Source organism: Zhihengliuella halotolerans (genome assembly GCF_004217565.1).
Taxonomy (GTDB): domain Bacteria; phylum Actinomycetota; class Actinomycetes; order Actinomycetales; family Micrococcaceae; genus Zhihengliuella; species Zhihengliuella halotolerans.
This window is the reverse complement of the sequence record NZ_SHLA01000001.1, coordinates 1-230,686: the sequence shown is the minus strand read 5'-3', so window position 1 is coordinate 230,686 and position 230,686 is coordinate 1. Positions and strand designations below refer to the sequence as shown.

Sequence of the window (230,686 nt, the reverse complement as noted above, 5' to 3'; positions counted from 1 at the left end):
AGGAGGGCGGCGTGCACGGGTCCGGCCGCGTCGAGTGGATCATCGACCCGATCGACGGGACCAGCAACTTCGCGCACGGCGTCGCGTTCTTCTGCGTCTCGATCGCGGCCGCCGTCGACGGCGAGGTTGTCGCGGGCGTCGTCTACGACCCGATCGCGTCCCTCATGTTCGCCGCGGACGCCGACGGCGCGTACCTCGACGGCGCCCCGCTGCGCCCCGTCGCCGCGGCCGACGAGCGCCAGGGGTCGGTCATGACCGACTTCCCCTCCGCCGAGGACATCGCCACGGACGGCTCCGTGTGCCTCGAAGCGTTCGCCGAACTCGTCACCGCCTACTCGACCGTGCGCCGCAAGGTCTCGGGCGCACTCGAGCTCGCCCACGTGGCCGCCGGCTGGACCGACATCACGCTCGGGTTCGACACCAACCCCTGGGACGTCGCCGCCGGCGCGTTCCTCGTCACGCAGTCGGGTGGCACGTACCGCGCCTTCGAGTACGACGACGTCACCCGGCCCGCACACGAGGCCCCCACGTACCTGGCCCACGGGCCGGGCGCGGACGCGGCCACGGCGACCGCCGTCGTCGAGCGGATCATGGCCGGACGCAGAGCGGCGGGCTACCGGGGCAAATCCCGGTAACCCGCCGCGCGGGCCGCGTTCAGCGGCCCGGTGCTGCGGTGCTGCTACTGCATCATGCTCTCGGCGACGGAGCACACGGCCTCGGCGCCGGAGCCGGACGCCGAGTGCTCGGAGACGACGCTCCCCGCCTCGTCGAGGATGCGGCAGGCGATCTCACCCGTGGAGCCGCTGGCGTTGGTGATCGTGACCGAGCCGATCAGCGTGTTGGCCTCGACCTGCTCGCTCAGGGTCTCGCCGCCGGAGAGAGTCTGCATGCCGGTGGTCATGTCGTCCACCGTGGTCACGAGGGCCACCTCGGCCGGCTCCACGGACGTCGCCTCGAACGTGTAGTTCCCCGTCTCGCCGACCGCCTCCCCGAGGAAACCGACAGCGGCAACGACCACGATGGACCAGACGACCGCGATGATCAGGGACAGCACGCCCGTGATGAGGCCGGTCAGCGCGAAGCCCTTGCGGTGGCGCTTCTTGACGAGGGCGATGATCGCGACGATCACGGCCGCAGCGCCGACGGCGAACGCCGCGTAGTGCACGAACGGGATGAGCGACATGCAGATCGCCACGATGCCGAGCACCATCGCGGTGATCGTGATGCCGCTGGCCTTCTGCGGCTGCGGGACCTGGCCGTACGGCGATGCTCCCGGCGCCTGAGCGTAGGGGGCCTGATCGTAGGGCCCCTGCTGCGGGTTGCCCGCCGGCGGCGCCGGCCAGCCGCCTTGGGCGGCGTCGGGAGCGGGGGTGGCCTGCGGCTCGGCCGGTGCCTCCGGATTCGGCGGGGTGACGGGCTGCTGCGGGTTGTCGCCTTCGGAGGCGGGGTTGTTCTTCGGGTCGTTCGGGTTTTCGGTCATGGTGGCCTCCTGAGCGCACGAGTGGTTGCGTACTCACTTTATGCGCCCGGGTCCAAAAGGTTCATCATCCCATGGGGGTAATTTCCGGCGAATACACTGGTCTCCTATGAGTCACAACGCGCCGCCGAACGATTCCGGCTCCCTCGGACGCACGCCCAGCGCCGGTGATATCCGGCGGTGGCGCCGCTACCTGGCCGACGAACGCGCCGAGGGCGCCGTCTACCGGACACTCGCCGAGAAGCGCAGCGGCGAAGAGAAAGCGATCCTGATCGGCCTGGCCGAGGCGGAGCAGCGCCACGAGGAACACTGGCGGCGCATGCTCGGCGAGCACGCCGACCGGCCGTCGAGCCCGTCCGTGCGCCGTACCCTGCTGCGGTTCATGGCGCGCCATTTCGGTTCGGTCTTCGTGCTGGCGCTCGCTCAGCGCGCCGAGGGCAACTCGCCGTACGTGAAGGACCAGGACGCCACCCGCCAGATGGCCGCTGACGAGATGGTGCACGAGGAGGTCGTGCGCGCGCTCGCCACGGCCGGGCGCAAGCGCCTCTCCGGCAACTTCAGGGCCGCGGTGTTCGGTGCGAACGACGGCCTCGTCTCCAACCTGGCCCTCGTCATGGGCATCGGCGCCACGGGCGTCTCCACCGCCGTCGTGCTGTTCTCCGGCATCGCCGGCCTGCTCGCCGGCGCCCTGTCGATGGCCGCCGGCGAGTTCGTCTCGGTCCGCTCCCAGCGCGAGCTCATGTCGGCCTCGCGGCCGACGCAGGTCACCCTGTCGGCGGCCCCGCACCTCGATCTCGACCACAACGAGCTCGTTCTGGTCTACCGGGCGCGCGGGATGTCGCAGGCCGACGCCGAGCACCGAGCCGGCGAGCGCCTCGGCGACTTCACGTGCGACTGCGACCCGTCGCTGTCATTCCACCCGGACGGGCACCAGCAGACGCAGCAGGACGAGGACGACACCATCGGCTCGGCGCTCGGCGCATCCACGTCGAGTTTCCTGTTCTTCGCCTCCGGTGCCGTCATCCCGATCCTGCCGTACCTCTTCGGGATGTCGGGCGTCGCCGCCGTCGCGCTCTCGGTGGCTCTCGTCGGCGTCGCCCTGCTGTGCACGGGCGCCGTCGTCGGGCTGCTCTCCGGCGCGTCGCCCGGCAAGCGTGCGCTGCGCCAGCTCGCGATCGGCTGGGGCGCGGCGGCCGTGACGTACGTCCTCGGCCTCGCGTTCGGCACGTCGGTCGCCTAGCTCCTATTAGTCGCGGGCGGGAACCAGACCGACGGCCGGCAGCGGCTGCTCGGTGCCGTCGATCACCGCGGCCAGCGAGGGGACCCGGACCGGGGCGCCGTCGCGCAGAGACAGCTGGGCGGCGTCCGCGACCAGCGAAGCGGCGACGGCGTCGAACGGCGTACACGGGTTGACCCGCTCCCCCAGCACCACCTCGACGAACGCCGCGAGCTCCGCGACGTAGGCGTCGTGGAAGCGCTCCGCGAACGTCGTGTGCGGGCTGCCGGCCGGGAAGCCGACGCCGGGCTCGGCTGAGCGCAGGGCGCTCTTGTCGTCGAGGCCGACCACGATCGAGCCGTTCGACCCCTGGATCTCCAGGCGCACGTCGTGCCCGGCCCCGTTGTAGCGGGTCGCGGAGGCCGTCGCGACCGTCCCGTCGTCGAGCGTCAAGACGGCGAGCGCCGTGTCGACGTCGCCCACCGATCCGATCGCCGGATCGCCGTTGTTCGAGCCGCGCGCGTAGACCTCGACGATCTCCCGCCCCGTCAGCCAGCGCAGCATGTCGAAGTCGTGCACGGAGCAGTCGCGGAACAAGCCGCCGGAAGTGGCCAGGAAATCGACGGCGGGTGGGAACATGTCACCGGTGACGGCGCGCAGGCCGTGGATCCAACCGAGGTCTCCGGAATCATAGGCGCGCTTGGCCGCGAGGTAACCGGCGTCGAACCGCCGCTGGTGGCCGATCTGGACCACACCGCCGGCGGCCTCGATCTCGCGCAGCAGCGGCAGCGCCGAGACGACGTCGGAGGACACCGGTTTTTCGCAGAACACCGGCACGCCGGCGGCGACGCCCGCTCGGATCAGCTCCGGGTGCGTCGCGGTGCCGGTCGCGATCAGCAGGCCGTCGACGCCGGAGGCGATCAGGTCCTCGACGCTGTCGGCGGCGCGGACGCCGAGGTCGGCAGCCACCGTGCGCGCGAAGTCGATGGCCACGTCGGCGAGCACGATCTCAAGACGGACGTCTCGCCGAGCGAGGTCCTCGCCGACCGCGAGGAGGTTGCGGGCGTGCATCTGACCGATGCGGCCGACGCCCACCAATCCGAGGGTGAGAGTTTTCATCTATGCCTTTCGTGAGGGAACCGGCCGGAAGGCCGGGAAGGAGTCCCCCTGCCGGCGGCCCGGAGGCCTCCGGCAGGGGTGCTAGGTCGCATCCGTCCGGATGGTCCGGAGCTCCTCTGTGTGTCCGCCGATCTGCTCGAGCTCGTGGGCGAGTTCCTGGAGCTCGGCGCCGCCGGCCATCTGGGCCGTCAGCTCGTCGAGATGGATCTGGTCCTTCTCGTAGTACCCGATCGACCGGCCCCGTTTGAGCAGCAGGAACCGGTTCCCCACCGGGAAGGCGTGATGCGGGTTGTGGGTGATGAAGACGACGCCGAGGCCCCGGTCCCGCGCCTGCAGAATGTAGCGCAGCACGACGCCGGCCTGTTTCACACCGAGAGCGGCGGTCGGCTCGTCCAGGATCAGGACCTTGGCCCCGAAGTAGACCGCGCGGGCGATCGCCACGCACTGGCGCTCGCCGCCGGAGAGCGTGCCGATCGGCTGCTCGACGTCCCGCAGGTCGATTCCCATGTCCGAGAGCTCTTTGCGGGTGATCTCCTTCATCCGCTCCACGTCGAGCAGTTTGAGCGGCCCGATGCGACGCGTCAGCTCTGAGCCGAGGAAGAAGTTTCTCCACACTGGCATCAACGGCACCACGGCGAGATCCTGGTAGACGGTCGCGATGCCGGCGTCGAGCGCCTCGCGCGGCGAGTGGAAGCTGGTGGACTCGCCGTCGACCAGCAGATCGCCGTCGTCGTGCCGGTGCAGACCGGCGATGATCTTGATGAGGGTGGACTTGCCGGCGCCGTTGTCGCCGAGGACGCAGGTCACTTTTCCGGCCTCGACGTCCATGTCCACGTCGCGCAGGGCGATGATGCTGCCGTAGCGCTTGCCCACGCCGGCGAGCGAGATCAGTGGTTTTCCGGTGAAGGCGATCATCACTTGCTCCTCTCGGCGCGCTTCTTCACGACCATGTTGACGATGGTTGCCAGCAGCAGCATCAACCCCAGGAAGAACTTGAACCAGTCGGGGTTCCACTGCGCATAGACGATTCCGGCTGAAGCCATGCCGAAGATCAGGGCGCCGATGGCGCCACCGATCGCCGAGCCGTAGCCGCCGGTCAGCAGGCAGCCGCCGATCACGGCGCCGATGATGTACAGGAATTCGTTGCCGACGCCCTCACCCGACTGCACCGTGTTGAAGGCGAACAGGTTGTGCATGCCGAGCAGCCAGGCGCAGAAGCCGACACCCATGAAGAGGCCGATCTTGGTGCCGACCACGGGCACACCCACGGCGCGGGCCGCGTGCTGGTCGCCGCCGACCGCGAAGATCCAGTTGCCCACGCGGGTGCGCATCAACAGGTGCGTGGCGATGATCACCAGCAGGATCCAATAGACAACCGTGATCCTGATCGGCACACCGAACACGGGGATCGTCGACGCGAAGACGGCTTTCGCCGCCCCGAAACCGTCCATCTCGGAGATCGACGGGGAGGAGACGGAACCGCCGATCAACCGCGTGAGCGCCAGATTCAGCCCGGTGAGCATGAGGAACATGGCCAGTGTGACGATGAAGCTCGGCAGTTTGGTGCGAATCAGGATCAGCCCGTTGATGCAGCCGATGGCCAGCGACAGGATCAGGGCGACGACGACGCCGACCCAGACGTTGGTGACGAAGTACCAGCTGAACAGCGAGGCCATGAGCGCGGAGGAGACGACGGCGACGCCGGTCGAGAGATCGAATTCGCCGCCGATCATCAGCAGCGATACTCCGACGACCATGATGCCGATCGTCGACGCCCCGTAGAGGACCGTGGCGATGGAGGTCGGCTGGCTGAAGGTCGGCGCGACGATCGAGAAGAACACGAAGACGGCGACCGCTCCGACGAGGGCGCCGACTTCTGGGCGACTCATCAGCTGACCGATGACCGAGCGCTTGGCCACCCGCTCGTCGACCACCCGTGGCACCTCCGGTGACGCCGTTTTCGGTGCGGCGCTCATCGGACGCCCTCCGCCGCGAACTGCTGCACGGCCTCCACGTTGGAGGAATCGATGACGCTCGGGCCGGTCAGCGTGGCGACCCCGCCGCCGAGCTCGAAGCCTCCGCGGTGGTTCTGCCAGAGGGAGTCGACGGCCATGTAGCCCTGCAGCCACGGCTGCTGGTCGATCGTGAAGAGCACGTCCCCGTCGGCGATAGCGCCCGCCAGCTCCTCGTTGAGATCGAACGACGCGACCTGGACGTCCGCCCCCGTGTCCTTCGCGGCGTCGAGCAGTGTCATCGTGAACGGTCCGCCCAGACCCACGATCGCATCGGCGTCGGAGTTGGACTGGAGCTCGGCGGTGGCCGTGGCGGCGACCTGGGTCATGTCGGTGCCCTGCACGTAGAGGTTCTCGGTATCCGGGAGCACGGACTTGATGCCGGCGCAACGGGCTTCGAGACCGACGTGACCCTGCTCCTGGATGACGCAGATCGGGTGTGTGACGCCGGCTTCCTCCAGCGCCGTGCCGGCGGCCTCGCCCGCCACTGCCTCGTCCTGGCCGAAGTGGGTGAACGCGCCGTACTCGAGGGCCTTCTCCTCACCGGCGTTGAGGGAGACGACCGGGATGCCGGCGGCGCCGGCGGCCGCGATGACGTCCTTCATGGCCTCGGGCTTGGCCATGGTCACGGCGATGCCGTCCACGTCCTGGTCGATGTACTGCTGGACGAGGCGGGCCTGCCGGCCTCCCTCGGGATCCGAGGCGTAGACCAGTTCGACGTTGTCCTTGGCAGCGGCTTCCTCGGCGCCGGCGCGGACGATATCCCAGAACGTGTCCCCGGGGACGGCATGGGTGACAAAACCGATCTTCATCGCCTCGGTCGTGGCGGTCTGGCCGGCAGTACCGGCGTCGTCTCCGGCTGGAACCTCCCGCCCGCCCGACGACGAACACGCGGCGAGGGTCAGAAGTGGGACGAGTAGTACGGCGGCCAAGGGGCGGCGCCAGGAGCTGTTCTGATTCATGTCGTACTTCCTCATTCGATGAGCAGTTTCAGGCGAAGGGTCGCCCGAACGGCGTCTCGGCAGTGAGACGCCGGCGAGTTGACGGGAACAAGTTCGCGTTCCGGTGACCACCATCCTTGATGACGTAGATCACATTGTCAATAGAATGTCACGACATACTTACATTGTAGAAACCATCGGTGATGTACTTCACTTATGTTGGTTGATAGAATGTCAGGACACATTTACATCAACTGCGGGAGTGGCGCTGTGGCACTGAACCTCAAGATCTCCAAGGACTCCCCCGTACCGCTCTACCACCAGGTGGTCCAGGGGTTCGAGGCAGCCGTCAACGCGGGCGAACTGCCGCCGGGGACCAAGCTCGAGAACGAGATCGAGCTCGCCCGGCAACTGGGGCTGTCCCGGCCGACGATGCGCAAGGCCATGGACGAGCTCGTGCGCGCCGGCCTGCTGGTGCGCAAGCGGGGTGTGGGCACGCAGGTCGTGGCACCGAATGTGCGCCGACCGCTGCAGCTCTCGAGCCTGCACGACGACCTGACGAAGTCGGGATCGCACCCCACGACGACGGTCATCGAGTTCGGAGTCACAGTGGCGCCTGCGGACGTGGCCGAGCGCCTCGGGCTCGAGGCCGGCGCCGACGCGTACCACATGCTGCGCCTGCGCTCGGTGGACGGCAAGCCGCTGGCCGTCATGGAGAACTGGGTTCCGGCGACGTTCGGCAGCATCGAGGAGGAGGACCTCGCCGCGCGCGGACTGTACGACGTCCTGCGCGGGCTCGGTGTGACCTTCCACCTGGCCCACCAGCGCATAGGCGCCGCGCTGGCGACCCGCCAGCAGGCCGAGCTCTTGGAGATGGCCCCACGCGAGGCCGTCGTGACGATGGAGCGCACAGCGACGGACGATCAGGGCAGAACCGTCGAGACCGGACACCACGTCTACGCGGCGGACCGCTACTCGTTCGAGATGACCCTCATGCAGCACTGACCACCACCGGCAACACCTGAATTGAGGCAAGACGTGACTGAATGGATCTACCGGGCCGGCCAGGCTCCGCAGGGCCCCTGGTTCTGCTCGCTCGGCGCCCATGACTCCACGACCGTCGTCGACGGTTGGAAACACACCGGACTACGCGCCGGCGACTTCGCCGACGGGGACAGCGTCACCCTCGACGCCGCACCCGAGGAGCGCATCGTCATCCCCCTCAGCGGCGACTACGACGTCACCGTCGATGGGACGACCTACTCGCTTGCCGGCCGCGAGTCCGTCTTCCACGGCACCGCCGACGTGCTCTACACCGGCATCGAGGCCGCAGCGACGATCACCGCGCGCGGCGGAGGCCGGCTCGCGATCGCGTCCGCACCGGCGAAGGCCGAATTTCCGGTCCGCCACCTGCGCAAGGAGGACATCCCGGTCGAGCTGCGCGGCGCCGGCCAGTCCTCGCGGCAGGTGCAGAACTTCGGCACGCCCGCTACCCTCGAGGCCGACCGCTTCATCGTGTGCGAGGTCATCACCCCGTCGAGCAACTGGTCCTCCTACCCTCCCCACAAGCACGACGAGGAGAAGGAAGGGGAAACGCAGCTCGAGGAGATCTACTACTTCGAGACCCGCGTCTCGGCCGACGCGCCGGAGGCCGTCCGGACGTCGGGCACCGCCGACTCGCACGGCTACCAGCGCGTGTACGCCTCCGACGAGCGCCCGATCGACGTGGCTACGGAGGTCCGCTCGGGCGACGTCGTCCTGGTCCCCTACGGCTGGCACGGCCCGGCGATGGCTTCGCCGGGGTACGACCTCTACTACCTGAACGTCATGGCCGGGCCGGGCCCGGTCCGCGAGTGGCTCATCTCCGACGACCCGCACCACGGCTGGGTCCGCCAGACGTGGGAGAGCCTGGACATCGACCCGCGCCTGCCGTTCACGGCCTGATACACAGCCAGGACGACGCCGGCTCCCACCCTCGCGCGGGGTGGGAGCCGGCGTCGTTCTGTCCTGAGCCACCGGACGGCGCGCGTCGGGGCGCCGATCCCTACGCCAAGGCCTTGGTCCACGGGGCGAAGGCCTGGGCGAAAGCCGCCAGCGCCGCCTCGGAATCCGAACTCGCGTAGGCTTCCATGCCCACCGGACCCGAATACCCCGCCGCGCTCAAGGCTCCTGCGACAGCCCCGTAGTTGATTTCCCCGGTCCCCGGCTCACAACGACCGGGGACGTCAGCAACTTGGATCCCGCCGATGTGCGGCAGCGAGTCCCGCGCGAGCTCGATGAGGTTTCCCTCCCCGATCTGCGCGTGATACAGGTCGAGCATCATTTTCACGTTCGGGCGGTCCACCGCAGCGACGAGCGCCCGGGTGTCCTTGGCTCTAGCCAGGGGGATTCCGGGGTGGTCCAGCACCGTGTTCAGGTTCTCCAGCAGGAACGTCACCCCATGCTGTTCACCGAGGTCGGCTAGCTTGTCCAGGGTGCGCTGGGCGGTCAACCACATCTCACCAGTGCTCCGGTACCGCGGGGACGCCGCCTGCCCGTCGATCAGCCGTGCCGGATGCACCACCAACCGCTCGATTCCCAGCCGCTGCGCCACCGGGATCAGTTCCCTCGCGCTGTCCACCACGCGCTGCGCCGAATCAGGGTCGCACAGACTGCCGTCGCTGTAGCCGGTCATCGAGCCGAAGGCTGCTCCGGTCCCGCGCAGTGTTTCAATGTCCTTGTCTCTCGCGTCCCACAGGTCGACTTCGAAGCCGGCCGCGTGCAGACGTTCGACGCGATCGACGAAGGGCAGGTCGAGGAACACCATTTCGGCGCAGACGGACAGCGACCGGCTCATGCTTGCACCGCCAGGCGCGTTGCGGCGTCGAGGCGCACCGGCAGGCCGCTTTCGACCGACTCCAACGCCGCCAGAGCCACGGCCAGCGCCGCACGCGCGTCGCCGCCGCCCGGGACCGCGAGATCGGCACCCGGAGTTCCGTCCCGCAGGCCGCGCACTTTGCGCGCGAAGACGGCCAGCTGGTCGCGGTAGGCGTCGGCGAACAGCTCGATGTTTAGCCGTTCCGTGGGCCGATGCTCGCCCTGGGCGTCGAAGGTGGCGGTGCTCAGCTGTGCCGGGTGACCGGCTTGCACCATGCCGGACGAACCGAACACTTCACCGCGGACGTCGTACCCGTAGCTGGCGGAGAAATTCGCTTCGGCAACCGCGATCGCTCCATTTGAGTAGCGCATCGTCACCACTGCGGTGTCCAGGAGTCCGTTCTCACGGAATTCGGGTGCCACGAGCGCGTCGGCCATGACGTGCACTTCGGTCACCTCGGCGCCCGGGTTCAACCAGTTCAGCGTGTCGAAGTCGTGGATCAAGGTCTCGGTGAAGATGACGTGAGTGCGGATCTTTTCCGCGCCCGGCAGCCCGCCCGAAACCTGAGGGTCGCGCGTGAGCGATCGCATGAGCTGCGGGGTGCCGATGGCTCCGGTGGAGATCTGCTGTGCCGCACGTGCGAAGTCCTTGGAGAAGCGGCGATTGAAACCGACCTGCAGCACGACCTTCGCTCGCGCAACAGCCTCCAGTGAGGCATCGAGCTCGGTCAACGAATGCGCGGTCGGCTTCTCGCAGAAGATGTGTTTGCCCGCGGCGGCGGCCTGCGCGATGAGACTCGCATGCACCGTGGAGGGTGCCGCGATGATCACGGCGTCGACCCGATCGTCGGCGAAGACATCGGCGATGTCCTCGGTGAAGTTCGGGCAGCCGAGTTCGGCCGCCAGTGCGGCGGCCCGCCCCGGGGCCGGGTCCGCGACCGCGTGCAAGACGGCGTCGTTCAGGTGCTCGGCCACGGTGCGGGCGTGGAAGGCGCCGATCCAGCCGGTGCCAATGACGGCCAAACGCAACGGCTCGCGCACGGTCACGGCGGTGGATTGATAGGCCATGAGTGTACTCCTAGAACGTTCTAATTGATTGGTCAGTGAAAGAGTGCCACACTGAATGACAGATGTCTAGAACGTTCTAGTAGAAAGTTTTCCGGTGCCAGAATCCTCGGCGAAGAGACCAGGCAAGCGCCCCACCCTGACGGATGTGGCTCATACCGCCGGAGTATCGGTGGCTCTGGCGTCCATCGTGATGCGCGATGCCGAGGGCGCCAGCGATAAATCGCGCGAACGCGTCAAGCGCGCCGCGGCCGAGTTGGGATATCGCCCGGATTCCCGCGCCCGCTCATTGCGCAGTCACCGTAACCGCACCCTTGGCGTGACCTTGTACCTGGGTGAGCCCCTGCATGCGGAACTCGCCGATGCCCTCTACGCCGCCGCCGACGAGGCGGGCTATGAACTCGTCCTCGGCGCTACCGGTGCCCACCGAAACGAACTGCGCGCCCTGGACACGCTGGCCGATGCGGGAACCGAGGCGATTATCGCCATTTCGTCCAATCTGTCGTCCGCAGCGCTGGCCCAGGTGGCCGAACAAGTTCCTGTGGTCAGCATGCTTCGACAGGTTCGGGACATCACCTCGATCCTCACCGACGAAGCCGCAGGAATCGAAGCGCTCGTGGATCACCTGATCCAGCGGGGACACCGGCGCCTGCTGCATCTGGACGGGGGAAGCGCCGTCTCTGCGGCCCAGCGACGTACGGCTTTCAAGCACACCGTCGCCCGCACCGAGGGTCGCGTCACCGGTGCAGTCCTCGCGGCAGGCCCTGACGAAACGGCCGCATTCGACGCGATGAACGCCTACCTGGAGCACGAGGATGCTCCCACGCGGGCGACGGCGGTGCTCGCCTTCAACGACCGGGCCGCGCTCGGCGCTCTTCGCGCCATCGACCAGGCCGGCCTCCGTGTTCCCGAGGAGATGGCGGTGACCGGATTCGACGATAGCGAATTCGCGCGACTCGCACACGTGGATCTGACCAGCGTGCGCCAGGACGTCGGCGCCCTCGCCACCGCAGCCCTCGCCGCTGCCACGACCGCCTCGAGGGACGGCAGTGAACACGCGCCACGGTTGGTTATTCGTGGCAGCACCACACCGACCACGCCCTAACCCGAATAGATCAAGTGACGGAAGGGGTGAACCGCGGCCGGGCCCCGCACCGCGGGGCCCGGCCGCCTACGCCCCCGAAAGACCCCGCCCTACACTTCTGCGGGCCGCCAGTCGGGCATTCCTCGCAGCACGACTCTGTCCAGTAGCGCTGCGGCGCGACGGACTCCCTCTTCGGAGTTCAGCAGCACATCTTCGTGCTCGATGTTCAGCGTTCCGTCGTAACCTGCGGCCCGCAGCTCGTACACGAACTCGGCCCAGAACGACTCCCCCGGCAGGATGCCCCAGTCCGAGGGTGACGTAGTTCCATGCGCGTTCGCGTGGGAGCGTCATGGCGGTACCGTCGGGCAGGCCGTTCAACGCAACCAACGGCTTATTCAACCGCGCATCCTTGGCATGCACGTGAACGATAGACCCGGCCAGCCCTCGAATGACCTCCGGGATATCGGCGCCCATGGCCATGAGGTGTGAGGGATCAAGGTTGATCCCCACCGAGTCGCGGCCGATGGCGTGAAGCAGCCGCTGCGCCGTGGAGACGTTGTAGACCAGCTGAGAGAAGCACGGCTCGATAGCCAGTCGCACCGAATGCTCCGCTGAGAACTCGGCCAGCTCCCGCCAATAAGGAATGGCGACTTGCTCCCATTGGTACTCCAGCACGGTCACGTTCTCCGGCGGCCAGGAGCTGGTCACCCAGTTCGGGGTGCGGTCACCGGCCGCAGCCGGTAGCCCTGACATGCACACGACGGTGGGGACTTCCATCAACTGCGCGAGCCGAATGGTCTTGCGTAGTATCGCGTCGTGGGCCGGCCCCGATACCGGGTGCAATTGATTGCCATTGGCGTTCAGAGCACTGATGCGAAGTCCGTGGGCCGCGACGCGATCCCGATATTCCGCCCTGGCGAGCGAGGACTCCAACAACTCATCAAGATCCACGTGCGGCGCCTCGGACCAATTACCCGTGGGGATCTCGATGGAATCGAGTCCCAGGTCGGCGGCGATTCTCAGCACGTCGTCGAAATCGCGGGCGGACAAGGAGTCGGTAATCATTCCGAATTCCATCGGATCACTCCACCTTTCTGTCACTAGGACGGTGTACTAGACGCGCGCCGCGGCGACGCGTCCGGCGTCGACGACCCCGACGAGGAAGCGCTGCCGGAGTTCTGCCTCGGGTCGCCGGCCTACCGCCGCCCCGGTCGGGGCGGCGGTAGGAGCTGTCGGGGATTAGTTCGACGGGAACGCGAACGACGCGCCCGACGCCTCGGAGAGCTCCGGCCAGCGCGTGGTCACGGCCTTGGCCCGCGTGTAGAAGCGGATGCCGTCCGGGCCGTAGATGTGGTGGTCGCCGAACAGCGAATCCTTCCACCCGCCGAACGAGTGCCAGGCCACGGGGACCGGCAGCGGCACGTTGATGCCGACCATGCCGACCTGGATGCGGCGGGTGAACGTCCGCGCCGCGTAGCCGGAGGAGGTGAAGATCGCCGTGCCGTTGCCGTACGGGTTGGAGTTGACCAGGTGGATCGCCTCTTCGAGGGAGTCAACGCGCACGACGACGAGCACAGGTCCGAAGATCTCCTCCTCGTAGGCGCTCATCTCGGTCTTGACCTGGTCGATCAGCGTGGGGCCGACGAAGAAGCCCTCCTCGTGGTCCTCGACCACCAGGTCGCGCCCGTCGACGAGGATCGTGGCCCCGTCGGTCTCGGCCTCGCCAACGATCTTCTGGATGCGGGACTTCGAGGCCGGGGTGATGACGGGCCCCATGTCCGCGCCCGGCTCCGTGCCGTTCTTGACCTTGACGTCTTGGGCACGCTGGACGAGCTTGTCGATCACGAGGTCGCCGGCCTCACCCACCGCCACGGCGACGGAGATCGCCATGCAGCGCTGACCGGCCGAGCCGAAGGCGGCCGCGGTCAGGTGATCGGCGGCCACGTCCATGTCGGCGTCCGGCATGACGACGGCGTGGTTCTTGGCGCCGCCGAGGGCCTGGACGCGCTTGCCGTGCGCCGTGGCGGTCTCGTGCACGTACTTGGCGATCGGGGTGGAACCGACGAAGGAGATCGCGTCCACATCCGGGTGGGTCAGCAGGCCGTCGACCGCGTCCTTGCCGCCGTGCACGACGTTGAAGACGCCGTCCGGCAGGCCGGCCTCCTTCCAGAGGCGCGCCATGAAAAGGGACGCCGAGGGGTCGCGCTCACTCGGCTTCAGGATGAACGCGTTCCCTGCTGCGATGGCGACCGGGGCCATCCACAGGGGCACCATCACCGGGAAGTTGAACGGGGTGATGCCTGCGACGACTCCGACCGGCTGGCGGAAGGAGTGCACGTCGATGCCGGTGGCGACCTGATCGGAGAAATCGCCCTTGAGCGACTGCGAGACACCGCACGCGTACTCGACGACCTCGAGGCCGCGCCCGATCTCCCCGGCGGCGTCCGAGAGCACCTTGCCGTGCTCACTCGTGACGATCTGCGCCAGCTCCGGCGTGTTCGCAGCCAGGAGTTCGCGGAACTTGAAGAGCACGGCGGTGCGCTTGGCGATCGAGACTTCGGCCCATGTGTCGGCTGCGGCCCGGGCCGCGGCGACGGCGGCGTTCAGGTCCGCGGTCGAGGCGAGCTGGAGTTCGCCGGTGATCTCGCCGGTCGCGGGGTTGAAGACGGGCTGGGTCTCGGACCCGGAACCGGCCGTCTCCTCGCCGTTGATGAAGTGGTTGATGCTGGTGGTCATGGTCTTCCTAACCTGCTCGGTACGTCACGCGCTCGCGCGCTTGATGAATTCGTTGATGGTCTGGTTCTGATAGCGGGAGACCTCGTGCGCGTTCTCGTTCTCTGCGAAGACCGAGGAGCACATCACGGCGTCGTCGTTGTCCAGGAAGCCGATCTCGGCCAGGCCGCCGAACAACTCGTCCCAGTCGACGTCGCCGTCGCCGATCTTCAGGTGCTGGTGGACCCGGGCCGGGTTCCCCGCCGGATTGGTGATGTACCGCAGCCCGTGGGAGGCGCGGTGGTCCATGGTGTCGGCGATGTGCACGATCCGGACCTTGTCCCCTGCGGCGCGGAGGATCTCCAGCGGCGCGTCGTTCATGTGGAACGTGTGCGGGGCGACGTACACCATGCCGATGTTCGCGGAGTTGAGGCCACGGATGACGCGCAGTGCCGCCAGCCCCTCCTCCACGAAGTCGTCGGGGTGCGGATCGATCGCGACGTGGATGCTCTCGCGCTCGATGATCGGCAGCAGCTCCTCCATGGACTTGTAGAAGGAAGCCTCCGACTGCTCGGGGTGCTCCGGGCGTCCGGAGAACTCGGTGCCGAACTGGTGCACGCCCAGGTCGACGCCGATCTGCAGCGCGCGCTTCCAGTAGCGGACCGCAGCCTCGCGAAGCTGCTCATCGGGACCCGACCAGCGCAGGACCGGAAGAATCGACGCGACCTGCACACCGGCGTCGTCGCACGCCTTGCGGAATTTCCGCACGAGGCCGTCGTCGGCCTTGGGGTGCGTGTAGAACGGGATCATGTCCGCGTGCGGGGTCAACTGCAGGTACTCGTAGCCGAGGTCGGCGGCGAGCGCAGGGAACTCGAGCAGCGAGTGCGAATGGTGGAACGGAGTCGGGTCGAGGGCGATCTTCATCGGTACAGCTCCGGCTTCTCGTTCAATTCGACGGCCACTTTCTCTCCGCTGGACTGGGCCTTGACTCCGGCCTCGCAGCACGCGGCCGTCGCGTAGCCGTCCCACGCGTTCGGGCCACCTACCTCGTCGCGGCGGGCAGCGTCGACCCAGGACTGGATCTCGCGGTCGTAGGCGTCGCCGAAGCGTTCCTCGAAGCCCGGGGTCACGTCGCCGCCGACGCGGCCGGCCGTACGCGTCACGGGGCCGTGGTCGAGCCCGATGTCGACGATGCCGTCTTCGAGGCTCGCCTGCGTGCCGACTTCGTAGCCGAACTTCGCGTTGACGAAAATCTCGACGTCGACGAGGACACCGCTGGTCGTCTCGATGAGGACCTGCTGCGGGTCGTGCTGACCCGCCGGCGCGTTCCGGGACGGCTTGCCGAGGCGCACCTGGACGGAGCTGATCTCCTCCCCCGTGAGGTAGCGGACGACGTCGAACTCATGCACCACGGAGTCGTTGATGAGCATCTCGTTGGTGAAACCCGGCGGGGTGGACGGGTTGCGGTGGCGGCAGTGCAACATGAGGAGGTCGCCGAGGTCGCCGCCGGAGATGATCTGCTCGAGCTTGGCGTAGTCGGCGTCGAAGCGGCGCATGAAGCCGACCTGGATGCTCTGGCGGCCCAGCTTCTGCTCGGCTTCGATGACGCGCCAGGACGTCGCCGCGTCCGGGGTCAGCGGCTTCTCGCAGAGGATCGGGATGTCCCATTCGAGGGCTTTGATCAGGGCCTCCTCGTGCAGGAAGCCCGGGGTCGCGAGCAGGACGGCGTCGACACCGCCTGCCGCGCGGGCCTCCTCGAGCGAGGCGAAGACCCGTGCCCCGGGGATTCCCGCGGCGGCCTGCCCCGCACGGTCGAGGTCGATGTCGACGACGGCGCTCACGCTCGCGCCGACGATACGGGTGTGGATGCGGTCGATGTGGTCGGCGCCCATGCGGCCGGCGCCGACGACGGCGATTTTCAGGTTCTCGGTCATTGCGTGCCTTTCAGTGGGCGGCGCCGCGCGCGAGGCGGCGCCTGACGGCTAAATGCAGGTGCGGGATCCGCAGGAGAGCAGGTAGTTGCGGGTGCGCTGGGCGATCGGCAACGGGACGTCAAAGCTCTTCACGGGATACATGTCCTGTTCGACGATGCCGAAGATGTCCCGGCCGAGCCGCTCGCAGGCCGCGATCACCTCCCGCAGATCCGGCAGGCCGCCCGGCGGTTCTGTCATGACGCCAGCAGAGTTCGCGCCAGCCCAGGTCATGTTCTCGGCGCGCACCGTGGCCAGGATGTCCGGGTTGATCTGCTTCAGGTGCAGGTAGCCGATGCGCTCCGGGTAGGCCTCGATCAGGCCGATGCTGCTGGCTCCGCCATACTCTGCGTGACCGGTGTCGAGGCAGAGGGTGACGAGGTCGCCGTCCGTGTTCTGCAGGAAGCGCTCGATGTCCGCCTGCCCCTCCACATGCGAGTCGGCGTGGGAGTGGAACTGCTGCTGCAGCCCGAACTCCTCACGCAGGCGGCGGCCGAGCTCGTTGTGGCCGTCGGTCAGGGACGTCCACTGCTCGGCGGTCAACTCGCCGGGCTCCACGGCCTCGCCCGTGACGTCGTCGCGCCACATGGCGGGGATGACCACGATGTGCTCGCCGCCCATGGCGGCCGTCAGTTCGGCGACCTCGCGGGCGGGCTGCCAGGCCGCGTCCCACTGGTCCCGTCCGCGGTGGTAGGCCGTGAAAACGGTGCCGGCCGAGACCTTGAGGTCGCGCGCCTTCAGCTCGTCGGCGAGCCGGGCGGGGTCGGTTGGGAGGTAGCCGTGCGGGCCGAGTTCGATCCACTTGTACCCGGCTTCGGCGACCTCGTCGAGGAATCGCTCCCACGGGGTCTGCTTCGGGTCGTCCGGGAACCAGACGCCCCACGAGTCGGGCGCGGTGCCGATGATGACGGAGCTGTTCTCGCTCATGGTCTCTCCTTATGCTTCGCCCGCGCCGCCGCCCAGGAGGGGGCGCTGGCGGGATTTGTGGTCCGTGTACGTCTGGTAGGCCTGCTGCGTCGAGTCGAGGTCGGACACCGAACTGACCGGCACGTCCCACCAGGATTCGGAGCTCGGGGCGTCGATCAACGGGTCGGATTCGATGTGGATGACGATCGGCCCGCTGCCCTCTGGCGCCGCCTTGGCCCGGGCGATCGCGGCCTCGAGGTCGTCGATCGCGTTCTCCCCCGGTTCGATCCGGTGGACGGTGGCGCCGAGGGACTCGGCGTTCGTCGCGAGGTCCACCGGGAGCGTGGCGCCGTCGTCGAACGTGTGGCGCTCGGCGTCGAGCGTGCGGTACTTCGTGCCGAAGCGCTGGGAGCCGAGGGACTCGGAGAGCGCGCCGATCGAGGCGTAGCCGTGGTTCTGGATCAGCACCACGATCAGCTTGAGGCCCTCCGCGACCGCCGTGACGAGCTCCGTGTGCATCATGAGGTAGGACCCGTCGCCGACCATGACGACGACGTCGCGCCCGTCGCCGCCGTCCGCCTCGGCGATGGCGGCGCGCTTGACGCCCAGGCCGCCGGCGATCTCGTAGCCCATGCAGGAGAACGCGTACTCGACGTGGTAGCCGTACGGATCGGACACGCGCCACATCTTGTGCAGGTCGCCGGGCAGGGAGCCGGCGGCGCAGATCACGACGTCGGCCGCATCCATCGTGCGGTTGGTCGCGCCGATGATGGCGTTCTGGCTCACGAGCGGGGCGTGCCGCTGCGCGAACGCCGCGTCGACCGTCGCGTCCCAGCGGGCCTTCTCGATCTCCACCTTCTCGGCCAGTTCGACCGAGACCCGGGTGCCCCCGAGCGCCTCGTTCAACGCCTCGAGCGCCTTGCGGGCGTCGGCCACGATCGGCAGCGACGTGCCGTGCTTGTAGGCGTCGATCGGTGCCACGTTGATGTTGACGAACTCGACGTCCGGGTTCTGGAACGCGGTGCGAGACGCCGTCGTGAAGTCCTCGTAGCGCGTGCCGACCCCGATGACCAGGTCGGCCTCGGCGGCGAGGGCGTTGGCCGCCGTCGTGCCCGTGGACCCGATGGCGCCGAGCGCCTGCGGGTGGTCCCAGGCCAGGGTGCCGACGCCGGCCTGCGTCCAGCCCACGGGGATGCCCGTGGACTCGGCGAGGGTGCGCAGCGCGTCGGTGGCGAACGCGTAGAGCACGCCGCCACCGGCGACGATCAGCGGGCGCTTCGCCGCGCGGATGCGGCGCGCGGCCTCCGCGATGTCCTCGGGCTCCGGTGCCGGGCGGCGGATGCGCCACTCGCGCTCGGCGAGGAAGTCCTCCGGCACCTCGATGCGTTCGGCCTGCACGTCCTGCGGCAGCGAGATGGTCACGGCGCCGGTCTCGGCCGGGTCCGTGAGCACGCGCAGGCCGTGGGAGAGAGCGGAGAAGAGCTGCTCGGGGCGGGTCACCCGGTCGAAGTACTTGGACAGCGGGCGGAAGGCGTCGTTGACGGTGATGTCGTAGCCGTGCGGGTGCTCGAGCTGCTGCAGCACCGGATCGGCCGCGCGCGTCGCGAAGGTGTCCGAGGGCAGCAGCAGGACCGGCAGCCGGTTGGCCGTGGCCAGCGCCGCACCGGTGAGCAGGTTGGAGGAGCCCGGGCCGATCGACGTCGACACCGCGAACGTCTGGCGGCGGCGCGTGTGGCGGGCGTAGCCGACCGCCTGGTGGGACTGCGCCTGCTCGTTGCGTCCTTGGTAGTAGGGCATGAGCGTCGGATCGGCGACCTGGTACTGCTTCAGGGCCTGGCCGACGCCGGCGACGTTGCCGTGCCCGAAGATGCCGAACATGCCCGGGATCAGGCGTTCGCGGTAGCTCTCCCCGCCGACGCGATCCACCGTGTACTGCCGGCCGAGGAACTCGACGACGGCTTGCGAGACGGACATGGTCCGGGTGCTCATGAGGCGTTCTCCATTTCGGATTCGTTCTGTGCGGTGCGGCGCAGGAGCGAGGCCGCCGCCGCGACGGCGCCCTCGACGTCGCCGTCCGCCGGGTAGAGGAGGGTCCGGCCCACTGTCAGGCCCTGCACGCCCGGCAGGGCGAGTGCAGCACCCCACGTGGCGAAGACCTCGTCCGGGCGGGACGACGGGTCCCCGCCGAGCAGCACGGTCGGCATCGTGGTGGAGGCCATGACGCGCTCCATCTCGTCGACGACGGGCAGCTTCATCCACTTGTGGGCGCTGCTGGCGCCGAGACCGGAGGCAATGGCCACGGATTTGATGACCGCGTCCGGTGTCAGGTCGTTGCGCGCCCGGCCCTCGACGCGCTGGGACAGGAACGGCTCGACCATGGAGATCAGGCCGTGCGCGGTCAGCTCGTCGATGGCGTGCGACGTGTCCTCGAGGAGGGAGGCCGTCGCCGGGTCGTCGTAGGCGATGCGGGTGAGCATCTTGCCGCCGTCGGCCCCGAGGTCCGCGAGGGACTGCGCAGTGTGGCCGGTGAAGCGGTCGTCGAACTCGTTGACGAAGCCTGCCAGGCCTCCGCGGTTCATCGAGCCGAAGAGCAGCTTGCCCTCGAGCGCACCGAGCAGCAGCAGGTCGTCCATGATGTCCGGGCTGGCCAGCACGCCGTCGACGGCGGGGTTCGCCAGGGCCTGCTGCATCCTGTCCAGCAACTCCCTCCGGTCGTTCATCGCCGTCGGATTGCCCTGAGCGCCCATCGCGCCGCGGGCCGTGTGGTCGGCGGCCACGATGAAGTTCTGCTCGCCGAGCTTCGGGCCCGGGTGGCGGCGCCGCGCGGTGGCGGCGCGGGCCACGGCTTGCGGATCCTCCAGCCGGATCCTGGTGAGGAATTCGTATCGTCTCGGGTCGGCGGGGTCGATCTCGGTGCGGCTCATGCGGAGGCCTCCGTCTCGGGGACCAGGCGGCCGCGCTCGGCGAGCAGCGCCACGACCTCGTCGGTGGTGGGCATCGCATCGGCGCACGAGAGCCGGGAGGCGACGAGCGCACCGGCGGCGTTGGCGAAGTCCAGGATCTGGGTGAGCGGCCAGCCGGCCAGCAGCCCGTGCACGAACGCTCCCCCGAAGGAGTCTCCGGCGCCGAGCCCGTTGAGTGTCTCGACGGGGACGGGTGCGGAGACGACGCGCTCGGTGCGGGTCTTGGCCATGACGCCCTCCGGTCCGAGCTTGACGACGGCGATCTCGACACCCGCCTCGAGCAGCCGATCGGCCTGCTCGTCCGGTGTGCCGGCGCCGACGGCGACGGCGCACTCCTCGTCGTTCCCGATGGCCACGGTGACGTGCGGCAGGATCTGGGACACCTGCGCCCGCGCCTCGTCGACGGACTCCCAAAACATCGGCCGGTAGTCGAGGTCGAGCACGGTGTACTGCCCGTCGCGCAGCCCCGTGCGGGGCCGGGCCTCGTGAGCGGCGATGTGCGCTGAAGCGCTCGGCTCCTGGCACAGCCCGGTCACCGTGGACCAGAAGATCCGCGCGTCGCGGATGGCGTCGACGTCGAGCTCCTCGGCCGCGATCTGCAGGTCGGGCGCCGTCGGGAAGCGGCCGTAGAAGTAGAGCGGGAACTGCTGCTCCTCCGGGAGGATCGCGCAGAACGTGGCCGGCGTCTGCAGTCCGGCGACACCGGAGACGTACCGGTCGTCGACGCCGAACTTGGCCAGCTCTGAATGCAGGTACTCCCCGAACGGGTCCTGCCCGGTGCGGGTCACGACGGCGGTGCGGTCGCCGTGGCGGGCCGCCGCGACGGCCACGTTCGACGGCGAACCTCCCAGGTATTTGCCGAAGGACTCGACACGGTCCAGCGTCACGCCAACGTCGTTGGGGTAGATGTCCACGCTGATGCGTCCCATCGTGATGAGGTCGAAGCTCACTTCGTCCCGCCTTCCTTCCGAATTCCGGTGGATCAGGCCTTCAACCATTGTGATGCCTGTCACCGGATACTCTGCTACGAACAGCTATGTCCTGTCAAATGATTGTCAGGACAATGAAACAATCACTGGTGGCAGCGACGCCGCGCCGCGCAACGCCACGGCCCACTGCGCTCCTGTCTGTGCGACTACACCCCGCTGCCGCCGGGGACCGCGAGCTCGCCCGTGAGGTACTGAGCCCGGCCGAAGCCGAAACTCCAGTCCTCGGGCCCGTTCTCCACATAGCCAAGGAAGATGTCCTCCCCGGCGACGCCGACACGCTCGAGGGAGGCGGCGACGCCGTCGTACAGCGCTTGCTTGGCCGCCCGGTCGCGGCCGCGCTGAGTGAAGATCTGGATCATCACCACGGCCCCGCTGCGCTCGAACCCGAGGCCGGCGTCCTGGGCGATGATGCGCCCAGTCGGGTGCTCGGTGACGATGTGGAAGTAGTCGCGCTCCGGGATGCCATAGGCGGTGACGATCGCGTCGTGCACAGCACGGCTGATCGCGCCGACCTCGTCATCCGGCCGCTGGCCGGCCAGATCGATTCGCACGAGCGGCACGGCGCTACTCCTTCCCGGCCTTGAGGTGGTGCAGGTAGATCTCGCCGGTCTGCACATCCTCCTCGACCTTCTCCAACGTGATGCCGCGGGTCTCGGGGACCTGCGTCTGCACGAAGATGATGGCCAGAACGCCGAGGCCCGCGAACATGAAGAACGTGCCGGTGATCCCGACGCCTTCCACGAGCGACGGGAAGTACAGGCCGAGGAACGCGTTGGCGATCCAGAGGCAGAACACGGAGACGCCCATGCCGAAGGCGCGCACGCGCAGCGGGAAGATCTCCGAGAGCAGGACCCAGACGGCGATGTTCAGGAACGTCTGCATCGAGCCGACGAAGGCGACGACCAGGATCAGGATGACCCACGGACGGGCCGGATTCCCGTCTTCGAGGACGATCGAGAAGATGCCGATCAGCACGTGGCAGACCGTGGTGAGGGTGAAGCCGATCAGGAGGGTCTTGCGGCGGTCCATGGTCTGCATCAACCGCAGTGCGATGAGGCCGCCGACGACGGCGATCACACCCGGCGCGATATTGGCCACGAGGGCCATCTTCTCGGCGAACCCGGACTCGACCAGCACCGTCTGGCCGTAGTACATGATCGAGTTGATGCCGGTGAACTGCTGGAAGACGCCGATGCCGATGCCGACGAGGAGGATGCGGACGAACCACTTGTTCTTCAGGGCGCCGAAGCCCTCGTTGACGGAGCGCTCGTCCTTGGCGGCCGACTGGCGGATGTCGTCAAGTTCGGCGTCGGCGCGGTCCGTCGAGCGGACCATGCGCAGAACCGACTCTGCCCCGTCGATGTCGCCGCGGGCGACGAGCCAGCGCGGGGACTCCGGCATGCGCAGCATGCCGATGAACAGCGCGATCGCCGGCAGGGCGGCGACGGCGAACATGATGCGCCAGACGCCGTCGATGTCGCCCCAGACGTTGCCGATGATGGCGTTGATGACGAACGCGGCCAGCTGGCCGATGACGATCATCAGCTCGTTGCGGCCCGCGAGCGATCCGCGAATCTCGTACGGGGCCAGCTCGGCGAGGAAGACGGGAACCACCGTGGAGGCGCCGCCGACGGCAAGGCCGAGGATGATGCGGCCGACGACCAGGACGGCAAATCCGGGCGCGAACACGACGCACATGGCGCCAACGAAGAAGAAGACGGCCAGCAGGAGAATCGTCCGGCGGCGCCCCCACCCGTCGGAGATGCGCCCGCCGATCATCGCGCCGATCGCCGCGGCGAAAAGCAGGGAGGACGTCACGACGCCCTCGGTGAACGCGGTCAGCCCCAACTCAGCCGACATCGGCCGCAGAGCACCGTTGATCACGCCGGTGTCGTAGCCGAACAACAGCCCACCGAAGGTCGCGATCATGGCGACCAATCCCAGCTTCTTCCGGTGCGGCCCCGGTGTCAGCGGCGGCAGTCCCGCCGGCGCGCCGCCGGGGGCGGCGAACGGATTGCGCGAACTCATGAAGACTCCTTCGTCCAGTCCCATTGTGATTGGTGTCTCACCAGACTAACGCGCGAAAGACAGTTTGTCAGGTCATACTCACAAGTTTCGTCAAATTTTGCTCGCCCGGGTCGTCTCCCCGCCGGCCGCAGGCACCATCGCGTGGGAGAATTGGCCCATGCCAGAGCAGTGGACGTCAGAGACTGCGCACAGGCGCGCGCCCGCGGCCACGCAGGAGGACGTCGCCCGCGAACTCGGCATCTCGCGCACCCTCGTCTCGCTCGCGCTGCGGGACCGCCCCGGCGTCAGCGCGTCGATGCGCCAGCGCATCCTCGAGACCGCCGACCGCCTCGGATACCGCCGCAACAGCCTCGCCGCCGAACTGGCCCAGCGGCAGCGCACCGCGGTCGGCCTGCACCTGCTCGATGCGCACAACGACGTCTACACAACGATCCTGAGCAGCGTGCAGGCGGTCATCGCCCCCGCCGGGCGCCGGCTCGTCCTCGCCGTGAACTCCCGTTCGGGGCGTGACGACCCGCAGCCTCGCAACACCCTCCTCGAGGCCAACGTCGGCGTCATCATCTCGGCGACGTCAGTCGCTCCCGACGACGAGGTGCGCGCCTTGAACCGGATCCTGCCCGTCGTCCTCGTCGCCCGGCGGGTCGAGGGAGTCGACAGCGTCTACGTAGATCACGACGTCGGGGCGCGCGCCGCCGTCGAACACCTCGCCGGACTCGGGCACACGCGGATCGCCCACCTGACCGGCCCCTCATTCGAAGGCCACACTCAGCGCCGCGCCGGCTACCTCGAGGCGATGCGCTCGCTCGGGCTCACCCCGGAGATCGCCACGAACCCCGGATTCGCCCGGGAGGAGGCCTTCGGGGCCGCCCGCGCTCTGCTCGACCGACCCGCTTCGGAGCGCCCGACGGCTGTCTTCACCCACAACGACGAGCTGGCCCTCGCCGTCCGGGAGGCCGCAGCCGACCTGGGGCTGCGCGTGCCGGAGGACCTCTCCGTTGTCGGCTTCGACAACTCCCGGGCGGCCGGCCTGACCGGTGTCGACCTGACCACCGTGGACATCCGCGGCGACGAGCTCGGCCGCGCGGCCGCCGAGGCGGCCATCCGCAGGCTCGAGCACCCGGGCGTCCCCCCGCTGCAGCGAGGCTTCACCCCCTCGCTTGTCGTGCGCCGGTCCACCGCTCCCCCGCGGGGCGTGTGAGCTCCATCTCGAGCACGTCGAGGCCGCGCGAGCGGTTCACCTGCCCCTCGCCCGCGATGCACCTCCCGGTTGGCGGCGACGGCGGAAAGCGTGAAACGATGTGCGGATGAGCAGCCAGCAGTTTCCGCTGATCGACGCCCGCGAAATCCTGCGTGTGGTCGGCGGCGCAGCCTTCACCCGCGGCAAGGGTTACGCGGACACCGATCGCATCCTCGACATCGACTGGGACGACTCCGACGCGACCCTCTCAGCCGACGTCCAGGGCACCGACCTCGAGCCCTACACGACCGTCGTCCAGCTCGTGAATGCCAAGAACGGCTGGCGCATCGGCTCCGCCTACTGCTCGTGCCCTGTCGGGCAGAACTGCAAGCACACGGCCGCGATCATGATCGAGTCGAACTCGATTCACATGCGCGCCAAGGACGACATCGTCGTCGAGGCGCCCGTCTCCTCCCCGGCCTGGCACCAGAGCCTCGACGGCCTCCTCGCTGCGGGCGCCGTTCCCAAGGCGACCAGTCCGAAGCCTCAGGCCTCCTCCGACGCCGTCGATCCCAGCGGGCGAATCCAGCCGCTCGCGCTGCAGTTCGAACTGCAGGACAACATGCTCTCCGCCCACCGCCAGTGGGCCCCGGGAAGCGGCGCGGGCCGCCAGCGCGCTGCCCGCCGCTTCCAGCTCGGTGTCCGCCCGATGGTCCGCTCGGGCAATGGGCGCTGGGTGCGCGGCAACCTGCGCTGGAATTCGATCAGCTTCAAAACCTACGGACTGAATCTCGACGAGGAGCAGCACCGCTGGTTCTGCCAGTTCGTGCCCCTGCACCGAGCCAACGGTCAGTTGTACTTCGGCGAGGACAACGACTGGATCAACCTCGACGATTTCTCCTCGCCACTGCTGTGGACCCTGCTCGGCGAGGCCCGTGACCTGGGCATCGAGTTCATCGGACGCAACGGCGATGCGGACATCCGCGTCGCCGATCCCGCCGGGCTCGTCCTCGCCGCCGTGAGGCCGGGCGGATCCTCGACCGAAGCCCGCGACGCGGGCACCGCTCCCGTGCCCGGGGACGACGACGGCCCCCTGACGCTGGCTCCGGCCCTCACCGTGGGCGAGGAGAACGTCCTGCTCGGCGGCGATGTGCCGGCCGGCCCCATCGGCCACCACGGCGCCTACCTCGGCCTCGACGGCGGCCACCGGATCCTCCTGGCCCCCATGGCGCACCGACTGAACCCGACCGAGCTCGAGATGTTCCGCCACCCGGAATCGATCGAGATCCCGCGCGATGACGTCGACAGGTTCCTGAAGAAGGTCTACCCGCGGCTCGGCCGCAAGGTCACGGTCGCCAGCCCCGACGGCTCGGTCGAACTACCCGATATTCAGCCGCCGAAGCTCGTCCTGAAGGCGACCTTCACGGGCGAAGACGAGGCCGAGATGAGCTGGGACTTCGACTACGGCGACGTCGTCGTCGACGCGGACACCCGCGACGCCACGGCCGAGGCGGAGCTCGAGCGCGCCGTGCTGCGCGCGCTCGAGGAGACACCGCTGGCCTGCGCTTCTCTGGCTCCGCGCAGCCTCAAGGGCCTGCAGACCGTCGACCTCATCCGGCACGTCATTCCGGCGGTCGAGGCCACCGACGGTGCCGAGGTCCGCACCAGCGGCGATCAGCCGCCCTTTCACGAGCTGACCGAGGCGCCCGAGCTCACCGTCACGACGGTCGAGTCCGAACGCCGCGACTGGTTCGATCTGGGGCTGATCATCGCCGTCGGCGACCTGCGCATCCCCTACGCCGATATCCTGCGCGCGCTCTCGCGCGGACAGACGCGAATGCTGATGCCGGACAAGACCTACTTCTCGCTCGAGCAGCCGCTGTTCGACAAGCTGCGGGAGCTCGTCAGCGAGGCGACGCAGCTGACCGACGGCGACGCCGACGCGCTCCAGATCACGCGCTACCAGGCGTCCCTGTGGGAGGAACTCGACGCTCTCGCCGTGCAGACCGAGGGCCCCGACTCCTGGTACGCCGGCGTCGGATCTCTGCTGGATTTCGCGGAGTCCGGACCCGTGGACCTGCCCTCGGGGCTGCGGGCCGAACTGCGTCCCTACCAGCTCTCAGGGTTCGGCTGGCTGGCGACCCTCTGGCGCAACGGGCTCGGCGGCGTCCTCGCCGACGACATGGGCCTCGGCAAGACCCTGCAGACGCTCGCGCTGATGCTGCACGCTAAGCAGACATGGGCCACGGGCGCGGATCGCTCTGAGAGCACGGGTGATGCGACCAACCTGCCCGGTCCGTTCCTCGTCGTCGCCCCCACCTCGGTCGTGAGCAACTGGGAGGACGAGGCCAAGAAGTTCGCCCCGGACCTGCGGGTCGCCACGGTCTCGGACACGCAACCGCGCGCGACCGTCAAGCTCGCGACCCTCGCCGCGGAGTACGACATCGTCATCACCTCCTACACGCTCTTCCGCCTCGACGCGGACGCATATCAGGAGCAGACCTGGGCCGGACTTGTGCTCGACGAGGCGCAGTTCGTGAAGAACAAGGCGACCAAGGCGCACCAGGCCGCCCGCGACCTGACCGCCCGCTTCAAGCTGGCCATCACGGGCACCCCCATGGAGAACAACCTGATGGAGCTGTGGTCGATCTTCTCGATCGTCTCCCCCGGCCTGTTCCCCTCCGCGGTGCGCTTCGCCGAAAACTACCAGCGCCCGATCGAGCGCCAGGGCCTGAGCGAGCCGCTCGGCCGGCTGCGCCGCCGGGTGCGCCCGTTCATGTTGCGGCGCACGAAGGACGCCGTCGTCACGGACCTGCCGCCGAAGCAGGAGCAGGTACTGCACATCGATCTGACGCCGAAACACCGCAAGATCTACGACACGCACCTGCAGCGCGAGCGCCAGAAGATCCTGCGCCTGGTCGAGGACATGGACAAGAACCGGTTCACGATCTTCCAGTCGCTGACCCTGCTGCGCATGCTGTCCCTGGATGCCTCACTCGTCGACGACGAGTACGCGGGCGTCGCGAGCGCGAAGCTCGATGTGCTCTTCGAACAGCTCGAGGATGTCCTGGCCGAGGGCCACCGCGCCCTGGTCTTCAGCCAGTTCACGTCCTTCCTGAAGCGGGCCGCTAGCCGGCTCAAAGACGAGGGCGTCGAGTACGTTTACCTCGACGGGTCGACCCGTCGGCGCCAGGAGGTTATCGCCGCGTTCAAGGAGGGCCGCGCACCGGTCTTCCTGATCTCCCTCAAGGCGGGTGGTTTCGGCCTGAACCTGACGGAGGCCGACTACTGCTTCCTGCTCGACCCGTGGTGGAACCCCGCAGCGGAGTCCCAGGCGGTCGACCGCGCCCACCGCATCGGCCAGACCCGCAATGTGATGGTCTATCGCATGGTCGCCAAGGACACGATCGAAGAGAAGGTCGTCGCCCTCCAGGACGCCAAGCGCAAACTCATCTCCTCGGTCATGGACGAGGGCGAGGGCTTCGGCTCCACGTTGACTGCAGACGACATCCGGGACCTGCTCAAAGACTGACGTTCACGGGTCGCCCGCCGGCGCCCTGAAAGCGCACGACGACGGCGTGGTCGCCCGTCGCTTTCACGCGACGGCCGCTTCCACGTCGCCTGATGCGGATCACGATTTCGAGCCGGCCCGAGCAGCGTGGCACCCCCATGTCAATGTCCCCGCGAAACGGTTGCGTGCCTCAAGTATCCTCCCACGACGGTACAATTGGGGTCAGGACTTCTGATCCACAAACTCGAACACAGTTTCGTTTTTATCCACACGCCCCTACCGCTGATCGTGGATACATACTAAAATAGGGGCATGGCCATCACGCACCCCTCCGAGACCCCCACCGCCGCTTCCGGCGCCGCGGGCCGGATGCGCGAGGCCGCCAAGCACCTGACCGGGCTCTGCCCCGAGGTCGGGTCTCTGAGTGACGCGGACCTCGTGCACGCCACGGGTGCGGTCGAGGAACTCGGCCGGATCGTCGACGCCCTCCGCGTCCGCACCGCCGGGGAGATCGAGGACCGCTCCAGTAAAGGTCTGGGCGAGGACCGACTCTCGGCCCGGTACGGGTGCCGGACCGGGTCCGAGCTGCTCGAGCGCCTCACCGGCGCCCCGGGGAGTGAGGTCCGCCGGCGGGCGGGACTGGACGCGCGGACCCGGGCCGGTGTCTCGTTGACCGGCGAAGAACTGCCGGCGAGGTTCCCGGACATCGCGGACGCCCTGCACACCGGCAGCCTCGGCATCGAGACCGCGGAACTGCTCACCGGGATGCTCACCCGCGTCGCACCCCGGGCGGACCCGGGCGCAGTCTCCGCGGCTGAAGCCGCGCTCGTGGCCACCGCCACCGCCACCACCACCGGACCGGACTCCGCCGGACAAGACTCGGCAACACGGGACTCCGCCGGCGAGGACCCGGCAGCCGAAGCCGACAACACAGGCACCGGACCGGACGCCGCGGCAGGCGACGACACCAACACTCCGGACGACTCCGCCAGCACGGGCGTGCCGGCGGCGACGTACGCGGAGGTCAAGATCCACGCTCAGGTCTGGGAAGCGCACCTGGATCAGGACGGGCCCGACCCCGAGGCCTCACGCGCCACCACCCGCCGCGGCCTGAGCCTGGGCTCCGCCCGGGACGGGCTGATCCCGGTCCGCGGGAACCTGATGCCCGAAACCGCCGCCCAACTCACCCGGCTGCTCTCGGCGTATCTGAATCCCGCGGCCCGCACCCACGGCACCGACCCGAACCCCGAGACCGAAACCGATACTGAGAACGCCGATTCCGAAGCCGCAGGCGAGGCCAGCACCGCTGGCGGCGGCAGTACCGTTGTCTCCGGGACGCCGGTCATTGATGAGCGTACGCCCGCGCAGAAACGCCACGACGTGCTCGCCTCGATCCTCACCGCCGCCGCACGCGCCGCCGAAACCCCTTCACTGGGCGGAGACGCCGCGACCCTGCTCGTGCACATCACCGCCGAAGACCTGAGCGATCCGTCCGGGAGCGCGACCCTGGACGGCATCGACATCCCCGCACCAGCCCGGATCGGCCACCGCATCGCATGCGCCGGGGCCGTGCAGAAAGTCGTCTTCGACCGTGCTGGCCGCATCGTGGCCCTGGGTTCGAAGGAACGAGTCTTCAACGCCCACCAGCGCCGGGCCATCACAGCCCGTGACGGCGGGTGCGTGATCCCCGGGTGCACAATCCCGGCCTCCTGGTGCGAAATCCACCACGTGCACGCCCACGCCGAAAACGGCCCGACGCACACCGACAACGGGGTGCTGCTCTGCTGGTTCCACCACCATCATCTCGAGTCCTCGGGCTGGGAGATCCGCATGACTGGCGGAGTCCCGCACGTGAAAGCACCGCCTTGGTACGACCCGACCGGCGCATACCACCCAACAGTCAATGTGCTCACCCGCCGCGGCAGGCATCACCGACCCGAACCACCACCACCGGTGGCACCCGAAGCCGAGGGGACGCCGAAGCAGGACGCGCTACCGGACCCTGCCCCGGACACGGGACCCACCCTAAACGAGGACCCAAGCCCGAACACGGGTCCGAAGACGGGCGCGGGCGGCAGCGACGAGAGCAGCCCGCCGGGCTGGAACCCGAGCGTGAGTGAAAGAGAATTCGAAGCCCGCTGGGACGCGGAGACCGCACGGTCGTTCGCGCTTGAAGAAGGTTCCCCTCCCCGCTGGGACCCTGCCACCGGTCAGAGTCCTGAAGAGGCCGCCGAGGAACGCCGGCGACGGTGGAACGCAGCAGACGACGAACCACCCTGGTGAACCCGACGGTTCAGCGACAAACCCGTCAGCTATGGCCCCGGTTACGGGCGCAGCATCACCTTGATGGAGCGGCGTTCGTCCATGGCCCGGTAAGCCTCGGCGGCCTCTTCGAGGGGCAGCACCGAGTCGAAGACGCGGCCCGGGTCGATGCTGCCGTCGAGGACCTCGGCGAGCAGTTCGGGGATGTACAGGCGGGTGGACGCCGCGCCCCCAGCGACGGTGATGTTCTTGGCGAAGAGCACGCCGGCCGGCAGTTCGGCCCCGCCGGCCGGGACGCCGACGAAGCCGAGGGATCCTCCAGGCCGCGTCGACCGCAGCGCCTGTTCCATCGATTCCTTGCTGCCGACGCATTCGAGCACGCAGTCGGCCAGACGCCCGCCGAGCAACTCGCGCACCTTCTCGGCGCCCTCCTTCCCGCGTTCAGCGACGACGTCGCTGGCACCGAACTCGCGGGCCATCGCCGCCCGGTCCTCGTGACGGGACATCGCGACGATTCGCTCCGCGCCAAGCCGCTTCGCCGCCAGCACCGCGCTCAGGCCGACGGCGCCGTCGCCAACCACGACGACGGTCTTCCCGGTGCCCACCCCGGCGGCAACGGCCGCGTGGTGCCCGGTGCCCATCACGTCGGTCAAGGCCAGGAAGGACTTGAGCATCGCTTCGTCCGGCTCCGGTGCATCCGGGCCGCTGAACGCGTCGACGACGACGAGCGTCCCGTCGGCGTTCGGCACGCGCACGGACTGCCCCTGGCCGCCGTCGACCGGCTCTCCCTCGGCGTCGGTCCAGCCCCAGCCAGCCGCGCGTTCGCACGCGACGAGCACTCCGTTGCGGCAGTTCTCGCACTCGCCGCAGCTGTTGGCCCAGGGGGTGATGACGAAGTCGCCTACCGCGACGTTCCGGACGGCGGTGCCGACCGCGCTCACGCGGCCGACGAACTCATGGCCGATCGGCCGCGGCCGCGCGATTTCGCGGACGCCCCGATAGGGCCAGAGGTCGGACCCGCACACGCAGGAGGCGCTGACTTGCACGACGGCGTCGCTCGCGTGCACGATGCCCGGTTCGGGGCGGTCCTCGACGCGGATGTCACCTGGGGCGTGGATCATGGCGGCGCGCATGGGTACTCCTGATCGTTCGGCTGCTGCTCTTCGCCCACCAGCCTACGGGGAACCGGCCCGGTGCGGCACGGTCCCCCGCGGAGTCGGAGTCAGGCCAGGTGCGTGGGAGCGAACATCCGCAGCAACGTCGGGACCACGATCACGTTCGGTCCCGAGGCCGTCCAGGCTTGCTCGAGTGCCTCGCGCACGTCCCCGGGCTCAACGCGGCGCGCGGGCACGCCGAAGGACTCGGCCAGGGCCACGAAATCCGGGCGGGCGAGTTCCGTCGCCGTCGCCGCACCGAACGTGTCGGTCATGTACTCGCGCAGGATCCCGTAGCCACCGTCGTCGACGATCACCCAGGTCACATTGGCGTCGTGCTGGCGTGCCGTCGCGAGCTCGGCGATGGAGTACATCGCCGATCCGTCGCCCGAGACTGCGAGCACGCGCCCGGCATTCCGCGTGCCGGACAGTCCGACGGCGGCGCCGAGCGCAGCGGGGAAACCGTAGCCGAGCCCGCCGGCGCCTTGCGCGGAGTGGAATCCGCCGCGGCGCGAGTCCCAGCAGGACCAGCCCCAGTAGGCGGCGATCGTCATGTCCCAGAACGTCTGCGCGTCTTCGGGGACGCCGTCGCGCAGCGCCTGCATGAAGGCGCGCTCGTGGCCCAGCTCCTGCCCGTCGAGCCGGTCGCGCACCGCGTCCAGCGTCGCCGCCACGCGCGCCCGTGCGGTCTTGCCGTGCCAGTCGGAGGCGCCCACGTCCAGCGGCTCCAGTGCGGCTGAGAGGAGTTCGAGGGCAGTCCTCGCATCAGCATGCAGGCCGAGGCCGGGGTGGTTGGAACCGAGCACGCGGGCCTCGGCGTCGATCTGTACGAGCCGCCCACGCGGGGCCATAGTGAAATAGTTCGAGGTGACTTCGCCGAGCGAGGTCCCGACCGCGAGCAGCACGTCGGCGTCCTCGAGCACGTCGGTGACGTGCCGGTCCTCGATCCAGGACTGAAGCGAGAGCGGGTGCTCCCACGGGTACGCGCCATGCCCGCCGGGGCTGCAGACGACGACGGCTTCGAGCCTCTCAGCCAGGGCCGCGAGTGCTTCTTCGGCCCCCGCGCGGCGGACTCCGCCGCCTGCGATGATCGCCGGGCGCCGGGCCGCGGCCAGCAGCCGGGACGCTTCGGTGACGAGTTCGGGCGCGAGCGGCTGCGGGCCGACGGGCGCGACAGCCGCCGCCGCGGTGGCCGGCAGGTCCGTGTCTGCGAGCAGCAGGTCCTGCGGGACCTCGACCCAGACAGGCCCGGCCGGGGCCGCCGTAGCCTCCGCCCATGCCGAGCGCAGAGCCGGCCCGATGGCCGACGCCGTGCGCACGGTGCGCTGCGTCTTGGTGACCTGGGCTGCCGCCGCGGTCTGCTCGTCGAGCTGGTGCAGCATACCCTTGCGGGTGCCGCCGAGCCCGGCGGCCGGGACCTGGCTCGCGACGACGACGACCGGCACCCCGGTCGCGTAGGCCTCCTGCAAGCCGGCCAGCGCGGTCAACGCGCCCGGACCGGTCGAGAGGAACAGCACCCCCGGCTCGCCCGTCGCGCGGCTGTAGCCGTCGGCCGCAAACGCCGCGTTGTTCTCCACCCGGGAGGAAACGAACTGCAACGGCGAGCGGCCGAGCGCGTCGAAGAGGCCGAGCGCGTGCTGGCCTGGGATCCCGAAGACCGTGCGCGCGCCGAGGCCGGCGAGTGCCTCGACGACCAGGTCGCCGCCGTTACGCCGGCTCATGCCTTGGAAGCCCGCAGGTCCGACATGAGGGTGATCAGGTCGTAGCAGACGTGCGACGCGGCGACGCCCGTGAGCTCGGCGTGGTCGTAGGCCGGGGCGACCTCGACGACGTCGGCTCCCACGAGGTTGAGCCCGCGCAGCCCGCGCAGGATCTCGAGCATTTCGCGGCTCGTCATGCCGCCGGCCTCCGGCGTGCCGGTGCCCGGAGCGTGGGCCGGGTCGAGCACGTCGATGTCGACGGAGATGTAGAGCGGGCGGTCGCCGACGCGCTCGCGCAGGGTCGCGACGACGTCGTCGACTCCGCGGCGGAAGACATCGGCGCTGGTGATGATGCCGAATCCCATGCGCTCGTCGTCGTCGAGGTCCTTCTTGCCGTACAGCGGGCCGCGCGTGCCGACGTGGCTGATGGCATCGGTGTCCACGATGCCCTCTTCGACGGCGCGGCGGAACGGGGTCCCGTGGGTGTAGTCGGCACCGAAGTAGCTGTCCCAGGTGTCGAGGTGCGCGTCGAAGTGCAGGAGGGCGACCGGGGCGCCGGCGCGCTCCGAGGCGGCGCGAAGCAGCGGCAGGGCGATCGTGTGGTCGCCGCCGATCGTCATGAGGGAGGCGCCGTCGGCGGTCAGTTCGAGCGCGTTGCGCTCGATCGTGGCGATGGCCTCGTCGATGTTGAAAGGGTTCACGGCCATGTCGCCGGCGTCGGCGACCTGGACGTTCGCGAACGGGCTGACGTCCATCGCGGGGTTGTAGGGGCGCAGCAAGCGCGAGGCCTCGCGGACGTGGGTGGCTCCGAAGCGCGCACCCGGGCGGTAGGACACGCCGGTGTCGAAGGGAACGCCGACGATCTTGATGTCGGCGGAGTCGACCTGGTCCAGGCGCGGCAGGCGGGCGTAGGTCGCGGCGCCGGCGTAGCGCGGGATCTGGGACGAGTCGATGGGGCCGACGTGGCCGCCTTCGTTGACGCGGATCTCTTCCATGGGGTTCTCCTCACGACGAGCGCAGCCGCGCGCCGGGCGGCCGACGTCCGTGTCTCCAGCCCGACGATTGTTGCGCATCAGTCAACAGTTGTTTTCTCATACGATGCTAGGTGCATCACAGGCCCCCGTCAACGCCCCCGCGCAGTCGACCTCAGTCGCGACCGGAAAGGACGAGGGTCCAATGCACGACGGCGGTGTCATCACTCGGATTGACCCAGGTGTGCGGCTCCCGGCCCGGGAACGTGATCGTGTCCCCCGCGGACAGCGCATAGTCTCCACCCGAGAGCTTGAGGACGAACTCGCCGGACTCGACATAGAGGACTTCGACTTCGCAGTCGACGGAGTACATCTCCTCCTCGCCGACGCCGTGGGGCTCGATCTCCGCGCGAATGACCTGGATTCTCCGCTCCGAGCGCGCCGTCAGCAGCTGCTCGCGAATGCCCTGCCCGCCCAGCGAGACGCCGAGCCGCTCTCCGGCGCGCACCAGATGCGTCTGCGGCCGCTCGAACAGCTCGCCGACGGAAACCGAGAGCACCTCGCAGATCGTCACGAGCGAGGCGACGGAGGGAGAGGTCAGATCGCGCTCGACGCGCGAGAGGAAGCCCTTGGTCAGCCCCGTGGACGCGGCGAGCTGCTCAATCGTCATGCGCTTGACCTGACGGGCGGACCGCAGGCGGGAACCGATCGCGACGGGGGTGCTGCTCGGCTCGACGGGCAGTGCCTTCATGAAACGTACTCCTTCGGCTACGGGCCCGTGCGGACCCGGCATCGAGGCGGCCCTTCGGTCAGACGCCCGACGAAACAACCTTACGGGGGGATTGTGCGGTGAGCCGCATCACTATACCCTATGGTAAACATTCGTTTACCTTGAGGGATCTTCATGGACATCATCAATTCGGGCATCGTCGGGCTCTACCTCGTCGCGATGCTCCTGTTCGGCTGGTGGGGCAAGTCCCGCACCCGCAGCACCAGCGATTACCTCGTGGCCGGACGGCGCCTCGGCCCGTTCGTCTACACGGGCACGATGGCCGCGCTCGTCCTCGGCGGTGCATCCACCGTCGGCGGCGTCGGCCTGGGCTACCAGTACGGCATCTCGGGCGCGTGGCTCGTCATCGCTATCGGCACGGGCGTGCTGCTGTTGAGCCTGCTCTTCGCGCCGCGCCTTCAGCGGCTGAAGATCTACACGGTCTCGCAGATGCTTTCCCTGCGCTACGGCTCACGGCAGGCGACGCAGACGTCGTCGGTCGTCATGCTCGCCTACACGCTGATGCTCTGCGCGACGTCGACCAGCGCATACGCGACGGTGTTCGTGGTCCTCTTCGACTGGGAAAAGTGGCTCGGCATCGCCATCGGCGGCGGCGTCGTCGTCCTCTACTCGACGATCGGCGGCATGTGGTCGATCACTCTGGCCGACCAGGTGCAGTTCGTCATCAAGACCATCGGCGTCTTCGCCCTCATGCTGCCGTTCACGCTCGGCGCGGCCGGCGGCATCGACGGCGCCCGCGAGCGCCTGACCGCCGAGTTCTTCCAGTGGGACGGCATCGGCACCCAGACCATCATCACGTACTTCGTCGTCTACACGCTCGGACTGCTGATCGGCCAGGACATCTGGCAGCGCGTGTTCACCGCCCGCACCCCGGCCATCGCCCGCTGGGGCGGCGCCTCCGCCGGCATCTACTGCATCCTCTACGGGGTGGCCGGCGCCGCCATCGGCCTCGCGGCCCGCGCAGCCCTGCCCGATCTGGACACCTCAGCCGGCAACGACGTCGTCTTCGCGTCGGTGGCCACCGAGGTCCTGCCCGCCGTCGTCGGCGGCATCGTCATGGCCGCGGCCGTGGCGGCCATGATGTCGACGGCGTCCGGCGCCCTGATCGCCGCGGCCACCGTCGCCCGCAACGACGTGACCCCGCTCGTGGCCGGCTGGTTCGGCCGCGGCCGCCGCCCCGAGGGTGCCGAAGTCGACGAGCACGACATCACCGGCAACCGCTACTGGGTCCTGGCCCTCGGCGTCGTGACGGTGGTGCTCGCGATCATCGTCGACGACGTCGTCGCCGCGCTGACGATCTCCTACGACATCCTCGTCGGCGGACTGCTGATCCCGATCATCGGCGGGCTGACGTTCCGCCGCGGCAACGGCATCGGAGCGGCCGCCTCCATGGCCGCCGGAACGATCGTCACGATCGCGACCATCATCATCCTCGAGATCCGCTCCGAGGAGCGGTTCGGCGGTGTCTACGCGAACGAGCCGATCTACTTCGGCCTCGCCGCGTCCGCCGCCGTCTATCTCGTCGTCAGCCTGCTCACGCGCCCGACCTCCGCCGAGGTCATGACCGCATGGACGGAGCGGCTGGCCGGACGCGGCGTGCCCGAGGACGAGGCCGACGAGACGGCCGGCAGCGGCGCGACGAACCGCTGAACGTCGGTCCCCGCGGGTGTGCGGTGCACTCGCGGGGACCGATCAGTCCCCCGCCGGGATCCAGACGCGCATCGCGCCCGTACCTCGGCGCCCCCAGAGCCCGAACGGCACCAGGCGGGCCGTAAATCCGGCCGCCTCCGCCCCGCTCGGGGCATCGAGCCCGTCCGCTCCCGCCACCGGGTACAGCTGCTCGGGGCCGCGCGCCCCCGCCTCGTCGGACGCGAGGCTCACGACGACGGCCGGCGCGCCGAGGATCTCGCCGTCGACCCGGGGTGCGGCGCTTCCCTGCGCCAGGCGCACGTCCTCGAGTCGCACATCCGCCGGCACGTCGACCCCTTCAAGCGCGTACACGACAGGACCCCGGGTGACGACCCGGTGCCCACGCAGCGCGTCAGCCCGGTGGTGGGCGCGGCGCACCATTGCTCCCATCCGCAGGTCGATCCGGACACTGCTCCAGCCGGGTTCGACCACGAGCCAGCCGGCGTCGACATGTGCCTCGGCACCGGCCACCGTCTCGAGGTCGGCCCCCTCGGGCAGGCGGATTCGCACCCGCTCCCCGCACGCTTCGGGCGCTCCGGACTCGCGGTCGCGCGAGCTCAGCTGCACGGCGCCGCCGTAGGGCAGCGCGGATTCCACCACGATCTCGGCCCCGTTCGATGGGATCCGAGCGGAGACCGGCAGCAGCACGGCGAGGCCGTCGTCGGTGCTGGCGGCGACCGCGTGCCGCATCGATGCAAGCAGCCGGGCCAGGTTCGGCGGGCAGCACGCGCACTCGTACCACGGCGCGCGCTCGGCCGGTGCCTGTTCGTGCGCTCCGGCCCGGTCGGTGCGCATCTGCAACGGACACGAGTAGAAGAACCGAGTGCCGGTTCCGTCGACGGCGGCCGCGAGGGCGTTGTAGAGGGTCCGATCCATGGCCCGGCCGTAGCCGGCGTCGCCCGTCGCGAGCAGCAGCCGGTGGCTGAGCATGAAGTCGGCGACCGCAGCGCACGTCTCCGCGTAGCCGCGGTCTGGCGGCAGCTCGTAGTCGTCTCCGTAGGCCTCGTCCCGGTGCCGGGACCCCATGCCCCCGGTCACGTGCATCTTGGCCGCGTGAGCGCTGCGCCAAAGCCTCTCGGCGGCCGAGAGCAGGCCCGCGTCTCCCGTCTCCGCCGCCGCATCGACGACGCCGGCGAGCAGGTACAGCTGGCGCACGGCGTGCCCCTCCGCATCCCGGGCGTCCCGGACCGGCATATGGTCCTGGAAGTACGCGGGCCCGAACGCGTCGGGGCCGAGCGTGCCGTGTCCGCGGGCGTCGATCATCGCGACGGCGAGGTCTAGGTACGCGCGAACGCCGGTGGCCCGATGGAACTCGACGAGGGCCGTCTCGATCTCCGGGTGGCCGCACAGCACGGGCTCCCCGGCCCGCCAGCGGGCCAGGACGTGATCGGCGAAACGGCGTGCGACGCCGAGCAGCCGTTCGCGCGCCCGGGCCAGCGGCGCGGCGAGGTCCCCCGCAGGGACCCGGTGCCATGCGACCGCAGCCTGCAGCAGGTGTCCGAGGCAGTACAGCTCGTGGTCCCAGCGCAGGTTCGACCAGCGTGCTCGGCCGTCGGCACCGGCGAAGGAATTCAGGTACCCGTCGTCCTGCTGAGCGCGCGAGAGCAGGTCGACGGCGTCCGGCACGAACTCCGCCAGCGTCTCGCCGGGCCCCTCCCCCGCCTCGAGCGCGCGCTGGGTCTCCCAGCCGGCGGCCTCGAGCACCTTGTAGACGTCGGAATCGGAGAACATGAATCCGACCCGAGGTCCGTCGTGCTCACCGGTGAGGCGGCGCAGGTTGTCCAGCGCGCCGCGCTCCGCGAGCTGGGCGATGCAGTGGTCGATCGTGGCCTCGCGGTTGGTCCGCTCCCAGGCTCCCAGCCAGCCGCCGGGATCGAGCACGACGCCGGCGGCCGGCCGCGCCCACACGCTCGCCGCCGCGCCGGGGGCAACCGGGCCGGGGGCCGGCCTCACGCGGATTCCTTCCACTGCACGGCGGGCCAGCCGTCCTGCCACGCCAGGGGCAGGATCTCGAGGCGGAACCGGCCGTCGTCGTTCCCGTCGTAGTAGTGGAACGCGAGGTGGGCCGCCGAGATCGACTGCCCGCCCGGGCCGATCCGGGCACCGTCGGTCTCCAGGAGCACGGTGCCGCCTCCGGCAAGCAGCTCGACGCCGTACCGATCCAGGTAGGGACCGTCGACCGAGTCGGCGCGGCCGACGGCGATGCGGTAGGTCGAGTCGACCCCGCGGCAGCAGAAGTCCTGCGAGACGAAGAGGTAGTACGCCCCCTCGTGCCGCAGCACGTAGGGTGCTTCGATCGCGTTCGGCACCAGCTCCCGATTCGCGAGCCGCAGCGGCGCGCCCGACCAGTCGGGCGCGATGAACCCCTGCGGCCACGCCAGGGGCACCATCCGGATGCCGGACCAGAAGGAGCCGAAGCTCATCCACGGCGTCCCGTCTGCATCGACGACCACGCCGGGGTCGATCGCGTTGAAGTCGTCGTCCTCGCCGCTGGCGATGACGGGCCCGCGGTCGACCCACTCGTAGCCGGGTGCGCCGGGGTCCAGGGTCGTGTTCGTCGCGAGGGCGATGACCGAACGGTTGCTGCCGAACGTCGAGGCCGCGTAGTAGAGGTACCAGGTCCCGTCGTGTTCGACGAGCTCGGGTGCCCACAGGTTGGCCACGCCCGGGACGGCCTGCGCCAACCAGGCTGGCTTGGCGTCCCAGACGGTGCCTGCGAACTCCCACGCGACCCCGTCGCGCGAGCGCCGCACTTGCAGGCACCCGTCGCCGACCCCGTCGCCGCCCGTGCAGTAGACGAACCATCCGTCATCCGTCACGGCGAGCGCCGGGTCGTGCACGCGCAGGTCCCCACTCAGTTCTACGGTGCCCGCGGACGGGGTCGGTGCCGCGCTCATGCCAGGTTCAGTGCGGACCACGAGACCGGCTCGAGGCGCACGGTCAGCCGGCCCTCCGCCAGAGTGGCGTCGAGCGGCTTGAGCCCCACGCGTTCCGGGTCGTCCTTGGTGTTCTTGGCGTACACGTCCTCGTCCCACAGGGTCACGGCCTCGTCGATGCGCTCGCGCCCCAGCGAGGCGACGTCGATCGTCACGTCCACGGCCTCACGGCCCCGGTTGAACAGGAACACGGCCGCGTTCTCGTCACCGGCGGTGGCGACGCAGTCGACGACGGCGTTCTCGCCGTGGACCTTGCTCGTCACCGAGGCGGTCGTGACCTGCGGCCGCAGCACGCGGCCGCAGGCGAGACGGGACGTGACCGAGAACGGGAAGAACGTGGTCTGCCTCCACGCGGCGCCGCCCGGCTCGGTCATGATCGGGGCGATGACGTTCACGAGCTGCGCGAGCGAGGCCGAGCGCACGCGGTCGTGGTTTTCGAGCAGTGTCATCAGCAGGCTGCCGAAGACGACGGCGTCCGCCACGGAGTACACGTCCTCGAGTTGGCGCGGCGCGATGCGCCACTCGTCGTTGACCTCGTCCGATTCGTGGTGCTCGTCCAGGTACCAGATGTTCCACTCGTCAAAGGAGAGCATGATGGTCTTGTCGGACTTGCGACGGTGCTTGACGTGGTCGGCCGTCGCCACGACGGTCTCGATGAAGTAGCGCATGTCGGCCGCGGAGGCCAGGTAGGAGTCCAGATCGCCGCCGCGCTCCTGGTAGTAGGCGTGGCAGGAGATGTAGTCAACGTGCTCGTAGGCGTGCTCGAGGACGGTCCGCTCCCACTCGCCGAAGGTCGGCATCGCCGAGCCGGAGGATCCGCAGATGACCAGTTCGAGGTCCTTCTCCGCGGCTTTCATGGCCTGGCCGGTGCGTGCGGCGAGCTTTCCGTAGTCATCGGCGGTCATGTAGCCGGTCTGCCATGGGCCGTCCATCTCGTTGCCGAGGCACCACATCTTCACGCCCCACGGCTCGGGGTAGCCGTGCTTGGCGCGAAGGTCGGACAGCGCGGTACCCGAGGGGTGGTTGGTGTATTCGAGCAGGTCGAGGGCTTCGAGAATGCCGCGGGTGCCGAGGTTCACGGCCAGCATGAGCTCGGAGTCGACCTCCTTGAGCCACGTGGCGAACTCGTTGAGGCCCACCTGGTTGTTCTCGAGCGAGTGCCACGCGAGATCGCGGCGGACCGGACGCTTATCGCGGGGTCCCACCCCGTCCTCCCAGCGGTAACCGGAGACGAAGTTGCCGCCGGGGTAGCGGATCGTCGTCGCGCCCAGCTCCTTGACGAGGGCGGTCACGTCCCGGCGGAATCCGTTCTCGTCGGCCTGCTCGTGGCCGGGCTCGTAGATCCCGTCGTAGACGCAGCGGCCGAGGTGCTCGACGAACGCGCCGAAGATGCGGCGGTCGATCTCTGCAACGGCGGCATTGGAGTCGATCGTGATGGATGCGGAGGGCATGTGTTCCTTTTCTTTGTTGTCTGGTTGTCAGGTGGGGCGCGCGGCCAGCGCGCCGACTCCGGGGATTCGGTCGACGACGACGCCGACCATGGCCCGGGCCACGAGAAGGGGCACCGCGATGCCGAAGAGGATCGCGATGGGTGCGGCCGCCGTCGTCGTCATCGCGAGGGCCGCGAGGCCCGCGCCGACGCAGGCGGCGGCGCGGCCGGGGGCGAGCCACGGACCGAGCAGGCCGAAGCGCGCCGATTCACCCGGGCGGGCGCCCGGGACGGACGCCGCGTAGACGGCGGCGAAGATCCCGCCCGCGGCGGCGGCCGCGACGGCGACCGTCGAGACGACGAGCAGCACCGCGCCGGCCGCACCCGGGACCTCGGGCACCACGACGAGCAGGTTGAACAGCGCGCACGCGACACCGGCGCCGAACGGCAGCAGGACCGGCTGGGCCGAGACGAGCACGCGGCGGTAGTGGCGCCAGAAACTGCGCCAGAGGCCGGCGTCGTCCTCGGGGTCGAGGCAGCGCAGGGCCGCGATCGTCGCCGGGGCCGCGCCGAGGACCAGGAGTCCGGCGCAGGCGCCGAGGACCCAGAGCGCCTGGACCGCGAGCAGCCTCGCCAGCAGGCCGAGAACGACCATGACCCGGCCGGCCCATCCGAGGGGTTCGGTCTCGCTCATCCCTTGCTCCCGGTGAGGGCGATGGACTCGATGATCTGCCGCTGGAAGATCACGAAGACGGTCAGCACGGGCACGAGCGCGATGCACGAGGCGGCCATGATCAGCGGGTAGTCCGTCTGGCTCGCATACGTCGCGTTGAACCGGGCGATGACCAGCTGCAGTGTCTGCACCTCGGGCGAGTTCAGGTAGATAATCGGGGCCAGGTAGTCGTTCCAGACGGCCATGAACCACAAGATGAACTGCGCAGCGATGGCCGGACGGATGATCGGGAAGATGAGTCGCCAGAAGATCTGCAGGTGCGTGGCGCCGTCGATCTTGGCGGCCTCGATGATCGAGTCCGGCACCGAGTCGAGGTACTGACGCAGGAAGAACACCATGACGATGTTGCCGAAGATCGCCGGCAGGATCAGCGGCCAGAGGGTGTCGACGAGCCCGGCCGTGGCGAAGATCTGGAACTGCGGGATCATCAGCGTCGGGAACGGGACCATGATCGCCGTGAGCAGGCCGAGGAAGATGACGCCCTTGTAGGGCAGGCGCATCTTGGCGAACGCGTAGGCCGCCAGGGCCGACGCCGCGCCGCCGACGACCGTGACGCTCACGGCGACGATCGCACTGTTGGTGATACCCGTCAGCAGCGGGCCGGCGTCCCAGACCCGAAGGTAGTTGTCCCACTGGGCCGGGTCCGGGATCCACTGCGGCGGCAGGGAGAACACCGCTTCGCGGGTCTTCAGGGAGGTCGAGAACATCCAGATAAGCGGGGCGATCATCGTGATGCCGCCGAGCGAGAGGACCAGCCCGACGATCCAGTTCCCCATCCGGTACCCGGCGGAGCGCGGGCGGGACGGGATCAGCTTCTGGTTGCGCGAGCTGACCGCACTCGGCTTGGACTCGGTGGGTTGCGGGGCAAGTGTCGTCATCGAAATCGCCTCAGTCGATCGAGAAGTGGTTGCGCCGGTTCAGGGCGAACTGGAGTGCGGTCACGGCGAGCACCAGGATGCCGAGGACGAGCGACATCGCGGTCGCGTACCCCATGTTGAGGTAGTCGAAGGCCTGGCGCCAGATGTACCAGACGAGGGTCGCGGTCGAGTATTCGGGTCCGCCGTCCGGGGTCATGATGTTGATCTCGACGAAGATCTGGGCGCCGCCGATGATGTTGGTGACCACCAGGAAGAAGGTCACCGGCCGCAGCATCGGGACGGTGATGGCCCAGAACTGCTGGATCGCGGACGCACCGTCGAGTGCCGCCGCCTCGTAGAGCTGGCGCGGCACGGACTGCAGGGCCGCCAGGTAGAGCAGCATCGAGAAACCGAGCCCCTTCCAAATCGCCATAATCATGATGGCCGGCTTGGCCGTCGCCGGGTTCTGCAGCCAGTTGGGGCCGTCGATGCCGACATAACCCAGGGCCTGGTTGACCAGCCCGAAGTCGCCGTTGTAGGCCCACTGCCACAGGATGGCGATGGCGGCGATCGAGGAGATCACCGGGATGTAGTAGATGGTCCTGAAGAAGGTCGTCCCGGCCATCTTGCGATTCATCGCCAGCGCCAGGAGCAGCGACAGGAGCAGCCCGACCGGGATGGCCAGCATCATGAAGACGGTGTTGCCGAGCGACTTCCAGAAGTACTGGTCGGTGAACATCCGCACGTAGTTGTCGACGCCGTTGGCCACCGGGGCCGTGATGCCGTTCCAGTTCGTGAACGATGTGACGATCGCGAACAGGATCGGGTAGGCCACGAAGACGACGAAGCCGAGGACCGGCAGGGCGACGAAGAGCGCCGCGGTGCGGTGCTCGCGCCGGTGCAGCGTGCTCACCCGCTGCGGCGGGCGGGAGCTGTCGGGGGCCGGGGGCGCGGCCTTTTCCAGGATCGTCATTTGGTGCCTCGGCTCATCTCGGACTGGTCGTTGGCCATGTCGAGGAAGGCCTGCATCCTCGGCTGCGCCTCCGCGAGGTAGTCGGCTGCCGTTTTCCGTCCTTCCAGGACCGGCTGGATGTTGGTGTAGAGTTCGTCGTACCACTGCGGGTTGTAGGTGTAGGTCGGCGGCAGCGCCCGGCCGTAGTCCTCGATCACGTCGAGGAACTCCTGCTTGTTCACTGGTGGCGTGGAGTCGTCCGCGGCGAATTCGTGCGCCATGTCGATCAGGTTCGGGATCTGCACACCCGCCTCGGCCAGGCTGCGCTGGGTGTCCGGGTCGGCCGAGAGGTGCGCGACGAGGTCGGCGGCGGCCTGCGGGTTCGCGGTGGCCGCGGAGACGCCGATGCCGAGCGTTCCGATCCACGACGCCGGCTCACCCGTGCGACCTACGGGGTAGGGCATCAGGTCCCATTCGAAGTCCAGGTCCTGGTAGACGGGGATGTCCCACGGCGCGATCGGGAAGAACGCGATCTGTCCCTGCATCCAGCGCTGGTAGGTGTCGAGGGTCTGGGCCTCGGCGATCGACGGGGTGACGCCGTACTCGGTGTCGAGATCGGAGAAGTACTGCAGAGCCTCGGCGAATTCGGGGGTGTCGACGGTGACCTGCGTGGCGTCCTCGTTGAGCCATTCGCCGCCGTTCGACCATGCGAAGGCCTGCAGATTCCACGTGACGTTCAGGCCGGTCCCCCACTGGTCGGTCTTGCCGTCGCCGTCGGTGTCCTGCGTGACTTCTTCAAGGATCTCGAGCCACTCCTCCCACGTGTACGGCTCGTCGGGGTCCGGGAGCTCGATGCCGGCTTCCTCGAGCATCGTGGCGTTGTAGCCGAAGGAGAAAGGGCCGACATCCTTCGGCAGCGCGTACAGCGGACCGCGGCCGAGCTGCTCGCCGTCGTACCGGTACGAGTCGACGCCGTAGTCCCACATATTGTCGAGATCGACGACGTCGGAGGCCTCGATGTAGTGGGTGATCTCCTGGATGACGCCGGCGTTGGCGTAGCTTTCCACACTCCCGGGGTCGAAATAGAACACATCCGGAATCTGGCCGCCAACGATGGCGGCGCGCAGCTTGGTCGCGTACTCGTCCGCCGTCGTCATGATCATGTCGACCTCGATGCCGGATTCGGCTTCGAATGCCTCAATCGCCTCCGTGTAGGCTGCCTCCTCGTCGGGGCTGCCACGGAACATGAAGGTCAGCGAATCCGGGTCACCACTCTGGCCGCATCCGGCGAGTGCGCCCGCGGCTACCGCCAATGAGGCCACTAGGCCCACGGCTCGCGTCGACTTCCTCGTCATACGCGTTGCTCCTTCCTGTTTCCACGGCAGGGTTGCGAAGGCAGCACCACAGCGGAGGTGTACAAAATCAAAACTTACAACGTTGGAACCTGTTTCCAACGTTGTAAATGATGCCACCGGATGTGACGCGCGTCAAGCAAATGCCGTGGCTTAGCTCACAGTCGAATGCCGGAGCCGCGAGTGGACTCCCGCTCGATGAGCTCATAGTCGGTCGTGTAGCGGACGGACGGCGCGCGCTTGGCGCCCGAGACCCGCTCGTCGATGCGCTCGTGCAGCACGCGCACGGCGGTCCGCGCGATCTCGACCCGTCCGGGATCGATCGTCGACAGCGATGGCGACGCGTAGCGGGTCTCGTCGAGGCCGTCGAACCCGATAAGCTTGACGTCCTCCGGGACCCGGTGCCCAGCCTCGCCGAGCGCGCGCAGGGCCCCGAGGGCGAGCGTGTCGTTCATCCCGAAGACCCCGTCGATGCCGAGGTCGCGCTCGAGCAGCTCGGACATCGCAGCCGCGCCGTCGTGGCGGTGCCAGAGTCCGACATAGCCGACGAGGCGCTCGTCGTACGCGATTCCCGCGGCCTCGAGCGCAGCGCGGTATCCGCGAAGACGGAGGGCGGCCGACCCGAGATCTTCCCCGGCGTGCGCGCCAACGGCGGCGATCCGGCGGCATCCGGCCGCGATGAGGTGCTCGGTCGCGGCCCGCGCGGCGGCGAGGTTGTCCATCGCCACGTGGTCGCACGGCGTGTCGAAGATCCGCTCGCCGAGGATCACCAGCGGGTAGTCGACTGCGAGCAGCCCCACGTCCGTTTGGGACATCGCCAGCGGGCTGAAGATGAGACCGTCGGTCAGCTGCAGGCGCGGGCTGCGCAACAACTCCCGCTCGGTGTCGAGGTCGGCGCCGGTCTGCTCGATGAGGACCGTCAGGCCGCGCGCCTTGGCGGCGGCGATCACGGAGTCGGCCAACTCGGCGAAGTAGGGAAGTTTCACCTCGGGCACGGCGAGCCCGATGACGCCCGTGCGGCCGCTGCGCAGGCTGCGTGCCGAGAGGTTCGGCTGGTAGCCGAGTTCGTCGATGGCGGCGCGGACCACCGCACGCGTCGTGTCCCGGACGTACTCGCGTTCGTGCACGACATTGGAGACCGTCTTGATCGATACTCCCGCGCGCCGAGCTACATCGCGCAATGTGGCGGCCATCTGCTTCCTCCCAAGTGACACCCTACACGCGCAGGTCACGGCGGGTGATGAAAGAGAACGACGGCGGCCGCTCGCCTCCAAGGCGAGCGGCCGCCGTCGTTCTGCAACACGCGGGGCCGTATGCGCGGCCCCGCGGGCGGGGCTTAGAGCGAGGAGGCCGGCTCCTGCACCGGGTACACCTCGCGCAGGAGGTGCGCGGTCTCGGACGGCGTCTTGCCGACCTTCACACCGGCGGCCTCGAGGGCCTCCTTCTTGGCCTCGGCCGTTCCAGAGGAGCCGGAGACGATGGCGCCTGCGTGGCCCATGGTCTTGCCCTCCGGGGCAGTGAAGCCGGCCACGTAGCCGACGACCGGCTTCGTGACGTTGGCCTTGATGTACTCGGCCGCGCGCTCCTCGGCGTCGCCGCCGATTTCGCCGATCATGACGATCGCGCGGGTCTCCGGGTCGGCCTCGAACGCGGCCAGGGCGTCGATGTGCGTGGTGCCGATGACCGGGTCGCCGCCGATGCCGATGGCGGTGGAGAAGCCCAGGTCGCGCAGCTCGTACATCATCTGGTAGGTCAGGGTGCCCGACTTGGACACGAGGCCCACGCCGCCCTTGCCCGTGATGTTCGCGGGGGTGATGCCGACCAGCGACTCGCCCGGGGTGATGATGCCGGGGCAGTTCGGGCCGATGATGCGGGTGATCTGGTTGCCGTCGGCGTCGACCTTGGACTGGGCCAGGGCCCAGAACTCGGCGGCGTCCTGCACGGGCACGCCCTCGGTGATGACCACGACGAGGCCGATCTCGGCCTCGATGGCCTCGACGACGGCGTCCTTGGTGAACTTCGGCGGCACGAAGACGATCGACACGTCGGCGCCGGTCTCCTTGATGGCCTCGGCGACGGTGCCGAAGACCGGCAGCTCGACGGCGGAGCCGTTCTGAGCCGTGTGCGAAACCGTGGTGCCGGCCTTGCGGGCGTTCACGCCGCCGACGACATTGGTGCCGGCGTGCAGCATGCGCGCGGTGTGCTTCGAGCCCTCGCCGCCGGTGATGCCCTGGACGATGACCTTGGAGTCCTTGTTGATGAAGATAGACATTTTAGTGTTCCCCGTCCTTAGGCGTTCGCCAGCTCGGCGGCCTTGTCGGCCCCCTCGTCCATGGTGGTGGCAAGCGTGACGAGCGGGTGGTTGGCATCCGAGAGGATGCGGCGGCCCTCGTCCACGTTGTTGCCGTCCAGGCGGACCACGAGCGGCTTGGTGGCCTTCTCGCCCAGGATATCGAGGGCCTTCACGATGCCGTCGGCGACCGCGTCGCACGCGGTGATGCCGCCGAAGACGTTCACGAAGACGCTCTTGACCTGCGGGTCGTTCAGGATGACGTCCAGGCCGTTGGCCATGACCTCGGCGGAGGCTCCGCCGCCGATGTCGAGGAAGTTGGCCGGCTTCACGCCGTTGTGGTTCTCGCCCGCGTAGGCGACGACGTCCAGCGTGGACATGACGAGACCCGCGCCGTTGCCGATGATGCCGACTTCGCCGTCGAGCTTCACGTAGTTCAGGCCGGCTTCCTTGGCCTTGGCTTCGAGCGGATCTGCGGCACCCTTGTCCTCGAGCTCCTCGTGGTCCGGGTGGCGGACCTCGGAGGCGTTCTCGTCGAGGGAGACCTTGCCGTCGAGGGCGATGATCTCGCCCGCGCCGGTCTTCACGAGCGGGTTGACCTCGACGAGTGTCGCGTCCTCGTCCTTGAAGACCGTCCACAGCGTCTGGATGGTCTGGGAGACCGCGGCGCGCAGCTCTTCGGGGAAGTTGGCCTCGGCGACGATCTCGTCGGCCTTCGCCGCGTCGATGCCGACCAGCGGGTCGACGGCGACCTTGGCCAGGGCCTCGGGGCGCTCGACCGCGAGCTGTTCGATCTCCACGCCGCCCTCGACCGAGCACATCGCCAGGTAGTTGCGGTTCGCGCGGTCCAGCAGCACGGAGAAGTAGAACTCCTCAGCGATGTCCGCGCCCTGCGCGATCATGACCTTGTTGACCGTGTGGCCCTTGATATCCATGCCGAGGATGTCGGACGCGTAGCCGAAGGCCTCGTCGGCGTTCTTGGCAACCTTCACGCCGCCGGCCTTTCCACGGCCGCCGACCTTGACCTGAGCCTTGACTACGACCACGCCGCCGATCTTCTCGGCAGCGGCCTTGGCTTCTTCTGGGGTGTACGCAACGATGCCGGCAAGCACGGGGACGCCGTGCTTCTCGAACAGATCGCGCGCCTGGTACTCATACAGGTCCACGGGGTGTGTCCTTCTACGTCGAAGTCGTGTCTGACTCGGAACGCACGGGCTTTGACCCAGCCCGCCGATTCCTACCGAAGACCAAGAGGCCTCCGCGGCGCTTGACGCCTCGCCTAGACTAACGCGTTCGGGCGGCATCACCCAGTTCTACGGGGCGTAGACGTTTAACATCGCCGCCCCGCCGCCCGCGCGCGGGGCGGCACAATGGGGCGCATGTGATCCGCCTCTCACGCCGCCTCCGAGCGAAGCTCCGCACCTCGAACGCGACTCGGGCTGCACAACCCCGGCGGACCCGGGTTCGCAGCTATCCGTCGGCCTTGGTCAGGGGCGCGTAGCGCAGCAGCAGTCGCTTCTCCTCGGCACCGAAGGTCACCTTGGCCACAGTCTTGTCGCCGCTGCCCTCGAGCGCAACGACGGTGCCGTCGCCAAACGTCGAGTGCTTCACCTTGTCGCCGACTGTGAGCGAGATGACCTCCTTCTGCTGCTGGACGCGTCCGCCGGCCCGGACCGGCGGGGCGGTCCGCAGGGTCGACGTCTCCGGGTCGCCCGCCTGCCTGTTGGCGCGCGAGGCGGTGCCGGCACCCCAGTGGGATCCGCCGTCGTACCGGCTGGAGCCGAAGCCCGAGCCGCGGGAGCCGAAGCCGCCGCCGGAGAGCGAACCGAATCCGCCCGGAGACGCCGAGCCCTCGCGCTTCCAGTCGAGCAGGTCCGCGGGGATCTCCTGCAGGAACTGGCTCGCCGGGTTGTACTGCGTCTGACCCCAGAGGCTGCGGTATTCCGAGCGTGAGACGTAGAGCCGTTTCCGGGCGCGCGTCAGGCCGACGTAGGCCAGCCGGCGCTCCTCCGCGAGCTCCTTCTCGTCCGTCATCGACCGCTGGTGCGGGAAGATGCCGTGCTCCATGCCGGTGAGGAAGACCACGGGGAACTCGAGCCCCTTGGCGGTGTGCAAGGTCATGAGCGTCACGACCCCCTCCTGCGCCGCCATGGCGGCACCCTCCTCATCGACGGGCCCGTCGGGGATCTGGTCGGCGTCGGCGACGAGGGAGACCTGCTCCAGGAACCCCTCGAGCGAGCCATCGGGGTTCTCCCGCTCGTAATCGCGGACGACGGCGACGAGTTCGGCCAGGTTCTCGACACGCGACTCGTCCTGGGGGTCGGTCGACTTGCGCAACGTCTCGAGGTATCCGGTCTGCTCGAGCACGGCCTCCAGCGCCTCGGCCGCGCCGGACCCCTCGGCGACCGTCGTCAGGTCGTCGACGAGCGCGACGAACGCGTTGACGTTCTTCAGGCTGCGCGTCGCGATGCCCGGGGCCTGATCCGCGCGGCGCAGCGCGTCCATGAACGTGAGCCGTTCCCGCTCGGCGAGCGCCGCGACGGCGTATTCGGCGCGGTCGCCGATCCCGCGCTTGGGCTCGTTGAGCACGCGCCGCAGGTTGACGTCGTCGTCCGGGTTGACCAGGGCGCGCAGGTAGGCCAGCGCATCCTTGACTTCTTTGCGGTCGTAGAAGCGCGTGCCGCCCACGACCCGGTATTTCAGATCCACGCGCATGAGCTGCTCTTCGAGCGAACGCGACTGCGCGTTGGTGCGGTAGAAGATCGCGACGTCACCCGGGCGGACGCCCTCGTCGTCGTTCAGGCGCAGGATCTCGTCGGCGATCCACTTCGCCTCGGCCTGTTCCGACTCGCCGACGTACCCGACGATCAGCTCGCCGTCGCCCTCGGCCGTCCACAGCTTCTTCTCGGGGCGATCCGGGTTCTTCGCGATCACGGCGTTCGCGGCCGAGAGGATGGTCTGCGTCGACCGGTAGTTCTGTTCGAGCTTGATCGTCGCCGCGTCCGGGTAGTCCTTGCCGAACTCGACGATGTTGCGGATGTCGGCGCCTCGGAACGCGTAGATCGACTGGTCAGAGTCGCCGACCACGGTCAGCTCGCCGCCCGGAGTCTGCCCATCGGGGCCGGTCAGCTCCCGCACGAGCGCGTATTGCGCGTGGTTGGTGTCCTGGTACTCGTCGACGAGCACGTGGCGGAACCGCCGCCGGTAGTTGTCGGCGACTGCCGGGAACGCACGGAAGATGTTGACGACCTGTCCGATGAGGTCGTCGAAGTCCATCGCGTTGGCCTGCCGCAGCCGCTGCGTGTACATCCGGTAGACCTCCGCGACCGCCTTGCTGAACGGATCCTGCGCGGCCGTCGAGAGGTATTCCTCGTCGTCGATCAGCTCGTTCTTCAGGGCCGAGATCTTGTTCAGGATCGACTTCGGTGTGAACTTCTTCGGGTCGATCTCGAGCGACTTCGCGATCATCGTCACCAGGCGCAGGGAGTCGGCGGCGTCGTAGATCGAGAAGTTGGATTTCAGCCCGACAGCGGACGCCTCCCGGCGCAGGATCTTCACACACGAGGAGTGGAAGGTCGAGATCCACATCTTCTCAGCGGCGTCGCCGACGAGTTCGCCGATGCGCTCGCGCATCTCGGCGGCGGCCTTGTTGGTGAAGGTGATGGCCAGGATCTCGTGCGGACGGGAGCGGCCCGTCGCCAGGAGGTAGGCGATGCGGTGCGTGAGCACACGCGTCTTGCCGGACCCGGCGCCGGCGACGATGAGCAGCGGGGTACCGGCGTGCTTCACGGCCTCGGCCTGCTCGGGGTTGAGCCCGGCCAGGAGCTCCTGCGCCCCAGGGCCCGTCTGCGCTGGTTCCGGCTTTCGTGCTGGCGCGGCGAAGTCGTCGAAAAGAAAATCCATGGTCCATCCAGTCTAAGGGCCGGCACCCGCACATCGGCGGCGGCCCCTGGACCATACTGGGTGCATGGCCAACAAGAAGAAGCGCAGCCGCACCCGCCGCCCCGCTCCCGACGCGCCCGCCCGTCCGGCCGTGCCGAATCCGACGACGCAGCGCACCGAGGCGCAGGCGCGCAGCAACGGCTCGATCATCCTCTGGGCCGGACTCATCGCCTCGGCGCTGCTCTTCTGGTACTACCACGTGCTCGCGCTCGGCCAGATGGAGGACCTCTCCGGCGGGCTCGAGATGCTCGACCAGCGCCTGCTGGGCTACGATGCCGCCGCCGTCGAGCAGCTCCGCGCGGCCATGGACGACGACGCCCGCGGCCAACTGATCTACCTGCACAAGACCGCAGGTCTGCTCTTCCCGCTGTTCTTCGCGCTCGTGACCATGCTCGCGGTGAATCTCGCCGTCCCGCGCGGACCGAAGCGCTGGGGCCTCTGGGCCGTGCCGCTGCTGTTCGCCGTCGTCGACGTGCTGGAGAACGGCGCCATCGACGCTCTACTCGCCGGCGCCGATGAGCCACCGGAGGTCGGTATCGTCAGCGCGCTCACCATCGCGAGGTGGGTGCTGTTCTTCGCGTCCGTCGCCGTCATGGTCGGCATTTCGATCCTCGCGGCCCGGACGGGCCTACGGGCCGCGCTCGAGGCGGGCAGGCCGCAGAACGGCCGCTGAACCGCTAGTATGGTTACGCCTCCCGCGCGGGGCATGCCTCTGTAGCTCAGTTGGATAGAGCGACCCTCTCCTAAAGGGTAGGCCGTCGGTTCAATTCCGGCCAGGGGCACGAAACGCAGAACGACGGCGGGCCCCACCTCAAAGGTGGGGCCCGCCGTCGTTCTGGCGCCGGTTGCTAGCGCAGCAGCAGCGCGCTGGCCTTCGGAGACAGGGCCGCGTCCAGTACGGCGCAGGCGCCGCCGATGGCGCCCAGGTTGTGCCCGAGCTCGCTCGTGCGGACGTCGAGTTCGTGCACGTCCTTCATCAGGAAACGCTCCTGGAGGATCCGGTCCATGTCCTCGTGCAGCAGCTCGTGCAGCTCCGCCCAGACGGGCCCGCCGACGAAGACCTTGTCGACGTCGAAGGTGTTGGTCAGCTGCGAGACGAGGGAAGCCCAGTAGCCGTTGAGGACCTTGATCAGGGCCACGGATGCCTCGTCGCCACCCTTGGCCTGGCGGACGATCGTGTTCAGGAACTGCGAACGCTCGTGCATCGTCGCCTCCTCGGTCACTGCCCCGACGTCGACGCCGAGCTCGCGCGCCTTGGTCAGCACCGACGGGAAGGAGACCGCCGTGGCGAATGTCGAGGACTCGGCGCGGTCGGCGTCGCTGCCGTCCACGTTGACGCGGACTCGGGCGATCTCGCCGGCGTTGCTGCTCGCTCCGCGGATGACCTCGCCGCCGATGACCATGCCGACGCCGACGCCGGTGCCGATGTAGACGGACATGAAGTTCCGGTCACGCGCCTCGTCGCCGTTCCACTGCTCGGCAATGGCGGAGGCGACGGAGTCCTTCTCGATGAGGACGTCCAGGGACAGCCGCTCGACGAGCGGCTCCACGACCTCGACTTCGTTCCAGCCGTTCATGAGCGGCGGCGAGACGATGGTCCCGGACTCCGGGTTGATCGGGCCCGGCGCCGCAACGCCGATGCCGACGATGTGGTCCTTCGGCTGGCCCGAATCCTTGATGAGCTCCTCGACAGCCGTGGCCATCATCGAGATGGTCTCCTCGGGGACCGCGATGTCGCGCTCAACGAAGCGGCGGCTGCCGACAACGCGGCCGCGCAGGTTGACCATGACGACCGTGATCTGGCCCGGGTCGAGGTGGATGCCGATCGCGAAGAGGCGGTCCGCCTCGAGCTCGAGCACCGTGCGTGGCTTGCCGGGGCCGGAGATGACCGTCCGGTCCTCGCGCACGAACCCGTTGTCCAAGAGGCGGCGCACGACGTTGGAGATGGTCTGCGGGGACAGACCCGTCGACGTGGCCAGCTCCACCCGGCTGATGCCATCTTCGGCACGGCGGATCGAATCGAAAATAACCGCTTGGTTGAAATCACCAAGTCTTCCGAGGTTTGTGCCTCGCTGCATTGAGTCTCCAGGGGTTATCTACCGCGTACGTGTTCTCTTCGGCTGCGACAGCGTCATGAATGCCCGCGTCCACAGTCTGCCGGTTCTATCGGCGATTCCACGGCATCGCCACGCCGTTGATGTCTAGATAGTACATCGAATAGCCGCATCAGGATAGTCCGACACTTGGCGAAACGTCTTTTTCGTCGGAGATGTTAAGCTTCCAACGTGCCCACTCTACTCACCGTTGCCGCCGTCGTCGTCTACGACTCGGCCGGACGAATCCTACTGGTTCGTAAACGTGGCACCTCGAAGTATATGCAACCGGGCGGCAAACTGGAACAGGATGAGGCCCCGGTCCAAGCGGCGATTCGCGAACTGCACGAGGAACTCGGCCTCACCTTCACTCCCGGTTCCCTCACCGACCGCGGACAGTGGCGCGGCGCCGCGGCGAACGAGCCCGGCACGGAGCTTCTCGCCTACGTCTTCGACGCGGCCCTCGCCGACGCTGTCCAGCCCGACGGGGGCCCGGTGCACGACGCCGGTTCGGTCACCGTGCGCGCCGAGCTCGAGGATGCCCTCTGGGTCGCCCCGACCGTGGCGGCCGAACGCGAGGACCTTGCACCCCTGCTGACGGAATCCGTCCTGCCCCGCCTGATCCGCTCCCCCGAGCACCTGGCCCGGCCCTCGCGTCAGGCGAACTGGGTGCGATAGAACTGGGCGTAGTGCCCGTCCGCCTCCAACAACTCGGTGTGCGTTCCGCGCTCGACGATCCGCCCTGCGTCGACGACCAGGATCTGATCGGCCGAGCGGACGGTCGAGAGCCGGTGCGCGATCACGATGGCCGTCCGCCCTTCGAGGGCCTCCGTGAGCGCCGCCTGGACCGCGGCCTCGTTCGTGCTGTCAAGCGCGGCGGTGGCCTCGTCGAGCACGACGACGCGCGGGGCCGCCAGCAGCAGCCGGGCGATCGTCATGCGCTGGCGCTCCCCGCCCGAGAGCCGGTAGCCGCGCTCCCCGACCATCGTCTCCAGCCCGTCCGGCAACGCCGCGATCACGTGCTCGAGCCGAGCCCGACGCAACGCCTCCCAGAGTGCCTCGTCGTCCGCGCCGGGCGCCGCGAGCCGCAGATTCGCCCCGATCGTGTCGTGGAAGAGATGCCCGTCCTGCGTGACCATGCCGACCGTGGATCGCATCTCGGCGAAGGACATATCGCGCACGTCGGTGCCACCCAAGCGCACCGCCCCGGAGCCGACGTCGTAGAGCCGGGTCAGCAGCTGGGCGATCGTCGATTTGCCCGCCCCGGAGGAGCCGACGATCGCGAACGTCGACCCGGCGGGAACCTCGAAGTCGATTCCGTGCAGCACCTCCTCGCCGCCGCGGTGGTCGAGCACTGCCACGTCCTCAAGGGACGCCAGCGAGACCTCGTCGGCACTCGGGTACGCGAACCGGACGTCGTCGAACCGGAGGCCCACGGGGCCGTCGGGGACGGTGACCGGATCCTCGCGCTCGGCGATCATCGGCTTCAGGTCGAGAATCTCGAAGACCCGGTCGAAACTGACAAGCGCGCTCATGATCTCCACGCGGGCGTTCGCGAGCCCGGTCAGCGGCGCGTAGAGGCGCGTGAGCAGCAGCGCCAGGGTGACGACGTCGCCCGCCGCCAGTTCGCCGCGCAGCGCGTAGTAGCCGCCCAGACCGTAGACGAGGGCAAGCGCGAGAGCCGCGACGAGCGTCAGCGCGGCCACGAAATAGAACTGCCGCATCGAGGTCTTCACGCCGATGTCGCGCACGCGGGCGGCCCGGCCGGCGAACTCGGCCGACTCCGATTCGGGCCGGCCGAACAGCTTCACGAGTGTCGCCCCGGGGGCCGAGAAGCGCTCGGTCATCTGGGTGCCCATGTTCGCGTTGTGTTCGGCGGCCTCGCGGCGCAACGCCGCGATCGTGCGCCCCATCCGGCGGGCCGGCAACAGGAAAACGGGCAGCATGACGAGCGCCAGCAGGGTCACCTGCCAGCTCGTCGTGAACATCACGGCCGCGGTCAAGACCAGCGCCACGGCGTTGCTCACCACCGAGGACAGCGTCCCGGCGAAGGCGGCCTGGGCGCCGATCACGTCGTTGTTCAGGCGCGAGACCAGCGCCCCGGTCCGGGTGCGTGTGAAGAAGGCGACGGGCATCCGCTGCACGTGGTCGAAGACTTGGGTGCGCAGATCGTAGATGACCTGTTCCCCCAGTGACGACGAAAGCCACCGGGCGAAGACGGAGACACCCGCTTCGGCGAGAGCGACGAGCGCGATCAGCCCGGCCAGCCACCCGATGAGCGACATCGGGCCGTCGGCGACGATCGCGTCGACGACGCGGCCGGCGAGCACGGGCGTCGCGACAGCGAGGACCGCGGCGACGATGGAGAGGACGATGAACGCGACCAGTCGCCCGCGGTAGACGCGCGCGAAACGCAGCACCCGCTTCGGCGTGCCGGGGGTGATCGGTTGTCGAGTGTCCTTGGCCAGCCGGTACAGGGACCCGTAGGCGGCGTACTCCATGCTCACATCACGGAACGATACAGCCCGCCGCCCACATCAGGGCACCCGCCGCGTGTCAGGCGCGATCGTCGAAAGTGCTCGAGGGCTCCCCCGTGTGCGGTACGAACCGGACCATCATCGCCTTGTAGCCAGGAGTGTTGGACTCGCGGGCGACGAGCTCGCGGTGCACGAGTCCGTTGGCCTCAGGGTAGTAGGCCGCTGCGCAACCGCGGGCGGTCGGATAGCCGACGAGGCGGAAGCGGTTTGCGCGCCGCTCGGTTCCGGAGAACGAGGAGATCACGTCCACGAGCTGCCGGTCCTCGAACCCGAGAGCCTCCAGGTCCTCGGGGTTCACGAGGATCACCCGGCGGCCGTCCTTGATGCCCCGGTAGCGGTCGTCCTGGCCGTAGAACGTCGTGTTGTACTGGTCGTGGCTGCGCATCGTCTGCAGGATCAGATGCCCTTCGGGCGCCATGAGGTACTCGAGCGGGCTGATCGTGAAATGCGCTCGGCCGCTGTCCGTGGCGAAGCTTCGGGTGTCTCGCGGCGGGTTCGGCAGGACGAATCCGTTGCGCTGGCGCACCCGGGCGTTGAAGTCCTCGAACCCCGGCACCACCCGAGAGATGTGGTCCCGGATGACGTCGTAGTCCTCGGCCATGGCTTTCCAGTCCACGGGGTGGTCGTCGCCGAGCACCGCCGCTGCCATGCGCGCCACGATGACGGGCTCGGCGAGCAGGTGGTCCGAGACCGGGGCCAGTCGGCCCTGAGTGGACTTCACGACGGACATCGAGTCCTCGACCGAGAGGAACTGCGGTCCCGAGGGGTGCTTGTCGTCGCGGTCCGTGCGCCCCAGGGTCGGGAGGATGATTGAGGTCTTCCCGTGCACGACGTGCGAGCGGTTCGGTTTCGTCGAGATGTGCACGGTCAGTCCCGCGCGCATCATGCCGTCCTCGATCGCCTCCGTATCCGAGCAGGCGAGCGAGAAGTTCCCGCCCATCGAGACGAAGACGTCGACGTCGCCGTTTTCGAAGGCCTCCTGGGTCTCGACCGAGTCGAAGCCGTGCTCGCGCGGGCTTTCGATGCCGAATTCGGCGTCGAGCCGCGCGAGCCACTGCTCGGAGGGCTTCTCCCAGACGCCCATCGTCCGGTCGCCCTGCACGTTCGAGTGGCCGCGCACGGGGCAGGCGCCGGCGCCGGGCTTGCCGAAGTTGCCCTGCAACAGCAGAACGTTGATGATCTCGCGAATCGTGTCGACGGAGTGCGGTTGCTGCGTGAGCCCCAGCGCCCAGCAGATGATCGTGCCCTTGGACTTGGCCAGCAGATTGGCGACCGTGGCGATTTCCAGCCGCGAGAGGCCGGTGGCCTCCTCCGTGGCCTCCCAGTCGATGACGCTGCGGGCGTCACGGTATGCCTCGAGCCCCTCGGCGTTCTCGGCCAGGAACTCGTGGTCCACGACGGTCCCCGGGGCGCGCTCCTCCTCCAGCAGCAGCAGGTGCCCGAGGGCCTGGAACAGCGCCAGGTCCCCGCCGACCTTGATCTGCAGGAACTCGTCGGAGATCCGGTCGCCGGCGCCGACGACTCCGTTGACCTTCTGCGGGTCCTTGAAATTCATGAGCCCGGCTTCGGGCAGCGGGTTCACGGCGACGACCTTCGCGCCACGATGGCGGGCGTCGGCGAGCGCGGAGAGCATGCGCGGGTGGTTGGTGCCGGGGTTCTGGCCGACGACCATGATGACATCGGCGTGGTCGAAGTCCTCGAGCGAGACCGTGCCCTTGCCGATGCCGATCGTCGGGTTCATGGCGCTGCCGGAGGACTCGTGGCACATGTTCGAACAGTCGGGCAGGTTGTTGGTGCCCAGGCTGCGCGCGAAGAGCTGGTACATGAATGCGGTCTCGTTCGCGGTGCGCCCGGACGTGTAGAACGCGCAACGGTCCGGCGTCGTCGCCCGGATGTGCTCGGCGATCGTCGCGAAAGCCTCATTCCAACTGATCGGCCGGTAGCGGTCCTCTCCCGGGGCGATCATCATGGGTTCGGTGATGCGACCCTGGTTGCCGAGCCAGTACTCGGTCTTCCCCCGCAGGTCGCTGATCGGGTGCGCGGCCCACCATTCGCGGTCAGCGGTCCGGAGCGTGTTCTCCTCCGCGAGCGCCTTGGCTCCGTTCTCGCAGAATTCGGCCGGCTTGCGCCGCCCGGTGATGGACTCCGGCCAGGCGCAGCCCGGGCAGTCGACACCGTGCGGCTGGTTCACGCGCAGCATCGAGCGAACGGTGCGGCTGACGCCGCCCTGCGCGATTCCGCGCTCGAGGGCCACCATGACGGCCTTGACCCCCGCCGCGGACGTTTTCGGGGCCGTAACAGCGAGATCATCTTCGATGATGTCCTCGATGGGGGCTGGTTTAGGCATCGTTCCTCCTAGTGGCTATCCGTTCCGGATGCGTGTATACATTTACGCTACTCCCCCGGCTGAACGCCGCAAGGGTTACGTTCTCTTTCTCCGCGAGCTCGACCGCCAGCGACGACGGCGCGCTCACTGCGGAGAGGACCCCGATGCCCGCCATGCGAGTCTTCTGCACGAGTTCGAACGACGCGCGCCCGGAGACCTGCATGACGGTCCCAGCCGCCGGCAGCCGCCCCTCGCGCAGGGCCCAGCCGACGACCTTGTCGACGGCGTTGTGCCGGCCGACGTCCTCGCGCAGGCACAGCAGGTTCCCGACAGAGTCGAAGAGCCCGGCAGCGTGCACGCCGCCGGTCTTCGAGAAGAGCTCCTGGTGCTCGCGGAGAGTGTCAGGCAGCGCGAGCAGGACGTCGAGCGGCACTCGAGCGCCGTCGTCGTGCCCCGCACAGGCGGTGGACGCCAGCGGCAGCCGCGCTGACTTGCCGACGGCGTCGATCGAGGCCGTACCGCAGATCCCGCACGCGCTCGTGGTCGTGACGTTGCGCCGCATGCCGGACGTCGGCGGATGGGCGCCGGGGCCCAGCTGCGCCTCGACGACGTTGAACGTCTGGCGTCCCTCTTCGTCCTCGCCGGCGCAGAAGCGCATGCTCACGAGGTCGTCGGCGGAGGCGATGACGCCCTCGCCGGTGAGGAACCCGGCGACGAGGTCGAAGTCGTCTCCCGGCGTGCGCATCGTAACGGTGAAGGCGGTCTCCGCGCTGCCGGGCACACCCGGGATGCCGAGTCGGATCTCGAGCGGCTCCTCGGCCGCGAGGGTCTCCTCGCGCCGGCGCTCGGCGCCGTCAGCGCTCAGGCGCACGATGCGCCGGCGGGTGGTCTTACGTCCCATCAGGCTCCCTTCGGGTTCAGTGGCGGTTCCGGAGTGTTCATGACCAGGGCAGCCGCACGCAGTCGACGCCGGCGCCCGGTTCCAGCCCCGCAGGCGGGACGACCATGAAGGAGGTCGAATCGGCGAGGCCGCGCAGCATGGCCGGGCCGCGGTGGGCGGCGGCGCTGGCGCGCACGCCCGCCTCATCCGCGTCGAGCCGGGCCGGCACGAGCCGGTGCCGGCCCGGCAGCGGGCCGAAGCGTTCGGTCGAAGCCGCTCGCTGCAGCGCCGGCATCGGGCGCCCGGTCGCGCCCGCGAGCAGGGGCGCGCCGAGTGTGACGAGAGCGGCCATCGCAGCGAGCGGGTTCCCGGGCAGTGCGATGACGAGTGCGCCGTCGGGCCGCCGCGCAAGCAGTGCGGGGTGCCCGGGGCGCATCGCGATCTCGTCGACGAGCAGCCGGGCTCCGAGCTCGGTCAGGGCCGGCCGGATGTGGTCGGCGCCCGAGTGTCCGGTACCGCCGGTCGTGATGACGACGTCGGCGTCGGCGGCTCCCAGCGCCTCGACGGTCGCATCGTGGTCGTCGCCGATGCGCACGCTGCCGGCGACGAATCCCCCGAGCCCGCGCACGGCGTCCGGCAGCACGGGCCCGAAGGCGTCGCGCACGAGTCCGTGGCCGGGCACGCCGGCGGTGACGACCTCGTCGCCTGTGAGGACGAGGGCGACGCGCGGGGCGCGGAGCGCCGGCAGCGAGTCGAGGCCGGCCACCGCGGCGGCCGCGACGTGACCGGCCGTCAGCTTCGTCCCGGCGGCGAAGAGCCGCTCCCCGGCGCGGGCCTCGCGGCCTGCCGGGCGGACGTCGGCGAAGTCCGCGAGAGGCTCCGTCGCGTGCAGGAGTTCTCCGGCGTCGCCGACCCCGGGCGCGAGGCGGCCGCGCTCGCGGCGCAACACCGCGGTGGCGCCTTCGGGCAAGGGCGACCCGGTGACGATGACGACGCCCTGGCCCGGGGCGAGCGCCGTCGTCGTCCTGGCGTCGCCAGCGAGCACGCGCCAGGGGCCGGCTCCGGCGACGGCCCAGCCGTCCATGGCCGACGCGGCGAAGTGCGGGATCTCGGAGGCGGCATGCACGTCCCGGCCCAGGACCCGTGAGATGGCCGCGTCGAGTTCGATGTTCTCGTGGGCGGACGCCCCGGCGGTCTCGAGCAGCCGCGCCCCGGCGCGATGCGCCACCTCGCGGGCGGCGGGCCAGGCGGCATCGCCGGCGGCCGGACCGTCGAATGCGTCCGGCGTAGTCTCGTTCGGCAAGCCCGCGCTACCCGTCCGTCCGGTCGGCGATCACCCGGCGCGCGAGCGCGTCGGCCTCGGCTGCGGCGTTCTCGCCGCCCGACTCGGAGCGGGCGGCCGCAAGCCCGGCAGCGTAACCCGCGATCCAGGTCGTCAGGGGCGCGGCCGGGCGCACGATCGAGTGTGCGGCTTCGCCGGCGAGGGAGAGGATGCGTTCGACGTCGACGGGCGCGTCCTCGAGCCCGTACGCGACCATCAGCTCCCGCGCCCACGCGTCGAGTTCGGGGTGCTCGCTCCCGCCGCTCTCCAGTGGCTTCTCGACTGCCATGTGGCCCTCCAGATGTGGCTTCTGCTCGGACACCGTCGGCAGCGTGATTCCGGCGTGCGCGGCGTCGTCCCACGTGTCGACGTCGGCGAAGAGATCCGCGGTCACGTGCCCCGGCAGGTCCGCCATCGTCGTGCGGGATACCACAACTCTAGCAAGCAGTTGTTTCATCGACGCATTCGCGACGCGACCTTCGTCACGTAGTCCGGAAACCGCGCGGCGCAGACCGGCGAGGTCCCAGACCGAGGCAAGGGGCTGGTCCCTCCCGGACCCGTCCTGGGGCACCCATGCGCCGGCCGTCTCGAGTCCTGCCGCCGGGCGCGCACGGCCGGCGAAGCGTGGACCGGCGGCGCCCGCCGCGCGGCGCAGGATGGGAACGATCCGGCCGGGCCGGGCGTAGTCCACGGCTAGCACGAAGCACTTCCCGCCGGCGTCCGGGGCCACCCCGTCGAGTGCCGCGAGGCCCGCGGCCACGGCGGCGGCAGGGCCGGCGAAAGCGGGCTCCTCACGCGTGAGCACGATCGGGATGCCGCACTCCGCGGCGAGCTCCTGCACACGTCCGCGCAGGCTCTCGGGCCCGACGACGGCGATCACCTCGGCACCGGGGTTCTCCTCCTCGCCCGCGGGCGTGAAGGCGAGAGTGAGGATGGCGCGCTCGAGGAGACTGACGCCGTCGAGCTCGAGGGTCGCCTTGTCGGCGCCGCCGAGGCGGGAGCCGCGGCCGCCGGCGAGGACGATCGCGGCCCTCAGGCCGCTTCGATGCTCAAGAATTCGCTCCATGCTGCTGCCGGTCGCTCCAGTTCCGAGATGTAGCAGGCGGGCCCGCGCGGGGCCTTCGGCTGGGTCTTCAGCTTCCAGCCTAGCTGCCGGAGGGTCCGGTTGCCCTTCTTGCCGTTGCACGTCAGGCAGCAGGCGACGAGGTTCTCCCAAGTGTCCGCCCCGCCGAGCGAGCGAGGGTGGATGTGGTCGACGGTCGTGGCGTGCCGGCCGCAGTAGGCGCAGGCGTGCGAGTCACGCCGCAGAATGCCGCGACGGGTGACGTGCACGGGCCGGCGGTAGGGGATCCGCACGTAGCGGTGGAGCAGGATGACAGACGGGCGCGAGACGACGTCGCTCGGCCCGATGACCGGTTCAGGGTCCTCGGCGAGGACGCTCGCCTTGCCGGTCAGCACGAGCAGCAGCGCGCGGCGGAATGTGACCACCGCGAGCGGTTCGTATCCTGCATTCAGTACTAGGGTTCGCATGCGCGTTCCTCACGGTCCTGCTCGCCGCGGGCCTCTTGCGCTCCCCCACGGCGTGTGGCGTGGTTCTTCGTGCATCCAGCCTAACGGTGTCGCCCGGCCTCGCGTGTGGCCTCCGCCACGCGTCGGGGCGTGTCGCTGGCGGTTTTGCCGTGCCGTTACCGGCTGTGCGCCGTCAGGTCGCGCGCTGTCCCGTCGCCGTTAAGGAGCGCGCATGGCGCCCCGGGGCAGTGCCGTTAAACGCCATCGGCCCGTTCGCGCATAGGCGAACGGACCGATGGGGAGAGTGTGCGGCAGAGTGGCTGCCGCGGACCGGCACAGGGCCGGTGAGCAGGGTGTTAGCCAGCCAGCGTGTAGTACCCGTAGAGAGGGCCGTACGGGCTGTTGGCAGGGCGGATCACGGTGCCGACCGAGGGGTTCTGGGCGCCGATGATCTGGCCGTTGCCGATGTAGATGCCGACGTGGCCGCCGCCGTTCTGGAAGACGAGGTCGCCCAGCTTCGGGGAGGAGGTGCGAACGAACTGGCCCGAAGCGAGGATGTTGGACGTGCCGCGGGCGACGTTGATTCCGTGCTGCGCGTAGATCCACTGCACGAAGCCGGAGCAGTCCCAACCGGACGGCGAGCTGCCGCCCCAGACGTAGGGGGTGCCCTTGTATCCGGCGGCCATGGAGGCGATCGAAGCGCCGGTACCGGAGGCTGCAGCCTCGACGACGGGCTCGGGCTCCGGAGCAGCCTCGGCAGCAGGAGCGGCCTGGGCCGCTGCGGCGCCGCCGCCGTTGTTGACGTTCTCGCGGGTCATGGCGGCGTACTGCGCCTCGTCCTCGACCTCATCGGTCTGGGTCTCGACCTGTTCGGCAACAGCCACGACGACGGGCTCGGGCTCGGGAGCCGGGGTTGCTTCGAGGACGACTCGCTCGACCTCGTAGTCCTCGACGGCCTTGGCCGAAACGGTCACCGCGGCGACGGCGGTGCGCTCGACCGGCAGGGCCTCAACCGGGGCGCTGGCGGCTTCACGGGCCACCGGGTTGGCCTGTGCCGGGACGCCCATCGTCAGGACGAGGCCGGAGGCTGCGGCGATGACGGCGGCCTGGCGGCCGACGGAGCCGGCGTTCGAGGCAACGGCCTTCGAGACGCCCTCGAGCGGGTTGCTACGGACAGGAGTCGCGCGGTGGCGACCGAGTGCATGGCGCTTGGACAAAAGTTTTACCTCTCCCTATGTCTACGAGGTGAGCTGTCGGGTTCGAGTGGGAGTCACCCGGCGGCCGGAGCAGATTCTGCTTCGATCGCTTAACCCCAAGGGCTGGTTGCCCTCAAGACCTCTTGGATCCTGTATTTGGTTCCCCCGCCACTGCCAAGCGTGTTTGTAACGAACGGGCCTCGGTCGGCGGCAGTGTTGAACACTCCGTCCGAGGGTGTTGGACCCATACGGGGTCCAGCACGTCGTCAACGATATACGAATCCGAACCGAATGTCACGTTAAGGTCACGGAAAGATATTTTTCTGGTCTCGCCAGTTTGAAACTACAACCAACCGGCCGGATCGACGGCCGTGCCGTCGACGAGGACCTCGAAGTGCAGGTGGCATCCAGTCGAGTTGCCGGTCGTCCCACTCAGGGAGACGACATCGCCGCGCTCGATCTTGTCGCCAACGGCGACCTTCAACGACGTGTTGTGGTTGTAGGTCGTCTCGAGGCCGTTGCCGTGGTCGACGCGCACGCGGTTGCCCGAGTGCCCGGCGTACTCGGCCTGGACGACCGTTCCGGCGGCAGCGGCCTTCACCGGGGTGCCGCAGGCGATGCCGTAGTCCTGTCCGATGTGGTTGACCATGCCGGCGCCGCCCCACGGGTTCGCCCGGTAGCCGAAGCGGGACGTGATGCGAACCGTGTCGAGCGGCTGCGCGAGCACGCCGGCGGTCTCCACCTTGGTGATGTCTCCGGCCGCAGCCGTCATCACCTGGTCCAGTGCGTTCTCTTCGCTGACAGCCCCCTGCACGGAGGCCAGCTCGATGTCGAAGTCGTCTGCGGCGGGCACGACGACGTCCTCAACCGTGGCCTGGGCCTCCGCCTTGGCGCGCGCTTCCGTGCCGGGATCGTTCAGCTGGGGCCAAGCCGCGGTCAACGCGAGGCCGGAGACGGCCGCCGCGGCGGCGAACTTGTGGCTGGCGGCGATTCTGGTCCGGCGCTGCGGACGCGCAAGACGGCGCTCGTGCAGGTCGACGACGGGTGCAGCGGCGGCGGGCGCGGAGGCCTCGGCCTGGGCGGCCAACTCGTCGAGCTGGGCGGTTTCGACGCCGGTGTAGCGCAGGCCGGCCTTGAAGCGGCGGCCGATCTGGGCGGGGCCTGCGGTCGTGGCGCGCTCGTGCGGGGCCGCACCGACCTGCAGGCTGCGGCGCTCGGCGCCGCGGGGACGACGGAGCGGCGCGTCGTGCGCGGCGCTGCCGCCGGACGCCGGCTCGCGTCCGTTGGACATGTTCTCAGTCAATCGTTTACCTCTCAGAGAGCCTGCGAAGTTAGCTGTCGGATTCGGATGTGAGATGCATCCGGCCGCCATTCCCCCAACGTGGAGATTGACTGGCTTCACCCCAAGGGCGCGCGGCACAGGTCTGACCCGTGCGCTTCGCTCCCGCGAAAGTATGGTTCCCCCGCCTCTGCCGAAAGTGTTCGGTTCGACGGATCCCGACGGCAGAGCTCGGCGAACTCGGGATCCGGTGGCAGGGACTAGTCCCAGCTGTTATCAACGATAACGGAGACGCTACAAAGTTACAATTCCGTTATCGTTTTCTGCGTCACGGCTGGTTTCGTTATTCGCTGTGCTCCACGAAAACGTGGGTGCTGACCTCGGCGGGCAGCTCGAGGGCCCCTTCGACGCCCTCCACGCGCACGACGACGTAGTCCCCCGCGCGCTCGAGCGTGACCGTGGCGCCCGGCCGGATTCCGCCCTCGTTCAGCTGACCCAGCAGCACCGGGTCGACCTGGATGGTCTCCGCCAGTCGCAGGACCTTGACGGGCCCGGCTTCCCCGCCCGTCAAGGCATCCTCGAGGTTCTGCACGCCGCGGCCGAAGTCAGCGCCGACCGGCCCGCCCAACGCGTCCAGACCGGGGATCGGGTTCCCGTAGGGCGATTCGGAGGGCTGGCCCAGCAGTTCGTAGAGCCGACGCTCGACCCGCTCGCTCATGACGTGCTCCCAGCGGCAGGCCTCGTCGTGCACGTACTCCCACTCGAGCCCGATGACGTCGGAGAGCAGCCGTTCCGCCAACCGGTGCTTGCGCATGACCTCGGTCGCCAGCTGGCGCCCGGCGCCCGTCAGCTCGAGGTGGCGGTCTTTGGAGACGACGAGGAGGCCGTCGCGCTCCATGCGCGCGACGGTCTGAGACACGGTCGGGCCGGAGTGCCCCAACCGCTCCGCGATGCGTGCGCGCAGAGCGGTGATCCGCTCCTCCTCGAGTTCCAGAATGGTCCTCAAGTACATCTCTGTTGTATCAATCAGGTCGGTCACGTAGGTGGCTCCCGGACGGCATTCGAAGGGTGTCTTACAGCTGGGCCCAACTCTACCCCGCGTTAACAATCCTTCCCGGGTTCCGGTTTGGACCTCGCGCTGGGTGAACATAGAAGCAGCGCGTTCCGCCTCCTTCTGAGGTCGCGCGCGCATATCAATCGGCCGTGACCGGCCTCGAACGGCGATCACCTACCGCAGGAGCCAGCGTGAGCGAACAACTGACCATTCCCGACAACCTGCTGCCAGCCGACGGGCGGTTCGGTGCCGGGCCATCGAAGGTGCGCCGCGGCCAGCTCGACGCTCTGCTCGCGGCCGGCACCTCCGTCCTCGGCACCTCCCACCGCCAGGCTCCGGTGAAGAACCTCGTGAAGTCCGTCCAGGAGGGCCTGCTCGACCTTTTCAAAGCCCCCGAGGGTTACGAGGTCGTCCTCGGCGTCGGCGGTTCCACCGCCTTCTGGGACATCGCCTCCTTCGGTCTCGTGGAGAACAAGGCCCAGCATCTCTCCTTCGGCGAGTTCGGCTCGAAGTTCGCCAAGGCCACCAACAACGCGCCGTTCCTCGCGAGCTCCTCGATCATCACGTCCGCTCCGGGCACGCGCCCGGATCCGGTCGCCGAGCCCGGTGTCGACCTCTACGCCTGGCCCCAGAACGAGACCTCGACCGGCGTCGCAGCCCCGGTCAAGCGCGTTGCGGGAGCCGACGCGGGCTCGCTGGTCGTGGTGGATGCGACCAGCGCGGCAGGCGGCCTCGACGTCGACGTCTCCGAGACGGACGTCTACTACTTCGCCCCGCAGAAGAACTTCGCGTCCGACGGCGGCCTGTGGCTGGCACTGTTCTCCCCGGCCGCGCTCGAGCGCGCCGAGCGCATCGCGGCCTCCGACCGCTGGGTCCCGGACTTCCTGGATCTGAAGACCGCAATCGACAACTCCTCGAAGAACCAGACCTACAACACCCCGAGCCTGTCGACGCTCGTCACCCTCGACGACCAGATTTCCTGGATCCGCTCCCATGGCGGCCTCGACTGGGCCACGGCCCGCACCGCGGATTCCGCCTCGCGCATCTACGGCTGGGCCGAGGCCTCCTCGGTCGCGACGCCCTACGTCGTCGCGGCCGAGGACCGCTCGAACGTCATCGCCACCATCGACTTCGACGACTCGGTCGACGCGGCAGCGATCTCGAAGGCCCTGCGCGCCAACGGCGTCGTGGACACGGAGCCGTACCGCAAGCTGGGCCGCAACCAGCTGCGCATCGCGACGTTCGTCGCTATCGAACCAGACGACGTCACCGCGCTGACGCGCTGCATCGACTACGTGCTCGAGAACCTCTAGACACCGCCGGACGCGCGAACGCCCGGGCCGCACCATTCGGTGCGGCCCGGGCGTTTCTGCGTGGTGGTCGCCACCGTTCGGCGGACCGTGTTCAGGAGGTCGAGCGCTGCCTGCGGCGCGGACGACGACGACGGCGCGGGCGGGTGGGGCCGTCCTCCTCGTCGTCCTCGGGCTCGGAAGCGCCATCGTCCGGGGCGTCGGTTTCTGCGTCCGCGGGTGCGGCCTCGGGCTCTTCGGCCGCCTCGGCCGGAGCCTCCGGGACGCTCGTCGCGTCGTCGTGCTCCTCCCCCGCGGACGCCGCGGGCTCGGCAGCGGCCGCCGCTTCGGCCGCCTCGGACTCGTCGCGTGCCTTCTGTTCGGCGAGCTCCTCCGGCGCGACGCGTTCAGCCCACGGCACCCACGCCGGGGCCAACAGCGCGTCCTGACCGGGCAGGAGACCGGAATCGCACACCGTCGCGACCTTGACCCGTGGGCCCCTCGCCAGCGTGACGTACCAGTGCCAGCCGGCGTATCCGCGCATCTTGGCCGCGAACCGGTGCAGGACGAGCCGGTCGCCCTCGGCGCTGACGCCCAGGTGCTCACCGATCTGCCCGTCGGGAATCTGGCGCGCGAGTGCCTCGCGTGCGCTCGCCACGTCCGCGGCCAGCACATCGTCCAGTTTCGGGGTCCGGGCCATGGCCTAAGCGTCCAGGTCGTCTGCGACGGCGCGGAGCACGGTCGCGATCTTGGCACTCTGGCGCTTCTCCGGATAGCGGCCCTTGCGCAGCCCGTCGGAGATGCCGTCCAGAAGACGGATGAGATCCTCGACGATGACGGCCTGCGCCTCGGCGGGCTTGCGCTTGGCGCGCGCCACCGACGGAGCCTTGTCGAGAATCCTCACCGACAGCGCCTGAGCACCTTTGCGGCCCTCCGCGATGCCGAACTCCATACGCGTTCCGGCCCGCACCTCGCTGATCCCGGAGGGCAGCGCTGACGCCGGAAGGTAGACTTCCTGGCCGTCCTCTGCGACGAGGAATCCGAATCCCTTCGCCGGTTCATACCACTTGACCTTGCCTACAGGCACTTCTACTTACCTCGTTCTCGCATTCGGCGGTGCACCTATTTCTCTGGTGCCCCGCTCCGGGTTCCCAGCGGCGCCGGCGCGGTCGATCGCGCTCAGGGCGTCCCGAGCTGGGGAAGTCTGTCTCTCTAGAGTACGGCACGAACGACCGTTTCAGGACTTTGCGCCTGATAGACGGCTGTGTACGTTTAACGCCGTGAAGAAGCGCGACGAAGCACGCCCCACCTCCCGCTGGGTCCTGATCATGGCGGCCGCCACGGCCATCGCCTCCCTGGCCTGTCTGGCCGCCATCCTGGTCTCCTACGCCGCCGGCGGACCGGCCTGGCCGGCCCTCTACTGGATCGGCCTCTACGGGCTGCCGCTCGCATTCGCCCTGATGGTGCTCGGCCTGATCCTGAACCTTCGGGACCGCCGCCGGCGCTGAGCGCGCGAGGACGCGCACTCCGCCGACACTCGGGGCGGACCGCGCCACCGATCAAGAAACATTCAGGCGGCTCCCAGTTTCGAAGCACACACTGGGAGCATGACTGAGAAAACTCCTGAGGCCCGACTGCTCGTCGTCGACGACGAACCGAACATTCGCGAGCTGCTCTCGACGTCCCTGCGTTTCGCCGGGTTCGAGGTCTTCGCCGCCGGCAGCGGGCGCGAAGCCCTCGAGATCGCCGAGCGCGAACAGCCCGACCTCGCCGTGCTGGACGTCATGCTGCCCGACCTGGACGGCTTCGCCGTGACGCGCAAACTCCGCGCGGCCGGCCGCCACTTCCCGGTCCTGTTTCTCACGGCCCGCGACGGCACCGACGACAAGGTCACCGGCCTCACCGTCGGCGGCGACGACTACGTGACCAAGCCGTTCAGCCTCGACGAGGTCGTGGCGCGCATTCGCGCCGTGTTGCGCCGCACGCAGCCCTTCGAGGACGAGGCCGCGATCATCCGCGTCGATGACCTCGAGCTGGACGACGACGCGCACGAGGTGCGCCGCGCCGGCGTCGTGGTGGATTTGTCCCCTACCGAATTCAAACTCCTCCGCTACCTGATGATGAACCCGAACCGGGTACTGTCCAAGGCGCAGATCCTCGACCACGTGTGGGAGTACGACTTCAACGGCGACGCCTCGATCGTCGAATCCTACATCTCCTACCTCCGCCGCAAGATCGACGCGCACGAGGACTGGACCCCGATGATCCAGACCAAGCGCGGCGTGGGCTACGTACTGCGTTCCGCCGACCGCCGCTGACCCGCCCGTCGTAGGATGGGCTCGATGACTCGCCTCTTCCGCCAGGTCTCCCTGCGCTCGAAACTCGTGGCGCTCATGGCGCTGTTGATGACGCTGGGCGTGGTTGCGACCGTGTTCACCGCGTCTTTTTCGCTGCGCGTGACCATGATCGACCAGATGGATACGGACCTGGCGAGCAACTCGAGCCCCATGGCGAACCTGCTCTACGAAGTCTGGACGGAAGGCTCGGACACCAACAACGCGTACCGGTGGGCGAACCTGGGCCTGACGCGTTTCCACAGCACGCTGCGGAATCAGGACGGCGAGATCCTCGCCGAATTGCCGGGCATCGAGGGCGCCGACAAACCGGTCATCGACAAGCACACCGTCGCGGAGGTCGAGGCGGTGCACGATCTCGCCTTCACGACCGAAGGCACCGCCCCTGACTCCGGCGGCTGGCGCTACCGCATGATCGAGATGTCGAACGGGAACGGCTACATCACGATCGCCCTGCCGCTGAGCGAGGTCGAGGACACCGTCGCCGACGCAGCCGGTTCCATGGTCACCTCGGGCATGCTCGCGACGCTCATCATGTCCCTGATCGCCTACGGCATCACCACCCGCGCGTTTCGGCCGCTGATCCGCGTCGAGCGCACGGCCGCCGCGATCGCAGCAGGCGATCTCTCTCGACGTGTGGAGGAATACCCGCACGACACGGAGGTCGGCCGGCTCTCGCGCGCCCTGAACGCGATGCTCGCCCATATCGAACACGCCTTCCGGTCGCAGGCCGCCTCCGAGCGGAAGATGCGCCGGTTCGTCCAGGACGCCTCCCACGAACTGCGCACCCCGCTCGTGACGATCCAGGGCTACTCGGAGCTGTACCGGCACGGCGGGCTTGCCGAACGCGAGCACCTCGATTCGGCGATGGGTCGCATCGAAGGCGAAGCCAAGCGCATGGGTCAGCTCGTCGAGGACCTCCTGACGCTCGCGCGCCTGGACGAGCAGCGCCCCCTGGAACGCGTGCCCGTCGACCTCCTGCATCTGGGCAGTGACGCGGTCGAGGACGCCCGGGTCAACGCGCCCGACCGCCGCGTCCGTCTCGTCGGGCTCGACGGCGGCATCCCGGTCGCGGCCCCGACGAGCGGCGACGAGTCCCGCTTGCGACAGGTCGTGGTGAACCTGATGACCAACGCACTGCGCTACACCCCTGACGGCACCCCGATCGAGGTCGCCGTCGGCACGCTGCCCGTGATCGACGGACGCTCGGACGCGGTGCTCGAGGTCCGCGACCACGGGCCGGGCATTTCGGAGGAGGACGCGGCCCGCGTCTTCGAGCGCTTCTACCGCGCCGACTCCTCGCGGCAGCGCGAGACGGGCGGCACCGGCCTCGGCCTCGCGATCGTCGCGGCCATCGCGGCCCAGCATGACGGCTCGATCGTCCTCACCGAGACGCCCGGTGGCGGCACGACCATGTCGATCCGCCTGCCGCTCGAGGCGATGCCGGACGACGACGAAGCCGCCACGGCTCGTCCACAGCCCGACGCTCCCCTCGAGTAGTCCACAGCCGCTCTCGATCCCGTCTCCGGAAGCGGGGGCCCGCCTAGGCTCGAGGTGCGGGGTCGGCAGGCTCCGCCGGGCGGGACCTCCGCCCGCACACCGAATCGAGGGGCAGATCATGAGCATGTTCACCGCCAACACCGTCGAGATGCGCGCCAAGGCACAGTCCGTGCAGGGCACCATCGAGCGCCTCCGTGCGGAGGTCAACACGATGCAGTCCAGCCTGCAGGAGCTCGAAGGCACGTGGCGCGGGGCCGCCGCGGCCAACTTCCAGTCGGTCGTCGCCGACTGGCGGAACACGCAGCTGCGCGTCGAGGAGTCGCTGACGAACATCAACACGGCCCTCGGCCGCGCTTCGCACCAGTACGACGACGCGGAGGCGGCGAACGCCTCGATGTTCACCTACTGAACCTCGGCAGCCCGCGGCCAATCCCGGCGCGGGCGCTAGGCTGGGCAGATGTCCATCCTGATCGATCCGCCACTCTGGCCGGCGCACGGGACCCTCTTCTCCCACGTGGTCTCCGACGCCTCGCTCGATGAACTGCACGAGTTCGCTTCTGTTGCGGGGCTGCCCGCGCGTGCCTTCGACCGGGACCACTACGACGTCCCGCAGCGTCGCTACGAGGACCTCGTCGCCCGCGGCGCGACCCCCGTCTCCGGGACCGAGCTGGTCCGCCGGCTGGTCGCCTCCGGCCTGCGGGTGCCCGCACGGCAGCGGCCCGAGAAGCTCGACCGGATCCTCTTGACGCGCTGGAGCCAGCAGCTGCCGGATCACCCGCACGTAGGCGCCGACCTGCTGGCCCGGTGGTCCGAACCGCATCGGAATTACCACGGCCGCGGGCACCTCCTCGCGGTACTGGCCGCCGTCGACCTGCTGGTCGCCGAGGGCGAACCGGCCGGCGCACCGCCGCGCGCGGTCCACCTGGCTGCGTGGTTCCACGATGCCGTCTATCAGGGCATTGCTGGTCAGGACGAGCGTGCCTCCGCCGAGCTCGTGCGGCTCCTGCTTCCCGGCGCCGTGGGCGATGCGGAACTGGAGGAGATCAGGCGCCTCGTCCTCGTGACCGAGCACCACTCCCCTTCCCCGGACGATGCCTCGGGCCGATTGCTGTGCGACGCCGACCTCGAAGTGCTCGCCCGCCCGTGGCCGCAGTACCTCCGCTACGTCGAAGAGGTTCGCCGGGACTACGCGCAGGTCTCCGACGCGGACTTCGCACGCGGCCGCGCGCGGGTGGTGCGCTCCCTGCTGGAGCTCGACCCGCTGTACGGGACGGGAACCGGTCGGCGCCTGTGGGAGACAGCCGCGCGCGCCAACCTGGCGCGCGAGCTGGAGTCCCTGCAGGACGGGACCCCGGTGCCTTCCAGTCGTTAAGCCGCGAGGCCGCGGCACCTGATGGTGCCGCGGCCTCGCGTTCTCTTACTCGGTGCGTCCGAGCGGCTGGAGCTTAGAAGCCGCCCATGCCACCCATACCGCCCATGCCACCCATGTCGTCGCCGCCGCCGGCCGGAGCGTTCTTCTCCGGCTTGTCGGCCACGACGGCTTCGGTGGTCAGGAACAGGCCGGCGATGGAAGCCGCGTTCTGCAGTGCGGAGCGCGTGACCTTCACCGGGTCGTTGACGCCCGCGGCCAGCAGGTCCTCGTACTCGCCGGTGGCCGCGTTCAGGCCGAAACCGGGCTCGAGGCCCTTGACCTTGTCGGCGACGACGCCCGGCTCGAGGCCGGCGTTGAAGGCGATCTGCTTCAGCGGAGCCGAGATGGCAACCTTGACGATGTTCGCGCCGGTCGCCTCGTCGCCCGTGAGCTCGAGCTTGCCGAACGCGCGCGCGCCGGCCTGAATCAGGGCCACGCCACCGCCGGCGACGATGCCCTCTTCGACGGCCGCCTTGGCGTTGCGCACGGCATCCTCGATGCGGTGCTTGCGCTCCTTGAGCTCGACCTCGGTTGCAGCGCCGGCCTTGATGACGGCGACGCCGCCGGCCAGCTTCGCGAGGCGCTCCTGGAGCTTCTCGCGATCGTAGTCGGAATCGGTGTTGGCGATCTCGGCGCGGATCTGGCTGACGCGCCCGGCGATCTCCTCGGCGGAGCCGGCACCCTCGACGATCGTGGTCTCATCCTTGGTGATGACCACCTTGCGGGCCTGGCCCAGCAGGTCCAGGGTGGCGTTCTCCAGGGAGAGGCCGACCTCTTCGGCGATGACCTGTCCGCCGGTCAGGATGGCGATGTCGGCCAGCATGGCCTTACGGCGGTCGCCGAACCCCGGGGCCTTGACGGCCACGGACTTGAAGCGGCCCTGGATCTTGTTCAGAACCAGGGTGGCCAGGGCCTCGCCCTCGACGTCCTCGGCGATGATCACGAGCGGCTTACCCGACTGCATGACCTTCTCGAGGACCGAGACCATATCCTTGATGTTCGAGATCTTCGAGTTGACGATGAGGATATAGGGGTCCTCCAGCACCGTCTCCTGACGCTCGGCGTCGGAGACGAAGTAGGCGGAGATGTAGCCCTTGTCGAAGCGCATGCCCTCGGTCAGCTCGAGGTCCAGGCCGAAGGTGTTGGACTCCTCGACCGTGATGACGCCTTCCTTGCCGACCTTGTCCAGAGCTTCGGCGATGAGGCCGCCGATCTGGGTGTCGCCGGCGGAGATGGACGCGGTGGCAGCGATCTGCTCCTTCGTCTCGATCTCCTTGGCGGAGGCGATGAGCTCCTCGGTCACAGCGGCGACGGCCTTCTCGATGCCGCGCTTCAGGGACAGCGGGTCGGCACCTGCGGCCACGTTGCGCAGGCCCTCCTTGACGAGCGCCTGAGCCAGCACGGTGGCCGTCGTGGTGCCGTCACCTGCGACGTCGTCGGTCTTCTTGGCGACTTCCTTGACCAGCTCTGCGCCGATCTTCTCGTACGGCTCGTCGAGCTCGATCTCCTTGGCGATGGAGACGCCGTCGTTCGTGATGGTCGGGGCGCCCCACTTCTTCTCGAGCACGACGTTGCGGCCGCGCGGGCCCAGCGTCACCTTCACGGCGTCGGCAAGGGTGTTCAGGCCGCGCTCGAGGCCGCGGCGAGCTTCCTCGTCAAATGCAATCATCTTGGCCATGGTGGCGTGTGGTCCTTTCGGGACATTCAAGCGGTGGAAATGGACTGAGGACAACGCCCGCGACGGACGGGCCCACGACGCGCGCGTTATTCGGAACACGCCCGCGAGCACCCTCGCTGTCTCAATCCACAGTTCACTCCGTCACCCGAGCAGTCCCGGCGGTCAACACCACCCGGTCTAGCAGTCGAGGCTTCAGAGTGCTAAACCAATTATTGGCACTCTCCCATCGAGAGTGCAAGTGCATTTGCCTCTGAGCTTAGAGTCCGAGCCGGCGCAGGAAGCCGTTGACGAAGCGCCGCTCGGGGTCCAGCTGCGCCCGGAGGCGGGCGAAGCGGTCCCAGTCCGGGAAGCGCGACGTGACGAACGCCGGATCCATCCGCCAGAGCTTGCCCCAGTGCGGACGCACGCTCGGCGGCAGAGCCCCCTCGATCTGCGGCAGCAGGGCCCCGACCGCCGGTTGGTCGGGCAGCCACGTGAAGTGGAACGCCACGGTGTCCTGGCCCCTGGCCGGACTGAGCCACAGGTCGTCCGCCCGGACCGTCCGCACCTCGCTGATCTGCAGCAGCGGGCTGATCCGATCCCCCAACGAACGGAACGCCTCGATTGCCGCAGGCGCGTCTGCGCGCGGGACGAAGTACTCGGACTGGAGCTCGCGGCCGCTGGACGGGGTGAACTCGAGCCGGAAGTGCGGCAGCCGCTGCGCCCAGTTGCCCGCGACTCCGCCCTGTTCAGTGCTCGCCCGGGCATCCCCGCCCGGCACCGGGTGGCGCGGGCCGTCGGCGAGCGTCGCTCCCAGCGCCGGCAGCAGGTCGGCGGCCGCTGGCGCACCGGCGTCGGCGCGGTGTTTGGTCCAGATCTGTGCGACCTGGCCGGCTGCACTCCAATCGGTGAAGAGGCTGACACTCGTGGCGCTCGCGGTCAGCGCGTCCAAGTGCTCGACGGCAGTATCCCACCCGAGGCGTTCGTGGACCGTCTGGGCGACGTCGTACGCCGGCTCGACCTCGAGCTCGACCTCGACGACCACGCCGAGCGCGCCAAGGTGCACCACGGCCCCGGGGAAGTCCTCGTCTCCGCGGGCGTAGCGAACCTCGTCGCCGCCCGGTGTCAGCAAGGTCAGCGCGCGGACCGAGGTCGCCAGGGACCCGAGCCGGTCGCCGGAGCCGTGCGTCCCGGTGGCGATCGCGCCCGCCACGGAGATGTGCGGCAGGGAGGCCAGGTTCGGCAGGGCGAGGCCGTGGCCGTCGAGCAGCGCGGCGAGGTCGCCGTAGCGCACGCCGCCGCCCACGCGCACCACCCCCGCCGCAGCGTCTACCTCGACGCCGGCCGGGAGCCGGTCGGTGGCGATCAGAGTCCCGGTCGTGTCGGTGATGTCGTTGAACGAATGCCGGCTCCCGACCACCCGCACCTCCCCGGCACCGGCGAGCGCCTCGACCAGCTGCGCCCGGTCGGCTGGATGAACGATGCGCTGCGCGCCGTACGTCAGGTTTCCGGCCCAGTTGGCTTCCATGAGTCATTCTTCCTCTCGCGTCCGGCAGCTCGCGCGGCCGGTGGTTGCAGATGCCGAAACCGCCGACTAGTTCGTAATTAAATATTACCAACTAGCCGGCGGTTACGTAAGCCCTGGGCGCACTCACCGTGGCGAGACGCCGGGACAGATCAGCCGAGGCCGAGCGCCGTCCAGGAGACGGGCGGCAGCGTGATGGTCAGCTGACCGTCCTGGATACGCGCGCTCGTGTTCTCCGCGGTGGACACGCGCTCCTGGTTCTCGAGCGTGTTCTTCGCGTTGCGGTCCTCGTCGGCGAGCGTGTGGCTCTCCAGAAGGCTGATCTCGCCGAGCAAAGCGACGTCGACGGTCACGGTGACCGCCTCCTCGGTGCTGCGGTTGACGAGGAAGACGGCCGCGCGGTTCGCCTCGTCGTCGTACGTGGCCGCCGCGTCCACGAGCGAAACCTCGCCGTACTGCTCCGAGACGTAGGTCGGCGCGTCCAGCTTGAGCTGAAGCGCGCGGCCCGTGGCCAGGCGGGACGTCAGCGCGAAGGGGAAGAACGTGGTCTGGCGCCAGGCCGGCCCGCCGGGCTCGGTCATGATCGGGCCGATCACGTTCACGAGCTGCGCCAGTGACGCGCTCGTGACGCGGTCGGCGTGGTTGATCAGTGAGATCATCAGGTTGCCGAACACGACGGCGTCCGCGACCGAGTAGATGTCTTCGAGCAGGCGCGGGGCGACCGGCCAGTTGTCGACCCCTTCGATCTTGTCGACGTTCTCGAAGCGTGACTGGTACCAGACGTTCCACTCGTCGAAGGAGATGTTGATCTTCTTCTGCGAACCGCGGACGGCGCCCACGTGGTCGGCTGTGGCGACCACCGTCTCGATGAAGCGGTCCATGTCGACGGCGGAGGCCAGGAAGGAGCCGATGTCGCCGTCTTTCTCCTCGTAGTACGCATGGCAGGAGATGTAGTCGACGTCGTCGTACGCGTGGGTCAGGACGGTGCGCTCCCACTCGCCGAAGGTCGGCATGTGCGCGCTCGAGGAGCCGCAGGCGACGAGCTCGATGCCGGGATCCAACATGCGCATGGCCTTGGCGGTCTGCGTGGCGATCTTGGCGTAGTCCTCCGCCGAGCGGTGGCCGACCTGCCAGGGGCCGTCCATTTCGTTGCCGAGGCACCACATCTTCACGCCGAAGGGCTCGGTACGTCCGTTCGCGATGCGCTGCTCGGCGCGGTCAGTGCCGGAGGGCAGGTTGGAGTACTCGAGCAGCTCGAGGGCTTCCTTGGTGCCGCGCGTGCCGAGGTTGACCGCGAGCATGAGCTCGCTGCCCACCTTCTCGAGCCACGTGGAGAACTCGTGCAGGCCGACCTCGTTGGTCTCGGTCGAGTGCCACGCCAGGTCGAGGCGGCGCGGGCGCTGCTCGCGCGGCCCGACGCTGTCCTCCCAGGCGAAGCCGGAGACGAAGTTCCCGCCGGGGTAGCGGATCGTGGAGACTCCGAGCTCGCGGACGAGCTCGATGACGTCCTGGCGGAAGCCGTCGGCGTCCGCGGAGGGGTGGCCGGGTTCGTAGATCCCGTCGTAGACGTGGCGGCCGAGGTGCTCGACGAAGCCGCCGAACAGCTGCCGTTTGACCTCCCCGACGGCGTAGTGCGGGTCGACGGTCAAGGATGCGTCAGTCATGGTTATCGCTTTCGTGACGTGTGGTGTGGTCATGGTTGGCTCACGCTCCGGCCTGGGCCGGGGCGTTGACGGAGTGCTTCGGGTGCCGCGGCTACTTGACGGCGCCGGTGGCGAGGCCGCCCTGCCAGTACCGCTGCAGGAAGAGGAAGGACAGGATGAGCGGGACGATCGAGATGAACGCACCCGAGGTGATGAGATTCCAGACCTGCTCGCCACCGGCACCCGCGTTGGAGAGCGCCGTCCACCGGTTGAGGCCGACGGTGACGGGCAGGAGTTCGGGATCGGTCAGGACGGCAAGCGGCAGGAAGAAGTTGTTCCACGTGACCACGACGGAGAGCAGCAGCACCGTCACGACCGCGGGGCGGAGCATGGGCAGCACCACGGTGAAGAACGTGCGGACTTCGCCGGCGCCGTCGATCCTGGCGGCCTCCATAATCTCGTCCGGGACGGCGTCCTGGGTGTAGACGCGCATCAGGTAGACGCCGAAGGGATTCAGCAGCGAGGGCAGGATGACCGCCCACGGCGTGTTGATGATGCCGTAGTCGCTCAGCAGCACGAACGTCGGGATCACGAGGGCCGTCAGCGGCACCATGACGGAGCCGAGGATGAGAGTGAAGACCGGTCCGGAACCGCGAAAGCGGAACTTGGCGAAGCCATACCCCGCCAGCACGGCGACGATCGTCGCCCCGGTGCCGGCCGTGAAGGCGTACAGGAACGAGTTGCCGAGCCAGCGCCAGTAGATGCCGCCGTCGTGCTGGAAGAGCCCGGCGATGTTCTCGAAGAACGCGAAGTTCCCGGAGAACCAGAAGGCGGGGCTGCCGAAGAGGCCGGCGGTGTCCTTCGTGGCGGCCACGAGGAGCCACCACAGCGGGATGACGAAGTAGAACGCCAGGATGATCAGGAACGCGTGCGCTCCGATGCGGCGCTTGCCGCGGGGCCGGCGTTTGTATGTTTGGACGGGAGTGGACATCACTTCAGACCGCTCTGCTTGCGCGTGAGGAACAGGAACAGGAAGGACCCGATGAACACCAGGATGCCCAGCGAGAACGCGATGGCCGAGGCGTAGTTGAACTGGCTGTAGCTGAACGCGAGCGAGAACGCGTACATGTTCGGGGTGTAGGCGGCGTCGATGGAGCCCTGGGCGATGCTCTGCATCACGACCGGTTCGGTGAAGAACTGCAGGGTGCCGATGAGGGCGAACGTGACCACCATGACCATCGAGGAGGAGATCATCGGGAGTTTGATCTGCAGTGCGGTCTGCAGCCCGTTCGCGCCATCGATCCGGGCCGCTTCGTAGATCGCGGGGTCGATGGAGCGCAGGGCCGCGTAGACGACCACCATGTAGTAGCCGGCCCACTGCCAGGTGACGATGTTGACCAGCGAGAAGAAGATCGTGTCCGGGCCGAGGAAGTTCGGGGCCTGGAGTCCGAAGGCATCGAAGATCGTCGCGCCGGGGCCGAAACGCGGGCTGTAGAGGAAGCTCCACATCAGGGCGCCGATGACGACGGGGACCGCGTAGGGAACGAAGATCAGCAAGCGGCTGAGCTTCGAGACCCACGTGGAGAGGGTGTCCAGCACGAGTGCGGCGACGATCGCGACGATGAGCTGGGTCGGGATCATGACGGCGCCGTAGGCGAGCACGCGCAGGATGCCTTCGATGAAGAGGGGGTCGTTGAAGGCGCGAACGTAGTTGGCGAGGCCCGTGAATTCGGTGCCGGTGGCCAGCGTCGAGGTGAACAGGCTCATCCAGAACGCGTAGCCGAGCGGGATGATCAGGAAGAGCGCGAAGATCAGCAGGAAGGGCGAGACAAACAGCCATCCCCAACGCTGGCGGCGCCGGACGAGAAGCGAACCCGAGGCGGCGAGTTTACGGCTCGTCGCCTGGTCCAGCTCCGTGGCCTGGGTGGTCATAGTGATTCTCCTAGTCGAACGGGAACAGCAGTGGCGGCCGGGCGGGCGGGGACCGGAGCCGGCCCCCGCCGCAGCCTGCTACTTCTGGGTGAATCCCTGTTCAGCGGCGTACTTCTCGAGGCTCGTCTGGAGGTCGTCCAGGGCCGCGTCCGCGTCCTTCTCGCCTTCCGTCATCGCGAAGAGCTGCTCGGTGAGCTGGTCGTAGGCGTAGTTCTGGAACGGGCTGAAGGTGAAGCCCTCATAGCCCTGGGCGGAGTCGAGGAAGACCTCGTCGTTGATTTTCTGGCCGCCGAAGAACTCGTACTCGAGGTCGCGGAAGTAGTCCGACTCGAGCATCGGCGTCCACAGCGGGAAGAGCGCCGCCTCCTCGATGCCGATCTTCCAGGCCTCCTCGGTGCCGAAGATCTCCTTGGCGACCATGGCGGCCGCCTCCTTGTCGTCGGCCTGCTCCGTCACGGCGAAGGTCGAACCGCCCCAGTTGACCTGGACCGGGTTCGCTTCGTCCCACTGCGGCAGGGGCGCCGCGCGCCATTCGGCCTCGGGATCGGTATCGGAGAGGCCCTGCAGGTAGCCCGGGCCCCACGCGGCGGCCAGGTAGATGGCGTAGGTGCCGTCGACGAGCTTGGTGTTGTAGTCCGCGGTGAACGCGTCGTCCGTGGAGACGAGATCGTCCTCGACGAGACCTTGCCAGTAGCTCAGGACGTCCTTGGAGGCCTGGTCGTTCACCTCGATGCCGATCTCCTGCGGGTTCGCGGAGTCGTACTCCCACGGCGTCGAGCCCGCCTGGGCGAAGAGGGCCTGATTGAAGGCGCGCCCGTTGGTCGGGAAGTTGGCCAGCACGCCCGGGGCGTCCTCACTCTGAAGCTTCTCGGCCGCCGCCTGGAATTCGTCCCACGTCTTCGGCGGGGCGATGTCGTACTCGTCCAGGATGTCCTGGCGGTAGAGCATGCCCATCGGGCCTCCGTCGACGGGGACCGCGTAGACCGCGTTGCCGCTGGACACGTCGCTCCAGGCACCCTCGGTGTAGTTGCCGGCGATGTCGGCGACGCCGTATTCGGAGAGATCCGTCAGCGCGTCGCGGATCGAGAAGCTGGAGAGCACCTCGGCCTCGAGCATGATGACGTCCGGGGCGCCGGAGCCGGCCTCGATGGCCGTCGAGAACTTGGTGTACTGATCGTTGCCCTGTCCGGCGTTGGTCCAGCAGACCTGCACGTCGTCGTGCGTTTCGTTGAAGTGGTCGACGACCTGCTCAAACGCGGGATACCAGGCCCAGACGGAGACCTGAGTCGCGTCGTCCTTCAGGATCTCGTTGGTGCAGTTCGCCGCCGTCTCGCCGCCGCAGGCCGCCAGGCCGGCGATCGACAGAGCAGCGATCGGCGTCGCGGCGAAAACCCTCGAAGTCTTGGACTTCATGGTTCTACTTCCTCTCAAGGTGGAATCAGCGTTGTTCCCGACGGCCGCATCCCTCGCGGCCTCCCGCGGATCCGTACTGCCTGCCATCAAGTACAACGTTGTACTGTAAACGTTGTACCACCAATCATGAGGGCGGGTGTGATCTATGTCAAGTAGTCTTCGTGACCCGCTTCACGCGGCGGCAGTAGACTCTCGGCGCCGGATCTCGAACTCGGCCAGCCGCGTCTCGGCGGGTCCGCCGCTGCCCGCATCGTTGATGCGCTGCAACAGCGTCTTGACCGCAGTCCGGGCGATCCAGCCACGGCCGGGATCAACCGTGGTCAGCGAGGGGATCGAGTACGGCGTCTCCTCGAGGTCGTCGAATCCCATAACGGCGACGTCGGCGGGCACGGAGATCCCCGCCTCCTGGAGCACGCGCATCGCGCCCAGGGCGAGCGTGTCGTTCAGCCCGAAGACCGCGTCGAAATCGACACCCCGCGCGAGCAGCTCGCGCATGCAGGTGGCGCCGTTGGCGCGGTGCCACAGCCCCGAATGGGCGATCAGGTTCGGTTCGTACTCGATGCCGGCGGCCGCGAGCGCCTCACGGTAGCCACTCAGCCGGAGCCCGGCGGAGCCGACGACCTCACCCTCGTGCGCTCCGACGACGGCGATCCGGCGCCGCCCGGAATCGAGGAGGTACTCGGTGGCCGCCCGCGCCGCGGCGACGTTCTGCATCGTCACGTGATCTGCGGGCCCCTCGAAGATGCGCTCACCCAGGATGACGAGTGGGTAGGAGACCTCGAGCGCGCCGACGTCCTCCTGCCCCATGCCGAGCGGCGAGAAGATCAGCCCGTCGGTCATGTTCAGCCGCGGACTCTTCAGCAGGGCCAGCTCGCGCTCGCGGTCGCCGCCGGTCTGCTCGACCAGTACGACGACGCCGGCCGCTTCCGCAGCGGCGATCACCTCGGCCGCGAGCTCGGCGAAGTAGCTCAGCGCGAGATCGGGCACGGCCAGCGTGATCGCCCCCTTGCGGCCAGAGCGCAGGCCGCGGGCCGTGAGGTTGGGTGTGTAGCCGAGTTCAGCGATGGCGGCCTCGACCTTGGCGCGCGTGGCGCTGCCGACGTTCGGCCGCTCGTTGATGACGTTCGACACGGTCTTGATCGACACCTGGGCCATCCGGGCGACGTCGTGCAGGGTGGCAGCCATGGCCCCTCCGATCAGTTGCAGGTGCTAGCACTATACAACGTTGTACAGCGCCACCGCGGGGCGGCCCGTCGGGCCGCTCCTTGGCCTGGCAGTGCGCCGTTAGCGCCCGGCGCTGCCGAGCACCACCGAGATCTCGACGGGGACGTTCTCCGTCTGGTAGATCGTCCCGATGCCCAGCTGATCGGCGACATCGCGGGCCGTCGTCGCTGCCCAGTCGTTCTTGTAGTACACCACGCTCGGCTCCACCTGGCGGGTCCAGTTGCCCGAGACGACCTGGGAATACCCGGCCGAACGCAGCTGCGCCGTGTTCGTGCCCGCCAAGCCGCCGATGCCGGAGCCGTTGTACACGCCAACGGGCAGGTTCCGGTCGAGCACCCCGTCGGACTCGTCGGCGGCGGCGTCCTCGCTCGCATCCGCCTCGGGTGTCTCCTCCACGAGGTCGGCGGCCTCCGACTCGTCGGCGGTGTCCGGCTCGCCGGAGCCGGGCGCCGCGGTTTCTTCGGGACTGCTGGAGGCCTCGTCGGATTCGTCGTCCGGATCCTCGGAGGCCGAGTCGGAAGCGGGGGCACTCACAGAGGCCGACGGCGGCGGGCTCGGCGCCGCCTGCTGGTCGCCGCCGAAGGTGGGACGCAGGAGGAAGAAGGCGACGAGGCCGATGAGGATCGCGGCGACGCCGAAGATCAGGACCGGCCACAGTCCGCCGCGGCGCGCCGGGGCCATGCCGGCCGCGAGCCGGTGGACACCCTGGCGGTCGGTGTACTCGGGGACACGATCGAACTCGTCGCTCGGATACTTACTCATGACCTTCCTTCGATGAAGCGTCTGCGCTACGCGAGGCGGCGTCGGAATCGGTGGTGCGGGTGTCGTTGCTGGTCACGTCGACTCTACCGGCGGCGGTCGTCCGCCGGGCGGCGACGCGTCGACGCGTCGACGCGTCGAACGTAGTCTACGCAACCGAGTGACCAGCATCGGGTCGTAGGCCAGCGCCCCGTCGGTGTCGATGAGCACATTGAGTTGCTGGTAGTAGTGCGTGGGGCTGACGTCGAAGCGGGCTCGGATCTCCTGCTCCTTGGCCCCGGCGTACTTGAAGTGCAGCTTCTCGAGCGCCAGCATGCGCTTCTCGAGCTCGCTGAGCTCAGCTCTGGACATGCTCCCCCTCGCGGACCGACACGGAATCCCTCAGTTTAGTCGCCCGCGAACGGTACGCCCGGTCGCGCCGCCCGCCGAGTCATAATGGTTGTCATGCGGATGGCAGAGGATTGGGAACAGGCGCTCGCGCCCGTCGCCGACGAGCTGGCGGCCGTGCAGGAACGCGTCGAGGCGCGCCGCGCCGGCGGCGAGGCCGTCCTGCCGGCAGCGAACGACGTCCTGCGCGCGTTCGCGCAGCCGCTGGCCGCGACCCGCGTCGTCGTCCTGGGCCAGGACCCGTACCCGACCCCCGGCCACGCGATCGGGCTCGCCTTCGCCGTCGAGGCCCACGTGCGTCCGCTGCCCCGCTCGTTGGGCAACATCTACACCGAGCTGCGCGACGACGTCGGACTCGCCCCGCCGTCCCACGGCGACCTCTCCGCGTGGTCGAGCCGGGGCGTACTGCTGCTCAACCGCGTGCTCACCGTCACCGCCGGCGAGGCGGGCTCGCACCGCGGGCTCGGCTGGGAGCGCATCACCGAGGCGGCGATCCGCGCGGTCGCCGGGCACAGCGCACAGGCCGGCACCCCGCTCGTCGCGATCCTCTGGGGCAAGGACGCGCAGCAGGCGCGCCCACTGCTCGCCGCCGGCGAAGAACGCGGCACGACGGCGGTGATCACCTCCGCGCACCCGTCTCCCCTGTCCGCGCGGCGCGGGTTCTTCGGGTCGCGGCCGTTCAGCCGCGCCAACGACTTCCTGCGCAGCCACGGCGCCGACCCCGTCGACTGGTCGCTGCCGCCGGCCGACCCCGCAGGCGACGTGCTCTTCTGACCGGGTCAGCGGCGGCGGATCCGGCGCCGCTCGTGCGTGTTCCAGCCCTTGGTCAGAGGGCGGGCGATCGTATCGCCGAGCACGATGCCGCCGGCGATCGCCAGGATGATGCCGAAGGCGTTGAAGATTTCGCTCAGGCCGAGGGTGATGTCTTCGGTTTCCATGGTGATGCCGTAGATCGCACGGAAGATCATCAGACCGGGCAGCAGGAACATCATCGCCGGGACGGCCACGACCAGCTGCGGCGCGCCGAGGCGCAGGGCAACCCACCGGCCCGCGACGCCGATGACGACGGCGGCGCCGGCCGGTGCCAGCCGCTCCCCCACCCCGATGCCGAGGACCGCCAGCAGCGCGCCGTACCCGAGCAGGGCGACGCCGGCCGTCGGCAGCAGCAGCCGGGGGGCGCTCTGCTCGAAGATCGAGGCGCTGAAGACCGCGACGCCGACGAAGACGGCCATGAGCCACGTCGGGTAGGTGACTGTGGGGATCTCGGTGATGTCGATGCTCTCGACGCCGAACAGGTCACCGACGACCAGGCCGGTGATGATGCCGGCGAAGATCCCGCCGAAGACCAGGAGCGCGGAGAAGAGCCGGCCGGCGGCGGTCACCGGGAAGCCGTTGATGGCATCCTGGACGCTCGAGACCAGCCGGGTGCTCGGCAGCAGCAGCATGATCCCGCCGGCGACCACGACCGCCGGCGAAATAGGCACGCTGAGCCGCCACAGCAGCAGCGCCGACGCGGTGATGAAGAGCGAGGCCAGCCCGACGGAGAAGAACTCCGGTATGCGCCACTTCCCCGAAATCTTCAGGACCTGCCAGACTCCCGTGAACGAGAGCAGGGCGATCAGCGCGCCGAGCCAGCTGCCGCCGATGAAGAGCACGAACGAGCCGCTGAAGATGCCGCCGGCGACGTCCGCCAGCCAGCGCGGGAACGGCTTCGGCTTCGACGTGATGACGCCGAGCTGATCGATCGCCTCGCGCCGTGTGACGTCGCCGGCGACGATGTCGGCCACGAGCTGGTGCACGAGCGCCAGCCCCGCGTAGTTGCTCGTCCACGAGCGGACAACGCGGAGCAGGCTGACCGGGTGCTGGTCGTCGCCGGAGTAGTTGATGTGGATCGACTGGTTGGTGATGTCCACGTCGACGTTGCGCAGTCCGAACGAGGCCGTGACCGCGATGATGCTCGTCTCGGCCTCGAGGGCGCCGGCGCCGAATCGGAACATCGTCTCGGCGAGGTCCAGCGTGAATTCGAGGGTCTCCCTAGTGTCCGCGCCCGCCATGCCGATCTGGACCATCGGATTCGCGTACGGGCTGCCGACGAGTCGGTCGACGATGGAGAACGCCTGGGTCGGCGGGTGCTCCGACTCCAGGATCTTCGAGAAGACTCGCCTGGCCCCAGGCTTCGGGCCCCACGTCGCCCGCCGGTCCGGACGCCCGAACGGCAGCCGGATAGCCGGCCCGGTCGACGTCGTCGGGCCCAGAGGGGAACCGATGGGGGTCGTCGGGGCGGTGGGCGGGCCGCGGCGGATGCGACGTTTGGGTCGGTTCGGCGGTGCCGTCCGCGCCGCGGACGCGTTGGTCCCGGTGGGGCGCTCCGCCGTCGGGCCGGTTCCCGCGGACGACGACGGGGCGGCGCCGTCGTCGCGCACCGCGTCGATGGGCCGCGTGTAGGGGTCGACGCCGGGCCGGGCCGGGCCGGTGTGCACGGGGGTCGCGTTGGTTGGCGGCGCGAACGGGTTGTCGATCTGAGCGGTCGTGACCCGGGGCAGGGCCTCGGCGACCGGATAGGCGTCCGTGCCCGGGCGGACGTCGTACGCCGCCGCGGACTCACCGCTCGACGCCTCGTCGCCCGACGGTTCGGGCTCGAATGGCTGCGTCCGACTCACCTGGTCACCTCCCCGTTTCTCGCTTCGATTCCCCACTGTACAACCGCGGACGGGCCCGCGGACACGGCGGGAATAGATACCTTCACCACACCGTTATTAGATGCAAACACATATTTATTGGAGGGCTGCATGGACAAGAAACTGGAACTGGGCGCCGAGACCTTCGGCGACGTCAACGTAGTGGACGAGACCTTGGGCGCGGCGCACGCGCGAGTGCTGCGCGACGTCGTCGAGGAGGGCGTGGTCGCCGACCAGTCGGGCCTCGACTTCTTCGGCGTGGGTGAGCACCACCGCGCCGACTACGCGGTCTCCGCGCCCGAGGTCGTGCTGTCCGCGATCGCCGCGCGCACCGACCAGATCCGTCTGGGCTCCGCCGTCACGGTGCTCAGTTCGGACGATCCGGTGCGCGTGTTCCAGCGGTTCGCGACGCTCGACGGGATCTCGGGCGGTCGCGCCGAGATGGTTCTGGGGCGCGGCTCGTTCGTCGAGTCGTTCCCCCTGTTCGGCCACGACCTGGGTGACTACGAGATCCTCTTCGAGGAGAAGCTCGCGCTCATGGCGAAGCTCCTGAGGGAGGAGCCGACGACGTGGGCCGGCACCACGCGCTCACGGCTGAGCGCACAGGACGTCTACCCGAAGACGGCGGAGGGAATGCGTGCCTGGGTCGGCGTCGGGGGAAGCCCGGAGTCAGTCGTCCGCGCCGCGCGGCACGGCCTGCCGTTGATGCTCGCGATCATCGGCGGTGACCCGCTGGCCTTCGCCCCGCTCGCCGACCTCTACCGCAGGGAGCTGACGGCGTTCGGGCACGACCCGCGGCCGGTTGCCGCGCACCTGCACGGCTTCGTCGCCGACACCGATGAGGAAGCCGCCGAGCAGCTCTGGCCGCACTACTTCGCGCAGATGACGAAGATGGGCCGCGAGCGCGGATGGCGCGGTTACGGCCGCGGGCAGTTCGAGGCGGCGATCGGGCCGGGAGGCAACCTGCTCGTCGGCGCGCCGGAAACCGTGGCGAGGAAGATCGCGCACATCGCGACGAACCTGGGCCTCGAGCGACTCGACGTGAAAACGAGCAACGGCACGCTCGCTCACGACCGGATCGTGCACAGCATCGAGCTGCTCGGCGACCGGGTCGCCCCGCTTGTACACGACATGATGGCCGACTGAGCAGCCCCGTGGGGCGCAGCGACGAGTGGCGGTCTCCGGCGCGTTCCAGGCCGCCACTCGTCACTGCGGACAAGCGCCGCACCGCCGAAAACGAATGGCCCCGGTCCGCAGACCGGGGCCATTCTTCGTTGGTGGATCTTACTGGACTCGAACCAGCGACCTTTCGCGTGTGAGGCGAACGCTCTAACCAACTGAGCTAAAGATCCAAGCAACTGCGCCGCAACGGGCACCAGAACATCTTAACCCGCCGATGCCGGGCCGCCAAATCGGCGCCCGGCACCGCTGGGCGGTTCGGTCAGCGCCCCCGGCCCGGGCGTTCCGCCGGGATCACGGCGCCGATGTGACCGCCGTCGACGCCCGCGTCCGTGAGGAAGGATTTGAAGAACGGCCGGGCGAAATCCCCGTGGTCGATCGCCCCGTCGTCGTTCCGTTCAAACCCCGCAGGCTGCTCCAGGGACATGACATCGCGCTGGGGCACGACGCGCTTTCCACCGGTAGTCACCGACCGGCGCCCGTCGAAGAACGCGTTCGTGGCATCCACGTCGCCGCTGACGACGTCGGCATCTCCGGCGGCGCTGCGCAGCGAGAGGTTGTTGCGGAAGACCCCTTGCTCCTCGGGCGCGAAGTACGGGTTGATCCGAAAGATGAAGTTGTAGCGCTTGTTGTCGACCGCGGTGTTGCCGGTCACCTCGAGCCGCCCCGGATTGAAGTTGTCCGTGAAGCCGTCCATGTTGTTGTCGTAGGCGAGATTGCCGGACAAGACGTGTGCGACCGGGAGTCCCTCGCCGCCGACCTTGAACCCGCTGCCGGACGTGCCGTCCTCGCGGTAACCGTTCGAGAGCTTGCCGTTGGAGTACGCGACGTTGCCCTCGAGCGTGATCGGGAAATTGGCGCCCTCGTTGGTGCGGTTGTACAGGTCCCAGCCGTCGTCGATGTTGTGATGGGCGATGTTGGCGCGGAACACGTTGCCCGGGCCGACGCCCAGTTTGGCCGCGAAGCCGTCCGCGTTGATGTCGCTCGCGTCCCTGTTGTCATGGGACTCGCTGTTGGAGATGAGGTTGTCCGCCGGCCAGTTTTCGCGCGGGCCGCTGCCGGTGAGCTGGAACCCCGTGTCCCCGTTGTCGTTGAACACCATGGAATCGATGAGGTTGTTCGACCCGGAGACCCGCATCCCGTTCGACGCGGCATCGGTCAAGCGCAGCCCGGCGACCTCCCAGTGGTCCGCATCGAGGCGGATGATCTGCGGCAGGGCGCCGCGACCGTCGATGGTGACCTCGCCGCCGTCGTGCGCGGTCAGCGTCTTGCGCGCCCCCTCGGTGCCGGAGTACGCCGCGGAGATCTCGATCCGGTGCGACGGCGTGTAGACGCCTTCCAGCAGTTCGACACTCTGGCCAGGCTGCACATAGGCGACGGCGGTCGCGATGTCGAGCGGGCTGCCCGCCGTGCCGTCGCCTGCCGGCGATCCGTCGGGGCTCGCGAGCAGGGGCGCCCCGGCATCGAAGAGGCGAACGTTCACGTCGACCGCCCGCGTGATCGAATCGGCGCTCGGCCCCTCGGAGGGGGTGAAGACCGCCTCCACCGTGGACGATCCCGCCGGAAGCGTCAGCTCGGTCGTGATCTCTTCACCGGCGGTCGCGGGCAGGGCCTCGGCCACCGCGCCGTCGACACTCACAAGCACTTCCCCGTCGTGCGACGCCGTCGCCGCCAGCGGGTAGGCGGCCGCGCCCGAGTGGGCCGGCGCGCGCAAGTCGAACGACACGGGCGCGACGGGTTCCGGCTCGACTGGCCGCGGTTGCGTGTCCGCGTCCGAGAGCGTCAGCGACGCGTTGGAGAACGTCGCGGCCACGTTGCGGGAGGCGAAGAAGCCCACGGTCATGTTGTCCGGGTCGATGTCCTGCACCCAGTCGGCCCCGACGAGCTCGCGGGTGAATGTCTCGGGCTGCCCAGTACCCTCGTACGTCGTCGACATGACGAACGTGTCGTCCGTGCGCTCGAGGCGCATCGTGACCGGTTCGCCGATCGTGAGCCCGTAGTCGCCGCCGGAGGCGAACTTCTGCACGGATCGCGTGGCCTCGACCGTGCCCCACGGTTCGGTCTCCCCGGTGCGCGTCATGGCGTTGGCGCCGTCGCGCAGGACGGCCGTCGCCGCGTAGTTCGACGCGGCCGGCACCTCCTCGAAGCCGTCCACCATCGGGTCCTGGCGCGCGCCGCCGTTGACGTCGCGCACCATCAGCCCGGCGCCCTCCTGGCCGCTCGGGTTCGCCCCGGTTTCAGGCCCCAGTTGATGAACGACGACGTCCGCCTCCAGCACGAAGTTCTGCTCTCGAGGGTCTAGATCGACGTAGTAGAAGGTCAGCCCGTCGTGCCCCGGGGCGAGCTTGCCGCCGCGGCTCTCCATGAAGATCTCGCCGTCGATGGTCCCCGGGCTGCTGGGTTCCGCGTGGTTCACGCCGACCTTCTCAGGCAGCACGTTCGCCGAGAAGTTCAGGTCCGTCGACTGACCGAACGTGATCTGGTCAAAGACCGGATCCGCCGTGGAGTTCGTCGTCGCCGACGCGGGCGCAGGGACGAGGACCGCCCCGGCCAGGGCGAGGGTGCCGGCCGCGGCGAGGACGCGCGTCGTCGTGAGTCTGGCGTGGGCCATGAGTTCGCTCCGTTGCAAGGTGTGGTGAGTGATGAAGCGCGTGAGGCGCCATTTCAACCTATGGGTGACGCGCATCACCCTCAAGGCAATTCGTGCGGTTTCGCGTTGCTACCTCGGCATGGCGTGATGCGGCACACGCAGCATCGGAGGACTGTGGTGCTCCCATCTGCACTGCACAGTGCGACGACAGGCGTAGGCTACCGCCATGATCGTCCGTCTCCGCGTCGCGCGGATTCTCGAAGAACTCGGGCAGCGGCTGAACCCGACGGTTCGCTCGGCCACCGCCGCCCAGCGCCGCATCCGCCGCGCCCTCAGGCCCCGCAATCCCGCGCAGACCATCGCAGCCGGATTCCTCTTCGCCATGTTCGCCGGAACCATGCTGCTCATGCTGCCAGTGGCGACGCCCGGAGAGGAGAGCGCCACCTTTCTGGAGGCCTGGTTCACCGCGACCAGCGCCCTCTGCGTGACGGGCCTGATCGTCGTGGACACACCCACCTACTGGTCGGGCTTCGGCGAAGGCGTCATCACGGCACTGATACAGCTGGGCGGCTTCGGGGTCATGTCCTTCAGCGCACTGCTCGGGGTCTTCATCCTGGGCAAGCTCAACCTGCGCACCCGGGTCACCGCGGCCGCCGAATCGAAGAACAGCGACTTCGGAGATATCCGCACCCTGCTGCTGGGCATCGTCAAAGTCAGCGTCCTCGTGGAGGCGGCCGCCGCCGTCGTCCTGTTCCTGCGGTTCTGGCTCGGCTACGGCGAGACGGTGCAGGAAGCCGCGTGGAACGGGATCTTCCACTCGATCTCGGCGTTCAACAACGCCGGGTTCTCCCTTTATTCGGACAGCCTCATGCGCTACGTGGACGACTGGGTCGTCTCGCTGACGATCGCCGGCGCCGTCATCATCGGCGGGTTGGGATTCCCCGTCCTGATCGAGCTGCGCAAGCGATTCCGCCGGCCGCACCACTGGAGCATGCACACCAAGATCGTCCTGTGGGGAACGGCGATCCTGCTCACCGCCGGCACGGTATTTTTCACCGTGGTCGAGTGGACGAATCGCGCGGTCTTCGGCGATCTCGATCCTGCCGACCGCCTCCTGGCCGGCTTCTTCCATTCGGTCATGACGCGCACCGCCGGATTCAACAGCATCGACGTCGCCGAACTCCACCCGGTCTCCTGGCTGGTCACCGACATCCTGATGTTCATCGGCGGCGGGCCGGCCGGCACTGCGGGCGGGCTGAAGATCACGACCTTCGCCGTCTTGTTCTTCATCCTGTGGGCCGAGATCCGCGGTGACGGAGCGGTCAACATCTTCAACAAGCGGCTCTCGCGCTCCGTGCACCGGCAGGCGATCGCCGTCGTCCTGCTGTCGCTGGCGGCCATCATGTGCTCCACCGTTTTCCTCATGCTCATCACGGACTTCGGGCAGGAGCGCATCCTGTTCGAGGTGGTGTCCGCGTACGCAACGGTCGGGCTCTCGACCGGCATCACCGCCGACCTTCCCGCCGCGGGGCAGGTCGTCATCATCCTGCTGATGTTCATCGGCCGCCTCGGCCCCGTCATCCTGGCGTCGTCGCTGGCGGTCCGCAGCCGCAGAACCCAGTTCGAATATCCGAAAGAAAGGCCGCTCATTGGCTAAGTCATTCCTCTCCCCCCGCAGCGACAACGCCTCCGGTAAGCCGAGCACGGTCGCCGTCATCGGACTGGGGCGGTTCGGCGGCGCGCTCGCCCTCGAGCTGGAGGCCGCCGGCACCGAGGTCCTGGGCATCGACGAGGACGCCGAACGCGTCCAGTCGTTCAACGGCCTGCTCACCCACGTCGTCCGCGCCGATTCGACACAGGAGGAGGCTCTTCGGCAGCTCGCGGTGCACGAACTCGGCGTCGTCGTCGTGGCCATCGGGTCCGATCTCGAAGCCAGCATCCTGACGGCGTCGCGTCTACTCAAATTCGCCCGGCCCACCATCTGGGCCAAAGCCATCAGCGAACCCCACGGCGAGATCCTCGACCAGCTCGGCGTCCACCACGTCGTGCGCCCCGAACACGACATGGGCCGCCGCGTCGCGCACCTCGTCCAGGGCGGCATCCGCGACTACGTCGAGCTCGACGAGGACTTCGTCCTGGTCCGCACGCGGGCGCCCCAGGCAGCTCAGGACCGGCCGCTGGACATCCTGGACCTCGACGCGAAGTACAACATCACGGTGGTCGCCGCGAAACCGCTCGGCGAACGCTGGCAGCCGACGCGGGCGCACACGGTTCTGCGGGAGGACGATGAGATCCTCATCGAGGGCAGCCCCTCCGCAACCGAAGCCTTCTCGCGCCTGCCGTAGTCCAAGCCCTGCCGCAGTCCAAGCACGAAGAAGGCCCCTGCCGGAGCTGCGAACAGCTCTGACAGGGGCCTTGCCGTGAGCCCCCTGCCGGATTCGAACCGGCGACCCTCTGTTTACAAGACAGATGCTCTGGCCAGCTGAGCTAAGGGGGCATCACCGCCCTGGCGGGCGACGAATCCAGATTAGCCGAGAAACCCCGGCAATCGAGAATTGCCGAATGGATCAGCCGATCTTCTCCTCGGCCCAGACAGCGAAGTCGGGATCGGCCTGGCCGTCCCACACCTCGCCGTTGAGCCAGACACTCGGCGTACCCGGCACGGCGTCGGCGAGCGCGGCGTCGTGCGCGAACTGCGCGAACGGGCGGTACTCCATGGAGTCGATGCAGTCCTCGAGGCCCTCGGCACCGTTCTCCGCAGCCAGATCGGCCATCTCGGCGTTCGTCAGCTCGCCCTCGGGCTGCTGGGCGAAGAGCGCGTTCGAGAAGTCCATGTACGACTCCGGGGCCGCGTCGGCGACGCACGCGAGGGCGTTGGCGCCGCGCGAGGAGTAGTTCGTCGAAGAACCGCGGTCGAGGAACGCGACGTTGCGCTGCTCGAGAACGACATCGCCGTCGGCGACCCACTGCTCGATCTGCTCGGCGTACTGCCCGTCGAAGACGGAGCAGTGCGGGCAGTTCACGTCCGCGTAGACCACGAGCTGAGCCGGATCGGCGGACTCGTCCAGACCGCGCGGTGCCGGCTCGGTGCCCTGCGGCGCCTGCTCGCCGGCGTCGTTCACATCGATCGTGCGGTCCCCGGTCAGCTCCGGGTCGACGGTCGTGCCGCCCTCGCCGTCGGCGACGAGGACGATGCCGCCGTGCTCGTTGCCGCCGTTCGGGATGCCGCCGGACTCCGGGACCGCAGCGGACCGCTGCTGGACGACGATCATGACCACCAGTGCGATGACCAGGACCATCGCGCCGATGACGCCCAGCTTCACGAACAGCGACTTCCGCTTCGCAGCGGCCGCCTGCTCTTCGTGGAGTTTTCGGGCGGCCTCGCGCGCGGCGGAGGTGCGCTCGGCCTTGGTGGGACGGTTCGCGGAATCAGCCATGCGGCGTTGTCCTTTTCTGTCGACGACGACGAAAGATGTCTTCGTCATTTTAGAGGACGCTATAGGCTCGGAAGGACAGTGCTTGATCCAACACACTGCAGGAGAGAGACATGTCCCATTCCGTTGACGGAACAACACGCAACGAGACGTACGACTTCGTGGTCGTTGCAAACCGGCTGCCCGTAGACCGCGTGGTCAACGACGCGGGCGAGTCGTCGTGGAAGCGAGCCCCGGGCGGGCTCGTCACGGCGCTGGCACCGGTGATGGAAGCGGCAGACGGAGCCTGGGTCGGCTGGCACGGCGCACCGGACGAGGAAGTCGAACCGTTCGAGAACAACGGCATCTCGATCGTTCCCGTCCCCCTCTCGGAAAGCGACGTGAACCTCTACTACGAGGGCTTCTCCAATTCGACGCTGTGGCCGCTCTACCACGACGTCATCGTCGCTCCGAGGTTCCACCGGGCGTGGTGGGATCGCTACAAGAAGATCAACCAGCGCTTCGCCGACGCGACCGCGGCCGTCGCCGCCGAGGGTGCCACCGTCTGGGTGCAGGACTACCAGCTTCAGCTCGTCCCGAAGCTGCTCAAGGATGTCCGTCCCGACCTGAAGATCGGCTTCTTCAACCACATTCCCTTCCCGTCCGTCGACCTCTTCGCCCAGCTGCCGTGGCGCAAGCGGGTCCTTGAGGGCCTGCTCGGTGCGGACCTCATCGGATTCCAGCGGCCTTCCGACGCCTCGAACTTCCTGCGCGCGGTGCGCCGGATCCTGGGGTTCACGGTCCGTGGCCAGCAGATCCACGTTCAGGACGCCCAGGGCAACCCCCTGCGGATCGCCCGCGCCGAAGCGCATCCGATTTCCATCGATTCAGCATCGATCTCGCGCATGGCGAAGGACCCGAAAGTCCAGGCGCGCGCGAAGGAGATCCGCCGCGGTCTGGGCAATCCCGACGTGGTGGTGCTCGGCGTCGACCGCCTCGACTACACCAAAGGCATCCGCCACCGCCTGAAGGCCTTCGGCGAACTCATCGACGACGGCCGACTCGAGGTCGGCGGCGCGGCTCTGGTCCAGGTGGCCAGCCCCAGCCGTGAGCGCGTCGGCGAGTACATGAAGCTCCGCGACGAGATCGAGCTGACGGTCGGCCGCATCAACGGTGAACACGACACGGTCTCCCACACGGCCATCCGCTACCTGCACCACTCCTATCCATTCGAGGAGATGGTGGCGCTCTACCTCGCGGCCGACGTCATGCTCGTCACGGCCCTGCGCGACGGGATGAACCTCGTCGCCAAGGAATACGTCGCAGCGCACGTCGACAACAAGGGGGCCCTCGTCCTCTCGGAGTTCGCCGGTGCCGCCGACCAGCTCAAGCACGCCTTCCAGGTCAACCCCCACGACATCGACGACCTCAAGGACACGATCGTCGCGGCGATCGCGCTCCCCGAAGCCGAGGCGAGCCGACGCATGCGCATCATGCGCCGCCAGATCGCCACGAACGACGTCGCCCGCTGGTCGCGCAAGTTCCTGGAATCGCTCGCCAAGACGGACGACGAGCTCTCCCTCGACGCCCGCAATCGGGCCGACGAGGAAAGGGCCGGGCATGCCGCCGCCGACCTCATCCGCCCGCGCAAGCCCGACGACGCGGACAACGAGTAGAGGAGCGCGATGCTACCCCCGGAACTTCGTACCGCCACCGAGGCCCTCGCCGAGGTCGACCACCTGCTCGTCGCCCTCGACTTCGACGGGACGCTCGCCCCGTTCGTCGGTCGCCCCGAAGACGCCCGCGCGCTGCCGGGCTCGGCGGAGGCGCTCGCCCGGCTCGGTGGGGGCGACGCCCCCGGCTCCGGACCGCGCACGACGACGGCGCTGCTCTCCGGGCGCCATCTGGAGAGCCTGCGCCTGGTCGCGTCCCCGCCGGAAGAAGTCCTCCTGGTCGGCAGCCACGGCGCCGAACGGTACAGCCCGGAGACGGGCGACGAACCGCTCACCCTGTCGGGCGCCCAGGAGGCGCTGCTGGCCGAGGTCACCGCGGCCCTGCGCGGCGTCTCCGAGGCGTTCGCCGGGGCGCGGCTGGAACACAAGCCGTCCGGCGTCGTCCTGCATGTTCGGCAGTGTTCACCCGCTGACGGCGAGGCCGCACTCGCACGGGCGCGCACGGCGCTGGCCGGCGAACGTGACGTTCATGTGACGGAAGGCAAGGCCGTGCTCGAGGCGGCCGTCGTCCGGGTCGACAAGGGGGTCGGTCTCGACTGGCTCCGGAGCGTCAGCGGAGCCGGAACCGTGGTCTTCGCCGGCGACGACGTGACTGATGAGCACGCGTTTTCGACCCTTCGCCCGGGCGATCTGGGAGTCAAGGTCGGAGACGGCGAAACGAGTGCCGCGTTCCGGGTCGGCTCACTGGAGGATGTGACGGAGTTTTTGAATCTGCTCGCTTCTGTGAGAACCTTGTGACACCTATCACAACGGATCGTCGGGCACGTACCTGCCCGTGAAGGGAACACAACAAAATCATGGCATCTGTAACTTTTGACAGCACCACCCGTCTGTACCCGGGAAGCACGACCCCCGCGGTCGACTCGCTGAACCTCGAGATCGAGGACGGGGAATTCCTGGTCCTCGTCGGGCCCTCCGGCTGCGGAAAGTCCACGACCCTGCGCATGCTCGCAGGCCTCGAAGACGTGAACGCCGGCCGCATCCTCATCGGCGATCGCGACGTCACCGACGTCGCCCCGAAGGATCGCGACATCGCGATGGTCTTCCAGAACTACGCGCTGTACCCGCACATGTCCGTGGCCGACAACATGGGCTTCGCCCTGAAGATCGCCGGTGTCGACAAGGTCGAGCGCCGCAAGCGCATCGAAGAGGCCGGCCGACTCCTCGACCTCACCCAGTACCTGGACCGCAAGCCGAAGGCGCTTTCCGGCGGTCAGCGTCAGCGTGTGGCCATGGGCCGCGCGATCGTCCGCTCCCCGCAGGTCTTCCTCATGGATGAGCCGCTGTCGAACCTGGACGCCAAGCTGCGTGTCCAGACCCGCACGCAGATCGCCTCGCTGACCCGCCGTCTGGGCGTCACGACCGTCTACGTCACCCACGACCAGGTCGAGGCCATGACCATGGGCGACCGCGTCGCGGTCCTCAAGGACGGCCTGCTGCAGCAGGTCGACACCCCGAGCAACCTGTACGACCGCCCGGAGAACGTCTTCGTCGCCGGCTTCATCGGCTCCCCCGCCATGAACCTCATCGACGAGGGCACGCAGACGATCGGCGTCCGCCCGGAGAACCTCGTGCAGGCCACCGAGGCCGAGGTCGCCACCAGCAAGCACGCCTGGGCCGTCGAGGTCGACGTGCTCGAGGAGCTCGGCGCCGACGCGTTCGCCTACGGGCGCACCAAGATCAACGGCGAGGACAAGGAATTCGTCGTCCGCCTTGAGGGCCGCACCTCGGTCCGCCCGGGCGACACGATCCACGTGCACGCCGTCGAGGAGCGCATCCACCGGTTCGACAACGCCACCGGCAAGCGCATCGGCTAGTACCTGAGCACACGAAGGGCCGGTCGTTCCACTGCGGAACGGCCGGCCCTTCGTGTGTGGCGAGACCAACCAGCCGGCACGGTCAGGGCTGCGGGACCCCGGGCAGAATCCAGACACCCGCGTCAGCGCCGGCCGCACCGCGGAGGGTGAGGACGCCGTCGTCGCCCGACGCGAGGCTGATCCCGCCGTTGAGCTGAGCTTCCCGTCGCCAGCGCTCGACCGGAGTCGCCGAGACGAGGGACCGGGGCAGGGCCAGCTCGAAGTCGTCGCGGGCGGCGACGACGAGCACTGACTGCTCGGCGTGTTCACGCACGAAGGCCAACACGTCGCCGGCGGCATGCACCCAGCGGATGCCGCCATCGAGCAGCGCGGGACTGGACTGGCGCAGGGCGCCGAGGCGCCCGTAGATCCCGCGCAGGTCCTCACTCACGCGCGCGGGGTCGTCCCACGGCATGGGCGTGCGGGAAGCCTCCCCGTTCCACCCCGTCAGGCCGAACTCGTCGCCCATGAAGACCATCGGGATGCCGGGCATCGTGTACTGCAGCACGACGCCGACGGCCTGGCCGCCGGGCTGCATGCGGCCGGCGGCGCGGGCGGTGTCGTGCGTGTCGAGGGCGTTCATGTTGCAGCGCCGGACCGTCCACGGGTAGCCGGAGACGAAATCGAGATGCGTGGCGAGGAACTCGCGACCGTCGATGCGGTCCACGACCCCGGGCGGGACGCCGAAGAACCACTCCTCGCCTTCGAGCGCCGTATCGCCGGAGAGCCAGTGCCACAAAGGGCGCGTGAAGTTGGTGTAGGTCATCGCGCCCTGCCACGTGTCGCCCTGGAAATCGGCGGCCGCGTCCGACGTCGACTCGGCGAGCAGCATCGCGTCGGGCTTGATCTCGCGCATCCGGGCGCGGATCAGCGCGGCGACCTCGTGGTTCAGGTCCTCGGCACCCTGCCGGCCCGTCATGTTGCCGACGTCGATGCGCCAACCGTCGAGGTCGAAAGGCGGCCGGAGCCAGCGGGCCACCATCGAGTCTTCGTCGAGGACGAATCGGGAGCGCAAGCCCTCCGATTTCCAGTTGAACTTCGGCAGGGAGTCGACGCCGAGCCACGCAACGTAGGTCTCGTGGGCGTCGTCGAAGTAGTAGTAGTCGGCCTCGGGGGCGTCCGGGTCGGCACGCGCGGCGCGGAACCATTCGTGGGCGTCGCCAGAGTGGTTCGCCGTGAGGTCCCCGATGACGCGCAGCCCCCGGGCGTGCGCCGCCTGGACCAACTCGGTCAGCGCCTCGTCTCCGCCGAGCAGCGGGTCGACGCCGGAGAAGTCGGAGGCGTCGTACCGGTGGTTGGAGCGGGCCGGGAACATCGGCGTGAGGTACACGACCGTCGCGCCCAAGCTCTGGATGTGGTCCAGTTTCTCGAGCGCGCCTGGCAGGTCTCCCCCGAAGAACTGGCGCGGGGTCTCGGGGCCCTGCCCGATGACCTCCGTGGTGTTCCAGTCGCACGCGATCGCCCACTCGGGCGTCGAGTGCTGGTCGGCCTGCGCGGAGCGCGCGAACCGGTCCGGGAACACCTGGTACATCACCGAGCGGTGCACCCAGTCCGGAGTCGCGGTGGAACGCTCCGGGTCGACGGAGGTCACACGGAAATCGTGGTCGTCGCGCACGTCCAGGGCGAAGAAGCCGGCCGCGTTGAGCCAGTGGTTGCGCCCACCCACGCGCACGAGCCACCGGTAGGACTGCACGGGGTTGACGATTCTCAACTCCGCCGCGTACCAGTCCCAGACGACGTCGGCGCCCCCCTGCCGCCCCCCGGACTCGGGGCACGGCAGGAGTGCTGCGGCGTCGTAGTGCGGTTCGGCGTCGCGCACGCTGCGCAGCCAGACGCCCTGCACCGTCCCGAGGGAGCGGGGTACCCGCAACCGTACGCCGACGACGTCCCCCAGGCGGGGGAAGGGGTCGGAGACGGTCAGCGCGGAGCCGTCATGGTGCGGCCAGCGCGCCACGTCCTCGATCAGGTGCTCAACCACGGGATCTCTCCGATCGTTCTGGGGCCGTTACCCCTTCACACTGCCAGCAGTGAGGCCGGATGTGATGTATTTCTGCAGGAATAAGAAGAGCGCCATCACCGGCACCGCCGCCAGCACCGCGCCAGCGGCGAAGACGCCCCAGTTCTCACTGCGCTGCTGGGCGACGTAGGAGTACAGGCCGACGGCGAGTGTCTGCGAGTCCGGGTCGGTGAGCACGACGGACGCGATGACGAACTCGCTCGAGATCCCGATGAACGCGAGCAGGCCGACGACCGCGAGGATCGGCGTCACGAGCGGCATGATGATCCGGAAGAACACCTGCGCGTGGGAGGCGCCGTCGATGCGGGCCGACTCGTCCAGGGACTTCGGGACCGTGTTGAAGAATCCGTACATGAGGTACGTGTTCACGCCGAGCGCGCCGCCCAGGTAGACCATGATCAGCCCCAGCGAGCTGCCGAGCCCCACCGCCGGGATGATGTCGCCGATGTAGTTCAGCAGCAGGAAGATCGCGACGACGGCCAGCAGCTGCGGGAACATCTGCAGCAGCAGGAGTGCGAGCAGGCTGAAGCGGCGGCCGGCGAAGCGCATGCGCGAGAACGCGTACGCAGCCAGCGCCCCGAGGAAGACAGTCGCCGCGCTGGTGACGACGCCAATGACGAGCGTGTTGACGAACCACTTGCCGAACGGGCGCTGTTCATTGGAGAAGAGGTCGACGAAGTTCTGCAGGCCGATGTTCGTGAACAAGGTCGTGGAACCCGCCATGGTCCCGGTCGGGTTCAACGCCGCCGAGAGCACGTAGAGCAGCGGGAAAATCGAGAACAGGGTGGCCGCGATCGCGACGGCATGCCGCCAGCCCTTCTCACGGAACCACCGGCCGAAGCTCATCCGGGGCTGGGGAATCGCGGCGAGCGTCGTGGCGCCGGATTGTGGGTTGTTCTGCGCGCGCATCAGTTGATCTCCTCCAGAGCCTTGGTCTTGCGGAAGCTGATGGCGGAGATCACGCCGACGACGATGAAGATGATGATCGCCAGGGCGCTCGCCAGCCCGTAGTCGCGGCCGGCTCCCGTCCCGAACGCGACCTTGTAGACCATCGTGATCAGGATGTCAGTGTGGCCGATGTCGAACGTCGTGTCGCTGAATCTCGGCCCGCCGCCCGTGAGCATGTAGATCACGTTGAAGTTGTTGAAGTTGAACGCGAACGAAGAGATCAGCAGCGGAGCCAGAGACACGAGCAGCAAGGGGAGCTTGATCGCCCGGAAGATCATCCAAGCGCTCGCCCCATCCATGCGGGCGGCCTCTTCGGCCTCCGCGGGCAGCGACTGCAGGGCGCCGGTGCAGACGAGGAACATGTACGGATAGCCGAGCCACAGGTTGACCAGCAGCACCGAGACCTTCGAGAGGATCGGGTCGGTCAACCACGGGAGGTTGGCCCCGCCGAGGATCGCGTTGTTGATGAAACCGAACTCCGCGTTCATGAGGCCGGACCAGACGAGGCCGGAGAGGAAGGCGGGGAACGCGTAGGGCAGGATCATCAAGATCCGGTAGAAGCGTTTGCCCTTCAGATCCGCGCGGTTGAACGCGATGGCCAGGAAGAGGCCGAGCCCGAACGTCGTGATCACGGAAAGGAAGGCGAACGCGAACGTCCAGACGACCACCTGGAGGAGGGGGCCGCGCAGGTTGTCGTCGCCGAAGGCCTTCGCGAAGTTTTCGAAGCCGACGTGGATCTTCCAGCCGGTGCCGAGTTCGCTGCCGTCATCGGCGCGGAACGTGCCCTCGCCGGAGTCGGAGTAGACGACGCCGGTGCCGACGTGAGTGAAGGTGTCGGCAGACTCGTCGTAGGTCAGCCGCGGTTTGAAGACGTAGGCCGTGGAACCGTCCTGCGTCTGCAGGGTGCCGTCGTCGAGGTTGTCCGTCAGCGGAACAACAAGGCTCGAAACCTCGCCCTGGCGGCCCAGGATGTCGCCGAACTGCAGGGTGGTGTACCCGTCCAGTCCGATGGCCTTTCCGGTTGCGTCCAGCTGCGCCGACTGCACGGGCTCGAGCGGCTGTTCTGCCCCGCCCAGGCCGACCGCCCCGGACGGGTCCGTGACCAGGAGGAGCAGCTCGTCGCCGTCCTCGACGACGGTCGCTGCGTATTGCGGTGAATCGGGGACCCGCTCCAGCGCCGAGAGCTGGATCGAGCTGATCGCGTCTTCCTTGGTGGAGTTATGGCCGTCGCCGTAGTTCGTGAACGCGATGTAGGTCGAGAAGAACATCACGAACACCTGGAACACCAGGAGGAAGAGGACGCCGGGCGCCAGATATTTGGCCGGAAGCCCGTCCTTGCGCAGGTAGATCCAGTTGATGCCCACCGTCACGACGAGGCTGATGGCAAAGACCAGCCACTCCTCGCCCACGGCGAGCTGGAAGAGCGCGTAGGCCGCAACGGCGTCTACGATGCCCAGCAGGATGATCTTGGCGAGGATCCCCAGGAGGGAGTCCGGGCCGGAGGGCAGACGCCGCTTGCCCCCGCGCGGGGCGCCATCGGCGCCCCGCGCGGGTGTGGCCGCGCCTCGGGTCGAGGTCGATTCACCGCTCACGCTTGATACCTAGCCGTTGAACTTTGCTTCGATGTTCTCGGACATCTTGGTCCACGCCGCGGCCGGGTCCGACTCGTTGCCCTTGATCAGGCTCAGTTCGGTGGCACCCCAGTCGGCCCAGACGGCCTGCATCTCGGGGGCTGCCGGCATCGGAACGCCCTCGGCGCCGATCTCGCCGAAGGCCTTGATGACCTCGTCGTCGGCTGCCTTCTCGAAGGAGGCCAGGAGTGCCGGCGGGCGTCCGCCCTGGTCGAACAGCGCGTCCTGTGCCGCCTCGGTGCTGAGGTAGTTGACGACGAACTCGTTCGCGGCCAGCTCGTTCTTCGTGTACGAGGAGACCAGGAAGCCGTTCACGCCGACGAAGGGCTGTGCCGCCTCGCCGCCCGCCGAGGGCAGCGCGTCGACCGAGAAGTCGATGCCGGCTTCCTCGATCGCCGGGACGTTCCACGGGCCGGTCAGGAAGTAGGGCGACTCGCCGGCCAGGAACTTCTCCTTGGCGATATCGCCAGTGATGTTGGAGTTGAACACGCGTGTGCCCTTGTCGCCGTTGTCGGCGAGGAACTGCGCGAACTCCTGGCCGCCGTCGTTGTTCATGCCCAGCTGGCTGACGTCGTAGGAACCGTCGTCGCCCTGTTCGAACACGGGGGCGCCGAACGAGGTCTGCAGCGGGTAGGCGTGGTACGGGTCGGCCTGCTTCGGGTCGAGACCGAGCAGGAACGCGTACTCCGCGTCGCCGGCGTCGACGACGCTCTGCCCGGCAGCGACGACGTCGTCGAAGGACTCGTGAGTCTCGCCGACCAGCTCCGCGTTGCGCACGAGGGCGACGTTTTCAATGGCATACGGGACACCGTAGACCTGGCCGTCGTAGGTCATCGCCTGGACGGACGACTCCGCGAACTCCGCGCTCTTGTCGCCGAGCTGGATCGGCGCGACGACGCCGTTCTGCACCAGCGTGCCCAGCCAGTCGTGCGGGGCGACGAGCACGTCCGGGCCCTTGCCCGACGGCGCCTGCGTGATGAAGTCGTCGCGCACAGCGGCGAAGTCCTTCACGACCAGATCGACTTTGATGCCCTTGTCCGCCTCGAACTTGTCGGCGATCTCCTTCAGCGCCGGCGAGCGCTCGGCGTCGGTCCACATCGTGATGGTTGCCGAGGCCCCGCCATCTGCGGGAGCGCTGGAGGCGGCAGGTTCGGTCGAGCCGCCTCCACACGCGGCGAGCGCGATGGCGGCGGATGCGCCAACAGCGCTGAGGGTGAAAGCTCGGCGCGTGGCGCCGGATCGGATCTGCACCGTCATTGGTGTGCCTTTCTCGATGGACGTGCCCTGGCGACCGCAAATGCCCCGTGCCGCCCGAGTGATGTACAACACGAGTGTAAACGCTTTCATGACGCCCGTCCACCCTGCGAGTATTCCTCACGAATAGGCTGGGTTCAGCCTGTAAGCGCTTCCAGATTCGTCAGTCGATGGGTAGGATGATCCACATGTCGCAGCCAGCAACGCAACTGAGCGCCGAGCGCCTTGTCCACGCCCCGTCCGCAGGTGATGAATGGTGGCGCCGTTCCGTGATCTACCAGGTGTACCCGCGCTCGTTTCGCGATACGACCGGAGACGGCATGGGCGACCTGCCCGGCATCACCCGCGAACTGCACCACATCGCGTCCCTCGGCGTGGACGCCGTCTGGCTCTCCCCGTTCTGCCGTTCCCCGCAGAAGGACGCCGGCTACGACGTCTCCGACTACTGCGACGTCGACCCGATGTTCGGCACGCTCGATGACTTCGATGACCTCGTCGCCGAAGCCCGCCGACACGAGCTGAAGATCATCGTCGACCTGGTCCCGAACCACTGTTCGGACGCCCACCCGCTCTTTCAGGCCGCACTCGCGGCCGCCCCGGGATCGCCTGAGCGCGAACTCTTCCACTTCCGCGACGGGCGCGGCCCGGACGGCAATGAGCCGCCGAACAACTGGCAGTCACACTTCGGTGGACCGGCTTGGACCCGCACCACGGACGACGACGGCGCCCCTGGACAGTGGTACCTGCACCTTTTCGATTCTTCGCAACCGGACTTCAACTGGGACAGCGACGCGGTGCGCGCCGAATTCGAGCGCATCCTGCGTTTCTGGCTCGATCGCGGCGCCGGCGGCTTCCGCGTCGACGTCGCGCACGCCCTGATCAAGGAACCGGGGCTGCCAGACTGGGGCGGCCGCCCCGACGGCCGGTCGACCGAAGGATTCCCGTTCTCCGACGCACCCATGTTCGGTCGCGCCGCCGTGCACGACGTCTTCCGCAGCTGGCGCCAGCTCGTCGAGGAGTACGACGGCGACCGCATCCTCTGCGGCGAGGCCAACGCGCACCCCGTCGAGACCATGGCCGACTGGGTGCGCTCGGACGAGATGCACCAGACGTTCAACTTCGACTACCTCGGCGCGGCCTGGGGCGCCGAATCGTTCAGGGGCGTCGTCGAACGCTCACTCTCAGCATTCGACGCCGTCGGCGCGCCCACCACGTGGGTACTCTCGAACCACGACATCACCCGCCACTCGACACGCTTCGGGCTCGGCATGACCGGACGCGTCAACGAAGGCGGAAAGATCTCCGACCTCGTGGTCGACGAGGATCTCGGCCTGCGCCGGGCCCGCGCCGCGTCCCTGTTCACGCTCGCGCTGCCCGGCGGCGTCTACCTCTATCAGGGCGAAGAACTCGGCCTTCCCGACTTCCTCGACCTTCCCGACGAGTTCCGCCAGGACCCCACCTTCTTCCGCACCAGGGGCGAGCGCGTCGGCCGCGACGGCTGCCGCGTCCCGCTCCCCTGGGTCGCTGGCGCTCCGGGGCTCGGGTTCAGCACTCGGCCCGGTAGTTCAGAGCACGACGACGCGACGCCCACGTCCAATGCCTGGCTGCCGCAGCCGCGCCACTGGGACCGCTACGCGCGGGACGTTCAGGCCGGCGACCCCGATTCGACCCTCGAGCTCTACCGGCGGGCCCTGGCGGTCCGCGCCGAACGTGGCCTCGGCCTCGGAGACCTCGCCTGGCTCGAATCGCGCCCGGGCGCAACCACCGACGTGGCCGCCTACAGGAACGGGCGCACCGTCGTCGTGCTCAACAGCGGCGACGAGCCGGCCGATCTGCCGGCCGGTTCCGTCCTGCTGGAGAGCACCCCCGGGGCGATCAATGCGGACGGGCGGCTCGTACCCGACGCTGCCGCCTGGCTGGACGTGGAACACTAGATCGCGATGGCAGGGATCAAGGATGTAGCACAGAGCGCGGGCGTATCCGTCGCGACGGTCTCGCGCGCGCTCAGCGGAAACGGGAAGGTCTCGGCCGCGACGCGGGCGAAGGTCCAGCGCGCCGCCGAGGAGCTCGGGTACGTCGTCTCGTTCAACGCGTCTTCCCTCGCCTCGGGACGAAGCCGGAACATCGGCGTCGTCGTTCCCACCGTGGGCCGCTGGTACTTCTCGACTGTGCTCGAGGGGATCACGAACGGGCTCATCGAGGCCGGCTACGACCTGACCCTGTACAACACCGGCGGCCAGGACCAGCACCGCCGGTCCGTCTTCGGCGACCTGCTGCTGCGCAAGCGGCTCGACGCCGTGATCACCCTGACCCTCAAGCTGCAGCCCCACGAGGTCGACCAGCTCGCCTCGGTCGGCAAGCCCGTCGTCGCGATCGGCGGTCTGATCCCCGCCATCGACACGATCCGCGTCGACGACTTCAACATCGCGTCGATGGCGACGGAGCACCTCATCGCCCTCGGACATTCGAAGATCGCCTACCTCGGCGGCAGTGAGGAGTTCGAAGTCGACTTCAAGCTCGCTTCCGCCCGCCAGGACGGCTACGAGTACGCGCTGGACCAGGCGAATCTGCCCGTGCACCCCGAATGGCTGCTGAGCGCCGACTTCACGATCCAGGGCGGCTACCAGAAGGTACGCAACGTGATGTCCGCTCCGCGTCGCCAACCGACGGCCGTGGTCTGCGCATCCGACGAGATGGCGTTCGGCGCGATCCTCGCCGCCCGCGACCTCGGTCTGGACGTACCTGGGGATCTATCCGTCATCGGCATCGACGGACACGAGCTCGGCGAGTTGTTCGGGCTGACCACCATCGCGCAGGACGCCCGCGGCCAAGGCGCCGCGGCGGTACGCAAGGTGCTGCAGCTTCTGGGCGAACGCGACGTGGATCCCGACCCGACCCGGAGCTTCTTCCCCACCGAGTTCGTCGCCCGGACGTCGACGGCGGCCCCGCGCACCTGAGCGGGGCCGCCGACGCGAGCGGCCCGTGCTAGATCGCGCGAACGGGCAGGTAGACCGAACTGCCCATCCGGGCGAACTCCTCCGACTTCTCAGCCATGCCCGCCTCGATCGCATCCACGGAATCCAATCCGTTCTTCGCCGCGTACTCGCGTACATCGGCCGATATGCGCATCGAGCAGAACTTCGGGCCGCACATCGAGCAGAAATGCGCCGTCTTGGCGGGCTCGGCCGGCAGCGTCTCGTCGTGATACTCGCGGGCCGTGTCGGGGTCGAGCGAGAGCGCGAACTGGTCATTCCACCGGAACTCGAAGCGCGCACGGCTCAGGGCGTCGTCACGTTCCTGGGCTCGGGGGTGCTGCTTGGCGAGATCAGCCGAATGCGCCGCGATCTTGTACGTGATCACACCGATCTTGACATCGTCTCGGTTCGGCAGCCCGAGGTGCTCCTTCGGAGTCACGTAGCAGAGCATCGCCGTCCCGGCCTGGGCGATGATCGAGGCGCCGATAGCGGAGGTGATGTGATCGTAGGCGGGAGCGATATCCGTCGCGAGCGGACCGAGGGTGTAGAACGGCGCCTCCTCGCAGAGCTCCTCCTCGAGCCGGACGTTCTCGGCGATCTTGTGCATCGGCACGTGGCCCGGACCCTCGATCATGACCTGCACACCGTGGGACTTGGCGATCTTCGTCAGTTCCCCGAGCGTGCGCAACTCGGCGAACTGCGCCTCGTCGTTCGCGTCCGCGATCGAACCTGGGCGCAGACCGTCGCCGAGCGAGAACGTGATGTCGTACTTGCGAAAGATCTCGCACAATTCCACGAAGTGCGTGTAGAGGAAACTCTCCGTGTGGTGCGCCAAGCACCACGCCGCCATGATCGAACCGCCGCGGGAAACGATGCCAGTCACACGCTTGGCCGTCAGCGGCACGTAGCGCAGCAGCACACCCGCGTGCACGGTCATGTAGTCCACTCCCTGTTCCGCCTGCTCGATCACCGTGTCCCGGTAGATCTCCCAGGTCAGTTTCGCGGGGTCTCCGTTCACCTTCTCTAGAGCCTGGTAGATCGGCACGGTGCCGACCGGGATGGGCGCGTTGCGCAGGATCCACTCCCGGGTCTCGTGGATGTTCCTACCAGTCGACAAGTCCATCAATGTATCCGCGCCCCAACGGGCTGCCCAGACCATCTTCTCGACCTCTTCCTCCACCGAGGAAGTCACCGCGGAGTTGCCGATGTTCGCGTTGACCTTGACCGCGAACGCTTTGCCGATGATCATCGGCTCCGACTCGGGGTGGCGATGGTTGGCGGGGATCACGGCCCGTCCCGCCGCGACCTCCTCGCGAACGAATTCCGGCTCGAGCCCCTCGCGGGCGGCCACATAGGCGATCTCGTCGGTCACGATCCCGGCCCGCGCCCAGACCAGCTGGGTCGCGGCGCCGTCGATCGGTTCTGGTCGGTTCCATTCATCTCGAGCACGTTTGAGTCCTGCCTCGACGTCGATCTCCGCGTCCGCGTCAGTGTACGGACCGGAGGTGTCGTAAAGGTCGAAATGCTCTCCGTTGCTGAGATGAACGCGCCGCACCGGATACCTCAGGTGTTCCGCCCCCGTGACCGCTTCGTACCGTTTGCTGCTGCCTTCGATAGGGCCGGTGGTCACGGTGGATACAGGTGTAGCGTCAGTTGTGCGCATTTTCATCTCTTCCTTCGCCGGCATTACCCGGTCAGGTTCGACGGTCGACGGCCCTAGCCGCCCTCTCAGCTCGCTGGTGCGAGCTCCCGTGGTGTGTCTTACGCCATGACGCTATCGCGTACTGGGAGGGAATCAAAATACGACGGCGTCCCTACGAATCCGAATCCGCCCTCTTCAGGGGGCTCTCGGCGGGAACCGAAACGCAGAAAAGGCCGGCTCATTAGAGCCGGCCTTTTCAACCGTGGTCGGGGTGACAGGATTTGAACCTGCGACCTCCTCGTCCCGAACGAGGCGCGCTACCAAGCTGCGCTACACCCCGGCGTCTCAGCGACCTCAACTACTTTACCGGCTCGGTTCGCAAACGCCTAATTGGGAGAGCCCCGCCGGACGGGGGCAACCAACAGGCGCCGCTCCCTAGAGGATGGCCTTACCGGGGTTGAGTATGCCGTGGGGGTCGAAGAGCTTTTTGATCTGGCGCTGCAGTTCGAGGACCTCCTCCTGCTGTTCCCACCCCAGCCAGCGACGTTTGAACTGGCCGATGCCGTGCTCTCCGGTGATCGTGCCTCCCGCATCCAGAGCTCCTCGCACGGACTCGTCCAAGGCCCGAGCGAGACGTTCGAGGCCATCAGCCCCGTCCTCCGGTGCGACCCAGAAGGTCGGATGCAGATTTCCGTCACCCGCGTGCGCGACAATCCGCAACATGACACCGTGCTCGGTCGCTATCTCACTCAGCCGGTGCACGTAGGCGACTAGTTGGGAACGCGGGACGGCGACGTCTTCGCCTACACGATATTCGTCGTCCTGAATGTCGCCTCGGCTAGAGCGCCGCATTTCGATGAGCCGAGCGGCGATGTCGTCGCCGGCTGCGGCGAGCTGGGCACCGAGCCTCGTCAGCGCCTCCCGCACAATCGCTTCCTCGACGCGTGCGCCGTGGCCGTCGGTCCGCACCAGCAGGAGCGCCCCTCCCCTGCTCGCGAGATCCGTGCCGAAACCGGCGTCGATGACCGCCATGGTGCCCGCGTCGAGAAACTCCATGATCGCCGGCTGCACTCGATGCCGACCAACGGCCAGGACACCCGCCGCGGCCGCCTCCACGGTCGGGAAGAACGCCGCGATCGAACGGGACTCGGGGCTGAGGTAACGCAAGCGCACCGTCGCCGAGACGACGACCCCGAGGGTTCCTTCTGAGCCTACGAAGAGGCTGGTCAGGTCGTATCCGGCCACCCCTTTGAATGTGCTTCTGCCGGTATGCAGAAGCGTCCCGTCCGCGAGGACGACGTCGAGCCCCAGCACCGAGTCCCTCGTGACGCCGTATTTGGCGCATCTCAGACCGCCGGCATTCGTTGCCACGTTGCCACCGATCGTCGACTGCCGGTAGCTTGCGGGATCTGGGGCATACATGAGCCCGTACTCGGCGACCGCGTCTCCCAGGTCCCCGTTGACGACTCCTGGCTCGACCACGGCCACTTCGTCCTCGGGGCGGATCTCGAGTATTCGGTCCATCCGCTCAAGGCTCAGAACGATACAGTTTTCGCTCGCGTTCACGCCGCCCGAAACACCCGTGCCTGCCCCGCGGGCGATGACGGGCACTGCGTGGTCGTTGGCGTAGGAAAGGACCGCTTGGACATCCTCGACGCATTCGGCGAAGACAACGAAGGCGGGCAGGAAATCGTCCTCGCGGGGGCCGAAGTCGCGGCAGTAGGCGATGCGAGTTGCCGCGGAGTCCTGGACCTTCCCCGATCTTCCGTCAGGATCGATCCGATCGCGCAGCGCCGCGACGTGCTGTCCATCCACTGTGGTTTGGTTGTTCGGCACGGCTTCTACCGGGCGCCCATGAATCGCGCGAACCGCTCGAGGATCGGGCCCCAACACGCATAAACTTCCGCCTGACGCTGCCCGTCCTCGCCCACGGCCAAGCCAGTGTGCGTGAGCTCGACCTGAGTCTCGCTGCCGGCGGATCGGAAGGCGACGACAACATGGCTGGGCGCCAAGTCCTCAAAGTTGTATGTGCAGCTCAGTTCTATGCGCGCCGGCGCCTGGGCCTCCAGTAGACTCGCCCATCTATGCGTTTCCCCGGATGGGGAGTCCTCGGACAGGCCGTCGACGTCCAGGCTCATATGTGCGCCGTCGCCGAAATGCGAGTGCTCGTCGACCGGCCACCAAAGATGAACGTATTCGGTGAAACCCTCGAATGCTCGGTCGCTGCCGACCGGGACGCGGACGCTGAAGCGGAGCGGATCGACGTCAGCATCCGAGCTCGGGCCCGGCTCGGGGGCAGGTGCGTGTGAGAAAAGTCCGTGCATCCCTCCACAGTACCGCCGAGCGCGCCTGAAGCGACCGGTGGATGTGCGCGGGCCGAGCTACATGTTAAATGGGTCAGGCCTCGCAACATCTCTGTTGCGAGGCCTGTCCTCTTAATGAGTGTCCGGCGGTGACCTACTCTCCCACACCCTCCCGAGTGCAGTACCATCGGCGCAGTGGGTCTTAGCTTCCGGGTTCGGTATGGGACCGGGCGTTTCCCCCACGCTATGACCGCCGTAACCCTAGCACCCACCAGTCACACACACGAAGGCATGTTGTCGGGGGAAAACCTGGGCCACGATCTTTCATCGTGGTGCCACCCACCCATCCAACAAAAGGGACGGGGTTGTGGCGGTTATTCGGTTACATCGAAACAAAAGTTGTTGTTTCGGTACCGCATAGTGGACGCGTAGCAATCATGCCACCAGAACTCCCACAATTGAAGCGTGGGTGGTGGTGTTTGTGGTGTAAGTTGTCGGCCTATTAGTACGGGTCGGCTTCACGAGTCTTTAGTCCTCGCTTCCACGTCCCGCCTATCAACCCAGTGGTCTAGCTGGGGGCCTCTCACACAAAAGTGTATGGAAATCTCATCTCGAAGTGGGCTTCCCGCTTAGATGCTTTCAGCGGTTATCCCTTCCGAACGTAGCTAATCAGCGGTGCACCTGGCGGTACAACTGACATACCAGTGGTTCGTCCGTCCCGGTCCTCTCGTACTAAGGACAGATCTCCTCAAATTTCCTGCGCGCGCAGCGGATAGGGACCGAACTGTCTCACGACGTTCTAAACCCAGCTCGCGTACCGCTTTAATGGGCGAACAGCCCAACCCTTGGGACCGACTCCAGCCCCAGGATGCGACGAGCCGACATCGAGGTGCCAAACCATGCCGTCGATATGGACTCTTGGGCAAGATCAGCCTGTTATCCCCGAGGTACCTTTTATCCGTTGAGCGACGGCCCTTCCACGAGGTGCCGCCGGATCACTAGTCCCGACTTTCGTCCCTGCTCGAGCTGTCGCTCTCACAGTCAAGCTCCCTTGTGCACTTACACTCGACACCTGATTGCCAACCAGGCTGAGGGAACCTTTGGGCGCCTCCGTTACTCTTTAGGAGGCAACCGCCCCAGTTAAACTACCCATCAGGCACTGTCCCTGGACCAGATCATGGTCCGAAGTTAGGAATCCGGTACGGCCAGAGTGGTATTTCAACGATGACTCCACGAACACTAGCGTGCCCGCTTCACAGTCTCCCACCTATCCTACACAAGCCGCACCGAACACCAATACCAAACTATAGTAAAGGTCTCGGGGTCTTTCCGTCCTGCTGCGCGTAACGAGCATCTTTACTCGTACTGCAATTTCGCCGAGTTCATGGTTGAGACAGCGGGGAAGTCGTTACTCCATTCGTGCAGGTCGGAACTTACCCGACAAGGAATTTCGCTACCTTAGGATGGTTATAGTTACCACCGCCGTTTACTGGGGCTTAAATTCACCGCTTCACACCGAAGTGTTGACAGCTCCTCTTAACCTTCCAGCACCGGGCAGGAGTCAGTCCATATACATCGTCTTGCGACTTCGCATGGACCTGTGTTTTTAGTAAACAGTCGCTTCCCCCTGGTCTCTGCGGCCCACACCCGCTCACGCCAGCAAGTGGCGGTCACGAGGCAGGCCCCCCTTCTCCCGAAGTTACGGGGGCATTTTGCCGAGTTCCTTAACCATGATTCTCTCGATCGCCTTAGTATTCTCTACCTGATCACCTGTGTCGGTTTGGGGTACGGGCAGTTAGAACCTCGCGCCGATGCTTTTCTTGGCAGCATAGGATCACCGGATCACCCACTTACGTGGGCGCCTGTCGGGTCTCAGCCTGAATGCCTCGCGGATTTGCCTACGAGACGGCCTACACCCTTGGACCAGGACGATTCCATTGCCTGGCCCGGCTACCTTCCTGCGTCACACCTGTTAATACGCTGACTTCCCCGGTTCGGGTCCCACGTCGCCCACCAACGCCGCCCCGAAGGGCAGTCTATGGTGCTTGAGGTGGTTAGCATCACCGGTTCAGTAGGGACGGTTCTTCACTGGTACGGGAATATCAACCCGTTGTCCATCGACTACGCCTGTCGGCCTCGCCTTAGGTCCCGACTCACCCAGGGCAGATTAGCTTGACCCTGGAACCCTTGATCATTCGGCGGACGGGTTTCTCACCCGTCATTCGCTACTCATGCCTGCATTCTCACTCGTGTAGCGTCCACCACTGGTTTCCACCGCGGCTTCACTCGCTACACGACGCTCCCCTACCCATCCAGTCCACTGAACCACGAAGGCTAATGTGTATGACTGAATGATGCGACTTCGGCGGTGTACTTGAGCCCCGCTACATTATCGGCGCGGAATCACTTGACCAGTGAGCTATTACGCACTCTTTCAAGGGTGGCTGCTTCTAAGCCAACCTCCTGGTTGTCTCAGCAACTCCACATCCTTTCCCACTTAGCACACGCTTAGGGGCCTTAGTCGGCATTCTGGGCTGTTTCCCTCTCGACAATGAAGCTTATCCCCCACTGTCTCACTGCTACGCTCTCACTTGCCGGCATTCGGAGTTTGGCTGACGTCAGTAACCTGTTGGGGCCCATCGGCCATCCAGTAGCTCTACCTCCGGCAAGAAACACGTAACGCTGCACCTAAATGCATTTCGGGGAGAACCAGCTATCACGAAGTTTGATTGGCCTTTCACCCCTACCCACAGCTCATCCCCTCCATTTTCAACTGAAGTGGGTTCGGTCCTCCACGACGTCTTACCGTCGCTTCAACCTGGCCATGGGTAGATCACTTCGCTTCGGGTCTAGACCGTGCCACTCAAACGCCCTATTCAGACTCGCTTTCGCTACGGCTTCCCCACACGGGTTAACCTCGCGACACAGCACTAACTCGCAGGCTCATTCTTCAAAAGGCACGCCGTCACCAGACCGCAGTCTCGGCTCCGACGGATTGTAAGCGCATGGTTTCAGGTACTATTTCACTCCCCTCCCGGGGTACTTTTCACCATTCCCTCACGGTACTTATCCGCTATCGGTCATCGGGTAGTATTCAGGCTTACCAGGTGGTCCTGGCAGATTCACACGGGATTTCTCGGGCCCCGTGCTACTCGGGTGGCACCAAAATGGCGGCAGTACGCATTACGGCTACGGGATTTTCACCCTCTCTGATTCGGCATTCAAACCGATTCGCCTATACGTCTACACCTCACCACACCCGTCCGGCAGAACGGATACTTGATGCTCCCACAACCCCGACCATGCAACGCCCGCCGGCTATCACACATGAATCGGTTTAGCCCCATCCGCTTTCGCTCGCCACTACTCACGGAATCACTGTTGTTTTCTCTTCCTACGGGTACTGAGATGTTTCACTTCCCCGCGTTACCTCTACGCACCCTATGTGTTCAGATGCGAGTCGCACAGCATGACACTGTACGGGGTTTCCCCATTCGGAAATCCTGGTCTCAACGTCCGGTTATCGACTCCACCAGGCTTATCGCAGATTCCCACGTCCTTCTTCGGCTCCCGATGCCAAGGCATCCACCATGCGCCCTTGTAAACTTGACCACAAACAGTCAAGCAATGAGCTTTATATCTATATCAAGAAAAACCATGAAAGGTTTTTTTGAGATCAAAGAAATTGCAACACGCACCCACCCCCCGAAGGAGGAAAAATGCGTGCATACAAGATGCTCGCGTCCACTATGCAGTTCCCAAACAACAACCCCTTCACCCCCACCACACACCCACCACCAGGAAAACCCGGTAGAACCAGCATGCTTAGGCCAGGCAAGGAAAAAACAAGCAGTCCACCAAGACACCAGCCCACACCAAAAGGTGCGAACCAGTACCCCAGGGCCTGTTGCTTCAGGGCCCAACAGTGTGCCAAACACCACCACCGTCAACCAGCCGGCACCGTTCCAACCCCGATCCGAAGACCAGAGCGTACTAGAGAACCAACCAGCCACCAGTAAGCGGCGATAATTCGTTGATATTCCACCCTTGAGCACCCGCCCAACCACATCCGGGCTGGCAACGGGCAAACACTGAACACCACACCAAACACCACTGAGGATGCCGGCATGAATGCTAGTTGCTCCTTAGAAAGGAGGTGATCCAGCCGCACCTTCCGGTACGGCTACCTTGTTACGACTTAGTCCCAATCGCCGGTCCCACCTTCGACAGCTCCTTCCCACAAGGGGTTAGGCCACCAGCTTCGGGTGTTACCAACTTTCGTGACTTGACGGGCGGTGTGTACAAGGCCCGGGAACGTATTCACCGCAGCGTTGCTGATCTGCGATTACTAGCGACTCCGACTTCATGGGGTCGAGTTGCAGACCCCAATCCGAACTGAGACCGGCTTTTTGGGATTAGCTCCACCTCACAGTATCGCAACCCATTGTACCGGCCATTGTAGCATGCGTGAAGCCCAAGACATAAGGGGCATGATGATTTGACGTCGTCCCCACCTTCCTCCGAGTTGACCCCGGCAGTCTCCTATGAGTCCCCACCATCACGTGCTGGCAACATAGAACGAGGGTTGCGCTCGTTGCGGGACTTAACCCAACATCTCACGACACGAGCTGACGACAACCATGCACCACCTGTGAACCAGCCCCGAAGGGAAAGACTATTTCTAGCCCGATCCGGTCCATGTCAAGCCTTGGTAAGGTTCTTCGCGTTGCATCGAATTAATCCGCATGCTCCGCCGCTTGTGCGGGCCCCCGTCAATTCCTTTGAGTTTTAGCCTTGCGGCCGTACTCCCCAGGCGGGGCACTTAATGCGTTAGCTACGACGCGGAAAACGTGGAATGTCCCCCACATCTAGTGCCCAACGTTTACGGCATGGACTACCAGGGTATCTAATCCTGTTCGCTCCCCATGCTTTCGCTCCTCAGCGTCAGTTACTGCCCAGAGACCTGCCTTCGCCATCGGTGTTCCTCCTGATATCTGCGCATTTCACCGCTACACCAGGAATTCCAGTCTCCCCTACAGCACTCTAGTCTGCCCGTACCCACCGCAGATCCGGAGTTAAGCCCCGGACTTTCACGGCAGACGCGACAAACCGCCTACGAGCTCTTTACGCCCAATAATTCCGGATAACGCTTGCGCCCTACGTATTACCGCGGCTGCTGGCACGTAGTTAGCCGGCGCTTCTTCTGCAGGTACCGTCACTTTCGCTTCTTCCCTACTGAAAGAGGTTTACAACCCGAAGGCCGTCATCCCTCACGCGGCGTCGCTGCATCAGGCTTTCGCCCATTGTGCAATATTCCCCACTGCTGCCTCCCGTAGGAGTCTGGGCCGTGTCTCAGTCCCAGTGTGGCCGGTCACCCTCTCAGGCCGGCTACCCGTCGTCGCCTTGGTGAGCCATTACCTCACCAACAAGCTGATAGGCCGCGAGTCCCTCCTCGACCAGAATCCTTTCCAAAAACCACCATGCGGTAGAAATTGAATATCCAGTATTAGACCCAGTTTCCCGGGCTTATCCTGGAGTCGAGGGCAGGTTACTCACGTGTTACTCACCCGTTCGCCACTAATCCACCCAGCAAGCTGGGCTTCATCGTTCGACTTGCATGTGTTAAGCACGCCGCCAGCGTTCATCCTGAGCCAGGATCAAACTCTCCGTAAAAAACATACGAAACACGACAACGAATCAAGGGAAAACAAGACCCGCGTCGCAGTTCAAAAATCCTGGCAAATTGCCATCCAAGCCCACACGGGGGTGCGAACCGGACAGCCATTCACCAAATAAAATTTGGTATCAACAAACTTGGCACACTATTGAGTTCTCAAACAACAGACACACACGCTTTACCAACCAGCCTCTTTCCGGCCGATCCGCTCAATTCGCGGCAACTTTTATATCTTACCTCAGTTGTTTCAGCTTGTCAACTCGACTCGCTGGCCTTCCTGAGAAGTTCATCCGCCGTTAGCTTCGGGCTCCGTTTCCGTTGCCTTCCGCTGTGCGGCGCGGGATAAAACTATACCCACGTTCCGGCGCGCACGCAAATCCGGGGCCTCCCACCGACCGAACCGGCGGGAGATCCCCAGAATCATGCGGAAGTTCGGGCCTCGCGCCCTAGTCCAGCGCGTCTTTCCCGGCCAACGGGGCCGCATCTTCCCGAGTGAAGTAGACCACACCGAGGGGCGGTAGCGATACATCCGCGTACGCAGGCTGTCCGTAATAGCCCTCGAGTCGCCCCTGCACGGAGCCTCCATTGCCGACTCCGGACCCGCCGAACTCTTCAGAATCCGTATTGAGCGCCTCCACCCAACGGCCCGCCTCGGGTAGCCCCAACCGGTATCCGTGCTTGGGCTCCCCGCCGAAGTTCGCGACCGCGACCACCGGCGATCCGCCGTCGGCCGGCACGCGTGCGAAGGCCAGCGTGTTTCCGGCCGCGTCATGCGAGTCGATCCAGACGAAACCCGCAGGATCGTTGTCCTGGCTCCAGAGGGCCGGCGTCTGCCGATAGAACAGGTTCAGTTCGCGTACGAGGCGCTGGACGCCGGCGTGCTGCGGGGTATCCGCGAGCCACCAATCGAGTCCGTACTGCTCGCTCCACTCCCCCTCCTGGGCAAACTCCGTGCCCATGAAGATCAGCTGCTTGCCCGGGTGCGACCACATGAAGGCGAGATACGCGCGCACCTGGGCCAGCTGGCGCCACCGATCCCCCGGCATCCGGCGCAACAGCGATCCCTTACCGTGCACGACCTCGTCGTGACTGATGGGAAGCATGTAGTTCTCGCTCCATGCGTACACGAGCGAGAACGTCATCTGGTGGTGATGGTACTGACGGTGCACCGGGTCCTGCCCCATGTACTCGAGCGAATCGTGCATCCAGCCCATGTTCCATTTGATCCCAAAGCCGAGCCCGCCGTGCACGGTCGGGCGCGTGACGCCGTCGAACGCGGTGGACTCCTCGGCGATCATGACGACGCCGGGGTACAGCCGGTACGCCGTGGCCGTGGCTTCCTGGAGGAAGGCGATCGCCTCGAGGTTCTCGCGCCCCCCGTGCACGTTCGGAACCCACTCTCCGTCGTTCCGGGAGTAGTCCAGGTAGAGCATCGACGCGACAGCGTCGACACGCAGGCCATCGATGTGGAATTCCTCGAGCCAGTACAGCGCGTTGGCGACGAGGAAGTTCTTCACCTCGCGGCGACCGTAGTCGAAGATCAGCGTGCCCCAGTCCGGGTGCTCGCCGCGGCGCGGGTCCGAGTGCTCGTAGAGGGGCTGCCCGTCGAAGTTGGCCAGCGCCCACTCGTCCTTCGGGAAGTGCGCCGGCACCCAATCGAGGATGACGCCGATCCCGGCCTGGTGCAGAGTGTCGACCAGGTACCGGAAATCGTCGGGAGAGCCGAAACGCGACGTCGGCGCGTAGTATCCGGTGACCTGATAACCCCACGAGCCTCCGAACGGGTGCTCGGCGACCGGCAAGAACTCGACGTGCGTGAATCCCTGCCAGGAGACGTACTCCGACAGCTGATCGGCAAGCTCGCGGTAGTTCAGGCCCGGGCGCCACGAGCCGAGGTGCACCTCGTAGACACTCATCGCCGCGTCGTGCGGGTTCGTCGCCGCGCGGCGCTCCATCCACTCGTCGTCGCGGAAACCATAGCTCGACTCGGCGACGATCGACCCCGTGCGCGGAGGAACCTCCGTGGCCTGGGCCATGGGGTCGGCCTTGTCCCGCCAGTGGCCATCGGCGCCCAGGATCTGGAACTTGTAGACGGCGCCGGCTTCGACACCCGGGACGAAGAGCTCCCAGACGCCGGTGTGCCCGAGCGAGCGCATCGCGTGCTGCGCGCCGTCCCAGTGGTTGAACTCCCCTTTGACCCGCACGGCCTGCGCATTCGGGGCCCAGACGGCGAAACTCGTGCCGACAACGTCGCCGAGCTCCGAGTGGTAACGGTGCACGTGTGCACCCAGCACGGTCCACAGGTGCTCGTGGCGGCCTTCGTGGATCAGGTGCAGATCAACCTCACCCAGGGTGGGCAGGTGGCGGTAGGGGTCGTCGACGGTCACGGTGGAACCGCCGCCGTAGGTGACATCGAGGCGGTAATCGGGCACGTGCCCCTCGCGGTCCGTACGCGGGAGCACCGCGACCCACACGCCGTGGTGCTCGTGCCGCATCGGCAGCGAACCGCCGCGCGTGCGCACCTCGACCGACTCCGCGAGGTGCCGCAGCGTTCGGAAAGTGACGTGGCCGTCGTCGTCCAGGTGGGCTCCGAGGACGGCGTGCGGAGCGTGATGGGCCCCGCGGGCGACGGCGTCGAGCACTTCGGGCGCGACAGGCATCGGCTCGTAGGCCTCCGCCCGGGGCGATCCGGGGTCAGTGCGTGGTGCGTCGTCGGGCGTCATGAGGTGGGCCTCCTGAGGTGGAGAATGTGGGCCGGTTCGACATGGGGGTCGAGCCGGACGTAATTGTGTTCGCCCCAGCGCCAAGTCTCGCCGCTGAGGAGATCTTCGACCTCGAACTGACCGTCGTCGCCGATGAGGGACGGGGTGAGATCCAATGCCTCGAGGTTCAAGGTGATGGTCGACTCGCGTGTCCCGTGCGGGTCGAGGTTCACGACGACGATGACCGTGTCGGCGCTGCCCGCGTCGTCCGGGGACCGGCGCTTCGTCTTGGAGAAGACGATCGTGGAGTCATCGGTCGACGAGTGCAGTTCCAGGTTGGCGAGGTCCCCGAGTGCGGGGTGGTCGTGCCGGATCTGGTTCAAACGGGCGAGGTACGGCGCCAGCGAGGTGCCGGCGGCCTCCGCCCCGGCGAAGTCGCGCGGCTTGTATTCGTACTTCTCATTGTCGAGGTGCTCGCCCGAACCGGGACGCGCGATGTGCTCGCAGAGCTCGTACCCGGTGTAGACACCCCACAGCGGGCTCGCCATCGAGGCGAGGACCGCCCGGAGCTTGAACGCGGCCGGCCCGCCGAACTGGAGGAACTCCGGAAGGATGTCGGGGGTGTTGACCCAGAAATTCGGCCGGAAGAACGCGGCGGTGTCCCGGGAGACCTCCGTGAAGTACTCCTCGAGCTCGGTCTTGGTGTTCCGCCACGTGAAGTAGGTGTAGGACTGCTGGAAACCCGCCCGGCCCAGGGCGTGCATCATGGCGGGGCGAGTGAAGGCCTCCGCCAGGAAGACGACCTCGGGATCCCGGGCGCTGACCCGTCGGATCAGCCACTCCCAGAACCAGACGGGTTTGGTGTGCGGATTGTCGACACGGAAAATCTTGACGCCCCGCTTGATCCACAGCTTCACGATTCGCAGGATCTCGCGGCTGAGACCCTCGGGGTCGTTGTCGAAGTTGAGCGGGTAGATGTCCTGGTACTTCTTCGGCGGGTTCTCCGCATACGCGATCGTGCCGTCGACGCGTTCGGTGAACCACTCCGGGTGTTCGATCGCCCACGGATGGTCCGGGGACGCCTGGAGCGCGAGGTCGAGCGCGACCTCGAGGCCCAGGTCGTTGGCCCGGTCGACGAAGTGCGCGAAGTCCTCTTCCGTGCCGAGGTCCGGGTGGATCGCGTCATGGCCGCCCTCGGCCGATCCGATCGCCCAGGGGGATCCGGGGTCGCCTTCGCCCGCGGTCAGGGTGTTGTTCGGGCCTTTGCGGTGCGTGCGGCCGATGGGATGGATCGGCGGCAAGTACAGGACGTCGAAGCCCATCGCGGCGACGGCCGGCAGTCGTTTCTCGGCCGTCGCGAAGGTTCCGGAGCGGTAGTGTCCGGCCGCCTCGTCGTACACGGCCCCCTCGGAACGAGGGAAGAACTCGTACCAGCCGCCACGGCCAGCCAGGTCCCGTTCGACGAGCAGCGGGAAGTGTTCGCTGCTCGTGACGAGTCGCCGAATCGGGCGGGCAGCGAGGGCCGCGCGCAAATGCGGGGCCTCGGCAGCTTCCACCCGCTCCCCCGCCGATCGCGTCGTGTCGGAGAGGAACTCCGCGACGGCGGAGTAGAGTTCCGCGTCCGCGGCGACGGTCGCAGCGTCCGCCAGCGCGTCGGCCGCTGGGCGTTCTCGCCCTGAGCGGAGGCTCGCCGCCGCGTCGGAGAACAGCCGGGCGCCTTCGGCGAGCATCAGCTCCTCTTCCATTCCAGCGGCGATCTTCACCGTCGCCGCGTGATGCCACGTCCCGTACGGGTCGTCCCACGCTTCGATGGCGAACGTCCACGTCCCAGTCTCCTCCGGCCGGAGCGTGCCGTGCCAGGAGTCGGTTCCGGCCGCCCCTGGCGTCATTCGGACGGTCTGGCTGATGCTGCCGTCCGGGGCGTAGAGAATGCCCGTGACACCGAGCGAGTCGTGCCCCTCGCGGAAAGCCGTTGCGCTGACACGCACGTCCTGCCCGACGACGACCTTGGCCGGAAAAGCCCCGCCCTCGACGACGGGCTGGACGTCCGTGACCGGGAAACGGCCGAATCGAATCTTTGCTGACCTGCGTTTCGGTGTGCTGCTCACACACTAGACGTTAATCGCCGCCCGTCCTCCCACCAAGGAAACAACGGAGAAATCCCTCGTGTTCTGCAGTATTACGCGCGGAAGACCGACACCGAGTTCGGAGCCACAGTGTGTTTGCCGCCTGCCGGGCGGACCACACCCTGCTGGGCCAGGCTGTCCGGATCGGTGCTGTAACGCAGCTCGAACCGCGCGCGTTCCGGATCCCGCCCGATGAATTCGGCCATGACCTCCCCCTGGGGAAGACACACCTCAACCGGCTCCAATCCGCCATTGAAGATGGCCAGCCCATCGAGTTCGCTGCTGGGCGAGCCGATCAGCATCTGCATCAGGCGCGTGTCCGGGTTCGTCCACTCGTCCTGCTGCAGCGGGTCGCCGTTGGAATTGAACCAGAGCAGGAAACCGGCGTCGTCGTGCGCCGGGTAGCTGTAGGGCTGATCGGACAAGAACTCCTTGCGGATCCGGAACAGGTCTCGGGTCGTGCGCAACATGCTCCGCTGATGTTCCGTGAGATTCCAGTGCAGCCATGACATGGGGTTGTCCTGGCAGTAGGCGTTGTTGTTGCCTTCCTGCGTCTTGCCCATCTCGTCGCCCGCGGTGATCATCGGGACGCCGAGCGAGATCGCGAGCGTCGCCATCACGTTCGACGCCGTCTTGAGGCGTTCGACGTTGATGTCCTGGTCGCCGGTCTGGCCCTCGACTCCGTGATTAAACGAGTTGTTGTGGCTGTGACCGTCGCGATTCTCTTCGCCGTTGTCCTCGTTGTGCTTTCGGTCGTAACTGACGAGATCGCGCAGCGTGAAGCCGTCGTGAGCCGTGACGAGATTGACGGACGCCAGGGCGCCCCGCCCGGACGAAGCGAAGAGCTCGCGGGATCCCGCGAGCGCCCCGGCAAGGCGGGCCACGGAGGCCCCTTGTTCTCCGGCCAGGAGACGGCCGTGGTCGGCCACCCAGAACTCGCGGACGGTGTCCCGGAATTTGTCGTTCCAGTCAGCGAAGCCGCGCGGGAAATGGCCCGTCTGCCAGCCGCCCATGGACACGTCCCACGGTTCGGCGATCATCTTCACGCCGGTCAGCGTCTCGGACGCGGCGATCGCGGAGAAGAAGGGATGGCTCGCCTTGAAGTGGTTGTCGGTATCGCGGCCGAGCGAGACCGCCAGGTCGAAGCGGAACCCGTCGATGTGGAACTCGTCGACCCAGTAACGCAGCGAATCCATCGCCAGGCGGATCACGGCCGGTTCGTTGAAATCGAGGGTGTTGCCGCACCCGGTGGTGTCGAAGTAGGAGCCGTCTTCGCTGTGGCGGTAGTAGTGGCGGTCCGCGAGGCCGCGCCACGAGAGTGCCTGCTGATTCTGCCCGCCCTCAGCGGTGTGGTTGAAGACGACGTCGAGCACGACCTCGATGCCGGCCGCGTGCAAGAGCTTGATCATGCCCTTGAGCTCGTCCTGCACGGCCTGCGGGCCGGCCGCCTGAGCAGCCGCCGTGGCGTACGCCTGATGCGGGGCGAAGTAGCCGAGTGTGTTGTAGCCCCAGTAGTTGGGCAGACCCATCTCCTGCAGGTGGGGCTCGTCGATGTGGAAATGGATCGGGAGCAGTTCCACGGTCGTGACGCCGATGGACTTCAGGTGCTCGATCATCGCGGGGTGCGCGAACCCGGCATAGGTTCCGCGCAGGTCCTCGGGCACGTCGGGGTGCAGCATCGTCTGACCCTTGACATGGGCCTCGTAGATGACGGTGTCGCGCCACGGCACGTGGGGCCGCGTCACGGATCCCCAGTCGAAGTCCCGCTCAGCGACGAACACGCCCCAGAAGGTGCCGTCGTCGTGCTCTTCGAGAGCGCGAGCGTACGGATCGACGAGAAGTTGACCGTTCTCCGGGTGCTCCACATCGTGCTCCCAGAACGCGTAGCGGGCGCCGGGGCGCAGCCCCTCGACCACGCCATGGTGCACGCCGTCGGTCTTGTCGAAGAGCTTGGCACGCGTCAGCTCGCCGAAGGGATCCGTGAACCAGACGTCCACGGCTTCGAGCTCGGGGGCGAACACCGCCACGTTGACGGCGTCGTCCACCCGTGGAAGCCCGGGGACGTTCGCCGCGACGCCGCGCGGGAACGGTCGCGAGAAATGGCCGGGGCCGCTTCCCGCGTTCTGCAGTGACACCGGGACATCAGCGCTGGGCTGTGCCATAGAAACCGCCTTGATGATCGAGGATGCGACGACGGTGCGCCGCAGCTCGCTAGCCGTTGCGTCGGCGCGAGACTTCGTAGAGGGAGATGCCGACGGCCATGGACGCGTTGAGGGACTCCATCGCCGAGTCGATCGGGATGGAGACGATGGCATCGCATGTTTCGCGGACGAGGCGCGAGAGGCCCTTGCCCTCCGAGCCGACGACGATGCACAGCGGCTCCGTCGCGAGCTCGAGGCCCGGCAGCTCCATGTCGCCGCCGCCGTCGAGGCCGATGACGAAAACGCCCTGGGCCTTCATCTCCTTCAAGGCGAGGGTCAGGTTGGTCGCGCGGGCCACGGGCACGCGGGCCGCTGCGCCGGCGCTGGTCTTCCACGCGGACGCGGTCATGCCGACACTGCGGCGTTCGGGCACGATCACGCCGTGGCCCCGGAAGGCCGAGACGGAGCGGACGATCGCGCCTAGGTTGCGCGGGTCGGTGATGCCGTCGAGCGCGACGAAGAGGGGCTTGCTGGCGATGTGGCCGCGGGCGGAGCGCTCGACGGTCTCGGTCACCAGGTCGACGGCGTCCGGGTACTCGTACGGCGGGATCTGCAGGGCCAGACCCTGGTGCACGGCGTCTTCGGTCATCCGGTCGAGCTCCGGCTTGCTGGTCTCGAGCACGGCGATGCCCTGCTCGGCGGCCAGCTTGAGCGCCTCGCGCACACGGTCGTCGACGTCGATCCGCGTCGCCATGTAGAGCGTCTTCGCCGGGATGTTGGTGCGCAGGGCCTCGAGGACCGAATTACGACCGGTCACGAACTCCTCCGAGACGCGGGAACGACCGCGGCCGCCGCGGCCGGCGGCAGCTTTCTCGGCCAGCTGCTTGGTGCGGTGCGCCTTGTGGTAGGTCCGGTCCTCCGCCTTGGGAGTGGGGCCTTTGCCCTCGAGCTTCTTCCGTCCGTGGCCGCCGGTACCGACGGACGGGCCCTTCTTCGACTTGCGGACGGCGCCGGGACGCTTGCCTGTTGCCATGGTGTCATTCCTCGTGGCTAGAAATCTGGGGGTCGATCACGGTTGGACCGTGGTGTCCACCAAGGCCCATTTTACCGCTCCGACCAAATCGTCTTGAGAACTTGAGCTAGGGAGCCAGCGTCCAGCGCGCGCCGCCCGCCGAATCCTCCACGACGACCCCCGCCGCTGCGAGGTTGTCGCGGATCGCGTCGGCGGCCGCCCAGTCCTTGGCGGCCCGCGCCTGCGCCCGCGCCTCGATCTGCGCCGCGACGAGCGACTCGAGCGCGGCGGACGCCGCCGGATCCCCGGCGGCTCCGGCTGTGGCGACGTCGTCGAGGCCCAGGACCTCCGTCATCGCGAGCACCGTCCCCAGCGCAGTGGTCACCGCTGATGCGTCCACCGCGGCGAGGGCCGTGTTCCCGGCGCGCACGCGCTCGTGCAGGACCGCGAGCGCCTGGGGGACATTGAGATCGTCGTCCATCGCGGCCGAGAACTCCACTGGCACCTCGGTCGCCGCGCCGTCGTTCCCGGTCAGGGAGCGGGCGTTGCGCACGAAGGTGTCGATCCGTTCGACGGCGGCGGTCGCCTCCTCGAGGGAGGTGGGCCGGTAGTCGAGCTGGGAGCGGTAGTGCGCCTGGCCGAGGAAGTAACGGACCACGCGCGGCTCGGCCATCGCGAGCATTTCGGCCGGGGAGATGGTGTTGCCGATGGATTTCGACATCTTCTCGCCCTCGTAGGTGACCATGCCGTTGTGCATCCAGAAGTTCGCGAAGTCGCCCCCGGCGGCCCGTGACTGGGCGAGCTCGTTCTCGTGGTGCGGGAAGCGCAGGTCCAGACCGCCGCCGTGGATGTCGAAAGCGCTGCCCAGGTACTTGCCGGCCATGGCCGAGCACTCGAGATGCCAGCCCGGGCGGCCACGGCCCCACGGGCTCGGCCAGGACGCGCTCTGCGGGTCGGTGGCCTTGTGCCCCTTCCAGAGGGCGAAATCCCGCGGGTCGCGCTTGCCACGCGGATCGGCATCCGAGGCGTCCTGCAGGTCGTCAACCTTCTGGCGGGTGAGCTCACCGTAGCCGGCCCACGAGCGGACGTCGAAGTAGACGTCCCCCGAATCGTCGAGGGCCGGGTAGGCGTGGCCGCGCTCGATGAGCTCGACGATCAGCTCGTGCATTTCGGTGATGTGCCCGGTCGCGCGCGGTTCGTAGGTCGGGCGCCGGACGCCGAGGGTGTCGTAGGCGCGCAGGAACTCTTGTTCGAACCGGTACGCGAGCGCAAACCATTCCTCGCGCTCACGGTAGTCAGCCGGGGCGTCGAACCCCTCGGCGAAGGAGGCCGCGGACTTCTCGAGGATCTTGTCGTCGATGTCGGTGACGTTGCGCACGACCGTGACCTCGAGCCCGCGGTACTCGAGCCAGCGGGCGAGAATGTCGAAGGCGATGGCCGATCGCACGTGGCCCACGTGCGGCATCCCCTGAACGGTGGCACCGCAGTAGTAGAGGCCTACGCGCCCCGGCGAGAGCGGGGTGAAGTCGCGGACCTTGGCCTGGCTGGTGTCGTAGAATCGCATGCTCACCGCACAAGATTAGCCCACCCAAGCGCCGGGCGGGCGGGCCGGTTCAGGCCGTGTAGACGAGCGCGGAGGCGTACGCGGTGATGCCCTCGCCGCCGCCTTCGTAGCCGAGACCGTCCGACGTCGTCGCGGTCACCGTGACGGGCGCCCCGGCCGCAGCGCTGAGAGCGGCGTTGGCCTCCTCGCGGCGCGGCCCGAACCTCGGCCGGTTGCCTACGAACTGCACGGCCACGTTCCCGATCTCGAAGCCGGCCGCGCGGACGAGGCGTGCGGCCTCGGCGAGCAGGGTCGCCCCGGAGGCACCCGCGAACTCCGGGCGGGAGGTTCCGAAGTGGGTTCCGAGGTCGCCGATGCCGGCGGCCGAGAACAGCGCGTCGCACGCGGCGTGCGCGACGGCGTCCGCGTCCGAGTGCCCGGCGAGGCCGCGCTCGCCCGGCCAGTGCAGGCCGGCGAGCATCATCGGGCGATCCTCCGCGGTCGCGAAGGCGTGCGCGTCGACGCCGACGCCGGTTCGTGGGATGACGGGCTTGTTCATGCGTGCTCCTCCCCCGCGGCGATCAACGCCTCCGCGAGCATCAGGTCCAGTTCCGTGGTGATCTTCAGGGCCCGCTCGTCGCCCGGCACGAGGTAGACATCTTCGCCGAGCATCTCCATGAGCAGGGCATCGTCGGTGACGGTCTCCGCGCGCGCCGCCGGCCACGCGGCGACCTGCCGCTGCGCCGCGACGAGCACGTCGCGGCGGAAGCCCTGCGGCGTCTGCACCGCGCGCAGCCCGCTGCGCGGCGGGGTCGATGCGACGGCCTCGGCCGCGATCGATGCATCGGGCGCCGCCCGGACGGCCTTGATCGTGTCGACGACGGGCAGCGCGGGCACCACGGCGCGGGCGCCGGCCGCCAGGGCGTCGGCGACGGCAGCAAACACCTCCGGCGGGGTCAGACAGCGCGCCGCGTCGTGCACGAGGACGTGGACCGCGTCGCCGATGGCCGCAAGCCCTGCTCGAACCGAGTCATTGCGTGTGGCGCCGCCCGCGACGGCGACGAGATGCGGGCGGGGGGCGCCGTCGTCGTGCGGGGCCGCCGCGATCGATGCGCACAGCTGCCACAGGCTGGCGTGGCCCGCGGGGAGGACGGCGACGATCTGCGCCTCGGGCAGCGCTGCCGCGACGGACGCGATGGCGCGCTCGAGCATCGGCACGCCGGCGACGGGGACCGCTGCCTTGGGCATGGCCCGGCCGAGGCGGGTGCCGCTGCCGGCGGCCACGAGGACGACGGCGGTGCGGCCGCCGCGCGGGGAGTCGCTGTGTTGCATTGGAGGTGTTGTGGGCACGATCAAACCCTATCGGGCCCGGGCAGCAGAACAGCCCGCCCACCTCTCGGTGAACGGGCTGCTTGATATCGCGGGACGCGGTACCTCCGCCTTCCTGGGCGAGGCCCTAGGAAGCGAGGACCTCGTCGAGCATGCTCTCGGCCTTGCCCTCGTCCAGCTTCTTGGCCAGGGCCAGTTCGCTGATGAGGATCTGCCGGGCCTTGGCGAGCATGCGCTTCTCGCCGGCCGACAGGCCACGATCGTTCTCGCGGCGCCACAGGTCGCGGACGACCTCGGCCACCTTGATGACGTCACCGGAGGCCAGCTTCTCCAGGTTCGCCTTGTACCGACGGGACCAGTTCGTCGGTTCTTCCGTGAACTCCGCGCGCAGGACATCGAACACATCGTCCAGACCGTCCTGGTCGACGACGTCACGAACGCCCACCAAGTCAACGTTCTCCGCCGGAACCTCAATCGTCAGATCGCCCTGGGCGACCTTGAGCTTGAGGTACATCTTCTCCTCGCCCTTGATGGTCCGCATCTTGATCTCTTCGATCCGTGCAGCCCCGTGGTGGGGGTAAACTACCGTCTCGCCAACCTCAAAAACCATTTTCGGATAATCCCCTTTCCCGTCCACTAGTTTATCACGCATCCGTTTGATAATTCGGCGAGTTGCAGCACATCGGCGCCCAGACACGTCATAATTCACCTCCGCGTAACACACGGGCGGTTCCTACGGGCCGGTAGGCCACGGTTGGCCGCCGCCCCGGCAGGTCCGGCAGTCCGCGCTCCGGTGCCACTTCGACGGCGAGTAAAAGTTTGGGGCACTTTCCGAGTAGGATTGCTTCGAATGCCGTCACCACGGGCGCAGCCTGCAGTGACATGAACATCCCGATTCGAACTTGATGAGGAGTTTGTGCAGTGATCACCGCACAGAAGATCCGCGGACGCCGTGCTCTGGCCACCGCCGCCCTCGCCGTCGTCGCCCTGAGCGCCACCAGCTGCGGCGCGATCAACGACCAGGCGACCGCCGACAAGTACGCACCGAGCGACGGCGTGGTCTTCACTGCCGGCGACCTCGAGGTCCGCAATCTCATGATCGTCACCAACGCGGCTGACGAAGAGGCCCGCGTGCTGGGAAGCCTCGTCAACAATGGCGAGAGCAACACCCGCGTGAACCTGAATGTCGACGGTACGGCCGTTTCCATCGCCGTCGCGGGCGGTTCCGTGACCAAGCTGGAAGACGACGCCAACAAGACCATCATCCCCTCCTCCGGCGAAGAGCCGGGCGCCCACACTGCCGTCACGGTGACCGTGGACGGGGAGAGCGTCGAGCAGTCCGTACCCGTGATCAACGGGGCACTCCCGGAGTACCGCCAGTACCTGCCGGGCGGCTACGAGGACGGCACCGTCGAGCACCTCAAGCACGAAGAAAAAGAGGACGGCGGCCACTAGGACCACCGTAGAAGCAGACAAGCGAAAAGGCTGCGGCCCCGGGACGTCCCGGGGCCGCAGCCTTTCCTTTTCACCGCCGGCGTCAGGCCTCGAATTTGTAGCCGAGGCCGCGAACGGTCACGAGATGCACCGGACTCGAGGGGTCCGGCTCGATCTTCGAGCGCAGGCGCTTGACGTGCACGTCGAGGGTCTTGGTATCGCCCACGTAGTCCGAACCCCAGACCCGGTCGATGAGCTGACCGCGCGTGAGCACACGGCCGGAGTTGCGCAGCAGCATCTCCAGGAGCTCGAACTCCTTGAGCGGGAAGGAGACCCGTTCGCCGGAGACGCTCACGACGTGGCGCTCGACGTCCATCCGCACCGGGCCGGCCTGCACGGTGTTCGTCATGAGCTCGTCGGGCTCGCCCTGGCGGCGCAGCACCGCCCTGACCCGGGCCACGAGCTCCCGGGACGAATAGGGCTTGGTCACGTAGTCGTCGGCCCCCAGCTCGAGCCCCACGACCTTGTCGATCTCGGAATCCTTGGCTGTGAGCATGATGACCGGGACGCTTGAACGCTGGCGCAGCTGGCGGCAGACCTCGGTCCCGGACTGGCCGGGCAGCATCAGGTCGAGCAGCACGAGGTCCGCGCCGGCCCGATCGAATTCGGTCACGGCATCGAGGCCGTTGTCGACGACCTGGACCTCGAAGCCCTCCTTCTCCAGCAGGTAGGACAACGGGTCGCTCAACGACTCCTCGTCCTCGACAACCAGAATCCGCGTCATATGGTCTCCTCTAGTTCCTAGGCGCTCTCGGCGCCGGTGGTCTCGGCGTCCGACGGCGGGCCGTCGGACGGTGTCGCTTCTTCGTAGAGCGGCAGCCGCACCGTGAACGTCGACCCCTGGCCGGGCTGCGACCAGACGGTCACCTCGCCGCCGTGGTTCGACATCACGTGTTTGACGATGCTCAGTCCGAGCCCCGTGCCGCCGGTCTGGCGCGAACGCGCCGCGTCGACGCGGTAGAAGCGCTCGAAGATTCGTTCCTGGTCGTCCTGCCCGATGCCCGGGCCCTGGTCCGTGACGGAGACCTGTACGAGCCCGTTGCGCACGCGCACGCCGACTCCGACTTTGGTGCCCTCCGGCGAGTAGCGGATGGCGTTGTCGATCAGGTTCCGGAACGCGGTCATCAGCAGGTCTGGGTCGCCGTGCACGACGACGTCGCTCGCCCCGCCGACGGTGACCGTGATGTTCTTGCCCTCAGCGGTGAGATGGTTGCGGTCGACGGCCTCGCTGATGATGCGGCCCAGTTCGACGGGCCGCCCCTGCAGGACGACGTCGGTGCCCTGCAGCCGCGAGAGCTCGATGATGTCCTGCACAAGCGCGGCCAGCCGGATGGACTCCTTGTGCAGTCGCTTCGTGAAGCGCTTGACCGCGACCTCGTCCCCGGCCGCGTCCTCGATGGCCTCCGAGAGCAGGGAGATGGCGCCGACCGGCGTCTTCAGCTCGTGGGAGACGTTCGCGACGAAGTCGTTGCGGATGGCCTCCGTGCGGGTGATCTCCGTGCGGTCGTCCGCCAACACGAGCACGTACCGGTCCGCGAGCGGGGCGACGCGCACGTGCACGACGATCGCCCCCTGGCCGAGCGGGCCGCGCGGGAGTTCGAACTGCTTCTCCTCGATGACACCGTCGGCGCGAACACGCGCGGCCAGATCGAGCAGCTGCTGGTGCACGACGGTATGCCCGCGGACCAGCCCGTAAGCGTAGGCGGCAGGATTGGCGCGGACGACGCCGTCGACCTCGTCGACGACGACGAATGCGCGACCGACGATCGAGAGGACCTCGGCGGTGCCTTCCGGCAGCGTCGGCTCGAGCACCTCGGGCAGCACGAGCCGTCGTCGCTGGCTGGCGCGGTACGCGACGAGGCCGAAGACGCCCAACAGGAGGCCCACGAGTCCTGCGATTACCAGCCACAACGGATCATTCACGTCCACCAGCTTAGGCCGTGGCCGGAGGTGCTCGCCGACGGTTCCGTTTCCCGCCGCGCTGATTCATCCAACGTTCACTTGCCGAGAGAACGCGGTTTACTTAGTAGTGTCAATGTGAACAACTGAACGAGACCGCCTTCCCACCTCTGTCGGGCCGGATGGCAGACATGAAAGGACGACAGCATGCGCAAGGTATTCCAGGCTGAGCTCCAGACCATTGGCGAAGAACTGATCAACCTGTCGAAGCTCGTCGCGGAGGCGATGGAGCGCGCGTACGAGTCCTTCTCCAACGCCGACACGGAGCAGGCCCAGGAGGTCATCGCCGCTGATGCCCGCGTCGACTTCCTGCAGAACAAGCTCGACGAGCACGCGATCGACATCCTGGCCCTGCAGGGCCCGGTCGCATCCGACCTCCGGATGATCGTCGGCTCGCTGCGCATGAGCGCCTCGCTCGAGCGCATGGGCGACCTCGCCCGGCACATCGCCCAGCTCACCCGGCTGCGCTTCCCGGACAAGGTCCTGCCGGAATCGATGACGGGGACCTTCGATCAGATGGCCGACCTGAACATCCGGATCGCCAACAAGGTCGGCGAGCTGCTCGCGACGCGCGATTTGAACCTGGCCGCGGAGATCATCGACCTGAACAAGCAGATCGACGAGCTGCACGCCGGCGTCTTCCGGGCGATCGCCGCTGACGACTGGAACCAGGACGCCCCGACGACGACGGATGTCACGCTGGCCAGCCGCTACATGGAGCGCTACGGCGACCACGGCGTCTCCGTCGCCCGCAAGGTGAACTACCTGGTCACCGGTGAGTGGGAGCCGCAGCTCGAGTAGCGGCACCGGCGTCGTCCACGGGCGTCAGACGAAAAAGGGCTCCGCCCCCGCGGTTCGCGGGGGCGGAGCCCTTTTTGTCGGCCGCTGGCGCGGCCGGGCCTACTTGCGGCCCTGGTTGGCGACGGCCTTGATGGCGTCGGCCGCGGCGTCGGGGTCGAGGTAAGTGCCGCCCGGGTTCAGCGGCTTGAAGTCCTCGTCGAGTTCGTAGACCAGCGGGATGCCGGTCGGGATGTTCAGGGAGGCGATGTCCTCGTCGGAGATGCCGTCGAGGTGCTTGACGAGCGCCCGCAGCGAGTTGCCGTGGGCGGTGACCAGAACGGTCTTGCCAGCGGTGAGGTCGGCTTTGATGTCCGACTCCCAGTACGGGAGCATGCGCTCGAGCACGTCCTTGAGGCACTCCGTGCGCGGGGCGTCGTCGCCGAGGTCGGCGTAGCGCGGGTCGCCGAACTGGGAGAACTCGGAGTCGTCTGAGATGGCGGGCGGCGGGGTGTCGTACGAGCGGCGCCACTCCATGAACTGCTCCTCGCCGAATTCCTCGAGGGTCTGGGCCTTGTCCTTGCCCTGCAGCGCGCCGTAGTGGCGCTCGTTGAGGCGCCAGTCGCGCTGGACCGGAATCCAGCCGCGGTTCGCCTTGTCGAGGGCGATGTTCGCGGTGTTGATAGCGCGCTTGAGCAGCGACGTGTAGAGGACGTCCGGCAGGACGTTGTTCGCAGTGAGGAGCTCGCCGCCGCGGGCGGCCTCAGCGCGCCCCTGGTCGTTGAGATCGACGTCCACCCAACCGGTGAACAAGTTCTTGGCATTCCACTCACTGTGGCCGTGACGCAGCAGGATCAGGGTGTAAGTCATGCTCTCATCCTACCGATCCCGCACCGCCGCGCGCCGAGTTGTGACGCGCGGAACGGCGGGGCGCCCGTCAGAAGTTGAAGGAGCCGCCGCCCTTGCCGGAGAGCGCCGGGCGCACGTCGGCCAGGTACACGGCGGCGACGCACGCCGCGACGAGCTGGAAGAGCCCCGCGCCGCCGCCCATGACGCCGAAAAAGCAGAAGAGGGCGGCGCCGGCGTTGAGCCCGCCCCAGAAGCCCTTGGACCGCTTGCCCGTGCGGAGGTAGGCCTCACCCGGGTGACGAAGCGCGTCGACGAGCGCCCACAGCGCCAGCGCGAGGCCGGCGACGGCCAGACCCCGGTAGAGGGACTGTTCGATCATGTAAGCCAGTTCCATATCGTCCAGTCTAGGACGCCGGCGCCGCCGCGCCGCTCTCGGCGCGCGCGGCCTCGAGCGCCTGGGCGAGGTCGGCCCACAGGTCCTCGACGTTTTCGATCCCGACGCTCAGTCGGATGAGGCCCGGCGGGACGCTGCCCGGCTCCGCCGCGTGGCGACGACGGCGCTCGGCGAGCGATTCCACCCCGCCGAGACTCGTGGCCGGAGTCCACAGGCGCAGACCGGCCATGACCGCGTCGGCGGCGGCGCCGTCGTCGTGCCTGAGCCCGGCGAAGGCCGGGTCGACCTCGAACGAGACGATCGAGCCGAAGCCGCGCATCTGCGTGCGGGCCCGGGCGTGCCCCGGGTCGGACGCCAGCCCCGGGTAGCGGACGCGGGCGATGCCCTCGTGCCGGGCGAGCCGGGCGGCCAGCACGTGGGCGCTGGCCTGCGAGCGCTCCGTGCGCACGGCGAGCGTGCGCAGCCCGCGCAGGGTCAGCCAGGTTTCGAAGGGGCCCGGGATCGCCCCGTGCAGGGTCCGGTAGGTGTGCAGCCGCTCGCGCAGTTCCGTGCTTCCGGTCACCACGGCGCCCATGACGACGTCGGAATGGCCGCCCAGGTACTTGGTCGCCGAATGCACGACGACGTCGGCCCCAACCTCCAGGGGCTGCTGCAGCAGCGGGGTGCAGAAGGTGTTGTCGACGACGGTGAGCACGCCGCGCTCCTTGGCGGCGGCGACGAGGGCGGGCAGGTCCGCGACCTCGAGCATCGGATTGGTCGGACTCTCGATCCAGAGCATATCGGCGCCGTCGAGCAGCGCGATCGTCGCTTCGGTGTCGGCGACGTCCGCGTGCCGGATCGTGAGCCCGGCACGGGTTTCCAGGTCCTGGACGATCGAGAGCGAGCCGCTGTAGCTGTGCCGGGGCATGACGAGCGTCCCGTTCTGCGGCATGAGCGACATGGCGGCGGCGATCGCACCCATACCCGAGGCGAAGACGAGCCCGGGCAGAGTGCACGCCTCCAGCGTCCCGAGGGCCTCCTCGAGCGGGTCCCACGTGGGGTTGGTGAAGCGGGCGTACCCCTTCTCCCCCGAGCCCGCGCCGCCCAGGCCGTGGAACGTCGAGGAGAGCACGATCGGTGGGTTCACGGGCGCGTCGGTCTCATGGGGTGGCCGGCCGAGGGAGACCACGAGGCTGTCGGCCGCCAGGCCGCGAGCGGGCTCATGCGGGGCGGGGGAAGCTGGCTCAATCATGTACAGAAGACTAGCGGCGCGGGTTCTCCACAACGCAATGAGAAGACCGCCTCGGCAGAATTTTTGCGGATAGGCTGGACGGGTGAGCCAGCAGCACCAGATTCCTCCGAACACCCCCGCCCCGGCGGCCCCGGGACCCGACGGCCTCGGCGCCTTCATCGTGTTCGAGGGCGGGGACGGCGCGGGCAAGTCGACGCAGGCCGCCCGGCTCGCCGAACACCTCGGCCGGACAGGCCGCTCCGTCCTGCGCACCCGCGAGCCCGGCGGCACCGAGATCGGCGAGAAGCTGCGCGGCCTCATCCTCGACCACGGGCACGGCACCGTGGACGCCAGGTGCGAAGCGCTCATGTTCGCCGCCTCCCGCGCGGCCCACGTCGATCAGGTCATCCGGCCCGCGTTGGCGTCAGGCGCCGTCGTCGTCTGCGACCGTTACGTCGATTCCTCAGTCGCCTACCAGGGTGTCGGCCGCGGCCTCGGCGTCGACGACGTGCTGATGATCAACCGCTGGGCCACGGGTTCGCTGCTGCCGGATCTGACGGTGCTCCTGGACGTGGACGCGGCGTCCGGGCGGCGCCGTCGCACCGCAGCCTCCGGCGCCGAGGACCGGCTGGAGTCCGAGCCGGACGATTTTCACGCGAGCAACCGCCGGGCCTTCCTGGACCTCGCCGCCGCCGAGCCCGGTCGCTACCTCGTGCTCGACGCCGCGGCCGGCATCGACGAGCTCGCGGCGCGCATCGCGGACCGCGTCGACGCCCTCCTGGGCGGGAAGGCGCGAGCATGAGCGTCTGGGACGAGCTACCGGGGCAGGAGCACGCGGTCGCGCAGCTCTCGCGCGCGGTCGAGGGCGGAAACCCGACCCACGCGTGGCTGTTCACCGGCCCGCCGGGCTCAGGGCGCTCGAACGCGGCGCGGGCCTTCGCCGCAGCGCTCCAGTGCGACGCCGGGACCGGCTGCGGCACGTGCAAGAACTGCCGGCTGGTCGCCGCCTCCAGCCACCCGGACGTGGCCATGGTGACCACTGAGAACGTCACCTACGCGATTGCGGACGTGCGCGAGCTGATCGCCAAGGCTCAGGCCAGGCCCTCGGGCGGACGGTGGCGGATCATCATCATGGAAGACGCCGACCGCATGGCCGAGCGCACAACCAACGTGCTGCTCAAGGCGATCGAGGAGCCGCCCCCGCACACCATCTGGATCCTGTGCGCCCCGAGCCCGGCCGACGTGCTCGTGACCATCCGCTCCCGCTGCCGGCCGGTCAGCCTGCGTGTGCCCAGCCGCGAGGCCGTGGCCGACCTCCTGGTCCGCCGCGACCACCTCACCGCCGAGCAGGCCGAATTCGCTGCGCGCATCAGCCAGTCCCACATCGGCGTCGCGCGGCGCCTGGCCCGCAGCGAGGAGGCGCGCCTGCGCCGCGACACGACCGTCAAGCTGCCGCTGCGGCTGCGCTCCGTCTCGGACGCTGTCCGCGCGGCCGGCGAGATCGTGGAGATCTCGACGACGGAGGCCTCCTCGTCAGCGCAGGAACGCGCCGATGCCGAGACGGCCGCGCTGCGCGAGACGCTGGGCCTCGAGCCGGACGCCGTCGTGCCCCCGCAGCTGCGGAGCCAGTTCAAGCAGGTCGAGGAGAGCGCCAAGCGGCGCGCCCGGCGCGGAATCAGCGATTCCCTGGACCGCTCGCTCATCGATCTGACGACCGTCTACCGGGACGTGCTGGTGATCCAGCTCGGTGCGGAAACCGAACTGGTCAACGACTATCTCGGCGAACCGCTGCGCGCGTACGCGGCACGTGGGACGCCAACGGATACGCTGGGCAGGATCGACCTGATCTCGCGGGCGAGGCAGCGGATCGCAGCCAACGTCACGCCGCTCATCGCGATGGAAGCGCTCATGGCGGGCCTGATCCCACGCCGGTCCTGACCGGCGCGGGCCGCGGCCCGGCACGCCGCGGATCAGACCGGAACGTCAACTCCCGTCAGGAGCGCACACGCCGCATGAGCACTGGCAGTACCCCTCCCCGTCGCACCGTTCTCCGCCCGCGCGGCGCGTTCATCCGGGCGGTGGCGGCGATCGCGGCCCTGGCGCTGACGACCTCGTGTACACCGCCCGCGCCGGGCGCCGACGAGACGTACGCCGCCCCCGTCCCCGACGCCCTCGAGGACTACTACGAGCAGTCCACGCAGTGGGAACCGTGCGAAGGCGAAAGCGGACTCGAGTGCGCCGAGATCGAGGTGCCGCTCGACTACGACGCCCCCGACGAGGAACGCATCTCGATCGCCGTCATCCGGCAGAAGGCGCTCATGCCCCGCGGCTCGCTGTTCGTGAACCCCGGCGGGCCCGGCGCGTCCGGGGTCGACCTCGTGAAGAACTCCGGATCCACCACGTTCTCGTCGTCGCTGCGCGAGAAATTCCACCTCGTCGGGTTCGATCCGCGCGGCGTGGGCCGCTCCGCCCCCGTCGAATGCCGCTCCGACGCTCAGCTCGACGCCTCCCGCGCGGGGGATTCCCTGAGCATCGGGCAGCTCGGCGCGCTGTGCGCCGAGGCCAACGCACGGGTGCTCCCCCATCTGGACACCGGCAGCGCCGCCCGCGACCTGGACATCCTGCGCGCCGCCGTCGGCGACAAGCGCCTGAACTACCTCGGTTTCTCCTACGGCACCAAGCTCGGCGCGGCCTATTCGGACCGGTTCGGCGAAAACGTCGGGCGTATGGTCCTCGACGGGGCCATGAACCCGATGCTCGGCATCGATCAGGTCACCACGGGGCAGGCCCAGCGCTTCGAGCAGGCGGTGCGCGAATGGGTCGATTGGTGCGATGACATCCGGGACTGCCCGGTCGACGGCGGCGGCGAGGCGGGTCTGGCCGAACTCGAGAAGATCATGGACCGGTTGGGGCAGGACCCGATGACGACCGCTGACGGCCGCCGGTTCGACGACCACGAACTGGCCAACGCGCTCCTGCTGCCCATGTACGACGACGGCTGGTGGGATTCGATGGTCGCCGGGCTCATGGACCTGGAGGAAGGCGACCCGGAGGCGCTCATGTCCATGGCTGACGCCCGGTCGGGCCGCCTCGACGATGGCACGTACGCGGACAACTCCTGGGACGCGTTCACGGCGATCAACTGCCTCGATTACCCGGAGCCGGCGCTCTCCGGTGCGGAGCTGGATCGGACGCTGGACGACATCTCGCCGACCATCGGCTGGTACCTGGGCGGGAGCCTCTCCTGCGCGGACTGGCCCGCCGACCCCGTGGGCAAGCTGGGCCCGGCTGAGCCGTTGAACGAGAACTCCGAGGCGCTGGTGGTCGGGACAACGGGCGACCCCGCGACGCCTTACGAGTGGTCTCAGGCCCTCGCGGACCAGCTCGCCGGCGAGGACCGTTCCAACGTGCACCTGCTGACGTACGACGGGGCCGGGCACACGGCCTACGGCCGCAGCAACGACTGCGTCACCCGCGTCGTCGACGGGTTCCTCCTCGACGGCGAAGCGCCCGAACCGGCCAAGGTCTGCTGACCACGGGCCGGGAGGCGCTCGTTTTGACCTCGGCTCGAAATCTCCTATAAAGTAGACGCTCGTGGGAAGCAAAGCCCACAGGCCTCGTTAGCTCAGTCGGTAGAGCGTTTCACTCGTAATGAAAAGGTCATCAGTTCGATTCTGATACGAGGCTCAGAGCAACGGCCGATCCGCATCGCGGATCGGCCGTTTTCTGTTTCCCGCCCCCGGCCGGTCGGCCGGGGGCGAAGAGCTGCTGCTAGCGGTAGTCGGCCTCGGCCGGGTCCCCGCCGATGCGCCCCTCGGCGCCCTTGTCCAGCGCGTCGATCGCGGCGATGTCGTCAGCGTCCAGGGTGACCCCGAGGGACTCCCAGTTCTGCACGATGCGCTCCGGGGTCACCGACTTCGGGATGACGACGTTCCCCTTCGCCAGGTGCCAGGCAATGACGGCCTGGGCGGGCGTTGCGCCGTGCTTCTCGGCGACGGCGGCGAGCGCCGACTCGCCGAGCAGGTCCGAGTTGTTGCCCAGTGGAGACCACGACTCGTGCACGATGCCCTTGGCGGCCTCGTACTCGCGCAATTCGGCCTGCGGGAAGTACGGGTGGGTCTCGACCTGGTGGATCGCGGGGACCACACCGGTGGCCTCCTCGATCTCCCGCAGCGTCTCGACCGTGAAGTTGGAGACGCCGATCGACTTCACGCGGCCGGACTTCTGCAGCTCGACGAGCGCTTTCCAGGTCTCCACGTACTTGCCGGCCTTGGGAGTCAGCCAGTGGATCAGGTAGAGGTCCACGTAGTCCAGACCCAGGCGCTCGAGCGACGCGTCGAACGCTGCGAGCGTCTCCTCGTAACCCTGGTCGCCGTTCCACAGCTTGGTGGTGATGAACAGCTCCTCGCGCGGCAGCCCCGAGGCGGCGATCGCGCGGCCGACGCCCGCCTCGTTGCCGTAGATCATCGCGGTATCGATGTGGCGGTAGCCGGCCTTGAAAGCCGCGGCCACGACCTTCTCCGCGACGTCGTCCTCGACCTGCCAGACGCCGTAGCCGAGCTGCGGGATCGCGTTTCCGTCAGTGAACTTCTGAAGTGGGGACTCATAAGTAGTCATTCACTCATCCTGCCACCCGGTTCGCTGGGGCAACAGGCATGATCGCCCACCGCGGACACGACGGCCGCGCGGGAATAAAACGAAACGCGCCGAGGTTTGGACCGTTTCTTAACTAAGGGTCGTGACGGCGTCTTGCGCCGCCTGCACGCCCGCCGCCACGGTCTGGGCTCTGCGGGCCACGTTCTCGAGCGCGTGCAGGTCGTTGCCGGTTGTGCCGGCGCCGATCGGTTCGACCTCGAGGCGCGCCATGGCGGCCGCCTGGGCGGCCATCGCCAGGTCGTTCGCCGCCTTGGACAGCGCGCGGTGCACGACGTCGGCCCCGGCCGGAATGTTGTTGCCGGCGCTCGGCTTCACGGCCTGGGCCCGTCGGCACACGTCTCGAACGGGACCCTGCAATTCTGCCAGCCCATTGGCGATCGTCACGAGCCCGTTGTACAGCTCGTCGCCCTCAATCCCCTCGAGGACCTGATGGAAGCGGTCGAGGCCGCGCTCGAAACGGTCGTGGGCGCGCCGCCACACGCCCTGCCCGAGCTCCTTGTCGTCGCGGCGGGCCTCGCGCAGACCAGCGAAGAATCCCATTCGTACATCTTGCCACGGTACGACTCCGACCTCCGGCCTCAGTCGACGACGAGCAGGACCTTGCCCCGGTGCTCTCCGGAGTCGAAGTACTCGTGCGACTCGCGTGCCTGACTCAGGCCGAACACCCGGTCCGTCGTCACGGTGAGGTGCTTGTGCGTGATCATCGGCCAGACGTGCTCGCGCACCTCCTGCATGATCCGCGCTTTCTCCTCGGCAGGGCGGGCGCGCAGGGTCGTGGCGATGATCCGGCCGCGGCGGGCCATGAGTTTGGAGAGGTCCAGCTCGGCCCGGGCGCCACCGGTCATCCCGATGACCACGAGCCGCCCGCCTGTGCCGAGCGCCTCGACGTTGCGTTCGAGATACTTGGCCCCGACGACGTCGAGGATGACGTCCGCCCCGGGCTCGTCCCTGTCATTGGTCGCCTCGCGGATGCGCTCGACGAAGTCCTCCGCGCCGTAGTCGATGACGACGTCGGCGCCGAGCTCGCGCGCGTACTCGAGCTTCCCGGCCGTACTGCCGGTGACGGCCACGTCGACCCCGTAGGCGGTCATGATCTGGATCGCCGCCGAGCCGATGCCACCGGAAGCACCGTGCACGAGCAGCCGTTCCCCCGGCTCGATGCCGGCTTCCATCACGAGATTGGACCAGACGGTCGCCGCGGCCTCGGGCAGGCCAGCGGCGTCGACGAGCGAGACGCCTGCGGGGACCGGCACGGTCTGCGCGACGGGCGCCACGACGTACTCGGCGTACCCGCCGGCGGCGAGCAGCGCGCACACGTGGGCGCCGTCGTCGTACCCCTGCCCGATCTGGACGCCCGGGCCGCGCTCGACGACGGTTCCGGAGACCTCGAGGCCCGGGATGTCGCTCTCGCCGGCGGGCGGCGGGTAGACGCCGCGGCGCTGGGCGACGTCGGCCCGGTTCAGGCCGGCGGCCGCGACCTTGATGAGGACCTCGCCGGGCCCCGGCTGCGGGACGGGGCGGGTGGCCACGTTGATGACATCCGGCCCTCCGGCCTCGGTGTACTCGATGGCCCTCATCGTTTTCTTCACGGGTGCTCCTCGGATCGCGGGGGTGCTTCCCTTGCCACGGTAGTCCACCGCTTTGGCGAGAATCGCGGTCAGCGCCTAAGGTTAAGACTCTGGATGGTTGTCCGAGCGGCCTAAGGAGCCGGTCTTGAAAACCGGTGTGCGGCGACCCCGTACCAAGGGTTCAAATCCCTTACCATCCGCGTGAACGAAGGGAAGCAGCGCCACAGCGGCGCCGCTTCCCTTCGTCGTTTCCGGCCGCGCTCCGTTTCTGCCGCGCCGGCGGAGCTTGTGCATCTGCCGGCAACCGTGACGCAATGCACAGTTCATGAGATTCTGGTGAAGTATAAAACGTTTGCTAAACACTTCCCCACCAGAGGAACAACCAGTGCGCACACATCATCTCGCCCGCCCGACAGCTCTCGCGGCGGCCCTCCTGGCGACGGCCCTCGTCGCCCCGGCCGCAGCGGCTGCCCCGGTCGGCACCGCCGACGACGGGGCCGGCGTCGTCATCAACGAGGCCTACCTCTCCGGCGGCAGCGCCAATGCCGCCTACACCCACAAGTTCGTCGAGCTCTTCAATCCGACCGACGAGGCCGTCAGCCTCGACGGCTGGAGCCTGCAGTACCGCTCGGCCACCGGCGAATCCACCCCGCACGGCCTCACGGAGCTCACCGGCACCGTCGCCCCGGGCGGCCACTTCCTGATCTCCGGCGGCTCGAACGGCGACAACGGCGCCGACCTGCCCACCGCCGATGTGGTGGCCGGCGGTGGTTTCAACCCCTCGGGCAGCCGGGGCACGATCGTGCTGGCCGAGACCGACACGCGGCTCTCCCTGCCGACCGGGTCGATCATCGGCGTCGAGAACGTCGCCGACGTGCTCGGCTACGGTGCGACGAACACCTACGAGACCGCGCCCGCGACCGCCCCGAGCGGCAACTCGGACCCGAAGTCGCTCAACCGCGCCGAGGGCGTCGACACGGACGACAACTCCGCTGACTTCAAGCTCAGCGGCTCCGTCACGCCGACGTCCTCCACGGGCGCCGGCGAGGAACCCGGCGACGGCGGAGAGCCCGGAGACGGCGAGGAGCCTTCAGGTCCGGCCGTCGAGGTCGAAATCGCCGAGATCCAGGGCGAGGGCGCGCGCACTCCCCTTGCCGGCGAGCGCGTGAAAACCCGCGGCGTCGTCACGGCGGCGTTCCCGTCCGGAGGACTCGACGGCTTCTTCATCCAGACCCCCGGCACCGGCGGCGACATGGAATCGAGCGCGAGCCACGGCGTGTTCGTCTACGCGCCGACCCTGGTCTCCGAGGTCGCCGTGGACGACTACGTCGAGGTCACCGGCACCGCGACCGAGTACTACGACCTGACGCAGGTCGACGCCACCTCCGGGGCCGTCTCCGTGCTCGACGAGCCGGCCGAGGCCGTCAAACCCCTGACCGGGCCGTGGCCCGCCGCGGACACCGAACGCGAGAAGTTCGAATCGATGCTCTGGCAGCCCGAGGGCGACTGGTACGTCGGCGACAACTACTCCCTGAACCAGTACGGCGAAGTCGGGCTGGTCTTCGGCGAGAGCGACCTCGTCGCGGGTGAGCGCCTGCTGCCGCAGCCGACCGACGTCGCGCCCGCCGGGTCCGAGCTGGCCACGGCGGTGGCGGTCGAGAACGCCCAGCGTTCGATCACCCTCGACGACGGCTCGACCACCGACTACGTGCGCAACAACGCCGCGAAGGGCAGCCCCCTTCCGTATCTGGACGCCGACACCCCCATCCGAGTGGGAGCCGAGGCCACGTTCACGGCGCCGGTCGTGCTGCACTACGGGTTCGGCGAATGGCGCTTCCAGCCGCAGGAGCAGGTCACGGGCGCCGACCACCCGGCCGTGCCGGCGTCGTTCTCCGATACCCGGACGAAGGCACCGGCCGAGGTCGGCGGCGACGTGAAGCTCGCCTCCTTCAACGTGCTGAACTACTTCCCCACCACGGGTCGCGAATTCGTCGACGAGCTCGGCGGAAACTGCTCGTGGTACACGGACCGCGACGGCGCCCCGGTGACCACCAACCGCTGCAACCCGAACGGGCCGCGCGGAGCGGCGGACACTGAGAACTTCGCGCGGCAGGAAGCCAAGATCGTCGCGGCGATCAACGCACTCGGCGCCGACGTCGTCTCCCTCGAGGAGATCGAGAACTCGGCCGCGTTCGGCAAGGACCGCGACTTCGCGCTCGCGACCCTGACTGCCGCGCTCAACGAGGACCTCGGCTCGGATGCGTGGGCGTTCGTGCCCAGCCCCGCCGAGCTGCCCGCCGACGAGGACGTGATCCGCACGGCGTTCATCTTCAAGAAGGCCGCCGTCAAGCCGATCGACGAGTCCGTGATCCTCACGGACTCCGACGCCTTCTCGAACGCCCGCGAGCCGCTCGCCCAGGCGTTCCAGGCCAAGCACGGCAACGCCGACACACGGTTCTTGGCCATCGTCAACCACTTCAAGTCGAAGGGCTCGGACCCGAAAGACGGCTCCGGCAACGCCGACTCGGGTGACGGGCAGGGCGCCTGGAACGCTGCGCGCGTCGGGCAGGCCGAGGCCCTCGTGGCCTTCGCGGACGGGCTGAAGCGGGAGCGGAACACCGAGAAGGTGTTCCTCACCGGCGACTTCAACTCCTACACGCAGGAGGACCCGATGCAGGTGTTCTACGAGGCCGGCTACGCCAACCTCGGCGCCAAAACGGAGCACACGTACCTCTTCGCCGGGCTGGTCGGCTCACTCGACCACATCCTCGGTTCCGAAGCGGCAACCGCGACCGTGACCGGTTCTGCGGTGTGGGACATCAACGCGGACGAGCCGATCGCGCTCGAGTACAGCCGCTACAACAACAACGTGACGGACTTCTACGCCGCGGACCCCTACCGCGCGTCCGACCACGACCCGGCGATCGTCGGGATCGAGGCTCCCGCAGCCGGCGGTGGCAATTCCTCCGCCGCCTGGGAGAAGTCCGCGACGTACCGTGCCGGCGACACCGTCTCGCACGCGGGCGCCGAGTTCGACGCCCTCTGGTGGACCCGCGGCGAAGAGCCGGGCAGCCGGGCGTACGGAGCCTGGGCCGAACGGGGCGAGAGCCTCGCTTGCGCCGCCGTCGGCGACGCCAGCGCGTGGACCTCGACGGCGGTCTACCACGGCGGCGAGACCGTCGTCTTCGAGGGCCGGGCGTTCGAGGCGAAGTGGTACAGCCGCAACCAGGCGCCAGGTGGCGCCTGGGGACCGTGGGCGCCGGCGGGCGACTGCTAGCGCGCCAGGCGCAACAGTTCCACGGCGACGGCGTCCGCATCCGCGAGGGTGCGGGCGCCGTCGTCGTACGAGCCCCCGGCCTCGGCCGCGATCGCGGTGCCCCACTGCACGCCTGAGAGCTGCAGGCCGAGAACGAAGATCGACCGGTGGGCGATCCCGCTCGCATCGACGAGGCGGTACGGGGTGCCGACGACGTCAAAGCCCGGCCCCGGGACCGTCTCGCCGTCCTCGGTGGGGATCGGGATGGGACGCGCGAGGCCGTCGGACTGCAGGCGCTTGAGCAGCGGCGAGGCCGTCTGCGCGACGCGGTTGGCCGGCATCATCGCCTCGAGCATGTGGTGGGCGGTCACGGGCGGGGCGTCGACCCAGCGTGAGGAGGCGGTGAAGACGCCGGAGTACTCACCCTCGTCATCGAGCGTGAACACGGGGTCCGGCCCCAGGAAGGTGACGACGCCGGCGCGTGCGAGGGCGGCGAGCTCCTCGATGCGCCGCAGGGGCGGGCCGCTGGCCGCGCCCTCGACGAGCGGTTCGAACCACTTCTGCACCTCGTCGGTGCGCGAGACCTCGTCGATGAGCGACTCGGCGACGAGCCGCTTGGTCAGCAGGCGGCCGGCGTGCAGCGCCCCGATCGCCATCTTCAGCGGGTCGTCCTCCCCCGCGGCCGAACCGGCCGCGTCGGCCTCCAGATACTCGAGCACCGCCTGCTGGTAGGCGTCCGCGCTCGTGAAACCGCGCTTGGCGAAAGGCGCCCCGAGCGCGGGCACGTCCAGCCAGCCGACCTCGGGCGCCATGTCGTCGACGAGGTCGGCGACCTGCGAGCGCCAGACCTCCTGGCCGTGCACAGGGGTGCCCTGCACGTTCTGTTCGGGGTGGATCTGCGCGTCCAGCAGCACGTCGAGGCGGGCCAGGAACTCGTCGACGTCGCGGAAACGTTCCGGGGCCACGCGCGCGGCGACCCGGTAGTACGTGCGCAGCACGTCGCGGTGCAGCAGCGGCCAGATGTGCGCGTCGAACCCCACCTTGCCGCGGGGCTCGCCCGGCGCGCCGGCGGCGGCGAGCGCGTGCACGCGTTCGAAGGTCAGGTAGACGAGCTCGACGCTCGGCGGCACGAACGCCGGCACCTCGACCTTCGCCCGGTACGGCGCCCCGCGCCGCGACGCGGCGAAGATCTTCGGCTCTCGCCCGCTGCGCCGGTAGTCGAGCGCGCGGCCCGGCCCGGCGCCGGTGGGCACGAAGTCGCCGCCACGGGCGGTGGTCAGTTGCGCCAGCGCGTCGAAGAAGTTCAGCCCGAGCCCGCGCACGAGCAGCGGTTCGCCGCCCGGGAACGCCGCCCAGTCGACGTCGGAGGGCACGTTCGGACCCTGGTAGGTCAGCCCGAGCTCCTCTGCGCGGCGCCCGGCGGCGGCCTGCCGCGGGTTCAGCTCCGCGGGCACGTGCCCCACGGCCAGCACGACGGCGTCGCTCGCGACGGCCTCGGGTACGTGGGAGTCGACGCCGGCCGCGCCCGGGCGCCGGTCGCTCAGCCCGGCCGTGGGGGCGATGCGGCCGCGGGAGGTGCGCACGGCGTCGTCGTGTGCGGTCAGTTCGATCCGGTAGTCCGCGCTGCGGCGCTCGATGCCGACGGCGCTCGCGCGGAGGTGCTCGACGGACTCGACGTCCGGGTGGGCGCTCAGGCGGGCGACGACGGCGTCGTGCACGTGCTCGAGGTAGCGCCCGTAGAGGGCGCGGGAGGGGTAGTCGCCGGGGCCGAGGTCGGCGAGCTCCCGCTGCTCGACGGGGGCGAGGACCGCGCCGTCGCCGCCGAGCCCGCGCCACTGCTCGAACGTGAGCCCGGGCCCGTCGCCCTCCCGCGGCGGGGCGACCGTCGGATACATCGCGGGGGTGTTCATGAGGAAAAGACGCGACTGGGCGCTCGACCACACGTGACCGGAGCCCGGCCGGTAGGGCTCGACGATCTGGATCGCGAGGCGGGCGGGCGTGCTCGCAGCTGACCCTTCGGCGCGCGGTTCGCCGTCGTGCGGCGACAGCTCGCGGTCCCGCCGATCGGCCTCGAGGCGCGCCAGCAGGCGTTCGAGTACGGACGTGCCGCGCGGGCCCGCCCCGATGACCGTGACGACGTACCTCTCGCGGGACAATGGGGCTCCTCCCTGCCCGGGCCCGGGCATGCTGACGCGTCGAATTACTTCAGCCGCCGTCCCGGATGGACACGGCGGCAACCCCTTCAGCCTAGCGCGCCAGCCGAACCCTAGACTGAGCGGATGACCGAGACGACGCACCAGACGGACCCGTACACGTGGCTCGAGGACATCCATTCACCCGAGGCGCTGGACTGGGTGCGCGAGCGCAACAGCGCCACCGAGGCCTGGCTCCACACCCCCGCCTTCGAGGCTCTGGAGGCTTCCCTGCTCGAGGCGCTCGACGCAGAGGACCGGATCCCGGGCGTCGTCAAGCGCGGGGAGTTCTACTACAACTTCTGGCGTGACGCTGAGAACCCCAAGGGCCTCTGGCGGCGCACGAGCTGGGACTCGTACCTGCGCGACGACCCCGACTGGGAGATCCTGCTCGACGTCGACGCCCTCGCCGCCGCGGAGGGAACCGACTGGATGTACGCGGGCGTGACGATGCTGCGACCCGCGCCCGGGCAGGAGTACCGGCGGGCGCTGGTCAAGCTCTCCCCCGACGGCGGCGACGCCGTGCGGATCCGCGAGTACGACGTCGTCGACCGCGCCTTCGTGGCCCCGGCCGTCGGAGGGTTCGACGTCCCGGTGGCGAAGAGCAGCCTGTCGTGGGCGGGGCCGGACGCCATCTACCTCGCCACCGACTTCGGGCCGGACGCCGACGGGCAGCCGACCGTTACGAAGTCCTCGTATGCGCGCACCGTCCGCCGCCTCGAACGGGGTGTGGACCCCGCGGACGCGCCGGAGGTCTTCTCGGTATCCGCCGACCACGTGATGGCCGTCGTCAGCCGGGACTCCACGCCGGGCTTCGAGCGCTCCTTCGCGTTCGACATGATCGACTTCCATCACTCCCGCGCCCACGTCGAGGTGGACGGCGAGTGGCGGCTCATCGACGTCCCGACCGACGTCGACGTCGACGTGCACCGCCAGTGGGTCCTCTTCAGCCCGCGCACGGACTGGGACGCGGCCGGCACCCTGGTCCCCGCCGGCTCCCTGGCCGTCGCCGAGCTCGACGCCTACCTCGCCGGGGAGCACGCGGTACGGGTGGTCTTCACTCCCGACGAGCGCACGTCGCTGCAGTCGTACGCGTTCACCCGCGACTACCTCGTGCTGATGGTGCTGCGCGACGTCGTCTCCGCCGTCCTCGTCGCCTCCCCCGCCGGCGACTGGGAGCTCACCGAGCTCGACGCGGGCGGCTCGCTCGAGACGGTGGCAGTCGGAGTGGTCGACGACGAGGACGAGCATGCCGGCAACGACCTCTGGTTCACGCGCACCGGGTTCACCACCCCGTCGACCCTGATGCGCGGCACGCTGGGCGTCGGCGGCGGCGCCCCCGCCCTGTCCGGCCTCACCGCGGTGAAGCGGGCGGTCGAGCGGTTCGAGGCGGACGGGCTGAGCGTCGAGCAGCACTTCGCCACGAGCGACGACGGCACCGCCGTCCCGTACTTCCAAGTCGGCCCGGCGGACCTTGCGCTTGACGGCGCCAACCCGACCCTCATGAACGGCTACGGGGGCTTCCAGATCAGCCTGACGCCGTCGTACTCCGCGGCCGTGGGCCGCGCCTGGTTGACCCGCCGGAACGACGACGGTCGCACGGGTGTGTACGTGGTCGCCAACATCCGCGGCGGCGGCGAGTACGGTCCGCGCTGGCACCAGGCCGCGCTGAAGGCGAACCGGCACCGCGCCTACGAGGACTTCGCGGCGATAGCGCGGGACCTCGTGAGCCGCGGCGTCACGAGCCCGGAACACCTGGCGGCCTCGGGCGGCAGCAACGGCGGGCTGCTCATGGGCAACATGATGACCGGCTATCCGGAGCTGTTCGGGGCGATCTCGTGCGGCGTGCCGCTGCTAGACATGCGCCGCTACACGCAGCTCTCCGCGGGGCACTCGTGGATCGCGGAATACGGCGACCCGGATGTGCCCGAGGAGTGGGATTTCGTGCGGACGTTCTCGCCCCTGCACCGGCTCGACGAGATGGATGCGGAGGCCGTGTTCCCGGCATCGCTGATCTGGACGGCGACGAGCGACGACCGGGTCGGGCCGGTCCAGGCCCGGAAGATGTACGCGAAGATGTCCGACCGCGGGGCGGCGAACGTCTGGTACCACGAGGACCTCGAGGGTGGCCACGCCGGCGCCACCGACAACCGGCAGACCGCCCGCAAACAGGCCACCAGCTACGAATTCCTGTGGCGTCACGTCGCCGGCTGACCAGCTCGGCGACGTCGGCACGGCTCCGGGAGAGCCCCGTTTTGATCGGACCGGGCGGATTCGCTAGTCTTGTCTAGCTGGCTTGCCAGCGGTCTGGACACGTGCCGGAGCGGCCGAACGGACTTCACTGCTAATGAAGGGTCGGGGTTAAACTCGACCGGGGGTTCAAATCCCCCCGTGTCCGCCAAAAACCCCCTCGTCAGAGGGGGTTTTTTGTTGCCACCCGGCGTTGGATCGCAGCGCTGGGCCACGGGATCGTGGAAGACTCTCCCCATGGCGAATCGGCTCGGGAAATTCGTGATCCGCCGTGCGCGCGCCGAGGACCTCGATGCGCTGCACGCGATGCAGGACGCCGCGGGTCACCCGCGCTGGGGCGGCGATGCCCTGCAATCGAGTGGTCATCGCGTCGTCCAGGTCGCCCTCCTCGGCGGGGCCCTCGTGGGCGCGGGCAAGACGCACCTGCACCGCGAGCCCGACGGCCCGGCGCCTGCGGGGCACTACCTGGGCGGCGTCGTCGTGCACCCGCGCTTCCGGCGGCAGGGCGTGGGGGCCGGACTGACGCTGGCCCGCCTGGACTGGATCTGGGAGCGCGCCGAGTCCGCGTACTACTTCACGAACGAGCGGAACACCGCATCCCTGCGCATGCACTCGCGGCTCGGCTTCGCCGAAATCGCCCGCCGGCCGTCCTTTCACGGGGTGCCCGCGGACGATCCGCTCTCGCAGCTCGTGCTGTTCCGCGCCGCGCGCTGACGGCACGGCCTTCGAGGTCGGGTCACGGCGCCCGGTGGCCGCCCGCGGACGTGGCGTCGGCAGCCTCCGGTGCGTCGTCGTCCCCGCCGCGACCGCGTCGAGGGTGGGCCCACAGCACGAGCGCGCCCGAGAGGACGACGCCGAGGACCGAGACCGCGATCATCGCCCCGAAACCGCCGGTGCCCTCGATGAGCGCGCCGCCCAGCAGGGGACCGAGCGCGAAGCCGGAACCGATCATGAGGTTGCTCGTGTTCATGACGTGGCCGCCGCCACCGCCGACATCGGCGAGCGTCGAGAGCAGGTACGGCAGGATGAAGGTCCACGCGAACTTGAAGACCACGGCCGCGAGGGCGAAGCGCAACAGCCCGGGGCCGCCGGCCAGCAAGGCGACGGAGATCCCCATCGCCGCGTATCCGCCCGCGAGGTAGGCCCACCGATGTGGAGTATCGCCGCGGATCGAGGCGAACAGGGCGGAGGCGATGCCCGCCACTGTGGCGAGGGCGAGCACCAGGCTGGTCGGATCCTCCCCGACCCCGGCCGCAGTGGCGACCTGGGCCATGAACGTCCAGGTGCCGGAGAGCGCCACGTAGAACGCGAAGAGCGCGGCGAGCGCCAGCACGAACCCGACGCGTGACGCGTGACGCCCCTTGGCGGCGACGACCGTTGGTGCCGAGGCGGCGCGGCGGAGGAAGTCCCCGTCGAGCAGCCGGGCCGCCGGCAGGCAGCACAACACGAGGACGGCCAGCGTCCAGTACACGGCGGCGACGCCGACTCCCGCGAACAGCACGGGGAACACGGCGAGGATCAGCGCGCCCATGGCCAGCTGGGCGACGACGAACACCCCGAACGCCCGGCTCGGATTGCCGACCCGCGAGCATCGGCTCAGCAGGATCACCGTGATGGAGCCGGCCGCGAGCGCCGTGAAGAAGCGGGCCGCCAGCAGGGCCGGATAGGCGTCGACCATTCCGGAGACCGCGTTGCCGACGGCGACCGCGAGCGTGCATCCGATCGTCACGTGTTTGAGGTTGGCCCGGCGCAGCCAGAGATAGGCGGGCACGGTCGCGAGACTGAACGCGCCGAGTTCGAGTGAGAAAACCAGCCCGACCTGCGTCGGCGTGAGGTCGAATTCGGCGATGAGCTTACCGGCGATGACGGGCGCGATGAGCAGGACGGAATAGAGGACGGCGGAGTAGGCGCCGACGAACACGAGCGGACGCAGGTCGCCGCTGGTGCGGAGCGATGAGACGGTCATGGTCTTCCTTGCGCTGGGTGAGTTCACTTGGCGTAGACGGTTTCGCCGGCGAACCACGTCTGGGACGCGCCGAAGCGCGGCAGCTGATCAATGTGGACGTCGTAGGGGCTCTCGTCGAGGACGACGAAGTCGGCGGAGAGCCCGGGGGTGAGCCTTCCGGTCACATCGTCGAGGCCCATGGCCCGCACGCACGACGTGGTGTAGGCGGCGATCGCCTGTGAGAAGCCGATGCCCTGCTCGGGCCACAGCGTCCCGGGGAAACGTCCGGTCGGGTCCTGCCGGGTGACGAGCCCGTAGATCGCCTCCCAGGGGTTGGGGCTCTCGGCGACGGGCCAGTCCGATCCGCCGGCCAGGAGCGCGCCGGCATCGAGCAGGTCGCGGTTGGGCTGCATGCGGGTCGCCCGATCGGCCGGCAGCACCGTCGCGATGGCCTCGGCGATCACCCCCGGGAACCAGAGTGCGGGCGAGAGGTCCGCCTCGACCCCGAGCTGCGCGAAGCGGCCGATGTCGTCCGGGTGCACGAACTGGCCGTGGGCCACATGGTACCGAGGCCGGTCGAAACCACGCTCACGCACCTTCTCGACGGCGTCGAGCACGAGCCGGACGGAGGCGTCGCCCGTGCAGTGGACCTTGGCCGAGATGCCGCGCTCGGCCGTGGAGAGCAACCACTTTTCGAGTTCGGCCGGGTTCATCGTGGTGTGCCCGCGGTGGTCGCACCCGTGCAGGTCGTCGGGCAGGTAGGGCTCGAGGAAGGCGCCACTGCGCGTCGGCGGGACGCCGTCGAGGAAGATCTTGATGAAGTCGGGCCGGTGGTGCTGAGAGCGGTAGGCCTCGCGCCGCTCGATGATGCCCTCGCCGAGCGGCTCGACGCCAAAGATGAAGTCGTTCGCTAGCATCGACGTCACGACCCAGGCCTTCAGCCGACCGTCGTCGTCAAGGTGCTTGAGGCCCTCGAGGAGTTGCAGCGAGGCGCCAGCGTCCTGGAAGGCGGTGATGCCGTGGGAGTGCAGAATCTCGATGCCGCGCTCCGAGGCGCGGGCCGTCCGCTCGACCGAGGCCTGCCCAGCCGCCGACCGGGCCGTCTCGACCGCGAGTCCACCGGCTTCGATGAGGACGCCGGTGGCGCGCCCCCATTGGTCTCGGAGGATCTGTCCGCCGTCCGGGTCGGGCGTTGCGTCGGTGATGCCGGCAGCAGCGAGCGCGGCGCTGTTGACCCAGCGGTTGTGTTTGCTGTCGTCGCGCAGCATCGTGGGTCGGCCGCCCGTGGCTTCGTCCAGTCGTGCGCGCGCTTCAGTGGTATTGATCGCATCGAGCAGCCCGCTGCCCCAGTTCCCGCCGACGACCCATTCGTCCGGGCCCAGCTGCGCCGCGTGGGCGGCAAGCCGGTCGAGGAACTCGTCCAGGGCTGCCGCCGGGCTGATCTGGAGCTCGAAGAGGTCGGCCTGACCGGCCAGCAGGTGGTGGGTGTGAACGTCGGCGAATCCGGGCATCACGTAGCGGCCGTCCAGATCGACGATCCGCGTGTCGGGTCCTAGCTGCGCGCCCAGATCGTCGCCGAGCGCCGCGATGCGGGAGCCGCTGATCGCCATCTGGGCACTGGTCGCTCCGCCGGATCCGTCTGGATCGATGCGGGCGTTGGTGATGAGCACTTCAGCTGGGCCGTTCATGCGTGGTCCTCCCCGGTCTGCGGACACCGTTTTTCACGGCTGGGAGTCACACTATGATCTGCGCCACGTCCATAGATTGGCACGCGGCGCACGGCACTTGCCGCTACGTGCCGGTTTCAGAAAGTCATGCCCAGCGTGGCGGGAGTTTTCGCCCCGTTCCGGGGCTCAGCGCCCGTCCTTGAAGGAGGAGAGCACCTGGCGGACGGCGGCCTCCGAGAGTCCAGTGGAATCGGAGACGATCCGGCCGGCTTCCTCGAGGCGCCCTTCGGCGAGGTGTTTGAGGAGCGCAGCCCGCTGCTCCTCGGGCAGGTTCGCCGAGTTGAACGAGATGCGCCCGTCGGGCCCCTCTCCCTCGAACCCGAAGTCCGAAGCCCCTCCCTCCGGGATACCGCGGACCGCGTCGGGGGCGGACTCGAGCAGGGGCTCGATCTTCTCGCGGGTGAGCCCGGAGAAGTTGGCCAGCAGGTCGGCCGCACCAGCGTAGTTGCCGTCACGCATGAGTGACTGGAACTGGTCGGCTTCCGCCGGGGGGAGGTCTGCGGTGCTGAATTCGCGCGTCTGGCCGTCGACTTGCTCGGTGATCTTGTAGGTCGCGATCCTGCGTCCGGATCCACGGCCGAATTCCTGGGTCCAGTCGTCGGGGACCACGAAACCGTCGGGCAGTGAGCCGGTCCCCTCGAGCGACTGTTCGTCCCCCGCGTCCGCCGCATCCGGCGTCGGCCCCTCGGTCTCGCGGGCGGCCTCCGGCTCGGCCTTGCGCTGGAGACCGTTGCCTGCGACCTGGGGGTGTGTCTCGAGGCTGCGGACCGCGACGATGCACTCCTTGAAGCTGCGCGTCCCGGTAGCGTTGCGGTACTCCTGCACGGCGGCGAGGAAGTTTCCGGCGGCCAGGTTCCGGTACACCGCACGGTGCTGCTCTTCAGTCAGTCGCCCGGCGGCGGCTCGGGCCGACTCGGGCGTCACGGCGGCGGCCACCTGGTGTGCGTTGCGCCTCCGGAGGTTGGTGATCCACCAGTAGCCGAGCGTCAGGACCAGGATCGGCAGAAGGACCCAGAGCAGCGTTTCGAGCATGGGGCAAGTCTAGTCCTCGACACTGAGAGCCAGGTCCCCCGCTACGCGTTCAGCGCAAGCGCGAACGGCAGCACGCCGTCGGCCCCAGCGCGGCGGAGGGTGCGTGCCGCCTCGGTCATCGTCCAACGGCTGTCCGCGAGGTCGTCCACGACGAGCAACGGGCCGGGTGCCGCCACGATGTTGGAGGCCATGTCGGCGGGGACGGCGAACTGTTCCCACACGTCGGCAAGGCGGAAGGCGCTGCTGCCGCCCGGGCCGTTCCTCGGGCCTTCCTGCGCGTAGACGAGCTCACCCCCGTAGGGCAGCCTGCCGACGCGCGCGAGGCCTTGGGCGAGCGAGCGCACGAGCTCGGGCCGACGGCGAGAGGGCAGATTGACCACGGCGACGGGTCGGGACTCCCAGCCCCACTGGGACAGCACCTGCACGCACGCGCCGAGCATGTCCTCGGCGATGGGCGCGTCTGCTCCCTGGCCCTCGAAGATCTCGCGCAATCGCGACCCCCAGCCGAGGTCGGTCAGGCGGGCCAGTGCGCGGCCGGAGCTCATCTGCTCCTCGGGTTTGATCTTTCCTTTGACGGGAACACCCAACCGGTCCATGCCGGAGGGCCACATGGCGCGCGGCTCGAGTTCCACGCCGACTCGACCCAACGCGGTCTGCGCCCCCTGCTGGGCGGTTTCCTCGATGCCCGTCGGATACCAGACGCCCGCGCAGTTGTCGCAGCGGCCGCACGCCGCCGCGGCCGGGTCGTCCAGGGAGCGGGAGAGGAACTCCATGCGGCAGCCGTCGGTGTGCTCGTAGTCGAGCATTGCGTTCTGTTCGGCGACACGCGCCGCGGCGACCCTCGTGTAGCGCTCCGCGTCGTAGGCCCAGGGCACGCCGGTCGACGACCATCCGCCCTGGACCCGCTCGACCGCTCCGTCGACCGCGAGTACCTTGAGCAGCAGCTCGAGGGGGCTCCGGCGGAGGTTGACGCTCGCTTCCAGCTGCGGGGCGGACATCGTGCCGTTCTGCCCGAGGGCCGCCAGCACGGCCTCAGCGCGCTCCTGATCCGGCATCGACGACGTCGCAAAATACTGCCAGATCGCCCGGTCCTCGGGTCCGGGCAGCAGCAGGACGTCCGCGTTGTCGGTGCCGCGGCCGGCGCGGCCGACCTGCTGGTAGTAGGCCACCGGGGAGCTCGGGGCGCCCACGTGGACGACGAATCCCAGGTCCGGTTTGTCGAAGCCCATGCCGAGCGCGCTGGTCGCGATCAGGGCCTTGACTCGGTTGCCTTTGAGCGCCTCTTCGGCCTCGGCCCGCTCCTGCGCATCAGTGCGACCCGTGTACGCGCGGACGTCGTGTCCAGCCTCGCGCAGGGCGCGGGCGATGTCCTCGGCGGCGGAGACGGTCAGGGTGTAGACGATTCCGCTGCCCGGCAGCTTTCCCAGGTTGGAAAGCAACCAGGCCAACTGAGCCCGAGGACCCGAAAGCCTCAGAACACCCAGACGCAGCGACTTGCGCGCGAGCGGCCCGCGCAACGAGAAGACTTCGCCGCTGCCGGCGGCCAACTGCTCCTCGACGTCGTGCACCACGCGCTCGTTGGCCGTAGCCGTCGTCGCGAGCACGGGAACGGACGTCGGCAGCTCGCGGATCAGGTCCTTGATCCGCCGGTAGTCGGGCCGGAAATCGTGCCCCCAGTCGGAGATGCAGTGTGCCTCGTCGATCACGAGCAGACCCATCCGCCGCACGAGGTCCGGCAGCTGCTCAGCCCGGAATCGCGGGTTGTTCAATCTTTCGGGGGACACGAGCAGGACGTCGACGTCGTCGGCCTCGAGGCGCCCCCTGATCTCGCCCCACTCCACCGCGTTCGCGGAGTTGATTGCGGCGGCGCGTACGCCGGCCCGCTCGGCGGCCGAGACCTGGTCGCGCATGAGGGCCAGCAGGGGGCTGACGATGAGCGTCGGCCCGGCTCCGCGAGCACGGAGCAGAAGGCTGGCGACGAAATAGACGGCCGACTTACCCCAACCGGTGCGCTGTACCACGAGCGCCCGCCGGCCGCCCTCGACGAGCGCCTCAATCGCCTCGAACTGCCCGTCGTGGAAATCGACGTCGGGCCGTCCCACCAGGCGCCGGAGGACGTCCGTCGCGTCACGTCGCAGTTCGATTTCGGGCCTTGCTTTCGTGTTCTCCACCATGCCCGCCAGTATGTCAGGCGGCAACCGCACGTTGCGGCCGTCACGTACCGATTGTGGACAACTTGCGCCTTGCTGAAAGGCACGCAGTGCACTATCATTCATACTAAGCGTTCGGGAGGATTTCCGGCGCCGACCGAGTACAAATATCGAGCATCCGAAGAATGAGGGATGATGGGGATCGAAAACTGGGCCATCTCGGCGATCATGCTGCTGCTGATCGCCGTTGCGGCGGGAGTTCTGTACTACACGGCGATGCGGTCGCGACGTGCGCCGGACCTGGAACGAACGGGTGATTCCATCTGGGATACGAGCGAGTCCGAGCCCGCCCGATCGAGTCTCTTCTAGGCGTCACCGGACCCGTTAAGTCAAGTTTACAAGGATTAACCAAACTGGGCCCGGCCAATCGAGTCTCCGCCCCACCCGTCCCCCACGCGACGCTGGTCTGGCGCTAGGCTCTAAGACGTGAAAACCAACGTAGATTTGATGGACGCCTTCAAGGCGTATGACGTTCGCGGTCTGGTCGGCGAATCGCTGACCGCAGAGTCGGCCGAGGCCGTCGGAGCCGCGTTCGTGGACGTACTCGGGCTGTCCGGGCAGACCGTACTGGTCGGTCGGGACATGCGGCCGTCGTCGCCGGAGTTCGCCGACGCGTTCGCCCGCGGCGCCGCGGCCCGCGGCGGCCGCGTCGAGCTGCTCGGCCTCATCTCGACCGACGAGCTCTACTTCGCATGCGGCGTCCGGGACGCGGCCGGCGTCGTGTTCACCGCGAGCCACAATCCGGCGCAGTACAACGGCATGAAGATGGCCAAGGCCGGGGCCGTGCCGGTCTCCGCCGATACTGGGCTCTACGACATCCGCGACACCGCGATGCAGTACCTCGCTTCCGGCCTGCCCGACGCGGTGGAGCGGGGATCTGTCTCCGAGGTGGACGTCCTGGCGGACTACGCCGCGTACCTGCGCTCGCTCGTGGATCTCTCGGGGATCCGCCCGCTGAAGGTCGTGGTCGACGCCGGCAACGGCATGGGCGGGCTGACGACCCCGGCCGTGCTGGGCGACACCCTGCTGCCCGGGCTGCCGCTCGAGATCGTGCCGATGTACTTCGAACTCGACGGCACCTTCCCGAATCATCCGGCGAACCCGCTCGAGCCGGAGAACCTGCGGGACCTGCAGGCCGGCGTGCTGGAGCACGGAGCCGACCTCGGTCTCGCGTTCGACGGCGACGCCGACCGCTGTTTCGTCATCGACGAGCGCGGGGCGCCGGTGACGCCGTCGGCGATCACCGCGCTGGTCGCCCGCCGCGAGATCGCCCGCGCCCAGGCCACCGGCGAAGCGACTCCGGTGGTCATCCACAACCTCATCACCTCGCGCGCCGTCCCGGAGCTTGTCGAGGCCGAGGGCGGCCGCGCCGTCGTGACCCGCGTGGGCCACTCGTTCATCAAGGCCGTCATGGCAGCTGAACAGGCGGTCTTCGGCGGCGAGCACTCCGCGCACTACTACTTCCGCGACTTCTTCAACGCCGACACCGGGATGCTCGCGGCGATGCACGTGCTCGCCGCGCTCGGCGAACAGCAGAAGCCGCTCTCCGAGCTCGCGGCGGAGTTCAACCCGTACTTCGCTTCGGGCGAGATCAACTCCGAGGTCGCGGACAAGGCCGGCGCGACGGCCGCCGTCGTCCAGCACTTCACGGGCAACGGGGACCGTTTCGGCAAGGTGAGTCTCGACACGATGGACGGGACCACGATCGCCGCCGAGGACGGCTCGTGGTGGTTCAACCTGCGCCCGTCGAACACCGAGCCGTTCCTGCGCTATAACGGCGAGGCCGCCGGACATGACACCATGGAATCGATCAGAAACACCGTGCTCGACATCGTCAGGAGTCAACCATGAGCGAAAACCGCATCGCCGAGATCGGCGCCGCTGCCCACGACGAACTGAACCGCCTGCTCGGCACCTCGCTGGGCATCGCGCGCGAGCAGCTCGAGGCGCACGGCGTCTTCCTGCCGTTCGCCGTCGGTCTCACCGCGGCGGAGGACGACGAGGGCGAGATGCGCCTGCTCGCCGTCCAGCCGGCCGAGGACGCCGAGGACCCGGAGGCGGACATCGACGCCGACGCCATGATGGACGATCTGGTCAGCCTGCTCTCCGAGCAGAAGGACGACTTCCGTGCCGTCGCGATGATCTCCGACGTGACGCTGCTCGAGAACGGGTCTGACGCGATCCACGCCGCCGCCGAGCACAACCTGGGCGGGGCCGTCGCCGTCATCCAGGCCTACACCGCACCGTCACCGGAGGAGGCGGAGCCCGTCTGGGCCTTCGCCGAGCCGGCCACCGAGGCCAGCGAACTGAAGGTCTGGGCCTCCTAGCCTCCCACGACGTCGTCGGCCGGGTGCGAGCACTGCTCGCACCCGGCCGACGTGTTTCCGGCTCTGCCGCAGCTCCCCCGGACCGCGCCGCCTACGCGGGGTCGTCCAGCCGGGGGTGCGCCTCGTGCCGTTCGGCCCAGCGGCGCACGGCCGCATTGAACAGCAGCGGCTCCTCCAGATTCCAAGCGTGGTGCATCCCCGGCGCGATGCGCACCTGCGCGTGCTCGAAGCGACCGTCCAGCGAATCGAGGCCCTTGCGGATGTGCGGCGGCTCCTTGGCACCGGCGGCCAGCAGCACGGGGCCCTCGAACTCGTCGAGCCCATCGGGCAGGGCGACCGTGGCCAGGTCCTGGGCGACGGCGCGAGCGGTCGCCGTGGCGACGTCGTCGTTCTCCGCGGCTTCGAGGACGCCGAAGGCGCCGGCCTGCATCTTGGCGAACCACTCGCCGCCCCAGATCCGCAGCCGCGCGGCGGCACCGGTGCGCGCGGGCGCGGCCGGGGCAACCGTGGGCATCCCGGAGAGGAACGCGCTGTCGATGAGCTCGGGGTGGCGTGACAGGACGTGCAGCCCGACCAGCCCGCCGAGCCCGAGCCCGACGAGGTGGACCCGCCCGGCCTCGACGCGATCGGCGATGAACGCCGCGACGTCGTCTGCCGCGCTGTCGAACCCGTTCCAGTCCTCGTCCCGGCGGGTGCCGTAGCCGGGCAGGTGCGGGGTCAGCACCCGGTAGTCGCCGAAGGCCTCGACCTGGCGGTGCCACGACCAGTTCCCGGTCATGCCGTTGTGCAGGAAGACGAGGGTCTGCGTCCGCTCCCCATCCGGGCGGGGACGCCGCGAGGCGTGCACCTCCGGGTAGTCCGCGTGCTCACCCTCGACGCGGTCGGATTTCTCGCTCACGGCATGCTCCTCTCGACGCTGCGCAGCCATTTGAGCTCGGCCTCGGTCCGGCTGACCTCGCGCTCCAGCGTGGCCGCCATCAAGAAGGCTCGGCGGTCGAAGCCCGAGACGTCGCCGAGGCCAGCCCGCTGCGCGCGGTAGTCCTCGAGACGGTCCGTCACTTCGGAGCGGCGGGCGCGCAGGATCCGGAAGACGTCCTCCCGCTCGAGCTCGCCGGAGAAGAAGAGTCTGGCCAGGAACGGCTCGCGGACCGGTTCGGGGTCGAGCCCGGTCTGCAGCCACGCGGCGAGTTCGGCGCGGCCGGCCTCCGTGATGTGGTGCTCCTGACGGTCGGGATAGTTCTCCTGCGCGACGACCCGCACGACGGCGAGACCGTCGTCGACCAGCTTGTTCAGCGTCCGATAGATCTGGGCCTTGTCGGCGTTCCAGAAATGATTGATGCTGGAGTCGAAGTGCTTCTTGAGGTCGTACCCGGTCATGGGCGCCAGGGTCAGTAGACCGAGGATCAGCCGCGCGAGAATCATGGCCCCATTCTGCCACCAACTAGGTGATTCGTCGCCTAGCCACGCTGCCCTGCTCCGACGGGGCCTCCGGACGCACGAGGGCCCCGGACCGCTGGTCCGGGGCCCTCTTTCCAGAGCGTCAGGCGCCGAGGCGTTCCTTCAGCCCGTCGAGCTCGGCGCGCAGCGACGCCGGAAGGGCCTCGCCGAAGTTCGCGTACCACTGCTCGATGCCGTCGATCTCGGCTGCCCATTCGTCCTTGTCGACGTTGACAGCGGCCTCGACGTCGGCCGCGTTGTAGTCCGCCAGGCCGGTCAGGTCGATCGAGTCGCCCGTGGGGACGAAGCCGATCGGGGTTTCGTTGGCGTCGGCCGTGCCCTCGATGCGCTCGACGACCCACTTCAGCACCCGCGAGTTATCGCCGAAACCGGGCCACGCGAAACCGCCGTCCTGCGTTCGGCGGAACCAGTTCACGAGGAAGATCTTCGGGCGCCGCTCCGCGGAGAGCAGGCCGGAGATCTTGTCCCAGTGGTTCAGGTAGTCACCGGCGTTGTAGCCGATGAACGGGAGCATGGCCATCGGGTCGCGGCGCACTACGCCGACGGCGCCGGAGGCCGCGGCCGTGGTCTCCGACGACAGCGTCGAACCCATGAAGACGCCGTTGGCCCAGGAGCGGGCTTCGGTCACCAGCGGGATGGTGGTCTTACGCCGACCGCCGAAGAGGATCGCGTGGATCTCGACGCCGTCGGGGCTGTAGTACTCGTCGGAGAGCATGTCGATCTGGCTGATGGGCGTGCAGAAACGCGAGTTCGGGTGCGCTGCCGGGCGTCCCGACTCAGGCGTCCAGTCATTTCCCTGCCAATCGGTCAGGTGTTCCGGGACCTCGTCGGTCATGCCCTCCCACCAGACGCCGCCGTCGTCGGTGAGTGCGACGTTGGTGAAGACGGAATTTCCCTTGGCGATGGCGCGCATCGCGTTCGGGTTCGTGGACCAGCCAGTGCCGGGGGCGACGCCGAACAGACCGTACTCCGGGTTGACGCCGCGCAGTTCGCCGTCCTTGCCGATGCGCATCCAGTTGATGTCGTCGCCGAGCGTCTCGGCCTTCCAGCCGTCGATCGTCGGGTCGAGCAGCGCCAGGTTGGTCTTGCCGCACGCCGACGGGAAGGCGCCAGCGATGTTGTAGGAGCGGCCCTCGGGGCTCGTCAGCCGGAGGATGAGCATGTGCTCGGCGAGCCAACCCTCATCGCGGGCGATGACCGAGGCGATACGCAGCGCGTAGCACTTCTTGCCGAGGAGCGCGTTGCCGCCGTAGCCGGAACCGAAAGACCAGATCGAGCGCTCCTCGGGGAAGTGCACAATCCACTTCTCCGGGTTGCACGGCCAGGCGACGTCGTCCTGCCCGGGCGCCAGCGGCGCGCCGACGGAGTGCAGCGCCGGCACGAAGAACGCGTTCTCGGCTTCCATCTTGCGCAGCACATCGGTGCCGATGCGCGCCATGATCCGCATCGAGACGACGACGTAGGCGGAGTCGGTGATCTCGACCCCGTACTGGGGCTCCTCGGCGTCGAGGGGGCCCATCACGAACGGGATCACGTACATCGTGCGCCCTGCCATCGAGCCGGTGAAGCGCTCCGTAAGGATGCCCTTCATCTGCTCCGGGTCCATCCAGTTGTTGGTGAAGCCGGAGTCCCTCTCCTCCTGCGAGCAGATGAACGTCCGCTCCTCGACCCGGGCGACGTCGGCCGGGTCGGAGAAGGCGGCGAAGGAATTGGGGAACCTCTCGTCGTTGAGCCGGCGAAATGTTCCAGTCTGGACGAGCTCAGCGGTCAGCCTGTCGTTCTCCTCCTGGCTGCCGTCAACCCAATACACCTCAGCAGGATTCGTCATCTCGGCAACCTCGGCCACCCAGGCGGACAGAGCCGCGTGAGAAGTTGGCGCCGTAGTCCGCGCGTCGTCGACCTGCTTGGTGGAGCTCTCGCTCATGTCCATTCCCTCCATTGGGCTGTTACTGGTGTATCGATGCTACGGGCGCAGCTCCCGTCGCCAATGTGATGGACTTCGCACTACCGGCTGGTATCAAGCCTTCCGGGTCGACACTTCCCCGGGTTTTCGGGGTTCCGCGCGACTTTGCTGTGATTAAGGTCACGTAGACCGGTCTAGTTATACGGGTCCTGATCGACAAATCGGGGCCAGCCCAGCCTCGAGAGGAGGCATCCGATTTTGCACCCCCAAATAGCGTGTGTATAGTTGAACAGGTCGAACGCACGGCGGGCGGCGAAAACAACAAAATATGCGCCCATAGCTCAGCTGGATAGAGCGTCTGTCTACGGAACAGAAGGTCAGGGGTTCGAATCCCTTTGGGCGCACAAAATGTGAAAAGGCTCCGCTTCGGCGGGGCCTTTTTGCTGTCCGCAGCCGCCTCCCCCTGAAAGCGCTCGAGAAGCAGCAGGAGGTCGCCGGGCGGCCTGCGCTGCCTACGGGCGCGGCACCGCGAACCGCGTGACGCGGGCGTCCCGACCGTCGAGTTCGGCCCACGGCTTGGTCGCCTCGAGCAGCGTCAGCCCGAGCGGCGGGTACTCCGTCGCCAGGTCCATCACAGCGGACTCGTCGGACTCTTTGGACGCCAGATTCATGGCGAGCTCCTGGACGGTCGGCAGGTGCCCGATGACCAGCAGCGTCCTGACCGTCTCCGGGGTCTCGTTGATGATCGAAAGCAACCGGGCGGGACCTGCACCGTAGACGCGCGAGTCGATGTACGGCGTCGGACCGGCCTCGCCCAGTTCACTCGAGACCCACGCGCACGTCGAGCGGGTGCGGAGCGCGTCGGAGCAGACGATGTAGTCGGGGACCACATCGTTCTCCACCATCCAGCGGCCGGCGAGCGGAGCGGCCGCATCGCCGCTGGAGCCCAGCGGCCTCGAGTGATCCTCGACGCCGAACGGGAAGGCGGCCTTGGCATGCCTCAGCAGCAGCAGGCGCTTGATGTGATGGTCGCTCATGCCCCAACCCTATCCGCGCAGAACACCCGTTAAGCGACTCGCGGCCGCTCCCCTGTCGGGGAACGGCCGCTGCGATGGCTAATTCTGACTAGATGGAGTACTCCGGTGCGGCCCAGACGACGACCTCGGGGTGCTCGTAGAAGCGGTAGCCCTGGCCGCGCACGGTGCGAACGGTGTTTGCCAGGCGCCCGAGCTTCGAGCGCAGACGCCGGATGTGCACGTCGATGGTGCGCTCGTTCGGGATCTCCTCGGCATTGCGCCACAGGTTGGTGAGCAGCTCCTCGCGGCCGACGGTGCGCGTGCCGTTCTCAACAAGGTAGTTGAGCAGCTCGAACTCCTTGTAGGTGAGGTTGAGCGACTCGCCGTCGAGGTGGACCTCGCGCCGGGAAAGGTCAATGAGAACGCCGGAGGGCCGCGGGGCAGCCTGCTGGGCACGGGCCGCCTCCGCGCGGGGCCGGCGGGAGACCGTCGGGTCCCCGAGCGCCTGGCGCACGACGTCGATATTGTCGCCCTGCGCGTCGGCCGGAGCGAGCGCTACTGCGGCGTGGGTCTTGGCGTCGGGGGCCAGCGTTTGGAGGAAGGCGCGTACCTGCGTGGCAAGCTTGCCGAGGGACGTGCCGGCGGCCTGGGCGGTCGCCTCGTCCATGCCGACGTAGAGAACAAAGCCGCGCGCTTCCGTATCGCTCTTGACCGCCTGAGGGCCGCGCGCCTGGCTGTTCTGCGAAACAACGGGCATCGGCGCGGTCATGGGCTGCCGCTCCTGCACGCCCGGGACGGCGTGCAGCGGACGCTGCGGCGCCGCGGCACCGTAGCCAGCATGGCTGGAGGCCTGACGCTGCGCTGCTGCAGCGCGGTTCTGGGCATTGCGAACGGAGATGTGGACGTATCCGGAAGTGACGGACATCTGTAAACCTCATTACTGTGCGGTGAGCCGGCGCGTCGAGCCGGTCAGGGTCCACTTCGGTCCGTGTGAAGAGCCGAGGCGCGTCCTGTACCGATCAACGATCACATTGCCCAGTGTGACGTGCGGCAAACCCGACCCGCAAGTAATATTCGCCCGAGTTGTCCATCATGTGAGACAAGTGGTGCATTTTGTGATCAGGATCACTATCGGCACATTTCCGCATCATTCGCTTCGCGTCGGTCGAAATGCTCACAGAAATTGCTCGGGGATGTTAGATCTGTTCAACGTGCTCGAAACGTCCGCACCTTTATGAGCACTAGCGAATACTTATACGTTGGTGCAGGAGGTGTCATACTCCGGGTTCTCAGCCGGGATGCTTGACGCCGACGTGCTAAAGCGTCGGCTGGCTTCCATACTTTCACAGTCTCCGCACAGGCCAGACCTAGATTCGGCTCACACTGCCGAGGCACAGTAGAGGTATGACCCCGGAGAACTTCGCCCCGCACCAGCTGCCACGCCTCACCCACCCGGACGGCTCCCCCGTGCGCGCGCTGGTCGTGGACGACGAACCATCCCTCGCCGAACTCGTCAGCATGGGCTCGCGGATGATGGGCTGGGAGACGCGGATCGCGCACGACGGCCCGGACGCCGTCGCCGCCGCTCGCGAGTTCACGCCCGACGTGCTGATCCTCGATTGGATGCTGCCGGGCTTCGACGGCCCCGAGGTCCTCAGCAAGATCCGCGCCTTCCTGCCGGATGTCCCCGTCCTGTTCCTCACGGCCAAGGACTCGACGGAGAACAAGATCGAAGGCCTCGCCTCGGGCGGCGACGACTACGTGACGAAGCCGTTCAGTCTGGAAGAGGTGCTCCTGCGCCTGCACCGCCTGGTCGAGCGTTCGGGCGTGACCGCCTCGGATGCAGCAGAGATCGTCGTCGGCGACCTGGTGCTGGACCTCGACTTGCGGGAGGCTCGGCGCGGCGGAGAATCGATCACACTGACCGCGACGGAGTTCGACCTGCTGCGCTTCCTGATGGAGAACGCCCGTCGCGTCATGAGCAAGGGGCAGATCCTCACCAACGTCTGGGAGTACGACTTCGGCGGCCAGGCCAACATCGTCGAGCTCTACATCTCCTACCTGCGCAAGAAGATCGACGCCGGCCGCGAGCCCATGATCCATACCGTCCGCGGGGCGGGATACGTCCTCAAGCCCGCCGCATGAGCCTTCGCACGCGCATGCTGCTGGCACTCGTCGCCATGCTGGCGCTGATCTGCCTGGTTATCGGCCTGATCACGCAGACGGTGATGCGCTCGCAGCTGTACGGCCAACTCGACTCTGAGCTTGCCCAGGCCACCCAGCGCGCCGAGGACGTGCAGCGCGGGTTCCCGAACGGCAATCCGCTCTCCGCCCCCGGACAGGCATCGGGAACGCTGAGCTTCCTGGTCACCGGCGACCGTCTCGGTGTCGGCGGCGTCCTCGACTCGACGACGGGCAAGCACCACACGGTATCGCTGCTCTCCCCTGACGACCAGCGGGAACTGCTGAGCACCCCGCTCGGCCGCGAGCCGCAGTCCCTCGAGCTGAGCATCGGCGACTACCGCGTCTCCGCGAGCCGCATCGACGACGCGGTCCTCATCATGGGCCTGCCCGAGTCCCGGACGCAGACCACTTTGGACCAGCTGACGTGGACCATACTCGTCGTCTCATTCGCCGGCCTCACGGCTACGGCCCTCCTCGGATCCGTCATCGTCCGCCGCTCGCTCAAGCCCCTCGAGCGGGTCTCGGCGGTCGCCACGCACGTCTCCAATCTGGAGCTCGACGCCGGCCGCGTGCAGGTCGCCGAACGCGTCGCCGCCGACGACGCCGTCCCCGGCACCGAGGCCGGCAACGTCGGGCACGCGCTCAACGGCCTGCTGGACAATGTCACGAGCGCCCTGGAGGCGCGCCAGGCCTCGGAGGAGAAACTGCGCCAGTTCGTCGGGGACGCCTCGCACGAGCTCCGCACGCCGCTCGCCGCGGTGCGCGGCTATTCGGAGCTCGTCAACGCCACCGAGCACCTCAGCGACGACGGGCGCACCGCGATGAGCCGCGTGCTCGACCAGAGCCGGCGCATGGGCTCTCTCGTCGACGACCTGCTCCTGTTGGCACGCCTCGACGAGCGCAAGGCACGGCACGACGACGCCTCCGCCGCGGCGGGCGGTCCGGGCGGCGGCGCCGTCGTCGACCTCTCGCGCCTCGTGGTCGAGGAGGCCGCGGACTTCCAGGTCACTGCGCCGAGCCACACGTGGGAGCTGGACGTGCCGGCGGAGGCCGTCGAGACGCGCGGCGATGAGGCGCAGCTGCGGCAGGTCGTGGCGAACCTGCTCGCCAACGCCCGCAAGCACACGCCGGAGGGCACGCGGGTGACGGTGCGCCTCACCGCCCGCGGCAACGGGCCGCTGGCCCTGACAGTGAGCGACGACGGCGACGGGATCACCGCGGACTTCCTGCCGCACGTGTTCGAGCGCTTTACGCGCGCGGACGCGGCGCGGTCGGGCTCGGACGGCACGACTGGGCTGGGCCTGCCGATCGTCAAGGCGATCGTGGAGGCGCACGGCGGATCGATCGACGTGACCAGCCGGCGCCGCGAAGACGGCCGGCCGGGCCGCACGACGTTCGAGGTCCGGCTGCCGCTCGCCGGCTGAGGGTTGCGGGCCGGGAGTTACTGCGCCAGACCGTACAGGCGATCGCCGGCGTCGCCGAGGCCGGGAACGATGTAGGCGTTCTCGTCGAGCCTCTCGTCGAGGGCCGCGAGCACCAGCCGGATGCGGTCGTCGCCGCCGTGCGTCTCCTCGAGCCGCGCGATCCCCTCGGGGGCCGCGATGAGGCAGATGCAGGTCACGGACTCGGCTCCGCGGGCGAAGAGGAACTTGATGGCCTCGACCAGCGTGCCGCCGGTCGCGAGCATCGGATCGAGCAGGAAGACCTGGCGCCCCGTGAGGTCGTCCGGCAGGCGCTCGGCGTAGGTGACGATGTTGAGCGTCTCCTCGTCCCGGGCCATGCCGAGGAACCCGACCTCGGCAGTCGGGACCAGTCGCGTCATGCCCTCGAGCATGCCCAGGCCGGCGCGCAGGATCGGCACCACGAGCGGGGTGGGCTTGGCGAAGGCGGTGCCGGTGGTCGTGGCGACGGGCGTCTCCACCTGGACCTCGACCGTCTTGACCTCCCCGGTGGCCTCGTACGCCAGCAGCGTCACCAGCTCGTCGGTGAGCTGCCGGAACACCGGTGAACTGGTGTTCTTGTCACGCAGGACGGAAACCTTATGGGCGACCAGCGGATGGTCTACAACCTGTACTCGCATGCCTCAAAACTACCAGCAGCGCGGGCCGGGTGGACTAGGATTCAGGCGTGATCTCCCGCGCTTCGACCCACGACGAGTGGATGGGCCTCGCCCTCGACGAGGCGCGCGCGGCCCTGGAGACGAGCGACGTGCCGATCGGCGCCGTCGTGCTGGATCCCGATGGGCGGGTGCTCGCGGCCGGCCGCAACCGGCGCGAGGCGGACGGCGACCCCACCGCGCACGCCGAGGTCGAGGCGATCCGCGCCGCGGCCGCGGCCCTGCGCGAGGCCGGGAACGACGACGGCTGGCGGCTGGCCGACTGCACGCTCGTCGTGACGCTGGAACCGTGCGCGATGTGCGCGGGTGCGATCGTTTTGGCGCGGATCCCGCGTGTCGTCTTCGGCGCGTGGGACGAGAAGGCCGGGGCCTCGGGCTCGGTGTTCGACGTGCTGCGGGAGCCGCGGCTCAACCACTTCGTCGAGGTCTTCCCCGGGGTGCGCGAGGAGGAGTGCGGGGCGCTGCTGCGCGATTTCTTCCAGGCGAGGCGCTGAGGCGCCCGGACCGATTTGAGCGTGCCGCGCATGCTCCGGTACAGTAGTCCAGTCTGGTTTCGTGCAAACGAATCCACATCTGGTGACGTGTCCGAGCGGCCGAAGGTGCAACACTCGAAATGTTGTGTACGGTAACCCCGTACCGTGGGTTCAAATCCCACCGTCACCGCCAGAGCAGCCCCGTAGATCCTTGGATCTGCGGGGTTTTTCTTTGCGGAGAACACGCTTCCCCACGGCCCGCGTTCTCGCAGTAGCATCAGGGCATGCTGATCGATGAGAAGACCGTAGCCCGCGCCGCCGACACCCTTCGCACCTGGGCGCTCGACGAGGAACTCAAGGCCCGCATCATGGCCGACCGCGAGCAGTCGGCCCTCGCGCAGCGCATCGCGCGCCGCTACACCGCCGGGGAGACAATCGAGGAAGCGCTGGCCGTCGTGACGTCCAACGCCTCCCGAGGACACCGGGGCAGCATCGAGTGCGTCGGCGAGTCCGTGCGCGATCCCGGCGTCGCCGCTCGCGAAACGCAGGAATTCATCCAGCTCGCCCGCCGGATCAGCGCCGCGGGGCCGCCCGCCACACTCTCCTTCGACCTCTCTCACGTCGGGTCCCTGGTTTCACCAGCAACAGGCCTGGAGAACGTCACCGCGATCGCGCAGGCCGCGCGCGACGCCGGCACATCGGTCATGATCTCCGCGGAAGGCTCGGACCGGACCGATCTCGTCCTCGACCTCTACGAACGCGTCGCGTCGGATTTCCCGGAAACCGGCATCACACTGCAGGCGCGGCTGCACCGGACACCCGAGGACCTGGACCGCTGTCTGAACCTGCCGGGTCCTGTGCGTCTGGTCAAGGGCGCGTTCCTGGAATCCGAAGCCGTCGCCCACCCGCGCGATTCCGCGCCGATGACGACGGCGTTCGTGTCGATGGCGCGCTCCCTCGTCGGCACCGGCCACCGCGTCAATCTCGCGACCCACGACGCGCAGCTCGTGCACACCCTGAAATCCGAGCTCGGCGCGGATCTGCAGGGTGAACACGTCGAATTCGAGATGCTCCAAGGCCTCGGGGACGCCCTGTTGGACTCGCTGCACGCCGAGGGCTACGCCACCCGCGAGTACGTCGTCTACGGGCCACAGTGGTGGCTCTATGTGCTCAACCGGATCGCGGAGCATCCCGAGCGCGCACTGTTGGCCCTCGCCGACCTCAACCCGCTGACCGCCTGACCGCCGCCCGGCACGCGACTAGAGTTGGGCGGTGTTCGAATCACATCAGCTCACCGAAGATGTCAGCATGCGCGTTCTGCATTCGGACGATGCCGCAGCGCTAACGTCTGCCTACCTCCGGAACCGCGCGCATCTGGCCCGTTGGGAGCCGCTCCGGCCCGAGGAGTACTACACCGAGGAGTGGCAGGCCGGTGACATCACCCGGCGCCTCGCGGCGCGCGATGCCGGCGAGGGCTGCCCTCTCGGCTTGTTTGCCGGCGATGAGCTCGTCGGCCGTTTCAACCTGGCCGGAATCACACGAGGTCCGTTCCAGAGCGCCGGGCTGGGATACTGGGTGGACAGCCGGTACACCGGGAGGGGCCTGGCGACCGCCGCCGTTCGGGAGATTGCCAGAGCGGCCCGCGACGAACTCGGACTTCACCGCCTCGAAGCGAGCACGCTCCTGCACAACACCGGCTCGCAACGGGTGCTGCGGAACACTGGATTCGAGCAGATCGGCACAGCTCCGAAATACCTTCAGATCGCCGGAATCTGGTAGGATCACCGTCTCTTTCAGCGGATCCTGCACGACTAGCGCTCGCCCCAGCGCGGCCAACGCTGCGTGAGTAGACGTCTTTCAGCGGAGTTTGGAACGGCGCCTGCTCACGGGGCGATTCAGCGGGTGAGCGTCTCGTCCCAGAAGGCGCGCAGCTGCTCGCTCTTGCGGAAGACGATCGTGTCCCACTCCTCCGCCGTCGTCGTGCTGTCGGCGAAGTCGGACGGGATCTTGAAGATGCGCAGCGGAACGCCGAAGCGCTCGCATACGCTCGCGAACGCGTACCCCTCCATGTCGACCAGTTCGGCGCCGAGGCCGGCGATGCGCGCCCGCTCGGCGTCGTCCTGCACGAAGACGTCACCCGTGGCCATCGTGGCCGCGGGCGCGCCGGCGAGCGCTTCACCGGCGGGGTGCAGCTCGGGCGAAGGCAGCGAGAAGTCGTGCTGGAGGACCGTGGTCACCTGGTAGACGGTGTCGAGGTCCAGCCGGGAGTCTCCGTCGCCGATCACGCCGGCGGTGCCCAGGACCAACACCTCGTCGACGTCGCCGTCGGCCAGCGCACGGCCGAGCGACGTCGCCGCGTTGACCTTGCCGATCCCGCTGACCAGGTGCTCCACGTCGGCGAACGCGCTCGCCTCGTCGCGGTGGGCGAAGACCAGCAGCGTGTTCCGATTCGTCATCGTGTTCCTCTCGCTCGAGTGGCCTCCCGGCCCATGTTCTGCGCGTCAACACTAGCGTTAGACTGGCCGCATGAATGACGTCGAACTTGCCGAAGTCGAGAGCTTTTCGCTGGACCACACCAAGGTCAAGGCGCCCTACGTGCGCCGCATCGGGGTCGAACACGGCCCCAAGGGCGATGCAATCTCCAACTACGACGTGCGCCTGGTACAGCCCAACGAGGGCGAGATCCCGACCGCCGGGCTGCACACGATCGAGCACACGATGGCCGCGCTCCTGCGTACGCGCCTCGACGGCCTCATCGACTTCTCCCCCTTCGGCTGCCGCACCGGCTTCCACCTGATTGCGTGGGGCGAGCCGACCCCGGAGACCATCGCCGCCGCGGTCAAGTCCTCGCTCGAGGACCTCGCCGAGCGCATCACGTGGGACGACGTGCCCGGCACGGAGGCCGTCAGCTGCGGCAACTACCGCGACCACAGCCTGCACTCGGCCCGGGAGTGGGCCAAGGTCGTCCTGGAAGCGGGCATCAGCCTGGACGCCTTCGACCGCAGCCACTTGGCCTAAGCCCGCTGGCTCACCCCTTCGCGGAGCCCGCCAGCAACCCACGGACGAAGTAGCGCTGGAGGCTGAAGAAGACGATCAGCGGCACCACCAGCGAAACGAAAGCACCGGCGGTCAGTCGTGCCCAATTCTGGCCGCGCGATCCGGCGAGTTCGGCAAGCCGCTGCGTCAGAGGTGCGGTGTCGGCGGTTCCCGAGGAGAACACCAAAGCCACCAGCAGGTCGTTCCAGACCCAGAGGAACTGGAAAATCGCAATCGACGCCAGCGCCGGCAGGGCCAGAGGCAGCACGATCTTCATGAAGATCTGCGCGTGACCCGCCCCGTCGACGCGAGCCGCTTCGATCACCTCGCCAGGAATCTCCGCGATGAAGTTGTGCAGGAGGAAGATCGCCAACGGCAGCGCGAAGATCGTATGCGCGATCCACACCGGCAGGTACTGCTGATCCGGGATGATCGGAACCGCATCTCCGATGGCGCCCATCAAGGGGTGTAGGAAGGAGACCGTGAGTTGAAGAAGCGGGATCAGCGCCAGCTGCAGTGGGACAATTTGCAAGGCGAAGACCATCACGAAGAGCGCGGATGATCCTTTGAACTTGATCCAGGCGAACGCGTAAGCCGCCATCGCCGCGAGCACCAGCGGGAACAACGTCGCCGGTATGGCGATGAAGAGCGAGTTGACGAAGTACTCACCCAGCTGCGGCGCGGACGACGACCCCGACAGCAGGACTTCCTGATAGTTGCCCAGCGTGAAACCCGGGTTCTGGAACAACGTCCACCAGCCGCTGGATTCGATCAGTTCGCGTTCCCGGAAGGAGGAGACGAAGAGCCCGAACGTGGGGATGGTCCACACGGTCGCGATGACCAACGCCGCCGCCGTTGCGATGCGGGTGGACAGTTTCGTCTTGACACGGGTTGTCTTGGCCGCCAGTTGGGAGATGCGTTCAGGCCCGGAAGGGGTGGCTGCTGTCTGCTGGCTCATCGGATCTGCCTCTGCTTCATCAGGACGCGGACGTTGTAGACGACGATCGGCGTGACCATCACGAACAGGATCAGAGCCAGAGCGGCGCCGCGCCCCGGCTCGCCGGCGCGGAACGCCTGCGTGTACATCTCGTTGGCGACCACCGAGGTGTTGAAGTTGCCGGCCGTCATGGTTCGCACGACGTCGAAGATCTTCAGTGTGGCGATCATGATCGTCGTCACGACAACCACTAGAGAGGACCGAATTCCCGGAATGGTGACTTGGAGGAATCGCTGGTACGCCGAGGCGCCGTCGAGCTCGGCTGCTTCCAGTTGCTCAGCGGGGACACCCTTGATCGCCGCCGACAGGACGGTCATCGCGAAACCTGTCTGGATCCAGATCATCACCACGATCAACGCGAGGGTGTTGCCCGGCCACGATTGCAGAATCTGCTGCGGCTCCCCGCCCAGACTCACAATGATCTGGTTGACCAGACCGTACTGCTCGTAGTTTGCCGAGCGGTACGCGTACATGAAGCGCCAGATGATGCCGGCACCCACGAATGAAATCGCCATGGGCATGAAAACCAGCATCTTGAAGTACTTCTCACCGCGCGATTTATCGATCAACACGGCATAGACCAAACCGATCGTCGTGGAGATGATCGGGACCAAGAAGATCCAGACGAAGGTGTTCAGCAAGGTGATCAGCGCCTGATCTTGCGTGAACATCCAGACGAAGTTGTCCCACCCATTAAATTCGCCAGCGCGGTCCGTGAATGCCAAGAAGCTGGTGCGAATGGCCGGGTAGATCAGACCGATCCCCAAGAGCGCCAGCGCCGGGCCGAGGAACAAGCCCAGCTGAAGTGACGTTCTCTCCGCTTTGGCGCCGCGATCGAGCAGGAACAGGATGAGAGCCACCACAATGGCGAAAACCAAAAGTCCGGTGGCGAACTGCAGGAACTTCCCCAGCAGGTCGAGTGATGTCATGTTGTCTCCAGAGTCCATCGCCCCGACCGGTGACGGCAGGGCGTGAAAGACGAGGCGGGTGGGGCTTTGCCAGCCCCACCCGCCACACGCCGCGGGTTAGTTCCAGTTGTCCTCGACGCGTTTCAGGACAGTTTCCGTATCGTCGCCGGAGACCCAGTCGACCAGAGCACTCCAGAAGCTGTTGGCACCCACGGCACCGGGCATCAGGTCCGACCCGTCGAACCTGAAGGTCGTGTCAGGGTTCTGCAGCAGAGCGATCGCGTCGACGAGCAGCTGCCCGGACTCCTCGGCGTTGGCGGGGTCAACACCGTTGTTGGCGCTGACAACTCCACCGAGGCTGACGCGGTTATTGGCCCAGGTGTCTGTTGCCAGGAACGTCTGCACCGCGGTGATCTCTTCCGACTCGCGGAACGCGCCCACGAATTCGCCGCCGCCCGTGACGGCCAGCTCTCCGTCAGCAGATTCCTGCGGGGTCAAGAACGCGTAGACATCTCCGTCTTCGGCGATAGTGGTTCCCTCGGGCCAGAAGCCCGCGTAGAAAGATGCCTGGTGGTGAAGCGCGCACTCGCCGTCCAGAATCGGCAACCCGGCATCGCCGAAGTCGGTGCTGGTGATGGTGCTGATGTCACCGAATCCGCCGTTGACGTAGTCGGGATTCTTGATGATGTCCCCCACCCGATCCATCGCTTCCACAATTTGCGGATCGTTGAACGGGATCTCGTGGTTGACCCACTGATCGTAGACTTCAGGGCCGTGCAAACGCAGGACGTAGTCCTCCAACCAGTCGGTGCCAGGCCACCCCGTGGCTGATCCCGAACCGAAGCCAACGCACCACGGCGTTGTTCCATCAGCTGCGATCTGGGCGGTCAGCTCGTCCATCTCATCCAGCGTGGTTGGCGCCTCGTAGCCGTTCTCCGTGAAGAACGACGGCGAATACCAGACATAGCCCTTGATGCTTGCCATCAGAGGGGCGGCGTAAAACTCGCCGTCAACCGTGCCGTAGGTCTTCCAGTCCTCGCTCCAGAACTCGTCGGCGTTGGCTTCAACTGACTCAGCAGCGGGAATGACGTGCCCTTGTTCCACCAGCGCGGAAAGCAGGCCGGGCTGCGGGAAGAACGCCAGGTCCGGAGCGTTTCCGCCCTGAGCGCGAACGTTGACCTGCTCTTCGAATTCGCTGGTGCCTTCGTAGGCGATGCTGATCCCGGTGCACTCTTCGAAGTCGGCCCACGACTCATTCAGCAGGTCCGCCTCGAGATCGAGAATCGAACCGAAGACGCTGACTTCGGCACCTTCGAAGGTGCCGTACTCCTCATAGACGCTGCAGTCGGCTTCGTCGCCACCCTGCTCTTCCATGTCTCCCACACACCCCGTCAAGGCGAGGACGCTGACGCCCACGATGCCCAGTCCGGTGGTGAAGCGACGCTGCGAATTTCCCACGACGTGTTCCCCTTTTTTCGTCTCCTGAAAGTGCTGATGATGATCCCGTGCCGCGCGACCGCAACCGGTTCCATCCGTGAACCGTAACGCACATCACACCCGCTTCCAAGTCCCGTTGTGGAACTGATACCAAACGTCTACGCCCAGTTCCTTCAGGGTTAGACTCACCCTGAACAACTGCTGCTTCGAGGAGGACCGCGCCGATGGCGACCCTGGCCGACGTCGCTCGCGCCGCGGGCGTCTCCAAGTCCACAGCGTCGCGCGCACTCGCCGGGCACCTGGTAGCCAGCGGAACTCGCGAACGCGTACTGGCTGTCGCCCGGGAACTCGACTATGTGGCATCGCCGGCAGCAGTCAGCCTCGCGACAGGAAAATCCGGAATGATCGCGGCGATCGTCCCAGCCTGCAACACGTGGTTCACGGGCACGTTGCTCGACGGCATCGCTGAAGCCGCCCTCGAACTCGACTACGACGTCGTCCTCTACAACCTGGGAGAACTGGGTACCCGCCGCCGGAGAGCGTTCGATCACTTTCAGCGGCGCAAACACGTGGATGCGGTAGTTTCGGGGAATTTCGCGCTAACGGCTGACGAGATCGAGCAGTTGCGCGAGATGCGAATGCCCGTCGCCGGAGTCGGCGAAGCGACGGACGGCATTCGGACATGGTGTCTGGACGACGTCGCCGCCGGCCGGATCGCAACAGAACACCTCATCGGGCTCGGACATCGGCAGATCCACTTCGTCGGGGGGCGGCGCACAACAGACCGTTCGCTCTACGCGGCCGAGGACGCGCGCCTACGCGGCTATGCCGCCGCCTTGGCCGCCGCCGGCCTCGCCCGCCCTCGAGAACTGCGTCTGGACCCCGATTTCACCTCGGCCTACGCCGCTGGCCGTGAAATTTTCGCCACCGCACGCCATCCCCGTGCGCTCTACGCCGCCACGGACGACATCGCACTTGGTCTCGTCCTCGCAGCGCGAGACACCGGCCTCGATGTTCCAGGCGACGTGTCGGTGGTGGGGACTGACGACCAGCTCCTGGCCGGCCCCTTCGGCCTGACGACTCTGCGCCAGCGCCCCGCTGATCAAGGCAGTGAGATCGTGCGTTGGCTCGCCGGAGAAATCGACCATCCGACGCATCGGCATTCGCACACTTGGGTCGCACCCGAACTCGTCGTCAGGAGCACGACGGCCGCGCCGTCCGAACGCTAGTTTCGTCGCCACGTGCAACCAACTCAGGTTGACATGTGATGCACGTCATCCGTAGGTTGTTCGTCTTGTCCGGCGGGGTTGTCGGCGGCGCGCCCGCGCGCCTCGGCTGAACCAGAGCCGCAGAGCTCCGGACAGTGCATGAATACCGCCTCCCCGGACTGACCTGTTCGCCTACCGAGGAGGAACCGTGGACGCACCACGGCCCACCAGCACGCCCGTCGACACCGACTACCCGCACGACACCCACCCCGGACTCGTCCCCGGCATCGCCGTCGACGAACAGCGGGTCCGCTACGGCACAGACCGCCTCGTCTTCGGCATCGCGGCCGCACTGATCGTCGGATTCATCATCTGGGGAGTCACCAGCACGGAGTCGCTGACCGCGGTCTCCGGTGTCGCGCTGACGTGGGTCGTCTCCAACACCGGCTGGCTCTTCAACATCCTGGTCGCGGTCGTCCTCGCCTTCCTCATCTACCTGGGGCTGAGCAAGTACGGTCGGATCCCCCTCGGGCGCGACGGTGAGAAACCCGAGTTCAAGACGTTCTCGTGGATCACGATGATGTTCTCCGCCGGCGTCGGGATCGGCATCTTCTTCTTCGGGCCCTACGAACCCCTCTACTACTACATGAATCCGGCGCCCGGCGCCGCCGATCCCGAAACGATCGAAGCCATGCACAAGGCCATGGCCCAGACGCTGTACCACTGGGGTTTCCATGCCTGGGCCCTCTACTCGCTCGTCGGCGCCGCCGTCGCCTACGGCGCCTACCGCCGCGGCCGCGTGCCGTTGATGAGTTCGATCTTCACGCCGATCTTCGGTAAGGACCGCGTCAACGGCTGGCAGGGCAAGACCATCGACATGCTGGCCATCGTGGCGACGCTGTTCGGGACCGCGGCGTCGCTCGGCATCGGCACCTTGCAGATCGGCCGCGGCGTCGAGATCGTCTCCGGGATCGGGGACATCGGCAACTCCGCCCTGATCGCGATCATCATGGTGCTCACGATCGGGTTCATCCTCTCCGCCGTCTCCGGTGTCGGCCGCGGCATCCGCTGGCTCTCGAACATCAACATGACCGCGGCCTTCGGACTCGCCGTCTTCATCTTCGTGGCTGGCCCGACCCTGTTCCTGCTGAACTTCCTACCCTCGGCGACGTTCGAGTACTTCGGCGACTTCTTCGAGATGATGACGCGCAGCGCGTCGTGGGGCGAAGAAGCGGCGGCGTTCTCCGAGGCGTGGACCGTCTTCTACTGGGCCTGGTGGGCTTCCTGGGCGCCGTTCGTCGGCATCTTCCTCGCCAGGATCTCCCGCGGCCGCACGCTCAAGCAGTACATCTTCGCCACGCTGGCCGTCCCCTTCATGGTGTGCGTCCTCGCGTTCGGCACGTTCGGCGGCACAACGCTGTGGATGCGCGCCAACGGCAACGAATCGATCACGGCGGAGACGTCGCCGCAGGACCTCCTGTTCGAGGTGCTGCACGCCCTGCCGCTGGGCTCGATCACCCCGTTCATCGCCATGTTCTGCCTGGCGGTCTTCTTCGTCACCTCCGCCGACTCCGCCTCGCTGGTGATGGGCACGCTCTCTCAGCGCGGCAATCCGGATCCGGATAAGAAGGTCACCATCTTCTGGGGACTGGCGATGATGGGCATCGCCGTCGTCATGCTCCTGATCGGCGGCAACGAGGCCCTCTCCGGCCTGCAGAACCTCATCATCGTCTCGGCGCTGCCCTTCGCGGTCATCCTCCTGTTCATGATCGCCGCGTTCTTCAAGGACCTGCAGACCGACCCGGCGGTCATCCGCACCGAATACGCGCAGACCGCGCTCGAGAACGCGGTGCGCTCCGGCATCGACGAACACGGTGACGACTTCGCCCTCTCCGTCGAGAAGGCCGCGGAGGGCGAGGGTGCCGGCGCCGCGTTCGACTCGAGTGCCGACGAGGTCACCCAGTGGTATCAGCGCTACGACGAAGACGGCAATCCCGTCGACTACGACTACGAGTCCGGCGAATACGCCGACGGCTGGACCCCGGAGACGGGCGCCATCCGTGCCGTGGACGCGGTGGACACGGAGCGGAGCCCGCGCTCTCCCGTCGATGTGGATCACGACGGCGACCAGCAGCCCGCTCGCTGAGGGCGGCTAATTCGCGGGGCCCGACTGACAGGCTGTCTCTTGAGAGGATGGGGACATGGGAATTCGGGTTCTGGCCATCGGGAAGAAGCACGAGTCGTGGGTGAGCGAGGGGATCGACCGCTACGCCAAGCGCATGAAGAAGCCGTACGACGTCACGTGGCAGTTGCTGCCGCACTCGTCGCGCGAGGCGGATGCCGCCCGTTCCGAGGAGAGTGAGCGGCTGCTCGCCAAGATCGGGGCCCAGGACCATGTCGTGCTGCTCGACGAGCGGGGCCGGAACATCGACTCGCCGGACCTCGCCGCCAGATTGCAGCGGCAGTTCGACATCTCCAAGCCGGTCACCGTCATCATCGGCGGCGCGTACGGAGTGGCCGACTCCGTGCACCAGCGGGCCGACTTCGTCTGGAGCCTCTCGAAACTGGTGTTCCCGCACCAGCTGGTCCGGCTGATTCTGGCCGAGCAGCTCTATCGCGCGCAGGAGATTTCCGGAGGCCGCCCGTACCACCACACGTGACTTCGGGTAGGTTGTGAGTAGGATGTCTGGAGGAAAACCGTGAAGATTCGCCAGCTGGTCACGCTCGCCGCCGCGGCCGCCGCGGCGCTCCTCCTTGCGTCGTGCGCGGGGCCCGATTCCTCCTCCGCCGACGGACCCGACCGGGACACCCCGTCCGGGTCTCCCGGTTGCACCGCGGAGTCGCTGCCCATCGAGTTCGGTGAGCCCATCGACGATGCCCCCGACTCCCCTCGCCGGTTCGATTTCGGGCCGGCGACGGCTGAGTGCCACCTCTCCGAACTCGCCGAGTTCGCCTTCCTCGACGCGGACGAGGCCGTGATCGGCAGCCCGTCTGCGTTCAACGGCGATGCCGGCCTGGTGGCCGCAACCGTCGAATCAGACCAGCGCGTGAGTATTGAGCTCAGCATGAGGGCCGCGGACGACGTCGAGGCGGAGTCGTGCGACCCGGTCGTGCCCGTCTACTTGGGCCACCGTTTCCCCGACGATGCGGAGTACTCCCTGATGGAGCTGGGCGGCGACGGCTGGAAGGCCTGCGCATCTGAGGACCAGGAATTGCTGGAGGTCGGGCCATATCGGATTCAGTAGCGCAGACGGCGGTCCTGGACCGCTTCACGCCCGCGACCAGAGAATGGTTCACGGGCGCCTTCGCTGCGCCGACCGACGCCCAGGTCGGGGCCTGGGACGCGGTCTCCCGGGGTGAGAACGCACTCGTCGTCGCCCCCACCGGGTCCGGGAAGACGCTGTCCGCGTTCCTCTGGGCCCTCGACTCCCTCGTCCGCGACGGTAACGGCAGCAGTGAACCGGCACTGCCCGGCCTCGCCGCGAAGGCCGAGCGCAAGCGTTCGACCCGCGTCCTCTACATCTCCCCGCTCAAGGCTCTCGGCGTCGACGTCGAGCGCAACCTGCGCAGCCCGCTCATCGGCATCACGCAGACCGCGGCCCGCCTCGGCGAAACCGCACCTGAGATCCGGGTCGGCGTCCGCTCCGGCGACACCCCTGCCAACGAGCGGCGGAAGCTCCAGACGAACCCGCCGGACATCCTCATCACCACCCCCGAATCCCTCTTTCTCATGCTGACGAGTCGGGCCCGGGAGTCGCTCGCCGGCGTCGACACCGTGATCCTCGACGAGGTGCACGCCGTCGCGGGGACCAAGCGCGGCGCCCACCTCGCGGTATCGCTCGAGCGGCTCGACGCGCTGCTGCCGGCCCCGGCCCAGCGCATCGGGCTCTCCGCGACGGTCGAACCGCACACCGAGGTCGCCCGATTCCTCGGCGGGTCCCGTCCCGTCACCGTCGTCGCCCCGGAGAGCCGCAAGAAATGGGACTTGACGGTGTCCGTTCCCGTCGAGGACATGACGGACCTGCCGGCGGCCGCCGGCGCCCACGACATGGGCCCGGCCTCCGGCCTGCAGCCGCAGGCAAGCATTTGGCCGCACGTCGAAGAGCAGATCGTCGACCACATCGAGGCCAACCGTTCCACGATCGTCTTCGCCAACTCCCGCCGCCTCGCCGAACGCCTGACCGGCCGGCTCAACGAGATCCACGGCGAGCGCCTCGAACTCTCCACCGATGACGAGGAGTGGGGCGACGGCCTCGCCGCGGTGCGCGAGCAGGCCCGGGGATCCGCCCCGACGACGCGCACTCCCGCCGAGATGATGGCCCAGGCGGGACAGACCTCCGGAGCCGAGCCCGTGCTCGCCCGCGCCCACCACGGCTCCGTCTCCAAGGAGCAGCGCGCCGACATCGAGGACGGGCTCAAGTCCGGCCGGCTGCGCTGCGTGGTCGCGACCAGCTCGCTCGAGCTCGGCATCGACATGGGCCTCGTCGACCTCGTCATCCAGGTCGAGTCCCCCAACTCGGTCGCCTCGGGCCTGCAGCGCGTCGGCCGCACCGGCCACCAGGTCGGCGCGGCCTCCGCCGGCTATTTCTTCCCCAAGCACCGGGGCGACCTGCTGGAGACCGCAGTCACCGTCGAACGCATGCTCGCCGGACGCATCGAGCCCCTGCGCATCCCCGCCAACCCGCTCGACATCCTCGCCCAGCAGACCGTGGCCGCCACGGCACTCGGCGAGATCGACGCGGAGGAGTGGTACGACGTCGTCCGGCGGGCCGCCCCGTTCGCGGCGCTGCCCCGCTCGGCGTACGAGGCGACGCTCGACCTGCTGGCCGGGAAGTATCCGTCCGACGAGTTCGCGGAGCTGCGTCCGCGCATCGTCTGGGACCGCGACGCGGGCACGCTCACCGGCCGCCCGGGTGCCCAGCGCCTCGCTGTGACCTCCGGCGGCACGATCCCCGACCGCGGGCTGTTCGGCGTCTTCATCGTCGGCACCGAGGAGGAACGGCCGGGCGCCGCGCGGACGGGCGGGCGCCGCGTCGGCGAGCTCGACGAGGAGATGGTCTACGAGTCGCGGGTCGGCGACATCTTCGCCCTCGGCGCCACGAGCTGGCGGATCGAGGACATCACGCACGACCGGGTGCTCGTCACGCCCGCGTTCGGCCAACCCGGCAAGCTTCCTTTCTGGCACGGCGACGGCCCCGGCCGCCCCGTCGAACTGGGCCACGCCGTCGGCGCGTTCCGCCGCGAGGTCGCCGCGCTCGACGAGGACGACGCCGCCGCCCGCCTCGCGTCCGCGGGCCTCGACGCGTGGGCCGTCGCCAATCTCCGCGGCTACCTCGCCGCGCAACAGGAGGCCACTGGCGCGCTGCCGACCGACCGGGCCCTCGTCGTCGAACGGTTCCAGGACGAACTCGGCGACTGGCGGGTCGTGCTGCATTCCCCGTTCGGCATGCCCGTGCACGCGCCGTGGGCCCTCGCCGTGGGCGCCCGGCTGCGCGAACGCTACGGACTCGACGGGTCCGCGATGGCCGCCGACGACGGGATCGTGCTGCGCGTGCCAATGATGGAGGACGAGCCGCCCGGTGCCGAACTCTTCGACTTCGAGCCCGACGAGCTGGCCGAAATCGTCACCCGGGAGGTCGGCGGCTCCGCCCTCTTCGCCTCGCGCTTCCGCGAATGCGCGGCCCGTGCCCTGCTGCTGCCGCGCCAGAACCCCTCCAAGCGCAGCCCGCTGTGGCAGCAGCGGCAGCGTTCGGCCCAGCTGCTCGACGTCGCCAAGAAGTTCCCGACGTTCCCGATCATCCTCGAGACCGCCCGCGAGTGCCTGCAGGACGTCTACGACCTCGACGCACTCTCCGCGATCGCGTCCGCCGTGCAGTCCCGCAGCATCAGCGTCCTCGAAACGACGACGCGCTCCCCCTCCCCGTTCGCCCAGTCCCTGCTCTTCGGCTACGTCGCCCAGTTCCTCTACGAAGGCGACTCCCCGCTGGCCGAGCGCCGGGCCGCCGCGCTCTCGCTCGACCCGACGCTGCTGGGCGACCTGCTCGGCCGCACCGAGCTGCGCGAGCTGCTCGACGCCGACGTCATCATCCGCACCGCCGCCGAGCTGCAGCGCACCGCCGACGGCTACCGGCTGCGCGCGGACACGGACGAGCGCGGCGTCGAGGCCGTCGCCGACCTGCTGCGCCTGCTCGGCCCGCTCGACGCCGGGCAGCTCGCCGAGCGCCTCGAGCCCCCCGGCACCCCCGCGGAGCAGGTGAACCGCTGGGCCCAGGAGCTCGTGCGCAGCGTCCGCGCCCTGAAGGTCCAGCTCTCCGGACGCGAGGTGTATGCGGCCATCGAGGACGCGGCCCGGCTGCGCGACGCGCTCGGCGTCGCCCTCCCGATCGGCGTCCCGCTGGCGTTCGTCGAGCCCGTCGACGACCCCCTCAGTGACCTCGTCGGCCGCTACGCGCGCACCCACGGCCCTTTCACCGCCCAAGAGGCGGCGATCGCGCTGGGACTGGGCGTCGGCGTCGTGCGGGTGGCCCTGCAGCGTCTCGCGCAGGACGGGCGCGTCTCCGACGGCGCCTTCCGCCCGCCCGAGCTGCTCGCCGCCGAGCACCACACGCCGGCCGGACACGACGGGCTCGACGCCGACTCCGCCGGGCTCGAGTGGTGCGAGCGAGAGGTCCTGCGCCGGATCCGCCGCCGTTCTCTGGCGGCGCTGCGCGCCGAGGTCGAGCCCGTGCCGGGCGACGCCTACGCCCGCTTCCTGCCCGAGTGGCAGTTCATCGGCGACGGCGCGTCAACGGCGCCGGCGCTGCGCGGGATCGACGGCGTGGCCACGGTGCTCGAGCAGCTCGCCGGCTACCCCGCCCCGGCGAGCGCGTGGGAGTCCCACATCCTGCCTTCCCGCGTCGCCGACTACCGGCCCGGCTACCTGGACGAGCTGCTCTCCGCGGGCGAGGTCCTGGCGACCGGGGCCGGCGCGCTGGCCGGGACCGACGGCTGGGTCGCCTTCCACCCGGCCGCCACGGCAGAGCTGACCCTGCCGGTCTCGGACGCGGAGCCGGAGACGAGCGCCGTCCAGGCCCAGTTGCTCCACACCCTCACCGGCGGCGGCGCGTACTTCTTCCGGCAGCTCGCCGAGGCCGCCCCGGACGTTCCGCAGGGCGAACTCGTCGAGGCCCTCTGGGAGCTATTCTTCGCCGGTCGCGTCACGAACGACACGTTCGCACCCGTCCGCGGGCTGCTCGACGGCGGCAAGACGGCTCACCGGCGTCGGGCGTCGACCCCGCGGGCGCGCCTCGGCCGTCCCACCCGGCTGTCCCTGCGCTCTGGGCTGCGGAACCGCCTGTCGGAGCCGGCCGACTCGGGCCTGCGCCCCGGCGCGAACCCGGCCGACGCGCTGGCCTCCACGACCGGAGTGCTGACCCCTGCGCAGGCCGCCAAGGCCACGGGCCGCTGGTCGCTCGTGCCGCGGGCCGAGGCGGATCCGACGATCCGGACGCACGCCACCGCCGAACTGCTGCTGGACCGCTACGGCGTCCTCACGCGCGGCCCGGTCATGAGCGAAGACGTCGCCGGCGGCTTCGCGCTCGTGTACAAGGTGCTGGCCCGGCTCGAGGAGTCCGGCCGCGTCCGCCGCGGCTACTTCATCGAACACCTGGGCGCCGCGCAGTTCGCGCTGTCGGCAACGATCGACCGCCTCCGCACCCACGCCTCGGGGCACGACGACGCCGCCACGCACCGCTCCGACCGCCGCCGCGCCGTCGCCCTCGCCGCGACCGATCCGGCCAACCCGTACGGGGCGGCCCTGCCCTGGCCGGAACCGCCCGAGTCGGGCGCGGCGACGGCCGAAGCGTCCGCAGCGGACCCGGCGGCGAGCGGTCGCGGGCGACACCGCCCGGGCCGGAAGGCGGGCGCCGTCGTCGTCCTGGTCGACGGGGAGCTGACGCTCTACCTCGAGCGCGGCGGCAAGACCATGTTGAGCTTCAGCACGGACCCGGCGGCGCTCGACGCCGCCGCGACCGCGCTGGTGGGCGCGTTGAAACTGGCGCGCATCGAAAAGTTGGGGATCGAACGAGTAGGCGGGCAGCCAATCGGCGGCACCGCACTGGCCGACGCACTCCGCGCGGCCGGATTTTACGCAGCACCGAACGGGGTGAGATTCCGTGCCTGAGGGCGATACCGTATTCCGCACCGCACGCATGTTGGACGCGACGCTGACCGGACATCAATTGACCAAGAGCGATTTCCGGGTCCCGCAGTGTGCGACGCTGGATTTGACCGGATACCCGGTGGAGTCTGTCGCTTCGCGCGGCAAACATCTGCTGATCCGGGTCGCGGACCTGACCGTACACACGCACCTGATGATGGACGGGAGGTGGGACGTGTACGCGCCCGGCGAGCGCTGGCGGACTCCGGCGCACAAGGTCCGGTGCGTGCTGGCGAACGACTCCTTCGAGGCCATCGGCGTCGACCTCGGGCTGCTGCGGGTGTTCCCGACGCGGCTCGAGCACAAGGCCGTCGGTCATCTGGGACCCGACCCGCTCGGGCACGCCTGGGACCCCGAGGAGGTGCGCGAGCGGATGCTGATGCGCCCGGACCTGCCGATCGGACTGTCCCTGATGGATCAGCGGAACCTGACTGGCATCGGGAACATCTACCGGTCGGAGACCCTGTTCATCACGAAGGTGCACCCGCTCATGCCGGTCGGTGCGGTGCCGGACCTGGCCCGGATCATCGAGCGCTGCTTCCTGCTGCTGCACGCGAACAAGGACCGGAACCGGCGCAAGACCACGCCGACCGAGCTGACCGACCCGTACTGGGTTTACCAGCGCACGGGGCGGCCGTGCTACCTGTGCCATACCCCGATCGAGCAGATGCCGCTCGGCCCGCCCGAGAAGGATCAGGAGCGCCTCGCGTTCTTCTGCCCGACCTGTCAGCCGGTCCCCTACCGCGAACAGACGGAGCCCGCTGCTGCCACCGCCGTGTGAGGCGCGTACGTGACGTCCGACCCGAGACCCCAGGAGCCCCCTCATGCCCACCGTGGGAATCATGGCCGACCCGGGCCTACCGGAGAGCGTGTGCCGGCGCGCCCGCGACGCAGTCGAGCAGCGCCTGGACGATGCCGACGGCGAGGACTGGACCGTCGTCGTCGAACGGGGTGCGCTGCCGCTTGACCCGGACGGCGACATCCGGCTGATGGGTAGCGCCGGCGCCCTGTCGGCCGAGCGCGACTGGGACTATCTCGTCTACGTGACCGACCTGCCGCGGACCTACGACGGGCAGCCGCTCGCGTACGAACTGGACCGCGGCACCGGCGCGGCGCTGCTCTCGCTGCCGGCGTTCGGACTGTGGCGGTTGACCGCGAGGCTGCGCACGATGCTCACGGACCTCGCACTGACGCTGCATCGGCGACAGGGGCCGGAAGACGAGGGCGACCGCTCCGGCGAAGTGCGCACCCCAGGTGTGCGCACCGCTCACCACGCCCCCGGCGACGGGGACCTGCTCGTGACGCTCGACTCGCGCTTCTCCGCGCTGCGACTGTGGGCGGGAATGGTCAGGAACAACCGTCCCGGCCGGTTGCTCAAGGCGCTCTCGACATGCATCGCGACGGCGGCGGCAGCGGGGGCGTTCGGGATCTTCTACTCCAGCATCTGGAACATGTCCGACGTGCTGCCGACCCGGCGGTTGGTGCTGATCAGCATCGTCGCCGTACTGACGCTGAGCACGTGGCTCATCGTGCGCAACGGCCTGTGGACGCGCCGTTCGACCGTCGAGCAAGCGGGCGCTGGCCGGCTCGGGGTCGGGTCCGCGTCGAACCAGGCGGCCCTCGACAATGCGGCGACGGTCACCACGGTGGTGCTCTCCGTCGCCCTGATGTACGCGGTGATCTACCTCGTCCTCTTCGCCGGCGCGCTCGCGATCGTCGACTCCGGGTACCTGGAGTCCCAGCTCGGCCACCCTGTGGGGCTCGGCGATTACGCTGCGCTCTCGTGGCTGGCCGCTTCTCTGGGCACGATGGCCGGCTCGCTGGGCTCGAACTTCGACAGCGACGACGACATCCGCGAAGCCACCTACAGCCGCCGCGCACACCAGCGCCGCCTTCTCTACGAGGAGGGGAACAAGGACTCGCACACTGGAGGGTGAGCCGGTGGCGGAGGGCCCCGGTCGCCGCACGGACGGCTCGCGCGCCGTCGTCGTGAGAGACTGGTGCGGTGGCCATGAAGTCTCCCCTCCCCGTGCGCAACGGCGTCGGCGCTACCCGCCTGCACCTGCCGGAGAGCGGCTGGGACACCGTGTTGGACTACGTCATGCACCGATTCGGCCATGTCGACCCGGACGGGCTTCTGCGCCGGTTCGACGACGGCGAGGTCGTCGGCATCGACGGCTCCCCCATCCGCCGGGAGACCCCGCTGCGCGAGCACGAATTCCTCTGGTACTACCGTGAGGCGCCGCGCGAGGAGCCGATCCCCTTCACCGAGTCGATCGTGCACCAGGACGAGCACCTGCTCGCCGTAGACAAGCCGCATTTCCTTCCGACCACACCCGGCGGGCGGTTCGTGCAGGAGTCCGCGCTGGTGCGGCTGCGCAACCGGCTCGGCATCGACCACCTCATCCCCATGCACCGGCTGGACCGGGCGACCGCCGGGATCCTGCTCTTCTCCACCAACTCGGCCACCCGCGGCCTCTACCAGACGTTGTTCGAGCGGCGCGAGATCCGCAAGGAGTACGAGTGCGTCTCCGCGCTCGACGCCCCCGCGGCCGGGGCCGATCAGCTGCGCGCGGCGCACGGGTTCCCGCTCGTCTACCGCAACCGCATGACCAAAGTGAAGGGCCAGCTGCGGGCGATTGTCGAAGCCGGGGAACCGAATGCGGAGTCCTGGATCGACGTGCTGGGCACGGGGGTGAGCGCCGGCTCCCACGCGGGCGCCGCCGTCGGACACTTCCGGCTCAAGCCGCACTCCGGCAAGACCCACCAGCTGCGCGTGCACATGGCCGCGCTCGGACTCGGGATCCTGAACGACGCGTTCTACCCGCGGCTCTGGGACAAGGCCCCCGACGATTACGCCCGGCCCCTGCAGCTGTTGGCCCGCGGCATCGAGTTCCGCGACCCCGTCACGGGCGCCGAGGTCCGGTTCGACTCGCGGCTCCAGCTCTCCGAACGCCCCGCTGACGCGCCCCGTGTCTGATGTGCTCGGGGGCAACGCGGCCCTGTACTACCTGATCACGGCGTTTCTGGTCGCGTTCGACGCTCCGTTCCCGCCCGTGCCGTCCGAGCTGTTCGTGCTCGGCTCGGGCCCTATGGTGGCGGCCGGGCACCTGAACCCCGTCTTCGCCTGGGTCGCCGCGGCGGGCGGCTGCTGGCTCGGCGACATGGGACTCTACTGGGTCTTCCGCCGCGGCCTGACGACGTGGCTCGAGCGCTTCCGGTGGGGCCGCTGGGTGCACCGGAACACGGTCGCGCTGATGAACCGGGTCGGCCGCGAGACCACGTACGCCTCTCTACTCGGACTCCGTTTCGTTTCCGGCGGCCGCACCGCCTCGGTCGCCGCCGCGGGCCTCGCGGGCGTGACGCCGGGGACGTTCGCTGCCCTCGCGGGCCTCGGCGCCGGCCTCTGGGCGGCGTGGATGATGCTGCTGGGCTACCTCACGCAGACGCTCACGGGTTGGCCCACGTGGTCCGCGACGCTGCTGTCGATGGGGCTCGGCGCGCTCCTCGGTTTGGCTCTCGCCGCCGTGCTCGCCCGCTCCAAGCGCCGCACGCGCACCTGAGGCCGGCGCGGTCGCGCGCGCCCGCCCGTATGCTGTTGGTATGAAGCAACCGATCAACAACGCCGAGGCGTCCTGGCGGCAGTGGCACCGCCTCCGCGAGGAGGGCCTGGCCGCGGAATTCGGCTGGCTGACGCTGACGTCCTACCAGTGGCTGCCGTCCGCCCCGGGCCCGCTCGACCTGGTCCCGGGCGAGTTCTCGGTCGCGGACGGCACCGCCGTCTACACGCCGGCGCCCGGCGGGCCCGTCGACGACTACGATTCCGGCGCGCCCGTCGTCGAGCCGCTGAGCGCGACCCTCGCCGAGGACGAGTCCCGCTACTGGCTGCGCGTGCCGGCGGCGACCCGGGGCGGCGCGGACGAGACCGTCGTCGAACTCGGCGTGCGCGGTGGCCGCTACATGATCCGCACGCGCGCCCGCAGCACGCCTGCGCGGGACGCCTTCGACGGCGTTCCGACCTTCGACTTCGATCCGGCGTGGGCGCTCGCCGCGCGCTTCGAACCGTACGCCGCACCGCGTACGGAGACGATCGGCAGCTTCCGCGCCGACACAACCCTGACCGCAGAGATCGCCGGCGACGTCGTCTTCACCGGCGGTCCGGCCGGCGGCCAGCGGCTGGCCGCCGAGCAAGGGGCCGACGGCTCGCTCACGCTGCTGTTCACGGATCAGACCAACGGCGACTCGACGCCGGCATGGCGCTTCGTCAACGTCCCCGCCCCGGCGGTCGACGGGAGCCTGCTCGTCGACTTCAACCGCACGCTCGTCTTCCCCTTCGCGTTCTCGGAGCACGCCGTCTGCCCGGCACCCCCGCGGGGCAATGCGCTGGACATCCCCGTGACCGCCGGCGAACGCGGCCCTGCCGCCCGCGCCTGACGTTCCGCGCCCATCGACTCATCACCCACTCCACCGCGCACCGACCAGAAGAGGCCTCACGTGATCAACGCTGTCCGCTCCCCGCTGACCGCACTCGCCGCCGCCGTGCTCGTCGCGACGACAGCTCTCGGTTCCTCCCCCGCCCTCGCGGCCACAACGCCGGCGCCGGAGCCCGAAGCCGCGCAATCCTCCGCCACGGCATCACCGCTGCCCGCGACTGACGCGCCGAGCCCGACGGCGGCCGCAGAGACGCTACGGGCGGAGTCCGACGACGCCGCGGCCGCAGCCATCGCTATCTGGGAGGCCTTCGGCGCTGGGACCGTCGGCAACGCCGCGCGTCTGGAACTCGCCGCAGCGGCCTACGAGGTCCTCGGGCTGCCGGGCGTCGATCTGGGCGCTACGCAGTCCCGAATCGCCGAGACCGGCGAAGCCACCGTACCCACGCGCGAGGAACTGCTCGCCTACGCGGACGGGCTCACCGAGCTGGCCGGGGAGGACGACACCGTCGCCGCCGCGCGCGGCGCCTTCGAGCGCAGCGCGCCCGCCACGGCCTTCAGTGCGCGGACGAGCTACCGGCCGCCGGGCGTGCTCGGCATCGACGTCTCGAACCACCAGGGCACCGTCGACTGGAAGTACGCGTGGGGCCAGGGCAGCCGGTTCGCCTACGTCAAGGCGACCGAGGGCACCCGCACGCAGAACATCAAGAACGCCCACTTCAACACCCAGTACACCGGTGCCGGCCAGCAGGGCATGCTCCGCGGCGCCTACCACTTCGCGCTGCCCGCCTCCTCCTCCGGGGCGGCCCAAGCCGACTACTTCGTCGCCAGCGGCGGCGGCTGGAGCGCCGACGGGAAGACCCTGCCGCCGCTGCTCGACATCGAGTCCAACCCCTATTCGGCCCCCGTCCACCCCGACGGCAAGGGCGACCGCTGCTACGGCATGACCACGGCGCAGCTGGCGACGTGGATCCGCGACTTCGGCAAGCGCGTCGAACACCGCACGGGCCGGCTGCCGATGATCTACACCGGGCGGGATTTCTGGGACACGTGCATGAAAGGCGACACGACCCTGCGCAGCTGGCCGCTGCACGTCGCCGCCTACCCGGAGAAGACCAACCAGCCGAAGAACCCCCGCCAGCTGCCCGCCGGCTGGACGACCTTCAACATGTGGCAGTACACCGACGAGTCGGATCTCGGCGACCGGACCCGGCCCTTCGACGCCAACGTCTTCAACGGGGACCTGCAGGGACTCAAGGACTTCGCGCAGAACCGCCGCAGCACCCCCTACCGCATGACGACCGACTACCTGGGCGTCGACGTCTGGGACGCTTCGCTCCAGGACACGATCACACGCATGCGCTCGAAGCGGCTCTACGGCGACACCCGCTACAGCACCGCGGCAGCTGTATCGAAACAAACGTTCCCGTCGGGGTCGCGCAACGTCGTCGTCGCCTCCGGCCAGGACTTCCCGGACGCTCTCTCTGCGAGTTCGCTCGCGAGGCGTCTGAACGCGCCGCTGCTGATCGTGCAGAAGTCCGGCGTGCCGAGCCCGACAATGACCGAACTGAAGCGGCTCAAGCCGTCGAACATCCACATCGTCGGCGGCAAGGGGGCCATCACCGGGGCCACGGCCACAAAACTGGCCGCCGTCGCACCCGTGAAACGGCACCACGGCGCGACCCGCTACGAGACGGCGGCCGACGTGGCCTCGAACTTCCCCAGCGCCGGGACGGTGTACCTGGCCACCGGCAAGGACTTCCCCGACGCCCTCTCGCTGGCGGCGGTCGCCGCGAAACGGAAGCTGCCCCTGCTCCTGACGTCGACCGACACCCTGCCGAAGGCGACGGCCGACCAGCTGCGCCGTCTGAAGCCGACCCACGTGGCGATCGCCGGCGGCACAAGCGTCGTCTCCACGAGTGTCGAGGCGCAGGTCAAGCGAATCCTGCCGAACGTCAAGATCGTGCGCTTCTCCGGTGCCGACCGGTACGCGACGTCAGCGGCCATCGCCAAGAGCTACTGGCCGAACACCACGAGCCCCACCAGCAACGGGGCGCAGCGCCAGTTCTACGCCAACGGCTCGTCCTTCGCCGACGGACTCACGGGTGCCGTCGCCGCCGCCTACAACGACGCTCCGCTGATGCTCGCACGCAAGGCCTGCTTGCCGGCGTCGATCGCGTCGGCGCAGGCGAGCATGAACGGATGGACAAGCGTGCTCGTGGGCGGGCCGGCCGCGCTCTCCGCGACGGCGGTCTACGGCACCGACGGGCATCTCAAGCGCTGCTAGGGACGCCCGTCGGCGCGCGGTGCGGAATACGCGCGTCGCGTCGGCGGTTGGGCTCCACGTGAGCATTCTCTTCGAACCCGTGACCCTGTCCACCAACAACGGAGGGTTCACGCTGCGCAACCGCGCGGTGGTGGCCCCCATGTGCCAGTACTCGGTCGACGCCGAGGACGGCGTCCCGACCGACTGGCACCTCTCGCACCTGGGCGCGCTGGCCGCGGGCGGGTTCGGCCTGGTCATCGCCGAGGCGTCCGCCGTGAACCCGGCCGGACGCATCTCGCCGCGCGACACCGGCCTGTGGAACGAGGATCAGCAGGAGGCCTGGTCGCGGATCGTGGATCTCGTGCACGCCAACGGCGCGGCAGCTGGCCTGCAGCTGGCCCATGCCGGCGCGAAGGCCTCCACCTGGCCGATGCTGCCCGACTTCGGGGACGGCTCCGTCCCACTCGCCGACGGCGGCTGGACGACCGTCTCCGCCTCCGTGACCGACATCTTCGGCTACGCGGAGAACCGCGAGCTCTCGGCCGAGGAGATCGACGGGATCGTGCAGGACTGGGCCGACGCCGCCCGCCGCGCCGACTCCGCCGGTTTCGACATGATCCAGATCCACGCAGCCCACGGATACCTGCTGCACCAGTTCCTCTCCCCGCTCGTGAACCGTCGAACGGACGAGTACGGCGGCTCCTACGAGAACCGCACGCGGCTGGTCAAGGAGGTCGTCGCGGCGGTGCGCGAGGTCTGGCCCGCGGAGAAGGTCCTCGGCATCCGCTTCTCCGGCACCGACTGGGTCGACGACGGCTGGACGTTGCGGGAGACCGTGCAGCTCTCCCGCGAGCTGCGCGAGATGGGTGTCATCACCTTCGACCTGTCGTCCTCCGGCATCGGCCCGTACCGGGGTCCCCGCACCGGCCCGGGCTACCAAACGCCGCTGGCCGCGGCCGTCAAGGAAGGCCTCGAGGGCACCGACGCGTTCGTCACCGCGGTCGGCGGCGTCACCACCGGCGTCCAGGCCGAGCACATTCTCGCCACGGGGCAGGCCGACGGTGTGGCCATCGCCCGCGCCGCGCTGGTGAATCCGCACTGGGCCGCCGTCGCGGCGAGCGAGCTGGAGGTCCCGCGGATGGAGAATCCGCGCGCCCAGCAGCTCTGGCGCGGCCGCTGGTAAACCGCCGCCGGACTGCTCAGCACACTGCGCAACGACGAGTGGTTGCCTGAAACTGAATTCAGGCAACCACTCGTCGTTGCATTCTGGGGCCGGGGGCGTTGAACCCGCCTAGTGCGCGGCCGGCACAGCCTGCGAGTCGGCGAGCTCCTCGTAGACCGGCTTGCGCATCAGGAACGTCAGCGCGAAGACCCCGGCCGCGAAGAACGTCGCAGCCAGGAAGCCGGCCTGGTAGCCCTGCACTGCGGCATCGAGATCCCCGACGCCGGCGGCCACGGCCGAGGCCGTCCCGGAGGCCATGATGCCGACCAGCAGGGCCGTGCCCGCTGCGCCGCCGAGCTGCTGCAGCGTGCTGAGGACGGCCGAGCCGTGCGAGTGCAGGTGGTGCGGCAGCGGGTTCAGACCGGTCGTGAAGGCCGGAGTGAAAAGCAGTGCGAAGCTGAGCGACATCACCAGGTGGGCGACGACGAGCATCCATACCGGCGTCTGCGCGGTCAGCTGCGTGTACCCGGCGAGCACCATGACGAGCAGCGCGCCGCCCGGGATCATGAGCGGGCGCGGACCCACCTTGTCGTAGGCGCGGCCGACGAACGGCGCCAGCAGCCCCATCAGCAGCCCGCCCGGGAGCAGCAGCAGACCGGTCGCCAACGGGTCGAGCCCGCGCACGGTCTGCAGGTACATCGGCAGCAGGATGATGACCCCGAACAGCGCCACCATGGCCATGACCATGAGCAGCAGCGAGACCGTGAACGGCCGATAGCTGAACGGGCGCAGGTCCAGCAGCGCGCGGTCGGAGCGCTGCAGACGCAACTGCATGAAGGTGAACACCGTCAGGCAGACGAGAGCGATGCCCAGCGCGACGAACGGCGTGGCGCCCGGACCGGTGGCCGCCGTCGTTCCGCCCTCGGCCCCGTGGCCGCCGCCCAGCGAGCTGAGCCCGTAGACGAGCAGGCCGAAGCCCGGAATCGCGAGCAGCAGCGATGGGAAGGACAACGGAGTCGCCGTCTGCTGCGTCTCCTCGGTCATGCGTCCGAGCATGCGGGCGCCGAGGACGAGCGTGACGATCGCGATCGGCAGGACCACAAAGAAGATCATGCGCCAGGGCATGTACTGCAGGATGAGGCCGGAGATGGTCGGGCCGATCGCCGGGGCGACCGAGATGACGATCGAGACGTTTCCCATCATCACGCCGCGCTTGGCCGGCGGGACGATGTCGAGGATCGTGGTCATCAGCAGTGGCATCATGATCGCGGTTCCCGTGGCCTGGATGACGCGGCCGAAGACGAGCACCCCGAAGATCGGGGCGAGCGCGGCGATGAGCGTGCCGGCGGAGAAGAGCGCCATCGCGAGGATGAACGCGGTGCGGATGGAGAGCCGGCGCAGCAGGTAGCCGGTCGTCGGGATGACCACGGCCATCGTCAGCATGAAGGCCGTCACGAGCCACTGGACGGTGTCGGCGGTGACGCCGAACGTCTCCTGCAGCCGCGGGAGGGCGACGTTCATGATCGTCTCGTTCAGGATCACCACGAAGGCGGCGATGAGGAGCACGATGATCGTGGTCCGCGCCGCCGGGGCCAGCTTCTGGTTCTCAGGAGCCGCGGCCGCCGGGGCGTGACCCGATGCGACCGTGTGCGGCGCGGTGGTTTCGGGTGCGGAGTCGTTGTGCACAAAGGTCCTTAAAAGTACGACGCCGGCTCTCCGGTTTCAGCGGAAGGGCGCCTCGGGGTGGTGACGGGTCGCGTTTACGCGCGCAAGAGCTCACGGTATCGCATTCACGTTCAACAATAGACTACCGATTCGTATTCCCCAACCACTCAATTCGCTGGTCCTACGGGGCGGCTGATGCCCGTTCGCCGTCGAATGCGCTAAACATGGAGTATGAGCGTACGCACTCCTGACCCGTACCCCGGGTGGCTGTCCGACGAAGACCTCTTCGAGGCCCGTCAGCGGTTGCCCATCGCCTATGTCGAGGCGATCCCGGTCCGCGTCGACCCGCTGGGCTACGTCACGGACATCGGACTGCTGTACACGGCGGACGCCGAGGCCCAGTTCAAGTTCGCGTTCGTCTCGGGCCGCGTGATGTACCGCGAGACCGTGCGCGCGGCCCTGACCCGCCACATCGAGCAGGACTTGGGGCCGCTGGCCATGCCCCAGCTGCCGCCTTCGCCGGCCCCGTTCACGGTGGCCGAATACTTCCCATCCCCGTCGGAGACGGGTTTGACCGACGAGCGCCAGCATTCGATCGCGCTCTGCTACATCGTCCCGGTGCGCGGCGAATGCAACCCGCGTCGGGACGCTCTCGACTTGAATTGGATGAGTCCGGAGGCGGCGCTGAGCGCGGATGTCCAGTCCGAGCTGCCGGGGGGCCGCGGAAACATCATCAAGCAGGCACTGGCCCACGTGGGCTGGTGCCCCTGACCCGCCCTCCAACACGATGCAGGACCTCATGCCGCAGCGCCCCTCCCCGTACCAACCCGATGACCCCGCAGTTCGCATCCGCAATGTTCGAGCGGAGCAGGTCCGCGTGGGCGACCGGTTCATCACCCGCCACGGAACCCCGAGCGCCGAGGTGAAGAAGCTGGGCGTCATTTCCGACAGCTTCGGCACTCCCGCCCTGGTGGAGGCGACGCTGGCCAGCGGACAGAAGGCGACGATCGCCTACGGGTCGTCGATCCGCGTGCACACGTCGGCGCCGGCGCCGCAGCTGAGCTTCGACGACCTGCAGTCGCTGCCCGTCGAACCGGAGTCGCCCGAGGCGGTCCTGCTCTCGATCGCCGAAGGCTACCCGGACGAGCCGCGCGTGCTCGAACCGACGGCCGGGCTGGCCCGCGGTGTGAACCTGAAGGCCGGCGCCCATCTCGAGGCGATCTACGAGCTGGCGCAGCTGTTCGTCGTCGATCTCGACGACCGGGCGAGTGCCTGGCGGATCCTCGAGATCCTGACCGAACTGCCCTTCGACGGGAACTTCGGTCGCTGGAAGTGGGTGGAGTCCGCGCTCGCGTTGGCGGCCTTCATGGCGTACGACGGCGGCGACCTGGACGCCGCCGAGCGCTACTCCGCAGCTCTGCGTCAGACGGACCACGAAGAGTCGGACCCGGTCCAGGCCAAACTCACCGCCGAGTTGCGGCAGCGTCAGCTGGACGAGCCCAATCTCTTCGACCGTGAGATCCACCGCGCTGTGGCCGCCCGCAACCCGCGGACGGAGCGCGAGTGGCGGCTCCAACGCCTGAGCACGCTGCTGTACCTGCTGGCCCACGGCGGCTCCCGCACACTGGACGCGGACGAACTCCGCCGTCGAATCCAGCACGAGCTCAAGACGCTCGGCGCACCGGGCGAACGCCCGGCCTGGAGCGCGTCGTGAAGCCGCGCCTTTCCTGAGGATTACGCGCCGCGGCCCTGATCGCGGCCCCTCAGACGGCGGCCGTAGGCCGAACCGGCCAGGACCACCGCGATGCCGACGGACGCTCCGATCGCCGTCTCGATGATGCGGTCGTACAGAAGGCTCGTCTCCAGCCCCTGGGCGAGCGAGACGCCCGTCAGTGCCAGGGGCGTGACGCAGACCTGGGCCCAGAAGTAGTTGCGGATGATCAGCATCTCCGTGCCGAACTGCAGGAGCCCGATCAGCAGCAGGAGCCCCCACGTCGGCGGCGACCACCAGATGATGACCGCCATGGCGCCCAGTCCCACGACGGTGCCCAGAACTCGGTGCACGCCGCGGGCGACGCGGTCGCGCGTGGTGTGTCCGACGAGCGGAACGACGGCGGCGACCATCGCCCAGTACGTGTGCTCGGTCGAGAGCAACGGAGCCAGCCCGTGGGCGATGGCACCCGCGACCGCCGCCGCCAGGACGTAGCCGACGGACTCGATCCAAATAGCCTTGCGCACCACCGGCTTGAGCGGTTGTTCCGCCGGATTCGGCTGCGCCAGACCGCGGAGGCGTTCGGGTTCGGGCTGCCGCCACCGGCCCACCTGGCCAATCGCTAGACCCAGCACGAAGGTGGCGGTCGCCGTCGCGAGGGCCTCCCACCAGGTGACATCGAAGGGCAGGGTGGCGATCGCGGCGAAGGCGAAGATGTGGAAGAGCGAACCCGCTGGACGGATCTGCAGCAGCCCCGTAGCCACAGAGCACGCGCCCGCGATCACCGTCGTCAAGCCGATCGCCGCCCACATGCCGGCGTCGGTACCGACGTCCAGGACGCTCCCGGCCAGCAGTGCGAGGAGGATGACCATCCACATGAGCCCACCGCCGCGCAGCTGGGCCTGCAGGCGCCGGCTGTAGCTCGGGCCACGGCCGTAGATGTTGGTGAAGGCCGCGAACACCGCGAACAGTGCCAGGTCGACGCGGTCGAGGCCCACGACGACGGCCAACGGCAGGAAGACGCCGAATCCGGCCCGCAATGCCGCCCGGTGGTCCTTCTGGGCAGGGCCGAGCCGGAAGAGCTGCCGCCAGTGCAGGGGATCGTCCATGCTCCTAGTTCTACCTGCTCGCGGGCGCGTGTCGGTGGTTTCGCGGCCCGTATGTGAAGAACTCCACGGCGCGGGCCGGCGCAGGAGGCCCCGTCGCGTGGGGCACACTTGTTCTCATGAGTTCGTCCGCACAGTCAACCACCCCAGCTCCGCTGCATCCCGCCGCCCCCGGGACCACACCCGAGGCCACCCCCGTGAGCGCGGACGTGCCGTCGTCGCACCCGCGGCAGGGTGAATTCGGTTTCACGGTCGGCGCCCGGCTCGACGGCACCCGGGCGCGCACTGGCGTCATCCGCACCCCGCACGGCGAGATCGCCACCCCCGCCTTCATCGCGGTCGGCACCAAGGCGACGGTCAAGGCCGTCACCCCCGAGGCTGTGGCCGACTTCGGCGCTCAGGCCGTCCTCGCGAACGCGTACCACCTGTATCTGCAGCCCGGCTCCGACGTCCTCGACGCCGCCGGCGGCCTCGGCCGGTTCATGAACTGGCCCGGCCCGACCTTCACCGACTCCGGCGGTTTCCAGGTCATGAGCTTGGGGTCCGGCTTCAAGAAGGTCATCGACATGAAGGCGACGACGCCGTCGGGCTCCGACGACGCGGTCGCGCCCGGCAAAGAGCGCCTCGCCAACGTGGACGACGACGGCGTCTGGTTCAAGTCCCACCTCAACGGCGACGTGCACCGCTTCACGCCGGAGGTGTCGATGAACGTCCAGCACGAGATCGGCGCCGACATCATGTTCGCGTTCGACGAGCTGACCACGCTGCACAACTCGCGCGCCTACCAGGAGGAGTCGCTTGAGCGCACACGGTTGTGGGCGGAACGCTGCATCACAGAGCACTTCCGGCTGACCGATACCCGCGTCGGCAAGGAGTACCAGGGCCTGTTCGGCGTGATTCAGGGCGCGCAGTACGAGGATCTGCGGCGCAAGGCCTGCCGCGACCTGGCGGCCATGCCGTTCGACGGCTTCGGCATCGGCGGCGCCCTGGAGAAGGAGAACCTCGGCACGATCGTCGGCTGGTGCGCTGACGAGCTGCCGGAGGACAAGCCGCGGCACCTGCTCGGCATCTCCGAACCGGACGACATCTTCACGGCGATCGAGAACGGCGCCGATACCTTCGATTGCGTCTCCCCCACCCGCGTGGCTCGCAACTCGGCGTTCTACACGCAGCACGGCCGTTTCAACCTCTCGGGGCAGCGGTACAAGCTGGACTTCACGCCGCTGCAGGCCGGCTGCGACTGCTACACATGCACCCACTACACTCGCGCCTACATCCACCACCTCCACAAGGCCAAGGAGCTGCTCAGCCACACGCTGATCTCCATCCACAACGAGCGGTTCGTGGTGCGCCTGGTCGACGAGGCCCGGGCGGCGATCGAGACCGGGACGTTCTTCGAGCTCAAGGAACGCGTGCTGGGCGAGTACTACGCCGGGAACCCGGACCCGCAGGGCGCCTGACGCCGTCGTGTGTTACACGTGCGCGCCGCTCTGTCTTGCATCGTTACGCCGGAGCATGTGAACTGACTCATCAATCGCGCATTCTTGGTAGCGTGAGTTCCGATTCAGCGTGACGACGGGGTCGCGGAAGTCATCCAGCAAGGAGATTCCCATGCCCCAGACACTTGACGGCGCCCTGACCGAGGCCGACGCGCACACCCGTGCCGCCGCCTCCCACGAGATCCCCGATGCCATGCGCCACGACGTCGGCCTGCTCGGCGGCCTGCTGGGCCGCGTCCTCACCGAGTACGGCTCCGAGGGCCTGCTCGACGACGTCGAGAAGTTGCGCTCCCTGGCGATCTCGGCCGTCGAGGACGCCTCCGGCGACACCCTTGCCGCCGCGGAGGAGCTCGTCACGTCCTTCTCCCCCGAGCGTGCGAAGGAGGTCGCCCGCGCGTTCACGTGCTACTTCCTGCTCTCGAACCTGGCCGAGGAACAGCACCGCATCCGCACCCTGCGCGCCCGCGACGGTTCGGTCCCGCTGAGCGAGCAGAAGCCCGCAGACTCGATCGCGTCGGCCTTCAATCACCTGGCCGGCGAGGTCGGCGAGGAGGAGGCCTCGCGCCGGCTCGCCGAGCTGCGCTTCCACCCTGTGCTGACCGCGCACCCGACCGAGGCCCGCCGCAACGCGATCGCGTCCTCCGTCCGCCGCCTCGGCGACCTGCTCGACGAGCGCGACGACCCCCGCATGGGCGCCGGAACCCTGGCGAAGAACGAGCGCGACATGCTCGCGGAGATCGACAACATGTGGCGGACCGCGCAGCTGCGCGTCTCCGCTCCCTCGCCGCTCGACGAGGTCCGCACCGCGCTGAACGTGTTCGACTCCTCGTTCTCGAAGGTGTTCGTCGAGGCCTACCGCCGCATGGACGACTGGCTGCAGGGCGAGGACCGTGGCGCGAACAAGCCCAAGGCCCCCGCGTTCATCCGCCTGGGCTCCTGGATCGGCGGCGACCGTGACGGCAACCCGAACGTGACCGCGTCGGTGACGCGCGCCGCCGTCGGGCAGGCCGCCGACCGCGTCCTGACCGAGCTCGAGACCCGCGCACGCACCGTGGGCTCCGCGCTGACGCTCGACGACCGCTACGCCGCGCCCGACGCCGGGCTCGAGGCGTTGTGGTCGCGGCAGCGGCAGCTCTCCGAGGAGCTGACCGAGCAGGCTGCGCAGCACTCCCCGCGCGAACCTCACCGTCAGGTGCTGCTCGCGATCTCCGGGCGCATCGCCGCGACCCGCACGCGCGACGCCGACCTCGCCTACGGCGAGCCGTCCGAGCTGATCGCCGACCTGCGAATCGTGCAGGACTCCCTGGTGGCGGCCGGCGCCAAGCGCGCCGCCTACGGCGACCTGCAGGACCTGATCTGGCAGGTCGAGACGTTCGGCTTCCACCTCGCCGAACTCGAGGTGCGCCAGCACTCCAAGGTGCACGCCCAGACGCTGAAGTGGCTGGACGACCCGGAATCTGTCGAGAAGATGGCCGTGCCGGGCGAGGAGGTCATCGAGACCTTCCGCGCGATCGCGTCGGTCCAGCAGCGTTACGGCATGTCGGCAGCGCGCCGCTACATCGTCTCCTTCACGCAATCCGCGCAGAACCTCGCCGACGTCTACGAGCTGGCCGAGCGCGCGCTCGGCGGCGCGGAGAACGCCCCCGTTCTCGATGTCATCCCGCTCTTCGAGACCTACGAGGACCTGCAGAACGCCCCGCGCATCCTCGCGGAGATGCTGGACCACCCGACCGTTCAGCGTCGCCTGAACGAGACCGGCCGGCGCATGGAGATCATGCTCGGCTACTCAGACTCCGCGAAGGACGTCGGCCCCGTCGCGGCGACGCTCGCCCTCTACGAGGCGCAGGAGAAGATCGCCGCGTGGGCGAGCGAGAACGACATCGTCCTGACCCAGTTCCACGGCCGCGGCGGCGCCCTCGGCCGCGGCGGCGGACCCGCCAACCGGGCCATTCTGGCGCAGCCGCCGCACTCTGTGGACCTGCGCTTCAAGGTCACCGAGCAGGGCGAGGTCATCTCCGCCCGCTACGGCAACCCGGAGATCGGGCTGCGCCACATCGAGCAGGTCGCCGCGGCGACGCTCATGTCCTCGGCCCCGTCGGTCGAGCAGCGCAACGCGGCGGCCGCTGCGCGCTTCGCCCCGCTGGCCGAACGCATGGACGAGGTCTCGCGCGAGCGCTTCGACGGCCTCGTCGGCGCGGACGGCTTCGCCCCGTGGTTCGCCCAGGTCACCCCGCAGGACGAGGTCGGTCTCCTGGCCCTGGGCTCCCGCCCGGCCAAGCGCGGCCTCTCGGTCGAGTCCCTCGAGGATCTGCGGGCCATCCCGTGGAACTTCGCGTGGGGCCAGGCGCGCATCAACCTCACCGGCTGGTACGGACTCGGTTCCGCGCTCGAAGCCGTCGGCGATCTGGAGACGCTGCGCGACGCCTACGCCGACTGGCCGCTCTTCCGCGCGCTCATCGACAACATCGAGATGTCGCTGGCCAAGACGGACCGCCGCATCGCCGAACGCTACTTGGACCTCGGCGACCGCGACGACCTCGCCGGGCTCGTGCTCGAGGAACTCGACCTGACCAGCAAGTGGGTCCTGGCCATCACGGGCCAGGAGCGCCTCCTCGAGGGCCGGCGGGTCCTCGGCCGCGCAGTCCAGCTGCGCAACCCGTACGTCGACGCCCTCTCGCTGCTGCAGCTGCGCGCCCTGCGTGCCCTGCGCTCGGACGAGGAACTCGACGAGGCCACCCTCTCCGACCAGCGCAACCTGCTGCTCATCACGCTCAAGGGTGTCGCTGCCGGCCTGCAGAACACCGGCTAGTCACCTCCCGCACCAGCACGGCGCGACGCCGGCACCCACCCGGGTGCCGGCGTCGCGTCGTTCTCAGATGTGCCTCACGCCGCGGCGGCGTAGCTGGGCTCGCGGCGCTTGAACCAGGCGATGACCGCGGTCGTGACCGGCACGAAGAGGACCTCGACCGCCGTCTTGTAGAGGAAGCCGACGATCACGTAGTTGGCGAACGTCGGCGCGTCCGAGATGCCGATGACCGACGCAGCGATCGAGCAGAAGATCAGCGTGTCCGCGAACTCCCCGACACCGGTCGAGCCGAGCAGGCGGCCCACGAGCGCCTTCTCTCCGAAGTGGGCCTTCATGCGCACGAGCACGTAGGAGTTCAGCAGCTGCCCCACCGCGAAGCCGAGCAGGGACGCGGCGACGATCTGCCACACCGGACCCAGCGTCGCCGCGAGCGCCTCCTGCCCGTCGTACCATTCGGCCGCGGGCAGGGCGATGACGATCCAGAAGCACAACGTCGCGAAGGCCGAGAGCGCAAACGTCGTGATGATCGCTCGGCGCGCGGCCTTGAACCCGTACACCTCGGAGACGACGTCGCCGAGGATGTACGCCAGCGGGAACAGGAAGAACCCGCCGTCGGTGACGATCGGGCCGAAGGTCACGCCCTTGGTCGCGCCGATGTTGGAGAGCACGACGACGAGCGCCATGAGCGCCAGAACGCTGGAGAAGTAGGGGCTGCCGGTGGCCGCGAAGGCCGCGTTGCGCACGCGGGTCCCTGCCTCCGGGGCAGGGCTGGATTCGGGGGCTGCTGAAGCCATGGGTGTCTCTCGATTCATTGAAAAGTGGTTCGCCTCGGCCGCCGGAGTCGTCCCGGGCGCGGCCGGCTGTATTAGCACTTGCCCTTTCATTCTCACACGATCCCCCGGATGCCGAGGCGAATCGCCGGAATCCGGTCAATTTTTTGAACATGTTCAAAAATAGATAGACTGGCATGGTTCCCAGCAGATCAAAGGGGTGAGCACGTGCAGCAGGACTCAAAGTCGACCCGCACTCGCGCCAAACTGAAAAGTGCAGCGTTCAAGCTTTTTCGGAGCAAGGGTTTCTCCAATACCACTTTGCGCGCCATCGCCACCGAAAGCGGCGTCTCGCTCGGCAACACGTACTACTACTTCGAATCAAAGGACGACCTGGCGCTCGAACTCTTCGATGATCTGCTCGCCGAGCATCGTGCCCGCGTCGCTCCCGATCTGGCCACCGGGAACACTCTCGAGCACAACCTCCGCAGCCTGTGGGACGGCCTGCTCGACGCTCTGGAGCCCTATCATGACTGCGGCACCGCGTTCCTGCGCGCCGGCGGACTGCCCCCGCCGGACGAGAACGGCGCGCTCGTCGCCGCGATCGACTCCTCCCGCCCTCGGGCACCGCTGCCCGTCCGGCAGGGGCTCCCGGAACTCGTGCACCTGATCACGCGCGCGATCCTGGCGTTCTGGGCCGCCGACACCTCCCCGGATCGACACCGCTCCCGCCTACTCGTGGCCCGCGCTGCACCGCTCACCGCCCGGATCGCCGTACTCTCCCGCCTGCCCGTGGTGCGCACCATCCTGGACGAGATCCTGGCCCTCGTCCGCGCCCTCGGATCCGAAGACGACGCCAGGAGTCGGCGCGTTCGGGGCGCCGCGGGCGGCCGCGCGGCGTAGGCCCGCCCGACGTCGTCGTTCCGGGGACCGGGGGTCCTAAAATGGTGGGCATGACTTCCACCGATTACGCACCGGCCCCCGCCATCACGCTCACGATCGCCGGCTCGGAGGCGACCGGCGGCGCCGGCGCGCAGGCCGACCTGAAGACCTTCCAGCAGCTCGGCACGTACGGCATCGTGGCGCTGACCTGCATCGTCTCCTTCGACCCGAAGAGCAACTGGAACCACCGGTTCGTGCCGGTGGAGCCGGGCGTGATCGCCGACCAGCTCGAGGCCGCGCAGACGTGCTACGCCGGCGCGCTCGACACCGTCAAGCTCGGCATGATGGGCTCGCCAGCCACCATCGACACGGTCGCCACCGCGCTCAAGGGCCAGTCGTGGCGGCACGTGGTGCTCGACCCGGTGCTGATCTGCAAGGGCCAGGAGCCGGGCCACGCGCTCGACACCGACGAGGCGCTGAAGGCGAACCTCCTGCCGCTGGCGACGTTCGTGACGCCGAACCACTTCGAGGCCGAGCAGCTCTCCGGCATCGCCATCACCGACGAGGCGTCCTTGATCGAGGCGGCCAAGCGCATCCATGACATCTCGGGCGCCGCCGTACTCGCCAAGGGCGGCGTGCGACTGAGCGGCCAAGACGCGATCGACGTGTTTTACGACGGCGAGACGCTCGAGGTCCTGCGCGAAGAGAAGATCGGCGAGGTCGCCGTCTCAGGCGCCGGCTGTTCCCTCGCCGCGGCCGTCACGGCCGAGCTGGCCAAGGGGGCGACGCCGCTCGACGCGGCCCGCGCGGCGAAATCGTTCGTCACGCGCGGCATCCGCCGCCGCGTGGCCTCGGCAGCGCCGTTCGACGCGCTCTGGCAGGGCTGAGCCGGCCCGGCCGAGCCCCGCCCGGGCCCCGTGTGACGGTCAACGCCACTCCCGGAAGTATTAAACAACTCCTTGACAACTAGGCTGGCTCGCCTAGGCTGGCACGGTGAGACGCACATCACTCTGCGTCCGGCTACCGAATTCAAGGAGCACCCATGAGCAATTCGCACCGATACCGGCTGTCCAGAGCCGTCGTCGCCGCGTCCGCTGGTCTCGCCCTCGCGGCGACCGCGGCGCTGCCGGCGGCGGCCACGACCTCGTCGCAACCGCTGGCGGAGGCCTACAGCGGGACCTCGCTGTCCGGCACCGACCTGAAGATCTCCCCGTCGCTGGCCTCGGCCACCGGTGAGGTCTCCGTGTACGTCCAGTTCGCTGGCGAAGGCGCCTACGAGCAGACCCAGCCCGCGGCCGTGACCAAGAGCAACGGCAAGCCCGTCAAGGCGAAGGAAAAGGTCAAGAAGGTCCGCAAGGACATCGAGGCCAAGGGCCGGTCGGCCGCGGCGCAGGCCGCCTCCGACGTCATCTACACGACGACGAACGCGCTGCCCGGCGTGGCCCTGCGCGGCAACGCGAAGAAACTGCGCACGCTCGCCGAACGCGACGACGTCGTCAAGGTCAGCGCGATCTCGCCGAAGGAGCCGTCCAACTCCGGCGCCGTGATCGACACCGAGGCGATCAACGCCTGGCAGGATCTGGGCCAGACCGGCGAGGGTGTGAAGATCGCGGTCCTCGACACCGGCGTCGACTACACCCACGCCGGTTTCGGTGGCCCCGGCACGCGCGAAGCATATGATGCCGCGCAGGCGTCGGAGGAGTTGCCCGCGGCCGACTCGGGCCTGCTGGACCCGGCCAAGTTCATCGGCGGCTGGGACCTGACCGGCGACGACTACAACGCGAACCCGAACGCCGACTCGTACCAGCCCGTGCCTCATCCTGACCCGAACCCGCTCGACTGCGCCTCGGCCGGTCACGGCTCGCACGTCGCGGGATCCGCCGCCGCCTACGGCGTCGATGCGGACGGCAACACGTTCGACGGCGACTACTCGACGCTGACTGAGGCCCAGGTCGCGGAGATGAAGGTCGGCCCGGGCACCGCCCCGCTGGCCGAAGTCATCGGCATCCGCGTCTTCGGCTGCGAAGGTTCCTCCGCCGTCGTCGGGCAGGCCCTCGACTACGTGCTGGATCCGAACGGCGACGGCGACTTCTCCGACCGCGCGGACATCGTGAACATGTCTCTCGGTTCCGATCACTCCCCCGTCGACGATCCCGAGAACGACATCGTCGACGCCCTCAGCGAGCTCGGCATCCTGTCCGTGATCGCCTCCGGCAACGCCTCCGACGTGACCAACGTGGGCGGCTCCCCGGGCAACTCGGCCTCGTCGCTGACCGTGGCCAACTCGGTCGGCTCGACCGTGACCCTCGACGGCGCCGACGTTCTCGCGCCTGCCGAGTCCGCCGGCCGGGCCGCGGGCCAGTACTCGGTGAACTTCGACTACTCCGCCGCCTCCGACGAGCAGCTGCGCGGCACTGTGCAGATGGCGCCGGCCGACAACCGCTTCGGCTGCGACGCCTGGCCCGACGGGACCGACCTCGGCGGCAGCTGGGTCTGGATCCAGTGGGAGGAGAACGGCGACTTCCCGTGCGGTTCGACCGCCCGGTTCAACAACATCGAGGCCGCCGGCGGCGCCGGCGTCGTGCTCGACTCCCCGCGTCTGGTCTTCTCCTCGGGCATCGCGGGCAACGCGACGATCCCGGGCATCCAGCTCAACAAGACTCACTCGGATGCGCTGCGCGCGGACGCCGAGGCCGGGACCCTGGAGCTGCAGCTCGCCCAGGACCTGATCGGCTCCACGAAGGACGCCTCGGGCGCGCTCGACACGCTGAACCCCAGCTCCTCGCGCGGCGTCCACGGCTCCGACGGCATCGTGAAGCCCGACGTCGCCGCCCCGGGCACCCTGATCGGCTCGGTCGGCGTCGCCGCCGGCGACGGCGCGGCCGTCATGTCCGGCACGTCCATGGCCACCCCGCACGTTGCAGGCCTGGCGGCACTCGTCTACGGTTCGGGCGACTACACCCCGTACGAGGTCAAGTCCCGCCTGATGAACACCGCCACGGCCGACGTCATCGCCGACAACGGCGAAGCCTTCGGACCGAACCGCGTCGGCTCCGGCCGCGTGATCGGCAGCGCCGCCCTCGAGACCGGCTCGATCGCCTACGCGAGCGAGGCACCGGAGATGACTAGCGTGATCTTCGGCGTGATCGAGCTCGGCGCCGAGACCTACACGGCCACGAAGGCCGTCACGGTCGAGAATCAGTCCGACGCCGCCGCCACCTACGCGGTGTCCTACTCCCCGTCGTCGGAGATCCCCGGCGCCGTCTACACGCTGAGCACCGACGAGGTCTCGGTTCCGGCCGGCGGCACCGCCGAGTTCGACGTCACCCTGACCGTGGATCCGGCCCAGTTCGCCAAGACCATGGACCCGACCCTGGAGTCGTCGCAGTCGGGCCTGGCCCGCCAGTGGATCGCCGACGCGACCGGTCGCGTCGAGCTGTCGGCCCCGGACGCGCCGACCCTGCGCGTCCCGGTCCAGGCCGCACCGAAGCCCGTGGCGGACATGACCGCGCCGAAGAAGGTCAAGGTCCGCGACGGCGAGACCTCCATCCCGCTCTCGGGCCGCGGCGTGGACGCGGGCGAGGGTGCCGAGAACGTCACCTCGCTGGTCTCCGCCTTCGAGCTCGGCGCGACCTCGGATGAGCTCTCCGACACGACGGCGGCCGGCGTGGCCGAGATGGATCTCGCGTACGTCGGGGCCAACTCCGACGCCGCCACCGCGGGCGTCGCCGACGGCGTGCTGAACTTCGGCGTTGCGACCCACTCCGACTGGGCCCACCTGGCCGGCGGCACGGAGATCGAGGTCCAGATCGACGTCGACGGCGACGGTTCCGCCGATTTCAGGACGTACACGACCCGGTTCGACGGCATCGATCTGGACATCGCGTCGACGACGGACGTCGCCACCGGCGAGAGCGTCGACGCGTGGCCGGTCAACGTCGTGATGGGCGATGTCGATTCGAACCTGTTCGATTCGAACGTGGCGACGCTGCCGGTCTCGCTGGCGGCGCTCGGCATCGAGGACGAGACCGAAATTTCCTACCGTGTGGCGACGTACAGCTACTACCACACGGACGATTCCGGGAACATCATCCCCGTCGACAGCACCGAATGGATCGGCTACAACCCGGTGAACCCGAACGTCTCCTTCGCGGGTGACGGTCTGGTCTTCGCCGATCAGCCGGGCACCTCGCTCGAAGCCGACGTCACCACGGCCGGCAACGGCAAGAAGGGCAAGGGCAAGCAGAAGCCGGTCGGTTCGGCGCTGCTGCTGCACCACCACAACGCCTCGGGCGACCGCGCGCAAGTGGTCTCCTTCAAGTAGGAGCCACCGCACACGCGGCGGCGGCCGGGTCCGATTCGGGCCCGGCCGCCGCCGTTTTCACGCCTTCGCGACGGGCAGGTCCTTCCACTCCGTGGTGTACTTCGGTGACGAGTACTGCCGCTTCATGCTCCAGTCCGCCGGAACCTGGACTCCGCCGGCGCCGAGCCCGATCGATGCCTGCCCGAAGCGCGCCTTCACGTCCCCCAGGAGCGAGCCCAGGTTCGCCGCCGCCTGCGCATCCCGTCCCGCGGCGGGTGCTCCGTCGTCGTCCGGGGTCCCGAACAGGTCGAACTCGCCCTGGCGGGCCGCGCCGGCCCGGGTGAGGCCCGAGAGCACGACGCCGGCGCGCACGTAGCGCACCCCCGGCACCAGGCGCGCCTCGAGCCCGGCGACGGCGGCGCGGACGATCGCGATGGGATCGTCAGTGGGCTCCGGCAGCGGCACCGAGACCGACGGGTTCGAGGCCTCACCCGCGGCGAAGCGGCTGGTCCCGGCAAACGCCGTGACGACGGCGGTCTGCAGGCCGCGCGCGCTCAAACGCGAGGCAGCGGCTTGCGCGTAGACCGTCATGACATCGGCCATCGCGGCGACGGTGTCGACGGGGGTCGAGAAGGAGCGCGAGAACATGATCTGGTGGGCGTCTGCGCGCTCGTCGATCGGGGCGATGCACGCGGTGCCGCGCAGCTCCAGGACCGTGCGCTGGAGGTTCACGGAAAACTTCTTGCGGATGCGCGCCGGATCGGCGGCTGCGAGGTCGGCGACGCTCTGGATCCCCTGGCCGGCGAGCTTCTCACCCGTGCGCGCCCCGACGCCCCAGACCTCGGTGACCGGCAGGCGCGCGGCGAGGCGTTCGAGGTCCGCGGCCGGCAGGGAGCCCAGCGAGCAGACGCCGTCGAGGTGCCCGTTGTGCTTGGCGATGTGGTTGGCGAACTTGGCCAGCGTCTTCGACGGGGCGACGCCCACGCAGACCGGGACGCCCACGAGCCGGCGGACGGCTTCGCGGACGGCCCGGGCGGTAGCGGCGAACGCGGGCTCCGCGGCGGCGGGCAGGCCGAGGAACGACTCGTCGATCGAGTAGACCTCCTGCCAGGCACCGAAGCGGCCGATCACCTCCATCACGCGCGCGGACATGTCGCCGTAGAGCTCGTAGTTGCTGGAACGGGCGACGAGGTTCATGCGTTCGGCCTCGGGGGCGAGTTGGAACCACGGGGTACCCGTCTTGATGCCGAGTTCCTTGGCCTCCGCGCTGCGCGCGACGACGCAGCCGTCGTTGTTGGAGAGCACGACGACGGGGCGGTCAGCCAGGCGCGGATCGAAGACGCGCTCGCAGGAGACGTAGAAGTTGTTGACGTCGACAAGCGCGAACCGGTGCCCCGTTGTCGCTTCGGTTCCGAGGCTCATAGCCGGTGCAGGCTCCGGGTGACCACGCCCCACACGTCGAGCTCGCCGTCGACGCGCGTGCGGACGGGCGGGCTCGGTGGCAGCGGTTCGGTCTGCAGGACCGGTCCGGCGGCCTCGATTCGGAGCCGGCGGACGACGAGCTCGCCGTCGAGGACTGCGACCACGACGTTGCCGTCACGCGGTGCCCGCGCCCGTTCGACGATGAGCTCATCGCCATCGGCTGCGCCCGCGCCCGCCATGGAATGACCGGACACGCGCATCACAAACGTGCTGGTCCGGTCCGGGATGAGGTGCCGGTTCAGGTCGATACCGCCGTCGTAGTAGTCCCCCGCCGGGGACGCGAACCCGGTAGCCGGGCGCGGGCGGAGGACTCCGGCGCTTTCCGCACCATCGATCGACTCGGTCATCACCGCACCTCACTTTGCCGAACAAGTCTTCGATAACCAGTCTATCCCCCAGCGGCGGCACCAGATTGCGGCGCAGGGCCTAAAATGGTTGTAGCCGCCGAGACCCTGCCAGGAGGGCGCACATGAGCGACACGACGCCGGATCGCGAACCGAACGACCAGCCGATTCCGCAGAATCCTTACGCTCCGCGCCCGCCGGAGCCCTCGAGCCCGGAGCGGGCGCAACAGCCACTGCCTCCGCAGCCGCCGGGCCCGGAACAGCCGGCGCAGCAACAGCGTCCCGACTACTCCTACCCCGTTTCCTGGCAGCAGACGCCGGACGGTCGCCCCTGGCCGCCGCCCGCGATGCCCGGTCCGCCGGGCACAGTCCCGCCCAAGGCCAGCGGTCTGACGATCGCTGCGATCATACTCGGCGTCGTTGCTGCTTGTCTGTCCCTCGTGCCTTTCGTACACTTCGCGGCGTTCCCCGTTGGCCTCGCCGCGGTCATCGTCGCCGGCATCGCCATGACACGAAAGCTCCACAGCCGCGCGCTCGCTATCGCGGGGCTGTCAACGGGCATCGCGTCACTCGTCATCGCTCTCCTGTGGACCCTCGCCTTCGCGGCAGTGTTCTCAGCGTTCGAGAGCTTCGACGACGAATTCGGCGCGCTGGGCGACTGGGCCGGACCGGGAGAGGTTGAGGCCTACACGTTCGAGGCCTGGGCCGACGTCCCCGCCGAAGTCGAGATCTACACGGGTCTCGCGGGCGATGGCTACCGGACCGAAGAAATCGAGGCGGGCGAGCCGTTCTCCGAGGTCATCGACATCGATGTGTGGGCCGGGAGCGTGACCGTCATCCACTACGGCGATTCCCCGGGCGAAGTCGGCTGCCGCATCCTCGACGGGGACGGTCACATGGTCTCCGAGGACATCGCCGACTCCGCGATCATGGAGGCCATGTGCTGGCCCGACGACGGGACCGTGTTCGACGATTTCGAGGGGGACGACCCGCTCGGGGCCGGACCAATGCGCGGCCCCGGGACCAGCCCTACTCTGTCGCGGCCGGCTTGATCGCGGCCAGACGGGATTCGACGCGGCTCACAAGCGCCTCCGCGGCGTCGTCGATCATCTCGACCGCATCGACGCGGTCGTCGTCGTACACCATGATGAAGACCCCGTCCAGCATGGCGACTGCAAAATGCGCAGTCTCCGCGGCGAGGCGCTGGGCGACCTCTTCGCCTTCGCTCGCATAGGCGTAGGCGATCCATGCCCGGACGTACTCGATGCTCTTCTGCATGCCGGCGTCCGCCTTGGCTGCGAACTTCTCGGCCAGCGGCGCCCGCCGGCTGAGCCGAAACCGCAGCTGCAGCTGCAGGAACTGACCATTGCGCGACTCCTCGAGGAGCCAGGCGCCGGTCGACCGGACGAATCGGCGCAACTTGTCGGCCGGCTCCGCGGCATCGCCGGGGTCGGGAAATGAAGTGAAGAACTGCTCCCCGCCTCGCTCCATGACCGCTTCGAGCAAGCCGTCCTTCGAGCCGAAATGCCAGTAGATCGAGCTCGCCGGAAGGCCCGTCTCCTTGCACAGCGCGGACATCGCGGTCCCCTCGAAACCCCGCTCTGACATGAGCCGCACCGCGACATCGAGGATATGCTGCCGGGAGGCCTCACCCAGTTCGCGGCGGCGGGCGTGCATCGGCAGGGGGGTTTCGTCCATGCGCAAAGAATACCCCTCGCGCACAGCACGCGCTCGCGGGATTAACTCGGACGACGACGGGCCGGCACCTCGTGTGCGGCGAGAGACTCGCGCTCGGCACCGGTCAGCGACCGCGAGGTCGTGCGATCGGCCGCGAGCGGCACGATCACCGTGCTCCCGTCGAACACCGTTCTCCCGTCCTGCAGGCCGACGTGGCGGATCGTGAACGACTTGCTCCCGATGCGCTCGATGCCGAGGCGGACCACCATCTCCGGCACGTACTCGCCCTGCGCCACGTAGTCGACCGTCAGAGACGCGACGACGGCGCCGCCCAAGCCGCGGAACGCGGCAAGCCCCTCGAGCCCGCGCATCCAGCGCACGCGGGACTCCTCCATCAGGGTGACGATCCGGGCGTTGTTGAGGTGCCCGTTGGCGTCCTGGTCGGACCAGCGCAGAGCGATCGGGATGTCGGTGAAAGCCATGAAGGCATCCTATGCGCGGCACCCCATGCCCGGGTCAGTAGTTGATGACCTGCGGCGCGCCGAGGTGCTTGAGGCCCTCGACGCCGAACTCGAGGCCGAAGCCCGACTGCTTCATCCCTCCGAACGGCATGCGGGGGTCCACGGCGCCGTGCTTGTTGATCCAGACGGTGCCCGACTGGATGCGGGACGCGACCTCGATGGCGCGGTCGCGGTCCGCGCTCCAGACGGAGCCGCCGAGCCCGACATCGAGCGCGTTCGCCTGCTCGATGACCGCGTCCAGGTTCGAGTACTTGATGATCGGCAGGGCGGGGCCGAACTGCTCCTCGGCGACGAGCGGGTTGTCATTGTCGATGTCGGCCACGAGGGTCGTCGGGTAGAAGTAGCCGGGCGCCGACTCGTCGGGATCGCCGCCGATCAACACGCGGGCCCCCGAGTCCTTGGCCGCCTGGACCAGATTCGCCACGATGTCGTACTGGGACTTGTTCTGCAGCGGGCCGAGCACGTTGTTCTCATCCAGGCCCACCCCCATGGGCACGTTGCGCGCGACCTCGACGAGCGCCGCGCAGACGTCGTCGTACACGTCCTCGTGCACGTAGAGGCGCTTGAGCGCCGCGCACGTCTGGCCGGTGTTGATGAAGGCCCCCCAGAAAAGGTCCTGGGCGATGGCCTGCGCGTCGACGTCGGGGAGCACGATGCCGGCGTCGTTGCCGCCGAGCTCCATGGTCAGGCGCTTGACCGTGTCGGCCGAGTCCTTGATGATCTTCTGGCCGGCGCCCGTGGAGCCGGTGAACATGATCTTGGCGATGTCCGGGTGTTCGACGAGCAGAGCCCCGACGTCGCGGCGGCCGGCGACGACGTGCAGCAGGTCGGCCGGCAGCGCGGTGTTCATCACGTGCGCGAGCGCGAGCACGGACAGCGGCGTGTTTCCGGACGGCTTGACGACGACGGTGTTGCCCATGCGCAGGGACGGGGCGATCTGCCAGACGGCGATCATCATCGGCCAGTTCCACGGACCGATCGCGCCGACGACCCCGAGCGGGCGGTAGTGCAGCTCCGCCCGGCCGCCCTCGTCGTCGAACAGGACCTCGGGCTCGAGTTCAAAAGACGCGGTAGCACGCAGCCAAGCGGAGCAGGCCCCGACTTCGAAACGGGCGTTGGGGCCGTTGAGCGGCTTGCCCTGCTCGCGTGAGAGCAGCTCGGCGAGGGCCTCGGCGTTGGCCTCGATGGCGTCTGCGGCGGAGTTCATGGCCGCACCGCGCTCGGCGTGGGTGAGTGCGCCCCAGGCGGGCTGCGCGGCGCGGGCGGCGGCGATGGCCGCTTCGAGATCGGCGGCCGTGTGCTCGGGGGCCCGCCCGACGACGGCCCCGGTCGCCGGGTCCAGCATCTCGCGGCCGCCGGTGGCCGGCTGGACGGCGTCGAGCAGATCGGCTGCCGTGGCGAACGTTGCGGTCTCTACGGTCATGACAACTCCTTTGTCGTGTGTGACGTGTGCTGCCTCCATCCTGCCGGCCCCCGCCGCGTCCGCCTTGTCCCTGCGCGCGGGACTATTGCCAATCTGCGCTACCGGTCGCCGCGGCGGTACTGCGCCGGCGAGCAGCCGTAGGCGGAACGGAAGGCGCGGCTGAAGTGGGCGGCGTCCGGCAGCCCCCAGCGGGCGCCGATCGCGCCGACCGGAGCGTGGGACTGCAGGGGGTCGCTCAAGTCCCGGCGGCAGTTCTCGAGCCGGCGTTCCCGAATCCACCCGGCCACGGTGTGCCCGGAATCGGAGAAGAGCTTGTGCAGACTGCGCGTGGACATGAAGTGCGCGGCGGCGATGTCGCCCGGGGAGAGCGTCGAATCGGCGAGCTGGGCGTCGATGAAGTGCTGGATGCGGCGCAACTGGCGCGCCCGATCCAGGTCGCCGGTCGGCGCGCGCTGTCCGATCTCGTCAGCCAGGAGCGTGGCCAGCAGGTCGACCGTGTTCATCGCGAGGCGGTGTCCGATGGGCCCGTCGATCGTCGGCAGCAGGTCCGCGATCTCGCGCAGGAACGGCAGCACCGCACGCCCGAGCCGCTGGTCGGCGCCCATGCTCACGGCGGTCAGTTCGGACACGTCCTCGGGTGAGAGTCCCAGCATCTGCTGCGGGAACATCATCACCAGCGTCGAGAAATCCTCCTCGAACGCGAGGGAATAGGGGCGCTGGGTATCGTAGATCGCCAGCTCGCCGGGGCGCAGGATCGCCTCGCGGCCGTCTTGGGCGAGGATGCCGTGGCCGGACATCTGCACGCCGAGCTTGTAGAACGCCCCCTCGGTGCGGGCGATGAGGTTCTCGGTGCGCACGACCTCGTGGGCGGAGGCGGTGACCCGCATGAGCCCGACGTCGAACACGGTACCGCCGCCGACCTGGCCGGTGAACGGCCGGGAGTTCACGGCCTTCGCGTCGAGCGGGACGAACGAGCTGGAGACGACCTGCTTCCACGAAGCGAAGTCGTCGGCGTACTTGACTTGATACATGACACTTCCTCAGGCGGCGGGCGCGGGTGGTGATGTGGTTCACGCGCCCCGGCCGGTTGGCCCCAATGTAGGCCCAACGGCGGAGAATGTCACGCGGCCGGTCACTGGCGCCGCACCCGCCAGTGCCCTTCAGGGGCGGAAGCCGCGCAGCTGCACCTCGAGCTGGTCTCGCAGCTGACGTGGGCCGTTGTACTCGGCGTCGATCACGCCGGCGCCTTGCGCGCCGAGCAGGAAATTGAGCAGCGATTCGACGGCGGCAGCGGGGTCGAGGTCCGAACGGATCTCGCCGTCGTCGACACCCTCGGCGAGCCAGCGGCGCATCGAGGATCGCCACGACAGCATGGCCTGGTCGTTGACCTCGGCCTGGCGCGGATCGTGGACCGCGAGCTGCCAGAACGGCAGGACCACGCGGGCCTCGTCGAGCCGGTTGTCGTCCAGCGGGAGCACCTCGAGAGCAAAGGCCCGCAGCGCTGCGGTCGCCCGTTTTCCGCGGGTCGCTTCGGTGATGCGCCGCTCGGTCTGCCGGAAGACGCGCGAGAACGCGGCCTGGGAAAGCGCCGCCTTCGTCGGGAAGTACGGCTTGAGCGCGCCGTTGGCAAAGCCGATCTCGGCGGCGACGTCGCGCAGCGTCAGACCCTCGAGCCCACTCCTGGCCACGACGCGGCAGGCCGCCCGGGCGATCTCCTCGCGGCGGGCGTCGTGGTCGACGATCTTCGGCATGGCGCCATCCTATTCGATTCGCGGTAGCGGCCGCGGTGAGGGGTGTGACGGCAGACGCCACTAAATCTTTATGCGCCACCCCCTTGTGGGACAGCTCACGATCAGCTTATTCTCTACGTTAAGAGAAAATAAAGTGGGGCGCCTCACAGCGCCCCGTCGACCCACGAAAGCCTCGAGGACCCCATGAACCAGCCGACCGCCTACTCGCTGCCGACCACGGACGAGGTCAAGACCGTCACCGCGCTTCTGGCCGAAGCCGGCCACCTGCCCGAGACCTCGCGGATCGCCTACCTGGGCCTGCTAGACCCGCCGCGCGGCACCGCATCCGGCGCTCACGCGGACCGTCGCTTCCGAGTCTTCGCCCTCGACACCGCCGGCGGGGCTCCGATCGACGCGACGGTGAACGCGAGCACCCGGGCGGTGGAGTCCGTCGTCGCACTGGACACCATGGCCACCGGTGAGCTGCCGGTCATGGAAGCCGAGTTCGCGGCCGTGGAGGAGGTCCTCGCCGAGGACGCCCAGTGGCAGGCGGCGATTGCCAAACGCGGTCTGGAGCTGGAGAAGGTGCGCGTCGCGCCGCTCTCGGCGGGCTTCTACGACTACCCGGAAGAGCGCGGGACGCGGGTCCTGCGGGGGCTGGCGTTCTACCAGGAGCACGAAACCGACAGCGCCTGGGCGCACCCCATCGACGGGCTCGTCGCGTACGTCGACGTGGCGAGTCGGAAGGCCACCCGCATCCTGGACCTCGGCGTCGTGCCCGTTCCCCCCGAGCACGGAAACTACACCGACCCGTCGCTGACCGGCGAGCTGCGCACGACGCAGAAGCCCATCAGCATCACCCAGCCGGAGGGGCCTTCGTTCGAGGTCACGGGCGGCAACCATGTCGAGTGGGAGCGCTGGAGCCTCGACATCGGCTTCGACATGCGCGAAGGCCTCGTCCTGCACAACATCGCGTTCGACGACAAGTCGCCCGAGGGCGAGACCCGGCGCCGCAAGATCCTCAACCGGGCCTCGATCGCGGAAATGGTGGTCCCGTACGGCGACCCCTCCCCCGTGCGGAACTGGCAGAACTACTTCGACACCGGCGAATACCTCATCGGCTCATGCGCCAACTCGCTGCAGCTCGGCTGCGACTGCCTCGGCGAGATCACCTACCTCTCCCCGGTCATCTCCGACAATTTCGGCAACGCCCGCACGATCCACAACGGCATCTGCATGCACGAGGAGGACGCCTCCATCCTGGCGAAGCACTCGGACCTGTGGAGCGGGATCGACTACACCCGCCGCAACCGCCGTCTGGTGATCAGCTTCTTCACGACCGTCGGCAACTACGACTACGGCTTCTACTGGTACCTCTACCTCGACGGGACCATCGAGTTCGAGGCGAAGGCCACCGGCATCGTCTTTACGTCCGCGCAGCCGGAGGCAGGCGCCGACGGCGAACCGTACCCGTACAGCTCCGAGATGGCCCCCGGCCTCGGCGCGCCCTTCCACCAGCACCTGTTCGGCGCGCGGCTGGACTTCGCGCTCGACGACGGCCCGTCCCGCGTCGTCGAAGAGGAGGCCGTGCGCGTCCCGATGGGCGAGTCGAATCCGCGCGGCAACGCGTTCACGCGTAAACACACCGTGCTCGCCAGCGAGAAGGCGGCCGTGCGCCAGAGCCGCATGGAGACGGGGCGGTCCTGGATCGTGCAGAGCGCGCAGACGCGCAACCGGCTCGGCGCCCCCGTCGGCTACAAGCTCCTGCCGGAAGGCAACCCGACCCTGCTCGCAGATCCCGAATCCTCGGTGGCCCGCCGCGCCGCGTTCACGTCAAGCTCGCTGTGGGTGACCCCGCACGCCGAAGACGAGCGCTACCCGACCGGCGACTTCGTCAACCAGCACCCCGGCGGCGCGGGGCTTCCGGCCTGGATCGAGGCGGACCGCAACCTCGACGGGGAGGATCTGGTCCTCTGGCACACCTTCGGCCTGACGCACTTCCCGCGCGTGGAGGACTGGCCGATCATGCCCGTCGACACCACCGGCTTCAAGCTGCGCCCGGACGGCTTCTTCGACCGATCCCCGGTCCTCGACGTGCCGGCCCCGACCCCGGGCGCCTGCCACACCGAGTCCGGCTGCCACTAGCGATCATGCGAACGACGGCGGCACTCGCCGCGGCAGTGGCGGGCCTGCACGCGTGGGTGCTCGCCGCGCACGCGGGCACCCACGGGCTCTGGCTTTCAGCGGCGCTGCTCGTCATGACCGCCCTGTGCGTCAAGTGCGCCGCCGGGTTGTGGCGGGCGCGCTCGCGGTCGAGCTGCCGAACGGAGCTGACCGTGCTGCTGGCGATGTCCGCAGCCATGGCCCTGGCGCACACGGCGCTCCTGCTCGGGCTCCCGGGCCTCGGCGGCGGGCATGCGGGGCACCTCGCGGATGCAGCCAGCGTCTCCCCCGGCGCCGCGTCGTCGTCATCGCTGATGATGCTGGCAGTGGTTCCGCTGGAACTGGTGGTTGCGGCATCGGCGGCCTCGTGCCTGCGCCGGCTCACCCGCGCGGCGACGGAGCCCACCCCGGCACTGGACTCGTCGCCCCACGCGGCCGTCACACGGGGCGGGGCCGTTAGTCGGCGCTGGCCGGGGCTTCCAGCTCGGCCTTCTCCCGCTCTTCCAGGGCACCGGTCACGGAGGCCGTGAGGCTGTCGGCGATGTGGGTCCTGGCGAGCGCCGCGGCGCCGGGACCATCACCAGCGGCGACGAGTTCCAGAATCTGGTGATGCTGGTTCAGGTCGATGGTTCGGGGTTCGGCTCCCGAGGGGAGTTCGAGCCCGATGCGGCGATAGCGGTCCGACTTGTCCCAAAGGTCGTCGAGGAGCTTGATCATGATGCTGTTGTGGGAGGCGACGTAGACAGCCCGATGGAATTCCCGGTGCGCCGTGATGGCCTCTTCTCCCCAGACGCGGTTCACCGGCAACAGCTTCCCGGCCGCCTCGCGCATCGCGCCGATGTCCGCTGTGGTCCGGTGCCGGGCGGCCATTGCCGTCGCGGAGGGCTCCAGAGCGAGGCGGACTTCCAACAGCTCTGCAGCTTCGGAAGCGCTCATGTCGGCCACGCGAGAGTCCCGGTGCGTGTCCATCACGATCAGCCCCTCGCTGGAGAGTCGGCGTATCGCCTCGCGCAGCGGCGTGATGCTCATCTGCATGGCGTCGGCCAGCTCGTACTGAGAGATGCGGGAGCCGGGGGCCAGGCCGCCTGAGAGGATCAGCTGGCGGAGTTCGCTGTACGCCAGACTGCCCTTGCTGGAAAAGACGTTCGTCGTGCTCATTGGTCGCTCCGCCTTCTCCGGTCGGGACTGCGCGCCCCGCCTCCTCGTGGTCAATGTCGCCAACATCTTATAAGAAGTTTACCGGATGGCCTTGTGCTCCCCGCCACTCGAAGCTAGCCTTGAACTCGCATCTTATAAGATATTTTCGCACTTGCCCCATATCCGATCACATCTGGGGAACATGCGACAGTCAGTCTTATAAGAAATAAGTTACGAAGATAGGAGAGACGTCAAGATGAAAATCGTTTCCGCCCACGTGGGCACCATCCCCATCAGTTCCTCGATCCGGAACGCCTTCATCGACTTCACAAAGATGGACTGCACGATCATCGCCCTCGTCAGCGACACGATCGTCGATGGCAAGCCCCTGGTCGGCTACGGCTTCAACTCCAACGGCCGGTACAACGCGACGGCGATCCTGCAGGAGCGCATCCTGCCCCGCCTGCTCGATGCCCCACCCGAGGACCTCCTCGGAGAGGACGGGCAGCTGTCACCGGAACGCGCGTGGGATCTCATGATGGCCAACGAGAAGCCCGGTGGCCACGGCGAGCGCTCGGTCGCCGTCGGGGTGGCCGACATGGCCCTGCATGACCTCGCCGCGAAGATCGCCGGTGTTCCGCTCTACCGGTGGATCTCTGACCACTACGGTGACGGCGACCCGGATCAGGACGTCTTCGTCTACGCCGCGGGCGGCTACTACGCCCCCGGCAAAACGCTGGAGGACCTGCAGGCCGAGATGCGCGGATTCCTCGACCAGGGCTACAACGTGGTCAAGATGAAGATCGGCGGCGCCGACCTCGCCGAAGACGTCCGTCGAATCGAGGCCGTGCTCGAGGTACTCGACGGCGACGGCTCGCGCCTGGCCGTGGATGTCAACGGAAAGTTCGACCTGCAGACCGCCCTGGAGTACGGCCGGGCCATCGAGCAATACAACCTGTTCTGGTACGAGGAGATCGGCGACCCCTTGGATTACGCGCTGAACGCCACGGTTTCCGAGCACTACGCGAACCCCATCGCCACGGGCGAGAACCTGTTCTCGAGACAGGACGCCACGAACCTGATTCGATACGGCGGCATGCGACCGGACCGCGACTACCTTCAGGTCGATCCCGCGCTCAGCTACGGACTGGTCGAGTACAAACGCATCCAGGACATCCTGGCGCGGCACGGGTGGTCCTCCCGACGTTGCGTCCCGCACGGCGGACACCAGTTCTCGCTGCACATCGCCGCCGCCCTCAAGCTCGGCGGCAACGAGTCCTACCCGGGCGAGTTCCAGCCCACCGGCGGCTTCACCGACGACGCCGTCGTGGTCAACAGCCGCGTCACCCCCGGAGACCTGCCGGGCATCGGCCTCGAGGGCAAGGCCGAGTTTTACAAGGTCCTGCGGGCGCTGCATAGCTGACCGCCCCGGACCGGGTCGGCCCGCATGAGTGCGTGGCGGCGGTTCAGCCGTGCAGCAGGTCCAGCAGCGCGTCGACCTGGGCGTGCAGCTGCCGCGGGGCGTTGTGGCGGGCCTCGCCGATCGCGGCCGCCTGCGTGCCGGCGATCCAGTTCAGGACGGTTTCGGTGACGACGTCGACCGGCACGTCCGCGCGGACGTCGCCATCGGCCATCGCCTCGCGCAGCCACGTGCGCAGCAGGGTGCGCCACGCATCGGAGGCAGTGGCCCCTGCGGCGGCGAGTTCGTCGTCGTGCAGGGCGAGCTGCCAGAACGGCAGTAGCACGCGCGCGGCCGCGACCTTCGTCTCGTCGTCCGGCAGGACGGCCATAATGAACGCGCGGATGGCGTCGACGCCGTAGCGGCCGTCGATCGCGGCGTTGACCGCATCGTTGGAGCGCGCGAACACGTGCGTGAACGTGGCGCGGGCGAGGGCGGCCTTGGTCGGATAGATCCGGGCGAGCGAGGTCACGTCGACGCCGGCCTCAGCGGCCACGTCGTTCAGGGTCAATTCGTCGAGGCCACGGCGGGCGACGACGGCGGTGACAGCGTCGGCCATTTCCAGGCCTTCCATTTCAGCAACAGGCATGCCGGACATCATATCCCGGCCGGATGTGAGCCCTCACATCACCCCCGTCCTGTTGCTGCGCGTGATCAGGTAGACCAGGTACGGCGCCCCCAGCACCCCGGTGACGATGCCCACCGGATAGCGCGAGGGCAGCAGGTTCTGCCCGGCGAAGTCGGCGCCGAGCACGAGCACCGCGCCGACGAGCGCCGCGGGCAGCAGCAGCGACCGCCCGTGCCCCACGAGCCCGCCGGCCACCGGCCCCGAGAGGAACGCCACGAACGCGATGGGCCCCGCCGCCGAGGTGGCGAACGCGACGAGCCCCACGGCCGCGAGGACCACGAACAGCCGGGTCCGGCCGACGTCGACCCCGAGCCCCGCCGCGGTGTCCTCGCCGAGCGCCATCATGGACAGGGGGCCGGCCTGCGCGACGAGCAGCGGGCCGAGCACTGCGAGGGCAACCGCGACGGGCAGCACCTGATCCCAGCCGACCCCGTTGAGGCTGCCGGTCAGCCAGCGAACGGCCTCCTGCAGATCCCAGTCGCCGGCCTTCGACAGGACGTAGGTCGTCAACGACTCGAGCATCGCCGCGACGCCGATGCCGATGAGGATCAGGCGCGTACCCGTCGAGCTGCCGCGCGCCGAGAGGATGTAGATCAACGCCGCGACGGCGAGGGCCGCGATAACGGAGAGCCCGGCCACGGCGGCCCCCGAGAGGCCGAAGAACACGATGCCGAACACCGCCGCGGTGCTCGCTCCCGCGCTGATGCCGATCACATCCGGGCTCGCGAGCGGGTTGCGCAGCAGGGTCTGGAAGCAGACGCCGGCCAGGCCGAACGAGGCCCCGGCAAGCAGTCCGAGGGTGGCCCGGGGCAGACGCAGCCGCCCGACAGTGAAGTTCGCGCCGTCCACATCGGCGCCAAAGGCGACCGCGACGACGTCGGGCAGCGGATAGAAGGTCCGGCCCACCATCAGGTTGAGCAGATAGAGCGCGACGACGACGGCGACCAGAAGCACGGTGACCGACGCGGCGCGGGTGCGCGACGACGTCGTACTCACAGCTCGCGCACCTTCTGCCTCCGGACGATGTAGATGAAGAACGGGGCGCCCACGAGGGCGGTGACGATGCCGACGTCGATCTCAGCGGGGCGTGCCACGACCCGGCCGACGATGTCCGCGGCGGTGAGGAGAGCGGCGCCCGCGAGCGCGGAGAGCGGGAGCAGCCACCGGTGGTCCGAACCGACGAGCAGCCGGACGACGTGCGGGACGACGAGCCCGACGAACCCGATCGGCCCCGTCAACGCCGTGACGGCGCCGGCCAGGACGATCGCCCCGAGCGAGGCCAGGCCGCGGGCCAGGCCGACGCGTTCGCCGAGGCCCGCGGCGAGCTCGTCGCCGAGCGCGAGCGAGTTGAGCGCCTTCGCGGCCAGCAGGCTGACGGCGAGCCCGCCGGCGAGGAACGGCGCGACAGCGGCCATCGACCCGAAGTCTGCCCCGCCGACGCCACCGATCTGCCACGAACGCACGCCGGAGGCGATGTCGTTGCGTCCCAAGATGACGGCCGAGACGAACGAGGCGAGGGCCGCCGAGACGGCGGCGCCGGAGAGCGCCAGCTTGAGCGGCGTGGCGGCCCCGGCATGGAAGCCGTTCGGCCCGAGCGACGCGATCGCGTAGACGACCAGCGCAGCGAGGGCGGCCCCGGCGATCGCGACCCAGATGAAGCTCGTCGCGGAGCGCAGGCCGAAGTGCGCGATGCCGACGACGACGGCGAGCGCGGCCCCCATGTTGACGCCGAGAATGCCGGGGTCGGCGAGAGGGTTGCGGGTCACGCCCTGCATGACGACCCCGGAGACGGCCAGGGCCGCCCCGGCCACGAGGGCCAAGACGGTCCGGGGCACGCGCTTGGCGACGGCGGCCTCGCCGAAACCCTCGGCCGAGCCGGCGAGCCCGGCCCAGACCTCGCCGGGGCTGACCACACGGGCGCCGAACGCCACGGAGAGCAGGGCCAGCACGACGATCGCGCCGAGCAGGGCCAGCGTCCACGCGCTCCGCCGCACGCCCGGTCGGGCGCGGACGGCGGGGCTACTCAACGGCGTCGGAGAGCAGCTTCAGGTAGTCGTCCAGGAACCACGGCAGCGACAGCGCGGTCGGGTTGGCGGCGTTTCCGATCGGCTGGTCGCCGGGCAGGGCGACGACGGCCTTGTTCTCGACGGCGGGCATCTGCGAGAGGATCGGGTCGGCCTCGAGCGCGTCGATCAGCTCCTCCCCGCCGTAGGTGACGATCAGCTCGGCGTCGGCGAACTCGTCAGCGGTCTCAGCGGATTGCTCGACGGCGAAGGTGCCGTTGGCCTCCGACTCGGCGATGACGCTCGCAGGCGAGGTCAGGCCGAGGTCCTCGAAGTACTTCACGCGGGTGTCGAGCGTCGAGTAGTAGCTCACCGTCGAGAGGTCGGACTCGTCGACGTGAGTCAGCAGCATGGCGGCCTTGCCAGCGAGCTCCGGGTGCTCAGCGGTCTTCTCATCGATGAGGTCCTCATATTCGGCAACGAGCGCCTCGCCCTCCGCGGCCATGCCCATGCCGGCGGCGTTCATCGTGATCGTCTCGCGCCAGTCGGTGCCCCACGCGTTGTCCGGGTAGGCGACCACAGGTGCGATGTCGCTCAGGGTGTCGTAGTCCTCCTCACTCAGGCCGGAGTAGGCGGCGAGAATGACGTCAGGGTCGGAGTCCGCGACGGCCTCGAAGTCGATGCCGTCGGACTCGTCGAAGAGGACCGGCGCCTCCGCGTTGAGTTCCTCGAGCCGCTCCTCGACCCACGGCAGCACGCCGTCACCGTCGTCGTCGCCCCAGGTCGTCGCGGCCATACCGACGGGCACGACCCCAAGCGCGAGCGGAACCTCGTGGTTGCCCCAGGCGACGGTGGCGACGCGCTCGGGCTTGCCGTCGATCACGGTCTTGCCGAACGCGTGCTCGATCGTCGTGGCTTCCTCCGAGGGCGCTGGGTCGCTGCCCGGCGCGGCCGCGCCGGGTGCGCACGCCGAGGCGAGCAGCACGACGGCGGCCGCGGCGGCCAGCAGTCCGCCGCGCCGTGGGTTGCGGGGAGTTGAGGTGGTGCCGGCGCGCAGCGGGGCAGGTCGATCGAGGGTCATGGTGGCCTTCCGGAGTGATAGGGAAAACTTTATAAGCGTAATTAGCTTATGCAAGCCTTACCTTACCAAACTAGCGACACGTCGGCGCACTATCAACGTGACCTCGCCCACCTTTGGCCGTCGGCCGCCTACCCGAGGGCGTCGAACGCCAGCGTCGGCACGTCCACGATGTGCGCACCACCGTCGGCGACGATCGTAGCCCCGGTGATGTACGACGAATCCGCCGACGCGAGAAAGGCGACGACGCCGGCGATCTCCGCCGGCTCGGAGGCGCGCCGCAGCGGAACGTTCTCCGTGACGAGCGCGTACGCCTCCTCGCGCCCGGCGATTCCGGCCGCCTGCGCGAGCTCGTCCATCTCCGCATCCGCCATGGGCGTGCGCACCCAGCCCGGGCAGACGGCGTTCACCCTCACGCCGCTGGGGCCGAAGTCCCTGGCCATGGATCGGGTCAGACCGATGAGCGCGTGTTTGCCAACGGTGTACCCGGCAACCGAAGGGCCCGCGCGGAGCCCTGCGAGCGAGGACACGACGACGATCGCCCCCGCGCTGCGCGCGAGTTCGGGCAGTGCGCGCCGGCAGACCGTGAACGCCGTCGTCAGGTTGGCATCCAGGCTCGCGCGCCAGGACTCGTCGTCCGTGTCCGTCACGGAGGAGAAGCCGTGGCCGCCGGCGTTGGCGACGACGACATCGAGTCGGCCGTACTCCTCGAGCACCGCGTCGACGACGCCGGCGACGCTCGCGGAGTCCGTCATGTCACCGGGCAGCGGCAAGGCGCCGATGCGTTCCGCGACCTCACTCAGGGGGCCCGCGCGCCGGCCCGTGACAACCACGCGGTACCCGTCGGCAGCCAGGCGTTCCGCCGCCGCGGCACCGATACCGGTGCCGCCACCGGTCACGAGGGCGACCCTTGGCGCGATCATGCCTGCACCGCGCGTCCACCGGCGCGGTCGCGCAGGTAGTCCCGGGCCATCCGCACGACGTGCGGGGCGACGCGTTCCGCGATGAACACCGCCTCGGCGTCCCCGGAACGCTGCCCGGCCCAGCCGAGATAGGTCGTGGCCCGCGCGAGCAGGAGCGTGTCCCAGGCCGCGAAGAACCCGGCCGGCACGCTGCGCACCGTCTGATAGCCGTCGAACAACGCGGCACGGAACTCCTCGAAGCGCGGGTGCCGCGTGTAGAAGAACAGCACGGTGGCCAGATCGAAGAGGTGCCACCCCTCGCCGAAGTCGTCGAAATCGATGAGCACCATCTCGCCCCCGCGGACCAGGACGTTCTCCGGCGTCAGGTCGGCGTGGATGACCCCGAAGTGCTGCTCGTCCCGCGGCAGATCGCCCAGGTCCCGCTCGAGAGCCGCGAGCGCGAGCCCGAGCGTCTCGGCGTCCGGCACGGAGAGCGCCTCGACGCCGCGGGGGTCGCCCCACAGCGGGTCGGTTCCCGCGAGACCAGCCGCGTCCCAGGCTCCGCGGCGGAATCCCGGAAGTCGGCCGAGGTCGATGAGCGCCAGATGCAGCTCGCCGAGCCGCTCGCCCAGCGCCCGGAAGTCGGCCGGCGCCAGCGTGCTGGTCCCGTCGAGCCCGGTGACGATGTCGCCGAGGGGCGCCGCGCCCTCGACCCACTCGAGGACGTCGACGAAGACCGTCTCCCCATCGAGGTCCTCCCTGCACATCAGCTCGCCGTCGAGCGTTCGCACGAGCCGCGGGACGGGCAGCCCGCGCTCGGCCAGCGCATCGAGGTACGCCATCTCGGTGCGGATCTCCGCGGCGTCGTGGTAGCCGACGCGATGGACCCGGATGGCGAAGGAACCGGCGGGCCGGTTCAGCTTGAAGACGTAGTTCTCGCGGTACTTGACCAGCTCGATCTCACCCGCCCCGCGCAGTCCGTAGCGCGCGAGCGCCCGCTCGACGAGTTCCGTGGCTGCCTGCAGTCTCATGCGACTCCTTCTATATGGTCCGGATCACACCAAGGTAAATCTGAACGCCTTGTATGTCAACTGAACAACAGTGTTCACTTTTTCGCCGACGGCGTCTAAGCTGGGTCCGACGGAACCGACTGAGGAGGCACAATGAGCACGACGACGACCCCGCTTCCGCTGCGGGAGCGAAACCGGCTGCGCACCCGCGGGGACATCCTCGACGCGGCCGCCGAGGCGCTGGGCACCGGCGGGTACGCGGCCACCACACTCGAGGAGCTCAGCCGCCGCGCCGGCCTCGCCCGGGGCACCCTGTACGCGCACTTCCCCGGAGGCCGTGAGGAGATCGTGCAAGCCGTCTACCTGCGCGTCGCCGAGGAGGTCGACGAGCGGGGGCGCGCCCTGCGCGAACTCGAGAACGGCGCCCCCGACCGCATTGCGGCTCTCGCCCGCGCCCTGACGGAACGCACCGCGGCACCCTCGGGGCGCTTCTACGGCAACACCGCCCCGGACGTCGTTCCCGTCCTGTCGGGCGTCTCCGGCGCCACGTCCGCCGCGTTCGAAACCCTGATCCGCGAAGACCTCGCCGCCGAGCAGGAGGCCGGCTCGCTCGACGCCCAAGCCGACCTCGCGGCCCTGACGACGGCACTCTCGGGCGCCCTGCGCGCCTCTGCGGCTCGCACGGCACTGAACCCGGAGACGGTCGAAGCCCAGGTCGAGGCCGTCCACTCCCTCACCCGCGGCCTGCTCGCCGCGCCCCGCACCTGACTGAAAGGCCCCACCACATGGCAACCCCGAGAACGTCCGACCTGCTGGCCCGTCGCTACGCGACCCTCGGCCAGCACTCCCCGCTCTTCTACCGGGAACCCCTCGAGCTCGTCTCCGGCGAAGGCGTCTGGCTCACCGACGCGCAGGGACGCACCTATCTGGACGGCTACAACAACGTCCCGCACGTCGGGCACGCGAACCCCGTGGTCGCGGACGCCGTCAGCCGGCAGCTGCGCACACTGAACCTGCACACGCGCTACCTCAACCACGTCGTCGTCGACTACGCGGAGGCGCTGCTGGGCACGTTCTCCGACCGGCTGGACCGGCTCTTCCTCGTCAACAGCGGTTCCGAGGCCAACGAGCTCGCCTTGCGCCTGGCCCGCCAGCACACGGGCAGCACCGGGGTGCTCGTCTCGGACTTCAGCTATCACGGCAACACCACCTCGCTGGCCGAGCTGACCACGGGGCTGACCGTGCGCGAGCCGCTCGGCGACCACGTCCGCCCCGTGCGCATCCCCGACGCCACCGGCCTGAGCGACGCCGAGGCGCAGCAGGAATGCGCCCTCGCCCTGGCTCAGGTCGACGACGCCATTGCCTCGCTCCAGGCGGCCGGGCACGGGGTCTCGGCCGCGCTGTTCGACCCGCTCTTCTCCACCGAGGGCCTCCTCGCTCCGCCCGCCGGCTACGTCGAAGGGCTCGCATACCGCGTCCGGGCTGCCGGCGGACTCGTCATCGCCGACGAGGTGCAGTCCGGATTCGGTCGGCTCGGCGACTCGATGTGGGGCCACGAGCTCTTCGATCTCTCCCCCGAGCTGGTCACGCTCGGCAAACCCATGGGCAACGGCCACCCGGTCGGCGGCGTTGTCACGACGGCGGAGCTGCTCGACGAGTTCGGCCGGCACAACATGTACTTCAACACCTTCGCCGGCAGCCCCGTCTCCTCAGCCGCCGGGCTGGCCGTCCTCGAGGTGATGGCCAACGAGGGCCTCATGCCGCGAGCGCACGAGACAGGGGCGTTCATCGCCTCCCGCCTGCGCGAGATGGCCGCGGAGCATCGGCTGGTCGCCTCGGTGCGCGGACACGGCCTGTTCTTCGGCCTTGATCTGGTGCACGACGACGGCGCTCCGGCCGCCGACGCCACTCGAGCCCTGACCGAGAAGATGCGGGAGAAGGGCGTCTTGATCAGCAAGATCGGCCGCGACGACAACGTGCTGAAGATGCGCCCGCCGATGGTCATCGAGCAGAACCAGGCCGAGATCCTCGTCGACCGCCTCGCGGAATCCCTGGCCGAGCTGACGACGATCGGCTGACGTCACCAGCCGTCAGGAACAGCCCTGCAGAGAATGAGCGGCCGGCCCCTCACGGAGCCTTTACTTCCGGAGGAAGGGGGTGGACAGTTGTCATCATGATGTTCGATCATGACGACCCGGTCCTTATCCTCGACGATGAACAGTGCTGGAAGTTGCTTGAGCACACCCAGCACGGTCGCTTGGTCCTCAACGCTGCGGGCGTAATGGATATTTTCCCCATCAATTTCCGGGCGCACGACGGGCGGATTCTCCTCCGTACTGCCCCGGGCACCAAACTCGCGGAACTGACAATCAACGAGAACGTGGTCTTCCAGGCTGACGGCATCACCTCCGACGAGGCCTGGAGCGTCGTCGTCAAGGGCACCGCCCGGGTGCTCGAGCACAGTGCTGACATCGCGGCGGCCGAAGCGCTCAACCTCAAAACGTGGATTCCCACGTTCAAGGACTTCTACGTGGACATCACACCGTCAACGATCACTGGACGCCACTTCAGATTCGGCGAGCAGCCCGAGCGCTACTGATGCGGGACGGTCCGGTGCGGCCGGACCGGTACCGCTTGAACGACAGAACGCCCGCCCCCGGATTCCTCCGGAGGCGGGCGTTCTGCGTGTCGGCGCTTACGCGTCGACGGTGATCACCGTGAAGTGCGGGCGGCGGCGGATCGCGCGATCCGCCCAGCGCACCAGCGCCTGCGCGATCTGCTTCTCGGCCTCCGGGCCGGTCTTCTCCTTCAGACGTGAGAGCGCCTTCTCGACGATGCCGACGGCCTTCTCGATCTGCGCGTCCGTCAGGTCGAAGCCGACCGGGAAGAACTCCGGCTCGTCTTCCATCTCTCCGGTGTCCGGGTCGATGATCGCGAGCACGGTCACGGCGCCCTCTTCGCCGAGGCGCACGCGGTGGGCGAGCTCCTCGTCGGTCGCGGCACCGGCCACGTTGTTCTCGACGTACACGTACGACGCCGGCACCGAGCCGCTGATGCGGGCCACGCCGTCCTCGAGGTCGACGGTGACGCCGTCCTCGATGATCAGCGTGTTGTTCCGCTCGACCCCCGTGCGGATCGCCAGTTCGGCGTTCGCCTTGAGGTGGCGGTGCTCGCCGTGGACCGGGATGACGTTCTTCGGGCGCACCAGGTTGTAGCAGTACACCAGCTCACCGGCGGAGGCGTGACCGGAGACGTGCACCTTGGCGTTGCCCTTGTGCACGACGTTGGCGCCCAGCTTCGTCAGGTCGTTGATCAGGCGGTAGATGCCCGACTCGTTGCCTGGGATGAGGGAGGAGGCCAGCAGGACGGTGTCGCCCTCGACGAGGTCGACCATGTGATCCTGGTTGGCCATGCGAGCCAGCGCGGCCATCGGCTCACCCTGCGAACCCGTGCAGATGATGACGCACTTGTGCGGCGGGAGTTTGTCGAGCTCCTTGAAGTCGACCAGCACACCCTTGGGGATGTTCAGGTAGCCGAGTTCGCCTGCCAGACCCATGTTGCGGACCATCGAGCGACCCAGGAACGCGACCTTCCGGCCGTACTTGTGGGCGACGTCGATGACCTGCTGCATGCGGTGCACGTGCGAGGCGAACGAGGAGACGATCACGCGGCGCGGGGCCGTGCGGATCACATTGTCGATCGCCGGAACGAGGTCGGCCTCGGCGGCCATGAAGCCCGGGACCTCGGCGTTGGTGGAGTCCGGCAGGAACAGGTCCACGCCCTCCTCGCCGAGGCGCGCGAAGCCGGCGAGGTCGGTGATGCGCTTGTCCAGCGGGAACTGGTCCATCTTGAAGTCGCCGGTGACCAGCGAGGAGCCGGCAGGCGTCTTCACGGAAACGGCCAGGCCGTCCGGGATGGAGTGGTTCACGGCCAGGAACTCGAGCTCGAACGGGCCGAGCTTGCGCTTGTCGCCCTCGCGGACCTGGTTCAGCTTGACGTTGTTGATGCGGTGCTCGGTCAGCTTGTTCTTCAGGAACGCGAGCGTCAGCTTGGCCGAGTAGATCGGGATCTCGCGGTGCTCCTTGAGCAGGTACGGGACACCGCCGATGTGGTCCTCGTGGCCGTGCGTGAGCACGAGCCCGACGACGTCCTTCCAGCGACCGCGCAGGTAGCTGAAGTCCGGCAGGATCAGGTCGACGCCGGGGTGCTGCTCCTCGGGGAACAGGACACCGCAGTCGACGATGAGCAGCTTGCCGCCGTATTCGAAGACCATCATGTTGCGACCGATTTCGCCGAGGCCGCCGAGAGCGACCCAGCGCATCGCGCCTTTCTTCAGCTGCGGCGGAGTTTTACGGGGGTGACGTTTTGTCATCTCATCCTTTATTGGATTTTCAGTGGAATGCGGCGACGCAAATCGCCCAAGGCGCGCCGAATGACGCGGAAAGTCTGTTCCCAGCCTATCAGCGCGAACGGCACGCGGCACCAACACCCCTTGCGCCCGACACGTTCACCGAGTCACGAGGAGAGTCCGTCGCGGATGAGTACGACGGTCTCATGCCCTGCACTGGCTCAGCCGACCGCCGGGCAGGCGGGCGGCCCACCGAGCTGACTGACACCTCGGCTACCTCGGCAGTTCGACGGCGGAATCCAGATCGCGCGGCAAGCGATGCTTGGCGATGCGCTGGCTCGGCGTCAGCGGCATCTCGGGGACGACCTTGATGTAACGAGGAACCTGGAAGCGCGGGAGCTGACCGGCTCCCCATTCCAGCAATTCCGCGGGATCGGCCTCGTTCCCCCCGGCCCGGGTGACCAGCAGCAGGATCTCCTGCTCGCCGATGTCGGCGTCGACGCCGACCGCCGCGCAGCGGTCGATGCCCGGGTGCATCGCGAAGACGTTCTCTACCTGCCAGGCGGAGACGTTCTCCCCACGGACCCTGATGCTGTCGCTGCCGCGGCCCAGAAAGTGAAGCCTGCCGCTGGCATCGAAGCGACCTTGATCCCCCGTACGGAACCACTGGCCCCGGCGGGCCGATTCCGAGGCCTCCGGCCGGCCGAGGTAGCCGGGCGTCAAGAGCCCGCCGATGTGGCCCTTCACGAGGATCTCGCCACCTTGGGCCGGCCCGGTGCCGCTCGCGGGACCGCCGTCATGGACGACGTCGATGTCGACCCAGGGCAGCGGGTGGCCGATGCCGCCGTCGGACTCGTGGCGGTTCACCGTGACGATGCTGGATGTTTCGGTCATTCCGTAGCACTCGTGCAGGGCGAAGTCGTAGCGCTGCGCACACGCCGCACGGACTTCCTCGGTGGCGCCTGCACCCCAGGCCACGCGGACACGGTTGGCCCGCTCCGCATCCGTAACGGGTTGCTGCAGCAGGATCTGAAGCACGCCGCCGAGGTAGTGGATGTGCGTGACGGAGAAGTCCACCACGTCCCGCCAGAAGCGAGAGGCACTGAATTTCGGGGCCAGCGCCAAGGTGACCTCCCGGTACAGCGGGACGAAAACCACCTGGGCACCGCCGATGTGAAAGAGCGGCTCCCAGACGTAGAACACGTCGCCCGGCTCCGGGCCGGTGACCTCGATCGCTCCCAGGACGGCGGCACGCAGCATCGTTTCACTGACAAGCACCCCCTTGGGCGGCCCGGTGGTCCCCGAGGTGTACATCAGCAGTGCGGCACCTCGCCGTGCTCCCTGTCCACCGGCCGGAGACGCGAGACGGAAGACCGTCAACGGCCCACCGGTCGCCCCCGGCAGCGCGATGTCGGCCGCCTCGGTGTCCGGCAGGTGACCCGCCAGGGGTGCCCGCGCCTCCACGACGACGTCCGTCGCCTGCGAGTCCCCTAACTGGTGCAGGAGCGGTTCACCCTTGAGCTGCGTGTTGAGCGGTATCCACAAGGCACCGAGACGCAGCAGCGCGAAGATGAGCACCACGTGGTCGACCCCCACGGGGAGCGCGATGGCCACTCTGGACGTCGCGATCACGCCGAATTCCCGGAGCCGCGCGGCTGCGTCGTCGACCCGGCCGTCGAGCTCAGCGGCGGTGACGGACCGCTCGCGGTCTCGCAGGTAGACCCGGTCCGGCGCAGTGCGGGCGAGCCGCTGAAGCTCCTCCCCGAGCCCCGGGCCGTGGATGAACTCCCGTGCCTCATCGACGCTGGTCGTGTTCTCTCCCACCGCTGCTATGCCCCCTTCTTCGAGACGAAGTCCCCCGCGGTGCGCTGCGGTTCGCCGTCGCCGTACGCCTGCTGGTCGATCGCGAGGGCGGCGTCGAACGCCTCCTCGAGGCCTGGCATCAGAGTGTCCCGGATGCGCCTCTTGGTGGACGAGAACGCATGCTTCGGCAGCGCGGCCAGTTCTCTGGCGAGTTCGATGCTGCGGGGAAGAACGTCCGCGGCCGGGTGAAGCTCGGCGATCAGTCCCAGCCGCTTGGCCTCGTCCGCGTCGAGGAGGCGGCCGGTCAGCATCATCTCGGCGGTTTTGCTGTGGCCGAGCGACTGCCAGGTCAGGTAGAGGCCGGTGATGCTCGGAATCCCCGACTTCACCTCGGGCTGGCCGATACGGACCTCAGGGTGGGCGATCCGCAGGTCGCAGAGGAGCGCGAGCTGGTAGCCGGAACCGGCCGTCACACCGTTGAGGGCGGCGATCACCGGCTTCGAACAGGACAAGACGGCGTCATAGACCCGGTAGAAGATGCCCAGCCACTCCTCAACGCTGTCCTCGGTGAAGCCGGCCACCTCCTTGAGGTCCTGACCGGCGCAGAAGGCGCGCTCGCCCTCCCCGGTGATGATGACGGCCTCGACCTCTGGATCGACGTCGAGCTCCGTCAGTGCGGAGGCCATCCGCCGCTGCATGTCCTGGGTCCACGCGTTGAGGGCGTCCGGATTGTTGAGCGTGATGATGCCGATTCCATCAGCAATGTTGATATCGAGGCTGGGCATGTCGATTCTCCCTCTCCGCGGGTCAGACCGCGGCTGTTGTGCGTTGCAGCAGGTGGTGCTGCACGGAGTTGGTCAGTCGCAATGAGTGCTATTTGGCCGTCACGACGTCGAAGCTTCCAGTGACGGCCGCGTTCTGCTTGGGCCCGAAGCGGTTTCCGATCCACAGGCCGAGCAGGCCGGCGATGAAGCCCGGGATCAGTTCGTAGAGTCCGATCGTGTCGAACTGGCGGTACAGGGCGACGGTGGCGCCGCCGGCGATGATGCTGAGCAGGGCACCGAACCAGGTGGTCCGGCGGGAATAGAGCGCCGCCAGGAGGACAGGCCCGAAACTGGCCCCGAATCCCGCCCAGGCGTAGCCGACGAGGTCGAGGACCTTGCCACCCTGCAGTGCTACGACCACGCCGATCGCCGTGCAGAGCAGCACCGCGACCCGACTCAGCCAGATCAGCTGCCTCTCCGGCGCCTCGCGATTCATGAAGGTCCGGTAGAAATCCTCGGTCAGAGTCGCGGATGCCACGACAAGCTGGGAGTCGGCCGTGCTCATCACGGCAGAGAGGACACCCGCCAGGAAGATCCCGGCGACCCACGTCGGCATCAACTCCGAGACCAGCGAGATGTACGCGTCCTCCGGGTTGGCGAGGTCCGTCCCGAAGATCGCGATCGCAGAGAAGCCGATGACGGCCGCCGAGCCGAGCAGCGTGATCGACAGGAAGACGCCCACACGGGCACCGTTGCGGGCGGATTCGACTTTCCGCATACCCATGAACCGGGCGAGGATGTGCGGCGAGCCGAAGTAGCCGACAGCCCAGGCGAGGCCAGAGACGACCGCCACGAACGACACGGAGCTCACCGTCTGCCAGCTGCCGTCGACCAGCGCGACGCCCGCGAGAGCCGACCCGAGATCGGGGTTCTCAGCTTGCACCGCGTTGACGAGCCCGCCGACGCCGCCGACCTTGGCGATGGCCACGATAGAGAGGATCATCAGGCTGAAGAACATGATGAACCCCTGGATCACATCGGTATAGCTGCTGGCCAGGTAGCCGCCGAGCGATGAGTAGATCATGACGACCGCCGCGCCGACGAGAGTTCCCGTCGTCGTCGAGGTGCCGAAGATCTTCGAGAAGATCACGCCGGTGGCAATAAAGGCCGACCCGAGGTAGATCACGTAGAAGAAGATGATGGCGAGGGCCGAGACCCAGCGGAGCGAGTTGTGGTGGAACCGGTTCGCGAAGAACCCCGGGAGGGTCACCGATTCGCCGGCTTCCTGACTGCGCCAGTCGCTGTACTTGGCCGAATACTCCCGCAGCCTGCCGGCGAGGATCCGCCAGCTGAGGTAGAAGCCGAGCGTCAGTCCGACGATCAGCCAGATGTTACTCATCCCCGACAGGTAGAAGGCTCCCGGGAGGCCGAAGAAGACCCACTGGCTCGAGTCCGTGGCCTTGGCACTGACCGCGGTGACAAACGTGCCCAGGCGGCGTCCGCCGATGGCGAAGTCGCTCATCCCGGTGTTCTTGCGATAGGCCCACGTGCCGATCAGCAGCACGGCCAGCAGGTAGACGAGAAAGACGATGACTGTTGATGTGTCCGCTGTGGTGGACATCGGGGCTCCCTGGCTTCGTCGTGAGGTGCGGTGATGTGATCTGGGTATCAACCCTCCACGACGGCGTCGGGCCTTACCAGACGGGTTGGGCAAGAGATGAGACGCCTGTCCCCCAGATGTGCTTATGCTCACACCGTTTGGACGATAGGCTCGCCCGGTGGCCATCGACACCAGAACCCTCAAGACCATGCACGCCGTGGTTTCCACCGGCTCGTTCGCTGCTGCCGGACGCGAGCTCGGGTACACCGCATCGGCGGTCTCACAACAGATGTCCGCCCTCGAACGCTCGCTCGGCATCCGGCTGTTCGAGCGCGAGGCCCGAAGAGTCGTCCCGACCGAGGCCGCCCTGTACCTCCAGCACCGCGCGGCCGAGGTCGTCGACCTGCTCAATCAGGTCGAGATCGACATGGCACGACTCGGTGCCGGTCAGACCGGGACGCTGCGCGCGGGCACCTTCGATTCGGCAGGTGGGCCCATTCTCGGTCAGGCCATCGCCCGGTTCCTCGTCCGTCGACGCGACGTGAAGATCACCCTCGACGAGGGCGAACCCTACGAGCTCTTCCCCCGAGTCTCCGATGGGAGCCTCGATATCGCCCTGGGCTTCCAGTACGACCTGGTTGCTCCCGATTTCCCGACCAATCTCCAGCTCACGGAGGTCATGACCGAAGACCTGTTCCTGGTCGCGCCGGCGAAGCACCGCCTCGCCCGCAAATCATCCGTCGATCTCGGCGACCTCCGTTCCGAGCGCTGGGTCGCTCACCGCCCCGAGACGCCATCGCACCAATGCCTGCTCGCCCTGTGCGAGCGGCACGGGTTCGTCCCGGACATCGCCTTCCGGAGCAACAACCTGGGCACGGTCAAGGGAATCGTCTCGGCCGGGTTGGCCGTCGCGATGGTCCCGGAGATTTCGCTCCAGCACGGTCTCGAAGGCATCGTCGCGCTCCCCCTCGCGCAGCCCATGCCGCGACGCAAAATCGTCTCAGCCACCAGGGCCGGCGCCGATAATCCGCTGGTCGAGCCGTTCTTGCACGCGCTGCGCGCGATAGCCGGTACGTCGCGCCGCGGGGAATGAATCGGGCACCACGAGCCCGCCCGCTAGATCCAGCGGTACCGGTGCTCGGGTCGTCCCGCCGAGCCGTAGCGCGGCCTCAACTCGGCCTGCCCGCGCCGCGTCAGGAGGTCCAGATAGCGCCGCGCGCTGACCCGTGAGATCCCGCACGCCTCCCCCACCTCGGCCGCCGAAACGTCCTCGGCGGCGGCCTTGACTGCGGCGGCCACGAGGTCGAGGGTCGGCTGCGAATAGCCCTTCGGCAGCGCGGCGGCGGGCTGCACGACGGCGGCGGGCGCCGCCGTCGTCGTCTCGCCCATGAGCGCGTCGATCTCGGCCTGCGCCAGCCGCCCCGGATCCTGCTGACGTCCGGTGCGGAAGGCGGCGAGCCGGCGGCGGAAGTCCTCGACCGTGAACGGTTTGACGAGGTAGCCGTCGATCCCCCGGCCGATCGCCGCGCGCACGGTCGCGGCCTCGGCCGCAGCGGTGATCATGATGACGCCGACATGCGGGTGGCGGGCGCGGAGCTCCGTGAGCACGTCGACGCCATTGCCATCGGGAAGGTGCACGTCGAGCAGGACCAGGTCGATATCGGGCGCGGCCTCCAACCGGGCCGTCGCTTCGGCGGCGCGGGCGGCTGTTCCGGCGACCTCGAAGCCGTCGATGGATTCGACGAAGAGCCGGTGCATGCTCAGTACATCGGGGTCGTCGTCGACGATGAGCGTGCGGATCTGGTGATTCATGACCCCATCTCCTCCTTCTCCGGGTCCCCTGCGGGCCATTCAACGGCGAACTCGGCCCCGCCGAGGTGCGAGCGGCCGACGTCGACTGTGCCGCGGTGTCGGGTCACGATCCGTTCGACGAGCGCGAGCCCGATCCCGTGAGGCGCGTCGGTCTCGTCCTTCGTGGTGACGCCGCGCGTGAAGACGGACTCGACGTCCTCGTCGGCAATGCCGGGGCCGCTGTCCCCGACGCGCAACGATACGCCCCGCGCACCCGCTGCGAGGTACACCTCGACGCGGCCTCCGTCGCCCGCGGCCTCGAT

General features: G+C 68.5%; 186 protein-coding genes, 9 tRNA genes, 3 rRNA genes, 1 pseudogene and 2 riboswitches (1 of these 201 cut by a window edge). Of the genes and pseudogenes, 76 read left to right on the top strand and 123 right to left on the bottom strand.

Going from position 1 to position 230,686, the window contains the following annotated elements; translation table 11 throughout:
- Positions 1-635, top strand: the 3' portion of a protein-coding gene (locus tag EV380_RS00990; protein ID WP_130448719.1) for an inositol monophosphatase family protein. 241 nt of this gene lie to the left of the window's left edge; only the last 635 of its 876 coding nucleotides appear in the window; its start codon lies beyond the left edge, outside the window; the stop codon is at positions 633-635.
- Positions 636-679: 44 nt separating this feature from the next.
- On the opposite strand, the gene EV380_RS00985 is transcribed toward EV380_RS00990, so the two are convergent.
- Complete coding sequence (locus tag EV380_RS00985) at positions 680-1,480, bottom strand: hypothetical protein (protein WP_130448717.1); 801 nt, start codon at positions 1,478-1,480, stop codon at positions 680-682.
- Between the two features lie 106 nt (positions 1,481-1,586).
- Between EV380_RS00985 and EV380_RS00980 the strand changes: the two genes are divergently transcribed.
- Positions 1,587-2,717, top strand: coding sequence for a VIT1/CCC1 transporter family protein (locus EV380_RS00980; RefSeq protein ID WP_130448715.1), 1,131 nt, complete (start codon positions 1,587-1,589; stop codon positions 2,715-2,717).
- A 6-nt stretch (positions 2,718-2,723) separates the two neighbouring features.
- On the opposite strand, the gene EV380_RS00975 is transcribed toward EV380_RS00980, so the two are convergent.
- The 4 genes from EV380_RS00975 to EV380_RS00960 all read right to left on the bottom strand — a co-directional run bounded on the left by EV380_RS00975 (position 2,724) and on the right by EV380_RS00960 (position 6,786).
- Entirely contained in the window at positions 2,724-3,812 is a 1,089-nt protein-coding gene (locus EV380_RS00975) for a Gfo/Idh/MocA family protein (RefSeq protein ID WP_130448713.1), read from the bottom strand.
- An 81-nt stretch (positions 3,813-3,893) separates the two neighbouring features.
- A complete protein-coding gene (locus tag EV380_RS00970; RefSeq protein WP_130448711.1) occupies positions 3,894-4,727 on the bottom strand; it encodes an ATP-binding cassette domain-containing protein in 834 nt (277 codons plus the stop codon).
- On the bottom strand, positions 4,727-5,788 hold the full coding sequence (locus tag EV380_RS00965; RefSeq protein ID WP_130448709.1) for an ABC transporter permease: 1,062 nt from the start codon (positions 5,786-5,788) through the stop codon (positions 4,727-4,729). Before EV380_RS00965 ends, EV380_RS00970 begins: the two co-directional genes overlap by 1 nt.
- A complete protein-coding gene (locus EV380_RS00960; RefSeq protein WP_130448707.1) occupies positions 5,785-6,786 on the bottom strand; it encodes a substrate-binding domain-containing protein in 1,002 nt (333 codons plus the stop codon). The genes EV380_RS00965 and EV380_RS00960 overlap by 4 nt, the downstream gene beginning before the upstream one ends.
- Before the next feature lie 210 nt (positions 6,787-6,996).
- Here EV380_RS00960 and EV380_RS00955 point away from each other — a divergent pair, with 210 nt between their 5' ends.
- Both EV380_RS00955 and iolB read left to right on the top strand, forming a co-directional pair.
- The gene (locus EV380_RS00955; RefSeq protein ID WP_130448705.1) at positions 6,997-7,770 is read left to right on the top strand and encodes a GntR family transcriptional regulator; all 774 of its coding nucleotides are present in this window, start codon (positions 6,997-6,999) and stop codon (positions 7,768-7,770) included.
- A gap of 33 nt (positions 7,771-7,803) precedes the next feature.
- Positions 7,804-8,709 carry a 5-deoxy-glucuronate isomerase gene (gene iolB, locus EV380_RS00950; RefSeq protein ID WP_130448703.1) on the top strand — a complete coding sequence of 302 codons (906 nt, stop codon included), beginning with the start codon at positions 7,804-7,806 and terminating at the stop codon, positions 8,707-8,709.
- Positions 8,710-8,809: 100 nt separating this feature from the next.
- Here the strand turns inward: iolB and EV380_RS00945 are convergent, their stop codons facing one another.
- Positions 8,810-9,601, bottom strand: coding sequence for a TIM barrel protein (locus EV380_RS00945; RefSeq protein WP_130448701.1), 792 nt, complete (start codon positions 9,599-9,601; stop codon positions 8,810-8,812).
- The gene (locus EV380_RS00940) at positions 9,598-10,689 is read right to left on the bottom strand and encodes a Gfo/Idh/MocA family oxidoreductase (protein WP_130448699.1); all 1,092 of its coding nucleotides are present in this window, start codon (positions 10,687-10,689) and stop codon (positions 9,598-9,600) included. Before EV380_RS00940 ends, EV380_RS00945 begins: the two co-directional genes overlap by 4 nt.
- Positions 10,690-10,783: 94 nt before the next feature.
- Here EV380_RS00940 and EV380_RS00935 point away from each other — a divergent pair, with 94 nt between their 5' ends.
- Positions 10,784-11,791 carry a substrate-binding domain-containing protein gene (locus EV380_RS00935; protein ID WP_130448697.1) on the top strand — a complete coding sequence of 336 codons (1,008 nt, stop codon included), beginning with the start codon at positions 10,784-10,786 and terminating at the stop codon, positions 11,789-11,791.
- 66 nt (positions 11,792-11,857) lie between these two features.
- On the opposite strand, the gene EV380_RS00930 is transcribed toward EV380_RS00935, so the two are convergent.
- From EV380_RS00930 to EV380_RS00885, 10 genes are all read right to left on the bottom strand, one after another.
- Entirely contained in the window at positions 11,858-12,835 is a 978-nt protein-coding gene (locus EV380_RS00930; protein ID WP_242607454.1) for a sugar phosphate isomerase/epimerase family protein, read from the bottom strand.
- A 174-nt stretch (positions 12,836-13,009) separates the two neighbouring features.
- On the bottom strand, positions 13,010-14,506 hold the full coding sequence (locus EV380_RS00925) for a CoA-acylating methylmalonate-semialdehyde dehydrogenase (RefSeq protein WP_130448695.1): 1,497 nt from the start codon (positions 14,504-14,506) through the stop codon (positions 13,010-13,012).
- A gap of 24 nt (positions 14,507-14,530) precedes the next feature.
- Positions 14,531-15,406, bottom strand: a complete 876-nt coding sequence (locus EV380_RS00920) for a sugar phosphate isomerase/epimerase family protein (RefSeq protein WP_102160938.1) — start codon at positions 15,404-15,406, stop codon at positions 14,531-14,533.
- On the bottom strand, positions 15,403-16,416 hold the full coding sequence (locus tag EV380_RS00915) for a Gfo/Idh/MocA family protein (protein WP_130448693.1): 1,014 nt from the start codon (positions 16,414-16,416) through the stop codon (positions 15,403-15,405). The genes EV380_RS00920 and EV380_RS00915 overlap by 4 nt, the downstream gene beginning before the upstream one ends.
- A 48-nt stretch (positions 16,417-16,464) precedes the next feature.
- On the bottom strand, positions 16,465-17,379 hold the full coding sequence (locus tag EV380_RS00910; protein ID WP_130448691.1) for a sugar phosphate isomerase/epimerase family protein: 915 nt from the start codon (positions 17,377-17,379) through the stop codon (positions 16,465-16,467).
- A 9-nt stretch (positions 17,380-17,388) separates the two neighbouring features.
- Positions 17,389-19,332, bottom strand: a complete 1,944-nt coding sequence (gene iolD / locus EV380_RS00905; RefSeq protein ID WP_130452040.1) for a 3D-(3,5/4)-trihydroxycyclohexane-1,2-dione acylhydrolase (decyclizing) — start codon at positions 19,330-19,332, stop codon at positions 17,389-17,391.
- Between the two features lie 11 nt (positions 19,333-19,343).
- Positions 19,344-20,282 (bottom strand): Cgl0159 family (beta/alpha)8-fold protein, encoded by a 939-nt coding sequence (locus EV380_RS00900; protein ID WP_102160932.1) that lies wholly within the window; start codon positions 20,280-20,282, stop codon positions 19,344-19,346.
- Positions 20,279-21,271 carry a 5-dehydro-2-deoxygluconokinase gene (iolC, locus tag EV380_RS00895; protein WP_130448689.1) on the bottom strand — a complete coding sequence of 331 codons (993 nt, stop codon included), beginning with the start codon at positions 21,269-21,271 and terminating at the stop codon, positions 20,279-20,281. Before iolC ends, EV380_RS00900 begins: the two co-directional genes overlap by 4 nt.
- 185 nt (positions 21,272-21,456) lie before the next feature.
- Positions 21,457-21,870, bottom strand: coding sequence for a tautomerase family protein (locus EV380_RS00890; RefSeq protein ID WP_130448687.1), 414 nt, complete (start codon positions 21,868-21,870; stop codon positions 21,457-21,459).
- 4 nt (positions 21,871-21,874) lie between these two features.
- Positions 21,875-23,338 carry a sugar porter family MFS transporter gene (locus EV380_RS00885; RefSeq protein WP_130448685.1) on the bottom strand — a complete coding sequence of 488 codons (1,464 nt, stop codon included), beginning with the start codon at positions 23,336-23,338 and terminating at the stop codon, positions 21,875-21,877.
- A 157-nt stretch (positions 23,339-23,495) separates the two neighbouring features.
- Here EV380_RS00885 and EV380_RS00880 point away from each other — a divergent pair, with 157 nt between their 5' ends.
- From EV380_RS00880 to EV380_RS00870, 3 genes are all read left to right on the top strand, one after another.
- Complete coding sequence (locus tag EV380_RS00880; RefSeq protein WP_130448683.1) at positions 23,496-24,536, top strand: LacI family DNA-binding transcriptional regulator; 1,041 nt, start codon at positions 23,496-23,498, stop codon at positions 24,534-24,536.
- Between the two features lie 106 nt (positions 24,537-24,642).
- A complete protein-coding gene (locus EV380_RS00875; protein ID WP_130448681.1) occupies positions 24,643-28,047 on the top strand; it encodes a DEAD/DEAH box helicase in 3,405 nt (1,134 codons plus the stop codon).
- 291 nt (positions 28,048-28,338) lie between these two features.
- Positions 28,339-30,309: an HNH endonuclease signature motif containing protein gene (locus tag EV380_RS00870; RefSeq protein ID WP_130448679.1), complete on the top strand. Its 1,971-nt coding sequence runs from the start codon at positions 28,339-28,341 to the stop codon at positions 30,307-30,309.
- A 41-nt stretch (positions 30,310-30,350) separates the two neighbouring features.
- On the opposite strand, the gene EV380_RS00865 is transcribed toward EV380_RS00870, so the two are convergent.
- The 4 genes from EV380_RS00865 to EV380_RS00850 form a co-directional block, all read right to left on the bottom strand.
- A complete protein-coding gene (locus tag EV380_RS00865; protein ID WP_130448677.1) occupies positions 30,351-31,421 on the bottom strand; it encodes a zinc-binding dehydrogenase in 1,071 nt (356 codons plus the stop codon).
- Between the two features lie 89 nt (positions 31,422-31,510).
- Positions 31,511-33,163 (bottom strand): thiamine pyrophosphate-binding protein, encoded by a 1,653-nt coding sequence (locus EV380_RS00860; protein WP_130448675.1) that lies wholly within the window; start codon positions 33,161-33,163, stop codon positions 31,511-31,513.
- Positions 33,160-34,137 (bottom strand): agmatinase, encoded by a 978-nt coding sequence (speB, locus tag EV380_RS00855; protein ID WP_102160916.1) that lies wholly within the window; start codon positions 34,135-34,137, stop codon positions 33,160-33,162. Before speB ends, EV380_RS00860 begins: the two co-directional genes overlap by 4 nt.
- A gap of 151 nt (positions 34,138-34,288) precedes the next feature.
- Positions 34,289-34,864: a helix-turn-helix domain-containing protein gene (locus tag EV380_RS00850; RefSeq protein WP_102160913.1), complete on the bottom strand. Its 576-nt coding sequence runs from the start codon at positions 34,862-34,864 to the stop codon at positions 34,289-34,291.
- A 153-nt stretch (positions 34,865-35,017) separates the two neighbouring features.
- On the opposite strand from EV380_RS00850, the gene EV380_RS00845 reads away from it, so the two are divergent.
- A complete protein-coding gene (locus EV380_RS00845; RefSeq protein ID WP_130448673.1) occupies positions 35,018-36,553 on the top strand; it encodes a sodium:solute symporter family protein in 1,536 nt (511 codons plus the stop codon).
- A gap of 42 nt (positions 36,554-36,595) precedes the next feature.
- On the opposite strand, the gene EV380_RS00840 is transcribed toward EV380_RS00845, so the two are convergent.
- The 11 genes from EV380_RS00840 to pcrA form a co-directional block, all read right to left on the bottom strand.
- Entirely contained in the window at positions 36,596-38,545 is a 1,950-nt protein-coding gene (locus EV380_RS00840; RefSeq protein ID WP_165391860.1) for a glycoside hydrolase family 127 protein, read from the bottom strand.
- Positions 38,542-39,489, bottom strand: coding sequence for an arabinan endo-1,5-alpha-L-arabinosidase (locus EV380_RS00835; RefSeq protein WP_130448669.1), 948 nt, complete (start codon positions 39,487-39,489; stop codon positions 38,542-38,544). Before EV380_RS00835 ends, EV380_RS00840 begins: the two co-directional genes overlap by 4 nt.
- Entirely contained in the window at positions 39,486-40,979 is a 1,494-nt protein-coding gene (gene arfA, locus EV380_RS00830) for an arabinosylfuranosidase ArfA (RefSeq protein ID WP_130448667.1), read from the bottom strand. The genes EV380_RS00835 and arfA (EV380_RS00830) overlap by 4 nt, the downstream gene beginning before the upstream one ends.
- Before the next feature lie 27 nt (positions 40,980-41,006).
- The gene (locus EV380_RS00825) at positions 41,007-41,651 is read right to left on the bottom strand and encodes a DUF624 domain-containing protein (protein ID WP_130448665.1); all 645 of its coding nucleotides are present in this window, start codon (positions 41,649-41,651) and stop codon (positions 41,007-41,009) included.
- Positions 41,648-42,568 carry a carbohydrate ABC transporter permease gene (locus EV380_RS00820; protein WP_130448663.1) on the bottom strand — a complete coding sequence of 307 codons (921 nt, stop codon included), beginning with the start codon at positions 42,566-42,568 and terminating at the stop codon, positions 41,648-41,650. Before EV380_RS00820 ends, EV380_RS00825 begins: the two co-directional genes overlap by 4 nt.
- Positions 42,569-42,578: 10 nt before the next feature.
- Positions 42,579-43,520 (bottom strand): carbohydrate ABC transporter permease, encoded by a 942-nt coding sequence (locus tag EV380_RS00815; protein WP_102160900.1) that lies wholly within the window; start codon positions 43,518-43,520, stop codon positions 42,579-42,581.
- Entirely contained in the window at positions 43,517-44,854 is a 1,338-nt protein-coding gene (locus tag EV380_RS00810) for an ABC transporter substrate-binding protein (RefSeq protein ID WP_130448661.1), read from the bottom strand. Before EV380_RS00810 ends, EV380_RS00815 begins: the two co-directional genes overlap by 4 nt.
- Before the next feature lie 155 nt (positions 44,855-45,009).
- On the bottom strand, positions 45,010-46,044 hold the full coding sequence (locus EV380_RS00805; protein WP_102160896.1) for a LacI family DNA-binding transcriptional regulator: 1,035 nt from the start codon (positions 46,042-46,044) through the stop codon (positions 45,010-45,012).
- A 143-nt stretch (positions 46,045-46,187) separates the two neighbouring features.
- Positions 46,188-47,123, bottom strand: a complete 936-nt coding sequence (gene sucD / locus EV380_RS00800) for a succinate--CoA ligase subunit alpha (protein ID WP_130448659.1) — start codon at positions 47,121-47,123, stop codon at positions 46,188-46,190.
- A 17-nt stretch (positions 47,124-47,140) separates the two neighbouring features.
- Positions 47,141-48,307, bottom strand: coding sequence for an ADP-forming succinate--CoA ligase subunit beta (gene sucC / locus EV380_RS00795; protein ID WP_102160892.1), 1,167 nt, complete (start codon positions 48,305-48,307; stop codon positions 47,141-47,143).
- Positions 48,308-48,611: 304 nt separating this feature from the next.
- On the bottom strand, positions 48,612-51,044 hold the full coding sequence (gene pcrA / locus EV380_RS00790; protein ID WP_102160889.1) for a DNA helicase PcrA: 2,433 nt from the start codon (positions 51,042-51,044) through the stop codon (positions 48,612-48,614).
- A 64-nt stretch (positions 51,045-51,108) separates the two neighbouring features.
- Between pcrA and EV380_RS00785 the strand changes: the two genes are divergently transcribed.
- The gene (locus EV380_RS00785) at positions 51,109-51,756 is read left to right on the top strand and encodes a hypothetical protein (RefSeq protein ID WP_207219264.1); all 648 of its coding nucleotides are present in this window, start codon (positions 51,109-51,111) and stop codon (positions 51,754-51,756) included.
- A 35-nt stretch (positions 51,757-51,791) separates the two neighbouring features.
- A tRNA-Arg gene (locus EV380_RS00780) sits at positions 51,792-51,865 on the top strand.
- A gap of 66 nt (positions 51,866-51,931) precedes the next feature.
- On the opposite strand, the gene EV380_RS00775 is transcribed toward EV380_RS00780, so the two are convergent.
- Positions 51,932-53,161 carry an ROK family transcriptional regulator gene (locus EV380_RS00775; RefSeq protein ID WP_102161140.1) on the bottom strand — a complete coding sequence of 410 codons (1,230 nt, stop codon included), beginning with the start codon at positions 53,159-53,161 and terminating at the stop codon, positions 51,932-51,934.
- Between the two features lie 207 nt (positions 53,162-53,368).
- Here EV380_RS00775 and EV380_RS00770 point away from each other — a divergent pair, with 207 nt between their 5' ends.
- The gene (locus EV380_RS00770; protein ID WP_130448657.1) at positions 53,369-53,854 is read left to right on the top strand and encodes an NUDIX hydrolase; all 486 of its coding nucleotides are present in this window, start codon (positions 53,369-53,371) and stop codon (positions 53,852-53,854) included.
- Here EV380_RS00770 and EV380_RS00765 read toward each other — a convergent pair.
- From EV380_RS00765 to EV380_RS00725, 9 genes are all read right to left on the bottom strand, one after another.
- The gene (locus EV380_RS00765; RefSeq protein ID WP_130448655.1) at positions 53,833-55,683 is read right to left on the bottom strand and encodes an ABC transporter ATP-binding protein; all 1,851 of its coding nucleotides are present in this window, start codon (positions 55,681-55,683) and stop codon (positions 53,833-53,835) included. The two genes, EV380_RS00770 and EV380_RS00765, sit on opposite strands and share 22 nt — an antisense overlap.
- Positions 55,684-55,732: 49 nt before the next feature.
- Entirely contained in the window at positions 55,733-58,060 is a 2,328-nt protein-coding gene (locus EV380_RS00760) for an FdhF/YdeP family oxidoreductase (protein WP_130448653.1), read from the bottom strand.
- On the bottom strand, positions 58,053-58,940 hold the full coding sequence (gene fdhD / locus EV380_RS00755) for a formate dehydrogenase accessory sulfurtransferase FdhD (protein WP_130448651.1): 888 nt from the start codon (positions 58,938-58,940) through the stop codon (positions 58,053-58,055). Before fdhD ends, EV380_RS00760 begins: the two co-directional genes overlap by 8 nt.
- Positions 58,941-58,977: 37 nt before the next feature.
- Entirely contained in the window at positions 58,978-60,222 is a 1,245-nt protein-coding gene (locus tag EV380_RS00750; protein ID WP_130448649.1) for a molybdopterin molybdotransferase MoeA, read from the bottom strand.
- Between the two features lie 7 nt (positions 60,223-60,229).
- Positions 60,230-61,306 (bottom strand): DUF6457 domain-containing protein, encoded by a 1,077-nt coding sequence (locus tag EV380_RS00745; RefSeq protein WP_130448647.1) that lies wholly within the window; start codon positions 61,304-61,306, stop codon positions 60,230-60,232.
- Entirely contained in the window at positions 61,273-61,770 is a 498-nt protein-coding gene (locus tag EV380_RS00740; protein ID WP_102161158.1) for an HNH endonuclease, read from the bottom strand. Before EV380_RS00740 ends, EV380_RS00745 begins: the two co-directional genes overlap by 34 nt.
- Positions 61,771-62,105: 335 nt before the next feature.
- Positions 62,106-62,966 carry a C40 family peptidase gene (locus EV380_RS00735; RefSeq protein WP_130448645.1) on the bottom strand — a complete coding sequence of 287 codons (861 nt, stop codon included), beginning with the start codon at positions 62,964-62,966 and terminating at the stop codon, positions 62,106-62,108.
- A 4-nt stretch (positions 62,967-62,970) separates the two neighbouring features.
- Positions 62,971-63,142: riboswitch (cyclic di-AMP (ydaO/yuaA leader) on the bottom strand.
- A gap of 146 nt (positions 63,143-63,288) precedes the next feature.
- Positions 63,289-64,236, bottom strand: coding sequence for a M23 family metallopeptidase (locus tag EV380_RS00730; RefSeq protein ID WP_242607453.1), 948 nt, complete (start codon positions 64,234-64,236; stop codon positions 63,289-63,291).
- Positions 64,237-64,251: 15 nt separating this feature from the next.
- A riboswitch (cyclic di-AMP (ydaO/yuaA leader) is annotated at positions 64,252-64,443 on the bottom strand.
- Between the two features lie 124 nt (positions 64,444-64,567).
- The gene (locus EV380_RS00725) at positions 64,568-65,263 is read right to left on the bottom strand and encodes an iron-dependent transcriptional repressor DtxR (protein WP_102161161.1); all 696 of its coding nucleotides are present in this window, start codon (positions 65,261-65,263) and stop codon (positions 64,568-64,570) included.
- Between the two features lie 206 nt (positions 65,264-65,469).
- On the opposite strand from EV380_RS00725, the gene serC reads away from it, so the two are divergent.
- On the top strand, positions 65,470-66,591 hold the full coding sequence (serC, locus tag EV380_RS00720; RefSeq protein ID WP_130448643.1) for a phosphoserine transaminase: 1,122 nt from the start codon (positions 65,470-65,472) through the stop codon (positions 66,589-66,591).
- A gap of 91 nt (positions 66,592-66,682) precedes the next feature.
- Here the strand turns inward: serC and EV380_RS00715 are convergent, their stop codons facing one another.
- Both EV380_RS00715 and EV380_RS00710 read right to left on the bottom strand, forming a co-directional pair.
- Positions 66,683-67,267, bottom strand: a complete 585-nt coding sequence (locus EV380_RS00715) for a DUF3027 domain-containing protein (RefSeq protein ID WP_102161166.1) — start codon at positions 67,265-67,267, stop codon at positions 66,683-66,685.
- Positions 67,268-67,270: 3 nt separating this feature from the next.
- On the bottom strand, positions 67,271-67,654 hold the full coding sequence (locus EV380_RS00710; protein WP_130448641.1) for a cold-shock protein: 384 nt from the start codon (positions 67,652-67,654) through the stop codon (positions 67,271-67,273).
- Between the two features lie 193 nt (positions 67,655-67,847).
- On the opposite strand from EV380_RS00710, the gene EV380_RS00705 reads away from it, so the two are divergent.
- The 5 genes from EV380_RS00705 (at position 67,848) to EV380_RS00685 (ending at position 71,793) form a co-directional block, all read left to right on the top strand.
- On the top strand, positions 67,848-68,075 hold the full coding sequence (locus EV380_RS00705) for a hypothetical protein (protein ID WP_102161170.1): 228 nt from the start codon (positions 67,848-67,850) through the stop codon (positions 68,073-68,075).
- Positions 68,076-68,174: 99 nt separating this feature from the next.
- The gene (locus tag EV380_RS00700) at positions 68,175-68,885 is read left to right on the top strand and encodes a response regulator transcription factor (protein WP_102161171.1); all 711 of its coding nucleotides are present in this window, start codon (positions 68,175-68,177) and stop codon (positions 68,883-68,885) included.
- 24 nt (positions 68,886-68,909) lie between these two features.
- Positions 68,910-70,421 carry a sensor histidine kinase gene (locus EV380_RS00695; protein ID WP_308409812.1) on the top strand — a complete coding sequence of 504 codons (1,512 nt, stop codon included), beginning with the start codon at positions 68,910-68,912 and terminating at the stop codon, positions 70,419-70,421.
- 118 nt (positions 70,422-70,539) lie between these two features.
- Positions 70,540-70,830 (top strand): WXG100 family type VII secretion target, encoded by a 291-nt coding sequence (locus EV380_RS00690; RefSeq protein WP_130448639.1) that lies wholly within the window; start codon positions 70,540-70,542, stop codon positions 70,828-70,830.
- Between the two features lie 48 nt (positions 70,831-70,878).
- The gene (locus EV380_RS00685; protein WP_130448637.1) at positions 70,879-71,793 is read left to right on the top strand and encodes a DUF4031 domain-containing protein; all 915 of its coding nucleotides are present in this window, start codon (positions 70,879-70,881) and stop codon (positions 71,791-71,793) included.
- Positions 71,794-71,866: 73 nt separating this feature from the next.
- Here EV380_RS00685 and groL read toward each other — a convergent pair whose 3' ends face one another.
- From groL to EV380_RS00640, 9 genes are all read right to left on the bottom strand, one after another.
- A complete protein-coding gene (gene groL, locus EV380_RS00680; RefSeq protein WP_102161192.1) occupies positions 71,867-73,510 on the bottom strand; it encodes a chaperonin GroEL in 1,644 nt (547 codons plus the stop codon).
- A gap of 256 nt (positions 73,511-73,766) precedes the next feature.
- The gene (locus tag EV380_RS00675; protein WP_130448635.1) at positions 73,767-75,017 is read right to left on the bottom strand and encodes an FAD-binding protein; all 1,251 of its coding nucleotides are present in this window, start codon (positions 75,015-75,017) and stop codon (positions 73,767-73,769) included.
- A gap of 149 nt (positions 75,018-75,166) precedes the next feature.
- Positions 75,167-76,678, bottom strand: coding sequence for an arabinosylfuranosidase ArfA (arfA, locus tag EV380_RS00670; protein ID WP_130448633.1), 1,512 nt, complete (start codon positions 76,676-76,678; stop codon positions 75,167-75,169).
- Between the two features lie 91 nt (positions 76,679-76,769).
- Positions 76,770-77,648 carry a carbohydrate ABC transporter permease gene (locus tag EV380_RS00665; RefSeq protein WP_102161201.1) on the bottom strand — a complete coding sequence of 293 codons (879 nt, stop codon included), beginning with the start codon at positions 77,646-77,648 and terminating at the stop codon, positions 76,770-76,772.
- Positions 77,648-78,589 (bottom strand): carbohydrate ABC transporter permease, encoded by a 942-nt coding sequence (locus EV380_RS00660; protein WP_102161203.1) that lies wholly within the window; start codon positions 78,587-78,589, stop codon positions 77,648-77,650. Before EV380_RS00660 ends, EV380_RS00665 begins: the two co-directional genes overlap by 1 nt.
- Positions 78,590-78,667: 78 nt before the next feature.
- Positions 78,668-80,002, bottom strand: a complete 1,335-nt coding sequence (locus EV380_RS00655) for an ABC transporter substrate-binding protein (protein WP_165391859.1) — start codon at positions 80,000-80,002, stop codon at positions 78,668-78,670.
- A 171-nt stretch (positions 80,003-80,173) separates the two neighbouring features.
- Complete coding sequence (locus EV380_RS00650; RefSeq protein WP_130448629.1) at positions 80,174-81,187, bottom strand: LacI family DNA-binding transcriptional regulator; 1,014 nt, start codon at positions 81,185-81,187, stop codon at positions 80,174-80,176.
- A gap of 99 nt (positions 81,188-81,286) precedes the next feature.
- On the bottom strand, positions 81,287-81,988 hold the full coding sequence (locus tag EV380_RS00645) for a LytR C-terminal domain-containing protein (RefSeq protein WP_130448627.1): 702 nt from the start codon (positions 81,986-81,988) through the stop codon (positions 81,287-81,289).
- 72 nt (positions 81,989-82,060) lie between these two features.
- Positions 82,061-82,336 carry a DUF3263 domain-containing protein gene (locus EV380_RS00640; protein WP_130448625.1) on the bottom strand — a complete coding sequence of 92 codons (276 nt, stop codon included), beginning with the start codon at positions 82,334-82,336 and terminating at the stop codon, positions 82,061-82,063.
- A gap of 93 nt (positions 82,337-82,429) precedes the next feature.
- Here EV380_RS00640 and EV380_RS00635 point away from each other — a divergent pair, with 93 nt between their 5' ends.
- Positions 82,430-83,146: a uracil-DNA glycosylase gene (locus EV380_RS00635; protein ID WP_242607452.1), complete on the top strand. Its 717-nt coding sequence runs from the start codon at positions 82,430-82,432 to the stop codon at positions 83,144-83,146.
- 5 nt (positions 83,147-83,151) lie between these two features.
- Here the strand turns inward: EV380_RS00635 and EV380_RS00630 are convergent, their stop codons facing one another.
- Positions 83,152-85,032, bottom strand: a complete 1,881-nt coding sequence (locus tag EV380_RS00630) for a threonine/serine exporter family protein (protein ID WP_130448621.1) — start codon at positions 85,030-85,032, stop codon at positions 83,152-83,154.
- 129 nt (positions 85,033-85,161) lie between these two features.
- Between EV380_RS00630 and EV380_RS00625 the strand changes: the two genes are divergently transcribed.
- The gene (locus EV380_RS00625; RefSeq protein ID WP_130448619.1) at positions 85,162-86,196 is read left to right on the top strand and encodes an Atu2307/SP_0267 family LLM class monooxygenase; all 1,035 of its coding nucleotides are present in this window, start codon (positions 85,162-85,164) and stop codon (positions 86,194-86,196) included.
- Between the two features lie 129 nt (positions 86,197-86,325).
- On the opposite strand, the gene EV380_RS00620 is transcribed toward EV380_RS00625, so the two are convergent.
- Both EV380_RS00620 and EV380_RS00615 read right to left on the bottom strand, forming a co-directional pair.
- Positions 86,326-86,402, bottom strand: a tRNA-Val gene (locus EV380_RS00620).
- A gap of 89 nt (positions 86,403-86,491) precedes the next feature.
- Positions 86,492-88,840, bottom strand: a complete 2,349-nt coding sequence (locus EV380_RS00615; protein WP_130448617.1) for a right-handed parallel beta-helix repeat-containing protein — start codon at positions 88,838-88,840, stop codon at positions 86,492-86,494.
- A 205-nt stretch (positions 88,841-89,045) separates the two neighbouring features.
- On the opposite strand from EV380_RS00615, the gene EV380_RS00610 reads away from it, so the two are divergent.
- Both EV380_RS00610 and EV380_RS00605 read left to right on the top strand, forming a co-directional pair.
- Positions 89,046-90,476: a TrkH family potassium uptake protein gene (locus EV380_RS00610; RefSeq protein ID WP_130448615.1), complete on the top strand. Its 1,431-nt coding sequence runs from the start codon at positions 89,046-89,048 to the stop codon at positions 90,474-90,476.
- Entirely contained in the window at positions 90,469-91,164 is a 696-nt protein-coding gene (locus EV380_RS00605; RefSeq protein ID WP_130448613.1) for a potassium channel family protein, read from the top strand. Before EV380_RS00610 ends, EV380_RS00605 begins: the two co-directional genes overlap by 8 nt.
- 78 nt (positions 91,165-91,242) lie before the next feature.
- Here EV380_RS00605 and EV380_RS00600 read toward each other — a convergent pair.
- Positions 91,243-91,316, bottom strand: a tRNA-Thr gene (locus tag EV380_RS00600).
- A 70-nt stretch (positions 91,317-91,386) separates the two neighbouring features.
- Positions 91,387-92,256, bottom strand: coding sequence for a DsbA family protein (locus tag EV380_RS00595; protein WP_130448611.1), 870 nt, complete (start codon positions 92,254-92,256; stop codon positions 91,387-91,389).
- A 110-nt stretch (positions 92,257-92,366) separates the two neighbouring features.
- Between EV380_RS00595 and EV380_RS00590 the strand changes: the two genes are divergently transcribed.
- The 3 genes from EV380_RS00590 to EV380_RS00580 are packed head-to-tail and all read left to right on the top strand — an operon-like array spanning position 92,367 to position 95,782.
- Positions 92,367-93,908, top strand: coding sequence for an alpha,alpha-trehalose-phosphate synthase (UDP-forming) (locus EV380_RS00590; RefSeq protein WP_130448609.1), 1,542 nt, complete (start codon positions 92,367-92,369; stop codon positions 93,906-93,908).
- A 9-nt stretch (positions 93,909-93,917) separates the two neighbouring features.
- Complete coding sequence (gene otsB / locus EV380_RS00585; RefSeq protein ID WP_130448607.1) at positions 93,918-94,703, top strand: trehalose-phosphatase; 786 nt, start codon at positions 93,918-93,920, stop codon at positions 94,701-94,703.
- Positions 94,704-94,762: 59 nt separating this feature from the next.
- A complete protein-coding gene (locus EV380_RS00580) occupies positions 94,763-95,782 on the top strand; it encodes an ABC transporter ATP-binding protein (protein ID WP_130448605.1) in 1,020 nt (339 codons plus the stop codon).
- An 82-nt stretch (positions 95,783-95,864) separates the two neighbouring features.
- On the opposite strand, the gene EV380_RS00575 is transcribed toward EV380_RS00580, so the two are convergent.
- The 4 genes from EV380_RS00575 to EV380_RS00560 are packed head-to-tail and all read right to left on the bottom strand — an operon-like array spanning position 95,865 to position 101,674.
- On the bottom strand, positions 95,865-97,799 hold the full coding sequence (locus EV380_RS00575; protein ID WP_242607451.1) for a glycoside hydrolase family 13 protein: 1,935 nt from the start codon (positions 97,797-97,799) through the stop codon (positions 95,865-95,867).
- A 27-nt stretch (positions 97,800-97,826) separates the two neighbouring features.
- Positions 97,827-98,747 carry a sugar ABC transporter permease gene (locus EV380_RS00570; protein ID WP_102161273.1) on the bottom strand — a complete coding sequence of 307 codons (921 nt, stop codon included), beginning with the start codon at positions 98,745-98,747 and terminating at the stop codon, positions 97,827-97,829.
- Positions 98,747-100,378 carry an ABC transporter permease subunit gene (locus EV380_RS00565; protein ID WP_130448603.1) on the bottom strand — a complete coding sequence of 544 codons (1,632 nt, stop codon included), beginning with the start codon at positions 100,376-100,378 and terminating at the stop codon, positions 98,747-98,749. The genes EV380_RS00570 and EV380_RS00565 overlap by 1 nt, the downstream gene beginning before the upstream one ends.
- A gap of 9 nt (positions 100,379-100,387) precedes the next feature.
- Positions 100,388-101,674, bottom strand: coding sequence for a sugar ABC transporter substrate-binding protein (locus EV380_RS00560; RefSeq protein WP_130448601.1), 1,287 nt, complete (start codon positions 101,672-101,674; stop codon positions 100,388-100,390).
- Positions 101,675-101,859: 185 nt separating this feature from the next.
- On the opposite strand from EV380_RS00560, the gene EV380_RS00555 reads away from it, so the two are divergent.
- Both EV380_RS00555 and EV380_RS00550 read left to right on the top strand, forming a co-directional pair.
- Entirely contained in the window at positions 101,860-103,605 is a 1,746-nt protein-coding gene (locus EV380_RS00555; protein WP_207219263.1) for a glycoside hydrolase family 13 protein, read from the top strand.
- 6 nt (positions 103,606-103,611) lie between these two features.
- Positions 103,612-104,628 carry a LacI family DNA-binding transcriptional regulator gene (locus EV380_RS00550; protein ID WP_130448597.1) on the top strand — a complete coding sequence of 339 codons (1,017 nt, stop codon included), beginning with the start codon at positions 103,612-103,614 and terminating at the stop codon, positions 104,626-104,628.
- A gap of 28 nt (positions 104,629-104,656) precedes the next feature.
- On the opposite strand, the gene thiC is transcribed toward EV380_RS00550, so the two are convergent.
- From thiC to EV380_RS00475, 15 genes and pseudogenes are all read right to left on the bottom strand, one after another.
- Entirely contained in the window at positions 104,657-106,309 is a 1,653-nt protein-coding gene (gene thiC, locus EV380_RS00545) for a phosphomethylpyrimidine synthase ThiC (protein WP_130448595.1), read from the bottom strand.
- A gap of 242 nt (positions 106,310-106,551) precedes the next feature.
- Positions 106,552-106,628, bottom strand: a tRNA-Pro gene (locus EV380_RS00540).
- A 95-nt stretch (positions 106,629-106,723) separates the two neighbouring features.
- Entirely contained in the window at positions 106,724-108,067 is a 1,344-nt protein-coding gene (locus tag EV380_RS00535; RefSeq protein WP_423219036.1) for an FAD-binding oxidoreductase, read from the bottom strand.
- 62 nt (positions 108,068-108,129) lie between these two features.
- Positions 108,130-108,612: an SRPBCC domain-containing protein gene (locus tag EV380_RS00530; protein ID WP_130448593.1), complete on the bottom strand. Its 483-nt coding sequence runs from the start codon at positions 108,610-108,612 to the stop codon at positions 108,130-108,132.
- 120 nt (positions 108,613-108,732) lie between these two features.
- Positions 108,733-108,849: ribosomal RNA gene (gene rrf, locus EV380_RS00525) — 5S ribosomal RNA — on the bottom strand.
- A 223-nt stretch (positions 108,850-109,072) separates the two neighbouring features.
- Positions 109,073-112,203, bottom strand: a 23S ribosomal RNA gene (locus EV380_RS00520).
- A 537-nt stretch (positions 112,204-112,740) separates the two neighbouring features.
- Positions 112,741-114,264, bottom strand: a 16S ribosomal RNA gene (locus EV380_RS00515).
- Together the 16S, 23S and 5S rRNA genes form the textbook arrangement of a ribosomal RNA operon.
- A gap of 450 nt (positions 114,265-114,714) precedes the next feature.
- Positions 114,715-116,931, bottom strand: a pseudogene (glgB, locus tag EV380_RS00510) (1,4-alpha-glucan branching protein GlgB); the annotation flags it as partial.
- A gap of 56 nt (positions 116,932-116,987) precedes the next feature.
- Positions 116,988-119,078 carry an alpha-1,4-glucan--maltose-1-phosphate maltosyltransferase gene (locus EV380_RS00505; RefSeq protein ID WP_130448589.1) on the bottom strand — a complete coding sequence of 697 codons (2,091 nt, stop codon included), beginning with the start codon at positions 119,076-119,078 and terminating at the stop codon, positions 116,988-116,990.
- Positions 119,079-119,149: 71 nt separating this feature from the next.
- Positions 119,150-121,258 carry a glycogen debranching protein GlgX gene (gene glgX, locus EV380_RS00500; RefSeq protein WP_102160472.1) on the bottom strand — a complete coding sequence of 703 codons (2,109 nt, stop codon included), beginning with the start codon at positions 121,256-121,258 and terminating at the stop codon, positions 119,150-119,152.
- A gap of 49 nt (positions 121,259-121,307) precedes the next feature.
- Entirely contained in the window at positions 121,308-122,270 is a 963-nt protein-coding gene (rlmB, locus tag EV380_RS00495; protein ID WP_102160470.1) for a 23S rRNA (guanosine(2251)-2'-O)-methyltransferase RlmB, read from the bottom strand.
- A 106-nt stretch (positions 122,271-122,376) separates the two neighbouring features.
- The gene (cysS, locus tag EV380_RS00490) at positions 122,377-123,819 is read right to left on the bottom strand and encodes a cysteine--tRNA ligase (protein ID WP_130448587.1); all 1,443 of its coding nucleotides are present in this window, start codon (positions 123,817-123,819) and stop codon (positions 122,377-122,379) included.
- A 43-nt stretch (positions 123,820-123,862) separates the two neighbouring features.
- The gene (ispF, locus tag EV380_RS00485; protein WP_102160466.1) at positions 123,863-124,351 is read right to left on the bottom strand and encodes a 2-C-methyl-D-erythritol 2,4-cyclodiphosphate synthase; all 489 of its coding nucleotides are present in this window, start codon (positions 124,349-124,351) and stop codon (positions 123,863-123,865) included.
- Positions 124,348-125,124 (bottom strand): 2-C-methyl-D-erythritol 4-phosphate cytidylyltransferase, encoded by a 777-nt coding sequence (gene ispD, locus EV380_RS00480; RefSeq protein WP_130448585.1) that lies wholly within the window; start codon positions 125,122-125,124, stop codon positions 124,348-124,350. The genes ispF and ispD overlap by 4 nt, the downstream gene beginning before the upstream one ends.
- A gap of 124 nt (positions 125,125-125,248) precedes the next feature.
- A complete protein-coding gene (locus EV380_RS00475; RefSeq protein ID WP_102160465.1) occupies positions 125,249-125,731 on the bottom strand; it encodes a CarD family transcriptional regulator in 483 nt (160 codons plus the stop codon).
- Between the two features lie 311 nt (positions 125,732-126,042).
- Here EV380_RS00475 and EV380_RS00470 point away from each other — a divergent pair, with 311 nt between their 5' ends.
- On the top strand, positions 126,043-126,576 hold the full coding sequence (locus EV380_RS00470; RefSeq protein ID WP_130448583.1) for a hypothetical protein: 534 nt from the start codon (positions 126,043-126,045) through the stop codon (positions 126,574-126,576).
- Between the two features lie 82 nt (positions 126,577-126,658).
- Here EV380_RS00470 and EV380_RS00465 read toward each other — a convergent pair whose 3' ends face one another.
- Together EV380_RS00465 and EV380_RS00460 are read right to left on the bottom strand one after the other, a co-directional pair.
- Positions 126,659-127,339, bottom strand: coding sequence for a response regulator transcription factor (locus tag EV380_RS00465; RefSeq protein WP_130448581.1), 681 nt, complete (start codon positions 127,337-127,339; stop codon positions 126,659-126,661).
- 17 nt (positions 127,340-127,356) lie between these two features.
- Complete coding sequence (locus EV380_RS00460; RefSeq protein ID WP_102160485.1) at positions 127,357-128,538, bottom strand: sensor histidine kinase; 1,182 nt, start codon at positions 128,536-128,538, stop codon at positions 127,357-127,359.
- Between the two features lie 183 nt (positions 128,539-128,721).
- Between EV380_RS00460 and phoU the strand changes: the two genes are divergently transcribed.
- Complete coding sequence (phoU, locus tag EV380_RS00455) at positions 128,722-129,375, top strand: phosphate signaling complex protein PhoU (protein ID WP_102160459.1); 654 nt, start codon at positions 128,722-128,724, stop codon at positions 129,373-129,375.
- Between the two features lie 99 nt (positions 129,376-129,474).
- Here the strand turns inward: phoU and EV380_RS00450 are convergent, their stop codons facing one another.
- From EV380_RS00450 to EV380_RS00440, 3 genes are all read right to left on the bottom strand, one after another.
- Positions 129,475-130,221: a phosphoglyceromutase gene (locus tag EV380_RS00450; RefSeq protein WP_102160457.1), complete on the bottom strand. Its 747-nt coding sequence runs from the start codon at positions 130,219-130,221 to the stop codon at positions 129,475-129,477.
- A 67-nt stretch (positions 130,222-130,288) separates the two neighbouring features.
- Positions 130,289-130,594 carry a DUF2516 family protein gene (locus EV380_RS00445; RefSeq protein ID WP_102160456.1) on the bottom strand — a complete coding sequence of 102 codons (306 nt, stop codon included), beginning with the start codon at positions 130,592-130,594 and terminating at the stop codon, positions 130,289-130,291.
- Positions 130,595-130,604: 10 nt separating this feature from the next.
- Positions 130,605-131,825, bottom strand: a complete 1,221-nt coding sequence (locus tag EV380_RS00440) for a trans-sulfuration enzyme family protein (RefSeq protein ID WP_130448579.1) — start codon at positions 131,823-131,825, stop codon at positions 130,605-130,607.
- Between the two features lie 100 nt (positions 131,826-131,925).
- Here EV380_RS00440 and tmk point away from each other — a divergent pair, with 100 nt between their 5' ends.
- The 4 genes from tmk to EV380_RS00420 all read left to right on the top strand — a co-directional run bounded on the left by tmk (position 131,926) and on the right by EV380_RS00420 (position 135,491).
- A complete protein-coding gene (tmk, locus tag EV380_RS00435) occupies positions 131,926-132,606 on the top strand; it encodes a dTMP kinase (protein WP_130452036.1) in 681 nt (226 codons plus the stop codon).
- Positions 132,603-133,742, top strand: a complete 1,140-nt coding sequence (locus EV380_RS00430; RefSeq protein WP_130448577.1) for a DNA polymerase III subunit delta' — start codon at positions 132,603-132,605, stop codon at positions 133,740-133,742. Before tmk ends, EV380_RS00430 begins: the two co-directional genes overlap by 4 nt.
- Positions 133,743-133,816: 74 nt before the next feature.
- The gene (locus EV380_RS00425) at positions 133,817-135,337 is read left to right on the top strand and encodes an alpha/beta hydrolase (protein ID WP_130448575.1); all 1,521 of its coding nucleotides are present in this window, start codon (positions 133,817-133,819) and stop codon (positions 135,335-135,337) included.
- Positions 135,338-135,418: 81 nt separating this feature from the next.
- Positions 135,419-135,491: transfer RNA gene (locus EV380_RS00420), tRNA-Thr, on the top strand.
- An 84-nt stretch (positions 135,492-135,575) separates the two neighbouring features.
- Here EV380_RS00420 and EV380_RS00415 read toward each other — a convergent pair.
- The 3 genes from EV380_RS00415 to EV380_RS00405 form a co-directional block, all read right to left on the bottom strand.
- Entirely contained in the window at positions 135,576-136,421 is an 846-nt protein-coding gene (locus tag EV380_RS00415; protein WP_130448573.1) for an aldo/keto reductase, read from the bottom strand.
- Between the two features lie 108 nt (positions 136,422-136,529).
- A complete protein-coding gene (locus EV380_RS00410) occupies positions 136,530-137,000 on the bottom strand; it encodes a hypothetical protein (RefSeq protein ID WP_130448571.1) in 471 nt (156 codons plus the stop codon).
- A gap of 38 nt (positions 137,001-137,038) precedes the next feature.
- Positions 137,039-138,037: an NAD(P)H-quinone oxidoreductase gene (locus tag EV380_RS00405; RefSeq protein WP_130452035.1), complete on the bottom strand. Its 999-nt coding sequence runs from the start codon at positions 138,035-138,037 to the stop codon at positions 137,039-137,041.
- A gap of 103 nt (positions 138,038-138,140) precedes the next feature.
- Between EV380_RS00405 and EV380_RS00400 the strand changes: the two genes are divergently transcribed.
- Both EV380_RS00400 and EV380_RS00395 read left to right on the top strand, forming a co-directional pair.
- A tRNA-Ser gene (locus tag EV380_RS00400) sits at positions 138,141-138,228 on the top strand.
- Positions 138,229-138,413: 185 nt separating this feature from the next.
- Positions 138,414-141,305: an ExeM/NucH family extracellular endonuclease gene (locus tag EV380_RS00395; protein WP_130448569.1), complete on the top strand. Its 2,892-nt coding sequence runs from the start codon at positions 138,414-138,416 to the stop codon at positions 141,303-141,305.
- Here EV380_RS00395 and EV380_RS00390 read toward each other — a convergent pair.
- Positions 141,302-143,440, bottom strand: coding sequence for an FAD/NAD(P)-binding protein (locus EV380_RS00390; RefSeq protein WP_242607449.1), 2,139 nt, complete (start codon positions 143,438-143,440; stop codon positions 141,302-141,304). The two genes, EV380_RS00395 and EV380_RS00390, sit on opposite strands and share 4 nt — an antisense overlap.
- Positions 143,441-143,563: 123 nt before the next feature.
- On the opposite strand from EV380_RS00390, the gene EV380_RS00385 reads away from it, so the two are divergent.
- The 3 genes from EV380_RS00385 (at position 143,564) to EV380_RS00375 (ending at position 146,440) form a co-directional block, all read left to right on the top strand.
- Positions 143,564-145,690, top strand: a complete 2,127-nt coding sequence (locus EV380_RS00385) for a prolyl oligopeptidase family serine peptidase (RefSeq protein ID WP_130448565.1) — start codon at positions 143,564-143,566, stop codon at positions 145,688-145,690.
- 95 nt (positions 145,691-145,785) lie between these two features.
- A tRNA-Ser gene (locus EV380_RS00380) sits at positions 145,786-145,877 on the top strand.
- Positions 145,878-145,963: 86 nt separating this feature from the next.
- On the top strand, positions 145,964-146,440 hold the full coding sequence (locus tag EV380_RS00375) for a GNAT family N-acetyltransferase (RefSeq protein ID WP_242607448.1): 477 nt from the start codon (positions 145,964-145,966) through the stop codon (positions 146,438-146,440).
- Between the two features lie 22 nt (positions 146,441-146,462).
- Here the strand turns inward: EV380_RS00375 and EV380_RS00370 are convergent, their stop codons facing one another.
- The 4 genes from EV380_RS00370 to EV380_RS00355 form a co-directional block, all read right to left on the bottom strand.
- Positions 146,463-147,692: an MFS transporter gene (locus EV380_RS00370; RefSeq protein ID WP_207219262.1), complete on the bottom strand. Its 1,230-nt coding sequence runs from the start codon at positions 147,690-147,692 to the stop codon at positions 146,463-146,465.
- 23 nt (positions 147,693-147,715) lie between these two features.
- Positions 147,716-149,359 (bottom strand): amidohydrolase, encoded by a 1,644-nt coding sequence (locus EV380_RS00365; RefSeq protein ID WP_130448563.1) that lies wholly within the window; start codon positions 149,357-149,359, stop codon positions 147,716-147,718.
- Positions 149,360-149,524: 165 nt separating this feature from the next.
- Positions 149,525-150,430, bottom strand: coding sequence for a hypothetical protein (locus EV380_RS00360; protein ID WP_130448561.1), 906 nt, complete (start codon positions 150,428-150,430; stop codon positions 149,525-149,527).
- 41 nt (positions 150,431-150,471) lie between these two features.
- The gene (locus EV380_RS00355) at positions 150,472-152,604 is read right to left on the bottom strand and encodes a RecQ family ATP-dependent DNA helicase (RefSeq protein WP_130448559.1); all 2,133 of its coding nucleotides are present in this window, start codon (positions 152,602-152,604) and stop codon (positions 150,472-150,474) included.
- A gap of 168 nt (positions 152,605-152,772) precedes the next feature.
- Between EV380_RS00355 and EV380_RS16510 the strand changes: the two genes are divergently transcribed.
- The 3 genes from EV380_RS16510 to EV380_RS00345 all read left to right on the top strand — a co-directional run bounded on the left by EV380_RS16510 (position 152,773) and on the right by EV380_RS00345 (position 154,967).
- Positions 152,773-152,949, top strand: coding sequence for a hypothetical protein (locus EV380_RS16510; protein ID WP_165391857.1), 177 nt, complete (start codon positions 152,773-152,775; stop codon positions 152,947-152,949).
- Between the two features lie 138 nt (positions 152,950-153,087).
- Positions 153,088-154,491, top strand: a complete 1,404-nt coding sequence (locus tag EV380_RS00350; RefSeq protein WP_130452033.1) for a phosphomannomutase/phosphoglucomutase — start codon at positions 153,088-153,090, stop codon at positions 154,489-154,491.
- The gene (locus EV380_RS00345) at positions 154,488-154,967 is read left to right on the top strand and encodes a hypothetical protein (protein WP_102160426.1); all 480 of its coding nucleotides are present in this window, start codon (positions 154,488-154,490) and stop codon (positions 154,965-154,967) included. The genes EV380_RS00350 and EV380_RS00345 overlap by 4 nt, the downstream gene beginning before the upstream one ends.
- A gap of 91 nt (positions 154,968-155,058) precedes the next feature.
- Here EV380_RS00345 and EV380_RS00340 read toward each other — a convergent pair whose 3' ends face one another.
- From EV380_RS00340 to EV380_RS00330, 3 genes are all read right to left on the bottom strand, one after another.
- Complete coding sequence (locus tag EV380_RS00340) at positions 155,059-155,865, bottom strand: alpha/beta fold hydrolase (protein WP_165391856.1); 807 nt, start codon at positions 155,863-155,865, stop codon at positions 155,059-155,061.
- Positions 155,862-156,389: a PadR family transcriptional regulator gene (locus tag EV380_RS00335; RefSeq protein ID WP_102160327.1), complete on the bottom strand. Its 528-nt coding sequence runs from the start codon at positions 156,387-156,389 to the stop codon at positions 155,862-155,864. Before EV380_RS00335 ends, EV380_RS00340 begins: the two co-directional genes overlap by 4 nt.
- 118 nt (positions 156,390-156,507) lie before the next feature.
- On the bottom strand, positions 156,508-158,349 hold the full coding sequence (locus tag EV380_RS00330) for a phosphoenolpyruvate carboxykinase (GTP) (RefSeq protein WP_130448555.1): 1,842 nt from the start codon (positions 158,347-158,349) through the stop codon (positions 156,508-156,510).
- 309 nt (positions 158,350-158,658) lie between these two features.
- On the opposite strand from EV380_RS00330, the gene EV380_RS00325 reads away from it, so the two are divergent.
- Positions 158,659-158,732: transfer RNA gene (locus EV380_RS00325), tRNA-Arg, on the top strand.
- Between the two features lie 108 nt (positions 158,733-158,840).
- Here EV380_RS00325 and EV380_RS00320 read toward each other — a convergent pair.
- The gene (locus tag EV380_RS00320; protein WP_130448553.1) at positions 158,841-159,365 is read right to left on the bottom strand and encodes a SixA phosphatase family protein; all 525 of its coding nucleotides are present in this window, start codon (positions 159,363-159,365) and stop codon (positions 158,841-158,843) included.
- Positions 159,366-159,453: 88 nt separating this feature from the next.
- Positions 159,454-160,269 carry a winged helix-turn-helix domain-containing protein gene (locus EV380_RS00315; protein WP_102160323.1) on the bottom strand — a complete coding sequence of 272 codons (816 nt, stop codon included), beginning with the start codon at positions 160,267-160,269 and terminating at the stop codon, positions 159,454-159,456.
- 479 nt (positions 160,270-160,748) lie between these two features.
- Between EV380_RS00315 and EV380_RS00310 the strand changes: the two genes are divergently transcribed.
- Positions 160,749-161,489, top strand: a complete 741-nt coding sequence (locus EV380_RS00310; RefSeq protein ID WP_130448551.1) for a response regulator transcription factor — start codon at positions 160,749-160,751, stop codon at positions 161,487-161,489.
- Positions 161,486-162,952: a sensor histidine kinase gene (locus EV380_RS00305; RefSeq protein WP_130448549.1), complete on the top strand. Its 1,467-nt coding sequence runs from the start codon at positions 161,486-161,488 to the stop codon at positions 162,950-162,952. Before EV380_RS00310 ends, EV380_RS00305 begins: the two co-directional genes overlap by 4 nt.
- Before the next feature lie 17 nt (positions 162,953-162,969).
- On the opposite strand, the gene upp is transcribed toward EV380_RS00305, so the two are convergent.
- A complete protein-coding gene (upp, locus tag EV380_RS00300) occupies positions 162,970-163,608 on the bottom strand; it encodes a uracil phosphoribosyltransferase (protein WP_130448547.1) in 639 nt (212 codons plus the stop codon).
- 47 nt (positions 163,609-163,655) lie between these two features.
- Between upp and tadA the strand changes: the two genes are divergently transcribed.
- The 4 genes from tadA to EV380_RS00280 all read left to right on the top strand — a co-directional run bounded on the left by tadA (position 163,656) and on the right by EV380_RS00280 (position 165,896).
- Entirely contained in the window at positions 163,656-164,138 is a 483-nt protein-coding gene (gene tadA, locus EV380_RS00295) for a tRNA adenosine(34) deaminase TadA (protein ID WP_207219261.1), read from the top strand.
- Between the two features lie 81 nt (positions 164,139-164,219).
- A tRNA-Ser gene (locus EV380_RS00290) sits at positions 164,220-164,310 on the top strand.
- Between the two features lie 91 nt (positions 164,311-164,401).
- On the top strand, positions 164,402-165,358 hold the full coding sequence (locus EV380_RS00285; protein WP_130448545.1) for a proline dehydrogenase family protein: 957 nt from the start codon (positions 164,402-164,404) through the stop codon (positions 165,356-165,358).
- Positions 165,359-165,389: 31 nt separating this feature from the next.
- A complete protein-coding gene (locus EV380_RS00280) occupies positions 165,390-165,896 on the top strand; it encodes a GNAT family N-acetyltransferase (protein ID WP_341272751.1) in 507 nt (168 codons plus the stop codon).
- Between the two features lie 116 nt (positions 165,897-166,012).
- Here the strand turns inward: EV380_RS00280 and EV380_RS00275 are convergent, their stop codons facing one another.
- The gene (locus tag EV380_RS00275) at positions 166,013-166,573 is read right to left on the bottom strand and encodes a phosphorylase family protein (protein WP_130448543.1); all 561 of its coding nucleotides are present in this window, start codon (positions 166,571-166,573) and stop codon (positions 166,013-166,015) included.
- 70 nt (positions 166,574-166,643) lie between these two features.
- Between EV380_RS00275 and EV380_RS00270 the strand changes: the two genes are divergently transcribed.
- A complete protein-coding gene (locus EV380_RS00270) occupies positions 166,644-167,135 on the top strand; it encodes an S-ribosylhomocysteine lyase (RefSeq protein WP_102160307.1) in 492 nt (163 codons plus the stop codon).
- Between the two features lie 10 nt (positions 167,136-167,145).
- Here EV380_RS00270 and EV380_RS00265 read toward each other — a convergent pair whose 3' ends face one another.
- From EV380_RS00265 to EV380_RS00255, 3 genes are all read right to left on the bottom strand, one after another.
- Positions 167,146-168,111: a carbohydrate ABC transporter permease gene (locus EV380_RS00265; RefSeq protein WP_102160305.1), complete on the bottom strand. Its 966-nt coding sequence runs from the start codon at positions 168,109-168,111 to the stop codon at positions 167,146-167,148.
- A complete protein-coding gene (locus tag EV380_RS00260; protein ID WP_130448541.1) occupies positions 168,108-169,079 on the bottom strand; it encodes a carbohydrate ABC transporter permease in 972 nt (323 codons plus the stop codon). The genes EV380_RS00265 and EV380_RS00260 overlap by 4 nt, the downstream gene beginning before the upstream one ends.
- Before the next feature lie 96 nt (positions 169,080-169,175).
- Positions 169,176-170,516: an ABC transporter substrate-binding protein gene (locus EV380_RS00255; protein WP_130448539.1), complete on the bottom strand. Its 1,341-nt coding sequence runs from the start codon at positions 170,514-170,516 to the stop codon at positions 169,176-169,178.
- A gap of 203 nt (positions 170,517-170,719) precedes the next feature.
- Between EV380_RS00255 and EV380_RS00250 the strand changes: the two genes are divergently transcribed.
- The 12 genes from EV380_RS00250 (at position 170,720) to EV380_RS00195 (ending at position 187,779) form a co-directional block, all read left to right on the top strand.
- Positions 170,720-171,724: a LacI family DNA-binding transcriptional regulator gene (locus EV380_RS00250; protein ID WP_130448537.1), complete on the top strand. Its 1,005-nt coding sequence runs from the start codon at positions 170,720-170,722 to the stop codon at positions 171,722-171,724.
- A 187-nt stretch (positions 171,725-171,911) separates the two neighbouring features.
- Positions 171,912-173,849: a BCCT family transporter gene (locus tag EV380_RS00245; protein WP_130448535.1), complete on the top strand. Its 1,938-nt coding sequence runs from the start codon at positions 171,912-171,914 to the stop codon at positions 173,847-173,849.
- Between the two features lie 55 nt (positions 173,850-173,904).
- Positions 173,905-174,363: a 23S rRNA (pseudouridine(1915)-N(3))-methyltransferase RlmH gene (gene rlmH / locus EV380_RS00240; RefSeq protein ID WP_102160297.1), complete on the top strand. Its 459-nt coding sequence runs from the start codon at positions 173,905-173,907 to the stop codon at positions 174,361-174,363.
- 39 nt (positions 174,364-174,402) lie between these two features.
- On the top strand, positions 174,403-174,948 hold the full coding sequence (locus EV380_RS00235) for a hypothetical protein (RefSeq protein WP_130448533.1): 546 nt from the start codon (positions 174,403-174,405) through the stop codon (positions 174,946-174,948).
- A complete protein-coding gene (locus tag EV380_RS00230) occupies positions 174,933-179,864 on the top strand; it encodes an ATP-dependent helicase (RefSeq protein ID WP_130448532.1) in 4,932 nt (1,643 codons plus the stop codon). The genes EV380_RS00235 and EV380_RS00230 overlap by 16 nt, the downstream gene beginning before the upstream one ends.
- Complete coding sequence (locus EV380_RS00225; protein ID WP_130448530.1) at positions 179,857-180,681, top strand: DNA-formamidopyrimidine glycosylase family protein; 825 nt, start codon at positions 179,857-179,859, stop codon at positions 180,679-180,681. Before EV380_RS00230 ends, EV380_RS00225 begins: the two co-directional genes overlap by 8 nt.
- Positions 180,682-180,724: 43 nt before the next feature.
- The gene (locus tag EV380_RS00220) at positions 180,725-181,837 is read left to right on the top strand and encodes a hypothetical protein (RefSeq protein WP_130448528.1); all 1,113 of its coding nucleotides are present in this window, start codon (positions 180,725-180,727) and stop codon (positions 181,835-181,837) included.
- A gap of 74 nt (positions 181,838-181,911) precedes the next feature.
- Complete coding sequence (locus EV380_RS00215; protein ID WP_130448526.1) at positions 181,912-182,880, top strand: pseudouridine synthase; 969 nt, start codon at positions 181,912-181,914, stop codon at positions 182,878-182,880.
- Complete coding sequence (locus tag EV380_RS00210) at positions 182,873-183,463, top strand: DedA family protein (protein ID WP_130448524.1); 591 nt, start codon at positions 182,873-182,875, stop codon at positions 183,461-183,463. Before EV380_RS00215 ends, EV380_RS00210 begins: the two co-directional genes overlap by 8 nt.
- 40 nt (positions 183,464-183,503) lie before the next feature.
- Positions 183,504-184,334: a DUF1684 domain-containing protein gene (locus EV380_RS00205; RefSeq protein WP_102160282.1), complete on the top strand. Its 831-nt coding sequence runs from the start codon at positions 183,504-183,506 to the stop codon at positions 184,332-184,334.
- Positions 184,335-184,394: 60 nt separating this feature from the next.
- Positions 184,395-186,617: a cell wall-binding repeat-containing protein gene (locus EV380_RS00200; protein ID WP_130448522.1), complete on the top strand. Its 2,223-nt coding sequence runs from the start codon at positions 184,395-184,397 to the stop codon at positions 186,615-186,617.
- Between the two features lie 58 nt (positions 186,618-186,675).
- A complete protein-coding gene (locus EV380_RS00195) occupies positions 186,676-187,779 on the top strand; it encodes an NADH:flavin oxidoreductase/NADH oxidase (protein WP_130448520.1) in 1,104 nt (367 codons plus the stop codon).
- A gap of 108 nt (positions 187,780-187,887) precedes the next feature.
- Here EV380_RS00195 and EV380_RS00190 read toward each other — a convergent pair whose 3' ends face one another.
- Entirely contained in the window at positions 187,888-189,444 is a 1,557-nt protein-coding gene (locus tag EV380_RS00190; RefSeq protein WP_130448518.1) for an MDR family MFS transporter, read from the bottom strand.
- Positions 189,445-189,654: 210 nt separating this feature from the next.
- On the opposite strand from EV380_RS00190, the gene EV380_RS00185 reads away from it, so the two are divergent.
- Together EV380_RS00185 and EV380_RS00180 are read left to right on the top strand one after the other, a co-directional pair.
- A complete protein-coding gene (locus EV380_RS00185; protein ID WP_130448516.1) occupies positions 189,655-190,194 on the top strand; it encodes an NUDIX hydrolase family protein in 540 nt (179 codons plus the stop codon).
- A 28-nt stretch (positions 190,195-190,222) separates the two neighbouring features.
- On the top strand, positions 190,223-191,137 hold the full coding sequence (locus tag EV380_RS00180) for a DUF6707 family protein (RefSeq protein ID WP_130448514.1): 915 nt from the start codon (positions 190,223-190,225) through the stop codon (positions 191,135-191,137).
- 20 nt (positions 191,138-191,157) lie between these two features.
- Here the strand turns inward: EV380_RS00180 and EV380_RS00175 are convergent, their stop codons facing one another.
- A complete protein-coding gene (locus EV380_RS00175) occupies positions 191,158-192,243 on the bottom strand; it encodes an FUSC family protein (RefSeq protein ID WP_130448513.1) in 1,086 nt (361 codons plus the stop codon).
- Positions 192,244-192,359: 116 nt separating this feature from the next.
- On the opposite strand from EV380_RS00175, the gene tgt reads away from it, so the two are divergent.
- Both tgt and EV380_RS00165 read left to right on the top strand, forming a co-directional pair.
- On the top strand, positions 192,360-193,700 hold the full coding sequence (gene tgt, locus EV380_RS00170; RefSeq protein ID WP_130448511.1) for a tRNA guanosine(34) transglycosylase Tgt: 1,341 nt from the start codon (positions 192,360-192,362) through the stop codon (positions 193,698-193,700).
- A 151-nt stretch (positions 193,701-193,851) separates the two neighbouring features.
- Positions 193,852-196,548 carry a phosphoenolpyruvate carboxylase gene (locus EV380_RS00165; RefSeq protein ID WP_130448509.1) on the top strand — a complete coding sequence of 899 codons (2,697 nt, stop codon included), beginning with the start codon at positions 193,852-193,854 and terminating at the stop codon, positions 196,546-196,548.
- Between the two features lie 74 nt (positions 196,549-196,622).
- Here EV380_RS00165 and EV380_RS00160 read toward each other — a convergent pair whose 3' ends face one another.
- Positions 196,623-197,339, bottom strand: a complete 717-nt coding sequence (locus tag EV380_RS00160; RefSeq protein WP_242607447.1) for a queuosine precursor transporter — start codon at positions 197,337-197,339, stop codon at positions 196,623-196,625.
- A gap of 204 nt (positions 197,340-197,543) precedes the next feature.
- On the opposite strand from EV380_RS00160, the gene EV380_RS00155 reads away from it, so the two are divergent.
- The 3 genes from EV380_RS00155 (at position 197,544) to EV380_RS00145 (ending at position 202,521) form a co-directional block, all read left to right on the top strand.
- On the top strand, positions 197,544-198,218 hold the full coding sequence (locus tag EV380_RS00155) for a TetR/AcrR family transcriptional regulator (protein ID WP_165391855.1): 675 nt from the start codon (positions 197,544-197,546) through the stop codon (positions 198,216-198,218).
- A gap of 50 nt (positions 198,219-198,268) precedes the next feature.
- The gene (locus EV380_RS00150) at positions 198,269-199,084 is read left to right on the top strand and encodes a hydroxymethylpyrimidine/phosphomethylpyrimidine kinase (protein ID WP_130448503.1); all 816 of its coding nucleotides are present in this window, start codon (positions 198,269-198,271) and stop codon (positions 199,082-199,084) included.
- 155 nt (positions 199,085-199,239) lie between these two features.
- Positions 199,240-202,521, top strand: coding sequence for a S8 family peptidase (locus tag EV380_RS00145; RefSeq protein ID WP_130448501.1), 3,282 nt, complete (start codon positions 199,240-199,242; stop codon positions 202,519-202,521).
- Positions 202,522-202,578: 57 nt separating this feature from the next.
- Here the strand turns inward: EV380_RS00145 and EV380_RS00140 are convergent, their stop codons facing one another.
- Together EV380_RS00140 and EV380_RS00135 are read right to left on the bottom strand one after the other, a co-directional pair.
- Positions 202,579-203,922: a Y-family DNA polymerase gene (locus EV380_RS00140; protein WP_130448499.1), complete on the bottom strand. Its 1,344-nt coding sequence runs from the start codon at positions 203,920-203,922 to the stop codon at positions 202,579-202,581.
- Positions 203,919-204,329 (bottom strand): LexA family protein, encoded by a 411-nt coding sequence (locus EV380_RS00135; RefSeq protein WP_102160250.1) that lies wholly within the window; start codon positions 204,327-204,329, stop codon positions 203,919-203,921. Before EV380_RS00135 ends, EV380_RS00140 begins: the two co-directional genes overlap by 4 nt.
- Before the next feature lie 122 nt (positions 204,330-204,451).
- Between EV380_RS00135 and EV380_RS00130 the strand changes: the two genes are divergently transcribed.
- A complete protein-coding gene (locus EV380_RS00130; protein ID WP_130448497.1) occupies positions 204,452-205,378 on the top strand; it encodes a hypothetical protein in 927 nt (308 codons plus the stop codon).
- Here the strand turns inward: EV380_RS00130 and EV380_RS00125 are convergent.
- The 5 genes from EV380_RS00125 to EV380_RS00105 all read right to left on the bottom strand — a co-directional run bounded on the left by EV380_RS00125 (position 205,356) and on the right by EV380_RS00105 (position 209,698).
- The gene (locus tag EV380_RS00125) at positions 205,356-206,024 is read right to left on the bottom strand and encodes a TetR/AcrR family transcriptional regulator (RefSeq protein WP_130448495.1); all 669 of its coding nucleotides are present in this window, start codon (positions 206,022-206,024) and stop codon (positions 205,356-205,358) included. The genes EV380_RS00130 and EV380_RS00125 overlap by 23 nt on opposite strands.
- Positions 206,025-206,065: 41 nt before the next feature.
- Positions 206,066-206,485 carry an acyl-CoA thioesterase gene (locus EV380_RS00120; protein WP_130448493.1) on the bottom strand — a complete coding sequence of 140 codons (420 nt, stop codon included), beginning with the start codon at positions 206,483-206,485 and terminating at the stop codon, positions 206,066-206,068.
- Between the two features lie 34 nt (positions 206,486-206,519).
- Positions 206,520-207,947, bottom strand: coding sequence for an aldehyde dehydrogenase family protein (locus EV380_RS00115; protein ID WP_130448491.1), 1,428 nt, complete (start codon positions 207,945-207,947; stop codon positions 206,520-206,522).
- A gap of 98 nt (positions 207,948-208,045) precedes the next feature.
- The gene (locus EV380_RS00110) at positions 208,046-208,978 is read right to left on the bottom strand and encodes an AraC-like ligand-binding domain-containing protein (protein WP_130448489.1); all 933 of its coding nucleotides are present in this window, start codon (positions 208,976-208,978) and stop codon (positions 208,046-208,048) included.
- Between the two features lie 129 nt (positions 208,979-209,107).
- A complete protein-coding gene (locus EV380_RS00105) occupies positions 209,108-209,698 on the bottom strand; it encodes a TetR/AcrR family transcriptional regulator (protein WP_102160236.1) in 591 nt (196 codons plus the stop codon).
- 183 nt (positions 209,699-209,881) lie between these two features.
- Between EV380_RS00105 and EV380_RS00100 the strand changes: the two genes are divergently transcribed.
- Positions 209,882-211,822, top strand: a complete 1,941-nt coding sequence (locus EV380_RS00100) for a primary-amine oxidase (RefSeq protein ID WP_130448487.1) — start codon at positions 209,882-209,884, stop codon at positions 211,820-211,822.
- Between the two features lie 5 nt (positions 211,823-211,827).
- Positions 211,828-212,370: a hypothetical protein gene (locus tag EV380_RS00095; protein WP_130448485.1), complete on the top strand. Its 543-nt coding sequence runs from the start codon at positions 211,828-211,830 to the stop codon at positions 212,368-212,370.
- Here EV380_RS00095 and EV380_RS00090 read toward each other — a convergent pair.
- Positions 212,297-212,998, bottom strand: a complete 702-nt coding sequence (locus tag EV380_RS00090) for a GntR family transcriptional regulator (RefSeq protein ID WP_130448483.1) — start codon at positions 212,996-212,998, stop codon at positions 212,297-212,299. The genes EV380_RS00095 and EV380_RS00090 overlap by 74 nt on opposite strands.
- A 235-nt stretch (positions 212,999-213,233) precedes the next feature.
- Here EV380_RS00090 and EV380_RS00085 point away from each other — a divergent pair, with 235 nt between their 5' ends.
- Entirely contained in the window at positions 213,234-214,400 is a 1,167-nt protein-coding gene (locus EV380_RS00085; RefSeq protein ID WP_130448481.1) for a mandelate racemase/muconate lactonizing enzyme family protein, read from the top strand.
- Between the two features lie 43 nt (positions 214,401-214,443).
- Here EV380_RS00085 and EV380_RS00080 read toward each other — a convergent pair whose 3' ends face one another.
- The 6 genes from EV380_RS00080 to EV380_RS00055 form a co-directional block, all read right to left on the bottom strand.
- The gene (locus tag EV380_RS00080) at positions 214,444-215,025 is read right to left on the bottom strand and encodes a TetR/AcrR family transcriptional regulator (protein WP_165391853.1); all 582 of its coding nucleotides are present in this window, start codon (positions 215,023-215,025) and stop codon (positions 214,444-214,446) included.
- 33 nt (positions 215,026-215,058) lie between these two features.
- Entirely contained in the window at positions 215,059-216,060 is a 1,002-nt protein-coding gene (locus EV380_RS00075) for a FecCD family ABC transporter permease (protein ID WP_242607445.1), read from the bottom strand.
- On the bottom strand, positions 216,057-217,091 hold the full coding sequence (locus EV380_RS00070; protein ID WP_130448477.1) for a FecCD family ABC transporter permease: 1,035 nt from the start codon (positions 217,089-217,091) through the stop codon (positions 216,057-216,059). Before EV380_RS00070 ends, EV380_RS00075 begins: the two co-directional genes overlap by 4 nt.
- Positions 217,084-218,148, bottom strand: coding sequence for an iron-siderophore ABC transporter substrate-binding protein (locus tag EV380_RS00065; RefSeq protein ID WP_130448475.1), 1,065 nt, complete (start codon positions 218,146-218,148; stop codon positions 217,084-217,086). Before EV380_RS00065 ends, EV380_RS00070 begins: the two co-directional genes overlap by 8 nt.
- A gap of 128 nt (positions 218,149-218,276) precedes the next feature.
- Positions 218,277-219,068 carry an SDR family NAD(P)-dependent oxidoreductase gene (locus tag EV380_RS00060; RefSeq protein ID WP_130448473.1) on the bottom strand — a complete coding sequence of 264 codons (792 nt, stop codon included), beginning with the start codon at positions 219,066-219,068 and terminating at the stop codon, positions 218,277-218,279.
- Positions 219,065-220,078 carry a phosphotransferase enzyme family protein gene (locus tag EV380_RS00055; protein ID WP_130448471.1) on the bottom strand — a complete coding sequence of 338 codons (1,014 nt, stop codon included), beginning with the start codon at positions 220,076-220,078 and terminating at the stop codon, positions 219,065-219,067. Before EV380_RS00055 ends, EV380_RS00060 begins: the two co-directional genes overlap by 4 nt.
- A 132-nt stretch (positions 220,079-220,210) precedes the next feature.
- Here EV380_RS00055 and EV380_RS00050 point away from each other — a divergent pair, with 132 nt between their 5' ends.
- From EV380_RS00050 to EV380_RS00040, 3 genes are all read left to right on the top strand, one after another.
- On the top strand, positions 220,211-220,825 hold the full coding sequence (locus tag EV380_RS00050; RefSeq protein ID WP_130448469.1) for a TetR/AcrR family transcriptional regulator: 615 nt from the start codon (positions 220,211-220,213) through the stop codon (positions 220,823-220,825).
- Positions 220,826-220,842: 17 nt separating this feature from the next.
- On the top strand, positions 220,843-222,135 hold the full coding sequence (locus tag EV380_RS00045) for an aspartate aminotransferase family protein (protein WP_130448467.1): 1,293 nt from the start codon (positions 220,843-220,845) through the stop codon (positions 222,133-222,135).
- Positions 222,136-222,230: 95 nt separating this feature from the next.
- Positions 222,231-222,656, top strand: a complete 426-nt coding sequence (locus tag EV380_RS00040) for a pyridoxamine 5'-phosphate oxidase family protein (protein WP_130448465.1) — start codon at positions 222,231-222,233, stop codon at positions 222,654-222,656.
- Between the two features lie 96 nt (positions 222,657-222,752).
- On the opposite strand, the gene EV380_RS00035 is transcribed toward EV380_RS00040, so the two are convergent.
- From EV380_RS00035 to EV380_RS00020, 4 genes are all read right to left on the bottom strand, one after another.
- Complete coding sequence (locus EV380_RS00035; RefSeq protein ID WP_102160211.1) at positions 222,753-224,378, bottom strand: ribonuclease J; 1,626 nt, start codon at positions 224,376-224,378, stop codon at positions 222,753-222,755.
- A gap of 300 nt (positions 224,379-224,678) precedes the next feature.
- Positions 224,679-226,229: a class I adenylate-forming enzyme family protein gene (locus EV380_RS00030; RefSeq protein WP_130448464.1), complete on the bottom strand. Its 1,551-nt coding sequence runs from the start codon at positions 226,227-226,229 to the stop codon at positions 224,679-224,681.
- A 5-nt stretch (positions 226,230-226,234) separates the two neighbouring features.
- On the bottom strand, positions 226,235-226,993 hold the full coding sequence (locus EV380_RS00025) for an enoyl-CoA hydratase/isomerase family protein (protein ID WP_130448463.1): 759 nt from the start codon (positions 226,991-226,993) through the stop codon (positions 226,235-226,237).
- An 88-nt stretch (positions 226,994-227,081) separates the two neighbouring features.
- Positions 227,082-228,593, bottom strand: coding sequence for a sodium/proline symporter (locus EV380_RS00020; protein ID WP_165391852.1), 1,512 nt, complete (start codon positions 228,591-228,593; stop codon positions 227,082-227,084).
- Positions 228,594-228,750: 157 nt separating this feature from the next.
- On the opposite strand from EV380_RS00020, the gene EV380_RS00015 reads away from it, so the two are divergent.
- Positions 228,751-229,665, top strand: a complete 915-nt coding sequence (locus EV380_RS00015; protein WP_130448460.1) for a LysR family transcriptional regulator — start codon at positions 228,751-228,753, stop codon at positions 229,663-229,665.
- Between the two features lie 23 nt (positions 229,666-229,688).
- Here the strand turns inward: EV380_RS00015 and EV380_RS00010 are convergent, their stop codons facing one another.
- Together EV380_RS00010 and EV380_RS00005 are read right to left on the bottom strand one after the other, a co-directional pair.
- Positions 229,689-230,384: a response regulator gene (locus EV380_RS00010; RefSeq protein ID WP_102160201.1), complete on the bottom strand. Its 696-nt coding sequence runs from the start codon at positions 230,382-230,384 to the stop codon at positions 229,689-229,691.
- Positions 230,381-230,686 (bottom strand): ATP-binding protein (locus EV380_RS00005; RefSeq protein ID WP_130448458.1); only part of this gene is annotated, 306 nt, incomplete at its 5' end. The genes EV380_RS00005 and EV380_RS00010, both read right to left, overlap by 4 nt.

Excerpts from the sequence above, each read along its gene's own strand:
- EV380_RS00615 (WP_130448617.1), bottom strand. The coding sequence starts at position 88,840 with ATGGCCCACGCCAGACTCACGACGACGCGCGTCCTCGCCGCGGCCGGC.
- EV380_RS00260 (WP_130448541.1), bottom strand. The coding sequence starts at position 169,079 with ATGACATCACTCGACCTGCTGGGGAAGTTCCTGCAGTTCGCCACCGGA.
- EV380_RS00105 (WP_102160236.1), bottom strand. The coding sequence starts at position 209,698 with ATGCCGAAGATCGTCGACCACGACGCCCGCCGCGAGGAGATCGCCCGG.
- EV380_RS00785 (WP_207219264.1), top strand. The coding sequence starts at position 51,109 with ATGGCCAACAAGAAGAAGCGCAGCCGCACCCGCCGCCCCGCTCCCGAC.
- EV380_RS00250 (WP_130448537.1), top strand. The coding sequence starts at position 170,720 with ATGGCGACCCTGGCCGACGTCGCTCGCGCCGCGGGCGTCTCCAAGTCC.
- EV380_RS00350 (WP_130452033.1), top strand. The coding sequence starts at position 153,088 with ATGGACGCCTTCAAGGCGTATGACGTTCGCGGTCTGGTCGGCGAATCG.
- EV380_RS00185 (WP_130448516.1), top strand. The coding sequence starts at position 189,655 with ATGAGCGTACGCACTCCTGACCCGTACCCCGGGTGGCTGTCCGACGAA.
- EV380_RS00385 (WP_130448565.1), top strand. The coding sequence starts at position 143,564 with ATGACCGAGACGACGCACCAGACGGACCCGTACACGTGGCTCGAGGAC.
- EV380_RS00120 (WP_130448493.1), bottom strand. The coding sequence starts at position 206,485 with ATGGCTTTCACCGACATCCCGATCGCTCTGCGCTGGTCCGACCAGGAC.
- EV380_RS00555 (WP_207219263.1), top strand. The coding sequence starts at position 101,860 with ATGTCGCAGCCAGCAACGCAACTGAGCGCCGAGCGCCTTGTCCACGCC.
- phoU (WP_102160459.1), top strand. The coding sequence starts at position 128,722 with ATGCGCAAGGTATTCCAGGCTGAGCTCCAGACCATTGGCGAAGAACTG.
- EV380_RS00730 (WP_242607453.1), bottom strand. The coding sequence starts at position 64,236 with ATGTCCAACGGACGCGAGCCGGCGTCCGGCGGCAGCGCCGCGCACGAC.
- EV380_RS00100 (WP_130448487.1), top strand. The coding sequence starts at position 209,882 with ATGAACCAGCCGACCGCCTACTCGCTGCCGACCACGGACGAGGTCAAG.
- EV380_RS00205 (WP_102160282.1), top strand. The coding sequence starts at position 183,504 with ATGAAGCAACCGATCAACAACGCCGAGGCGTCCTGGCGGCAGTGGCAC.
- EV380_RS00180 (WP_130448514.1), top strand. The coding sequence starts at position 190,223 with ATGCCGCAGCGCCCCTCCCCGTACCAACCCGATGACCCCGCAGTTCGC.
- ispD (WP_130448585.1), bottom strand. The coding sequence starts at position 125,124 with ATGCAACACAGCGACTCCCCGCGCGGCGGCCGCACCGCCGTCGTCCTC.
- EV380_RS00560 (WP_130448601.1), bottom strand. The coding sequence starts at position 101,674 with ATGACGGTGCAGATCCGATCCGGCGCCACGCGCCGAGCTTTCACCCTC.
- EV380_RS00965 (WP_130448709.1), bottom strand. The coding sequence starts at position 5,788 with ATGAGCGCCGCACCGAAAACGGCGTCACCGGAGGTGCCACGGGTGGTC.
- EV380_RS00320 (WP_130448553.1), bottom strand. The coding sequence starts at position 159,365 with ATGAGCGACCATCACATCAAGCGCCTGCTGCTGCTGAGGCATGCCAAG.
- EV380_RS00090 (WP_130448483.1), bottom strand. The coding sequence starts at position 212,998 with ATGAGCACGACGAACGTCTTTTCCAGCAAGGGCAGTCTGGCGTACAGC.
- EV380_RS00885 (WP_130448685.1), bottom strand. The coding sequence starts at position 23,338 with ATGAGTTCGCGCAATCCGTTCGCCGCCCCCGGCGGCGCGCCGGCGGGA.
- EV380_RS00980 (WP_130448715.1), top strand. The coding sequence starts at position 1,587 with ATGAGTCACAACGCGCCGCCGAACGATTCCGGCTCCCTCGGACGCACG.
- EV380_RS00820 (WP_130448663.1), bottom strand. The coding sequence starts at position 42,568 with ATGACGACACTTGCCCCGCAACCCACCGAGTCCAAGCCGAGTGCGGTC.
- glgX (WP_102160472.1), bottom strand. The coding sequence starts at position 121,258 with ATGGCACAGCCCAGCGCTGATGTCCCGGTGTCACTGCAGAACGCGGGA.
- otsB (WP_130448607.1), top strand. The coding sequence starts at position 93,918 with ATGCTACCCCCGGAACTTCGTACCGCCACCGAGGCCCTCGCCGAGGTC.
- EV380_RS00330 (WP_130448555.1), bottom strand. The coding sequence starts at position 158,349 with ATGAGCGAGAGCTCCACCAAGCAGGTCGACGACGCGCGGACTACGGCG.
- groL (WP_102161192.1), bottom strand. The coding sequence starts at position 73,510 with ATGGCCAAGATGATTGCATTTGACGAGGAAGCTCGCCGCGGCCTCGAG.
- EV380_RS00745 (WP_130448647.1), bottom strand. The coding sequence starts at position 61,306 with ATGGAGCGAATTCTTGAGCATCGAAGCGGCCTGAGGGCCGCGATCGTC.
- EV380_RS00640 (WP_130448625.1), bottom strand. The coding sequence starts at position 82,336 with ATGTCCAGAGCTGAGCTCAGCGAGCTCGAGAAGCGCATGCTGGCGCTC.
- EV380_RS00875 (WP_130448681.1), top strand. The coding sequence starts at position 24,643 with ATGAGCAGCCAGCAGTTTCCGCTGATCGACGCCCGCGAAATCCTGCGT.
- EV380_RS00125 (WP_130448495.1), bottom strand. The coding sequence starts at position 206,024 with ATGGACGAAACCCCCCTGCCGATGCACGCCCGCCGCCGCGAACTGGGT.
- EV380_RS00045 (WP_130448467.1), top strand. The coding sequence starts at position 220,843 with ATGGCAACCCCGAGAACGTCCGACCTGCTGGCCCGTCGCTACGCGACC.
- EV380_RS00850 (WP_102160913.1), bottom strand. The coding sequence starts at position 34,864 with ATGAAGGCACTGCCCGTCGAGCCGAGCAGCACCCCCGTCGCGATCGGT.
- EV380_RS00930 (WP_242607454.1), bottom strand. The coding sequence starts at position 12,835 with ATGATTACCGACTCCTTGTCCGCCCGCGATTTCGACGACGTGCTGAGA.
- EV380_RS00110 (WP_130448489.1), bottom strand. The coding sequence starts at position 208,978 with ATGTATCAAGTCAAGTACGCCGACGACTTCGCTTCGTGGAAGCAGGTC.
- EV380_RS00645 (WP_130448627.1), bottom strand. The coding sequence starts at position 81,988 with ATGAGTAAGTATCCGAGCGACGAGTTCGATCGTGTCCCCGAGTACACC.
- EV380_RS00130 (WP_130448497.1), top strand. The coding sequence starts at position 204,452 with ATGAGCGACACGACGCCGGATCGCGAACCGAACGACCAGCCGATTCCG.
- EV380_RS00150 (WP_130448503.1), top strand. The coding sequence starts at position 198,269 with ATGACTTCCACCGATTACGCACCGGCCCCCGCCATCACGCTCACGATC.
- fdhD (WP_130448651.1), bottom strand. The coding sequence starts at position 58,940 with ATGGGACGTAAGACCACCCGCCGGCGCATCGTGCGCCTGAGCGCTGAC.
- EV380_RS00160 (WP_242607447.1), bottom strand. The coding sequence starts at position 197,339 with ATGGCTTCAGCAGCCCCCGAATCCAGCCCTGCCCCGGAGGCAGGGACC.
- EV380_RS00065 (WP_130448475.1), bottom strand. The coding sequence starts at position 218,148 with ATGACCCTCGATCGACCTGCCCCGCTGCGCGCCGGCACCACCTCAACT.
- thiC (WP_130448595.1), bottom strand. The coding sequence starts at position 106,309 with ATGCGCACAACTGACGCTACACCTGTATCCACCGTGACCACCGGCCCT.
- EV380_RS00530 (WP_130448593.1), bottom strand. The coding sequence starts at position 108,612 with ATGCACGGACTTTTCTCACACGCACCTGCCCCCGAGCCGGGCCCGAGC.
- EV380_RS00410 (WP_130448571.1), bottom strand. The coding sequence starts at position 137,000 with ATGGGATTCTTCGCTGGTCTGCGCGAGGCCCGCCGCGACGACAAGGAG.
- EV380_RS00920 (WP_102160938.1), bottom strand. The coding sequence starts at position 15,406 with ATGAAGATCGCCCTCGACCCGACTCCGTTCCACCATTCGCACTCGCTG.
- EV380_RS00355 (WP_130448559.1), bottom strand. The coding sequence starts at position 152,604 with ATGGTGGAGAACACGAAAGCAAGGCCCGAAATCGAACTGCGACGTGAC.
- EV380_RS00760 (WP_130448653.1), bottom strand. The coding sequence starts at position 58,060 with ATGCCTAAACCAGCCCCCATCGAGGACATCATCGAAGATGATCTCGCT.
- EV380_RS00700 (WP_102161171.1), top strand. The coding sequence starts at position 68,175 with ATGACTGAGAAAACTCCTGAGGCCCGACTGCTCGTCGTCGACGACGAA.
- EV380_RS00405 (WP_130452035.1), bottom strand. The coding sequence starts at position 138,037 with ATGAGGGCCATCGAGTACACCGAGGCCGGAGGGCCGGATGTCATCAAC.
- EV380_RS00095 (WP_130448485.1), top strand. The coding sequence starts at position 211,828 with ATGCGAACGACGGCGGCACTCGCCGCGGCAGTGGCGGGCCTGCACGCG.
- tgt (WP_130448511.1), top strand. The coding sequence starts at position 192,360 with ATGAGTTCGTCCGCACAGTCAACCACCCCAGCTCCGCTGCATCCCGCC.
- EV380_RS00550 (WP_130448597.1), top strand. The coding sequence starts at position 103,612 with ATGGCAGGGATCAAGGATGTAGCACAGAGCGCGGGCGTATCCGTCGCG.
- EV380_RS00165 (WP_130448509.1), top strand. The coding sequence starts at position 193,852 with ATGCCCCAGACACTTGACGGCGCCCTGACCGAGGCCGACGCGCACACC.
- EV380_RS00310 (WP_130448551.1), top strand. The coding sequence starts at position 160,749 with ATGACCCCGGAGAACTTCGCCCCGCACCAGCTGCCACGCCTCACCCAC.
- EV380_RS00305 (WP_130448549.1), top strand. The coding sequence starts at position 161,486 with ATGAGCCTTCGCACGCGCATGCTGCTGGCACTCGTCGCCATGCTGGCG.
- EV380_RS00270 (WP_102160307.1), top strand. The coding sequence starts at position 166,644 with ATGAATGACGTCGAACTTGCCGAAGTCGAGAGCTTTTCGCTGGACCAC.
- EV380_RS00970 (WP_130448711.1), bottom strand. The coding sequence starts at position 4,727 with ATGATCGCCTTCACCGGAAAACCACTGATCTCGCTCGCCGGCGTGGGC.
- EV380_RS00810 (WP_130448661.1), bottom strand. The coding sequence starts at position 44,854 with ATGACGAGGAAGTCGACGCGAGCCGTGGGCCTAGTGGCCTCATTGGCG.
- EV380_RS00580 (WP_130448605.1), top strand. The coding sequence starts at position 94,763 with ATGGCATCTGTAACTTTTGACAGCACCACCCGTCTGTACCCGGGAAGC.
- EV380_RS00845 (WP_130448673.1), top strand. The coding sequence starts at position 35,018 with ATGGACATCATCAATTCGGGCATCGTCGGGCTCTACCTCGTCGCGATG.
- EV380_RS00085 (WP_130448481.1), top strand. The coding sequence starts at position 213,234 with ATGAAAATCGTTTCCGCCCACGTGGGCACCATCCCCATCAGTTCCTCG.
- EV380_RS00055 (WP_130448471.1), bottom strand. The coding sequence starts at position 220,078 with ATGAGACTGCAGGCAGCCACGGAACTCGTCGAGCGGGCGCTCGCGCGC.
- arfA (WP_130448633.1), bottom strand. The coding sequence starts at position 76,678 with ATGACTGACGCATCCTTGACCGTCGACCCGCACTACGCCGTCGGGGAG.
- EV380_RS00020 (WP_165391852.1), bottom strand. The coding sequence starts at position 228,593 with ATGTCCACCACAGCGGACACATCAACAGTCATCGTCTTTCTCGTCTAC.
- EV380_RS00825 (WP_130448665.1), bottom strand. The coding sequence starts at position 41,651 with ATGAGCGAGACCGAACCCCTCGGATGGGCCGGCCGGGTCATGGTCGTT.
- EV380_RS00010 (WP_102160201.1), bottom strand. The coding sequence starts at position 230,384 with ATGAATCACCAGATCCGCACGCTCATCGTCGACGACGACCCCGATGTA.
- EV380_RS00635 (WP_242607452.1), top strand. The coding sequence starts at position 82,430 with ATGCGGATGGCAGAGGATTGGGAACAGGCGCTCGCGCCCGTCGCCGAC.
- EV380_RS00900 (WP_102160932.1), bottom strand. The coding sequence starts at position 20,282 with ATGAGCCGCACCGAGATCGACCCCGCCGACCCGAGACGATACGAATTC.
- EV380_RS00570 (WP_102161273.1), bottom strand. The coding sequence starts at position 98,747 with ATGCGCGCGCAGAACAACCCACAATCCGGCGCCACGACGCTCGCCGCG.
- EV380_RS00430 (WP_130448577.1), top strand. The coding sequence starts at position 132,603 with ATGAGCGTCTGGGACGAGCTACCGGGGCAGGAGCACGCGGTCGCGCAG.
- EV380_RS00925 (WP_130448695.1), bottom strand. The coding sequence starts at position 14,506 with ATGACCACCAGCATCAACCACTTCATCAACGGCGAGGAGACGGCCGGT.
- ispF (WP_102160466.1), bottom strand. The coding sequence starts at position 124,351 with ATGAACAAGCCCGTCATCCCACGAACCGGCGTCGGCGTCGACGCGCAC.
- EV380_RS00140 (WP_130448499.1), bottom strand. The coding sequence starts at position 203,922 with ATGAGCCTCGGAACCGAAGCGACAACGGGGCACCGGTTCGCGCTTGTC.
- EV380_RS00960 (WP_130448707.1), bottom strand. The coding sequence starts at position 6,786 with ATGAATCAGAACAGCTCCTGGCGCCGCCCCTTGGCCGCCGTACTACTC.
- EV380_RS00040 (WP_130448465.1), top strand. The coding sequence starts at position 222,231 with ATGATGTTCGATCATGACGACCCGGTCCTTATCCTCGACGATGAACAG.
- EV380_RS00315 (WP_102160323.1), bottom strand. The coding sequence starts at position 160,269 with ATGTCCGTCACTTCCGGATACGTCCACATCTCCGTTCGCAATGCCCAG.
- EV380_RS00675 (WP_130448635.1), bottom strand. The coding sequence starts at position 75,017 with ATGGAAGCCAACTGGGCCGGAAACCTGACGTACGGCGCGCAGCGCATC.
- EV380_RS00080 (WP_165391853.1), bottom strand. The coding sequence starts at position 215,025 with ATGCCTGTTGCTGAAATGGAAGGCCTGGAAATGGCCGACGCTGTCACC.
- rlmB (WP_102160470.1), bottom strand. The coding sequence starts at position 122,270 with ATGGCAACAGGCAAGCGTCCCGGCGCCGTCCGCAAGTCGAAGAAGGGC.
- EV380_RS00595 (WP_130448611.1), bottom strand. The coding sequence starts at position 92,256 with ATGGCTGATTCCGCGAACCGTCCCACCAAGGCCGAGCGCACCTCCGCC.
- EV380_RS00220 (WP_130448528.1), top strand. The coding sequence starts at position 180,725 with ATGCCCACCGTGGGAATCATGGCCGACCCGGGCCTACCGGAGAGCGTG.
- EV380_RS00860 (WP_130448675.1), bottom strand. The coding sequence starts at position 33,163 with ATGAGCCGGCGTAACGGCGGCGACCTGGTCGTCGAGGCACTCGCCGGC.
- EV380_RS00370 (WP_207219262.1), bottom strand. The coding sequence starts at position 147,692 with ATGACCGTCTCATCGCTCCGCACCAGCGGCGACCTGCGTCCGCTCGTG.
- EV380_RS00365 (WP_130448563.1), bottom strand. The coding sequence starts at position 149,359 with ATGAACGGCCCAGCTGAAGTGCTCATCACCAACGCCCGCATCGATCCA.
- EV380_RS00665 (WP_102161201.1), bottom strand. The coding sequence starts at position 77,648 with ATGTCCACTCCCGTCCAAACATACAAACGCCGGCCCCGCGGCAAGCGC.
- EV380_RS00275 (WP_130448543.1), bottom strand. The coding sequence starts at position 166,573 with ATGACGAATCGGAACACGCTGCTGGTCTTCGCCCACCGCGACGAGGCG.
- EV380_RS00345 (WP_102160426.1), top strand. The coding sequence starts at position 154,488 with ATGAGCGAAAACCGCATCGCCGAGATCGGCGCCGCTGCCCACGACGAA.
- speB (WP_102160916.1), bottom strand. The coding sequence starts at position 34,137 with ATGGAAGAGATCCGCGTCAACGAAGGCGGCCACGTCGGCCCCATCGAC.
- EV380_RS00740 (WP_102161158.1), bottom strand. The coding sequence starts at position 61,770 with ATGCGAACCCTAGTACTGAATGCAGGATACGAACCGCTCGCGGTGGTC.
- EV380_RS00025 (WP_130448463.1), bottom strand. The coding sequence starts at position 226,993 with ATGCCCAGCCTCGATATCAACATTGCTGATGGAATCGGCATCATCACG.
- EV380_RS00440 (WP_130448579.1), bottom strand. The coding sequence starts at position 131,825 with ATGATTGAGCCAGCTTCCCCCGCCCCGCATGAGCCCGCTCGCGGCCTG.
- EV380_RS00690 (WP_130448639.1), top strand. The coding sequence starts at position 70,540 with ATGAGCATGTTCACCGCCAACACCGTCGAGATGCGCGCCAAGGCACAG.
- EV380_RS00060 (WP_130448473.1), bottom strand. The coding sequence starts at position 219,068 with ATGATCGCGCCAAGGGTCGCCCTCGTGACCGGTGGCGGCACCGGTATC.
- sucD (WP_130448659.1), bottom strand. The coding sequence starts at position 47,123 with ATGTCTATCTTCATCAACAAGGACTCCAAGGTCATCGTCCAGGGCATC.
- EV380_RS00865 (WP_130448677.1), bottom strand. The coding sequence starts at position 31,421 with ATGCGCGCCGCCATGATCCACGCCCCAGGTGACATCCGCGTCGAGGAC.
- EV380_RS00940 (WP_130448699.1), bottom strand. The coding sequence starts at position 10,689 with ATGGCCTATCAATCCACCGCCGTGACCGTGCGCGAGCCGTTGCGTTTG.
- EV380_RS00035 (WP_102160211.1), bottom strand. The coding sequence starts at position 224,378 with ATGCGCTGGGTCGCTCTCGGCGGCCTCGGCGAAATCGGTCGCAACATG.
- EV380_RS00425 (WP_130448575.1), top strand. The coding sequence starts at position 133,817 with ATGAGCACTGGCAGTACCCCTCCCCGTCGCACCGTTCTCCGCCCGCGC.
- EV380_RS00215 (WP_130448526.1), top strand. The coding sequence starts at position 181,912 with ATGAAGTCTCCCCTCCCCGTGCGCAACGGCGTCGGCGCTACCCGCCTG.
- EV380_RS00475 (WP_102160465.1), bottom strand. The coding sequence starts at position 125,731 with ATGGTTTTTGAGGTTGGCGAGACGGTAGTTTACCCCCACCACGGGGCT.
- EV380_RS00835 (WP_130448669.1), bottom strand. The coding sequence starts at position 39,489 with ATGAGCGCGGCACCGACCCCGTCCGCGGGCACCGTAGAACTGAGTGGG.
- EV380_RS00625 (WP_130448619.1), top strand. The coding sequence starts at position 85,162 with ATGGACAAGAAACTGGAACTGGGCGCCGAGACCTTCGGCGACGTCAAC.
- EV380_RS00285 (WP_130448545.1), top strand. The coding sequence starts at position 164,402 with ATGCTGATCGATGAGAAGACCGTAGCCCGCGCCGCCGACACCCTTCGC.
- EV380_RS00805 (WP_102160896.1), bottom strand. The coding sequence starts at position 46,044 with ATGGCCGCCACATTGCGCGATGTAGCTCGGCGCGCGGGAGTATCGATC.
- EV380_RS00135 (WP_102160250.1), bottom strand. The coding sequence starts at position 204,329 with ATGACCGAGTCGATCGATGGTGCGGAAAGCGCCGGAGTCCTCCGCCCG.
- EV380_RS00610 (WP_130448615.1), top strand. The coding sequence starts at position 89,046 with ATGATCGTCCGTCTCCGCGTCGCGCGGATTCTCGAAGAACTCGGGCAG.
- EV380_RS00590 (WP_130448609.1), top strand. The coding sequence starts at position 92,367 with ATGTCCCATTCCGTTGACGGAACAACACGCAACGAGACGTACGACTTC.
- EV380_RS00775 (WP_102161140.1), bottom strand. The coding sequence starts at position 53,161 with ATGCAGCGAGGCACAAACCTCGGAAGACTTGGTGATTTCAACCAAGCG.
- EV380_RS00880 (WP_130448683.1), top strand. The coding sequence starts at position 23,496 with ATGCCAGAGCAGTGGACGTCAGAGACTGCGCACAGGCGCGCGCCCGCG.
- EV380_RS00915 (WP_130448693.1), bottom strand. The coding sequence starts at position 16,416 with ATGACCGAGAACCTGAAAATCGCCGTCGTCGGCGCCGGCCGCATGGGC.
- EV380_RS00655 (WP_165391859.1), bottom strand. The coding sequence starts at position 80,002 with ATGAAGTCCAAGACTTCGAGGGTTTTCGCCGCGACGCCGATCGCTGCT.
- EV380_RS00465 (WP_130448581.1), bottom strand. The coding sequence starts at position 127,339 with ATGACGCGGATTCTGGTTGTCGAGGACGAGGAGTCGTTGAGCGACCCG.
- EV380_RS00945 (WP_130448701.1), bottom strand. The coding sequence starts at position 9,601 with ATGAGCCGGTCGCTGTCCGTCTGCGCCGAAATGGTGTTCCTCGACCTG.
- EV380_RS00415 (WP_130448573.1), bottom strand. The coding sequence starts at position 136,421 with ATGACTACTTATGAGTCCCCACTTCAGAAGTTCACTGACGGAAACGCG.
- EV380_RS00975 (WP_130448713.1), bottom strand. The coding sequence starts at position 3,812 with ATGAAAACTCTCACCCTCGGATTGGTGGGCGTCGGCCGCATCGGTCAG.
- EV380_RS00870 (WP_130448679.1), top strand. The coding sequence starts at position 28,339 with ATGGCCATCACGCACCCCTCCGAGACCCCCACCGCCGCTTCCGGCGCC.
- EV380_RS00450 (WP_102160457.1), bottom strand. The coding sequence starts at position 130,221 with ATGACTTACACCCTGATCCTGCTGCGTCACGGCCACAGTGAGTGGAAT.
- EV380_RS00175 (WP_130448513.1), bottom strand. The coding sequence starts at position 192,243 with ATGGACGATCCCCTGCACTGGCGGCAGCTCTTCCGGCTCGGCCCTGCC.
- upp (WP_130448547.1), bottom strand. The coding sequence starts at position 163,608 with ATGCGAGTACAGGTTGTAGACCATCCGCTGGTCGCCCATAAGGTTTCC.
- EV380_RS00050 (WP_130448469.1), top strand. The coding sequence starts at position 220,211 with ATGAGCACGACGACGACCCCGCTTCCGCTGCGGGAGCGAAACCGGCTG.
- EV380_RS00375 (WP_242607448.1), top strand. The coding sequence starts at position 145,964 with ATGGCGAATCGGCTCGGGAAATTCGTGATCCGCCGTGCGCGCGCCGAG.
- EV380_RS00265 (WP_102160305.1), bottom strand. The coding sequence starts at position 168,111 with ATGAGCCAGCAGACAGCAGCCACCCCTTCCGGGCCTGAACGCATCTCC.
- arfA (WP_130448667.1), bottom strand. The coding sequence starts at position 40,979 with ATGCCCTCCGCATCCATCACGATCGACTCCAATGCCGCCGTTGCAGAG.
- EV380_RS00335 (WP_102160327.1), bottom strand. The coding sequence starts at position 156,389 with ATGATTCTCGCGCGGCTGATCCTCGGTCTACTGACCCTGGCGCCCATG.
- EV380_RS00660 (WP_102161203.1), bottom strand. The coding sequence starts at position 78,589 with ATGACCACCCAGGCCACGGAGCTGGACCAGGCGACGAGCCGTAAACTC.
- pcrA (WP_102160889.1), bottom strand. The coding sequence starts at position 51,044 with ATGGATTTTCTTTTCGACGACTTCGCCGCGCCAGCACGAAAGCCGGAA.
- EV380_RS00715 (WP_102161166.1), bottom strand. The coding sequence starts at position 67,267 with ATGGCCCGGACCCCGAAACTGGACGATGTGCTGGCCGCGGACGTGGCG.
- EV380_RS00650 (WP_130448629.1), bottom strand. The coding sequence starts at position 81,187 with ATGGCTGCCACCCTGCACGACGTCGCCCGGATGGCCCAGGTGTCGATC.
- EV380_RS00910 (WP_130448691.1), bottom strand. The coding sequence starts at position 17,379 with ATGAGCGAGAACAGCTCCGTCATCATCGGCACCGCGCCCGACTCGTGG.
- EV380_RS00685 (WP_130448637.1), top strand. The coding sequence starts at position 70,879 with ATGTCCATCCTGATCGATCCGCCACTCTGGCCGGCGCACGGGACCCTC.
- EV380_RS16510 (WP_165391857.1), top strand. The coding sequence starts at position 152,773 with ATGATGGGGATCGAAAACTGGGCCATCTCGGCGATCATGCTGCTGCTG.
- EV380_RS00955 (WP_130448705.1), top strand. The coding sequence starts at position 6,997 with ATGTCAGGACACATTTACATCAACTGCGGGAGTGGCGCTGTGGCACTG.
- EV380_RS00815 (WP_102160900.1), bottom strand. The coding sequence starts at position 43,520 with ATGACGATCCTGGAAAAGGCCGCGCCCCCGGCCCCCGACAGCTCCCGC.
- EV380_RS00445 (WP_102160456.1), bottom strand. The coding sequence starts at position 130,594 with ATGGAACTGGCTTACATGATCGAACAGTCCCTCTACCGGGGTCTGGCC.
- EV380_RS00145 (WP_130448501.1), top strand. The coding sequence starts at position 199,240 with ATGAGCAATTCGCACCGATACCGGCTGTCCAGAGCCGTCGTCGCCGCG.
- iolD (WP_130452040.1), bottom strand. The coding sequence starts at position 19,332 with ATGTCCGTCTCGCAAGCCGTCGTCGAGTTCCTCGGCCGGCAGTACACG.
- EV380_RS00695 (WP_308409812.1), top strand. The coding sequence starts at position 68,910 with ATGACTCGCCTCTTCCGCCAGGTCTCCCTGCGCTCGAAACTCGTGGCG.
- EV380_RS00360 (WP_130448561.1), bottom strand. The coding sequence starts at position 150,430 with ATGCTCGAAACGCTGCTCTGGGTCCTTCTGCCGATCCTGGTCCTGACG.
- EV380_RS00985 (WP_130448717.1), bottom strand. The coding sequence starts at position 1,480 with ATGACCGAAAACCCGAACGACCCGAAGAACAACCCCGCCTCCGAAGGC.
- EV380_RS00115 (WP_130448491.1), bottom strand. The coding sequence starts at position 207,947 with ATGACCGTAGAGACCGCAACGTTCGCCACGGCAGCCGATCTGCTCGAC.
- rlmH (WP_102160297.1), top strand. The coding sequence starts at position 173,905 with ATGGGAATTCGGGTTCTGGCCATCGGGAAGAAGCACGAGTCGTGGGTG.